The sequence below is a fragment of the Thalassobaculum salexigens DSM 19539 genome, assembly GCF_000423805.1.
GTDB classification, from domain to species: domain Bacteria; phylum Pseudomonadota; class Alphaproteobacteria; order Thalassobaculales; family Thalassobaculaceae; genus Thalassobaculum; species Thalassobaculum litoreum.
This window is the reverse complement of the sequence record NZ_KE384094.1, coordinates 367,740-598,425: the sequence shown is the minus strand read 5'-3', so window position 1 is coordinate 598,425 and position 230,686 is coordinate 367,740. Positions and strand designations below refer to the sequence as shown.

Genomic DNA, 230,686 nt, shown 5'->3' with positions numbered 1-230,686 from the left:
GGCGGGTCGTCGATGGCGGCCCCGATCGGCGCCGACGTGCTGCGGGAGGCGTTGCGGATCGATCCGCCGGGGCCGACCGCCTCGGGCGAAAGCGGTGCTCCCACGCCCGAGAGGCAGGACGGTTGATGGCGATCTCCTTCCGCTCCGACGGCCTGAATCCGCCCGAACTTTCGATCGGCCAGAAGCTGGTGGCGATCAACTGGCTGCTGGTGCTGCTGGTGGTCACGATCGCCGGCGTCGGCTGCCTGATGCTGTATTCCGCCGCCAACGGCGACTGGACGCCCTGGGCCTACCGCCACGCCCTGCGCTTCGGCATTGGCCTGACCGCTATGCTGACCATCGCCCTGATCGACATCCGGTTCTGGATACGCACCGCGTATCTCGGTTACCTGGCGGCCCTGCTGCTGCTCGGGGCGGTGGAGATCATGGGCGAGATCGGCATGGGCGCGCAGCGCTGGATCGATCTCGGCCTGTTCCAGCTCCAGCCGTCCGAGGTGATGAAGATCTGCCTGGTGCTTGCCCTGGCCCGGTATTTCAACGGCCTGACCTACGAGGAGGTCGGCAACCCGCTGAACCTGATCATCCCGCTGCTGATGGTGGCACTGCCGGCTATGCTGGTGCTGAAGCAGCCGGATCTGGGGACGGCGCTGATGATGATCGCCGGGTCCGGCGCGATCTTCTTCCTGGCGGGCGTGCGGATCTGGAAGTTCCTGGCGCTGATTGCGGCCGGGGTGGCGGCGGTGCCGATCGTCTGGCAGTTCCTGCGCGAGTATCAGCAGAAGCGCATTCTCACCTTCCTCAATCCGGAGAGCGATCCGCTCGGCTCCGGCTATCACATCCTTCAGTCCAAGATCGCGCTGGGCTCCGGCGGAATCTTCGGCAAGGGCTTCCTGAAGGGCAGCCAGAGCCACCTGAACTTCCTGCCGGAGAAGCAGACCGACTTCATCTTCACCATGCTGGCCGAGGAGTTCGGCATGGTCGGGGCGTCGTGCCTGATCGGGCTGTACGTGCTGGTGCTGGCCTATGGCTTCGCCATCGCCATCCGCGCGCGCAGTCAGTTCGGCCGGCTGGTCGCGCTGGGGGTGACCACGACGCTGTTCCTCTACCTGTTCATCAACGTCGCGATGGTGATGGGGTTGATCCCGGTGGTCGGCGTGCCGCTGCCGATGATCAGCTATGGCGGCACGGCGATGCTGACGATGATGATCGGGCTGGGGCTGCTGCTCGGCGTCTCTGTGCATAGGGACGTGCGCATCGCCCGCGCCGGGGTCGAGGAGGACTGAGTCGGCCTCCGGTCGCAATCAGCCGGCGGCGAGCACCGCGTTCAGGTCGGGATAGACCTTGAGGATCGTCAGGAAGCCGCTGATCTCGAAGACCTCGCGGATTTCCGGCGACATGGAATGCATGGAGAACTGGCCTTTCGCCGCGGCGGTCCGTTTGGCCGCCACCAGCAGCACCCGCAGTCCGGCGCTGGACACGTAGTCGATGCCGCCGAAATCGATGGTGATCTTGGTCTGTCCGGCCCCGATCCGCTCCAGCAGGGCCTTCTCCAGCTCCGGCGACGTGTTGCTGTCCAGCCGCCCCTTGGGGGCCACTTCCAGCAATTCGCCATGGGTCGCGGTGTCGATCTGCATGTTTCCGGATCCTTCCAGGTCAGTCTCGGGTCGAGAGTAACGGTTCGTCGTTGCGCCGTCATGCCGGGGCGTTGAGCGCCAGCACCATGTCCAGCACGTTGCGGTCGCCGTCGCGGGTATAGCGCGTCTCGGCCATCACGGTCTTGACGATGTGCACGCCGAGCCCGCCGATGGCCCGGTCCTCGACGCTCGCGTCGATGTCCGGTTCCGGTGCGTCGGTCAGCGGGTCGAACGGCCGCCCGCTGTCGGCGATGCGGATGTCGAGCCGGTCGCCGTCGAGGGTGAGGGCGATCTCGATCGCATCCTCACGGATGTCGCCAGTATCGAAGCCGTACTTGATGACGTTGGAGACGATCTCCTCCACCGACATGTCCAGATGCATGGCGCTGCGCATCGGCAGGTCGTGCGCCTCGGCGAAGCCGCCGATCTCCGCGGCGATCCGATCGAGCTCCTCGGCCCGGTTGGCGGCGGTGATGGTCATGGTCGGCGTCGGCATCGCTCAGGCCCTCGCGTCCGGCGCGACGATGCCGTGGCCCGGCAGGCGGCCGATCTCCTCAGCCCGGTCCCGACACCGACAGCGGACCGCCGTCATGAGCGGTCCGCTCCGGCGCCCGGAGGCGTCGCGATGTGAGGAGCCGCCGCCAGGGCGTCGAGCGCTTCGTGCATGCGGGCGAGCAGGAGCTGATCGTTGCGGGCTGTGTCCAAGAGCTTTCCTCGCAGTTCTGCGACATCGGCGGCGATCTTGTTCGCCACCTCCGCCAGGCCGCCATCGGGTAGATGGTGGTGGAGAATCCGGATCAGGCGGGTGATCTGGAGCAGGACACGCAGGATGGAGAAGCCGAACTCCGGCACCGCGGTTCCCGTCTTGGACACCGTATTCTTCAGCATTCTCACATAGTTCGGCGCCAACCGCAGCAATCCCGATGCGAAGTCGCGCACCACATGCTCGCTGATCGTCTCCACATGGGGATGGGCATGGGTGCGCTCGCGCTCGACGACGTCCAGGGTGCGCGAGATGACGGCGACCACATGCTCGACGGAGACCAGCATGGCGGCAATGTCGAAATGCACGAACATGTCGGCCGCGTCGCCCCCACGATCGATCACGGTCAGCGCCGACAGCAGGGCGATCTTGGCGTAATGGTCGCGAAGCCGCCCGACCTCCGCCATGGCCTGGCGGTCGTCCAACCGGGCGGCCACCCGGATCATCGCCTCCATGGCGGCGAGATCCACCATCGCGGCCCGGTAATCGGGGGAGTCTTCCGGCGATTGCAGCGCCTTGAACCGATCGACGCGGTCCGTGGCCTCTGCCGCCATCCGCGCCCCGATCCGCTTGATCAGCGCGCTGGCCTCGGTGCCGGATCCGCTGGCCCGTTGCCAGGCGGCCAGGGCGCCGAGCAGGGCGGCCGCATCCAGCGGACCGACGGCCGCGTCCCCCTCGGTGTCGGCGCCGGGGTTCCGCCAGCTCTCGCGGGCCGCGTCGTCGAACGCCTGCGCCAGGGACGGGAGAACGTCGACGACAATCTGTCGCTGCAGCCGGCTCGCACCGCTCTGGGCCGTCCGCCGGAGGTCGCCGCCCTCCGCCTTCGCCCGGCGATAGTCGTCACCGAATCGCGACAGGCATCGAACGGCATTGTGGACGGCGACGGTACCGCCCAGGGGGGCGACGAGGCCGTGCTCGACAGCCCGCAGGCTTGCGTCGAACATGTTCGAGCTCAATCGGGGGTGCGCCGCCATGACCGCGCCGATGCCTCGTCGGTGACGTTGTGATCGGGCAGGCTACCTGTGCCGGCCGGTCAATCCAACTGTTCCGGCCAACTGTTCCGGCCAACTGTTCCGGAAGGGCTCGCGCCGGCGGCCGGCGGCTGACGTCGGAAAAGCTAACCTAGTCGGGAAGTTGCGTTGGAATCATTCAAAGATCTTTGTTTCATCAGCGAAGAATTTCGGACATGTTATAACCTCTCCGTAAGCCTATTCCCGTCAGGCTGAACGTGGCATGAATTCGGCGACATGCTTTCGGATCAGAATGTACGAGGAGCTAGAGTTCGTGCAGCGGACTGTTGGTCGGATACGGGCGTGGAGGCGCCGCATGGCAGAAGCTCGCGGTTCGGGAGCGTCTATGGTTGTTGCCTGGGGCAGTTGCCAGGTGCACCTGAAACAGAATGTTGAGAGGTGACGCGTCGATGAGTTTTCGAGCCGCAGCGATAGCAGCGTTCGCGATCGGGGGACTGGTCGCCGCCGCAGGACTGGGCGGAGCGCCGGTCGATGCCGAAGCACAGGGCGATCCGGCCGCGCCGGGCGACGTGTCCGCCAATGTGCCGGCTGCCGAAGCCGCCGCCGACGGAAGTGCCGACCGAAGTGCAGCCGGACTCGTGTCCCGCAGTGCCGGCGGCCTGAACGCCGGCGCGAGCGCGGTCGCCGAGACCGGCTGGCAGCTTGCGGCGGGCGCCTATTATCTCGGCGGCGAACTCGTCGAATCGTCGCAGATCATCGGTATCAGCACACTGCAGATGCTGGGCCTGCTCTCCACCGAAGGGGCGCAGGACCGCGCGCGCCTTGGTGAAGGCGGCGTCGCGAGCCTGTGGTGGGGCAGCAGCGCCGGGGACGAGCCGCCCGCCGTGGAGGCACCGGCGCCCCATCCGTTCGCCACGGAGACCACGACGCCGACGGCGGATCCCGCCGGCCGCCGGTCCGCCGGCGGCGACCGGTCGCTTCTTGCGGCGACCCAGACCGGACCGCGCAGCCCGTTCCGTCCGGTGGCGCTGAACACCGCCGACAGCGAGGGGGAGACGGCGCCGGGGACCTCTGCTGATCGGACCGCCTCCGACCAGGGCGCGGCGACGGACGATATCTGTTCCTGGGCGCCGAAGAGCAAAGGCAAGGCGGCGGCCCTCAGCGGCGAGGATGTCGCTGTGCTCAGCAGGCTCGGCCTGATGGATGAGAGCGCCCAGCGCCTCCCCGACGGCACGATCTTCCTGCCCAAGGTGACGCAGCGCCTGCTGGAGGTCCGCACCGCCTACACCTGCAAGGGCACGGTGTCGACGACCCGGCGGCTGGTGGGCCATGTGATCGCCAACCCGACCAGCAGCGGTCTGGTCCAGGCCGAGCAGAACGGCCGGATCGAGGCCGGCGAATTCGGTTTCCCGGTGATCGGGCAGCGGGTGGAGAAGGGCCAGTTGCTCGGCTATCTGATCCCGATCCTGTCGAGCATGAGCCGTGCCGAGCTGCAGGGCCAGATCGCCCTGGTGCGCGGCCAGATCGCCGAGCAGGAACTGGCGATCGCCCGGACGCGGGAACTGCCGCTGCTGCCGTTCCGCGAGGGGCGCATTCTGTCCCTGCGGATCGAGCTCAACCGGCTGCGCGCTCAGCGTGACGCCCTGATCGAGGGGCTGGACGCCCGCCAGCCGCTGATCGCGTCGGTGTCCGGCGTGATCGCCCGGTCCGAGGTACGCGTCGGTCAGGTGGTCGAGGAGCGCCAGCTGCTGTGGGAGATCGCCGATACCGACGATCTCTGGGTCGAGGCCGACTCCTTCGGGTCGCAGACCAATTTCGCCGATACCGGTTCGACGGCGCAGACCCAGGACGGTCAGGTGATGGATCTGGTGCTCCAGGGCCTCGGCCTGTCCACCGACGGGGCGCAGTCCTCGCCCGTTCAGTTCCGCGTCGACGGTGTGCCTGACGGCGTGCGGATCGGCCAGCAGGTCGTGGTGAACGTCCGCGAGCTCGGCGAGGTCGAGGGCGTGCTGGTGCCGCGCAGCGCCCTGGTGCGCCAAGGCAACGGCGAGATGACGGTCTGGGTCGCCAAGGGCCCCGAGCAGTACGAGCCGCGCAAGGTCAAATGGAGTTCGGCCGGCGCGGAGGTGGCGATGATCGAGGCCGGCCTCGAAGACGGCGTACGCGTCGTCGTCGCCGGGGCCACCCTGTTGTCGGAGATCCGCTGATGCACCGCACGAATGCCTGGAGCGCCCGGATGATGAAGTGCGCGACGATAGCGGCACTGGCAGCGCTGATCCTGACGGTGCCGGCGGCGGCCCCGAAGGCCGGCCCCGGCCATAACCACGGGACCGAGGAGGCGCTGCCGACGGTGTCCCTGGACGACTTGCGTCCGCGGGCCATCGCCGCCGGAACCTGGTTCGAGTTCGTCGCCATGCCGGTCTCCGGCGCGCTGGCGATCTTCCTCGACAACGCCGACACCAACGCCCCGGTGCTGGACGCCTATGTGGAACTGCTGACCGTGGCCGACGCGCCGCTGATCGCCGAGCAGGTGGTGCCCGGGGTCTATCTCGCCTCGCCCTGGCCGCCCGCCGGAGTCGATCCGGAGACGCTGCGCGGATCGGACGTGGTCGTGACCGTGGTCGCCGAGGCCGGGGAAGACCTGATGGTCGTCGGCCTGTCCGATGCGGTGGTCGACGCGTCGCTGGAGAGCGGCCAGACCGCGCCCGGGGACGGCCATGCGAGCCTCACCGACGGGGTGAGCGAACTGGCGTCGGCCGAGGACGCCGGTGGGACCTGGATGATCCTGATGGGTGGTCTGCTCTCGCTGGCCGGCCTGTCGGCCGGCATCCGCTACCGGGGCGTCGCCCGCTGGGTCGGCATGAGCGCGGTGGTCGCCGGCCTTGCCATCGGCATCTCGACCACCGGCCTGGTTTGAGGGCCGGCCTCTCCATCCCGCCTACCTGACTGTAGAGAGCCGGCTCCATGTTCGCTCAACTCGTCCAGCAAAGCCTACGGAACCGGCTCTTCGTCCTGGTGATCGCACTCGCGATGGTCGGCTACGGCCTGCTGTCGCTGAGCCGTATGCCGGTCGACGTCTATCCCGACCTGACGCGCCCGATGGTCACCATCATCTCCGAGGTCCCCGGCCTGTCGGCCGAGGAGGTGGAGGCGCTGGTCACCTACCCGATCGAGAGCGGCATGGCCGGCCTGCCGGGGCTGGCACGGGTGCGCAGCGTCTCCGGGCGCAGCATCTCCATGGTCTATCTCGAGTTCGGCTGGGACACCGACGTGCTGGTCGACCGCCAGTTCGTGGTCGAGCGCCTGGAGCAGATCTCCGAAACGCTGCCGCATGGCGTGGTGCCGTTCATGACGCCGATGTCCTCGGTCATGGGCGAGATCATGCTGCTGGCCTTCACCAGCGACGGCGAGACCTCCGCCATGGAGCTGCGGGAGATGGTGGACTGGGTGGTCCGCCCGCGCCTGATGGCGGAGCCGGGGGTGGCCCAGGTGATCCCGATCGGCGGCGAGGTCCGGCAGTTCCGCGTTACGCCCGATCCGGCCCGGATGATGGCGGTGAACGTGACCATCGACGAGTTGTCGGACGCGATGCGCAGCTTCGGCACCAATACCGGCGGCGGTTTCGTCGAGCAGTCCGACCGCGAATACGTGATCCGCAACCTGGGCTCCGGCAGCAAGCTGGAGGATCTGAGGCGGGTCCGCGTCGCCGAGCGGGACGGCATCTCGATTCCGCTCGAGCAGGTCGCCGATGTCGATTTCGTCGCCCGACCGAAGCGCGGCGACGCCGGATACGGCGGCTCGGCGGCGGTCATCACCTCCGTCATGAAGCAGCCGGGCATCGACACGCTCGACCTGGTGGACCGGGTGAAGACCGCTCTCGACGGGCTGAGCGCCGGCTTCCCGGCCGATGTCCAGGTGCATTCGCCGCTCTACAACCAGGCGGATTTCATCGAGATCTCGATCGACAACGTGAAGCGCGTGCTGATCGAGGCGTCGGTCGTCGTCGCGATCGTGTTGGCGGTGTTCCTGGTCAATGCCCGCACCACGATCATCTCGCTGACCGCCATTCCGATCTCGGCCCTGTCGGCCATTCTGGTGCTGCACGCCTTCGGCCTGTCGATCAACACCATGACGCTGGGCGGTCTCGCCATCGCCATCGGCGAGCTGGTCGACGACGCGGTGGTCGGCGTGGAGAACGTGTTCAGGCGATTGCGGCAGAACGCGGCCCTGCCGACGCCGCGGCCGGCGCTCGAAGTCATCGCCAACGCCTCCATCGAGGTGCGCTCCGGCATCCTGATCGCCACCATCATCATCATCGTCGTGCTGGTGCCGCTCTACGCCCTGTCCGGGATCGAGGGGCGGATGTTCACGCCCTTCGCCACCGCCTACATCATCGCCATCCTGGCGAGCCTGCTGACGGCGACCACGATCACCCCGGTGCTCTGCTACTACCTGCTGCCGAATTCGAAGCTCATGCAGGCCGGCGACGGCGCGGTGCTGTCGAAGCTGAAGCAGTGGAACCGGTGGATCGTGCGCTGGGCGCTGGCCCGCTGCTGGACCCTGGTGGCCGGCGTCGCCGCCGTAGCACTGCTGAGCGGCCTGTCGGCGCTGGCCCTGCCGCGCATCTTCATGCCGACGGCGAACGAGGGCTCTCTGGTCGTGCTGGTGCAGGCGCCGTCCGGCACCTCGCTGGAGGCCTCCAACCGGATCGGCGGCGTGATCGAGCACCTGCTGCTGCAGGTCCCCGATGTGCTTGCGGTCGGCCGGCGCACCGGTCGGGGCGAGCTCGACGAGCATGCCGAGAACGTCAACGTGAGCGAGTTCAACGTGCGCCTCGCGGTCGGCAGCCGACCCGGCGAGGAGGTGTCGGCCGACATCCGCCGGAAGCTCGCGCCGTTCCCGGTCCGGGTGTTCATGGACCAGCCGATCTCGCACCGGATCGACAACATGATCTCCGGGGTGCGGGCCAAGATCGCGCTGAAGATCTTCGGCGACGATCTGGACGTGCTGCGCAATCTGGCGGAGGGCTTCGCCAAGGACATGCGGACCATTCCCGGCATCGGCGACGTGGCGGTCTCCACCCAGTCGCGCCTGCCGGAGATCTCGATCGCGGTGGACCACGAGCGGGCGGCCGCCTACGGCATCGCCCCGTCCCAGGTGCTGGAGACCCTGCAGCACATGGCCCTCGGCTTCACCCCCTCGGAGGTGTTCGAGGGCGAGCGCCGCTTCGATCTGGTGATCCGTATGAAGGACGCGGACCGCGATTCCGAGGGCCTGTCGGCGCTGCTGATCGATACCCCGCGCGGCCATGTGCCCCTGTCCACCTTCGCCGACATCATCGAGACCGACGGTCCCGACAACATCGACCGCGAGAACATGCGCCGCCGGATCGTGGTGCGCGCCAACGCGGATGCCGGCGACATGAGCCAGGTGGTCGACGCCATCAACGATCAGGTGAGCGTGGCCGAACTGCCCACGGGCTATTTCGTGAACCTGGACGGCACCTTCCGGGCCGAGGAACACGCCTCGAAATCGATCCTGCTGCTGTCGCTCGCCTCTCTGGCGATGATCTTCGTGGTGCTCTACACCCGCTACCGCCGGACCAGCCTCTGCCTGATCATCATGACCATCATCCCGATGGCGGCGATCGGCGGCATCGCCGGGCTCTGGGTGTTCAACCTGCCCCTGTCCATCGCCGCCATGTTCGGTTTCGTGACCCTGGCCGGCATCACCGCGCGCAACAGCATTCTGAAGATCAGCCACTACATCAACCTGGTGCTGAGCGAGGGCGAGCGCTTCGGCGACGACATGATCGTGCGCGGCAGCGAGGAACGGCTGGCGCCGGTGCTGATGACCAGTCTGTCGGCCGGGCTCGGCCTGGTCCCGCTGCTCTTCGGCTCGGAGATCCCGGGACGCGAGATCCTGCACCCGATCGCGGTGGTCATCTTCAGCGGCCTGATCAGCGCCTTGGTGCTGGACACCCTGCTCACCCCGGTCCTGTTCAAGCTGTTCGGCGAAAAATCGCTCGAGTATCTGCAGGCTCAGAGACTGGAAGGCGGCGGGCTCAAGGAAGCGTATTGAGGCCCCCGGAGAAGAGACGAAACGTCAATCGAATGGAAAGGAACAAGCAGATGCGCATCGTTCGCGATCTTCTCACCGTGGCCCTGATGGCGGGCGGCCTGGCCCTGTCGGCCGTGACCCTGTCGGCACCGGCCCTGGCCCAGCATTCCCACGGCGAACACGAAAAAGGCCCGAACGGCGGGCAGATCTTCGCCGTCGGCCCCTATGATGCCGAGATCGTGGTGCAGGAAGAGGCGCTGATCGTCCGGCTGATCGAGCATGGCGGCAAGGACCTCACCGAGGAGGCGACGGGCGGCGACCTGGTGCTGCTGATCGGCGGCAAGCCGACCAAGATCGCCCTGGTCATGGAGAACGGCGCGCTCGTCGGCAAGCTCGACGACCACCTGCCGGATGAGGTAGATGCTGTCATCCGGATCAAGACCAAGGACGGTAAGGTCCACGCTGGCAAGGGCGAGCTCGAGCATGAGCACCACTGAGCGGGCGTGAGGTCGGGCGTGCCGGGATGACCGGGGTCGGTCAGGGGGAACGACGGCGATGACATACGATATCGGTCTGCAACTGGCCGGCGTTCCGCTGAGCACCGCGATACCCTTCGCGGTCGCAATCGGCATCCTGCTGTCGATCGTCGGCTCCTGGCTGGTGAACTCGGTGTTCACCCCGTTCGAACTCGAACCGAACAACTTCATCGGCGGGGCCAAGTTCGGCTTCCTCGGCGAGGTCTACGCGGTGACCCTGGGCCTGGCGATGATCGGCGCCTTCGATCATTTCACCACCGCCCAGACCAATACCCAGCGCGAGGCGGCGACGCTGTCGTCCCTGTCCTGGGCGGCCGACACCTATGACCAGCCTGGGCAGGAGGCGGACCGCGCGGCCATGCGGCGGGCGGTCCAGGAATATGCCCGGGCGGTGGTGGAAAAGGAGTGGCGAGTGATGAGCTACGGCCTCGCCGATCCGGACGTCTCCAACCGCCTCGCGGATATGAACGACGTCTTCATGCGGGTCGAGCCGATGACCGAGGCGCAGGCCTCGCTGCAGCAGAACACCATCGAATGGGTGAATCAGATCAACGAGTACCGCGCACTCCGTCTGACCACGGTGTCGCGGTCGCTGATCGCCCTGGTTTGGGCGGTGCTGGTCAGCGGCACCCTGATGGCGATCGTGTTTCCCTGGTTCTTCGGGACGGTGAACGTGGTGTCGCAGACGGTGATGTCGGCGCTGCTCACGTCCTTCCTCATGCTTCACCTGCTGATGGTGCTGCAGCTCAGCTATCCGTTCATCGGCGACGCGTCGATCAGTCCGACGGCCTTCCTGAACGTCATGCGATAGGCGGGCACGGGGTAGGGGGTATTCGAGGCCGGAGGTAACCGACGCAGGCGCCTATTGCGCGGCGGCCGGGACGAAGGTCCAGGACGCGTCGAGGTCATCGTCCTCCACGGAGATCGTCACCTCGGTCATGCTCAACCCGACCGGCGGCCGGTTCTCCTGCATGTCGGAGGCGTTCAGCAGCAGGCGCACCAGCTCCATCTCCGGTCGGAACGGCGTGTCCTCGACCTCCAGCACGTCGCGCCACAGGGCCAGCCGGCCTTCCTTCTCGATCTTCCGCTCATAGGCGAAGGTGATGCCGTCGACCTGCTTGCCGTCCTTGGTGAAGCTGATCGATGTCAGCCGGAAGCCGGCCCGATCGGCGATGGCGGCGAGACCCGCCGGGTCGTCGTAGGCCATCCCGGCGACGGCGCGTGCCGCACTCTCCCCGCGATCGGGAATCTCGATCGCGCCGAGGGTGCTGTCGAACCAGTCTGAGATCGCCGTCTCGATTCCCGAAACCCAGCCCGCGACGGCCTCCAGCGCGGAGCCGACGACCCCTGCGCGGGCGGCCGACGGCTGCGCGACGGCCAGTGCCGCCGCGAGGATCACCACGGAGGCGCCGGTCCGCAGGATTCTGCGGCTGGAAGTGCTCTTGGAAAGGATCATTCGAGAAACCGCCCGTCAGGAAACCAGCGAACTAAAGCGGAAAACGGGCCGCCGGGCAACATCATGGTATCGCTTGTCGGTGCCGTGGTTCATCATTGCGCCATCACTGCACAAGATGTTGTCCGCCATGGCCAGTATTCTCGTTGTCGCCACCAGTAAGGGTGGAACCGGAAAGACAACCATCGGGGCCGCGCTGGCGTCTTACTGGCGCGACCAGGGCAAGGCGGTGGCCATTCTGGACACCGATCCGAACGAAGCCATGGCCCGATGGGCGCGCAAGAGCGCGTCGGGCTTCAAGGGCATCTCCGTGGATGCCAACGCCAACGAGCACGAGATCATCGAGTCGGTCTACGCCCTAGCGGAGAAGGCCGATGTGGTGGTCGTCGATACCGCCGGGTTCGGCAACCAGGCGATGGTCTATGCGGTCGGCGTCGCCGACATGGTGCTGATCCCAGTGATGCCGGACGAGGCCAGCCTGTTCGAGGCGGCGAAGATGAAGCAGGTGATCAGCTCCGCCAGCAAGCTGACCCGGCGCGAGATTCCGTTCCATTCGGTGCTGAACCGGGTCAAGCGGATGACCACGGTGGTGCGGCACACCGAGCGCAACCTGGAGCAACTCGGCCTGAACCCGCTGAAGGCGCGGATCGGCGACCGGGTGATTTTCCAGGAGGCGTCCTATCACGGCGCCTCGCCGCTGAGCCTCGCCCCGAAGAACCGGGCGACGCTGGAGATCCGCAACCTCGCCCGCGAGATCGAACCGGTCCTGTTCGCCGAATAAAGCGAAAGGGGACCGGCAGTGCCGATCCCCTAATCTGTGTCCGCGACGGTCTGCGGCGGCCCTCTTACTTCCGAGCGCCGGTTACTTCCGGGTGCTGGCCACCGTCTCGATCATGAACAGCTCCAGATCTTCGGTCGCCGTCTGCGCCTTCTGCTGGGTCTCGACCTGCTCGATCCAGTCCGCGGTCATCGCCTTCAGGGTCTCCGGCAGGGTCTGCAGCTCCAGGATGACCGCGTCGAAATCGCCGTCCTCGGCGGCGTCCTCCGCCCGCGCCATGATGGCGAGCGGCGAGGTTCCCTCCGGCGGGGTGGCGCCGTCGAGACGCCAGCGCAGGCGGGTGGTGGCCGCGGTCAGGTTGGCCATGGTCTCCGACACCCGCTTGGCCAGGTCGCCCTCGGACTCGACGGTCTGATAGGACGCGATCACGGCATGGGAAATGTCCCCGAAGCCGGCCTGCAGCTCGCGGGTCGTCGGGACGCCGGCCGGGGCGAGCGGCTCCAGCGCATACACCGAGGCCACCGCGTCGTTCTCGCCGACGATCGCGCGGAACAGGGCGAGCTCCTCCTCAAACGGATCGCCCGACCCGATCGCGTCGTTCAGGTCGGTGGCCGCGATCATGATCGACGGCACCTTCACCGCCGCGATCGATGCCTGCATGGCATCCTGCTCGACGCCGAGCGCCTGGATGTTCGCCTCCAGACCGGCCACGGCGGTCAGCAGATCGGTTTGCTGCACCTTGATGGCATTGAGGTCATCCGCGGTCACCGCCGGTTCCGCCGACCGGTCGTTGAGCACGGGGATCAGGATGGCGATGACGATGGCGGCGATGCTGAGAATGATCGGCAGGCTGACCAGCCCGGAACCGCCGGACGCGCTCGGCTGCGGCGCCGGCACACGGGTATATCCGCCCCCGGATCCCGATCCGCCCGATCCCGATCCGCCCGACCCCGAACCACCGGAGCCGGACCCCGATCCGCCGGACGGCGTGGCGCCGGTGGTTGAAGAGGATGTGGTCGACGAAGCTGCGGTCGACGAGGCGGCCGCCGTTGTTGCCGGGGCGGCTGCTGCCGGGGGGGCCGCAGCCGTCGGCGCTGCCGCCGGTGTAGCAGGAGCGGCTGCCGGTTTGCTCGCCGGTTCAGCCTTGGTCGCTGCCGCACTGGTGGCCGAGGCTGCGGCCTTCGCGCCCGGCGCCTTGGCGGCCGTGGAACGGGTGGCGGTCGATTTGCCGCGTGGTTTCGACGGCGTCCGTGTCCCGGTCGATGCGGTCTTGCGCTTCGTCGTCTTGGCAGTGCTGCCGGTGTCCTCGTCGGTCACGGTCATGTCCCCGTCTTGCGTGAGCCAGCCTTTGGGCAAAGCATACTACAGTGGATTTGAAATGTATCGGCCGCAGCGGCCCTGGCAGGTCGAAAGATGCCGAACATCAATGTCCCGCCGGCCGTTGCACATAACGGTAATACTGCAGGATCATCAGGGCGAGCAGCGCGGTCCAAAAGTTGAAGGTGCACAGCGTGTAGGCCAGCAGCATGATCACGTACATGGCCAATGCCTGCATCAGGAGTATTTCGTACATCATGGCGAAGACGCCAATCAGAAACTCCTCGCCGCGCAGCATGACCAGCGTGGCGATCGCCGACGCCAAGAGGGCGGCGCTCACGGCCACCCCGTAGATCATCCACGACCCGGAGAGGTCCTGGCTGCTCAGCATGCTCCAGAGAGCGTCGTAGCGGTACAGGCCGGGATTGGCGATGTCGGTGAGGAACCGGCGCCACGTCACGTCCCAGGCCCCGCCATCGGCGACGATCGCGTTGATGTCGAAGGAGGGGCGCTCGGGGCTGGCGGCGATCACGCCGATCCCCAGGAGAAGGCCGGTGGTCATCGCCAGCTTGGAGAGCAGCGGAATGCGGTGGAAGAAGACCAGGGGGCGGACATGCCAGATCAGGTTTGCCACCACGTAGCCGACCAGCGGCAGGGCCACCAGAACGATCCCTCCGACGAGCCGGGCACCGAGGGTCGATAATAGTTCCGCTGGTTCCACCGGGGGCTCGAGGCCGGCCCTATTGGACCTTGCTCGCCCCCGGGTTGGCCGGCTGCACCGCCGAGCGGGCATAGACGACCGTCTCGAGCTGCCGCACCGCGCTGGTTGCCTCCAGCCGCTCGACCACGGCGTTCAGCCAGTCGGCCAGGGCGGCGGAGCGCAGCTCCGACTGCAGGGCCGCACCCTCGCGGATGACCAGTTCGAGATCGTCGCGGTCGAGAGCGTCGTCCATGGTGGCGATCGCCGACACCAGACCGCCGCCGCGGCGCGCTTCCGGCACGGTCGAGGAGCCGACAAGCATGTTGAACCAACTGCCGACCCGCTCCGACCAGGATTCCACCTTGGCGACGAGGGTCCCCATGTTGTTGAAGATCAGCCGCAGGTCCCGGCGCAGTTGGGGGATCGAGGCGATGCCGTCCTGGGCGCTCGCGGCCAGGGTGGTCAGCGAGTCCTGAATGCCGGGCGCCCCGTTCAGCACCCGCTGGGCGAAGGCCAGTTCCGGGGTGAAGGACTCCGCCCGGATGACCGCGTCGCGCAGCTGGATGACCGCCAGGATCGGCATGTTCTCGTTCTTGAAGGTCGCCACGGTCTGGGCGACCTGGTCGTTCAGGTCGAGCAGCCCGTTGAAGTCGGTGACCAGGGTGCCGAGGCGGCCCTCGATCTCCTCGAGCCGGCCGGTCAACTCGGCGCTCGCGGCGGCCTGGTCGTCGGTGCGTCCTTCGGCCGCCGCCATGCGGTCGGTCAGCACGCCGAGATCGGCGCGGGTGGCGGCGACCTCCTCCTGAACGGCGGCGATCGCGCCCCGGACCTCGGCGGCGGAGTCTTCAAGCTCCGCGCGCAGGGTGTCGGTCACGCCGGTCATGTCGGTGTCCAGGTCGGCGATCTGCCCCGCCTGGGTATCGGTCGTCTGCGCCAGGGTACCGACCTGCGCGGACAGCGCGTCGAGCTTCTCGGCGAGGTCGTCGCGGAACATCAGCGCGCGGGCGTCGTCGCCGGACACGCCCTGGGTCGCGCCGACCCGCTCCAACGCCTCGTTCAGCCGCGCGATGCGCTGGTCGAGACCGGCATAGGTCACCTCCAGACGCTGGGTGTCGTAGCCGGACAGGATGTCGATGGTGTCGTCGTTCAGATACGGCTTGCCGTACTCGGTCAGCAACGCATGGATCTCGCCACGGTAGCTCGGCGCGCCGATGGCGGCGACGGCGGCGGCCAGGGCGATCAGCGCGAACAGGAACGTCAGGAAGGCGGCCGACCAGCTTCCGCGCCTCTTCGGGGCCGGGGAGGCGGAGCCGGACGTGCCCGACCCCGATGGGCCCGACCCTGACGTGCCCGATCCCGAGGTCCCGCTGCGGGCGGACGCCGAGGCGGAGAGCGACGGGGAGGATCCGGTGTTCTGGTCAGTCTTCTGGGAGGACGGCGCATCTTTGCCGGTGGACGACGCGGTCGACGTCTCGCTCGACCCGGTGCCGTCGGCCGTCCGGCTGCCCGGGTACTGGTTCGCCAGCTTCGCGAGGTCTTCGGGGTCCACGTTGGGCAGCCGTGGTCGGTTCGCCATTCTCGTATCCTCGGGCTTGTATCCTCGGCGCGTGGGCTGTCCTCAGACCCGGCGTGCCTACGCGATCTGTTCCGGTATGGAGTTGAACCAGCGCCGCGACCGGATGAGCCATCCATGCCGCTTGGCGGTAATGCCTTCCTCCAGCATCAGCGACTTCACCCGGCGCTTCGCCTCCTCCTCGGAGACCCGCTGGCGGGACTTGGCCCGATACATCTCCACGGCCTGGCGGAAATCCTGGCGCGACAGCCTGCGCTGCCGGTTCCGGCTCGCCTGGACGTTGAGGAACTCGCGGGTTCCCTCGTCGGCTACCCGCTGAAGCACCAGCTTCTGATCGTTCACGGTCGCCAGCATGGCGCCGTTCGCCTCGTCGAGGGACAGGTTGAAGCGCGTCATGCCGTCCTGAAGCAATCGGCGTTCCTCCTCGGCCCGGATGAAACCGCCGTTCATCCCCTCGATACGGACCATGTCGGCAAATCGCCGCCGTGACTCTGGATCTGACACCATCGACCTACGCTGCCTGTTCAGCAATTCCTTGAAATCCGGCGCATTTTATCAACGGTAATGGCCATTGGCGCAATCAGAATAAGATTCCGCCAGCGACTCTCCGGAACGGCCGCCGCTACGGGAAAACCCGAGCGTCGCCTCAGTTCCGGCGACCGCGCATGCCCCGGCGCCCAGGCCCTCATCGGCCGGGGCGCCCGCCGGACCCCGATTACAGCGGGTTCTCCAGAAGCGGGCCCTGCTGGGTGACCAGCCAGTGGGCGCCGACACCGCCGACCACCGCACCGGCCAACGTGGCCATGCCACCGCCGCCCAGCATATCGACAACCAGTGCCACGCCGACCGAGCCGATCGCGATCGCGGCCAGGTCGTTGGTGGTCAGAACCACGGTCTTCGACCCGGTGCCGATCTGCAGCGCGGTCTCGCGGGCCGCTTCAACCATGTCGTTCATGCTCGATTGCATGCGCTCGACCATGGCGTTGAGATTTTCCACCTGCTCCGGTGTGAGGACCGAACCGCCGACCGCTTCGGTGGACGGCGCGGTCGTCGCCTGCTGCGCCGACGCCGCCGAGACCGATCCGATCAGGATTCCGGCTGAAACCAATAAGAAAGCGAACGCTTTCATTTCGAGTACCCCCGTTTTTATAGCCGATACGTGACGTCGAGCTTTCGCGGTGCACATAATGCCCGACGGACCTTCCACCGTCATCCCGTTTATGGGCGCCGATCTTTTGATCTATCGTCACACCATAGCAGAAATCAGTCCGATAGGTTGGATCTTATGTATCGCATTTCTGCGACGCCTTTAATGCACACTCCGTGTCATTTCGTGTGCAGTCTCGGCCTCGCCGCGCTGCTGGCTTGCACGCTGTTTCTCGGGCCTTCCGCCCAGGCGTCAGCGGCCCGTGAGGTCTCGGCCGAGCGGGCGGAACGCTGGGTCCGGCGCGATGCCGTGACACTGCGCCGCACGGCCGAAGCGCTCGTCGCCGCCCGCCTGGGCGAGCCGTACCGGCATGTCGCCGACCGGGTCCCGGAATACAGTGAATGGGTGTATGGCTGGCTCTCCAGCCTCGCGGTCAGCGCGCGGCTGGCCGGTGTCGGCGCCCAGTCGGTGGGCGCTCAGCTCTGGCGCGGCGAACCGGTCGACACCGACGCGATCGTCGGCGACCTGGAGGCCTATGTGGGCGCGGCCTTCGAGGAGCAGGTGATCCGGCCGGAGACCACCGAGCATGAGCTTTTCGAAGCCTGGCAGCAGGCGGTGGATCAACTCGCCCGCGTCGACCGGAGGCTGGCGGCGGAACGCGCGGCCCGGGGCGCGCCGCAGGCTTACGCCCAGCCGTTCCTGGTCGACTGGTATCCGGGGGCGCCCGACCGGCTGACCCGGGGGGCCAAGACGGCGGTGCTGGACGGCACGATCGATCCGGCCCAGGCGGATCTGGTGCTCGGCCGGGCGGTGCGGCCGCTGTCGATCCGGCTGCTCAGCGCGGCGACCCGGCTGGTGATCGTTCCCGTGGTCATTCCCATGGTCGGCGGCGCCGCCGCCGTGACGGCGGCCGACACGGGCGGCTTCCTGGGGGCCTCGCTGTTTTCGGGCGCGATCGCAGCCGGACTCTGGGGGGCGGACTATCTGATCAACTGGGTCGACAGCGCCTGGAACCGGCCCGTCTTCGAGGCCGAGCTGCGGGAGGTGATCGCCGAGCAGCGCGACCGCACGGTCCAGGAGGCCCAGGCCCGAATGGACGCCGCCCTGTGCCGGGTGGCGGCGGTGGCCCCCGCCTGCTGACGCCTCTGCTGATCCCGCGGCTGATCCCTCTGCGGACCGGCTTGCCTGATCCGGCTGGCGTTCGTTAGGATGGCGTTTGTCATCGAAGGCCCAGCGGTGGATCGGATCGCATGGACGGACACTTTATTCTCGGCCCGGGCGGCGTTCTGGCGCGGCTTCTGTATCCGGCCTTCGTGGTGTTCGCCACGTACAACACCAGCGGCTATTCCTATTACCACTGGGTGGTCGACTACCCGGATCAGGACATCATCCTGAAGATCTGCTGCTTCGGTGTGCTGGGCTTCGCCTACTACAACATCACGGAAACCGGGGCGGTCGCCCTGCAGCGTACCGGCCTGCTGCTGGTCACGATCGCCGCCTCGGCCGGTGCCTGGTTCGCCATCGACAAGGATTGGGTGACGATCGACAGCCGCATCGACCTGATCAACGCCATGCAGTTCACCCTGGTGCTGATCATGGGCGCCGGGCTGTGCTACGCCCATATCCACTCGCGGATCGGCGGCGTGAAGATCGTCGAGGAAGGCCGCAACGTCTGATCGGTGACGCCGTCGCGGCCCCGACCCGAGCGCCCGGCCTGACTCGATTCTTCGGTCAGATCTGGTCGGCGCCCGGATAATTTCCGGGAATACGCGACGAATGGTGCATGCTGATCCGCGCGGGCGAGCCGGTCTGGCGCACCGCGAAGCTGTAGCGTGCCGGGGTGACCACCGGCGCACTGGTCACCGGATCCAGCCAGCTGAAGGTGTACAGCCCGCTCACCAGCGTCGCCCGGTCGGAGGTCAGCCGCTGCAGCTCCTGCTGGAAGCGCACGTTCAGCCCCTCATAGGACGCCAACCGGTCGAAATAGGTACGGATCTGTGCCGGGCCGACCAGCGGCCGCTCCTCCGCCGTCGCCAGCAGCAGGGCGTCGGGCGTGTACAGGGCGATGATCTGCTCGACGTTGCGCGCCTGCAGGGCGGCGGCCCAGTCCCGCAACACGCCGGTCCCGTCGCCGCTGGTCGAGGCCTGCATGGCGTCGGCGGCCGATCCGGACAGGCCGTCGGCGGCCATCGGCGGCGCCGGCAGCCAGGCCCTGGTGCTGGGTGCCGGGTCGGGAATGCCGTCGAACCAACGCGTGTCGCGCCAGATCCAGCCCGAGCGTGCCGGCGTCCAGCCCGACCGGTTGACCAGTTGGCGCACCCGGCGCGCCGCCTCGTTCGGTGTCACCACGTTGCCGGCCCGCGCGGTGAAGAAGTCGGACGCAGCCTTGAAATCCGACCGGGCGATGCGCCCGGCCTCCCTCACCCGGCCGGCGAGGAAGGCGGCCGTCTCGTCGGCCACCTCGCTTTCCAGGATCAGGTCGGACTGCCGCGCGCCGACCAGCAGGGCCGACATGGCGTCGTCCAGGGACAGCCCGAAACGGGTGGTGCCCATGTGCAGCAGCGCGCGCTCCTCTTCCAGCGCAATGAAGCGCCGGCCACTGCGAAAGCTGCCGATATAGTCGAGGAATTGCTGCATCACCCCGGATCCCGTGCCGCGTCGAGCCGCATTAGGGCGTGGGTGGGCGTGAAAATCCAGCAGAGCTTCGCCATTGTTTCCCCCGGCATCCCGTCAGAACGTCGCTTCCAGCCGCGCCGAGACCCGCTTGAACTCGATCAGCGTGAGGATCGACTGCCAGCTCAGCACGAAGGACAGGCCCCAGATCAGCGACTGGGCGATCGCCTTGTTGATGTCCAGCACGTCATGCTTCGGCCGGTATCCGAAATACAGCGCGATGGCGGAGGCGCCGACGATCGACGGGATGGTTTTGGCCAGGATCCAGTCCCAGCCGATCAGGAACGGCTCTCCCGGCGGCCAGAGGCGCTGGAAGAACTGGTCGCGCCACATGTAGGTGGAACCGTCGGGGAAGATATGGGCCCAGGTCATCATCGCCACCCAGGCGGTGAGGCTCACGGCGGCCGCCGCCAGGAAGATCGCCGCCACGCCGGACGCCGCCATGATCATCGTGTTGATGTAGATCCGGTGCGGCACGTTCAGGTTCCGCATCGCCTTGATCTGATCGGAATAGACCTTGTGGCCGATGCTCGCGGTGATCAGCGACGAGTTGCGCACGCTGATCAGCACCGCCGCCATCAGCGGCGCCAGCACCCGCAGCTCGCTGAAGGCGAGACCGGCCAGCGCGTCGGAATGGATGATCGGCAGCAGGTAGTCGCGGAACGGCAGGTACATGAAGATGAACCAGGTCGTCACGAAGCCGACGATGGTGCAGCCGAGGCCGACGAAAAGCAGGGCCGAGGGCGAGAAGCAGAGCTCCCAGACGTAGCGCAGGAAATACCGCAGTCCCCAGTGGAACCGCCACCGGGCGGCGGCGTCGGGCAGGGGCCCGCCATCCGCCAGCTCCTGCGGCGCCGCCTCGGATTTGGCCGCGGCTACCGCGAGGGCCGACGGGGGCTGCTCGTTCTCGATCGCCGACAGCGCCGTCTCGATGGTATCGGTCTCCACGGGCACTTCGACCAGGGCATGGGCATTCGAATCCAGCACCAGCGCCCGGTCGGCGACGTCGACCAGGTGTCGGAAGTGGTGGGCGATGATGACCACCGGGATGCCGATCTCGTCGACCAGGGCGCGCAGCATCTCGGCGAGCTGCCGCGAGGACGACACGTCCAGGCCGGAGTTCGGCTCGTCCAGGAACAGGACCGGGTGGTTGCCCAGCAGCGTGCGGGCGATGGCGACGCGCTGGCGCTGGCCGCCGCTGGCCGAGGCGACCGGCTGCTTGCGGTCGATATCCTCGATCAGCCGGTCGATCGCCTCGCTCAGGGAGGGGCTGATCGCGTCGCTGTGGTCGCGGGCGATGGCCAGGTTGTCGGCGACCGAGAGGTCGTCGAACAGGGCGAAGTTCTGGAACACCACGCCGCCGATCGCCACCCGGTCGGTGGCGAGGTCGTAGATCCGGTCGCCGTAGCTGATCTCGCCGGAGGCCCGCCAGCCTTCCTCGCGCGGGTCGATGGCGCCGGAGAGCATGTTGATCAGCGTCGATTTGCCGGTGCCGCTGGGGCCGGCCAGAAGCACGATCTCGCCGGCATTGAGGGCGAGGTCGACATCGTGCAGCAGCACGCGCCCGGCCGGCTGGGCGATGGAGAGCGACGCGACCGACAGGATCGGGGCGCGGCGCTCGGCGGCGGAGGCAGGGGTCAAGATCCGGCTCTCGTCAGCGGGGTGAAACGGTCCAGTATGCCGGACGGCAGGGGCTCGCCGTTCGGCACGACGACGGCGACCACATGGGGACGGCGCAGGAGAATATAGCGGATGATCCGGACCGCAAGCGCGTCGGGCCGCATCTGCGGGCCACGGCCGACAACGCTGGAGAAGATCGTCGTCGTTGCCGCGGCCGCCTCGCGCTCCAGCACTTGGAGTTCGTTGTGGAAGGCCGGGTCGCGGGAGATATCGTCCAGCAGCGCCTCGGTGCGCGGGTCGTCGGAGACCGCATCGATGAAGGCGTCGGCCAGGAGCACGCTGACCTGCCAGAACCGCCGGTCGCGGCCGAGATTGAGGGCGTGAATCACCATCGCGTCGAAGAATTCGTCGTTGCGCAGCAGGTCGGCCGCGGCGTCGCCCAACGGCGAGTAGTCGACCTTACCCTCGACCAGCAGGTCGAGCATGTTCTGCCAGGATGGGGTCATCATCTCCAGGGCGGCGGCCCGCAGCCGCGGGATCGCCGCGATCAGCAGGCTGTTGCTGAGCTCGGGTGCGTATTCCCGGCGGTAGATCTCGATCGCCCGGTCGGTCGCCGTGTCGAGGACGGGATCGGCGCGGACCTCGCGGTAGGCGTCGATGACGATCGCCTGGAGCCGCTCCCGGTAGGCTTCGTCGAAGGCCGGATCGCGGACGATGGACACGAACCGGTCGCGCATCGAGCGGGCGACCCGTTCCATGTCCTTGGCGATCTCCATCCGCGACTTGTCCGGCACCAGGGCAAGCAGCGAGCGGGCATTGGTCTCCAGCAGCAGCACCCGGGACTGGCCCACCGGATCGATCTTCACGTCGGGGAACACGGAGACGCGCAGCCGCTCGGGGCTGAGCATCACCACGCGGCCGATGGCGACCGACGAGCCGTCGTCGCGCAGCCGGTAGGCCGGGAAGCCGACGTGGTTGTTGATCTCGCGGGCCCAGTCCGGCCGCTCGAACTCGGCCGTGTTCTCGTTCTGGCCGAAGGGCGTGCCGTGGAAGGCGAGAACCCCGCTGGCGGCGAAGGCCGCCACGATCAGCAGCGAGAACAGATAGGCCGCGGCACGGTAGAGGGTCATGGGGACTGTACGCTGTTCTATGGGAACGAACGGAACGGCCGTCGGTCGTCCAGCACGTCGGCGCTTTCGGCCGGGGGGCGCCGTGCCAGGATCATGGTCTCCAACTGATGGTACAGCGCGTAGAACGGGCGGTTGTCAATAAAGCTGAGCATGTGGACGTTGCCGAGGATGGCGTCGTGCAGGATCGAGCCGGTCAGTTGCGCGCATCCGGCGAAGCGCACGACGAAGAGCGGCGGCAGCAGCATCGAGGCGCTGAGCCCGAGTTCGGTGATCTCGGCCAGCTCGATCCGGCTCTTGCGGATCGGATGCGAGCGGAACACCAGCTCATGGACGTCGCAGATGAACTGGCTGCGGTCGATCGACAGGTAGGTCTCGTAGAGCGTGAGGGTGCTGAACGCGCCGGAACACTGCGCGATGGCCTTCTCGACGACGGCGCTGTGCTCCATGGCGGGCTTCCGAACTGGCATCAGGGGGCGACCGTCGGCGACGGTATAGGACCCCGACAGCGGTTTGCAATCATCGCCGTCTGTTGCCTCAAATGCCCAGGATCGATAGGATCGCCTCCTGGCCTTTTCAAGACCTGCGAGCGTAGTATGGAATTTCTGCTCACGGCGACGACGACGTTCGCAGGAACCCTGCTGGCCCTCGGATTCATCGAGGTGTCCGCGGAGAACCTGGCGATCTGGAACAGCGAACATGTTTCCGGATACTTCTGGAACATCGAGTCGGATCCCGAGGGCAGCGAAGCGGAGCGGCTGGCGTTCGAGATGACCGGCACGCCGCTGGCGCGCACCGATATGGAACTCTGCCGCATCATCGACGGGAATTGAGGGCGCGGTGGAAGGAACGGGATCATGACTTTCGTCGCGACAGTCTCTGGTTTTCTGGCGGCCCAGTTCGTCGCCGCGCTCTACTCGGAACAGTTCGCCGAGTGGTGGATGTACGGCTACGAGCGCGGCTTCTACGCCGAGGTTGCGGCACCCGAGACGGTAACGCCCGGCCAGCTCACGCTGGGCGACAAGGAACTGATCACGAACTACTGCTCGGCCGCGGAGACCGAACACGTGTCGGCGCTGCGGGCGGAACTCGGCGGATGAGGTAGACACCGCCACCCGGCGGGTCCGGGGGACGGCGGACAATCGGGATTGCCATGGGGGGTATGGTGCGACTGGATTTCTTCAAGACGATCGTGGTGGCGCTTGCGGCGGTCTGCCTTATGGCGACGCCGGTGATGGCGCAGCAGGCCGGTTCGGCCACCCTGGATCAGGGTGTGCCGTCGCCGGCCATCGTCCAGTCGCTGGGCGATGCCCGCGACGAGGCCCACACAATCAGCTCGGTATCCGCTGCCCTGCTTGGCGCGGCGGCCGGCGCGCTCGCCCTGAACGTGATCACGGGCGGAGCGGCTCTGACGCCGATCATCGGCCTGCCGGCCTCCAACATCCTCGGCGGAACCTGGATGGCGGCAACCGGCTCGCTGCCGCTGGCCGGCGAGATGGCCGTGCATACCGTCACCGCGGCGACGGTGGCCTTCGGCGGTGCCCTGATGGGTATGTATTTCGTCAGCGAGTGACACCGATGGCGGCCGTTCCGGCCGCAACACGAACAAGACGTTCACGCCTTCCCGGTAAAAGGGACCCACAGGGAGAAATGCTATGACAAAACTGTTCAAGCTCGCGCAAGGCCTGGTGATAGCCCTCGGGCTTGTCTTCGTCGTCGCGACCACCGGCGCCAAGGCCCAGACCGTCCAGCCGATCGTGCCGGAAGCCGCCCAGGCGTCCAGCTTCGACGCCTATCGCGCGGTCGCCATCACCGCCGGCGTGGTCGGCGGTGCGGTCGTCGCCACCATCGTCACCGACGGCCTGATCCTGCCGGTATACGGCACGTTGACCGGCTCGAGCATCGGTGCGCTGGGCCAGGGCAACGCGTTCGCGTTGATTCACACCCAGGGTTACGCGCTGTTCCGCGGCAGCATGCGCCTGCTTGGCGCCGTCAGCGGTGGCCTCTACGCCGACGCCTGGTACACCGGCGAGTAAGACCCGCGATCCCGGCCACGGCCGGGAACAGACCTCCGGCGATCAGCCCGCGTCCATGAGCCGCGCGCTGATCGCCGACACGACATCTGCGACAGGGTTCTCGGCGGTATCGACGATCACGGTACGGCCCGGTGCCCGGTCCTGCAGCACCGCGATCGCCGGTCCCGTGTCGTAGTACCGGGATTCTTCGACCACGATGGCGGCCGCCGAGGCGACGGCCGCCGGATCAGCGCCGGCGTCGGAGAGCAGCCGCGCCAGACGCAGCATCGTCTCCTCCTGCATCAGCGTGCCGACCTCATGCTCGCGAAGCGCCCGCAGGTAGTCCGCCGCCCCGCCCGGATCCTCCGTCATGTCGCCGCCGTCCAGGGACGCGCGGTCGAACGGATCGCCGCGCAGGCTGAGCCGGGCCACCCGGACCTCGGGCGGCGCCTCCAGCACGGCGAAGACGGCATTGGGCAGGCGTGCCGCCGCCGCCACCTCCGCCGGGCCGCGTACCCCGTCGAACACCAGCCAGCCCCCGGCAAGCCAGCCCTCCGCCGCGTCCCGGTCGACGGTCAGACGCTCCAGGACGTCGCCCATGCCGCCCGGATGCGCATCGCGGAACGCCGCGGTCAGCCGGAACCGCTCGATCCGATCGGTCACCGGGCGGTCGGGATTTCCGGTCATCGCCGGCAGGATGATCCGATCGGTGACGGCGCGACGGTCCGGCAGCACGGCCCGGACGGCACCGGTCTCGGCGAGCGCGGTCACGGTGGCGGACTTTCCCGAACCGGTGAGGCCGACGAAAATCACCAGCCGTGCCGTCGCCAGGGCCTGTCGCCCGGCGGGCGCCGTGCCCGGGGGGAGCGTGAAATCGACCGCGACATCCTCGGCGCTGAGCCAGGTGACCGGATCGGTGGAAATTCGAGGCGGCATGGCCGCTCCCTGATTGATCGGGGCGTCGTCGGACGGATTTTCGGCGGCTCGCGGTCACTTACCCCCGCGACCGCCGAGCCGCGATCGTGGTAGAACGCTCCGTGGAAACCGGCGCAGTGAGTCCGGCGCAACGAATTGCGCGTAGTGAATCACTCTTGGTCCGCCGGTGCAATTGCGCGCGCAGGCAGTTCCGATTTGCGCGATCGGGGAAGCCGGGCTGACCCGGCGGGAGGTCATTGATGCAGGCAGAAGCTATCCGGACCGAAACGGCCGACGGCGTCGGGATCGAGGCGGTGCCGCTGACCCCGTTCCTGGGCGCGGAGATCACCGGCCTCGATCTGTCGCGGGACGTCACGCCGGAACAGGCGGCGCGGGTCCGCGAACTGTTCTTCCGCCATCAGGTGATCGCCGTCCGCGGCCAGGACATAGCGCCGGAGGGGTTCATCCGCTTCGCCGAGATCTTCGGGCCGATCGAGCCGTTCTTCATCAGCTCCTATAACCATCCGGAGCATCCGCAGATCTACGTTCTGTCGAACGTGCGCAAGGACGGCAAGCCGATCGGCCGCGACGGCGCCGGAACCCACTGGCACAGCGACAGCACCTTCGTGGAGAAGCCGAGCAGCGTGACCCTGCTGCACGGGGTCGAGGTGCCGGCGCGCGGCGGCGACACCTTGTTCGCCAACATGTACGACGCCTATGACCGGCTCGACGCGGAGACCAAGGCGCTGATCGACGGCCGCCGGGCGATCCACCGCTACCAGCGCAAGGAGTTCGTGTTCTCCGGCGACCGCGAGCTGACCGCCGAGGAGAAGGCGGAGATCGAGGAGCTGAAGCGCAAACGCCTCGCCGAGGAGGCCGCGGCCGGGCCGTCGCCGACCGCGGAGAAGAGCAACAAGGTGCCCGAGCAGCGCCACCCGGTCGCCCGCACCCATCCGGTGACCGGCCGTAAGGCGCTGTACCTGAACGACGAGATGATGGTGGGGATCGAGGGCCTGGACGATTCTGTCGCGGTGCCGCTGCTGCGCCGCCTGTGCGAGGAGGCGACGACGCCCGACCGGGTGCTGCGCTTCAAGTGGCGCAAGGGTGATCTGGTGGCCTGGGACAACGCCTCGATCATCCATTCCGCGACCTTCACGCCGCCGGACCAGGCGCGGATCATGCACCGTCTGACGGTCGAGGGCGGCGTGCCCGTTTGAAACGCCCTGCGGTGATGCTGCGAGCCAGCGGTGATGGTACGAGTGTGACCATGATCATTCGGGTGCTCCTCGTTCTGGCGTTTGGGCTTGCCGCCGATCCCACGGCGGCGGCGGCGCGCCCCGTGCTGGACTGGGTCGTCTATGACGACGCCACGCTGGACAGCTACAGCGTCGATACCGATGCCGGCGATACCGCCCGCCACGTGGCCGTGCCCCGGGACGGGGCCGAGGGCGCCAAGCGGGTGATGCTTCTGATCCCCAGCCGCTCGGTCGAGGCCTATACCCTGGCCGTCAACACCATCCTGCAGGTCTTCGCCCGGCGTCAGGTGCCGGCCCGGTTCGACATCTGGTACTACGACAACGACGAGACCGTGGCGCTGGAGGCGCTGCGCTGGTCCTATGACCAGCCGGTGGATCTGATCATGTCGGCCGGCTCGTCGGCCACCTCGTTCCTGCGGGCGCATCACAGCGGCCACGCGATCCCGGCGGTGACCAGCGCGTCGAAGGATCCGATCGCCTCGGGGCATCTGAGCGACCCGTCGGGCAGCGGCACCAACATCGCCTATACCTCGATCAACGTTGAGACCGGGACGCTTGTCGCCTATCTGCGGCGGCTGATCCCCGATCTGAACACGATCGGGCTGATCTATTCGGAGAACAACGACAGCGCGGTCCTGACTCAGGTGAACCCGCTCAAGGCGGCGGCCGACAGGCACGGGCTCACCATCATCGACGTCACGGTGACCGAGCGCGGTTCGGCCGAGCAGGAGCTCGAAGAGGGGTTGCCGAAGGCGCTGGAGCGGATCCGAAGGCTGGATCCCGACTTCCAGAAGAGCATCCTGCTGGTCACCGGCTCGACCGCAGCCTATGAACGCATTGCCCAGATCAACCGCCATGCGGGCCGTCTGCCGGTGGTCTCCATGCTGCCGGACATCGTGCGCGCCGGCGAGGAGTCGGCGCTGCTGTCCATCGGCGTGAATCTGACGAGCGCGCTGACGCTGGCCGCGGTCTATGCGGTGGATGTGGCGACAGGGGACGCGCGGCCGGGCGACTTGCCGGTCGGCACGGTGGCGCCGCCGGATCTGGCGATCAACTTCCTGATCGCCGACCGGATCGGGGTGAAGATTCCATTCTCTTTTCTGGAGTCTTCCACCTTCGTATACGATCGAGAGGGACGCCAGGTGGTGGCTTTCGGCCAGCGGGTGTTCTGACGGACCGGGACCGGAGGGTCACGGGTTTAGGGGGCGGGTTCCGCTGCGGTGGCGGAGCGCGTGGAGTGGTCGGCTGAACGTGAATCCCGAGAACGGGTCGCGCCGGCCGAGGCGACGAGGAGGATGCGCGCGGTGTTGGACAATATCCTGACGATTCCGGCCCTGGCGGTCGGTGCGTTCTTTGCGGTTTCATATTTCATCAGTCCGGACACCATCGTGATCCAGAACATCTCGGTGCCGCCGAGCCTGGAGGATCAGGGGTATTCGGGCGCTGTCGCCACCACGATGCTGTCGGACAGCATCGCCCGGATCAGCGACGCCGCGGGCACCAACCGCGGCGCCTATGTTGCCGAGGAGACGGCCCAGGCGAAATCGGTCGAGGCCCTGAGCGACTGGTTCGGTCTGGCCCAGCCGATCCGCGCCACCCAGGTGGCGCTCGGCTTCCTGCCCTATTCCTTCTCCGGCGAGTTCGTCGAGGAGGGCGAGAACCTCGTGCTGCGGATCCGGGGCCAGTCCTCGGAATACTGGCACTTCCTGATGGAGAAGCGCGGTTCGAAGGATGACATCCCCAGCCTCGTCAGTGCCGCGGCAATCGATCTTCTGAAGGAACTCGATCCGTATCTGATCGCCGTCTATCACTTCCGCGACGAGATCCCGTCCCGCGATTTCACCAAGACCAAGGAAGCGATCACCCACGCCCTGGTGCATGCGCCCCGCAAGAACCTGCCCTGGGTCTATGCCCTGTGGGCCCATGTTCTGTACTTCGAGGGCGACCTGGAAGGGTCGATCATGAAGAACCGGCAGGCGCTCGCCCTCGATCCCACCTTCCCTCGCCCGATGATGCGCTGGGGTGAGGCGCTGCAGACCATGGGGATGCACGAGGAGGCGATCGGCCGGTTCGAGAAGACCCTGGAGATCGATCCGCACTATCCCGAGGCCGTGGTGTACTGGGCGAACTCGCTGATCGCCCAGGGCAAGATCAAGGAGGCGGGTCTTAAGTTCCGCGAGGCCTACGACATGGCCCCGGACTTCCCGCGCGTCGTTCACGCCTACGGCATGTACCACGCCGAACACGGCAACAAGGTCAAGGCCGCCGACATCCTGCGGCGGGCGGTCGAGCTGGATGACGGGCACAACGAGAAGTTCGTGCGCGACCTGCGCAAGGTCCAGCTCATGATCGAACCGCGGTTGAAGGATATCGAGACCGACACGGGGGCTTCCGCGGCTGCCGCCGCGGCCGCCCCGAAGGGGTGAGCGGGCGGCGCCTGCCCATCCCCTGAAGCCTTCCAAATGACGCCCGGCCCGGGGTGTCGAGGGGGCGACGCCCCAGGCCGGAGACCGGAATGAACCGATTCACTGCGATCCTCCCCGGCATTGCGCTGATGGGGCTCAGCCTGCTCATGTTCGCCTATGTGGGCTATGGCGAGGCCACCCGGGTCTATACCGGCATGCGCATCGACCGGGTGGTCCAGCTCGGCGCGACGCTGCAGCATACCCTCAACCAGTTCGCCCAGAGCGGTCTGCCGCTCGACCAGTTCACCGGCTTCGATCGGCGGGCCGAGCAACTGGGCGACGTCGATACCTCGATCCATACGGTGGCGCTGACCGGAGTCCGGGGCGCCACCGTCGCCTGCGTCATGGTTCACGAGCATCCGGAAACGGAGGATTGCGCGGGGGAATTCGACGTCCACGTGTCGGCCTTCCACGATCATGCAGACGGGGAAGGGGGCGAGGTCGCCTCGGTCGACAACGCCAAGATCCTGCGCCTGCCGGTCACGGACAAGTTCGGACCGGTCGGCTTCCTGATGCTGCATGTGGACGGCCCGACCATCCGCGGCACCATCGACGACGCCTTCCTGCCGGTGTTCCTCACCGCCGCGGGCCTGTTCCTGGCCTTCGCCGCGATGCAGACGGTCGTGGTGCTGCGTGGGGCGGAGGCGGCGCGGCGCTGGCTGCGGCCGACCTTCACAGCGGTGATGGTCGTGATGGTGGCGGTGCTGGTCGTGGTGATGTTCCAGCTCTACCGCAAGGGCGTGGAGGGCCAGGCCGAGGGGCTGGCGCGGTCGATGGCCGCGCGGCTGACGGCGGTCACCGAGATCGGCATTCCAATCGACGCGCTGAGCGGGATCCGAGAGGCGTTGGTCGACTACCGTCGGATCAACCCGCAGATCGCGGCCATCACGCTGACCGAGCGCGACAAGGTCCTGAACCGGATCACCGACCAGGAGCATGCAGGCGACAGCACCGGCGAGGGAACGGTCTCGTTCTCGCAGCCGATCGATGCCGATCAGCAACTGGTCCTGACCGCGGAGCTGCCGTTCTCCGTGGTGATCGAGGCCATGGGGGCCGGCGGGCGGAACTTCGCCGCCCTGTTCTTCGGCTGCATGCTCTTCGCGACGATCTTCTTCCGGGCGGTGCGGGCCGGCGGGTACGGCGCGCGTGCGGACAGGATCACCGGCACGGCCGGGCTGGCGGTGCTGCAGCCGGCCTATTTCCTCGGCATCCTGGCGGATTCCCTGGTGCTGACCGTGCTGCCGGAGATCAGCCATGAACGGGTCGTGTCCGAGGGCCTGTCGGGCGGCTTCGTGTCGCTGCCGTTCAGCTTGTTCTTCATCGGGCTGACCGCCGCCCTGATCCCCGCCTCGATCCTGACCGAGCGGATCGACCTGCGCGCCCTGTTCGTGGGCGGTGCCGCGGCGGTGGCGGGCGGGCTGTTCCTGGTCGGTGGCGTGGAGTCGTTCTGGGCGCTGTGCATGGGTCGGACGCTCGGCGGCGTCGGTCAGGGCATTCTGCTCGTCGCGGTACAGGCCTATGCCTTCGAGATCGTCTCGTCGGAGGAGCGGGTGCGGGCGGCGGCGGCCCAGGTGCTGGGCTATAACGGCGGCCTGATCGTCGGCACCGGCATCGGCGGGCTGCTGGCGGTGTTCATGCCGGACGCCACGTTCGTCATGCTGGCCGGCCTGGTGGCGGTGGTATCGCTGCTCTACATCCGCTTCGTGCTGCCGTCCCTGCGGAAGGACCAGGAGCCGCAGCCGATCCGGTTGTTCGGCGACCTGAAGCGGGTGCTTGTCTTCCCGGACTTCCTCGCCCTGCTGACCATGATCGGTGTGACCTCGAAATTCGCCCTGGCCGGGGTGGCGATCTTCGCCATGCCCCTGGTGCTGCACCGGTCGGGCTACGGCGACGACGAGGTCGGTCAGGCGCTGATGGTCTTTGCCATCGTCACCTATCTGGTGACCGCCATCGCCCCCCGGCTGGTCAAGCTGATCGGCTCGACCGACCGGGCTCTGGTGGTTGGGATGATCGCCCTGGCGCTGGGCATGGCCGGGCTGGGTCTGGTCACCGGGGTCAGCGGCGGCGCCATGCCGCAGTGGCTCATCGTGCTTGCCGTCGACGTCCAGACGGCACTGGAGGCGATCCCGCTGTCGGTGGCGAGCGGTGCGGCCATCGGCCTGTCCGTGGCGCTGCTGGGGGTCGGCCAGGGGCTGATCGCCGCCCCAATCATCGCCCGCGTCGCCGCCGGCGGGGCGGCCGGGGCCGTGGGCCGCGACCGCACCATCGCCGTCTACCGGATCCTGGAGCGGATCGGTCACATCTCGGGTCCGGCCCTGGTCGGCCTGCTGCTGGTCGCCGCCTCCGACAATCCAGCCGCCCTGGCGGTACTGGGGATCGGATACGCGGTGGTGGCGTTGCTCTATGGTCTGGCCAGCTTCGCCATGCGCCAGCGTGCGCCGGCCTGACGCAGCTCAGTTTCCGGCGGCCAGACCGCCTTCCCGGGCGGCGTCGGCGATCAGCGCATCGACCGTCTCGATCGACAGGTCGCCGCCGTCGCCGGCTTCCTTGACTCGGCGGGTGACCGCCTTGAGCACGGCCAGCGGCAGGCTGTAGCCGAGCGCCTCGGAGCGCACGCGGATTGCGTTCCAGCCGGTCAGCCGATGGCCGATGGAGATCTGCCGGTCCAGACCGAAATCCGCCGGGTCCAGGGCCTCGTAGGCGCGCGGATCGTTGTACACCGCCTTGGTGTGCAGGCCGGCCTTGTGGCTGAACGCGGTCTCGCCGACCAGCACGTCGTTGAATGGCACCTCCACTCCGGCCAGCGCGGCCACCCGGTGGCACAGGGCGGGCAGGGTCGGCAGGTCGAACCGGGACCGGGTGGTCTCCGGGTCGGCGGCGTAGAGCACGGCGATCAGACCCTCCAGGGAGGTGATGCCGTTGCGCTCGCCGATGCCGAGCACGGTGGTGTTGATATAGCCGGCGCCGGCCATGGCGGCGGCATGGGCATTGGCGATGGCGCAGCCGATGTCGTTATGGCCGTGGAACTCAACCGGCGTGCCGGTCAGCCGCGAGACCAGACCGACCACTTCCGACACCCTGTCGGGCGTGGCGGCACCGGTGGTGTCGGCGATGCCCAGCCGGTCGAACAGCTTCAGCTCCGACAGCGGCAGATAGACGTTCAGCAGGTCGTTCAGCGGGCAGCGGAAGGCGTCCTCGCTGGAAAACCGGAGGATGACGTCGGGCGCGCGCTTGCGGACATATTCGCCGATCTCGGCGGCGGTCCGGACCACCTCGGGGATCGCCTGACCGTGGCTGGCGCGGCGCAGGATCGGCGAGATCGCCATGACCATGTTGAGGGCGCCGACCCCGCTGTCGAGGGCGATGTCCACGTCGTCGCGGTGACAGCGGATATGCGCGGCCACGGTCACCGGCAGGTTGGCCCCGGCGATCCGCGCGGCGTCGTCGCGCGAGCGCGGGCTGGCCGCCGGCGAGGTCACCTCCAGAAAGGTGATGCCGAACTCGCTCAGCGCATGGGCCAGTTCCAGCTTGGCGTCGGAGGAGAAATCAGCGCGCGCGAATTGCTCACCTTCGCGCAGCGTGGTGTCGATGATCGTGACGTTCTCGAGAGGCACGGAACCCTCTTGGGCCGGAGAGCGGGAGTAGGGCGAAGCCTACTCGAACCGGGTTGAAATGTCGCGGAGTTCCCTCGCGCCGCGTCGGTCTTCCGACGGGGTGGTCCGGGAGCAGAGAAGCCTCACGGCGGCCCGTCGAGATTCCATGGCTTTGTCGGTTCGCTCCCCCTGAAATGCGCGATGATCGCGTCCCGGCGGGCACGGCAGGCGGCGAGATACGCCGGATCGCGATACCTGCCCTGCGCGCGCGCCTGCTCGACCATGGCGACCGGATCGCCTTCGGCACGGATCAGCGCATCGGTGCTGGTGCTCTTGATCTGATAGAGCGCGCGGACCCGGTCGTCCGGCGGCGGCGCGAGCGCGGACAGAAACCGCAGGGCGGGCATCATCCGCTGGCGCCGGATCAGCGTGGTGACCTGCCCGGAGCCCGGCTCGATCCAGGCCGCACCGGTCTCGGACACGCAGATCATCGGGTAATACGGGGCCAGGGCCGGAAAGACCGTGTTGCGGTAGATCTCCACGCCCCAGTAGCGCCGGGCGATGGTCGCGAAATGCGCTAGGCTGGCCACCGGCACCATCCCGGCGGACTCCATCGGCAGGATCTCGATCTTCGGCTTGGTGACGGTCACCGTGTCGTTGGCCACATCGACATAGAGCGGGCCGAGCTGGATGGCGTTCTGGAAGTAGGACTCGCGCAGAACGCCCCAGATCTTCCCGCCGACCCCACCCTCGGCGATAAAGCCGTGCAAGGCGCGGGTAACGGCGGAGTCGGGCTGCTGGATCCGCGAGACCAGGGCGGCGAAGACGGCGTCGCGGATCTCCAGGCAGCGGCCCAGGGGGTAGAGCTTGCCGGCGAAGCTCGGGAGCCGCGGGGCCAGTTCCTCGTCGGCCTGCAACCGAAGCTCCTGGAGCAGAGCGTGGAGCCCGTCGAGATCGCCGAGATAGGTCCGGGCGAGCCGCCGCTGCCGGGCGCCGGGAGGTATCGGCTGCCGGGGCAGGTGCGGGGAGTCCGCGCCGTCTCCGGGTTCCAGCCAGACCGGCGGTGCCCAGGGCCGCGTGGCCGCGACCGCGGTCCAGGCAGGGTCGCAAAGCGCGTCCGTCATCGCCTGAAAGACCGCCCCGGCCCGGCGCGGTCGGCCGACGGTCGGGGGCATGTGGGGAGGCTGTCGGTCATGCGACCAGACTAGGCCATGCCATGACCCGCCGGGCAAGCTCAGGCATCTGATCGACGGCGGGGCCGGCGTGGTCTACCGACCGGCCGCCCTACTGGCTGGCGGTCACGCCGCCGTCGATATAGACGACCTGGCCGGTGACGTAGCCGCCGGCCGGGGCGGCGAAGGCGATGACCTGCCCCGCCACCTCGATCGGCTCGCCGATCCGGCCCAGCGGGTTGCGGTTCAGGATGAAGTTCTTGAACTCCTCGCGCTCCAGATGCGGCCGGATGCGGTCCGACTGGATGAAGGTCGGCGCCACGCCGTTCACGGTGATGCCGTAGGGCGCCAGTTCCATGGCGTGCTGCTTCACCAGCATCAGCAGCCCGCCCTTGGTGGCGCAGTAGGCGGAATAGCCGCGGCCGCGCAGGGCGAGCTGGGAGCGCACCGACAGCAGGTGGATGTGGCGGCCCTGGCGCTCGGTATCGACCTGATGCTTGGCCACGGACTGGCTCAGGAACATGGCCGAGCGCAGGTTGGTGGCGTACATCGTATCGAACGCCTCGGGCGTGACGTCGAAGATCGACTGCTCGCGCTGGATGCCGACACAGTTCACCAGGATGTCGATCCCGCCGGCCAGGCCGATCGCCTGCTCCACCGTCTCGCGGATCGCCGGAACGTCGCTGGCATCCAGGCCGAGGCCCCAGGCGGTGCCGCCCTGGGCCGCGACGCGCTCGGCCAGGGCCTGCGCCTTGGCCTGCTGCGGACCGGCGACCACGACGGAAGCGCCGTGTGCGGCGAGCGCGAGGCAGATCGCCTCGCCCAGCGCGCCGTAGCCGCCCGGCACGAAGGCGGTCTTGCCCTTCAGGCTGAACAGGCCGGCGAGCCGATCGGGATCGATTCCGGGCGTGAGACTCGGGGACGGGGCTTCCATGTCAGACGGTCACCCCGGCGGCGGTGTAAACACTTTCCATCAGTCGCAGCGTTTCCAGATTGTCCAGTCGGTCGGTCTCAAACGGCGCACCGGTGCGCATGCCGTCGACGAAGGCGGCGATAGCATGATCGAAGCACTCCTGATAGCGGCCGATCAGGTCGACCTCCTCCGCCGCGTCCTCCTCGCCCACGAGAAACACCCGGTTGAAGTCCATGACCACCGTGCCCTTGGTGCCGACGATTTCCAGCCGGTCGCCGTGCAGGGGCGGATAGCCCGGGGCGCAGATGCAGCCGTCGGCCGTGGCGATCAGGCCGTCCGGTCCGTCCATCAGGATCGACGCGGTATCCTCCCCCGGCAGGCCGTCGGCAAGCCGGTTCAGCCGGGCGGCGACGACGGTCAGTGGGCCGATGAGCAGGCGCAGAACGTCCAGGTGATGGATCATGGTCTCGAACACCAGATTGCGCCGGAAGCCGGTCAGGTAGGGCTGGCGCTCGATCAGAAACGGGACGTCGCCGTCGCGCGGGCACAGGCCGGAACCGCGCACGGCGATGGCGGCATGACGCGGCCGGCCGATCCGGCCTTCGGCGATCCATTGGCGCACCGTCATGTAGTGCGGCCGGAAGCGGTAGTTCTCGTGCACCATGAAGCGGATCCGCTCGCCCACCTCGGCGACCAGCGTCTCCGCCTCGGCCACGGTCTCGGTCATCGGTTTCTGCAGCAGGACGTGGACGCCATGATCCGCCGCCAGCCGGGTCAGCGGCGCGTGCCCGCCGACCGAGGCGGCGATGTCGACAAGCTCGAAACCGCCCTCGGCGAACATCGCCGCCGGGTCGTCATAGACCCGGTCGATGCCGAATTCGTCGGCGCGCGCCTGGGCCTTCGTCCGGTCGAGATCGCAGATCGCCACCACGGGCACGCCGGCGGCCTGCCAGGCGCGCAGGTGGTAGAGGCTGATCATGCCCGCACCGATCAGAGCCGCCCTCATGCCGCGCGCTCCGTCAGCAGGTCGCCGAGATAGGCCTGGACCGGCGGATGGGCGATCAGCGAGGCGTAGTCGGGCATCGGCGTGACCGAACCGGTCTGCACGAAGATAAACCGCTCGCAGATTTCCTGCAGGATCTCCAAGTGGAACCGCTCGTTCGGGTGGACGCAGAGGAAGACCAGCCTGCCCTGGGCGCGCAGCTTGCGGAAGAAGTCGAGCATGAAGCCGATATAGCCATCCTGGGTGTTGAACTGCGGCTCGTCGAATAGGTGGACGATTGGATAGTCCGACCCCGCCTTCTCCAGCATGAAATTCGGCGTCAGCGAGCGGAAATGCCGGACCTGGTAGGACTGGTGATAGTGGATCGCCAGCCGGTCGCGCTCGTCGGTTCGGATGCGGTGGATGTCGCGGCCCTGAACCAGCACCCGGCCGCTCGTCGGCGCGTTGGAGCCGGTGATCAGCTCGAACAGGGTGGTCTTGCCCGAGCCGTTCGGGCCCATGAGGCCGACGATGGCCGGCTCCTCGATTGTGAAGTCGGCGGCCAGGGTGAAGGTCGGCTTCCGGCTGGGAAAGCCGGTGGTGTAGGTCTTGGTCAACTGCTCGACGCTCAGCATCGCGGTCATGGCTCAGATCCCGATCAGGTTGCGGCGCAGGTTTTCGTCGCGGATCAGTTCGGCGGCGGTGCCCCGATGGACCACCCGGCCGCGGTCGAGCACCACGGCCCGGTCGGCGACCTCCAGGGCGGCGAGCGCGTTCTGCTCGACCACCAGCACCGACAGGCCCTCGTTCTTCAGGCGGCGGATGGTCTTCATCACGTCCTGCACGATCTTCGGCGCCAGCCCCTGGCTCGGCTCGTCGAACAGGACCAGACCGGGCGAGCCCAACAGCGCGCGGGAGATCGCCACCATCTGCATCTCGCCGCCGGACAGGTTCTCCGCGTCCCGACCCATCAGGTGTTCCAGGGCGGAGAAGATCTCGAACATCTCGTCCAGCCGCCAGGAGCGGAAGCGGGTCGTCTTGCGGGCTATGGCCAGGTTCTGGGCGACGCTGAGAGTCGGGAAGATGCGGCGGTCGTCGGGCACCCACCCGACGCCGCGCCGGGCGATGTCGTGGGTGTTGAGCCGGGTGATGTCGGCCCCGTCGAACCGGATCTCGCCGGAGCGCGCCGGGGTGAGGCCGAGGATGGTGCGGATGGTGGTGGTCTTGCCGACCCCGTTGGCGCCGAGCACGGCCAGCACCTCGCCGGCGCCGACATCGAGCGAGACGTCGAACAGCGCCTGGGTCTCGCCGTAGAAGGTGTTGACGTTGCGGATCTCAAGCATTTGCGAGCTCCCCGATATTGGAACGCCGGACCCAGCGGTTGGCGCGCAGCTCATCCGGTGTGCCCTGGGCGATCACCTGACCCCAGTGGATGACCGAGATCTTGTCGGCCAGGGCGAAGAGGAAGCGCATGTCGTGTTCGATCACCACGATGGTGGTGTAGCGCTTCAGCTCGCGCATCAGGTCGGTCAGCCGCGCCGTCGCCTCGGTGCCGAGGCCGGCGGTGGGCTCGTCGACGAACAGCAGCCGTGGTTCGGTGGCCAGCGACACGCCGATCTCCAGCGCCCGCCGCTCGCCATAGGACAGCGACTTGGCGTTGACCCCCTCACGGCCCTTCAACCCGACCCGGCCCATTATCTCCGATGCCCGGTCCTGGGCCGCGCTGTCGCCGTCGAGCGCATGCAGCCCGTCGAATCCGCGCCGGCGGGTAGAGGGCAGGGCCATGACCACGTTGTCCAGGGCTGTGAACTCGTCGAACAGGGTCATGATCTGGAACGACCGCGAGATCCCCTTGGCGACGATCCGATGCGGTGCGACCCCGGTGATGTCCTCGCCGTCGAAGGTGACGCGGCCCCGGTCCGGCTTGTAGCGCCCGGTCAGCACGTTGAAGCAGGTGGTCTTGCCGGCCCCGTTCGGCCCCATGATGCCGGAGACCTGGCCTTCCTCGAAGGCGAGGCTGATATCCTCCAGCACGACCTGGTCGCCGAACCGCTTGTGCAGATGGGTGGCTTCGAACAGCGCCATGGCTCAGCTCCTCGATTCGGCGGGACGCGGGGCGGGCGTCGGAGCGCCGCGGCCGCGCAGGCGAGGCGAGACCCAGCCGCGCCACATGCCGGCGATGCCGTCCGGCTTGAACATCACCAGCACGACGAACATCAGCCCGAACCAGAGCAGCCAGGCTTCGGTATAGGCGCCGAGGATGTCTCGGGCGACGAAGTAGAGGATGACCCCGAGCACCGGTCCCCAGAAGCTCACGAACCCGCCGCCGATCAGCACGATCAGCACGATGGTGCCGGACCATTGCAGGCTCATGATGTTGATGTACGCACCCTCCTGCGCCATGGCGAACAGCCCCCCGGCCAGCCCGGCGATGCCGCAGGACAGGGTGAAGGCCGCCCATTTGTAGAGCCGCACCGGATAGCCGATGAAGGCGACGCGGGTCTCGTTCTGCTTGATCGCCCGCAGGGTGCGCCCGAACGGCGAGTTGGTCAGCCGCCACAGCAGGACGATCAGGACCATCATCACCGCGTAACAGAAATAGTAGAGCGCGGTGTTCGACTGGATGGAGACCTCGGCCAAGCCGAAATCGGCCGGCAGGCGGGCGATGCTCAGCAACCCGTCCTCGCCCTTGGTGACGTCGGTCCATTTGCTGGCGATGAAGTAGAAGATCTGGCCGAAGGCGATGCTCATCAGCGCGAAATAGATGCCGCGGCGGTGGGCCAGGAACAGAGCGGTCACCGCGCCGAAGGCACCGGTCACCACGATCGCGGCGGCGAGGCAGAACCACAGGTTGGCCCAGACCTCGAACTGCGCCAGCCCGAAGGCATAGGCGCCGATGCCGAAGAACGCGCCATGGCCGAAGGACGGCAGGCCGGTGTAGCCGAGCAGCAGGTTGAAGCCGAGGGCGAAGACGATCCAGATCAGCACCTCTACGCCGAGATACTGGTACAGGCCGACGGTCTCGATCCACAGGGGCAGGGTGGCGAAGACCACGGCCATGACCAGGATCGGCTTTGTGATCCAGGCGGTGGTCTCGCGCCGGTCGTACTGCATGGCGGGCAGGGTCATATCGGGCTCCTCACGACTCGAGCACGCTGGCCTTGCCGGCCAGCCCGCGCGAGCGGAACGTCACCACCGCGAGCAGCAGCAGATACATGGACAACAGGGACCAGTCGGTGGCGAAGGCGGCGGTCAGGCCGACCACGAGGCCGACCAGCAGCCCGGCGCTGACCGCACCCCAGAAGCTGCCGACCCCACCCAGCACGATCACCACGAAGGCCGGCACGACCGCGTCGACGCCGACCACCGGCCGGATGCCCCAGATCGGCGCCATGATGATGCCCGCGATGGCGGCCAGCGCGGCCCCGAAGGCGAAGACGAACAGCCGCAGGCGCGACAGGTTGTGGCCGAGCGCGCGCACCATCTCGCCGTCATGGGCGCCGGCCTTGATGATGGCGCCGTAGGGGGTGCGGTTCAGGAACAGCCACAGCAGCCCGATCATCGCGGCGGCGAAGATCGCGGCGTAGATCCGGTAGGTGGAATAGATCAGGTCGCCGGCGATGAAGCCGCCGGAAATACCGCGCGGGATCGGCAGGTAATATTCGCTGCTGCCCCAGATCTCCCGGATGCCCTCCTCCAGCACCAGCGCGGCGCCGAAAGTGAGCAGCAGGCCGTAGAGCGGGTCCTGGCCGTAGGTCCGGCGCAGGCAGAGCTCCAGCCCGGCGCCGACCACGGCCACGACAAGCGGCCCGACGATCAGCGCGATCACGTAGCGGGGCACGTCCGGCAGGGCGTAGTACGGCTCCATGAAGGCATAGGGCAGCCCGCCGTCGGGCACCATGACCGCCAGTGCGACATAGGCGCCGAGCGCGAACAGCGAGCCATGGGCGAGGTTGATCACCTCCATCACGCCGATGATCAGCATGAAGCCCAGGGCGAGCAGCGCGAACAGCAGCCCGAGGGCGAGGCCGTTGATGATGTGTGGAATCAGGTCATAGAGCATGGGTCGGAAGCCGCCGCCGATGACTGGAGTTCGGGAAAAGGACGGGGGAGCCCGGGACGGGACTCCCCCGCAGGGACGGAGGCGAGGATCGCCTCTGCGCGGTCAGCCCTGGTCGTAGCTGGGCGTGTCCGCGTAGCTCTCCAGCTTGCACTCGTCGCCGGCCGACGAGCGGATCGCTTCCGGATCCGACCAGCTCAGGATGTTGAAGTAGTCGGTGTCGTCGCGCGGCTTGGCGTTGCCCTCGGCCAGGTAGATGGTCTGCTGCACCTGGTGCGAGTTCGCATCGATCACCGCGTCGAAGTGCTGCATGCGGTCCTTGGCGGTCATCACGCGGCCCTCCAGGGCCTTGATGACCTTCATGTTGTCGGTGGAGCCGACCTCCTCGACCACGCGCAGCAGCTCGCGCATGGCGACATAGCCGTTATAGGTGACGTTGCCCGGCACGCTGATCCGCGTGGTCGGGTACATCTCCTGGTACTGCTTCACGAATTCCGGAACGCCCGGCAGGTCGAGATAGTGGTACCAGGTGGTGCCGAACACGCCGAAGGCGGCATCGGCGCCGAGGCCGAAGATGTCCGGCCAGTCCTGCTGGTTGTTGATCCAGGCCGGGTTGCGGTCGAGGCCCATGTCGTGGACCTGCTGGCGCATCACCTTGAAGTCGTCGCCGCCGACCGCGGCCGCCACGACATCGGGCTTCATCTGCTGGATCTTCAGCAGCACGCTCGACCAGTCGCGGGTGCCGACCGGGATGGCGATCTCGTCCATCACCGTGGCGCCGTACTCGGTGGCGACCTTCTTGGTGGCGGCGTTGGTGTTCTGGCCCCAGACGTAGTCGTTGTAGATCAGCAGCCAGTTCTTGCCGAAGCTGTTGATGGCGTTGCGCGCGGCGGCCTTGGAGAAGTTCTCGCCATTGCCGTCCCACACGAACTTCACCCGGTGGCAGTTCGCCCCGCTCTCGGTCGGCGAGCTGGAATTGGTGTTGAAGTAGACGCAGCCGTATTTCTGCGCCACCTGGCTGATGGCGTTCGCCGTGCCCGACTGCACCGCGCCGGCCAGGAAATGGACGTTCTCGCGGGTGATCATCCGCTCGGCGACGCGGGTGCCGGTCTGCGGGTTGGTCTCGGTGTCCATCCACACAGTTTCGATCTTGCGACCGAGCACGCCGCCCTTGGCGTTGAACTCGGCGACCGCCATCTCCGAGCCGCGCTTCTCGGCCTGTCCGGAATTGGCGAACTGTCCGCTGGCGTCGTGGGTGAGGCCGATGCGGATCGGCTTGTCGGAGGCTGCGGCATAGACCCGGTTATGGGTCCAGGGACCGAACAGCGCGGCACCGCCCGCCGCGCCGCCGAGGAGAGAGGTCTTCAGGAAACTGCGTCGATTCACTGCCTTCATGGACATGGGGTTTCCTCCTGTTTTCGTTTTCTCGCCCGGTCCCGTTGAGCGGCCGGTGCGTTGGTTCCCCGCCGGCCGTTACGGTTCGACGGAGACAGTCTCCGGGTCCGCCGGGACCAGGATCTCCATGGCTGTGTAGTCGTCGGAATATTCGATCACCCGGTGGTGGATGCCGGGCTCCTGGTACATGGCCGTACCGGGCTCCATCAGGATCTCGCCCTGGCCCTCGAACTCCACCCGCGCCCAGCCCTTGAGCACGTAGACCATCTGGAAATCGACCTTGTGGTAGTGCAGGTCGCCGCGGCCCGGGCAGGGCGCGTTCGGCCGGTGGATATGGGCGCGGAACTTGCCGCCGGTCTTCTCCGCCATGCCGAGGTCGCGGTAGTCGAAGAACCCACGGAAGCCCGGCTCCCAGGCCGCGTCGCGTTCGTGCTGAACATGGAAGGCGCCGCGGCCGAACCCCTTCGGCTCGAACTCGTCGCCCTTGTCGGATCCGGTCATGCCGCGTCCCCCTTTCCGTCGAATGGAAATTTCATTCGTTATTCAGAAAAGAACGAAAATTCGTTCCTGTGGTCAATATGGAAATTTCAAGTTTTTGATCTAGAATGAAAATTCATTCAATTTCTTGCCCGCACGGGGTCCTGGCGGGTATAGGCAGGACAGGCGGGAACGACGGAAAGCGACTGGGATGAGCGTGGATACCTCGGGCGGCCCGCAGTCCTTCGACGCCCTGCGGCACGCGTTACAGGAGCGCTACGACGAGCTCAGCCCGCATCTGCAGCGCCTGGCCCGCTTCGCCCTGGACGACCCCAACGCCTTCGCCCTGGAAACCGTCAACCGGCTCGCCGAGGTGGTGGAGGTGCAGCCCTCGACCCTGATCCGGTTCGCCAAGGAGCTCGGCTATTCCGGGTTTTCCGAGATGCAGAAGGTCTTCAAGCTGCGGCTGATCGAGGGCGCGCCGGCCTATCGCGAGCGGATCTACCGCCACAGGGAGTCGCTGGAGCGGGCGGCCAAGGACGATCCGGCGGCGATCCTGAACGAATTCACCGACGCCTCGATCATGTGTCTGGAGCGGCTGCGCGACACGGTCCAGCCGGAGACCCTGGCGCGCGCCATCGCCATGATGGATCAGGCCGACACGATTTATGTGATCGGCCAGCGCCGGGCGTTTCCCATCGCCTCCTATCTGGCCTATGGGCTGACCCGGCTTGAGCGGCGCTGCCAGCTGCTGGACTTCGTCGGCGGCATGGTGCCGCAGCAGGTCGCCACCCTGCGGCAGAGCGACCTGCTGATCGCCATCGCCTTCGCCGAGTACACGCCGGCGGTGGTCGATGCGGTGACCGACGTCCATATCCGGGGCATTCCGATGTTCACGCTCACCGATGTGCCGACCAGCCCGCTCGCCCGGCAGAGCGAGGTCTATTTCTGCGTCGACGACGCCGATATCCACCGCTTCCGGCCGATCGCCGCCTCGATCAGCCTGGTTCAGTCGCTGATCATCGGCCTCAGCTATTTTCAGGATTCAGGCAAGGGCGGCGACTGACGCCTACGCCGGCGCGCACGATCGCCGCCGCGGGTCGGGCGAAAGACGAACGTCCTTCTTCACCCGGTCGGGTAGTGGAAATTGCGTGTTGTCTTTCGGGGTTCGGATGGTGGGCGCACAAGGACTCGAACCTTGGACCCGCTGATTAAGAGTCAGCTGCTCTACCAACTGAGCTATGCGCCCATCCGTGCGGGCCGCCGGAGATGCCGCGGTTCCGCGAAAGAGGCGGCCTTATAGCGGGTCGATTCCGGTTTGTCGAGAGCGTCGGCAGGGTATTTTGATCGGTATTCCGTCACGGGCCGTCCTCTCCGTGCCGGGCGGCCGTCGCACCGGGCGACCGTCACGTCGGCCGGAGCAGCCAGCCCCTCTCGCCGGCGCCGCGCCTCGTGCTAAGACGGAGCCGCAACCAAATACCGGAGGAATGCGCGATGAGTGTGGCCGATCTGGCGCCCGAGACCCTGACCCTGGAGATGGTCGACGAGCATGTGCTGCTGGTCACCCTCGACCGGCCGGATGTGCGCAACGCGCTGAACACCCAGATGGGCTTCGACCTGCGCGACCTGTGGGTCGAACTCTACCGCGATGCCGGCGAGGTGCGCTGCGTCGTGCTGACCGGGCGCGGCGACAAGGCGTTCTGCGCCGGCGGCGACCTGAAGGAACGCAACGGCATGACCGATGCCGACTGGCGCCGCCAGCACGCCCTGTTCGAGCAGATGGTCAAGGCGCAGCTCGACTGCCCGGTGCCGATCGTCGCCGCAGTCAACGGAGCGGCCTTCGCCGGCGGGCTGGAGATCGTGCTCGGCTGCGACTTCGCCTATGCCGCGCCGACCGCCCGCTTCGCCCTGACCGAGGTCACCCTCGGCATCATCCCGGGGGCGGCCGGGACCCAGAACCTGCCGCGCGCCGTCGGCCTGCGCCGGGCCAAGGAGATCATCCTCACCGGCCGGCCGTTCTCCGCCGAGGACGCGCTGGCCTGGGGCGCGGTCAACCGGATCTGCGCCGACGGGACCCTGCTGGACGCCGCGCTGGACACCGCCCGGGCGATCGCCGGCAACGCGCCGATCTCCGTGCGCCAGGCCAAGAAGTCGATCAACGCCTCGGAGATGATGGACCTGAAGAACGGCTACGATTTCGAGATCGAGGCCTATAACCGCACCGTGCCGACCGAGGACCGCCTGGAGGGCGTGCGCGCCTTCAACGAGAAGCGCCAGCCGGTCTACAAGGGGCGCTGACACAACATGCGGGGACCTCTGCCGGCGGCGGTGACCGACGGGCGGGCGGCGAGCTGGATCGCCGCCGTCATCCTGCTGGCATTCCCGACCGTGGGCATGCTCGCCAAGCACGGCATGAGCACGCTCGGGATCGCCCTGGCCGTGCTGCTGGGCGCGCTGCTGCTGCTCGACCGGCGGCTGCCGTGGCCGGGCTGGGCCCTGGTGGCGCCGGTGGCGGCGCTGCTGGCGGTGCAGGCGCTCGACCTGCTCGTCGCACCGTCCTGCCCGCCCTGCGCGGATCGCTGGCCGCAGGCGGCTGGGGCCGCGGTGCTGCTGCTGCCCCTGGCGGCCGGCGGGACGGTCGCGGCCGCGCGGCTGGATCGGGTGCTGGTGCGCCGGGCCCTGGTGGCGGGCGTGCTGATCGGAGCGCTGGTGGCGCTGGTCGAGCTCGGGCTGGACGCGCCGATCTACCGCCTGCTCAACGGCCGCGATCCGGGAGAGGCGGTGTCCCTATCGCGGTACAACCGGGGCATTGTCGCGCTGGTGCTGCTGGCCCTGGTGGCGGGCGGGGTGCTGTGGGGCGAGGGCCGCCGGGTGTGGGCGGTCGCGCTGCTGGCGGCGGTCGGGGCGGTGTCCATGCTCGGGATTTCGCTGATCGCCCATCTCTGCCTGCTGCTCGGGCTGGTCACGCTGGTCGCCGGTGCGGTGGCCGAGCGGCTGGTGCGGGTCGCGATGGTCGTGGTGGTGGCGGTGCAGATGCTGTCGGCGCCCTGGGCGGCGAACGCGGTCTACGACTGGGTGATCACGGACAATGTCGCGATCTCCGACTTGGCGATCCGGCATCGGCTGGAGCTGTGGGATCACGGCGGCGCCCTGGCGCGGGAGCGGCCGTGGACCGGTTGGGGGCTGGACGCCTTCGATCACCGGCCGATCGACCCGGAGCGGCTGGCGAAGGCGCAACGGATGACCAAGCCGGAGCCGCATCCGCACAATGCGGGGCTGCAGCTCTGGGTCGAGACCGGGGTGGTCGGCGTGTTGCTGGGGATCGCGTTCCTGGCGGCGGTCGCCTGGCGGATCGGCCGGCTGCCACGGGCGCTGCGCCCGTGGGCGACGGCGCTGCTGGCGGTGGGTCTGCTCCCGGGGCTGGTGTCCTTCGGGCTCTGGCAGACCACCTACCTGGCGATGGCGGCGGTGGCGGCCTTCGCGGTCGGGCTGCTGCGGGACAAGGATTCTCGGGCGGAGTAGCGGTGCCGCCGTCTCCCAAACCACTCCTCAAATCACTTCCCGGCCCTGTGCCGGGACCCACGCTTGGGATGGTCCTGTCGTCCGGACAGTGGCGTGTGCGACCGGGCTGGCCTTGCCGTGGGCCCCGGCACAGGGCCGGGGAGTGTGTAAAAAGCGGGAAGAGGAGAGGAGAGGAGGGGAGCCCACCTACTCCGTCGCCGCGTCCGCCGCGTCCCACAGCGCGCGGTAGGCGCCGGCGACCGCCGTGCGTGGGGCGAAGGCGGTCAGCGGTTCGCGCTCCACGCCCATGCGCTCCACCGCGCTGGCGTAGGGGATGCTCACCCCCAGCACGTTGCCGTGCTTCTTCGGAAAGCTCTCCAGGATCTCCCGGTGCAGCGCCTTGCGGCGATCGACCATGGAGAAGAACGGCAGCAGCTTCAGTCCCTTGATCTTCTGTTCCGCCTTGAACGCCTCCAGCTGGTCGTAGGTGCGCAGCGACAGGGTCGTGGGGATCAGCGGGATGATCAGCGCGTCGGCCGCCTCGAACACCGCCTCCGACACCAGCGACACGCTGGGCGGGCAGTCGAGCATGATGATGTCGTAGTCGTCTCCCAGCGGTTTCAGCAGCTTGCGCAGGCGCCGCGTCGATTTCTTCTCGGCCTCCAGCAGCAGGTCGAGATTGCGGAAGCGGAAATCCGCCGGGATCAGGTCCAGGTTCTCGTGGTCGGTGGCCTTGATCAGGTCGTCCAGGTCGCGCTTGCCGCTGACCAGGCCCTTGCCGCCGCCCTTCACCCTGGTCTTGACCCGGAAGTAGAAGCTGGCCGCGCCCTGGGGGTCGAGGTCGATGACCAGCACCCGATGGCCGCGCGTGGCCGCCACATGGGCCAGGTTGACGGCCGCTGCCGTCTTTCCCACCCCGCCCTTGATGTTGTAGCTCGCCAGGATCCGCATCACTCCTCCTTCGTGCCGCGTCTTTTGGATCGGCCGCCGTCGGCCCGGTCGGTGTGGCGGTCGAAGATCGCATGGAACAGCGCCTGCGTCTCCCCGGCGGCAAAGGTCTTGAAGGCCGCGGCGAATTCCGCGCGGGCGTCGCGCCGGTCGCGGTCCAGCTCCTCGCTCCAGGCGCCGATCGCCATCAGGGTCTCGGCCGAGACGCCCTTCCGGCCGGCCAGTTCGCGGCCGTAGCGATGCAGCGCTGTCACCTGCACCTCGCGGTCCTGCACCCGGCCGAGCACCTCCTGCAGGCCCTTCAGCGCCTTGATCGCCGGCTTGGTCTTCTCGCGCGGCAGGACCTCGGCGAGGAACTCGGTGACATAGCGCAGTTTCTTCATGCGCTTGCGCAGGTCGTGCAGCCGTTCCGCCTCGCTGTGGGGGCCGATGCGGCGGCCGTCGCGCAGGGCCCTGCGCAGGATCTTCCGGCCACGGGCGGCGACGATCTCGGCGAACGGCGCGCGCAGCGGTTCCGTCGCGGTCCAGTTCGCGCTGGACGGGCTCAGGCTGTCGCGCCAGCGCGCGACCAGGGTCTGGAACCGTGTGCCCGAAAGCTGCAGGGCGAGGTCGCGGTGGGACGCGGTCTTCATCGCCTGAAGGTGGCGCTCCAGTGGGGCCAGGACGTCCGCGCCGGAGCTTTGGGTCCGGCGCGCGGCCAGGTCCATGAGCTGGACATCGAGATCGCGCTGCGGGCTGGTGACCTGCCCGAGCCAGCGGAACCCCTTGGTCGCCTCGGCCCGTCCCTCCAGGGCGATGGCCTGGGGGAGTTGGGACAGGGCGGAACGGGTTCGGCGGATGGCGACGCGGAACTGGTGCAGGTAGTCCGGGTGGCGGTCGGCGAGCACGCCGGGCAGCCGATCCTCCAGTATGTCGAGCTGGGCCGACAGGAGCTCGCGCATCACCGGGCCGGCGGGATCGTCCGGCCGCAGCTCGGTACCGGCCCGAACCGGCGCCGGGAACGCGGCGGCGAGCAGGCGTGCGAGTGCCGGCATCGGCGCCTGCGGCCAGCCGAGATCGTCTTGGATCCGCGCGCAGACCCGTTCGGCGTCCGCTTCGTAGCCCTTGAGGGCAAGGACCGCGACGTCGGTCGTCTCGCCGCCGGCACCGTCCGCCGCCCGGGTCAGCAGCACGCGGCAGCGGATCTTGCCCTCCTCGTCGCGCAGGGCGAGGGCGGTTTCCGTCAGGTGAAGCTCGGCGACCGGATGCAGCGCCCGGCCCCGGCCCAGATCCTCCAGCCGGCTGCGCAATGCGCCCTTGGGCAGGTCGCTGTCGAAGCGCCGGTCCGGCGCCGTAACCTGCGCCGTTGCCTCGACCGCGCCGTCGGGACCGGCGAGGGTCCAGGTTTCGCGATCGTCTTCGTCGGGAGTCGAGGTCAGGCGGTATCCCCGGCGCGTCAGACGCCGGTCCGCGCTGTCGCGCAGGGTGAGGCTCCGGGACCGCGTCGTCGGCGCATCGGCGACCAGCGACCCGCGCAGCCGGTCCGCCGCCGCCAGCAGGCTGTCCGCGGTGGCCGGCCAGTCCTCGGGCGGGGTATAGGTGTGCAGAGGGAGCGCCATCAGAGGCGGACCACCCGGGAGCCCGGCGTCGGCGTCGGCGCGGGGATCCGCGGCGCCAGCCAGCGCAGTTCCTGTTCCAGTCGCCGTGCCCGGTCCGGCGCGGTCAGCCGGGCGGCGAGAATGGCCGCGATCAGCGCCCGCTGATGCCGGAGAGCCGTCCGCGCCGACGGGCTCAGTCCGCGCCTGGCGAGGCCCCGGTCGATCACCGACAGACGGCGTTCCAGGTCGCGCAGCGGCATCAACAGACGCGCGGCCTTCGGGTTGTCCGCCACCAGCCTGGGCAGGGGATGCGGGGTGGTCTCTTTGCGGCAAGCGGTCATGTTCTCCTCCGACTGCCGGTTTAAGCGCACAAAGTGCGCATTTCAAGATCGATTTGCGCACGGGGTGCGCTTTACTGCTGTTTTTATATATCCAATTGAAATACAACGATAAAATTTGAGTCTTTGATCATTCTCGATGAAATACCAGTGCGGTTGCCTAAGGCTGGCGGGGCCGATCTCGATGAATCACGCATCCGGAATTGTCCGTGCCCTTCTGTGGCCAGGGCTGTTTGCTGCCTATCTGATTCCGATCGGGCTGGGGCTCTCTGCCGGCACGCCGGCGCTGGCCTTCAACGCGACATATCTCGGCCTGGCGGCCGTGCTGGCGGTGCTTGAGCGGTTGCTGCCCTATGAGCGGCAGTGGCTCGGGCCGGACGACCAGGTGCTGCCCGACCTGTTGCACACCGTGCTGACCAAGGGATTCGTGCAGGTCGTGGTCCTCATGACGGCGGTGATCGGGATCGCCGACCTGGTGGCGGCCGACGGCGGGGCCTGGTGGCCACGTTCCTGGCCGATGCCGCCCGACTTTCTCGGCCAGCTTGCCCACCCATTCCGGCGACCCTGATCAGTCCCGGTTGATCAGGTCTTCTGGCCGCGTTGCCGCATCTCCTGCTGTCGCATGGGCATGGCGTCGATCGTCTTGAACACCTCTTCGACCTGGACCGCCTCGTCGCGGCGGAGCTTCTCCCCGCCGTCCTTGCCGATCAGCACCACGTTGAATTCGACGATCGTGGTGTCGAATTCCTTGCGCAGGTTCTTGGCGTTCAGCTCGATGGCGAGCTTGCCGTCCACGAAGACCGAGTCCTGCACCACCTCGATGACGGTGACCTCCCGTTCCTTCAAGCCGGCCGCGGCGTCCTTCAGGCGCTGCCGCTGGACGACCAGCTTCGGATGCGGCTTGACTGGCGCGAAGACCAGCAGCAGACGGCGCTTCCAGCGGTACTTGTCGAGCAGGCCCGCCTGGGCCGGTCGGGCCGCCAGGGCCACCAGGCCGGCGCCCGCCAGCGTCAAAATCTTCCTCCGGTTCATCGCCCATTCCCTTTGCCGTGTGCCGGTGCTGATATTGGCGCAAAGCCGATATCGTCCAGGTCTGTTGTCCGCGGTTCGGTGTCGGCATTGAGCCAAAAAATCCGGGGGAGAACAACGATGGCCGCATACAAGCCGTTCGAGGAGGTCCGGCGGATCGCCGTTCTGGGCACCGGGACCATTGGTGCCAGCTGGACCGCCTATTTCCTGGCGCGCGGTTACGACGTGACCGCCTGGGACCCTGCCGACGGCTGGAAGCCGCGGCTGCAGGCCTTCGTCGACAACGCCCGCCCGCAGCTCAAGGCCATCGGTACTGCGGTCGAGTCGGAGGGCACGCTGACCATGGTCGACGACCCGGCGACCGCGGTTTCCGACGCCGATTTCGTGCAGGAGAACGCACCGGAACGCGCGCCCATCAAGCTAGACCTGTACCGGCGCATCGACAACGCGGTGCCGGCGACCACGGTGGTCGCGACCTCCACCTCAGGGCTGATCCTGTCGGATCTGCAGGACGGGATCGGTTTCGCCGAGCGCCTTGTGGTCGGCCATCCGTTCAACCCACCGCATCTGATTCCGCTGGTGGAAGTGGTGCTCGGCAAGGCGACCGACCGGGCGGCGGCGGAGTGGGCGCACGGCTTCTACGGCCATATCGGCAAGCACGCGATCTACGTGAACAAGGAAGTGCCCGGCCATCTGGCGAATAGGCTGCAGGCGGCCCTGTGGCGCGAGGCGGTGAACGCCGTCGCCGACGGGCTCGCCAGTGTGGAGGACGTCAACGCCGCCATCGCCCAGGGACCTGGCCTGCGTCTGGCGCTGATGGGGCCGCACATGGTGTTCAACCTGACCGGCGGCAAAGGCGGTTACGCGGCCATGCTGGAGCAGTTCGGCCCGCCGATCGAGGGCTGGTGGAAGGATATGCAGAAGACGCCCGCCCTGACGCCCGAGCTGAAGGCGGAGCTCATCGCCGGCATCAAGGACGAGATGGGCGACCGCACGATCGACGACCTGGAGGCCCAGCGCGACGAACGGCTGATCGCGCTGCTGAAGATGTTGAAGGAGACCGCCGCGTGACCACGCCCGCTTCCGCCCCGACCGTCTCCAAATCCACGCCTCCCAAACGCATCGTCGTCGTCGGCGCCGGTATCGTCGGCGTCGCCACCGGGCTGATCCTGCAGCGCGAGGGGCATTCGGTCACGCTGGTCGATCCGGCCGCCCCCGGCACCGGTACGTCCTTCGGCAATGCCGGCTCCATCGCCATCGGCAGCGTCTATCCCACGGGCAGCCCCGGGAACTGGAAGCAGGTGCCGAAGATGCTGCTCAATCCGGCCTCCCCGCTGAACATCCGGCCGTCCTACCTGCCGAAGATGCTGCCCTGGCTGATGCAGTTCCTGGCCGCTAGCACGCCGAAGAGGGTCGAGGAGATCTCCCACTCCCTGCGGGCGATCTCCAAGGACGGTCTGGTAGCGCATAAGAAGCTGATCGCACTGGCCGGCGCCCATGACATCGTGCGGCCGGTCGGCTGGCTGAAGGTCTATTCGAGCCAGCAGAGCTACGACAAGACCAGGGACGAGCGCGAGACGATGGCGCGGCGCGGGGTGAAATTCGACGAGCTCAACGCCGACGAGATCCGCCAGCTCGAGCCGGGCCTGAACCGCAAGTTCACCCATGGCTACAACCAGCCGGAGAACGCCTTCGTCAGCCAGTCGATCAAGCTGACCGAAGCCTATTTCGCCAAGTTCCGCGAGCTCGGCGGGACCTGGGTCTCTGAGAAGGTGCGCCGGTTCGAGATCGGGTCGGGCGGGGTGGAGAAGGTGGTCACCGACCGGGCGATGCATCCCTGCGATGCGGTGGTGATCGCCGCCGGCGCCCGCAGCCACGAGCTCTGCGCCATGCTCGGCCGCAAGGTGCCGCTGGACACCGAGCGCGGCTATCACCTGAACCTGACCGTGACCGAGGGGCCTGAACTGCGGCGGCCCACGGTGATCGGCGATTACGGCTTTGTCCTTGCGCCGATGCAGGACGGGCTGCGGCTGACGACGGGCGCGGAGTTCGCCGGCGTGGACGCGCCGCCGGATTTCCGCCGGGTCTACCGGATGCTGCCGATGGCCGAGGAGGCGCTGCCGGGCCTGAAATACGAGGTGACCCGGGAGTGGCTCGGCTTCCGGCCGTCGACCCCGGACAGCGTGCCCGTGATCGGCCGGTCGCCGGACCAGGCCAACGTGTTCTACGGCTTCGGCCACAGCCATATCGGCCTGACCCTGGCGGCCCGCACGGGCGAGCTGATCGCCGACCAGATCGCCGGCCGCGACCCGGGCATCGACATGACGCCGTATCGGATCGAGCGGTTTTGAGCGGCCGTTAAACCGCCACTCACTCCCCCGGCCTTGTGCCGGGGCAGCGGGTCAACGTGATGGGACGCTTGGGAAAGATCACCGGCGGTGAAGCGGGCTGACGGCTTGCCCCGGCACAAGGCCGGGGAGGTGAGCGAGGCGGTAGGTTCGCCCATAAAATATTCGAGTTAGGGTCGCGGCCGGTCCTAGGCTGTTGCCTTCCCCGTCTTCCCGGCCTCGAGCCGGGATCCAGGGCTCAGCGCGATGGAGCGTTTGGCGTTTACCCCAGGCGCTCCGGCGATACCCATCCTCGGTCCCGGCGCAGGGCCGGGAAGACGAGAGGAGGCGGCCGGCGGCCTCTCACCCGAGCCGGGCGAAGGTTTCCAGCTCCTCGATCATCCGGGTGATTGCCGCCTTGGTGCCGGCGAAGCGCTCGCTGCGGGTGATCGCGGCCTCGTCCATGTAGATGCCGCGGTTCACCTCGATCTGCAGCGACTCGCGGCGCTTGGACGGGTCGGAGTAGCGCTTGATCAGCTCGACGCCCTTGAACTTGTCGTTGACCCCGACCGAATAGCCCGATGCCCGCAGGCTCTCCACCACCACCTCGGAGAAGGCCGCGCCGGCGGTGGTACCGTCGCGGGTGCCGACGATGAAATCGGCCCGGCGCTCGCCCTGGTCGCCCCAGCGCGCGTCGCCCCATTCCGGCATGGAGTGGCAGTCGACGTGGTAGACCCGGCCGAACCGGTCGTAGGTCTCGTCCAGCGCCTGCGCCAGCGCGGCGTGGTAGGGCCGCCAGTAGGTCTCGATCCGGGTGCGCACCAGCTCGGCCGGCAGCTTACCGCCGTAGATCGCGGTCTCGCCGTCGATCACCTTCCAGATCAGCGACGCGCCTCGCCTGGTCTTCTCGGTGACGTCGACCGGATGCGGCCAGTCGCCCTCGACCATGGAGAGGTCGAGATCGGCGGTATCCCGGTTGGCGTCGATATAGGCGCGGCGGAACAGCGCTTCCACCAGGATCGCCCCATGCGTCGTGCAGGCGCCGAACAACTCCTCCACGAACCAGTCGGCCACCCGCTCGCAGGTGTCCATCGGGATGGTCGGCTTGAAATCGTCGGGAAACAGCAGGCCGGTATGGGGGCTGTCGAAGACCAGAGGCGCCGGCTCGCCGATCGGGTCGGTGCGCCGGACCACGCCCGGGATTTCAGTGTTCGCCATCGCCGTTCTCCGCGGGAGTCTGTCAGGAGCCGTTTGTAGCGCGCCGCGCCGAGGCCCTACAACCCAGCCGCGACCGCCGGTCGATCCGTTGTGGGTCAGGTAAACCGCGCGAGCCCCTCCAGCGTCTGGCGGATGACCTGGCGGCCGCGCCAAAGCACCATCTCCTTCCAGTCGACGGTCGCCGGATAGTACTGGGTGCGCAGTTCCCTCTTGATCTCGCGGGTCCTGGGGTCGTTCCAGTCGACCTCACCCTGGTTGTGCAGCCAGTGGTCGGCGCGCAGGGCCTTGCGGCCGCGCTCGGTGCTGTAGGTGCCGAACTCCAGGGCGACATAGGTGTAGCGATCGCCCAGCCGCGGCGCCCAGAACTCGCGCTGGGTGCCATGCAGCGGGATCGAGAAGGACTGGCCCTCCGCCGGCAGGCCGGTGGAATCGCCGTACATGGACAGCACCCGCTCCAGCCCGACCGTGCCGCGCTTATGGCCGCAGATCGGCTCGCCATAGCCGAACGGGCCGAGCCCGGTATGGACGTCGACCACGCTGACCGCCGCCCGGTCGCCCAGCCGGTAGTCGTCGAAGATTGTCGCCAGGGTGCGGCGCGACCACGTCTCTTCGAAACCGCCGAAGAACACCGAATGGGCGTGCTTGTACTGGCCGGCCTTGCGGGCGGACTGGAAGGCGAGCTCGCCGTGCTCCTTGCGCCAGGCGGCCAGCCGCTCCTCGTCGGCCGCGAGGGTCTCGGCGTCGAGCGAGGCCGGCACGAAGGCGTCGACCAGCGCGTCATGGCCCGGGTTCTCCGGAACCGGCTTGGCGAAGTCGATGAAGTTGCGGTTGAGGTCGCAGCCCTCCTCGGTCACCCGGCGCCACCAGGCGAAGCCGTGGCAGTTCAGCGCGTGGATCAGCAGGACGGCGGTATTCTGTGGCAGGCGGGCGGGGCCCTCGTCGGCCAGCCAGTCGATCTGGATGCCGCTGCCGCAGAAGCCCTCCACGCCATGGGTGGCGCTGACCACGACGAAGACCTTGGCCGCGTCCTCGGGGCCGATCCAGGCGGTCTCGCAGGCGAGACCCTCGCCGGTCGGACCCGTGTTCGGGTTGGCGTAGACGCGCGGGGCGGTCCCGGTGGCGGCGAGGGCGGCGAGAAACTTCTCGCGGGCCTCGCCGTAGGTCTCGGCGAAGCTGCCGGCGACGGAGGTGAGCAGATCCATGGCCAAAGCGGTTAGCACCGCCGGGCGCCGGCGGCAATCCTCGGACTGCGGGCGGGGAAGGAATCGGGATCGTCCTTCAATACCCCCGTCTTCCCGGCGCAGGGCCGGGAAGACCGAGGAGAGGGGAGACGTCACTCCAAACCCCCATGACATTTCCGCGACACCCTGCGAGCCCGGTTGCGCCGGACCGGGCCGACCGTCATGGTTCCGCCCCGTCTCCCACATTCGGCCCGGTCGATGAGCCTCCGTCCCAACGTTCTGCTGATCACGCTGGACCAGTTCCGGGGCGACTGCCTCTCCGCGCTCGGCCATCCCAACGTGCGAACGCCGCACCTGGACGCACTGGCCGGCGACGGGGTGCTGTTCACCGACCACTGGGCCCAGTGCGCGCCATGCTCGCCCGGACGCGCCTCGCTGCTGACGGGGCTTTACCAGATGAACCACCGGGTGCTGCGCAACGGCACGCCGCTGGACCGCCGCCACCCGACGCTGGCCACCGAGGCGCGCAAGGTCGGCTACGACCCGATGCTGTTCGGCTATACCGACCAGAGTGCCGATCCGCGCGCGATCTCGCCCACCAGCCCGCGCATGCGCATCTATGAGGGCGTCGCGCCGGACTTCGCCGTGCATACGCCGCTGGGCGAGGACGGGACGCTGTGGCGGCAATGGCTGGCCGGCCGTGGCACCGACCCCGGCGACGAGCCGAAGCGGATCTGGCGGCCGAACGGCGGCGACCTGCCGCCCACCGGCGCTCATGCGGAGCCGCCCGCTTTTGGTGCCGAGGAGACCGAGACCGCCTTCCTCACCGGACGGGTGATCGAGCACCTGCGGGACCGCGACGGGAGCGACCCGTGGTTCCTGCATGTCAGCCACCTGCGCCCGCACCCGCCCTTCGTGGTGCCCGAGCCCTACAACACAATGGTCGCTCCGGCCGACGTCGCCCTGCCGATACGGGCGGCGAGCCGGGCCGACCAGGCGGCGATGCACCCCTATCTGCGCTACGCGATGGAACGCACCGCACTCTCCAGCTTCGTCTACGAGGCGCCGGGCCTGGTCGCCGATCTGGACGACGATTCGGTACGCACCATCCGCGCGGTCTATTACGGCATGATCGCCGAGGTCGACGCCCAGGTCGGCCGGCTGATGGCCTTCCTGAAGGAGCGCGGCACCTATGACGACACGCTGATCGTCGTCACCAGCGACCACGGCGAGCTGCTCGGCGACCACCACCTGTTCGGCAAGCTCGGGTGGTTCGACGGCGCCTACCGCATCCCGCTCATCGTCAAACCCGCCGGCTCGCCGGTGTTCGGCCGGGTCGACATCATCACCGAGGCGGTGGACGTGGCGCCCACCATCCTTCAGGCGATCGGCGTGGCCCGGCCGCCGGCGATGAACGGCCGCTCCCTGCTGCCCTTCCTGCATGGCGAGATGCCCGACACCTGGCGCAACGCCGCCCATTGGGAGTTCGATTTCCGCGAGTCCGCCAGCGGCGAGGCGGAGCGCGCACTGGGCCTGCCGCTGGATGCGTGCCAGCTCACCACGATCCGCGACGACCGCTACAAATACGTCCACTTCTCCGGCCTGCCGCCGCTGCTGTTCGACCTCGGCCGTGATCCGCACGAACTCGACAACCGGGCCGACGACGAGGACTATCGGGATATCCGGGCGATGTATGCCGAGCGTATGCTGTCCTGGCGGGCGGTCCACCAGGACCGCACCCTGACCGGCTGGGACCTGACGGCCCCCGGCGGACCGCTGCACCGTTCCCCCGACCGGGGGCAGTGGTAAAACGAAAACACTGGTTGAGGAGGGAGATTTGGCCGAGGACCAGATCTGGGTCGATCCGGACATGAGGCAGGCGATCGCCCGCGCCCAGGAGATCGTCGTCGAATACGGGCTGGCGACCGACCGCTCCAAGCTGACGCCGGTTCAGGCCCGCGAGCGCTCCGAGCTGGACCGCAAATGGTGGAACGAGGTGCGCCCGGAGGTGGCGAAGATCGTCAACACCACGGTGCCGGGTCCGACCGGCGACATCCCGGTCCGTCTGCTCTATCCGAGCGAGGACAAGAACCTCCCGGTCATCGTCTATCTGCACGGTGGCGGCTGGGTGGTCGGTTCGCTGGAGACGCACGCCGCCGGCATGCACCTGCTGGCGCTGGAATCCGGCTGCGTCGTCGCCGCCGTCGACTACAGCCTGGCGCCGGAGAACAAGTTCCCGGCGGCCATCGAGGAGACCGTGGCGGTGGTCGATTTCATCACCCGCTCGGGCGCCGACTGGTCGGTCGATCCGACGCGCATCGCCCTGTCCGGCGACAGCGCCGGCGGCAACCTGGCGGCCGGGGCCGAAGTGGCCCTGCGCCAGCGTGGCGTCTCGCCGGTCAAGGCGCTCGGCCTGATCTACGGCGTGTTCGGCGACGATTTCGAGACCGACAGCTACCGGATCTTCGGCGGCGGCGACTGGTTCCTGAGCGCCGCCGATATGAAGAACTATTTCGGCCATTACCTGAACGGTCCGGCCGACCATGACGACCCGCGCGCGGTGCCGATGAAGGCTGACGTGACCGGCTTCCCGCCCTGCTTCCTGCACTCCGCCGGGGTCGACGTGCTGCGCGACGACACCCGCCGGTTCTACGAGAAGCTCAAGGCCGCCGGGGTCGAGGCCCATCACACCGAACACGCCGGCATCATCCACGGCTGCATGACGCAGATCCGGATGGTCGGCAAGGCACGACAACTGATCGCCGGGCTGGGCAAGCAACTGGCCGGCGCCCTGGGAGGAAAGTGACGATGACTGACGTGGTTCTCTGTTCCGTCGACGCGCGCGGTGTGGCGACGGTCACCTTGAACCGGCCGGAGCGGAACAACGCCTATAACGGCGAGGTGATCAATGCGCTGATCGCCGGCATGGAAAGCCTTGCCGCCGATCCGGCCGTGCGGGTGGTGGTCATCCGCGGCAACGGCAAGCATTTCCAGGCCGGGGCGGACCTGTCCTGGCTGAAGGAGATGGGCCAGCTCAGCCCGCTGGAGAACATCGAGGTCTCCCGGCGCACCGCCAGTGCGATCCAGGGTCTGACCGAGTTCCCGAAACCGACCATCGCCCTGATCCATGGCGGCTGCTTCGGCGGCGGAACGGGGATCGCGGCGGCGGCCGATATCGTGATCGCCAGCGAGGACGCCATCTTCGCCATCACCGAGGCGCGCTGGGGCGTGATGGCCGGGATCATCGTGCCGCATCTGAACGCCGCCATGGGCGTGCGCAACGTGCGGCGCTACGCCCTGACCTGCGAGCGCTTCGGCGCCCGGGAGGCCAAGGAGATGGGCCTGGTGCATCAGGTCTGCGCCGAGGGCGGGCTGGACGAGGCGGCGGCCCCGGTGATCGACAACCTGCTGATGAGCGCGCCGGAGGCCCTGGCCCAGACCAAGCGCCGGGCGCTGGTGGAGGCGGGGCTGGATCTCTCCGGATCGCATTTCACCGAGCTGGTGGAGGAACACGCGCTGAAGCGCCAGAGCGACGAGGCGAAGGAGGGGCTCGCCAGCTTCCTGGAGAAGCGCCCGCCGAGCTGGTACCCGGGGGATGCGACCTAACCCTTTTACTCAACCGTCTTCCCGGGCTTGCCCCGGGATCCGGACATCGGTGTGCTGGAGCGGTGAAGAATGTGCGTCACCGCTCCGGCGCGCGTTTCTCTAGACCCCGGCGCAGGGCCGGGGAGACGGAAAGAGGCTATGACAGCGCCTTATGCCCGTTTCGCGTTCGGCAGGCTCCAGGCGATCAGGTTCGTCACCAGCATGCTCGCCGCCAGCACGTAGAAGGTCACCACCAGCCCATAGGCGTCGGCGACGATCCCGCCGACAACCGGCGCCAGGATCGACAACCCTGTCTGCGCGCCGAACATCAGGCTGGTGGCCGAGCCGCCCAGGTGCGAGGGTGTCAGGTCCATCATCCAGGAATGCACCACCGGCCGGATCGCGTAGAGCGCGAAGCCCAGCACCGACACGCCGGCGATGAAGGACAGCTCGTTGCCCAGCAGGGTCAGCGCCGCGATGGCGAGCGTCGACACCCCCAATCCGGCCAGCACGACCTGCCGCCGACCGACCCGGTCGGACAGCCGGCCGGCGATCGGCGTGGCGATCAGCCCACCCACCTGCAGGGCTGCCAGCGCCACGCCCATCATCAGCGGCGAGACCTTCATCTCGTGGGCCAGATAGAGCGGCAGGAAGACCAGCAGGCCGTTCTGGGTCATCGCTCGGAACGCCGACATCAGGCACAGGCCTAGCACCGCCCGGTCCTTCACCACGGCCGCGATGCCGGCGAGATACTGGCCGAAATCGACGCCCTTGCCGGCGTCGCCATGGCTGGATGCAGGGGCGCGACCGAGGAACATCGCCAGCGCCGCCGCCACCGCCAGGACCGGCAGGCAGGAATACAGCGCCACGCCCTCCCAGGTCAGGGCGACCAGCATCGCGCCGGCGGCGAGTGGCGCCACCGCGTCGCCCAGCCCGGCGCCGAGCGCATGCACCGACAGCGCCCAACCGCGCTGCCCCGGGAAGCGGGCGGAAAGATAGCTGATCGCCGGCGGATGCCAGAGATTGTTCGAGGCGCCGATCACCGCGACCAGGGCCGCCACCGCCAGCAGCCCGCCGGCGAACCCGAGCAGCGCCAGGGCCGCCGCTCCCATCAGCAGCGATGCGACCTGCAACGCCACCCGCCGTCCGGTCATGTCGGTCAGCGGGCCGGAGCCGAAATTGGCGACGAAGGCGCTGACATGCAGCACCGACACCAGCAGCCCCGTCGCCGCGTAGTCGAGGCCGAGAGCCGTGGAGAGGCTGGGCAGCAGAAGATAGAAGGTCGCGGCCACCCAATGGGTCGCGCCGTGGCCAAGCCCGACAATGGCGATGGGGGTGTTGTCGCGGGCGCTGAGCCCGGTGAGGCGTTCGGCGAGGGACACGTTCTTGGACGGGGTTGCGTTTCGGTTACCGAGATTAGCATGGGATTTTGGTCGGCCAACCTACCGATCCGCCTTGGGGCGAGGCGTCGACAGTCCGCGATGAGCGGCCTAGAACGAAGCGGCGGAAATGGCGACACTCAACGGGGCCCACAATTTGGCAGATTGGTTCTACACGACCTGGCTCGGCACCCTCGCGAGCGCGATCAGCCTTTCGCTGATCGAGACCGCCCTGCTGACCGCTGTCCTCGCTGGAACGCTGCTGATCCTGTTCTATGCCCTGCGCACAGGTGTGCCGCCGCAATCCTCCGGCCGAGCGGCACGGGAGGCGCTGCTCTCTCTGCTACCGGAGACGATCGACGGGGATATCGCCGATCTCGGCTCCGGCTGGGGCGCGCTGGCAGAAGTGCTGGCCGACCGCTACCCGCAGAACCAGGTCGTCGGCTACGAACTGTCGCCGATCCCCTACTGGTTCTCGTGCCTGCGTCTTAAGATCACCCCCCGGGCGAACCTTGAATACCGCCGCGCAAACTTCCTGCGTGCCGATCTGTCCGCGTATCGGGCCGTGACCTGCTACCTGATGATCGGCGCCATGAAGGTGCTATCCGCCAAGCTGAACGAGTTGCCGGACGGGGCGGTGGTCGTGTCCCATGCCTTCTCCCTGCGCGACCGGGAGGCGGATGAGGCGATCCGTTTTTCGACCACCGGCGCTACGATGTACTACCGCTACGTGGTGCACCGCAGCGGCGCACCGTACCCATCCGCATTCTCCGTCGTGACGCCCGCGGATGTGGCGCGTTAGGCTGGGCTTTACCCACCTGGAGGACCCCATGCCGAAGATCAATGCCGAGCGCCTGCTCGCCGACCTGGACCACCTGCGCACCATCGGCGGTGTAGAGACGGGCGTGATCCGGACCGCGCTCAGCGAGAAAGACATGGAGGCCCGGCGCTGGCTGAAGAAGCGCTTCGAGGAGGCCGGGCTGGAGGCGACCATCGACGGTGTCGGCAATGTTCTCGGCAGGACATCGAAGCCGGGGCCGGTCCTGCTGATCGGCAGCCATTCCGACACCCAGCCCCGCGGTGGCTGGCTCGACGGCGCGCTCGGCGTGGTCTACGGCCTGGAGATCGCCCGCGCCCTGTCCGAGGATCCGGAGACCGCGAACCTCGCCGTCGACGTGGTGTCCTGGCAGGACGAGGAGGGCTCGTTCCTGGGATGCCTGGGCAGCCGGTCCTGGTGCGGCGTGCTCGATCCCGAGGCGGAGAAGGCCGCCACCGGCCGCGACGGCACCAAGCTGACCGACGCGATCGCCGCCGCCGGCCTGACCGACGTGCCGCGCCTGACCATGGAGGAGAACCGCTACCTGGGCTATCTGGAGGCGCATATCGAGCAGGGCGCCTATCTGGAGCAGGCCCAGCAGCATGTGGGCGTGGTCACCGCCATCGTCGGCATCCGCGCCATGCGCTTCAAGTTCCACGGCGAGCAGAACCACGCCGGCACCACCACGATGGCCCGCCGCAAGGACGCCGCGACCGCGCTCTACGAGCTGGCCTACCGGGTGAACCAGGAATTCCCGTCGGTCGCCGGCGAGCGCACGGTCTGGACCATGGGCCGCGCGGTGGTGCAGCCGGGGGCGGCCTCCATCGTGCCGGGCTATGCCGAGCTCGACCTGCAGTTCCGCGACCAGGACGAGAGCATCCTCGACCGGTTCGAGGAGATCGCCGCCGCCATCGCCGACGACATCAACAGCCGCGGCAAGGCCCGGGTGGAATACACCCGCTCGCGCCAGCCGGTGCGCCCGTCGATGATGGATGACGGCTTCCAGAAGCACATCGCCGTCGCCGCCGAGGCCACCGTACCGGGCAAGTGGCAGTCCATGCCCTCGGCCGCCGGCCACGACCCGATGGTGATCACCGCCAAGCTGCCCTGCGCCATGCTGTTCATCCCGTCGATCGGCGGCATCAGCCACGACTTCGCGGAGGACAGCGACCGCGGCGATATCGCCATCGGCTGTCAGGTGCTGGCGGACGCGGCCTCCAGCATCCTGCAGGAGCGGCGCAACGGATGAACCCGGACCGTCAGGCCGACCTCGCCGACCATCTGGTCAAGGCACGCACCGGCGGGGCAGCCACGCCGCTGCCGCCGGCCGAGCTGGAGCCGGAGAGCGTCGAGGACGGCTATGCCGTCCAGGCCCTGGTCCACGACCGGCTGGAGGCGGCGGGCTTCGGCCCGCGTACCGGCCACAAGATCGGCTGCACCACCTCGGTCATGCAGGCCTACCTGAAGATCGACCATCCCTGCGCCGGTGAGGTCTTCGGCTCGACCGTGTACGAGCACATGGCCACCCTGCCGCTGTCGCGGTTCCACCGGGTCGGGGTGGAATGCGAGATCGCCGCACGGCTCGGCGCGGACCTTCCCGATACCGGCGCGCCCTATGACCGCGACGGCGTCGCTCCCGCTGTCGAGGCCCTGATGCCGGGGATCGAGATCGTCGACGACCGGTACACCCACTTCCCGTCCTTCTCCGCGCCGGTGCTGATCGCCGACGATTTCTTCAATGCGGGCGTGGTGCTCGGCGATCCGTTGAAGAACTGGCGGGACCTCGACCTGGACGGGATCGAGGGCGAGATGTTCGTCGACAAGGTCCGCGCCGGCTCCGGCCGTGGGCGCGACATCCTCGGCCATCCGATGAACGCGCTCGCCTGGCTCGCCAATCACCGGATCGCTCTCGGCCGGCCGCTGCAGGCCGGGGAGTTCGTCATGCTCGGCAGCGTGGTCAAGACGATCCATTTCACCGAACCGGCCGAGGTGCTGATCCGCTTCGAGCATCTGGGCGAAGCGCGGGTGCGCTTCACCTGATGGCGGAAAGCGCCGCCGCGCTCGCCGATCCCCTGACGCTGCGCTGCGGCGCGGTTCTGCGGTGCCGGATCGCCAAGTCCGCCATGTCCGACAGCCTGGGCAGCGGCACCGGCGAGGCCACGCCGGAACAGGCGGCGCTGTACCGGCGATGGGCCGAGGGCGGGCTCGCCCTGTCGATCGTCGGCGAGGTCCAGGGCGATCCGCATGCCCTGGAGAACCCGGGGAACCTGGTGCTGCATGCGGACAGCAACATCGATGCGCTGCGCGAGGTGACCCACGGGGCGACCGGCGACGGGGCCCATCTCTGGGCGCAGCTCGGCCATGCGGGGGCGCTGGCTCATGACGGGGTCGGGCGGCGCGTCGGTCCGTCGGCATTGGCCCTGGACGGCCTGACCTGCGACGCGCTGACGGTGCAGGAGATCGAGGCGCTGCCGGCGCGCTATGCGGAAACCGCCCGGATCGCAAAGGCGGCGGGCTTCACCGGCGTGCAGGTCCACGCCGCCCATGGCTTCCTGCTCAGCCAGTTCCTGTCGCCCCTGTTCAACCGGCGCGGTGATCTTTGGGGCGGCAGTCTGGAGAACCGCATGCGGTTGCCGCTGGCGGTGGTCGACGCGGTGCGCGAGGCGGTCGGATCCGGCTTCCCTGTCGGGGTGAAGATCAACGCGACCGACGGACTGGCGGGTGGGCTGACCGAGGGGGAGAGCCGTGATGCCATCCGGACCCTGGACGCTCGGGGGGTCGATCTGCTGGAGATCAGCGAGGGAACCTATTTCCCGGGCGCGCCGTCCTCCTCGGAGGGCGACGGCGGCGGGGTTCATGGCTTCTGCCGGCGGGTCCGGTCGGAGGTCGCCGTACCGGTCATGGCGGCGGGCGGCTTCAAGACGCGAGGTCAGGCCCTGGCGGCGATAAGCGCGGGAATGGTCGACGTGGTCGGGGCGGCCCGTGGCTTCGTGCTGGATCCGGAACTGCCGCAGCACTGGCTGGAGGAACCGGGCGAGGATCCGGCCTTTCCGAGATTTACCGGCCCGCTACCGCCGGGCGGCATCACCGCCTGGTACACGATGCGGATCGCGGCACTCGCCGCCGGTGCGCAGGCCGACTACGACCACACGCCCGAGACAGCCTTGGCGGCTATGACCGCCCGCGATCTGGACCGGGCCAATCGGTGGCGGAAGAGCTTCGGGAGGCCTCGCGCGAGTTCCGCACCCGCGAAAATGTCGTGATGCGAAATTGGTGATCGCCGAGCTCGGCCCGCTGGGTCTGCCGCCGACCGCATGCATTGCCATCACGTCGGCTGTCTCGGCCGCAAGGCGCGCCTCGGTGACGTGAGAGACCGGCGGCGGTGCGGTGAGCGGCCGCCGTTGACGGGGGCCGGGGACGGCCTACCCTTGCGCCCATGACCGCCAGCATCGCCGCCCCCCATCCCCAGACCTGGATCGAAATCCGCCCGCAGGGTCTCTTCTGCGTGCCCGGCGGGTTCTATGTCGATCCGGTGCGGCCGGTGGACCGGGCGGTGATCACCCACGGTCATGCCGACCACGCCCGCGCCGGCCATGGCGCCGTCGCCGCAACCCCGGAGACCCTGGCGATCATGACCGCCCGCTACGGCGCGGAGCCGGAGCAGAGCCGCCAGGCCGTCCGCTACGGCGAAAGCCTGAAGATCGGCGACGTCACGGTAAGCCTCCACCCGGCCGGTCACGTACTCGGCAGCGCCCAGGCGTGCCTGGAGTACAAGGGCGCGCGCATCGTCGTCTCCGGCGACTACAAGCGCCGGGCCGACCCCACCTGCGCCGCTTTCGAGCCGGTGCCCTGCGACGTGTTCGTCACCGAGGCGACCTTCGGCCTGCCGGTGTTCCGCCATCCCGACGACCGCGCCGAGATCGCCAAGCTGCTCGACAGCGTCGCCCTGTTCCCGGAGCGCTGCCACGTCATCGGCGCCTATGCGCTGGGCAAGGCGCAGCGCCTGATCGCCCTGCTGCGGCAGGCGGGATGGCAGCGGCCGATCTACATTCACGGCGCGCTCCAGGCGCTCTGCGACCTGTACCGCGACCATGGCGTCGAGCTGGGCGAGCTGCTGCCGGCGACGGCCGGGCAGAAGGGCGTGGCGCGCGACGAGTTCAAGGGCGAGATCGTGCTGGCCCCGCCCTCGGCCATCGCCGACCGCTGGGGCCGCCGGCTGCCGGACCCGGTGGTGTGCATGGCGTCCGGCTGGATGCGGGTCCGCCAGCGCGCCCGGCAGCGCGGCGTCGAGCTGCCGCTGATCATCTCCGATCATGCCGACTGGGACGAGCTGCTTGACACCTTCGACGACGTGGGCGCGCCGGAGATCTGGATCACCCATGGCAGCGAGGAGGCGCTGATGCATGCCGCCTCGGCGCGCGGATACAAGGCGCGGGCGCTTGCCCTGGTCGGCTACGAGGAGGAGGGGCAGTGACGGGACAGACGGTATGAAACCCTTCGCCGAGCTGCTGGACCGGCTGATCTACACCCCGTCGCGCAACGCGAAGTTGGCGCTTCTGGTCGCCTATTTCCGCAGCGCGCCCGACCCGGACCGGGGCTGGGCGCTGGCGGCGCTGACCGGTGGGCTCGGCTTCAAGGGGGTGAAGGCGGGCGCGGTGCGCGAGCTGGCCATGCGCCGGGTCGATCCCGTGCTGTTCGGCTGGTCCTACGACTATGTCGGCGATCTGGCGGAGACCACCGCGCTGATCTGGCCACAGCGGCCGACCAACCGGGACTGGCCGTCGCTGACCGAGGTGGTGGAGCGGCTGCACGCCGCCAAGCGGGCCGAAGCGGCGGATGTCGTCGAGGAGTGGCTGGACCCGCTGGACGCGACCGGTCGCTGGGCGCTGCTGAAGCTGATCACCGGCGGGTTGCGGGTGGGGGTGTCGGCCCGGTTGGCGAAGGTGGCAATGGCCGACTATGGCGGCGTCGATCCAGCGGAGATCGAGGAGCTGTGGCACGGGCTGGAGCCACCCTACGAGGAGCTGTTCGCCTGGCTCGACGGCCGCGCCGAACGGCCCGACCTAGAGGACCGGCCGATCTTCCGACCGCCCATGCTGGCGCATCCGCTGGAGGAGGGCGAGGCGCTGGCGCTGGACCTGAGGCAGTTCCGGGCCGAATGGAAATGGGACGGCATCCGGGTGCAGATCGCCGCGCGCGGCGGCGAGGTGCGGCTGTATTCCCGCACCGGCGACGATATCGGGGCGACCTTCCCCGACATTCTCGACCATGTCACCTTCCAGGGCGTGCTGGACGGTGAGCTGCTGGTGGTCGCCGGCGGCGAGGTGCGGCCGTTCAACGAGCTGCAACAGCGGCTGAACCGCAAAACGGTCAGCGCACCCATGCTGAAAAAATACCCTGCCTTCGTGCGACTCTACGACATCCTGTTCGACGGCGAGGAGGATCTGCGCGAGCTGCCGTTCGACGACCGGCGGCAGCGGTTGGAGTCCTTCTTCGCCCGCGAGGCGCCGCAGCGCATGGACGTGTCCGACCTGGTCTCCTTCGAAGGGGCGGACGACCTTGAAACGCTGCGGGTGAGCGCGCGGGGCACGGCCACCGAGGGGCTGATGCTGAAGCGAGGCGACGCCCCTTACGTGGCCGGCCGCCCCAAGGGGCTCTGGTACAAATGGAAGCGCGGGCCGCTGACCGTCGACGCGGTGCTGATGTATGCCCAGCGTGGTCACGGCAAACGCTCCTCCTATTATTCCGACTACACCTTCGGTACGTGGCGGCAGAACCCGGACAGCGGAGCGGGCGAGCTGGTGCCGGTCGGCAAGGCCTATTTCGGCTTCACCGACGAGGAGCTGAAGCAGCTCGACAAATGGGTGCGCGACCACACGGTGAAGCGCTTCGGCCCGGTGCGCGAGGTATCCCACGGGTTGGTGCTGGAGGTGGCCTTCGACAGCGTCCACCGGTCGACGCGGCACAAGTCCGGCGTGGCGATGCGCTTTCCCCGGATCTCTCGGATCCGCTGGGACAAGCCGGCCGGAGAGGCCGACCGACTGGACGCGCTGGAGCGGATGATCGAGTAGCGGTCGAGCAAATCACGATCGGCTGGAAGCATCCGTCCGTGTGAAATTGCATTAACTCTAACGTGTTAGAGGGCGACTCACTGTCCAGACCGCTTCGCTCTGAACCGGTCGCGCTCTATAGCAGGATCTCCAGCAGGTCGCCGGCGATGTTGTGGCCAAGGACCGGGAAGGTGCAGCCGATCTGACGGGCGTTCCTGTCGACCCAGACGATCTCGGTGTTCAGGGTGAGGGGTCGCGCGGGGCCGCCGGTCAGCACGCCGACCATCTCGGAGCCGGGCGGTGCAGGCTTCTCCGTCTCGCCATAGGCGATGCGCAGACCACCGAGGGAGATGTCGAGCACCCGGTAGGCGGCATTGCCGGTCTTGAAGGCGTAGCCGTGTAACCGGACACGGTCTGCATGGCGCCGCTCGCTAGGCGGGGTCGGGTCCGGCTCGTCGCGATCTGCAGGCCCGCCGTTCATTCGACTGCCCCTCAGTTCGTCCACTTGAAGACGATAGTATTCAACCTTAGGGAAAAGATAAAGCCGCCGTCTTCGCGCGAGACTGGGTGCGAGGGCGGCGCGGGTCGCGAGATTCGGTTCGACCGGCGGGGTCAGGGCCGGAAGGGGTCAGGGATAGACGTCGATGCGGGTTTTCAGCTTCGTGGTGCCGTTGCGCGACCGCACGATCAGCTCCTTGGTCTGAGCGTCGCTCAGATCGACCCCTTCCAGCACCGCGCCGGTCAGGTCGGCGCCGCGCAGATCGGCCTCGGTCATCGTGGCTCCGGTAAGATCGGCGCCATGCAGGTCGGCCCCGGCGAGATAGGCGCCGGTCAGGTTGCTGAACCTCAGATCCGCCCCGGACAGGTCGGCGCAGGTGAGCTCGATATAGGCGAGGTTCTTCTTGATGAACTTCGCGCCCTTGAGGATCGCGCGCTGGCCCTCGCGGCCTTCGCTCATCACCCATTCGATATGCGCGGCGAGCTTGCCCTGGGTCGGCGTGTCGAGCTCGGCTAGGCCGAAGAACCCCTTCGCGCCCTCCAGATCGGCGCCCTCCAGATTGGCGCCCACCAGCTTGGAGTTGCGCAGATGCGCGCCCTTCAGCTTGGCGCCCGAGAGATCGGCACCGCTCAGGTTGGCGCCGGAGAGATTTGCATCCTCGAGGCTCGCGTCCTTCAGGACCGCCCCTTCCAGGTTGCACTCGAACAGGTTGGCGCGGCGCATGTTGGCGCCCGCGAGGACCGCCTTGCGCAGCTCGGCGCGCTCCAGGTCGGCGTCGCTGAGATCGGCATTCTCCTGCACACCCGGCAGGGCGGAGGTGGCCGGGCCGAGATCGGCGCCGCTGAGGTCCACCTTCTTCATGTTCGAGCCCTTCATCCGCACGCCGCGCATGTCGGCATTGCGCATGTTGGAACCCTCGAAGGTGCACACGCTCATGTCGCAGAGTTCGAAATTGGCCTCCTGGAAATTCACCCGCCAGAAGGAGCAGTTGATGAAGATGCCGCCGGTGAAGGCCGAATTGTGGATGTCGATATCCGTCGCCTGAATGCCGGTCAGGGTGGCATCCATCAGGTTGATGCGCTCGCCCGACTTCGGATTCTGAAGATAGCGCTCGTGCTTCTCCACCAGTTCGGTGAAGGAGGTACGGTCGATCCTGAGGCTCTTCGATACCATCGGCGGGTGACTGTCCTCTTGAGGCGGGTGCTTGGCGCCGGACCGAGGCCGCTCCTACCGGGCCGAGGCGCGGCGGGGACGACGAAGAGACCGGTTCAGCCTGCCTTGACGGACTCTCTCCTGAGTGGCTGCGACAGACATCTCGGCCCGCCGCCCGCGAGCGTGAACATCGTCAGGGCAGGATCGTATACTTTGATGCCGAGACTGCGCAATTGCGCGTTGGCCGTTTCGGCTTCCGCCGACGAGATAACCCGGTCGTCGCCGAGCGACAGGCAGTTGCCGGCGAGCCGCATGGCGTCGGCATAGGTCGTCGGCACCGCCTTGATGCCGAGTTCGGCCAGCCAGTTCACGATTTCCGGTTCGACCACGTCGGTACAGACCAGCGCCAGGGACTCGGTCACCATGGAAATCAGCAGGTCCAGGTGCAGGAAGTGTTCGGCGATCGGGACAATCCGGCACTCCCAGCCCTCAGCCTCGAACCAGGCCTTGGCCTGCTCGGCGCCCTCCTTGGTGGTGCGGTTGCCGGACATGCCGATGGCGGCCACACCAGGGCGCAGAAGGTGGACGTCGCCGCCCTCCAGCGAGCCGGCGGTCACCCAGTTCCAGATCGGGATGCCGGTCTTCTGATGGAAGCGGACGGTCGGGGCGACCTCGCCGCGGCGCTGCTCGCGCTGCATCTGGCCTATCAGCACGCCCCAGGGGGTCACGATGGCCGGATCGCGGGTATAGACGTGGTAGCGCAGGGCCGGGTCGGGGTCGACCATATGCACCCGCACGCCGGCATCCTCGAACGCCGCGACGAAGGCGGCGTGCTGGTCGGCGGCGAGCTTGGCGTCGAAGGTGATCCCCTTGCGCAGGGTTTCCTTGGCGACTGCGTTGGCGCCGAACCAGCCGAAATGCTCGGGCGAGCGAAGGGCGACGTCGCGCAGCACACCGTAATCGGTGTCGCAGCCCCAGGGCGTATTGTCCATGCGGGTTCCCGTTCGGTTAGTCGGCCGCGGGCGCGGCCAGTTTGCGGAGTTCGGTTTTTAGAATCTTGCCGTAGTTGTTTTTCGGCAGGTCGTCCACCAGGAGGTATTCCTTCGGCCGCTTGAACCGGGCGATGTTCTCCAGGCACAGGGTGTCGAGTTCGGGCGGCGTCACCGTCTGGCCCGGATGCGGGCGCACGAAGGCCACCACCTCCTCGCCCCAGTCGGGGTGCTCGCGGCCGATCACCGCGGCCTCCAGCACGGCCGGATGGCGCAGCAGCACCTCCTCCACCTCCCGCGGGTAGATGTTGGTGCCGCCGGAGATGATCACGTCCTTGGAGCGGTCCTTCAGGGTGAGGAAACCCTCCTCGTCGAAGCTGCCGACATCTCCGGTCCACAGCCAGCCGTCGCGCAGGGACGACGCGGTGGCCTCCGGATTGTTCCAGTACCCGACCATGACCACATCGCCGCGGCAGATCACCTCGCCCGGCTCGCCGACCGGCACGTCCTTGCCGTCCTCGTCGACCACGCGGACCTCCACGTCTGTCCGCGGGAAGCCGGTGGAGCCGATCCGGGCCTCGTAGCGCGGGTGGCCGGTGTCGGTGAAGATATGCTTGGGCAGGCCGGTGATGGTCATCGGTGCCTCGCCCTGCCCATAGATCTGCACCAACTTCGGACCCAGGACTGCCAGCGCGCGCTTGACGTCCTCCAGATACATCGGTGCGCCGCCATAGACGATGGTCTTCAGGTTCGACAGGTCCGCCTTGTCGATGTTCGGCGTGTTGATCAGCCGGGTGACCATGGTCGGCGCGAAGAAGAACGAGACGCCCGGCCAGCGCTCGATCAGCGCCAGGGTCTCGGCCACGTCGAAGCCGCCGGATTTCGGCACCACCGTATTGGCGCCATGGGCCACGTGCGGCAGGCCGTAGAGACCGGAGCCGTGGCTCATCGGCGCGGAGTGGATGATGCTGTCGGTCGGCAGGATGGTGTCCACGTCGCCGTAATAGTTCATCACCGCCGACATCAGGTTGCGGTGGGTCAGCATCGCGCCTTTCGGCCGCCCGGTGGTACCCGAGGTGTAGAACAGCCAGGCGAGTTCGGTCGGCTTGGTGTCGGCCAGCGCGGCCGGCTTGCCCGCGCCGAGCGATGCGTAGTCGGCACTGTCGGTGGAAATCAGGTGCTCCAGCGCCGGGGTCTCGCCGCGGATGCCGGCGAGGTCGGCGGCCAGCTCCGGGGTGGCGAGGCAGGCCCGGCTGCCGGAATTCTCCAGGATGAAGGCGTGTTCCTTGGGATGCAGCTTGGCGTTGACCGGCACCGCCGCCAGCCCCGCATGCCAGATCGCGTAAAGGGATTCCCAGCATTCCGGGCTGTTCTTCATGACCAGCGCCACCCGGTCGCCGTCCTGAAGGCCGAGCTCCCGCAGACCGCCGGCGAGGCGTGCCACCCGGTCGGCGAAGCCGGCATAGTCGCAGAGCGTCTCGGTGCCCAATGACAAAGCCGGCCGGCCGGCGAAGCTCCGCGCCACCTGGGCGAGCACGGTTGCCTGGTTCATCCCTCTTCCTCCTCGGTTTCCTGCCCCTGGACCGCCGCCCGTCTTGCATCGCGGATCGGCGGGCGACGGTACCAGCGCGGTACGAGCGGGGGTAGAGCCCGTCCGCGCGCCCGCCTATCCTGATCGCAAAATAGATAAGCAGTGGGAGGAAGAGGGATGCCCGCCACCGATCGCAGGATCGCCGATATCCGGGTGCATAAGCTGCGCGCGCCGTGGATCGACCCGCCGCGCTGGTCGCCGAGCTACAGCCGGCTGCGCGAGTTGATCGTCGTGGAGGTTGAGACCGCCGGAGGGGTGGTCGGAATGGGCTATCTGCAGATCCTCAACGGCGGGCTGGAGACCATCGCCGCCTGTATCGAGGAACTGGTCAAACCCCACGCGCTGGGCCGCGACGTGACCGAGGTCGAGGCGCTGTGGGAGGAGCTGTGGCGCGCGAATTACTGGATCGGTCGCATGGGCATCACGGTCATGGCTCAGTCGGCCCTGGACATCGCCCTGTGGGACGCCACGGCGAAACTGGCCGGGCTGCCGCTGTTCCGGCTGTGGGGCGGATCGGCGAAGCGGCTGGAGGCCTATGGCAGCGGCTGCTGGCGCGGCCTCGGCGGCGACGGCATGGTCGACAAGGCCAAGCGCTATGTCGAGCGCGGCTTCAAGGCGATCAAGATGCAGGCCGGCCATCTCTACGACGACCGCACCGACATCGCCCATGTGGCCGCCATGCGCACGGCCCTGGGCGAGGGGACGGAGATCTGCATCGACGTGAACATGGGCTGGACGGCCGACCAGGCGATCGCCGTCGGCAGGCGGTTCCAGGATCACGGCGTGTACTGGCTGGAGGAGCCGGTCGACTGCGAGGACACCGCGGGATATTTCCGCATCGCCGACGCGCTGGACCTGCGGGTGGTCGGTGGGGAGACCCACTTCACCCGCTACGACCTGCGGCCGTTCTTCGCCCATCCCAAGATCCCGATCCTGCAGCCCGACGTGATGCGCGGCGGCTTCACCGAGTTGCGCCGAATCGCGGCGATGGCGCAGACCTCGGGCATGCGGATCGCGCCGCACCTCTTCCCGGAACTGATGGTCCACCTGATGGCGGCGATCGCCAATCCGCACTGGATCGAATATGTCGACTGGATGGAGGATGCCTGGGTGGAGCCGATCTTGCCGCAGGCAGGCGTCTACACCCCGCCGGAACGGCCCGGCCACGGTCTCGTCTTCAAGCCGGACTTCCTGTCCGAGCATAAGCTTTCCTGAGGCTGGTTGTTGACCGTCGATCGCAGGATCGGCCTGCCGGCGGGTAGGCGAGGCGGGGCCCCGTCGCCGCCGATCTGATGGACCCTCGCCGGTATGTCCTGCGTCCTGTGCACGCGGGTCCTAAGCGTGCCGACGGGTGCCGGGCACGGGCGACGATCTTCAAGGCAATGACCTGAAATGTGCGGAAACTCACAAACGCTGCGGCGCTTTGCCGGTTCTCATCGCGATGGTAGCGTCGGGGCATGGGGCGAGGATGGAAGAGTCAGCAGTGACAGGCAATAACGGGGACCAGGCTAGGGTGACTCGGGCGACCGGCTCGCCCGCATGGAGGCTGTTCGTTCCGGTCGGCGCCCTGGTGCTGTTTGCGGTGGCGCTGGCGGGCGGCGCGTTGTGGCTTGCGGTCGTCGAGATCGACCGGACCGCGGCGCGCTCCTCCAACCGCTTGGCGCGCACCGCCATCGAGGATGTCACGCGCGACATGGGTCTTTTGGCCAAGGACTATGCCTATTGGGATGTGACGATAGAGAACGTTCTGGTCGATTTGGACCGACCCTGGGCGGAGAACGATCTCGGTACCTACATCTCGGAAACCTTCGGGGTCACCGGTACGATCGTCATCGATGAGGCTGACGGCGTTGCCTTTTCCTGGACCCATCCGGATCGGCCCGCCTTCCCCGACGACGCTGCCGGGCGGGTGGTGGGAGACCTGGCGGCCGTGATCGGGCAGGCGCGGGCGTCGCCAATGGACAATCCGGATGGGCTGCCCTGTCTGGTGCGCACGGCGATGGGGCTGTACGTCGCCGGTGTCGCGGCGATCACGCCGGAGAAGCCGACACTGGAAGAACTGGAGCCGCGTCCGCGTCCGATCCTGATCGTGTTGCGGCCGCTGGACGACGCCTGGCTGGCCCGTACCGCCGAGCGCTTCGCGCTGAGCGACCTGCGGATCGTCTTCGATCTTGAGACGGCCTCCGAGCAGGCGGTGCATCTTTTCCGGTCGGATGGAACCGAGGTGGCCATCCTCGACTGGGAGCCCCCGAAGGCGGGGCTCGACGCCCTGCGGGACCTCGCCGTGCCGGCGGTCGTGCTGCTGATCCTGGCGCTGGCTGCGGGCGCGGTGGTGATCACCCGGGCGATGCAGGCTCAGCATGCGCTGGTATCGCGCGCGCAGGATCTGGCGGACGCGAATTCGGATCTGGTGAACCGCGACCAGCAGGTTCGCTCGGCCCTGCAGCGCGCCGAGCACGCGACCCGGGCGAAGAGCGCGTTCCTTGCCCGTATCAGCCACGAGATCCGCACGCCGCTCACCGCCATCATCGGCTTCTCGCAGATCCTGAAACTGCAGCACCGTGCGAACCAGGAGAAGACCCGCGAGCAGGAATATGCCGAGATCATTCACGAGAGCAGCCAGCACCTGCTGGCCCTGGTGAACGACCTGCTCGACCTGTCGAAGATCGAGAGCGGCGGCTTCGAGATCAACGAAGGCTGGGTCGACATCGCCCGCGAGATCGCCTCGATCAAGACGGTGCTCGGGGTCGAGGCCGACCGCAAGGGGGTCAGCCTGCAGATCGACGTACCGGACGAGGTGCCGGCGCTCTACGCCGACGCGAAGGCGATCCGCCAGATCCTCACCAACCTGGTTTCCAACGCCCTGAAGTTCACGCCCCAGGGCGGGCAGGCGGTGGTCCGGCTTGAACCTGCTGCCGACGGGGCGCTCTCCCTGGCGGTGGCCGATACCGGTGCCGGCATCGACCCGCAGGATCAGAAGACCATCTGGGAGCCGTTCACCCGGGCCCGGAACCCGGCGCTGTCCCAGGCCGAGGGAACCGGTCTCGGGCTCTACCTCGTCAAGATGCTGGCCGAACTTCACGGCGCCGAAGTCGGGCTGGAGAGCGAGCCCGGCAAGGGAACGGTGGTCAGCGTGGTGTTCGGCCCGGAACGGGTTCGCGATATGACGGCCTGATCCGGGATCGCCGGCGGCGGCGGCTCAGAGCAGCCCGAAAGGATCGGTGGAGAGCGGGCCGTCGGAGAGCAGGGCGACCTGAACATCGGCGAAGGTCGCCGGATCGCGGTCGGCCAGATCCACCCCGGCGGCGAGGTCGTCCATGGAGGCGGCCGTTGCCTGGGTCAGGTCCAGCGTATAGCTGCCGGTATGTCCCAGATAGCCGTCGACCTCCAGGTAGTAGGTCCCGGCGACGGGCGCGGTGAAGGCCAGGTGCGCATCGCGGCCGGCACCGCCGTCGAAGTCGTAGGCCACGTAGTGGCCGTCGGCATCATAGACGAACAGATCCGGGTCGAAGAGCGTCCCGCCCTCGCCGGACGCGCCGCGCAGCTGGACCACCACGGTCTGTCCGGCGGTCAGCTCGGTCGCGTACCAGTCCCGGTCGCCGTCGGCGCCGATCGACGCGCTCGCTGACTGGCCGACGCCGACCTGGCCATGGGTCGCCGTCGAGCGGGACAACTCGGTGCCGTCCTCCGCCTCCGGGGCGAAGCCGACATGCGACAGTCCCCGGCCGCTCGTGGGACGTCCTTCGGCGGCGCCGGCGGTGATGTAGTGTTCCGTCGCTCTATCGCGGTCACCGTCGAACACCGCCGCCAGGTCCGGATTGGCGGCCAGGTATTCGTCGGCGTCGAAGGTCACGTTGCGCCCCTCCGAGCGACCGCTGTCGAGGTAGTGGCTGGCGGCCGCTTGCCGGTCTGTCCCCATGGTCGCCCGCAGGTCGGCGTAGGAGGCCAGGTATTCCAACCCGTCGAACTCGGCGATGCGGCCCTCCCACACGCCGTTATGGATGAAATGGTCGCGGGCGGCGACGATGTCGCGTCCGAATGCCGCCTCCAGATCCGAATATGAGGCGATGTATTCGAGCCAGGAGACGTTCGGGTCCACATGGGCGGCGAGGGTGTAGGTCACCGATCCCGCGTGATCGAGCAGGTAGTAGGTGGTCTGATGGTCGGCCGGATCAGCGGCGGAGCGTGGACCGTGGCCGCCCTGCTGCAGGGCATCGACGACCTCATCGAAGCTCAGCCGGTTGCCGGTGGTGGCCTGGACCAGCGCCTGCATCGTCGCGACGGTCGCGGCGACCTGCGGCGCGGCGAAACTGGTGCCGAAATCGCCCTGATTGGGGAAGCTCTCGCCGTCGGCGAGGATGTGGACGCCGCCACCGTAGTTCTGGGAAAACCAGGACGGGTTGCCGTGGCCGTCATGGCTGCCGACGGACAGCACGTTGGCGAAGCGGGCCGGATACATGGGATACTCGAGATAGGTCCGGTATCCCCCGTTACCCGAAGCGGCGACCGAGTAGATGCCCTGGTCGTGCAGCAGGGAGATCTGCGAGCGGAAATAACTCGTCCAATAGGAGGAGTATCCGCCGAAGCTCATGTTCACCGAGCCGATCTGCCAGCCTTCGTTCGCCAGATTGTTGACGTCGTGCAGGGCGTTGCGGATGGCGATGCTGGAGATCACCGAGCCGCTGTTGTTCGAGATCTGCAGGTCGAGGCGTTCGAGCTGCCCATTTGTCACCTCGACCGCCTCGGCGACCCGGGAGCCGTGCGAGCTGATCCTGCCGCCGTCGGTATCGCTGTCGCCGCCGTAATAGTCGTAATCGAAAATGCTGTATCCGTAGACGGCCTCCGTCTCGTAGGTCACGCCGCTGTCGACGATCGCCACCGACCAGTTCCCCATGGTCCCATCCCCCCGGACTCATAGCGGTGCACGACATCGGGGAAGATGCGGACCGACAGACGGGAGGGAAGGCAGGCACCGAAAAGGTGCTGGCACTCCCGTCGTCTGTCGGTGTCGAGTCTTTGAGGCCGCGATCCCCCGAATGCGTCTCCCGCCAAAACTATGAGGTAAATATCGGGGAGAGTCTCAGAATTGATTCGTGGTAATCATCACGTTGACTCGATGCGACGTGAACGAGTTCTTTGTAGTGTTTGTATGTCTGTCATGATGTTGATGGGGGAATACGAAGCCATACGACGTTCGGCTATGGCGCTGGGCTGCCTGGTCTCGCTGGAGCCGGTGCGGACGCGGCTGCGTCCCCGGCTCGTGGGCCTCGAAGACTGAGGCCCGAGCGCACGGGTGGACCGGGTAGAGTAACGCCGCGTTAAGGAACAGTCCTTAGAGTCAGGACGTCCTCTTCCCATCGGCAGCTTGGTGCGCGAGGGGGTGCGCACGGTCGGGAGTCCAGATGAAAACACTCAAGCGTTCATCGCAGGCAGGCTCCTTCGACGACTCACGCGAGCACGACGTCGTCGATCACTGCGACCACCCCATGGTCGCCGGCTTCGCGGACCTTTGGCACGGCAAGCGGGGATCGCGTGCAGTCCCGGACCGGGCCGATTTCGAGTTTGAGGAACTCGCCCCCTGGTTCGGCCATGTGATCATCATGGATATGCTCGAGGACGCAGCGGATTTCCGTTACCGTCTAGTGGGGACGGCGGTCACCGGGTTCCTCAACCGCGACTACACCGGCCGGACCGTGATGGAGAGCAACTACAGCGGCGCCCAGCAAAAGGTGCTGGACACGTTTCGTCGACCGGCGCGCGAGGGACGTCCGGTGTTCCGCCGGGGGTATGTGATCTGGGCGGTCGACAAGTCGTGGCGCACCTATCAGAGCGTCCACTGTCCGATCACCGCCGGCGGCACGGGCATCGCGATGACCATCGGCGTGCTTTACTTCAGCCTGGACCCGGTGATGGCGCCGGACGGCTTGCCCCGCGACCACTGGGGCTGACCCTTGCGCTGCACACGGACCGGCGCGACTCCGTGTCTTGCGGCGGCTGCGGTGTTGGCCCAGGCTTGCTTCAACCAATGACGGGCGTCCCGACGAGGACCTCGCGAGGGAGGAGCACCCATGACGGCCTTTACCATTGCCTCCGTGCATGACGAATTCGGCGCACGCCTGACCGGCCCGGACCTGAAGCGGCCCCTGACCGATGCCCTGGTCGAAGAGATCCGCGACGCCATCGACGCCTATTCGTTTCTCGTCTTCCCCGGTCAGCACCTTCAGGACGACCAGCAACTGGCCCTGACCCGGGCGCTCGGCGAGCCGGAGGCGAACCACGTCACACTCGGCACGACCGGCCAGGTGGAGCATTTCCACACCATCGGCAACGTGATGGAGGACGGCACCAAATACGGCAACGACCATCAGCGCACCGTGTTCCAGACCGGCAACAACCTCTGGCATTCGGACTCGTCGTTCCGCTCGGTGCCGACCTTCGTGTCGATCATGTCCGCCCATGAGGTGCCGGCGCAGGGCGGGGAGACGGAGTTCGTCAGCGGCCGTGCCGCCTATGGCCGCCTGCCGGTGGACGAGCAGGCCCGGCTCGACCCGCTGGTCTGCATCCACGATTACGTCTATTCGCGCTCCAAGGTGGCGCCGGTCTCCGAATCCCACGCCGCCTCGCTGCCGCCGGTACGCCAGCGGCTGGTCCGGGCCAATCCCCGCACCGGCGCGCGCAACATCTATATCGGCTCCCATGCCAAGGAGATCGAAGGCTGGAACCACGACGAGAGCCGGGTGCTGCTCGACGCGCTGCTGGCCGAGGCGACCCGTCCGGCCTCGATCTACCGCCATCCCTGGCAGGCCGGCGACCTGGTGATCTGGGACAACCGCTGTCTGCTGCACCGCGGGGCCGGCTACGACGCCGACGCCTACCGCCGCCGCATGCGTCAGACGCGGGTGCACGGCATCTGCAACACGATGGAGGAGGCGGTCCCGCCGCTTGCCGCCGAATAGGCACCCGTGCCGACTTGGACGGTACTGCCCGTCCGCGACCGACCCGATGATGGCCACCCGATTGATCGCGTATTGAACGACCGCCGCCGGCGATGCCCGGCGGCAGGAGGAGGGAGACCCGAATGATCTATGAACTGCGCACCTACACCACCCCGGCAGGCAAGGCGCCGGAGCTGGCCCGCCTGTCCGGCGAGATCGGCCGGCCGATCCGCGGCAACGACTACGGCACGCTTGAGGGCTACTGGCTGACCGAGATCGGCGCGCTCAACCAGGTGCACCACCTGTGGTCCTACAACGACCTGAACCACCGGGCCGAGCGCCGCGCCGCCCTGGGCGAGAACGCCGACTGGAAGAACAAGTACCTGACCCAGGCCGGGCCGCTGATCCTGCGCCAGGACATCCGACTGCTGAACCCGATGAAGCCGCTGGCCCCGCCGTCGGGCGAGGGCCACATCTACGAGTACCGCTACTACCGCACCAAGGTCGGCAAGGCGAAGCCGTGGCTGGAGAAATTCCTGGCCGTGCAGCCGGCGCGCGAGAAGTACTCCAAGAATGTCGGCATCTTCCACACCGAGGCCGGGCAGCCGAACGAGGTCTCCCACATCTGGGTCTATGACAGCTTCGAGCAACGCATGGAGGCCCGCAACGCCTGTGCCAAGGACCCGGAATGGCAGGCCTTTCTGAAGGACGCCGGTGGCTTCCTGGAGGAGATGCACTCGGTCCTCTGGTTCCCCTCGGCGCATTCGCCGATGAAGTGAGGGCAGCGGGCTTTTCGGGATATCGGACACCCCTGGGCCTGTTCCCGGGGGTGTTTCCATTGCGGATGTCGCTCCCTACGAACCCTTTCTCTCTCATTCCCTGGATTGATTCCGGGGCCTACGGCAAGGCCTCGCACGACCCCATGCGCCCGAGATGCGAAAGGGTGGGCCCCGGAATAAATCCGGGGAGTGAAGAAGGGGGAATGAGGGGAGGCGCCCCCTCTCAGTTGAACGCCGAGAAATTCCGTTCGGTGATCGCCTCGGTCCGGGTCTCCTGTGCCAGTTCCGGCGGGCCGAACAGGCGTACGAAGACGCGCAGCACCACCGACAGCCCGGCCAGCAGCAGCAGGCCCGGTCCCAGCACCATGAAGAACTTGATGAACCAGCGCTCGCCGATGCCGTTGGTCTCGCCCGCCGTCTCGTCATGCACCCAGGCGATCCAGAAGAAGTCGAAGCAGTCGGCGGTGAAGATCGCCACGAACGGCAGCAGCAGGAACAGCCCGCCCAGGAACTCCACCCAGAGCCGGCCCCGCTCCCCCAGCTTTCCGCGCAGCATGTCGAGCCGCACATGGGCGTTGCAGGCGCAGGCATAGCCCAGCGCGCAGAGCATGATGATCGCGTGCAGGTGCCACTCCGCGTCCTGCATCGCCGGCGAGTTCAGGTAGAAATGCAGGTCGCTCTCCATCACGAACTCGAACTTGCGCAGGTAGCGGCGGGCCAGCGCGTCGAACAGGATGATGGCGATCAGCGGCAGGAACAGCCAGGACACCGCCTGGCCGACCCATACCGCCGGCCGCTCCAGTGCGTCGGCGGCGCGCAGCATGTGGCGCCAGGGGGTAGGTCGGTCGGGGCGGGCGGTCATGGCGGTCCCCTCCTCAGTCGATGAACAGCCAGTGCGGCAGGGCGGTCACCAGTTCCGGCTCGGCCATGACGATGGCGACGCAGAGCATCTGCAGGATCACGAAGGGCACGATCCCCACATAGATCTGCCGCATGGTGATGGACGCCGGTGCCACTCCCTTGATGTAGAACAGCGACAGGCCCATCGGCGGCGTGAGGAACGAGGTCTGCAGCGTGATCGCCACCAGCACGGCGAACCAGTACAGCACGTCGCCCTGGGCGATATGCGGGCCGAAATCCAGCGGGGCGACGATCGGGCCGAAGATCGGGATGGCGATCAGCATGATCTCCAGCACGTCGAAGAAGAACCCCATCAGGAAGATCAGCGCGATCACCATGATCAGGATGCCCCAGGCGTCGAGCTGGGCGGCGTCGATCAGCAGATAGACGATCTCGTCGCCGCCCAGGATCCGGAACACGAAGGCGAAGCTGGTGGCGCCGATGAACAGCACGAAGATCATGCCGACCGTCATGGCCGAGCGGTGCAGGCTCTCGCGCAGCCGTCCGTCGCGCAGATTGCCGCGCAGCCAGGCCAGCAGCAGCGCGCCGCCAGCCCCAACCGCCGCCGACTCGGTGATGGTGGCCAGGCCGGACAGCACCGAGCCCATGACCAGGAAGATCAGGATCGCCGGCGGCACGATGCCGCGCGCCAGCACGCCCCAGAACTCCCGCGGGTCGCGGTCCTTCGGCGGCGGCGGGAGGCGGGGCGCCGCGCCCTTCACCAGGAAGGCGTAGCCGGCGATGTACAGCAGGTAGAGGCCGGAGAGCAGCAGTCCCGGCCAGATCACCGCGGCGAACAGATAGCCGAAGGAGATCTGCATCATTTCGCTGAGGAACACGATCAGGATGCTGGGCGGGATCAGGATGCCCAGCGTGGAGGAGGCGGCGATGGTCCCGAGCGCCAGGGACGGCCGGTATCCCGCCTTCAGCATGGTCGGCAGGGCGATCAGGGTCAGCATGATGACCGAGGCGCCGACCACGCCGGTGATGGCGGCGAAGATCACCCCCATGAGGGTCACCGCCAGCGCCATGCCGCCGGGCACGGGCCGCAGCAGCATCTGCAGCGCCTCCAGCAGGTCCTGGGCGATGCGCGAGCGCTCCAGCATCACGCCCATGAACACGAACAGCGGCACGGCGATGATCTGCAGGTTCTCCGCGATGCTCCACACCCGCGGCACGAAGACGAAGAACTCCGGATAGGAGAACACGTCCAGCCCCATGCCGATGAAGCCGAACAGGATCGCCGTCCCGCCCAGCGCGAACCCGATCGGGTAGCTGGTGAAGACGAGGCCCATCAATGTCAGGAACATGAAGAGCGGCAGCAGATCGATGATCAGGTCGGTCAAGCGGGCTTCCAGGGCGAAGACGGTCGTCGGGAATTAGGCCCGGTCCGGTGCGATCCGGCAACCGGATCTGCGCGTTCGGTCCGGCATACGGATCGCGTGGGCGGGCCTCAGACCCGTCCGATCGGCCCGATGAAGGAATAGCCGACCGCATGGGCCGAGGGGATCGGGGCCTCGACCTCCATGGTCGCCTCGATCTTGCGGCGCAGGCGGCGGACGGCCTGGTCGACATCGCGATGGTCGGGTAGGTCGACCGTCTTACCGAGCCGCTCGGCGATCTCGTAGCGCGAGACTGGCTCGCCGGGCCGCTCCCCGGTCGCCGCCAGATTCCGCGCGGCCTCGGCCGGCGCAGGCGCGCCATCCGGGGCGACCAGCTCCGCGCGCGCCAGCAGCGTCACAGACGCTCGTGTTCCGTCCACGGAGACCATCGGCTCGGTCGGCCGAATGCGGGTGGATTGGGAAGAGTGATCTTGCATCGAGTTTTTGTTGGATAATATGAACTCTTTTAAATTGTATATAAATAGGTTCTATTCTCTCAAATGGTGGGCATCGGGGGTCGACCCGACCTGACTGCGATATGCGGCGACGAAACGTGCCATGCCAAGGAGGCGACGAACCAACAGGCGGGATCACGCACCGACGGGTGACCGGTTGGGTCTGAGCATGCAAGCTGGGGGGCTTTGATATGCGACGAGAATTCCTTGAGAAAGGCATTGCCGATCCGATTCTGCGCAAGGCCGCGCTGGGAGCGGTGCTGAGCGCAAGCCTGTTCATGACGTCCTGCAGCGGGGTGCTCGTTCCGGTTCACGCACCGGACTCGGTGAGTCGGCCGGCCTTCATGGCGGTCGACGACAGCTTCGCGGGCAACCTTCCCCAATCGATCAAGTACGCTAATGACTGGCGCGCGGAGCTTTACCAGTCCGTGGACAACCAGACGAAGGTCCGTTCCGGTCTGGCACTGACCCTGATCCCGTTGACCGCGACGCTTGTGTATCTCGGGATCAACGGCTCTACCACGGAGCTTTTCTCCGGGCTCAGCATCGGTGGCGCCACCGCCTACACGGCGAGCACCCTGTTCGTCGACGGTGTCCGCGACCGGATCAACATGGCGGGCGCCAAGGCCCTGACCTGTGCGGTCGCCAGCGTCGGTCCGATGCTCGTCACGAAGGGCGAGTACGAAAGCTTTACGACAAGTCTCTACGGCACAGCGTCGGCTCCGGGCCTCACTAGCCGCATCGTCAGCCTGGAAGGCAAGCTCGCCAGCGTTGGGGTGGCGGCGGCCGTGCAGAGAGACGCCCAGGCGGCGATCGCCTTCGCCCGGACCGCGCGGGAGGCCGGCTTCGCCCTCGACGGCGACCTGAATCGGGCGGCCAGCGAGCTGGTCACGACCGTCGATGGCATCGTCAATCAGGTGAACACGCAGATCGTCGCCCGGCTCCCGGACCCGACCCAGATCCTGAGCGCCGCGAGATCAATCAACTCGGCCGGCCTGTCGCCGCTCGGCAGCTTCACGCCGCCGCAACAGGACGACGATTCGCGGGGAGGAACCCAGGGCGGCATCGGCTTTCTACTGCAACCCGCGGTGGATCCGGGCGGCGTCTCCGCAGCCATCGAGTCCGAGACGGCGGAGCTTCGGCAGGCGGCCGAGGCGGTCAACCGGTTCGTCGAGATCGTCAATGCCCGCCGCGCCAAGGTAGGCTCGCGGGATGCCTGCACGGTCGATCAGGTCGATACCAACTTCTCGGTGACCCCGGCCACCACCGACGTCACCCTGACCCCCGGCACGCCGTTCGAATTCTCGGTGCAGTCGGAGGGCGGCATTCCGACCGCCCAGATCGTCGGCAATCGGCCGGCCGGGCTCAATGTCGATATCGGCGTGGCCGGCGGCAGCTACACGGTCACGGTCGACCCGGTTCAGGGCACGGTCGCCGAGGGCGCGACCGCGACCCTGCTGATCGCCGAAGCCAAGGGCCCCGGCAAGGCGCTGGTCAAGCTGGTCGTGCCCGGCAACAAGCCGGCGGAGACCAACGCACTGACGGGTGGACCCTTCGCCTGTTCGAACATCGCGCAGGTCGATGAGACCTTGGCTCTGGCACCGCAGACACCGCTGGAACAGGAGCTCGTCTCGGCCGGCGACCCGGACGGGCCGGAAAAGGAACGCAAGAAGAAGAATGTCAGGGCCCTGCAGACGGCGATCGGTCTGACCGGAACCGCCGTAGACGGAACCATTGGAAAGACGACGCGTAGCCGGCTTTGCACCTGGCTTACCGCCAACGCCAAGGACATTGCCAATCCGGTGGCCGTGTTCACCGAGCCGGTGGTCCAGCTTCTTGGGGTGACGTTGGAACAGCCGCCCGCGACAGCTACCGTGGCGCCTGCAGGGCCGCAGAGTACGTTCGAGGATGCGCTCGCCGCGAACGAGGTGGCGGTGAAGGAGATCCAGGCATCCCTCGGCGTGACCCAGAGTGGCAAGATCGATGCGGCCACCCGGTCAGCGGTCGCCGCGCATCTCAAGACGATCGGCTTGCCGATCGCGGATCTCGAGAGCACCTGGCCGGAGGGGCTGCTCAGCAAGCAGCTCGTCGAGAGCATCGTCACAACACCCTCGGCAGCCCTGGCGGAGATCCTGGCGGCGGCCAGCGATGGCGACTATGCGCCGCGCGGTAACTGATCATGGCCTGCGAGGAGGACATCCGGTCGGCGATTGAAGCCCTGTCGCAGCTGGGGCCGGCAGGCGACGCACTGCGGGCGGCCCATCCGTGGATGCGAAACGAGGGCTTCCGTGGTCTCGCCATGGGGATCAACACGGTGAACGGCAACAGCACCGGCGAGCTGGTGCTGAAGGTCTTCATCGACCGCAAGCTTCCGGTAGACGGCGACGAGGACGCCGTCCCCGCGATCCTGCGCCTCCCCGGCCTAGACGCGGCGATCCCGACCGATGTGGACGAGGTGGGTGAGCCGGGGCTCCAGTTCACCCAGCCGGCGGCCGGCGGTACCTCGATCAAGATTGAAGGCGGGTTGCACGGCACCTTCGGCTGCCTTGTGACGCCGCGCCGCGGACCCTCAGGTCTGTTCCTGCTGACCAGCGCCCACGTAATCGGCTATTCTCGGCTCAGGCCGGCGGCGCCGGGGACGCCGGTCTTCGAGGTCGCGCGAAATGGCGACCATCGGGTGATCGCCGCTCTGACGGCCTACAAGCCGCTCAACTTCAATCCGGCCGGCCTGACGCAGATCGATGCGGCGATCGCCCGGATCACCACCCCCGCGATCACCGCCGACATTGACGGTCGCGGTCCGCCAAAGGGGGTCAATCCAAGTCCTCAGATCGGCGACAAGCTGTTCGCCTATGTGGACGGCGCCTGGAAGGCTACGACCCGGGTGACGACCCTGAACGCCATGCTGCACAAGATCAGGATGCAGGACGGGACCGCCGTCCGGTACATCAACTACGGGGGCATGATCACCTGCAATGCCTTCACCAAGGGAGGAGATAGCGGGGCGCTGATCGTCGATCGCTACCACAACGCCGTCGGTCTGGTGGTCGGGGGCGATCATGCAGACCGTGCCGATCCGCAGACGTATATCTGCCCGATGGACCGCATCCTGCAGCATTTCGGCGTGGAGCTCGTAACGCGCGACAGCATCGGCAGGACGCAAGGGGCGAGCCCGTCGACGAGCGCGTCGACCCCTGCCTCGCCCGTCGCGTCCGCAGGCGCAGCCGCCACGCTGACCCTCGAGAGGTTGAAGAAGATCGCCAAGACCGGCTTCGACCGCAGTGCGGCCCGCAACATCGACAGCCACATGATCCACGTTCGGGACGGGCTGCGCGAGGAGGGGCTGGACGACCGCGACATGATCCTGATGGCGCTGGCAACCATCAAGGCCGAAACCGCCGGGTTCGTGCCGGTCTCCGAGCCGCCGCACCGTTACAATACCTCCAAGTTCGGCAGGCCGGGTCAAGGGGCCGATTACGATCTCTACGAGGACCGTGGCAACCTGGGCAATACCGAGCCGGGCGACGGCAAGCGATTCCGTGGGCGCGGCTTCATCCAACTGACGGGCCGCTTTAACTACGACGAGGTCGGCGGCCGCATCGGCGTGGATCTGATCGCCGACCCGGATCGAGCCAACGATCCGAAGACAGCCGGCCGCATTCTGGCGTCTTTCCTGAAGCAGCGCGAAGGGCGGATCCGCGCCGCTCTGACCGAGGACAGGATGGCCGACGCCCGCGCCCTCGTGAACGGCGGGCGCCACGGACTGGAGCGGTTCGAGACTTGCTACGACACGGTCGCCGACGTCTGGGACCGGACGGTGGTCTGAGCCAGAGCGGTCACCGCGAGCCGGGTCTGACTCAGGCCGTCGCCCTGTAGCCGGACCACTGCTCCTTGTCCGCCCGGCCGCTTTCGCCGGCCAGCCGCTTGCCCGTCTCCACGTCGAACAGGTGAAGGCGGGACGGATCGAAGGCGATATCGACGGCGGTGCCGAAGACCGGCGGCGTCTTGTCGGTGGCGTGCATGATGATGTCCTGGCCGCCGAGAGTGCCGTGAAACAGCCGACCCATCCCCAGCTCCTCCAGGAAATCGAACTTGGCCGTCAGGCCGGACCCGCCCGCAGCGGGGCCGTGTCGGATGTCCTCCGGCCGGATCCCGAGGGTCACCGGCCGGCCGACGCGCCCCTGGGCCAGGGCGGTCGGGATCGGAACGTGCTGGCCGTCGGCGAGTTCCACATGCTGTCCGCTCTCGGTCATCCGGCCCGGCAGCAGGTTCATCGGCGGCGACCCGATGAAACTGGCGACGAAGGTGCTGGCCGGCCGGTCGTAGACGTCGCTCGGCGCGCCGACCTGCTCGATATTCCCCTGGTTCATGACCACCATCCGGTCGGCCAGGGTCATGGCCTCGATCTGGTCGTGGGTCACGAAGACCGAGGTGGCGGCCAGGCGCTGGTGCAGGTGGCGGATCTCCAGGCGCATCTGCACCCGCAGCTTGGCGTCCAGGTTGGACAGCGGCTCGTCGAACAGGAACACCTTGGGCTCGCGGATCATCGCCCGACCCATGGCGACCCGCTGGCGCTGACCGCCGGAGAGCTGGCCCGGCCGGCGGTCGAGATAGTCCTCCAGACCGATGGCGGTGGCCACCGACTGCACCCGCGCGCGCCGCTCGGCCTTGCCGATGCCGGCGATCTTCAGGGCGTAGCCGATATTCTCCGCAACGCTCATGTGCGGATACAGCGCGTAGTTCTGGAACACCATGGCGCAGCCGCGCTGGCGCGGCTCCAGATCGTTGACCACGCGGCCGCCGATGGCGATCTCGCCGCCGGAGATCGCCTCCAGCCCGGCGATCATCCGCAGCAGGGTGGACTTGCCGCAGCCCGACGGTCCCAGGATCACCACGAACTCGCCGTCGCGGATGTCGAGGTCGACGCCGTGGACGACCCGGGTGTCGCCATAGGATTTCTCGACCCGGCGGATGTTGATATCGGCCATGCCGCTCTCCTTGCTGACTACTTGTCGGTGTTGATGAGGCCGCGCACGAACCAGCGCTGCATGAAGATGACCACCAGGACCGGCGGGACCATGACGATGAGCGTGCCGGCCATCGCCAGGTTCCAGTGCGGGATGCCGCCGCCGGTGGTGTTGGAATCCGGCACGAGCTGGCCGAGCTCCACCGCCACCACGCCGTAGTTGGGGTCGGTGATGATCAGCAGCGGCCAGAGGTACTGGTTCCAGGAATACACGAACATGATCGTCGCCAGCGCCGCGATGTTGGTGCGCGACAGCGGGATCAGGACCTCCCACAGGAAGCGCAGCGGCCCGGCACCGTCCATCTGCGCCGCCTCGACCAGCTCGTCCGGGATGGTCATGAAGAACTGGCGGTACAGGAAGGTCCCGGTGGCGGTGGCGATCAGCGGCAGGATCAGCCCGGTATAGGAATTCAGCAGGTTCCACTCGAGCGCGACCCGCACGCCCGTCAGCGCCTCGAGCAGCCAGGTAAGGCCGACCACGTCGAGGATCTGCTGGAACGGCGACAGCGCGTTGGCGGCCACCGAATAGGTCGGCACGATCCGGACCTCCAGCGGCAGCATCAGGGTGATGAAGATCAGCCAGAAGATCAGCATCCGGAAGCGGTGCTGGAAGAAGACGATGCCGAAAGCGGTGATCGCCGCGACGGTGATCTTGCCGACCACGACGCCGGTGGCGAGGATCATGGTGTTCACGAACTTCTGTCCGAAATTCGAGCGCACCCAGGCTTCCGCCAGGTTGTCGAACAGGTGGGTGCCCGGCAGGAAGGTGGGGGGAACCCGGTTGACCTCCGGCAGCGTCTGCGTCGCCGCCACGAAGGTCAGGTAGAGCGGCACCAGCAGGGTCAGCAGCCCGGCGCCCAGGATGATCTGGGTGGCGATGTTCAGGCCGCGCGCGCGTTCGATCATGAGTCCGCCCTCAGGTGTAGTGGACGCGCCGCTCGATGTAGCGGAACTGGAAGAAGGTGAGCACCATGACCAGGAGCATCAGGATGATCGACTGGGCGGCGGCGCCGGAATAGTCGAGCCCGCGGAAGCCGTCCTCGTAGATCTTGAACACCATGAGGTCGGTCGCCCGCGCCGGGCCGCCGGCGGTCATGGTGTCGACGATGCCGAAACTGTCGGTGAAGCTGTCGGTGATGTTGATCACCAGCAGGAAGAAGGCGGTCGGTGCCAGCAGCGGAAGCTGGATGTCCCGGACCCGGCGCAGCACTCCGGCCCCGTCCATCGCGCTGGCCTCGGTGAGCGAGCGCGGGATCGCCTGCAGGCCGGCGAGGAAGAAGATGAAGTTGTAGGCCACCTGCTTCCAGGCGCCGGCGAAGATCACCATGGCGAGCGCGTGGTCGCCGTTCATGATCGGATCCCAGATGCCGGGCCAGATCTGATTGAGGTGCGACAGCAGGCCGGCCGAGGGATTGAAGATGAAACGGAAGGCCAGACCGACGGCGGGTGCCGCCACCGCGTAGGGCCAGATCAGGCCGACCCGGTAGAACTTGTAGCCGTTGAGCTGGCGGTCGGCGGCGATCGCCAGGACCAGCGCCATGCCCATGGACAGCAGGGTGGAGAAGAACGCGAAGATGATCGAGACCATCACCGAGTTCCAATAGTACTCGTCCTCGACGATGGCCTGGAAATTCTCCAGTCCGACCCACTGGTTCCCGCCGCCCCAGGGCTGTTCCAGGGTGAAGGCCCAATACAGCGCCTGCGCGGTCGGCCAGTAGAAGAACACGAAGATGATCAGCAACTGAGGGGCGACCAGAGCGGCGGCGATCCAGTTGTTCTTGAAATAGGCTCGGCGCATGGCGGCTGCTCACCCGGTACCGGAAAGAGGGAACGGCGGCCGCATGGGGCGGCCGCCGTCGTCGTGACGTCGTGGGATCAGGGCAGCGACTTGCCCTTGTAGAGCCGGGCGAACTTGGTGATCGCCGCGTTGCCGCGCTCGGCCGCCGCGTCCAGCGCCTCCTGGATGGTCTTCTTGCCGGCGAAGGCCGCCTCGATCTCGCCGGTCCACTCCTTGCGGATCTGAATGAAGCCGCCCAGGCGGATGCCGCGGGTGAGCGGGCCCGGCTCGGTGTAGGTCAGCGACTCAATGGCGACCTCGCGACCCTTGTACGGCGCGTTGTCGTAGAAGCCGCTGTCCTTGAGGTTCTTGAAACCGGTCTTGGTGACCGGGATGTAGCCGGTGTTGGAGGACCAGAAGCGCTCGCTCTCCGGCGTCGCCAGGAACCCGAGATACGCCGCGGCACCGCGATACTCGGCTTCCGTCTTCTTCGACAGCACCCACAGGGAGGCGCCGCCGACCACGGTGTTGTGGCGCTCGTAGCCCTCGTAGATCGGCAGCATGGCCACATCCCATGTCAGCTCCGACGTGGCCACCGAATGCACGGTCGCGTGGCTGGCGATGGAGCCGAAATAGAACGAGCACTCGCCCTGGGCAAAGCTGTCGCGCGCGTTCAGACCGCCCTGGGAGGTGCGGATCTGCAGCAGGCCGTCATCCCGCCAGCGCTTCAGGTTCTCCATGTGCTGGACATGGACGGTGGTGTTGAACACCAGCTCGGCGTCGAGGCCGTCATAGCCGTTGTTGTTGGTCGCGATCGGCACGTTGTGGGCCATCGAGAACTGCTCGAGATCGACCCAGCTCGACGGGGCATAGGCGAAGGGGCACTCCTTGCCGCTGGCCTTCAGCTTCTCCAGATCGGCGCCGAACTCTTCCCAGGTCGCCGGCGGCGTATCGACGCCCGCCTTCTTCAGGTCGGCGATGTTGTAGTACATCACGGCCGTGGAGGAGTTGAACGGCATGGAGAACAGCTCGCCCTTCGAGGAGGCGTAATAGTTCGAGATGCCGGGGAAATAGTTGTCCCAGTCGATGGCGATGTTGAAGTCCGCCATCATCTGCTGCACCGGATAGAACTCGCCCGACATCATCAGGTCGGCGGTGCCGGCGTCATAGGCCTGGACGATGGTCGGGTGCTTGCCGGCGCGGAACGCGGCGATGGAATTCTGCACAGCCTGGGCGTAGCCGTCCTGGCCGACGCAGACGATCTCGAATTCGCTCTGGGACTGGTTGAAGCGCTCGCAGGTCTGCTGCACGACCTCGCCGAGATGGCCGCTCAGCCCGTACCAGTACTCGAACTTGATGGGGTCGGCCGAAGCCGGGCCGGCCGCCAGCGCAGCAATGCCTGCGGCCGCGGCAAGGATGGGGAATCTCATGCGCCGTCTCCTTATGGATGCAATCAGGAAGACATCGGCTACGAAGACATTCCCCGCGCCGATCTGTGGGCGTATCAGTGCCGCAACATCCCAAACGATCGCGTGACGGACTTAAGAAGAGTGCGTTACGGAAGAGACTCAAAAGCTACGAATACATGGACAATTTGTTATGCCGACCGGCGGCGACGAGGGCCGCACCGGCTCGCGACGGAGGCGGTGCGGTCTCCGCGTGCCCTATTGGGCGAGGCCGAGCGACGCCAGGAATTCGGCGGAGCGCTGGACCTTGGTCTTGTCCTTGATCTCGATGATCAGGCGCGGGTTGCTGGTCAGCTTGGCCAGCGCCGCGAACACGGCGTGCCAGCGGATCGTGCCCTCGCCCAGGCTCCAGTGCCGGTCGGCATAACCGTCGGCATCCTGCAGATGGATATGCTCAAGCCGGTTGCCGGCGATGGTGACGTAATAGTCGACCGGCGGCGCCCCGGTGGAGCCGTGGGCGTAGTGGGCATGGCCGGTGTCGATTGATACGGCCACCGATTCGGACTCGAAGCTGTCGGCCAGCGTCACCCGGTCGGCCGGATCGACGTCCTCGATATTCTCGATGACGATGGTGACGCCGATATCCTGCGCCCGGGCGACCACCTCGCGCAGGGTATCGTGGCAATGGCCGATCAGCTTTTCCCGGGAGTCCGGCTGGTTGTCGTAATTGTTGTGGCCCCAGGTGGTGAAGGGGCTGTGGGCGACCATCTGGGTGGCGCCGAGGGCTTCGCAGACCTCCAGCCCCTGCAGCAGGCGCTTGCGCACCACCGCCTGGATGTCCGGATCCTGGGAGGCGATGGTGAAGCCCCAGAACGGGCCGTGGATGCCGAGCCGTCCGGTATGGCCGTCGAGCAGCGTCTTGGCGCGCTCGACCAGCGGCATCCAGTCGCCGTTGAGCACCTTGGCGTCGAAGAAGTCCTGGAGTTCGAGGTCGCGCGGCTTCTCGAGCAGCCAGTCGCGGTTGGTTTCGACCACGCTCAGCGGCATGGCCGCGCCAAGGATCGGAAGATCGGACACGGTGGGAACTCCTGTTGTCGGATAAGAATGTCCGGGCCGCATCAGGCCAGAAGCCGACAGGGCAAGGGCATCCAGGCAAGGTGGTCCGGGCAAGTTCGTCCAGAACGAAACTCGACGCAGCCTATCCCGTCTCTGTTGCAGCGCTGTTAAGCGGACCGGTCGAAAATCTGAAACTGACATGACGGTTCCGCATCGCGGCCGTGCTTGTTTCATAATCTTGCAGTCCGGGACTCTTGACGCGACGTCGGGTTGACCTGTCACCGACCGCTAAGCGCTGACGACGGATTTCGAGGGAACCGTGATACTCGATCTTGTCTGAGGCGACGTTAGGTACGTAGCGAAGCGGGCGCTGCTGCGTAAGTTCAGAGTACGGTTGGCGCAGATGCGATGATTGTTTCTTGAGCGTATTAAACTTGCATGAGAAGCCGTCGTGATCGAGGTGAAGACAGATCTTGGGGCAACCGATTCTCAGTCTCATTGCTCATTGTTGAATGTGCCGAGCTAATTCAATGTTTACAGCGATAAAAAAATAAACAATTATCGATTTTGTGTGTGAGTGTCAAAAGTAGAACAAAATGAGCGCAAAATATAAAGACCTTAATCTTGGTGAATTAATAGAAAGTTCCAAGCACGACCCTGTTGGGGTTTTTCGCGCCGCTCGCCAATTGTATGAGGATGCAATCTCTGAGAATTCTACGGATATCGATATCAAAAATCGAATGCTAAATTTATATTGGATTAGCAGAACAATTCACGATGTGACTGTAAATAAAAATTTTTCTGGAACCTCGGCTCTGATTGAGCATAAGCCACGTCAATATGATATGGGTAGAGAGCCGCATGTCTTGTTATCTAAGGTAAAGGATTTTGAAAAAATAGATCAATATATGACAAGGTTAACAGGTTTATTTGAAAAAGAAAATTCTTATGGTGTAGGGGAATTTTGGAAAGAAAAGCAGAACTCTGTTTTGCGTTTTATATTTCCCGATGAGATTGATAATTTTAAAAGAACATATGGGCATGTTTTAAGTAATTTTTTTCCATCATCCTTTGATGGGCATGTTCGGGATTTGATGGAGTTTATTATGAATGTCAATGATTGTACAATTTCATCTGATGAATTCGAGCCGTATGAGGAGGCGCATTTTGAGCGAATTAATGCGAGAATTTCATCGTTTTCCATTCGTGGCCGATTTGAAACACAGCATAATTTTTATGCATTTTACACATCTATTCTTTGGAGAAAGGCTGTTTTTCTTGATGACTGTAAGGTGATGTGCGGCGTCCAAGAAAGTGTAATTGGAAATCCATATCGAATTCGCCGTAGGGGTGAATTGATATCTCAGGATATTGCTCGATCCAGTACGGAATATAATATTATAAAAACAACTATTGGAAAAAAAGCAAATAACATTGTCCTTGAAATTGGCGCCGGTTATGGACGTCTGTGTGAAATTTTTATCCAGAGAGGCACAAAGAAATACATTATAGTTGATATATTCCCGTCTATTTATCTGGCGGAGCAGTACATGAAAGCAAGGTTCCCAAATTTGCAGATCTTTCCTGCACAGGATTTTGAGAAATTTGATGAGGTTCAGAACCAAATTGACGCGGCCTCGATCGTATTTTTGCACCCATGCCAGATAGCACTGCTTCCAGATGGTTATACAGATCTAGTGATCAATATTAATTCATTTATGGAAATGAGTGTTCCCGAAGTGAATTCTTATTTTAAAGAGATTGATCGATTGTCTGCCGGATATTTATATATAAAGCAATGGATTGAAAATAAATCAAAATCGGGCGTTCATCAATTTAATCGAAATAACTATCCGGTATCAAAATCTTGGTTGAAGTGTCTCGATAGAATAGATCCGCTTCATTCAGATTTTTTTGAGCAAATCTGGAGAATTGAATGATCTATTGAATGTTACGTGTCCGAATTTCGTCCCAGCTCCAGATTGTGGATGAGCCAAGCGGGACCGGTGGCGGATGACCGGACGGCATCGCGGCGGGTGTCGACAAGGGGCATGACGTCGTGGTTCACGCCCGTGGCGACGCATTCTTCGATCCTGATCGAGACAACCCTCTAATCCTGAACGGCGCGCGCGCAGCAAACCTGCTCGGGCGTGCTCATTGCAGGGGAATGGCGGAGCAAAGGAAATCAACGCTCCCTCGTCGTGCGGGGAACATCCAGCAGGATGACGCTGGCGGCGTTCTCATGACAACAGAGGGGAAATGGTGCCCAGGGGCGGATTTGAACCACCGACACGCGGATTTTCAATCCAAATTCGATGCTGAACACCGCACCACATCCAGACATATTTTTTACATTTTTCAGTTGTTTATGTGTATGACATGGAACATGATTGAACGTCAAAGCGCCACAGTATCGGTGCCAAAACAGTGCCAAATTCAAATCTCACGGACCTCACCATTCAACGGCTTCCTGCGCCGGAACGCGGCACGGTCACATACTGGGACACGACGACGAAGGGCCTCGGCTTTCGGCTCTCCTCCGGTGGGGCGCGAACTTTCATTGTTCTCATCGAAAGTGGCCGGCGACAGAAGATTGGCCGCTATCCCGCCCTTTCGCTCAAGGACGCTCGGATCGAGGCCAAGCGCCTCCTCGCCGAAAAGGCGCTCGGGAAGGTCCGGCCACTCCATCGCGCTTTCGACGACGCGAAGGAGCTGTACCTCGCCGAGTGCCGACTGAAGAACCGGCCGCGCACGGTCGATGGATACAAGCGCCTGCTTGAACGGCACTTCCCCTTTGGAAGGCGGAGCGTGGGGGACATCACGCCCCGGGACATCCAGAAGGAGCTCGGGAAACTCGCCGCGACGCCGGGGCAGCGCCACCATGCCTTCACCGCCGGCCGCGCGTTCTTCCGCTGGTGCGTCGGCCAGCACCTCATCGAGCGCTCCCCGATGGAGCACGTACGGGTGCCGCTCGTCGGGACACCGCGGGAGCGGGTGCTGTCCACAGACGAGTTGAAGGCCGTGTTTGCCACGGCGATTGCCGGTACGACGCCCTTCCATCGCATTGTCGCCCTGCTGGTGCTCACCGGCCAGCGGCGCGGCGAGATCGCCGCGCTCCAGTGGGCGTGGATCGGGGAGAACACGATGGCGCTGCCGAGTACCCACACGAAGAACCGTCGGGAGCACATCTTTCCGATCGGTCAGGCAGCCAAGGAAGTGCTCGACGGCGTCCCGCAGCTCAAGGACAACCCGTACGTCTTCCCCGCGTCCCGGGACAAGGTGAAGGGCAAACCGGCGACCACCTTCAACGGTTGGGGAAAGCCGAAGGCGGCCTTCGACGTAGAGAGTGGGGTGTCCGGCTGGACGCTCCACGATCTGCGCCGAACCTTCTCGTCGGGAATGGCGGCGCTCGGCGTTCCCCAAGTCGTGGTCGAGAAACTCCTCAACCACATCTCCGGCGGTACGCAGTCGCCGATCGCGCAGGTATACAACCGCTATTCGTACATGGATGAAATGCAACAATCCATGGTGATATGGGAGTCATACTTGCTCAAACTCATCAAATTCTCTCCATCAACGTCATAACACACCTGCCTGTAAAAGCCTTGGATGCCACACGCACCCGACTACTCGACCGGCATTCGACACAAGAGAGCCGATAAGACTTTGGCCGCCAAGAGCCCCACGACCACCCAGTCCACTGCATTCAGCCCGACCAGGCCCTCCTCCATCACAATGGCGGCCAATTGAATGCAAGAACAAATCAGCATAATTCTGTTGAGAGACATGTGAACCTCCACCGTCAGGGTGGAGCAACGAATATATCTACACGGCCTCGACAATCCTCAGCAAAACCTCGACAAACTCCCGTCGACTCTCTTACTCGAAATGTCGACGCCTGCGGGATCCGACAATCTCTCACCGATCCGCCTTGCGCCCATACACATACCCGGTCAAGCTGGACATGATGCTTATCCTGCTCCCCTCGGAGCGATAAAATGCCTCTAGACTCACAATTTTGGCATGCACTCAGAATAGATGATGCCTTTGCACAGCGGCTCGCAACCGTATACCGCGCGCTGCGGAAGCGTAGCGGAACACAGGATGCGGTGGCAGCGGCGTCTAGCGTTGGACTAAAGAGCATTGAGCGGATCGAACAGGGCAAAGCCCGGGCCCTCTCCGTATGGCAAATAGAACAATTGGCGCAGGCAATCGGCACCACCGCGGATGAGCTAATCGAATCTGCTCGTCCGTCACGTACTCCAATTAGCGTAACCGGCGCGGCATCTGACACACGTCCTCACGTCAGATTTCTTGGCAATCAAGAGCTCGCAATCCTAAATGCCCCGCTTCTACCGGGAGCCCGCACAAGCTTTCGTTTCCTATGGCCGGATCTGGTCATTTCCGCCCCGGTTCAATTTCATCGCAACCCGCTGCTGCAAAAACTCGACGCTTTGGTCGATCCCCCTTCCGGTTACACAAAATTCGCCATCCTCGGGACTCCCGGGTCAGGCAAAACGACGGCACTCAGGTTGCTCACACTTCAACTAACCCATCGTTTCGTAGACAACGGAGCGGCCCCTTTCCCAATCTACATTCACGCGCGCGATATTGACACTTTGACTTCTGAGATTTCTCTTAGTTCAATGCGTCTCAAATTGGCGCTTGAGGAGGACACATCGATTGCATGGATGGTCGACGGGTTGGACGAAGTTGGACCGCACACCCGTACTTCAGTAATAGAAAGAGCTCTGTCCCCGCAAAATCACCGAGAGCTATTCTTCATAACATGTCGATCTGACGTATTTGCAGAACTCGAGTACATACACAACGCCGACGCTTACTTTGACGAGATCGCAGAAATGCGTGACTGGGACTTCGATCAGCATGTCCTAAAATACGCCTCTGACTATTTCTCCAAAATGCAACGCTCAGATCTACTTGAACATTTTCAATCGTATTGCGACTCGATCGCGAGCTTGCGTTTGTTTGTAATAAATCCATTTCACCTGACGCTTGTTATATACCTAATTCACGCAGAGAAGCGTTTGACGAACGAAATGTTCTTAGATCGGTTTTCTTTATATGATCAATTTTACAAACACTGGATTTACCGTGAGCGTACCCGTGGTACATCAGGGCGCGGCTCTGACTCTGTAGTAGCGCTGCACATCGAGGTAGCGCGACTTCTATACACGCGGCGCAGTTTTGACGACCACTCTGCCGAGCTCGACGAGCTGGTTTCACAACACTCCGAAATAATCGCCGATACGGCCTTTAGTCATCTTTTTCAGTGGCACTATGATCTAGCAGACGGAGTACAGCGCCTCGATTCATTTCGACATGAGACGCTCCTTGAATACATCTTAGCCGCTGGAGTACTACGCGCTTTAACGACAGGCGCTAACCTACTACCCTCTCTCTCACTGCAATATAACAATGACGTCAATTCATTCATCCGCAGTGGTCTACTACACTGCAGCACCGCTAAGAGAAAAGCAATCGAGCGACGCCTTTCCGCCCTTCTTCAAGTGGAATCGCTTCCAGGAACATTTCCTGGCGATCATGAGCGGATTACTGAGCAGGCTATTTACTATCTTGGTCGGCTCGACCTTCCACAATGTCCAGATATTTTGATTTCTCTTGCATTGCATAGCGAGAATTCTATCACGCGCCGGGCCGCCTCTCTCGGAGCTATACTGTATGGAGACCTGAGTGTCGAGCGCGTATTTATTGAAGAATTACTATCATCTTCAGCCGCCGATATTTTGAACAGATCGGTTCAACTCGCTTACTTTGGAGACGTTTCCGATCCGATGTTCAACTTTGTGGACGATGGGGCAGTACCATGGACGAAGGTTCGCGAAACAATATTGACCCGCCTGAGTAGCCATACCTCTCGTGATATCCATCTGCGGCTCTGGGACCTAGTCACGCTCCGATCATTTCTCACGAGTCGCCCCACCGACGTCCTTAGCCGTGAGGAACTTCAGGTTGTCGCCAATGCGACCCTCCCAGCACAAGATCTCGACGTTGGTCGCGGGCTGCGTATCCAGAATATTATTTCTCAGATTCAAGATATTGTTGGATCTCGCATCTGAGCGTTTGACGCACTGAATGCGTGTAGCTACCCTTATTTGGGGGTGCTGATATGCGCATCGTTCTGACGGCATTGTTCTCTGAGAAGTACCCAGCTTCGGGCGAAACCCACAGTTTGTCAGTGCTGGCTGGACAGGTGTTGCATGCTGCCTCGCGCCCTATAGAACGCCTCGAAGTCCTGGATATGGTCGCGTTGGGCAAGGACGCCCGCCATGACCTTGTTGCATTAGTGCAAGAGGTACAACCTGACATCGTCGGAATTTCAGTTACATATGGAACCTATACGAAGCTGGCTGAGATCGTTCCTCTCGTACGAAGCGTACTTCCGACTGGCGCACGGTTAGCGTACGGCGGAGCTCTCGCCACCTATCTTGCGGACGATATTATTCAGGAAATCGACCCGACTGCGCTCGTGTTTGTTGGCGAGTCGGAAGTATCCTTCGTAATGCTCACCGATACGGCACCTGATTACACTGACTTAGAGCGCATCCCAAATCTGGTTTTCCTGCGCAACGACGGGACAGTAGCGCGCACGCGCCGTGCTCTCGTAGATCCCGATGCCCTCGCGACGCCGTATCGGTCCCATCTCGCCCCCCACATTTCGAATGGCATCCAGCTCTTCGGGGAGGCCAGTCGTGGCTGCTCATGGGCGCACTGCACCTTCTGCCTTCGCGGCCTCCTTGATGTGAGGGGAACCGGACGCGAGTACCGAGGAATGCCCGCCTCTCGATTGTTGCCCGATTTGGCCAACATCGCCGCTATGGGAGGCGACTCCCTGACGTTTGCGGACGAAGACCTTCTTGGGGGAGACGAAACCCAGATCACTCGCCTGTTGGAGATCCTCGACGACGCCAAGAACCATAATGGGATTCGGCTTGCATTTGATGCGAGCGCAACAGTGCATTCTGTTTTCTCAATGGCAAGAAACGAAGACGCGCAATCCAATCGCGAGGCTAAAATACAGAAGCTCAGGGAGCATGGTCTTCGTAAGGTTTTTCTTGGTGTCGAGTCCGGCTCTGCTGCGCAGCTGAAGCGTTACGCAAAGGGGCATACTCGGGCGGAAGCTGCTGCAGCGATCCAACTCCTGCGTCGAAACGACATCATGTTCGAGGTCGGTTGGATCATGTTCGACCCACTCGCCACTTTGGTAGATATCCGGGATAATTTGGAATTCCTATTAGACTGTGATGCCGTCGATTCCGTCTCGTACCTTTTCAATGAACTGCGACTTCAAAAAGGTACTTCCTACGAACGATTACTCGTTACAGAGGAGCGACGCCATGGTTTGAATTTGCGCGATGCTTTTTTTGATCGCGACACGCTGAGCTATGCGTACACTTACAAAGATACAAAAGTCGGTGCGCTTGTTGACGTCACTCGGGGATGGGCCGAGCATATGCGCCCGCTACATTACCCGCTCAAGAATGCTACTCGCTATGGTGTCTCCGGAGAACTGTCGAGCTTCATCGAACATCCTCGAGCTATATTGAGTGAGCTTAGAAATGCGATGTGTAAAGCCCTTATTGATGAGGTTGACACTTTTGAGGCAATCGGTCACGTGAGTGATGAGGTGGGCCGAATTGAAAATATTATGCGGCAAGCGGCTGAACAAGTCCTTGAATGGGTCGATCAACTACCATCTAACCTCAAGAAGATCGAGATTATACGAACCTTAGAGAAGAACGCCGCTGACATTTGTTCCCTATGACTGCTTCCTCGCCGTATAGCCAATTGGCCAGTACGGTTTAGAGCCCAGATATCCTTCAAGCTTTTCCCCTATCAACTTTGCCAATTCATGTGCGGGTTGAATGCCTAGACTATTGTAATTTTTGACATCTTCACGATACTCGGTGCAATCTCCTCGATTTTCTTTTGCATATACAAGAGCCTTGAATATGATTTGCAGTTCTTCTGCAGCCTCGCAGAGTCGAGCTTCGGGTGTTTCTTTTTTCTCCATTTCCTCGAGAAGCAGCGGAATCTCTGGGCTGAGACCATCAAGGACGTCCATCATAATCTCATGCTCTGCGGCCTTCTTGGCCGTTTTGACGTACCTTCCAGCACGACGCGGAAGATCCATGAGGCGAACTTCGCCCAATTCGTGAAAAAGTGCCATGATAAGAACTTTCCGTAAATCAACGGGTTCTTCCCAAAATTGAGATAGAACCACGGCGAACAAGGCGGTCTCATAGCAATGATCTGAGATTGTTTCCGCATCGGAAACCCCCATGAGCACCCATCCCGCTCTGCGAATTTTGGTAAGCGAATTGAGCTCCATAAATAGAGTCAATACTTGCGCCGGGTCAAAACGTCCTTGCTCTGCATTCATACGAGATCCCTCCCGATGTAGATTATATTGTCAGCGGACGTCATACTAAACGACCGTGCGTTCCGATATTTTGAATATACAGTGACACAAATCGCTTGCCAAACGCTAAGTTAGTCGGCTTTGTTTGTTTCATCTTACAAACCACGCCCATGTATCACTGAAGATGCTTTGTACACTGCGCTACGTACTTCTCTTTTATCTTCCGAATTTGCATCGTGATTTACGCTAGCTGAGGCGTCAACTGATTGTACAGTATGAAGTGCGAGAGCATCAAGTGGCGGTACGCTAGGCTGCGTTTTGTGCACCCTGGAATGTCATGGCAACCTAAGACGATGGGCTTAGGGCAGATTCTCTTGGGTTTCAATCTGCGAGACCTTCCAAGAAAAACACCCCGTCGGAAACGGGGTGCTTGAACGCCTCAGTACTCTTCCGCCAGCATCACCGTCATCACACGGACGGTGATGTCCGGATCAGCCGGGTTCTGTGAGTGGTAGGAGCCCGTGAGGTCGTAATAGTCAATCTTCCAAAGAACAGCGACGCCCTCGACCGTGAGGACAGCGCAGTCGTGCTCTCCGTGCGGGTCGTTGTTGACGGTGAAGGCATCGAAGCAAGCGATGGCCCTCAAGATCTTCGCGAGCATGTCGGGACTGAGAGTGGAGATTCCCGAGGTTATCATGTGCCTGCCGCCAATGCCCCGACAGCGCAGTTGATCGTTCAGCCGGCGAATCTCCGCCAGTTCCTCCTTTGTATACATGTCGCTCCTCCTCGCGTCGGCCGGGTTCCGGGATGGAGCCCAGCGGCCGCGGGACGAGCGGCATGCTGCTACTGGTCCTTCTCGGACACCGCATCGAACCGGAAGAAAGCAAATGCGAGGGCCACAGCGTCGAAGATGCCCATGCGCGGGTCCTCGCTCTGCCAGAGCTTGCGGACGGGCGGAATGCGGTGCGCGAGTTCGGGCAGGAGCGTTGCGATCGTCTGTGCAATCTCCTGCTTGCGCCAGGCACCGAAGCCCTCGTCGAAGCACTGGCGCAGTTGCGCGCGCGAGTACCGATGAACTTCGATGATCTGCGATCCGGCGAGCGACTCGATCGAGCGGTATAAACGACGAATGCGCTCCGAGCGGCGCGAGCCCTTGCCGGCGCTGTCCTCGATGACGATCGCGTCTGGCTGGAACTGCATGACCAGTGCCTCGACGACCTTCAGCCCCTTGATGTTCTTGCGGTCTCCCTTGAGGCCTTTGACACCCCAGTCGACGGGCGACTGCGGCCCCTCGAAGACCGCGTACGCGATCCCCTTGGATTGGGCGTAGACGGCCAGCACGCGGCCGTCCCAGTGAGCGTGATGCATATCTGCTACGGGTTAGACTGGTCAGTCGCCCGGGCAAGCATCGCCACGAGAAGTTCCCGCTTGCGCTGCCCCGCAGGGTCAGTGCGGTGCTCGAGGCTCTCGAAGAGCGCGGTCGCGCGCCGCATTACGTCCTCCTCGACTTCCGCATGGAGGCCTTTGAATAGGGCGCTCACAGGAACCCCGAAGATCACCTCGCAGGCGAGCGCGATACGGAGGCTCGGGAGCCGCTGGTCGCGCTCGTACTTGCTCAAGTGCGTCGGAAAGCGGAAGCCCAGAAGGCTGGCGAGCTGTTTCTGCGAGAACGCCCAGCTCTTGCGGTGCGTGCGCAGGTAGTTTCTCAAGGGTCGTCGTGCCATGGGCGAGTGCGTCGCGGCATGAACGCCGGGACGTTGCCTCATGGTCGCAGGTCACGAGGGACGAACAACGGCGCGAAAAAGAGCCAGATCGGGTGGCTCTTTGATTCGATGTCCCCATGGACATCGTGGGGATATGCGGACGCGCAGTCGGCGCGGTCAGTCAGTTGGTCAGTGGTTTTCATTGTACCTTCACGCGCCGCGCTCACGCGAGGGACGTGGGGACATTGGGAGACGTTGTACGGGACACCGGGAGCCGTGCCGGAAGGAACGGAGTCACCGCAGGAATGCTGGGTGTTCCAGTGCCGGGTTCCCTGAGAACGTCTCCCAATGTCCCCACGTCCCCCAATCGCAGTTGCCGGAGTGGCGACGGGGCGCCGGAAGCCGGCCGCTTCATGGTTCCTCGCACGGCGGCGTGGTGTGTAGTGTGGACATGACGAGAAGCTCATGGAGCGCATCGCGACGCTGCCGGAGGACGAGCGGGACGCCATGTCCGAGGTTGTGCTCGGGTACGTCGACGAGCTTGTGGTGCTGCGCCGGCAGCTCGCCGCCGCGGAAGAGCACGTGACAGCGGGGACGCACCGTCCCCGCCGATGCCGTCTTCGGCCGCTTGCTCGCGAAGGATGATTCATAGGATTGTCGTCGACGCGTATGTTGTCCTGTATCGCGCGACCGCAGACACCGTGTACGTCATGCGGGCGTTCCAGGGCGCCTGCGACTATCGACGGCTCCTGTGAGGCCGGCTGCGGCTCCCAAAGAAAAACCCCGCACAGGTGGCGGGGCGAGTTTGTTGAACTGCGTCACCGATCGGCCGGCTCGGTGGTGGGTTGCTGCGAGTGGAGGTAGTCGGCCGACTGGCTGGCCTTGGCAGCTGCGGTGAAGATTGCTCGCTGGTCCTCCCGGAGGAGAGCAATCCAGTGGTCGATATATCCAGCATGCCGGAGTTCGCCCTCGACCCCGAGTTCGGCGCAGAGGAAGGCGGATGTCAGCTCGGCGACCAGTTCCTCGGCGGCGTAGTTGCGGCTGCCGAAGCGGCCGGAGAGATCCCGGTCGAGCCGGTGTTTTGCCCCACTCCAATGACCGAGCTCATGGCAGACGGTGGCAAGCACGCTCTCCGGATCGACGAACGCCTCGACAGCCGGCATGGCGATGTAGTCGGGCGCTGGCGCGTACCAGGCCCCATCGAAACCGTATCGGATGTCGGCGCCGGTTGCAGAGACGAACGCCCAGGCATGTCTGAGCCGTACCGGAAGCGGCTCCGGTGCCGACTGAGACAAGAACTCGTCGCCAATGCCGTCGATCTGGCTGACATTGAAGACGGTGTACGTGCGGAGCATCGCCTGCGACCGCGTTGTCGCCTTCTCGTCCGGCTCACCGTCCTCTTCCTTCGGACCGTGACGCTTCACCAGGACGATCGGGGTGCCCCGCTCGCCGCGGCGGACATGGCCACCGCGTTCGTTCGCCTGGCGCAAGGTCATCCAGGCGTGGATCGGGAATCCGCCCTGATCTGCCGCGTCCCAGAGGATCGGGATGTTGATGCCACGATATGGACGGCACGTTGCGGCGTTCCTCGGCATGAGTCCGCTACCGCTGCGACCGGTTTTCCAAGGCTTGAGCCACGGCGCCGCGCCGCGCTCAAGCTCTTCGATGATGCGGCTCGTCACCGAGCGGTACAGGTCGTTGATCTGCATGGGGATGGCTCCCGGCTGGGGAGCGCGGGCACGACAGGAGAGGTCAGACCGGCGCGCGCCCCGCTCTGCTGTGTGGAAAGAACTTTGTCCGGCTGACCGGATCCAGTATCCGGGACCGGGTGCAGCGAGCGGAGACGTCACAATGTGCCGGATTGGCTCATGCTGGCGTCGTCGACGTCGTAGCGCTTCGAGAGAAGTGTGGTCGTGCAGCATCACGCATGCGTCGCGACGCTTCCGGGTTCGACTCGGGGGACGTGGGGATGTTGGGGGATGTTCTACGGGACACCGGGTGCAGCGCGACCAGGAGCAGAGCCGTCCCGAAGTTGCCCGTTATTCCAGTGCCGGGTTCCCTGAGAACGTCTCCCAACATCCCCACGTCCCCAAACCGTGTTTGATCATGACCTCTGACACTATCAAGATTATCGAGGCATAAGGGTCACCGACCGAGGCGGCGCGACAGCTCGGTCTCGGGCGCTCCACCGTCTACCGAAAGAGGCGGCGGCTCGGCATCAACAGCCCGGCGTCACTGGCTCAGTTGGGTGGGAACCCGCCAAACACGGGAGCTTTATGAATGGCCCCTCATCCTTCGAAGAGGACGAAGGGTGCCCAGAGCTGCGGGTCGCGGCGGGCCGGGTCGCTGCTGCGAATATAGTCGAGCTTAGTCTGGCGGAGCGCAAGGTTCGGGTCGCTGATCGGGTGGGCCAGCCAGATCTCGTAGAACCGCTCCATGAAATTCCGGGCGGCATTGTCACCGACCCGCCACAGCGCCACCAGCACGTTCTTCGCCCCGGCCACATAGAGGGCCCGCGGAAGGCCCTCCAGCCCCTCGGAGTAGTCAACCACTCCCTTGCCGGTGTGGCAGGCCGACAACACCACCAGTTCGGTGCCATATAGATTCAGGGTCTGCGCCTCAACGGCATGCAGGATGCCGTTCTCGCCGTCGGCCCCGATCCCGCCGGCCAGTGCCCGATTGGCGCCGGCCAGCGCTACCCCGGACTGTAGCAGCGGCTGGCCGTCGATGCTGCCGGTAGCCAGGTAGTAGCCGTGGGTCGCCAGGTGCAGCACCCGCGGCGGTACCACCAGGCCCTTGAGCGCCGCCTCGGTCGCGCCGAGCCCGGAGAGCACCACCGGTGCGGGCTCGCTCGGCCGGAAGGCGGCATAGGCGGCGGCGATGTCCTGCGCCTCGGCTAGGCTCTCGCGGAGCGGCCCGAAATTGAGCAGCTGCTCTCGCGTGGTGACCAGCGCCGCCCGGGTGCCGTCGGTGGTGGCTACCACGGATGCAGAGGGAGCTGCCGCCTGCTGGTCGGCCGACCCTGAACCGAAGTCGACACCACCGACCACGACTAGACCCTTGCCTATGGTCGGAAGGTCACGGGCCACCAGGTCACGGCCGGTTTGCACCATGCGCACGTGCAGTCGCTCGGCCAACCGCCACCCATTGGGATCCAGTAGGGCGTCGAAAGGCAGGGCGTGCAACGGCCCGTCGGGGGCGATGTAGACAGTTTCTGCGTCACCCAGGTGTGGCAGCAGCGGCGCGATCAGGCGCTCATAGCCGGTTTGTGCCAAGTCGCCGAACAATGGCAAGGACGCCGAGCGGAGCTCGGTGTCCACAATCACCCGTATCAACGCGACGATCGGGTCCGCCTCGCCGAGATCAATCAGGACCGGGGCCGCGTCGGGCGTCAGCACCACGGCCAGCAGTCGTGTCACCTGGAACCTGGCATTCTCGAAGCTGAAGCCAACGGATTCGAAGAAGCGGTACTCGACGAGGGCGCTGCCCCGTCGCAGGGTGGCCTGCACGTCGTCGGCCTTAGCAAACTTCACAGTCTGGAACTGGGCGAACTTGGCCGACTTCGTCCGTAGCGCGGCCTCGGCGGTGTCTAACGTCTCGCGCAAGCGTACCTTCTCGGCCGCTTGCACGCCGGGGTCAAAGGCGACATTCGACAGTGCCGCCCGGCCCCTACGTACCGCCGCGATGGCATTGCCGAGTGCCGGGTCCCGGCTCTCCCGGGCCAAGTTGCTCAGCACCGCGTCGTCCTTCGCCAACCGCTTCTTCCATCGCAGCGTCAGGTCCGCGGCGAGGCGCGCCGCCTGAGCGCTCGGCCGAGCCAGCGCGAAGTTGAAGGCCATATCCTGGTGGCCGCTCAGCTGGGAAAGCATCTGGCGACGGGTCGTGGCCGCCCGCGTGTTCTGTATCTCGAGGTCGATCCATTGGGACAGACCGAGGTCGAGCTCCCGGAACACCCGCACCGCCTCCTCCTCGCGGTCAGTCTCGACGAGCAAGACTGCTAAGTTGACGCGACTGCTTGCGGTGTCCGGGTGGTCGGATCCGAGCACCCGTTCGCTGGCCTCCGCCGCCCGACGATATAGTGGCTCCGCCTCGCCGTGCCGACCCTGAGCGTGATACAAGAAGCCTAGATTGTGGACGCTATTGAGCGTCACAGGGTGGTCGGGACCGAGCAACCGGCCGCTGGCTTCCAGCACCCGTCGATACAATGACTCCGCCTCGCCGTAGCGTCTCTGGGCCTGGTATAGGGATCCCAGGCTAGTGGCAATTTGAAGCGTGTCCGAGTGGTCGGGGCCTAACACCTTCTCGCGACCCTCCAGCCCCCGTCGATACAACGTCTCTGCCTCCTCGAAGCGGAACTGGGATTTCTTTAGGGCAGCTAAATTGTTAAGGCTGGTGAGCGTGTCCGGGTGGTCGGGGCCGAGCACCCGCTCGCGGCCCTCCAGCGCTCGACGGTAGAGTGGCTCCGCATCGTGAAGTCGGCCCCCGGAGTGTTGTAGTGCTCCCATATTGTTGACGGTGGTGAGCGTGTCCGGGTGGTCGGATCCGAGCATCCTCTCGCGGCCATTCAGCGCCCGGCGATAAAGTGTCTCTGCCTCGCCGTAGCGGCCCTGAGCGTGATACAGATAGCCTAAATTGTTGACGCTGGTGAGCGTGTCCAGATGGCCGGGGCCGAGCACCCGCTCGCGGCCCTCCAGCGCCCGACGATACAGCAGCTCCGCCTCGCCGAACCGTCCCCGAGTCTGGCACAGCAAGCCGAGGTTGTTCACGCTGGTGAGCGTTTCCGGGTGGTGGGATCCGAGCACTCGCTCACGGTCCTCCAGCACCCGGCGATAGAATGGCTCCGCCTCGCCGTAGTGGCCGAGATAATAGTATGCAATGCCTAGATTGGCGACGCGGTTAAGCGTGTACGGGTGGTCGGGACCGAGTTCCGCTTCATAGCGAGCCAGCAGATCGCGAATAGGACTCAGAGCTTCTGCATAGCGGCCGGCCTCGATCAGGGAATCGACCGTCGCATCCAGTCGGCCAATGGCGTCGGACGCTTCTTCGGCGATGGTCGTCGCGCACGCCGACAACCACAGCCCAATACAGAGCAGGAGTGCGAACCGCATCACCCGGGTCCTCCATCCGCCATTGGCCTCCGGGAGATCTTCCCGTATTCTGCGAATACCAGCAACCCGAGAGCCGATCATGCAGCGGTTGACGTTCCGAATTTGGCTGATCGGCTTGATCTGCTTAGCAATCGTTAGCAGCGCCATTGCGGAAAATCGGTGTTTCTGTCTCGCTCACCCGGTTACTAAGGAGGTTGCCCACTACGGCTGCACCTCAAACGTCGTCCCCAACCGCACTACGGTAAGGACCAAGTGCCGAGAGGATCTCTCGAGCTATAACAGGGCGCTGGTCGCGCGCCCGGAGACTTTCGGGCGTGTAGATGGCGGACAGGGCGCCTGCAATCCTTGTGACCCCCCGGCACTTATGCGGCCGGGCACCATTCCTCGCGGTAGTGCAGTTGAGGCACTCGAACGGTGACTGAGCATCATGAACCTGCAGGCCCAACATCCCACACTGCAGCCATGAAAATCGAGGCGGAAGGCATTGGTCTCGATCCGGTGAAGCTGCTGGTCGAGACAGGACTGCTCACGGCCTATTTCGGCGCGGTGATCTTCGTGGTCGGCTGGTCTTACGCGGACCGCTTTTTTGCCGAACTGGGACTGAGCTTCGCTGCAATCGATGGGATCGAGACCAAGCTCTTCTGGGCCTACGCATATTGGGTGTTCCGCGACGCTTGGTTATTGCTGCTGATCGCAGGTTTTGTCCTGCTCTTTGCGGCCGCTGTTGCGGTTGCCTTCAGCAGCCGGCTTATGGCTCAGCGCCGAATTGTCGTGGCCATCTTGGGTTTGCTGGCTGCGGCCGGACTACTCGGATCCGGCTATCTCGGCGCACTGCGGGCCTCGCAACAGGTCCCACAGCTGTTCGCCGAAGGGTTCCATAATTTCCCACGGGTCGTTGTCATTGCCAAAGAGGATTCGGAGTTGGCGGGATATCTCACCGATCGGGGGGAGCTCGGCACGAGCACATGTTTTCGCAAGGTCTTCATGGATCGCCGCAACCTCTATGGGTATGCGGGATACAAGAGCTTGCGCGACCAGCGTCCCAACATTCTCATCCTGCCCCTCAGTGACATCGCTGCCATCGAGATCATTCGAAATCCAGGTCTCTGCGAACCCTGAACGCCTCATTCTTCAAAGAGGGCGAAGGATACCCAGAGCTGCGGGTCGCAACTTGCCCGCTCACAAGCTTATCTCCGTGCGCCAAGCCATCGAGCGGGCCGGCGCCGAACTCCGCTTCCTGCTACCCTACAGCCCCGACTTCAACCCGATTGAGATGGCCTTCTCCAAGATCAAGGCGCTCCTGAAGAAAGACGCCGCCCGAACCGTCACTGACCTCTGGGACGCCGGCCGAGATGCTCTCGACGCAATCTCGCCAGCCGAAGCCGAGGAACGATACTACGTCATGCTGGACGAAAAGGCCGTGGTAGCGTGACTTAAACCAAATGGCCTCCGGCAAGCCCGGAGCGGTTCACTCCTGCCCCATGGCGCATTTTCAAACAGTCTCTCAACACGGTGGTCGAACCTCCCTGACCGGGTCAGGTATGCTTCGAATCGGCTGGAGAGCCGGATTCCACTACAGAGATCACCCTGGTGATTTCCTCCGGCAGGACGACAAACACTCCGTGCCGCTTGGCTGTCGACAGCCCGAGCGTCCGCCGGAGGAGCGCACCCACGTACCGCGGCTCCACATGAGCGTACGCTGGATCGCCCGAGGTTCGGAGCGCCGACGTGATCGCGGCGATCGAAACATGCTTGCCGGGCGCCGCAGCGATCAGGTCGCGCACGATCCTGGCGAGCCGCTGATCAATGCTGCCCTTTTCGAGTGTCGGTTCGTGCCGTGACAGCTCCGATATCGCCGCCCACGCTGTCTCATCCGGTGCGGCGCTGAGAAGCGGCACGAGCACCTGATTTCGGCGGGCCTCAAGCGTGTCGTCGACCAGCGACGGGTCGATCGCCGCCGTGTTCCGGTTGCGGAACCGATACAGCAGCAGCTTGTTGCGGAGCGCCTGCGCCTCGTCGCGGTACGCATCCGGCAGGTTGATCGGAATGTCGGGTCGGAGCGATCGCTTCCCCATCGCCTCGGTGAGGAAGCGACTTTCGAGCGCCTGGTCCTCATACGTGCCGCGGGAGGCGAGCACCTTCGGGCCGAACACCTGGAAGGCGCGCGGCTGCAGCTCCCCGTTGCCGTTCTGCATGGTCCGTAGCACCGGCATGCCGGCGACGTTCCCGTTGTTGAGGATCTTCACCACCTCCGCCTTTTCATCGGAGAAGCGGAAATCGGCCTCATCGAGGACGAGGGTGCCGCGGAAGGCGTCTTGGATGTGGAAAAGCGGCGAGACTGTGGAGGCGCCAGAGCCGAAGAAGGCCTTATAGCAGAGGGCGCCGAGGACAAGGAGAAAGCGGGTCTTGCCGGAGCCGTAGTCGCCACGGACGCGCAGGTACGGCAGCTCGTTGAAGGCGTCGTATACCCAGGAGAGCAGGACATACGTGACAGCGACCGTCTCGAACGCCGGGCTAAGGTCAACATACCTATGCATGTAACCGCGGATCTCGGCCGCCAAGTCAGCGATGGAGCCGTACTCGACGGGCTCTGACGCCAGGACGACCACTTGGTGCCGGATGAGCGCATTGGTCGGCCGATACGGCACCAAGCGCTCGCCTGATGGCAGCGTGACCGCCTGTTCGATCGTCCACCGGCCATCCCGCCAGATGGCGAGCGCCGTCTGGCGCTTTGCCGGGTCATACAGGAGCTCGATGAGCATGCCGTCGTCGGCGACGTGCCCGGTGGTCGGCGTTGCACGTGGCTTTTTCGATGGCGCCTTTCCGTCGCGTGATTGCCGCATGTGCCCACGGTAGCGGCTGGGTGCGCAGGCGCGGAGGCGCAAGAACGAACCACATCGGCTCAATGCACCGCCTGTCGACGGAGTCGTTGGCACCGTAGCCTTGTGGCATGTCCTCCGAACACCGGAAACCCGGCCGCATCCTGCTCTTCGTCCGCCGGGTAATGCCGAATGCGACCGAGGAGGAGCAGATCGCTGCGAGCGACCGTGTGCGTCGGTACGCCGCTTTCATCATCCGTATGCAGGAGCGGATCGACCGGGAGCGTCGGGAGGCGATTCGCGGAAATCTAACTCTTGGTGTAGATTCCGAAGCATCGCTATAGGCTCTATGAAGCGATACTTCGCATACATCCGCGTCTCGACGGTCAAGCAGGGAGAGCACGGCTCCTCGCTCCACGAACAGCGCGACGCCATCGCGGCCTTCGCTCAGCGTCACGGCATCTCAATCACCGAATGGTTCGAGGAGCGTGAGACCGCAGCGAAGCTCGGCCGCCTCGAGTTCAACCGCATGCTCCGGCTCCTCAAGAAGGGTCGAGCCGCTGGTGTTGTGTTCCACAAGATCGACCGCGGCGCCCGGAACCTCAAGGATTGGAGCGTCATCCAGGACCTCACTGAGCGCGGCATCGACGTGCAGTTCGTCCACGAGCCGATCGACATGAAATCGAACGAGGGCAAGCTCACCGGTGACTTCCTCGCCGTGATCGCCTCGCACTTCATCCGCAATCTGCGGGACGAGGTGAAGAAGGGCATGCGCGGCCGGCTCAAGCAAGGCCTCTACCCGTTCCGTGCCCCGACCGGATATCTAGATCAGGGCGGCGGCAGGCCGAAGATCCCCGACCCTGAGCGAGCGCCTTTCGTGCGAGCGGCCTTCGATCTGTACGGGAGCGGCCGATACACGCTCCTGGAGTTGTGTGAGGAACTGACCCGCAGAGGCTTTCGGACGAATAGCGGCAAGGAAATCTTCCCCAATCGTCTTCACGATCTGCTCTGCAACCCGTTCTACGCTGGCCTGATCGCGATCAGGGCAACCGGAGAAACATATCCGGGCATTCACGAGCCGCTGATCCCGATGTCACTGTTCCAAGACGTACAGCGGATGCTCCGGGGGAACGGAACCGCCAAGGTCGTCACGCACGACTTCGTGTTCCGACGGCTCGTGCGCTGCCGCTCCTGCAACCGATCGCTGATTGGCGAGCAACAGAAAGGCCGCACCTACTACCGCTGCCAGACCAAGGCCTGCCCGACTACCGGGTTCCGCCAGGAAGCAATCGATACGGCGATCGAAGAGCGGTTCGCGCCGTTCACCTTCACCGACCACGAAATCGAGGATATGCGGGTAATGCTCCGCGAGGTGATCGCGGAGCGCAAAGGGTCTGCCGCTGAGCTGGATCGGGCGGGCGCACTGCGGCGCGAGAACATTGAGGGGCGTCTCTCACGCCTCCTCGATGCCTTCCTCGACGGCACGATCGAGAAACCGGAGTACGAAGCCAAGAAGCGCGCGTTGCTCGTTGAACAGCGCTTGATCGAGGAAACGCTCACGGAACGGAGCCGGTGGTCGGGGGATACCGGCGCGGAGATGCTCGAACTGCTAACGAGCCTTTCGCTGAGCTACAAAACGGGAAAAGCTGACGAAAAGCGAGAAATGCTGAAACTGACGACCTCGAACCTGTGGGTGCGAGAAAAATACATTGGTGTTGAGCTGCTTTCTCCCTACCAGGAGGCGGCAGATCTGCTGGTCGTCCGGTTTGGGGAACCTTATTGTAACAGACCTCGAACTCGGCGGGAGCGGCTGAAGAATCTGGTTGAGATCATGGTCGATCATGATGACCGAGAGGATGAGATCAAGCATGGCGTGAAAATAAGCCGCTTCGGTGCAGACGGCCGGATAGGCGTCTGACTTCGCCTCCTTTGAGCTCCGACTTTCGAAAATCCACCACCGGTTGGGTGCTAGAAATTGCGAGCTAGGTGAGCTAAGCTCAACATATGCTAGCTCGCGAGTTGCTTGGCGCCATATCTAGGTTGGAGCTTCCAGAGCGCTTTGACGTGTATCACGCTCAGAGTGGCCTGGTTGTTCGGCGACTGTTCTCGCCGCCAATCGAGGTTGAAATAGCTCTTGATCCATTCCGAAGCCGCGGGCCAACCTGCCGTCGGGTACTCGCCCGACTACCGGACGCCCGACAGTTCATTCTTGAGTTTGCAAGCTTTGACGATGCGTATGGCGACGAGATTACCGGTGCGATCCGATCCAACGAGCCGATCATCGATGGCGATTGCTTACGCCTGACTGCCCCACGGTTCCGCCTTGACACTGCCGGCGGAGTCGATCCTCGCGAAGCCAGCCAAGAGGTTGTCGAGTCGTGGACGGCGGGGATCCGCTACAACTCCGAGCTGCTCGCAGAGACAGGCGAGACCATCCGCGAAGGGCTGCGGCCGCCGCAAGTTGGCGCACTCCATGCGATCGCGTCTCATTGGACGCTCTCCCGCGACCCGGCGTGCGTGGTCCTTCCAACCGGAACCGGCAAGACCGAGGTGATGATCGCCACGGCGATCGGTGCACGCTGTCGGCGCCTGCTCGTGATCGTTCCGACCGACGCACTTCGCCAACAGACCGCCGACAGGTTCAAGGCATACAGCATACTCGGAAGGATCGGCATCATCGATCAGCTGCCCTACCCCGTCGTCGGCATATTGGCGTCGAGGCCGACGCGGGAGCACTTTCCTGACATCCAGGGATGCAACGTCGTCATCACGACGATGAGTTCCATCGGCCTCGCGGACGAAGACGTCCAGCGGGACTTCGCTGCTCTCTTCGACCACGTGTTCTTCGATGAGGCGCATCACATCGAAGCTGCAACCTGGAAGCGATTCCAGAGGCACTGCCGGGCGGCAAAGATGCTGCTCCTGACCGCAACCCCGTTCCGGGAAGACGGGAAGTCACTTCCGGGCAAGATGATCTACAACTTCCCCCTCAACGTCGCGCAAGCGCAGGGGTATTTCAGACCAATTCGGTTCGTAGAGGTGTTCGAGCCGAACGAGCAGTTGGCCCACGGGTCGATCGCAGAAGCTGCGGTCGCGCGACTGCGCGACGACCTTGCAGCGGGCCACGACCACATCCTCATGGCCCGCGCGAGGACGATCCCAGAGGCAAGGGTCCTTTTTGAGACTATCTATGCCCCACGATACGGCGAATTGAACCCCGTCCTGATCCACAGCCAGACGCCGGGGCGCGATGCGGTCCTGAGGGACATCAGGAGCCGGCGACACCGGGTTGTGGTCTGCGTGAACATGTTCGGCGAAGGGTTCGATCTGCCAAACTTGAAGATCGCAGCGCTGCATAGCGTCCATAAGAGCATCGGTGCGACGCTCCAATTCATTGGCCGGTTCGCCCGCGATGCCGCGGGCGTTGGCGATGCGACATTCGTCGCGAATACAGCTGAAGATGGGGTGCCTGAAGCGCTTGAGACGCTTTACCGCGAGGATGCTGACTGGAACGTCCTTCTGCCCGATCTCAGCTACGACGCGATCGATCCACAAGTGAGGCTGTCGGACCTCGTGGGGAACCTCGAGGAACTTCAGGAAGCCAATGAGGAGATCGAGATTTCGGTACTCGCGCTTCGGCCGAAAATTAGCGCGCAGGTCTACCGAGCACAAACGTTTCGCCCCGAGCAGTTCGCCAACGCGTTCCGAGCCAGCCAGAAAGTCCTTCAAACTCACCTTTCGCGGCGAGACAACCTGCTGGTCGCAATCGTGAATCAACAGGATCAAATCGACTGGACCGACTCCCACGACATCGCGATCGATACGTGGGACCTGTACATTGCCTACTTCGATCCGGGCCGAAACCTGCTGTACATCCACAGCTCACAAAAGGGCGGTTCGCCGATCAAGTTCGCTCACGCCGTGTCGCAGGATCCGCTGTTGATCCGGGATGAAGAGGTCTTCAAGGCGTTCACCGGCCTCAAGCGCCTCACTCTTCACAACGTCGGCCTCTCAAGCCGAAGCCGAAACGTCCGCTACCAGATGTTCGCCGGTTTGGACGTGCGCGACGCGATCGATCCTGTCCAGCAGCAGTCCAAAGTGAAGTCCAACATCACTGCCGTAGGCTATGAGCAGGGAGAGCGGCGAAGCGTCGGCTGCTCTCGCAAGGGCAAGGTCTGGTCGTTACGGTCTGGCTCGCTGGCCGATTGGAAGACGTGGTGCGACGTCATGGGCGCCAAACTGACCGACCCGAATAGTCAGCCCAACGACTTCCTGCGATACACGCTGGTACCGACCTCAACACCTCGGCTCCCTCAGTGCCAGGCACTTATGGCCGATTGGCCGGATCAGTTGTTCGAGTCGATGAACTTCAGGTTCGAGGTCATCGCTCCAGACCGCTCGTACGAGTTCGATGAGTGCCAGATCGACCTCGTCAACTGGGCGGCCGGTGGAGACAGCTTCGAGTTCAGCCTGCGCGCTGGCGAGGACGTTCACGACGTACTCCGGCTCCGTCTGGAACCGGATCAAGCTGGAGAAGAGAGCTACGTCGTCGAGCTCGTCGAGGGGGTAAATCCCGAGATCGCGGCGGGTAGCGGCCGGAAGCGGCTCGTAGAGTTTTTCAACGAGAACCCACCTCTCGTCCGGCTCGAGGACGGCTCGCAATTGGCGGGGAACATTCTCCTTCGACCGCAGGAGGACCTGGGCGACACATACGACCGTGAGCGGATCCAGACGCTCGATTGGGCGGGCTGCGACATCACGAAGGAGAGCCGATGGAAGGACGGCGCGGTGCGGCCCGACTCCGTACAGCAGCGCTTCATCGAACACCTGGAAGCCGGTGACGCGACATTCATCATCGATGACGACGACACCGGCGAGAGCGCAGACATCGTCGCCATCGAGGAGGAGGATGAACGCATCATCGTTCACCTATGGCACTGCAAGTACTCCTCCGGCCCTGAGGTGGGAAACAGGGTGAAGGATCTCTACGAAGTCTGCGGCCAAGCGCAAAAATCCGCAAAGTGGACGTGGAGCCTGCGGACGCTCATCAAACACCTCACCAATCGAGAAACGAAGTATGCAAATGGACGACCGACTCGCTTCGTGCGAGGGTCGCTAAACGAACTCGTTACTCTCCGGAAGAGTTCCAGGCGAAAGTTTGTTGAATATAGGGTGGGCATTGTACAACCCGGCTTATCGAAGGCCAATATGCCAACAGCGCATCTCGCAATGCTGGGAGCGACAAGCTCATTTATTCAGTGCGTTACGGATAGGCCGCTCGCAGTGTTCGCCGGGACGTAGCCGGCGCGTCCGACACCGAAGGCGCCAGATGGGGGGGTCAGAGCAGGCCGCTGCTCGAAGAGTCCTGGCGTCAGGGCCTGCCCTGCCTCGACGACCGCCTCACTTCTTGACCGTCTGCTTATACGTCGTCTTCGGGCTGCTCTTGACCGTCTTGCTCGAGACGAACCGACCGGTGACAGCGCTCTTGTTCACCGTCTTGGTGCCGCCGGACCCTTTACCCTTCGCCATTCCATCCTCCGCATATATCTCGTTACGGGAGATCCGGAGGATACCAGATCTGCGATTGTAGAGGCAAGAACAAAGATGGAACCATATCAACGAGACCGGCAGGGAGGCACACCCACTGGCGCTATAAAGTCTGACCAACAGCTCCCCGGTACAGGTGCCGGAGCACCTACACGAACCAATCGCTCGACACCCCCGACATATCAACGCCGACGAGCGTAATCTGCCCGGCATCGGTCGTGATCACCATCCCCGAAGCTCCCTGGCTGAAGTCAGTCTGTCCCCAGTACTTGATGCTCAGCCGGTCGCCAGCGGCGGGATCGAAGTCTGCGACCACGTCCGAGCCGAACGCGACGTCCCAGAAGGCAAAGACATCTGCTCCCGCACCACCGGAGAGCAAATCGTCTCCGGCCCCGCCTGCAACGGTGTCGGCACCGGCTCCTCCGGAGAGCGTGTCCGCACCGATATTGCCGTTCAGGACATCGTTGCCCACGCCACCGAGGAGAAGGTCGCCCTCCTGGCCGCCGTAGAGCGTGTCGGCGCCGCCGTCGCCATAGAGGATGTCAGTGCCGATATTGCCATAGAGCACGTCGTTGCCGTCACCACCGTGGACGGTCTCAGTACCGTCACGATAGGCGAACGTACCGGTGCCGGCATCGGTGAGCTCTCCGGCATTCTGACCGCTGTACAGGATGTCGTCGCCGGCACCGCCCGAAATGAGGTCAAGGCCAATGTTCCCATAGAGCACGTCTTCACCCGTGCCGCCCGAGAGCGTGTCTTCCCCGTTTCCCCCAAAAGCCATGTCGCCGCCGTCACCAAGGGCGAAGAGGTCGCTGCCATCACGACCCTCGGCATAGTTGCGGGCACCGGTGCCGGCGTAGAGATCGGCTGCGGACGTGCCGACGAAGATGCCGGAGTCGACCGTGCTGGTCCCCGGGCCGTAGAGATAGCGAAGGGCTTCGATGTCGAGCGGGCCAAGGCCGTCAGCGGGACCCGCTGTGTCGGTGAGGTACGACATCACCGTGAAGAAGGTGTTGTCGAGGCCAGCCGGCAGCAGCGGGAGGTGCGAGCTGGTGTCGCACTCGGCATAAAATCCGGGGTGCTTGAGGCCGACCGCGTGGCCGATTTCATGGAGTAGAACCTGGAACCCCCAGGTGCCAGGGGTGAGGTCGAGCGTCCGCTCATCGGTGTTGTCGAGCCACGCGTCGCCATCGGCGTTCCCCGTGCCGGGATAGTATGCGTACCCGGCACGCGGCCCTGGCTGCTCGCTCGTGGCGAAGCGGATCTTTGCCGTCTCGCCTGCATCGGCAACCTCGACGAAGGTGAGGCCCGCGGCCTCTGAGAACTTGGTGAGCGCCACCCGTGTGGCGTTCTTCATCTCCTCGCTGAATGGCTGGAATGTGGTGAGCTGCCTTCCCTCGCCGTATGAGGGCGGGGCGTCCATAAAGGAGTATGTGAGCGTCAGTGGCGCGCCGGTCTGACTACTCCAGACGTACTGGGAGCCGGCGAGGAGCGCGTTAACGTTCGCGCCATCGATCGAGGCGAACGCCGGAGCCGCCACTGGCGTCGACGGATCGAACTCGAATGCCGCGAGTGACCCGCAGCAGTGGACGCAGCTGCAGGGGCCGTCGTGGGGTGCTTCGTTGTCGGACATGTCCGCCTCCAATCCTCATGACCCGGCTGGCTTCTCGATCCGGACCAGCTCGCTCACATCGTCAGTCGCGGCACCGGCGAGCCGCTCACGCTCGTAGCGGACCATGGCGTCGAGGGCGGGCGAAAAGTACCGGGTGTACTTCGCCCACTTCGAGGTGCAGACGACCTTGTACGTGTCGTGCGTGCCGCTGACGGTCGTGATCCTGGCTGTCCCGACGACCTCGCACTCCTGACCGGCATCCCAGCCCGATCCGGTGTATCCGGTCGCGTCGTACCGCCACCGCTTGCCCACCACGAGGGGCCACTCGGGATCGCCGGAGTGCCCCTCGATCGTTGCCGTGCCCGATGAGCCGCCGCAGTTTCGCCACTCAACGGCGGGAGCGAAGGGTCGCGCATACGCCCGGGACTGTGACCACTCGCAGCCCTCGGAGTTGCGCCACCTGATTTTATTGTCATCGACGCTCACGACCTCGAACCTGCTCTGGGTGCCGTCGGGTCGCTCGACGATCCCGGCATACCCGACCGTTGGCTCATCCCCTTCCTCCATTAGCGGGAGCTCCACGCCAACGGCCGTTTCCTCAATGGAGTTCGGGGCATTTGTCGTCTGGCAGGCCGCGGTTGCGAGGCTCACGGCCAGCATCATGGCGATACGTGTGTTCACGCTGTTCCTCCCACCTATGTCGTTCGAAGAGGCGGCGATACGCCAGGGTGCTCACGCTTTCGGAAGAGGCGCCGTGTTGCGCAGAATGCCTGTGCACCAGTTCTCGGCGTCGTACTTCACGTTCATGTTGCCGTCGGAGCGCATCCCGAGGATGAGGTCGACGCCGTTTCGGAAGGTGCCGCGGAGCACATCACCCGAGAAACGAGCCGTGATCGGCGGGTGCTCAAAGGAGCCAAAGGACGTGGACCCCGAGGCGTAGGAGACGGTCGCGCCCGCGTCAGTCACCTCGGTGACAGCGATCTTGAGGTCGACGACACGGTCGCGGCACATCCAGCCTTCCCAGATGCCACCGTACGCCGCGTGCGCCGGTGTGATCGTCGGGGCAGCCGGCGTGAGTTTGACTGGCGGTAGCTCCGCCTTCACCGGGCTCGACGACGGGCCGAGGCGGAGGCCGGATTGGAAGCTCGGCCAGGAGTAGGTGGTGGAGCCGCTTGTGGTCTGGCAGGCAGCGAGCAGCAGCGCGGTGAGCACGCCAGCCATTGCCGGTTTGATGCCTTTCATCTTCCCCTCCGCTTCGTGTGGCGCCTACGGAATCCGTGCAAACCCATATTCGGCGCCGGATTGAACAGAATGGTGCATTCTGTTCAGGACACTTTTGACGGGTTCAGTACCCAATCTGGAACGCCACAAGATTGCTGATGAAGGAATTGGGGCAGGTGGGGAAGTGATCTCAATGAAGACAGGAACTCGCTTGCGTAAGAGGCATATAATCTCCGGTGATCATCACGCCGCAGTGTCTTTCACTGGATCATTGGAAGCGGCGCTCTCCAGCACCCGCCAGAGGCGAGCTGCGAGCTGCTGCTCCTCATCGCCCATGACGTCAGTATAAATCTCCGTCGTCGTGATCCGCGAATGGCCGAGCCACTTGCGTACCAGCGTGATTGGCACGCCTCCCTGGAGCGCCGAGATCGCGAACGAGTGACGCAATCCTTTCGGGCTCGCCCGCGGCCCATCAATGGCGGCGGTCGCCATGGCTCGCTTGACGATTGACCACGCGGTGGTTCGCCCGAAGGTCCAGACAGGTGCGAAGCAGCGTTCAGGATCGCGTTGCGCGGTAGCGACTCCGTGCACCCGCTCGAGATCTTCGAGCAGCTTGGCCGGCACTGGGATAGATCGGAACACGCCGCTGCGCCGCTTTTTCAACGTCTCCAGCACGATGACGCTGGCACGTGCGTCCACCCGGGCTGGTGTGAGTGCGAGCACCTCCGACACCCGGGCGCCCGTGTACGCCAGTGTCCGGCAGAAGCTCTCTGACGCTGGCGGAAGCGCCTGAGCGGCGAGGAGAAACGCACCACGCTCCACCGCGGTCAGGTACTTACGATTCCCCAGGTTGTCGTGCAGAAATGACATATTCAAAACCCCAATGAACTAAGCACACTTGGTCTTGACGATGAAGCAGAAAGATGAACAAATTGCACCATTCTGTTCAATATTAACTATACACGAAGCGTGTTATTTCTCAGTCTCGTTCCAAGTACATGAAGTACAATACGGAAAGGTTGGCAGGAATGGGTGTACGCTGCGCGGAGACTTGATGCAGTTGCTGATCAAGTGGCAATTCCAGTCGGTCGACGGCCTTGTCGCCGCATGGGTGGAGCGAGTGGACGGCCGCACTTAAAAGATCGGCAAGGCGAGCGGCCGACGTCACCTACCTTGTCGCCGCCGACCCCGCGCAACCCTTCGGGTACAACCCCGCTCCGGCAGGTGCGAAAGGAGCGCATCCCGCTCGCCGCGTCCGGGTTCTTGGAAGTGCTGAAGAAAACCTGGAGCGACGCCTAGGGTGTCAGAATGGAGCACATCCTGCACCGAGTCCGCACCGAGTTTTCGGCGCCGAGCATTCAATATCAGCCGAAGATAACGCTTTCCTGTGACTTGCAAGGCGCCGCCTCACATTGCAGACTTTTAATCGACCGTCGGTTGTGTCGCGCATTTGATCGGTTAATCGATCGAAGGATATCGCCGGCAGGATCGAGCGAACTATTGAAACTCACCTCAAACCAGTGTTGCGGAGGACGAAATGGCCTATGGGTTTGAAACCAACACGTTTCGTGAACTCGACGGAGCGCTTCGGGATCATCCAGACGGATTACCGGCAGACGATCGCGATCGATTGCGCCAGTTGGCCGAACTCTACATTGCGGCTGTCGAAGCGTTACTGAAGCTCATGTATTTGATTATGCTGGCCCGTTTGGCTGACTCTCCTAGAGGTGAGAGGTACAGTGGCTTTTTGCCAATCTACGGCGACCGGGTTGGCGAGCTTATCCAAATGCTGCGGGCGTTTCTGCTGGGTGGTATCGAGCGTGGCGAAACACGCGTGGTATTCGATTTCCTTGAGGGAGTTCGACGAGGAGCTATCGCGGCGGAATTTGTCGCTCTTCAGGGTGCGATAGACGCATCGAGCGGTGTAGGTACCGACGCACAAGCGGATGAGTCCGCCGCAACGACTGTGACAAACTCGGTGAAGGAGCAGATCGAACGGCGCGTTCGTTGGCCTTGGGCTAAGGACATCCTGCATGCGATTAATGAGGTCTTGTCAGTCGTTCGTGGGGTCGCATGAGCCACATTCGGGTGGGGCTACAGGATGCCGTCGATCGGTGATCGTTCAGCATCGCGCCGAGGATTCGCGGTCGCTTCCTGGAGTGACAAGAGCGGTACCGGTTTGTGCGGCAATGGAACTCTCCATGGCTGTGACGTTACAAGGAACAGCAATCCCACGGCCCTTCGTGCTTGGTGAGGCAGGAGGGTCATAGCGAGTGGGAGTTGCCGGATTGGCCCAACATGCCGTCGTGGATAACGCACCCAGGCGGAAGGGGCCGATACGAACAAATCCGCCGTCATGCACCGACGTTGAGGCGCCGGCACCATTGATGGATGCCTTCCTCACCGTCCGACATCACCGTCCTCGCCCGCGTCCGCTTCCGCAGCGACGATCGGCTTTTTGGCATCAAGCAGCAGGACCGGTTCTCGCACCTGTACCTCATCGGCAAGACCGGTACCGGTAAGTCGACGCTGATCGAGCAGATGGCCCGGCAGGACCTGGAGGCGGGTCGCGGCTTCTGCCTGATCGACCCGCACGGAGACCTCGTCGCCCGGGTGCACGCCGCGGTTCCGGCCTGCCGCGCCGCCGACGTCACGTACCTCGACGCCGCCGACCCCGCGCAGCCCTTCGGGTACAACCCACTCCGGCAGGTACGGAGGGAGCGCATCCCGCTCGCCGCATCCGGATTGCTGGAGGTACTGAAGAAGACCTGGAGCGACGCCTGGGGCGTGCGCATGGAACACATCCTGCGCAACGCGCTCTTCGCCCTGCTGGAGTGCCCGGGGTCGACCCTCTCGGACATCCAGCGGCTCCTCCTCGAGAAGCGGTTTCGGAAGGAGGTGGGATCAGCAGTCCAGAACGAGCCGGTGCGCCGGTTCTGGCTGGAAGAGTATGACAAGTCCTCGTACGGGTACCGGGCCGACGGCGCCGCAGCCGTACAGAACAAGGTGGGCGCCTTCCTCGCCGACCCGGTGATGCGCCGGATCGTCACCGCGCCCGAGCGGGAGATCTCGATCCGCCGCACCATGGACGAGAGCAAGGTGCTCCTGGTGAACCTCGGGAGGGGACGGCTCGGCGATGACAGCGCCCGGCTGCTCGGCGGGTTGCTGGTGACGACCTTGGGGCTGGCCGGCTTCAGCCGGGCGGATACCCTACCCGAGGACCGCCGTCCCTTCTTCCTCTACATCGACGAGTTCCAGGAGTTCACCACGCTCGCCGTCGCCGGCATGCTCTCGGAGCTGCGGAAGTACCAGGTCTCGATCACCGCTGCTCACCAGTACCTCGCGCAGCTAGAGCCGGAGATCCGACACGCGGTACTCGGCAACACCGGTACCCTGATTTCCTTCCGAGTCGGGGGCGAAGACGCGCCATATTTGGCCCGAGAGTTCCAGGGGCGGTTCAGCGAAAAGGACCTCACCAGCCTCGGCAACCACGAGATCTACATCCGGCTGATGATCGACGGGCAGCCGTCGAGGGGGTTCAGTGCGGGGACGGTTGCTCCGTGACCCAGGCAGATGGGTCTCGCACAATCCTTCTCAGGCAAAACCATGCCCATACTATTCGTTCAACATCTGTACGTGGATATCATGGCTATTACATCATCATCCTGGGCTGGCCTTCTCAGGACAAAGCTTATTGATCACTGCGTCTTTCTTATTTTTCAAAAACTCACCGTCATCATTAATTTGTATTTTGTATATTTTATTCTCCTTATTACGCAGGGTCTCCAAATATGTAAATGTTCTGGATATCACGTTGCAGTTTTTTCCGTTAAGTTTTGATTCCATACCGTTTAAATCGGTCCATATTAAACTTTCAACTTCGTGTATGGCGTCAATTAAGGAATCGCGTTTATGTTGATCGTATTGAAATGACCTGCGTATTACATCTTCCATTCCAATAATTGGCAAAAGCCATGGCACTGTCGTGTTTATCGAAATTTTCTTAAGACCCTCAACCGATGTATTTAACGCCCTTCGGGCTTGACCTACGGTAGGGCGCAATCGGCGAATAAAGTGATCTGCTTGATGCCACGAAGCAAAGTATTTCCTCCACTGGCCCTCCGAATCCGTTATAAGCTCGTATTCGGTCATCTGTTCATTTCCAATTCCATCGAGTGGCCAAGCATCAATTATGTAGTTTTCAGTTAGCTCCCAAGCTCGAAGCAGGACTGGTACTTCTAATGAAATCGGCTGTACGCCAGTGGCTGGTATATTTTCTGTTTTGGGTGACCATGTGAGTACAAATATACGCTCTTCATATGCCGTGTCTGAGAATAATTCTTCGGTAAATTCGTAAATAAATACTCCATCGTCGTTTCGTCTTATAAGTGTACTTTCCGAGAATTGATTATCTTTTACAGATACCGTAAGCGAGAAATGCTCTCCCTTTGGGACAATTCGTACTGTTCCTGCTTGAGCGAAGGTATTGTATCCGACTAGATATATAGTAAAGAGCGCGACCCACAATGCCGCTCTCATGCATAGTGTCGCCTTCATTCTGGTTCCTTCCTCAAGCGAATGCCGATCAAACTTGCCCCGACCACTAGAAAAAATACCCTCGTGCCTGTAACGAATCCTCGAATTGCCGGAATCCCACCTTCTACTTCTACATCTCGCGCTTCAAGCACGGTAATCAAAGATTGATAGAATGACGTATTTTCTTCAATCAAAACTGATAGCGCTAAATACATTGCCCAACCAATCAAACACATAGACACCGCAATGATAATTAACTTTGTCTCGGTACGCTTAGGTGCAAGAACAGTTAATCCGGCAGCAACGGCAACAGGTGTAAGTTCTCCAAAAAGAGAAGCGTCTTTGGCAATCAAAGGTGCGCTTTGGGCTATTGCAGCTGCAAAGAAATCGCCTGGAATCCAGTCTCCTAGTGGACCGAGGCCCGCGACATGGATGATGATGAAAAGACATGGGATCCATAGGATCGCCAAAAGCACGCAAAACGATACACTTCTTATGATTGCCATCGGCGAACCTCTCTCTACTAATTAGGATAGACTATGCCGTACCGGCAAGCAATGCGGAGTTTCTAGGAAGTTTCTACCATCGAGATCGCAGATTCGACAGCCACCGTAGCGCGTGGCAACGGCGGGTGTTGCTGTGGTTACACCCAAGCCCGCGGATACAGGCAAGACCGGTGCGGGTCTCAGAGGTAGTCGTCTTGTTCGGCGACGATCAGCCCTTGCTGTTACCGCCTGCGCAGGTCTTTCTGGCTACCCGGATTGGCGAGGATCGCTCTTCGATACATCGCGACTGGCCCGTTGCGCGCGTAGGTCGTACGCTTCCTCCGCCCAGGGCGTCAGTCCAACCTTGGGGCGTCGCGATGCTCCCCAACCAGGGAGAATTGCGATGCGCATTCTATCGAAGCGTCAACTCAAGGAGATGGTCCCGTACAGTCCTCAGCACGTCCAGCGTCTCGAAGCCCAGGGTCGCTTTCCGAAGCGTCTACGTCTCGGGAACGGGCCGCGGTCGCGATGCGGCTGGATTGAAGAAGAGGTGCTGGCCTGGCTCCAAGAGCGTATTGATCGCCGCGAAGAAGCCACGGACACTCCCGAGTGATCGGGAGGGGGCCGGCGTCCACAGCCGGCCCCTTCCTGCCTGAGGCCGCTGGCATCAAGGAAAGACTGGATGCGAGGCTTTGGAGCGCTTTTCCAACAACCATTGCGTAACCTATAATTTCTCATAATGCGGGATAAGTAATGTACAACTCCGGTGGTACGATCGCAGATGCGCTAAAGCGCATCCAGATTAAGAGCTACGTCCTGCCGGCTATCCAGCGCGAATTCGTCTGGAAACCGGAGCAGATCGAGAAGCTGTTCGATAGTTTGATGCAGGGGTACCCGTTCGGCACCTTCCTGTTCTGGAAGGTCCAGCCGGAAACGAGCGGCAAGTTCAAGTTCTACGACTTCGTCCTCAATTATCACCAGCGTGACGCGGCACACTGTCCGGACCTCGGCAAAATGCCCAACCAGGCGGTGACGGCTGTGCTGGACGGGCAACAGCGCCTGACGGCACTCAACATCGGATTGCGCGGCACGATGGCGATCAAGCAGCCAAACAAGTGGTGGACCAACCCAGACGCATTCCCGGTGCGCACGCTGCGCCTCGACCTGCTGGCACCACCCGTGCCTGACGAAGACGGCGCGATCTACCGCTTCCGTTTCCTTGACGACGCACAGGCTGCTCGGGACGAGACCGCTCAATGGTTCAAGGTACCCGACATACTCGGAATGGAAGATGGTCCAGCGATGCTGAGGAGCCTCACGAGACAAGGCTTGAGCGGCGAGAATCTAGACAACGCATATACAGCGCTCGACCGCCTACACCGTGTCGTGCACTCGCGCGAGCTCATAAATTATTACGAGGAGGAGACGCAGGACGTCGAGCGCGTGCTCAACATCTTTATCCGCCTGAACTCTGGCGGCACCGTTCTCTCTTACTCCGACCTCCTGCTCAGCATCGCGGTCGCGCAGTGGAAGAAGATCGACGCACGCGCAGAGATCCACACGTTGGTGGACGAGCTCAACCGCATCGGCACCGGCTTCAACCTGAGCCAGGATTTCGTCCTAAAGGCGGGCCTGATGCTCGCCGACATTGCCAGCGTCGGCTTCAAAGTCGAGAACTTCACCACAGCGAACATGGCAGCGCTCGAGGAGAACTGGTCGCGCATCCGAGGCGCGCTTGTGCGCACCGTTGAGCTTGCCGCCAACTACGGGCTGAACGGCCAGTCACTGCGGGCGGACAGCGCGCTGCTGCCGATCGCCTACTACCTCTACCGACGCGACGTACCCGCAAACTACGTCACCCATAGCCAGTACAACGCGGATCGCAATGAGATCCGTGGCTGGCTCATCCGATCCCTCCTCAAAGCCTCCGGCATTTGGGGCAGTGGCCTCGACACCCTGCTGACCGCGCTGCGCGAGACCATCCATTCTCACGGTACCGATCGCTTCCCAGTGGCCGAACTGCGCCAGGTGATGTCAGCGCGAGGCAAGTCGCTTGCGTTCGAGCCAGCGGAGATCGAAGACCTGCTGCACATGGAGTACGGCGACAAACGCATGTTCGCCTTACTCTCGCTGCTGTTCCCATTCGTCGATCTCCGTAACCAATTCCACGTCGATCACGTTTATCCGATCTCCCGCTTCCACCGGGCGAGGTTGCGCAAGCTCGGCGTCGAAGAGGATCAGATTGACGCACTTGTCCGACACGCCAACGAATTGCCGAACCTGCAGTTGCTCGAAGGCCCCATCAACAACGAGAAACGTGCCGCGATGCCAGCCGAGTGGCTGGCCAAGCACCTGCCGGACGAAGCCGCGCGCCAGAACTACACAGGCAACCATTGCCTCGGAAAGCTGCCGAGCGACCTGCTGGAGTTCGACAAGTTCCATGCCGCCCGTAGGGACCTGCTCCGACAACGGCTCGTCGAGCTACTGTCTTCCACCTCCGCCATGGATGCCGGCAAGGACACGACGCCATAGGCAGATGTTCGATCGTGGTGTTGGCGGACAGCCGCTTTCTACAGATGGCCGCTCCGACATACGCACCGGCATCCCGTATGCCGGTCCGGTATGCCGGTGCGCCGCAGCACATAGCGGAGCGTGGCGACACGCTTTCAGCTGTTTCCGAAGTCCGACTTCACGAGCACCAACTCGTCTCCACACTCTTGCCCACCCGACCACCCATTTGCTTGCGCTCCACCTCGGCCGCTGTCGCAGCCTCGTCGAATGATCGCGCAATGTGAGCATTGGTCTTGACTCCAGCTATCAGGGGTTGTCCGATTCATGGGCCTGCTATTTTGGGGAGGCGGGGTATGGCCATCCTGATGAAGCTGCTGGCGGCGCTCGTCGCCGTGGTGTCGGTGATAAGTGGCATCGTGATCATGCGGAAGATGCCGTTCCAGGCAGATCCGGACGTGTTGATGCCCTTCGTGCCGGTAATCGTCATCCTCGTTGCGACGCTGTACGCCCTCGGGGAGATCCTCGCGAAGCTCAACGTGGTACTCGCGTCGCTTGATCGGCCGCAGATCCCACCAGCGACCGCCAAGGCAGAGCTGCCACCGGCCGAGAAGTACCTCGCCGGCGTAGGCCAGCCTGAAACGCGCCATGAACCTTCTCTTTGAGCGCAAACAGAAGCCCGGCATCGTCACGCTGGTGCCGCTGCAGTTCGGTAGCGGACCGCTCTTCACCCTCTGGGCCAAGGCCGAGTTCACCGAGGACGAATACGCGCTGCTACAGAAGTACCGCTTCAACGACGCGCTGCTGATCGCCGATGACTGGCTCACCATGCTGCAGCGGAGCTTCCGCACCTCGCTGATTGTCGGCTTCGTGGTGTGGTGGCTGCTGTTCGCGTTCTTCAGTTGGGCGATCACGACGACACTGACGATGGTCGCGGTCGTCGCCCTCACCGCCGTCTACTACAACGAGCTCCGCGAGCACATCTACGTCCGCGACCTGGTGCACGGCCGCACCTTTAGGTGCTTCAGCATCGTCGAGCTGGTCCAGAAGGAGGACTACCTCAAAGGCATCACCGCATACCTCCGCCAGGTGCTCGAGACCGCCAAGCACTGGGACGGCCGGGAAGTCGTACCGATACCGACGCTCACCCCTCAGGAGGCGAAGGCGCTCGTCGCCAAGGTCGGTTGATGGACCTCGCCGCCCGTTTTCACGCGCTCCTCAACAGCATCGGCAAGCCCGGAGAAGCAGAGCAAGTGCGGCGGCTGCGGGAGGTGGTGGCTCGGCGCCTCGCGACGCTGGACACCAGCGCGGAGGCGGTGGCCTCGGTGATCGCTGCTGACGTCACGGCACCGCCGGTCTCCGTGTACCTCGCTGAGCTCTTGGCCCGACTCCTCGCTGCTGAGGGTTATTTCGCGCTGCCTCGCGAAGATCCGGGCGCCACCACCGCCGAACTGTGGGATCTGCGGGAGATGCTGAAAGTACAAGAGCGCATCCTCGGTGATCTCGACCATTCCATGGAGCTGGTCGCCGTCCTCGCCGAGCGGCTTGCCGCACCGGTCTCGGCGACCGAGGCGCCGTCGTTGTTCCGCGTACCGCTCTTCGCCCAGATCGCCGGCTTCCCGGAGTACCTCGACGCGGTGGTGGCCTTCCCCTTCGTGGAAGAGGTCGAGAAGGCGGAGCTGTTCCGCGACCTGTGCCGCCGGCTTGAGCGGAACCTGGAGGCTGTAGATGCGAAGACCCTACGCCTGCCGACACGGCACACCTCCTCGGACCCGCAGACGCTGATCGACGCGTACCTCGCCGGCACGCCTTTCCCAGCCTTCCTCGGCCGCACCGTGTCGCTGCCGGTGCCGCAGGAGGCGTTCTTCAGCCACATGCACGTCATCGGCGGCTCCGGCGCCGGCAAGACGCAGTTCCTGCAGAACCTGGTGCTCCATCACCTCGACCAAGAGGACCCGCCGGCGCTCGTGGTGGTCGACAGCCAGGGCGACTTCATCCCAAAGCTCGCCCGGCTCGATCGCTTCGCCCCCGGCGGCGACCTCGCCGACCGGCTGGTGCTGATCTCGCCGCGTGACATCGAGCACCCGCCGGCGATCAACGTCTTCGATGTCCACAACGAGCGTTTGGAACGGTACGACGCCGCGACCCGCGAGCAGGTGGTCGCCGGCGTCATCCAGACCTTCGACTACCTCTTCACCGGGCTCCTCGGCGCCGACCTCACCGCCAAGCAGTCGGTGTTCTTCCGGTTCGTGGCGCGGCTGCTCATCGCGCTGCCCGAGACGCTCGGGCGCAACGCCACCATCCTCGACATGATCGCGCTCATGGACGATCCCGGGCCGTACCTGCCGGCGATCGCGTCGCTTCCGCCGATCCAGCGGCGGTTCTTCGAGCGCGACTTCCAGAGCAAGACCTTCGCGCAGACCCGCGAGCAGATCCGCTACCGCCTCAACGCCATCCTGGAGAACCCGACGCTCGAGCGCCTGTTCACCGCGCCCGAGACCCGGCTCGACCTTCTGCGGGAGCTGCAGCGCGGCGCCGTGATCCTCGTCGACACCGACAAGAGCTTCCTCAAGGGCGCCTCCGGCACCTTCGGGCGGATCTTCATCTCGCTGGTGCTTGAGGCCGTGCTGGAGCGCGCCGCGGTGCCCGAGCGCGAGCGCACCCCCGCCTTCCTCATCGTCGACGAGGCGGCGGAGTATTTCGACGGCAACATCGACGACCTGCTGACCGAGGCCCGCAAGTACCGGCTCGGCTGCGTGCTGGCGCACCAGTACCTCGACCAGTGCGGCCACTCGCTGCGGGCGTCGCTGTCGGCGAACACCAGCATCAAGCTCGCCGCCGGCGTCTCTACGGGCGACGCTCGCACTCTGGCACCGGACCTGCGTACCACCGCCGAGTTCATCCTCGGGCAGCAAAAGGGCCACTTCGCGACATACATCCGCAATGTGACCGGCCAAGCGGTGTCGGTGCCGGTCGAGTTCGGCGCGCTCGAAGCGCGCCCACGGATGACAGAAGCGGTGTTCCGGGAGGTGGTGGAGCGGAACCGGGAGCGGGTGAGCGCGGGATGGATGGGAGGAACCGAACGGAACGGCGGGACTCCCAATGAGCAGGTCACCGGCTCGGATGAAGATCTTGGCCCAGACGATTCTCCCCCATCGCCCGGTGGAGGCGCCGATCCGGACAACCCGGATACGGATGCCGGGGAGAGACTATAGCGGGCGCGATCACGCTGATTTGACCGCTGCGCACTGTCGCGCGTCGTCGCTCGCCGTCTCGCATCCCACGTCAAGGCGCGTGCTTCACAACCGAAGGCGGCGGTCGCAGATTGCAGGGGCCTGATGATGGAGGTCCCGCCATGCAAGTCGCCACACCCCGTCCGGATCGTGATGTCATCGGCCGTCGTCGCCGCGACCGGCGTTCACCCGAGGGAAAGGTCAAAAAGTCGACGGAGCGGAGCCTTATCTGGTTCGAGAAGCTCCACCGGCATGGACCGCTGCCGTCAACGTTCCTCCATGCATACACCGAACATCTCTGCCGCAACGCCGCCTGGGCGCGCCGGGAGCTGGCCGACCTCTTTCATGAGGACAGTGTGCATGGCGGGCCATACCTCGACCGGCCGTGGCAGCAGTTCGACACCATGGACGCCCGCCACCACGACCTGGTGTACGACCTGACTGAAGCTGCGGAGGATGCGCTCGCGGAAACCGGCCGCTTTCGCGCGAACACGCAGGCACCCGGCGGCCCTTGGGTTCACCGCCACATGGTCGCCTGCATCACCGCCTCGATCGAGCTGGCGGCGCTCGCCCGCGACGACATCCGCTTCATCTTCCAGGACGAGATCGTGAAGGGTCCGCTTCGGACGCCCGTGCCGTACACGCACAACGGCAGAACCGAGACCAGGGATCTTGTCCCGGACGCTGTGTTTGCGCTCGCATATCGTACTCCCGCTGGCGAGCGGTACCGGCATTTCGCGTTGGAAGCTGATCGCGGCACCGAACCAGGCCGATCGAACTCCTTCGACCGCAAGAGCCAGCTCCGCACCGTTCTCCAGTACCGGACCTACGTGGGCGAGGGGCAGTACAAGACGCACCTCGGCGTGAGCGCGCCGATGCTGGTGCTAACGGTCACGGCCAGCTCGGGGCGGCTCGGTAACCTCATCGAGCTGGTGGCCAAGACCTCGGAAACGGGCCGGAACTCGTTCATGCTATTCCAGCACCTGCCGCAGTTCGGCCGGTACTTCACGCCGCCGAAACCGGTGCCCAGTCTCCTTTCAAGTGCATGGAGGCGGGCTGGACATACAGGGCTACGAATCGACTACGTCTCATAGTTCTTTCAGCAGGTGTTCCGTGGACAGATGTTCGTGATATGTTCCGGAAACTCAATTGTCCGATCACCGTCAACCATGCTCGCTAAGCCACAGTACCTTGCACTCGACTCCTCCCACCTGGGTGATTGGATCAAGGATCGCACCTCCGATCGGGCTGTAGATCGAGCGAGGGCACGGTCTTTTACCGAGTGGCTGGAGCGTAGTGGGTTCGTCCTCCTTTTCTGCTTTCACCACTTCGAAGAGCTCGTAAGCCACGAAAACGACGACGTTGCTGCTCAGCGGATCAGGTTCATTGGCCGCCTGCCGTTCCTGGCCTGGATTGGCCGCGCCGACGGCAGCCTCGGCCTCGGGGCGATAACAGACATCCTCGCAGCCGAAGCGGCAGCCGCCATGACTGACGTCGAGATATGCGCCGCCCAGGTCCGTGACATCGCGTTTAGCCGTCTTGTCCAGGTCGGCTCGGGTGAGGATGCTATCGGGCCTGATCCGGAAGGCTGGATGGCCCTTCGGCCGCTGTTCCAAGCCAGAAACGAGAGATCGCGTGCGTTTATCGCGGTGACGCAATCAAGAGTCATCGAGTTTGACGATCTCACGATTGACGATGTGCTCGGCAGCAAACTCCGACAAGGAGCGCAACTCAACCGCCGGCTCGAGGCCATAAACGATCGGTTGGCACACGACATTGCCACACGAGGCGACCCCAGAATCTCCGCCCCGGACGCGGTCGCTAGCGAGTTCATGCGCAGCGTTGTTCAGATGGGGCATCCAGCGCCGCAGGATGCGGTCGACCTGCTCTTAAGAACTCTGTACGCTCAGGGAGTGACGCTGGAGGACATCAATCCGACATCGAAGGTAAGAGACCTCGTGAATCTCGGGATGTTCCGTTCGCAGCTGCGAGTGGTGGCCGAGGACACGGGGTTTTCATACCCTGCACTGGCCGCCCGGGTGCGGATCGATCAAATTCCCACGTGGGTTATCCGCAACGCGCTGCGTCAGTACCGGCACGATCAACCCCGCCGCATGGGCAGCGAGTACAACGACTCGATCCTGGCCTGCCTCGGCGCCTATGCGGACGTCACAATCGTCGACAAACGTACCCTCGAGAATCTTCGCCGGGCATCGCGACGAGTATCTGTTCTCTCAAAGCTCTTGCGCCGCATCGAGAAGGTTGCCAGGTACACCGATATACCTGCATTGCTGCGCGGTACTTCTCCGCTCGCCGCCACAAGATTCTGAAATGGCATTGCTTCACCTTCCCCTCAGCACGATCGACGAGGCTCAGCTCGACCGTCTAATCAAGGCGAAGGCGGCCGAAGCCCGGGACATCGAGTACAAGCGTGACACCTATGGCGGATCGGACGCCGACCACGCTGAGTGGCTTGCCGACATCTCCTCCTTCGCGAACACAGTTGGCGGCGACTTGCTCATCGGTATGGTCGCCAGCAAAGGCGTACCGACGGTGCTCTCACCGATCACAGTCGCCCCCGACGATGAGATCCTGAGGCTTGAACAGATCGCACGTTCCGGACTTCAACCACGCATACCGAATCTCCAATTCAAAGCGGTCCCGGTTGCCGGCGGCGGGCACGTGCTCCTCATCCGCATTCCTCGGAGCTTCAACCCGCCTCACCGAGTTATCAGACAAGGAAAGGGACACAACCGCTTCTGGGCGCGTTCGTCCGCCGGAAAGTACGAGCCCAACGTGGATGAGCTTCGGACGCTCTTCACGCTGGCACCGCAGCTCGCGGATCGCATCCGAGACTTCCGTTTCGATCGTGTCGCACAGATCGTAGCGGGGAACGCGCCCGTCCAGCTCCTCGACCGCACGTGCTTAATCATGCACGTGGTTCCGTTTGCCGCCCTCGACCCCAGATCCCTCATTTCCCTCGAACAAATCGAGAGAGATCCAAGTGCGTATCCGCCGTTCGGGAGATCGGCGGCGAACAACTGGCGCATCAACTTTGACGGGATCCTGCTCCTCTCGAACAATGATGCGAGCGCCAGCGCTCAGAGAGCCTACGTCCAAGTATTCCGATCTGGAATCGTTGAGGCGGTAGCATCAAGAGTGGCCAGTGGTGAACGCACAAACGGTGCTCCCTCGTTTCTGCAATCTATCAAGATTGAAGGAATGCTGCTCACGAACGGCATGCGCTACCTGAAATCGCTACAGATCCAGGGGGTCGAGCCACCGTATGTCGTTCTTATCAGCCTTGTGGGTGTCAAGGGCAACGCCATCAAGGCGGGCATCAGTGTCGATTGGAGCGACGGTGATGATGTCTCAGTTCTCGATCGGGACCAGTTGCACTTCACAGAAGTCATCCTTGAGACCGTACCACAGAGCGTCCAGGAACTCGGTGCAATGGTACGACCACTCATCGAGCAGATTGCCAACGCCTCAGGTCAAGCTCGCTCGTCGTCCTTCGGACCAAACGGCGAGTACCTACACCATTTCGCGCCATGAGACTTTAACGGCGCAACGGGATCCGCCGGGTAGGGCCATGGCCATGCCAGCATCGATCTGCACACACGGAACTCGATGATCCCATGCATCTTCGTTCACTTGCTACTTTCGGCTCATGGTGTGGCAGACATCCCACATCTTGAAGAAAGGCAACATCGAACCACCGGTACGATGTTGCTTGAGGGGTATATATGGAGGCATCGTTTATTAAGAAAATACTAATATACAAGTTATATCAATTCGTTATGTGTGGCCTGTGAATCCGCCCCTGACACTAGAGCAGATCGTACGGTGACGGGATCACTTCGTGATCGCGTATCGCGCTGACGTCGGCGGGCGGTACCGGCTCTTCGTGCTCGAAGCCAATCGTGGCACCGAATTGGGCCGTTCTGGAACCAGCAACCGCAGCTTCTCTCCGCGCCTCGTCATCCGTCGACACACGAGCCGATCCGAGTTGACCGTTAGAAGCTTCGGGCAACCACCGTGTGTCCATCGCTGCACATAGCGACACGCCTACACGCACTGCGTTTCCGGTGCCAAAACGGTGCCAGGAGTTTTTGGGATTGTATCTAAGTGCTTGAAAAGAATGGTGCCCAGGGGCGGATTTGAACCACCGACACGCGGATTTTCAATCCGCTGCTCTACCAACTGAGCTACCTGGGCGTCGCCGAAGCGCGACGGCGTATATAGCCGCCGTGATCCACCCTGTCCAGCACGTCTGAGCGGGAAATTTCACCTCGGCCCGCGACCCGGCGTGCGGGCGTTGAAGTGACGGGGTCCGGCCCGTACATTGCCGGGACCATGCAGATCGCCGATGCCCTCCGCCTCGCCATCCGTCACTTCAACGCCGGTCAGGCGTCCGAAGGGGCCGCCCTGTGCGACGCCATCCTGAACGTCCAGCCGGACAACCCCGTGGCCAACTGCCTGCTGGCCCGCGCCCGCATGCGCGCCGGCACCGCCGGCGAGGCGCGGCTGCTTGTCGACCGGGCAAAACGAGCCGCCCCGGACTATCCGCCCGCCCTGGAGCTGGACGCCCGTCTGCTCGACGAATTCGAGGAGGCCGACCGGGAGGTTGTGGCCGACGCCTATCGGCGGGCGCTGGCGGTCAGCCCGGCTACCTCCGCCCTGTGGTTCGCGTATGGCAATCTGCGCCAGGGCGCCTTCGGCGACGCCGCCGGCTCGATCGTGCCCTATGCCCGCGCCCTGGCCGCCCGGCCGGGCGAGATCCCGGTGGCGATGAATTTGGCCACGGCCCGGCTCAAGCTGGACCAGGCCGAGGCGGCCCTGGCGCTGTGCGAGGAAACCCTGGCCAGCCGGCCGACCCATATCCGCGCGCTCGCCCTGAAGACCACCGCGTTGTTCGACCTCGGCCGGCCGGAGCCCGCCGACGCCCTGACCGGATTCGGCACCCTGACCCGGCCGATGATGCTGCCGGTCCCCCAGGGCTACGACAGCCTGGAGGCGTTCAACGCCGATTTCGCCGAGGCCATCCGCACCCACCCGCGGCGGCGCGACGACTACGACCCGAACAAGCGGGCGATCCGCGGCGGCTCCATCGTCACCGACCTGCTGAACCACGACCACCCGGCGATTCGAGCCTTCCACGCCGCCCTGGATGCCGCCATCGCCGCCTATGGCGACGCATTGCCGGCGCTGCCCGGCCATCCCCATATCGACGGACGGCCGGGCGGATATGCCCTGGATGTCTGGGGCAACATCCTGCGGGCGGAGGGCCATCAGGACGGCCATATCCATAATCTCGGCTGGCTGTCCGGCGTCTATTACGTGGAGATGCCGGAGGTGTTGGGCGAAGACGACGCCGCCCACGAGGGCTGGATCGAGTTCAACCATCCGGGCTACGGCATTCCCGACCGGGGCACGGCGACTGTCCACCGGGTCTGTCCGACGCCCGGGATGATCGTGCTGTTCCCGTCCTATGTGTGGCACCGCACGGTGCCGTTCGAGGGGGCCGGCGAGCGGATCTCCGTCGCTTTCGATCTGCATCCGCGATGAAGCTGCCAGGAAAGCCCCCGGGGACATTGCCGGCGAGACCGACCGCGAAGCCGCCGTCCGGGCGCGCCGCCCCGGTGGTGGGTGATGCCGCAGTGGCGGGCGCCCTGCAGAATGCCGGCATGCTGTTCCGTGCCCGCCGGTACCTGGAGGCGGCCGACGCCTATCGCGCGGTGATCCGCCTCTATCCGAAGCTCCCGGACGTGCACAACAACCTGGGCGTCGCGCTGAAATCCGCCGGGCAGGTGGCGGAGGCCATTCCCTGCTTCCGCCGGGCGGTGCGCCTGAAACCGGACTATCTGTCGGCCCATGCCAACCTCGCCGCCGCGCTGGAGGCGACCGGCGATCTGCGGGGCGGGCTGGAGCATCGGATCGACGCCTGGCGGCTCGAGCCGGACGCCTATGAACCGCGCGAGGCGCTGGTCCGCGCCCTGCGCCGCTGCCCCTATAACAAGGCGCATCCCGGCGCGCGCGCGGCCCTGGCGGCGCTCCAGGCCAATCCCGATGTGGACCAGCAGGCGCTGTCCGATCCGGCGATCCGCCTCTGGGCCAGCCATCCGGCCATCCGGCGCGAGATGGAGACCGCCCGGCGCGGCTTTCCGGAGAAGCCGGCCGGAGCAGGGTTCAAGCCGATCACCACCTTCCTGGCCGACGAGCTGATCGTCTCGGCGCTGTCCTGGTCGATCGTCGCCCATCCGGGGATGGAGGCCTGGCTGACCCGCAGCCGGGCGTGGCTGCTCGACCATGCGGTCTCCGGCAATCTCGGCCGGGTCGATGCGGACTGGCTGGCGGCCATCGCCCTGCAGGCGCGGGCGGCGGAATGGGTCTGGTTCGAGACCGAGGAGGAGCGCGACCTGCTGATCCACCTCGCCGACCTGCACGGACGCGGCGTGGAGACCCCCCACCGGGCCCTGATCCGCGCCATGTACATGCCGCTGGAGACCGATCCGGAGATCGACGTGCTGTATCGCGAGGCCGGGGCGATGCAGGCTGGCGACACGGCGCCGCGCGCCCTGCTGCTGCGCCGCTCGCTGATCCACCCCCGCGAGGAATGGCGACTGGGGGAGGAGGTCAACGCCGCAGAGGTTACCGACGCGGTCTCCCGCGCGGTGCAGAGCCAGTACGAGGACAATCCCTATCCGCGCTGGCTCAGCCTCTCGCGCCGGCCGCGGACGACCATCGGCCGGCATCTGGGGCAGGTGCTCGCCCTGCAGCAGCCGGTGCGGACCGAGGAGACGCTGCCGCGGATCCTCGTCGCCGGCTGCGGGACCGGCCGCCACGCGCTGCAGACCGCCCTGCGCTACGAGAATGCCGAGGTGCTGGCCGTGGACCTGTCGCGCGCCTCGCTCGCCTATGCGCGGCGGATGGCGCGCGAACTGCGGGTACGCAACATCCGCTTCGCCCAGGCCGATATCCTCGACATGGACTCCATCCCCGACCGGTTCGACCTGATCGAGAGCTCCGGCGTGCTGCATCATCTGGACGAACCGATGCGCGGCTGGCGGGTGCTGCGCCGGCTGCTGGCGCCGCGCGGGCTGATGCGGCTGGCTTTCTACAGCCGCCGCGCCCGGATGCCGCTCGATGAGATCCGTCGCGACCTGCCGGATCGCGGCGACATGATGAAGCGGGTGCGCGCGGCCCGCCGTCGGACCTATGGATTGGCGGACGGGCATCCCGGACGGGCGCTGCTACGCTCGGCCGATTTCTACGCCGCCTCGGGCGTGCGGGACGCGCTGCTGCACACCTGCGAGCATACGGTCGATCCGCTGTGGATCCGCGACGCTCTGGAGGAGCTGGGGTTGCATTTCCTCGGCTTCGAGCTGCCCGACCCGGCGATCCTGACGGAATACCGGCGGCGCAACCCGGACGACCCGGGCGGCCTCGACCTGGAGGCCTGGGACGTGCTGGAGGCCGACCACCCGGACCTGTTCCTCGGCATGTACCAGTTCTGGGTGCAGGCGGACGGGTAGGGCGTTTCTCCCAGGCGGCCTTCCGGCGCGAGGCCGGGAAGAGCGAATGAGAGCTGAAGAAACGCCGCCCTATTCCTCGCCGCGCTCCAGGCGGGCGACCAGGGCGTCTATTTCGGTCTCGTCCGGCACGTCCTCGCTGGGGATGCGGTAGGTTTCGCCGAGCCAGCGGCCGAGATCGACCTGCTTGCAGCGCGGCGAGCAGAACGGCCGGACCGTCGCCTCGCTCGGCTTGCCGCAGATCGGGCACTTCAGTTTGCGCGCCTTGCCAATCGGGTGGATCTCGCCCATCGCTCCTCTCTGCTATCCGTTGCCGTCGATCCGGCTGTCTTCCGGGCCGAGCGTCGGGTCCGCCGCCACCGTGAGCGCGCCGAGCCGCCGTCGCTCCGCGGCCACGATAAACGCGCCGGGTCCTTCCAGCCAACCGGCGACATCTTCCGGCACGCTGAGGCGCGGCCGGGCGATGCCGCCGACCTCCCGCGCCAGGCGGGCCAGCGCCGTCCAGGCCCGCGCGCGCGCCGAGCGCCGCCGTTCCCCCAACGGCGAGAGCATGTCTTCCGACAGCGGTCGCCGGGGCGACTCGCGCAGGCATTCCAGCATGCCGCCCGGCGTCCAGCCGAGAATCTGCCAGGGGGCCGGGTCCGAAGCCGTCGCCTCGGCCAGGGCGGCGGCGACCCGGGCCCGGTCCGCGCGCCCCCGCATGCGCGGCGGGTCGATCAGCAGGGTGCCCCGCAGCCCGCGCAGCCGGGCGACCGCCGCCGCGCCGACGGCCGCCTGGACATTGGCCCGCACCAGCGCCTCGCCTCGCGGTGAGCGGGCCAGGTTCACGTCGATCAGCGTCGCGGTCTCCGCCTCCTCGACCACCAGAGCGATGCCGTCGGCCACCGCCACGCTGCGGGCGAGCGCGCGGTCCAGCGCCTCCTCGCCGCCGGCGGCGCGGAAGGCGGCGCCGTCGCGGTCGACCACGATCTCCGCGCCGGGCAGGTGGGCGGCCGCGCGATCGGCGAGGTCCGGCGGCGGCAGCAGCCAGCAGGGCGGGGTTTCCAGGGTGGCCTTGTCCGTGATCACTTGCCAGAGACCGGCGAGGCGGGCGGCCTCTGCGGCCAGGTCCTCCAAATGCCGGTCGGCCCCCGCGCTGCGGACCATCGCCCCGATGCCGTCGGGCAGCGCGGGTGCGACGGCGGTACGGATCGCCGCCCGCCGCGCCTTGCCCGTCACCGTAGCGGCGATGCCGAGTTCCGGCTGGAACGGGGTGAGTACCACGCCGTCGCCGGCGAGCTCCACCCGCCGACGCAGGACGGCACGTTTGCCGCCCGACCCGTCGCCTGTGACCTGGACGATCAGCTTCTCGCCGTCATTGGCTCTGCCGTCGCGCAGATATCCCGAACCGGTCGGCAGGTCGGCGACGGAGGCGCCGCCCGCCGTGCGGGCGGTCACCAGGGCGACGCCGCCGATCAGGCTCGGGGCGTCGTCGCCCTCGACCCAGATCTCGACGATCTCGCCGCCCTGCAGGAAGAGAACCCGGGTGACGCCGGGGGTGGCGTGGAGGATCGCGCGGCCGGCGGGGCTCACACCGGCGCCCCGTCCGGGCTCCGGACATGGGTGAAGCCGAGGCCGCTCAGCAGCGTGTAGGTCTCCGCCAGGGCCAGGCCGACCACGTTGGAATAGGAGCCGTTGAGAAAGTCCACATAGGCGGCCGCCAGCCCCTGCACGGCATAGCCGCCCGCCTTGCCCGACCAGTCGCCGGACGCCAGATAGGCGGCCGTCTCCGCCTCCGACAGCCGCTTGAAGCCGACACGGGTTTCCACCACCCGCTCATGCGGGCGGCCCCGGGGGTCGATCAGGCAGATCCCGCCCAGCACCCGGTGGCGCCGGCCGGACAGGAGGTCGAGGCAGCGGCGCGCCTCGGCCGCGCTCTCCGCCTTGGGCAGGATGCGGCGTCCGCAGGCGACCACAGTGTCGGCCGCCAGCACGAAGCATCCCGGATGGCGCGGGGCGACGGCCTCGGCCTTGGCCCGGGCCATGCGTGCCGCATAGGGGCGGGGCTTCTCGGCGGGGTAGGAGGTCTCGTCCGCCTCGGCCGGGTCCACCCGGTCGGGCACGAGCCCGATCTGCGCCAGCAGCGCGCTGCGGCGGGGGGAAGCGGATGCGAGGATGAACGGGGCGCCCTGGGGCGGGCGCAAGACCAGCGGGGCGGTCATCGTACGGACCAGCCCTGAACGGTTACTTGAACCGGAAAGTGATCCGACCCTTGCTGAGGTCGTACGGGGTCATCTCGACATTGACCCGGTCGCCGGCCAGCACGCGGATGCGGTTCTTGCGCATCTTGCCGCTGGTGTGGGCGAGAACTTCGTGGTCGTTATCCAGCTTCACGCGGAACATCGCGTTCGGCAGCAGTTCGGCAACAGTGCCGGAAAACTCGATCATGTCTTCTTTTGCCATTATCGCTCCTTGTCGCGGTTTTGAGCGTGCCTTAAGTGCGGGTGCCGGGGTCAAAGGTCAAGTTGTTTTCCCGAACGTCACCGGTCACCATCGCGCGTGAAACCGTCGAGATCAACGGGCCGGACAAATGCCTGAACGCCTTCGCCTGAGCCGCCGGGCTGGATGGCGCCTGCCGCCGGATGCGCGCAGCGTCGCGCGGCCGCATGTCTTTGGTAACCCGTTCACCCCGGAATGGTTCCGGCAGGCCGGTGGCACCGGCGACTGGCGGCCGCCCGTGGTTGCCGCCTTCCGAGCCTGGCTGGCCGGCACCGACCACCGGGATGTCGCCCCGGACAGGCGCGCGGAGATCCTGGCCCGCCTGGACGATCTGCGCGGCCTGCGTCTGGCCTGCTGGTGCCCACTGGACGGACCGTGCCACGCGGATGTGCTGCTGGAGTTCGCCAACCAGGGGGACAGGACCGAATAACCTTCCGTCGTCCTGGACTTGATCCAGGACCATGACCCGAACGGTTGAGGCATGATCCTGACGTGCGTCAGGATGACGGTTGGGGTGAGTCGAGATACCCAAACCGCGCCTTGATCCGCTCCACCAGGCTGTCGCGCACCGCGCGGTAGGCGTCGAGCCGGGTGTCGCGGTTGCCCTCGATCACGGTGACGTCGAGGGTCGGCCAGTATTCGATATCGCAGGCCATGGTCCGGGTCAGTTCGATCGCCCGGTGCTGGGCTTCCGGCGAGAGCGAGACGATGACGTCGAAGAACCCATCCTCCAGCATGTCGAAGCTCTTCGGCCGGTGGCGTCCCATGTCGATGCCGATCTCGTTCATCACCTCGATCACGAACGGGTCGAGATCCCCGCGACCCACGCCGCAGGAATCCACATAGATCCGGGTCCCGGCCATGGCCTTCAGGATGCCCTCGGCCATCGGCGAGCGCACCGCGTTCATGCTGCAGGCGAAGAGCACGGCGCTCGGCTGCTGGATGGTCGCGAAGGGATCGGTCACCGCCACCGGCTCATCCCCGGATATGCAGGACGCAGAGCAGCGTGAACAGCCGCCGGGCGGTGGGATGGTCGAGCGCGATGCGGCCTTCCAGCCGGTCGCGCAGCATCTGCGAGCCCTCGTTGTGCAGGCCGCGGCGGCCCATGTCGATCGCCTCGATCTGCGACGGCGACAGCCGCTTGATCGCCTCGTAGTAGCTCTCGCAGATCTGGAAGTAGTCCTTCACGACCCGGCGGAACGGGGCCAGGTGCAGCTGGACCCGGGTCATCGGGGTGTCGCCGGTGTCGCGGATGTCGAAGATCAGCCGGTTCTCCTCGACGGAGAGCCGCAGGTGGTACGGGCCGGCCCCGGCCTCGTGCGGGCGGAAGCGGTTGTCCTCCAGCAGGTCGTAGACGGCGATCGCGCGCTCCTGCTCGACCTCGGCGCTGCGGCGGACCACCGTGCGCTCGTCGAGGGAGATGTGCACAATCCGCGCGTCATCGCCGGTGGGATCCAGCGGCGCGGTGTCGGAGCCGTCACCCGACATGCGCCCTCCTTAGCTGTTCAGCGCCGGTTCAGTCGAACCGCGATCGAACGCGCATGCGCGTCCAGGCCTTCCGTCTCCGCCAGTCTAATCGCTGCCGGCCCCACCGCGCCAAGCCCATCGGCATCGGCCGCGACGGTGGTGGTTCGCTTCATGAAGTCGATCACGCCGAGACCCGACGAGAACCGGGCCGTGCGCGCGGTCGGCAGCACATGGTTCGGGCCGGCGACATAGTCGCCCACCGCCTCCGGCGTGAACCGGCCGAGGAAGATCGCGCCGGCATGGCGGATCCGGTTCGACAGGGCGTCCGGATCCTCGACCGCCAGCTCCAGATGCTCCGGCGCCAGCCGGTCCACCAGAGTCGGCACCTCCTCCATCGAACCGACGACGATCACCGCGCCATGGGCGCGCCAGCTCTCCGCGGCGATCTCGGCGCGGGGCAGAGTGGCGAGGTGGTCCTCGACCGAAGCCACCACCGCGTCGGCGAAATCGGCATCGTCGGTGATCAGGATCGCCTGGGCCGCGGTGTCGTGCTCGGCCTGGCTGAGCAGGTCGATGGCGATCCAGGACGGGTCGTTCTGCGCGTCGGCCACGACCAGGATCTCCGACGGGCCGGCGATGCTGTCGATGCCGACCTTGCCGAAGACATGGCGCTTGGCGGCGGCCACATAGGCATTGCCGGGACCGACGATCTTGTCGACCTTGGCGATGCTCTCGGTGCCGTAGGCGAGCGCGGCCACGGCCTGGGCTCCGCCGATCCGCCAGATCTCGGTGATGCCGGCGATGCGGGCGGCGGCGAGCACCAGATCGTTCACCACCCCGTCGGGCGTCGGCACCACCATCACCCGGCGCGACACGCCGGCGACCTTGGCCGGCAGGGCGTTCATCAGCACCGAGGACGGATAGGCGGCGGTCCCGCCGGGCACGTACAGGCCGACCGCGTCGATCGACGTCCACCGCAGGCCGAGGCGCAGGCCGGCCGGGTCGTTGATCTCGAAATCGGTGGGAAGTTGGCGGGCGTGGAAGCTCTCGATCCGCTCGGCGGCGAGTTCCAGGGCGGCCCGGGTCTCCGGATCGATCCGGGCGACGGCGGCCTCGATCTCCGCCGCACCGATCGCCAGCCCGGTCTCGGCCGGATCGAACCGGTCGAAGCGGCGGGTATAGCCGATCAGCGCGGAATCCCCGCCCTCGATGACGGCGGCGATGATCGCGGCGACGACGTCGCCGACCTCGGATTCGGTCTCCCGCTTGGAATTGACCAGATCCTCGAACGCCGCCGCGAAACCGGCCTCGCCGGTCGCCAGCCTACGCGGCACGGGCAGCCTCCCGGAACCGGGAGATCAGGTCGTTCACCGGCCCGGGCCGGGTCTTCAGCGCCGTGCGGTTCACCGCCAGACGGGCGCTGACATCGGCGATCCGGTCGATCTCCACCAGGCCGTTGGCCTTCAGGGTCGAGCCGGTCTGCACCAGGTCGACGATGCGGCGGCACAGGCCCAGATTCGGGGCGAGCTCCAGGGCGCCGTTCAGCTTGATGCACTCGGCCTGGACCCCGCGTCGGGCGAAGTAGCGGCGGGTGACATTCGGATACTTGGTCGCCACGCGCAGGTGCGACCAGCGCTGCGGGTCCTCGTTGGCCGCCAGATCCGCCGGGGCGGCGACCGCGAGATGGCAGTGGCCGACATCCAGGTTCACCGGGGCGTAAATCTCCGGATGGTCGAACTCCATCAGCACGTCCGAGCCCGACACCGCGAGATGGGCGGCGCCGAAGGCCAGGAAGGTCGCGGTGTCGAAGCTGCGCACCCGGATGATGTCGAGATTCGGATCGGAGGTGGCGAACTGGAGCTGACGCGCGTCCTCGTCGAAGAACGCGTCCTCCGGTTCGACCCCGGCCCGCGCCATCAGCGGTGCGATCGCCTTCAGGATCCGGCCCTTGGGCACGGCCAATACAAGCTTGTCATTCGCGTTCACGAGGTGTCGTCCCGTAGAAAACCTTGGCGCCACCGGCACTTAGTCGGCCTTGGGCGCTCCGTCCTTGTCGTCACCATCGTCATGGGACGGGCGGAACACCGTGGGCCAGGGAGTGCCGAGGTCCTCCACGTGACAGGACAGGCTGTCCACGTCAAGCCGGATGGTCGCGTCGCCGGCGAAGACCAGGTCCACGGTTCCGTCGGCATAGGCCAGCGACAGCAGGTTCAGCATCTGCCCCGGATCGCGCCGGTCGATGCCCCGGGTGCGGACATTGCGCACCCCTTCGAAGCGAATCCCGGTATGCACCCGTTCGAACGGCGTGTCCTGGCCTTCGGCGACGGTGCCGTCCGGCGCGATCTCCCAGCGGAAACGGCCGGCGACGAGGACGAAGCGGTGCTCCGCGGCCTCGTAGCTCATCTCGGAGACGGGGACGATGGCGTCCTGCAGATAGGCCGCGACCACGGTCAGGTCCTCGAGGTCCTCGGCCCGCACGCGCAGCGGCCGGTCCCGCCCCTTGTCCCCGAATGGCGTGAGTGCAGGGCGACGGGCCATGGCTATTCCTCCGCCGCGGCCCGTTCGGACGCTACCCGGCCGACATCGGCGCCGCAGGCGGACAGCTTGCCGACCAGGTCCTGGTAGCCGCGGTCCAGGTGATAGATGCGGTTGATCACCGTCTCGCCCTCGGCGGCGAGGCCGGCCAGGACGAGCGAGACCGAGGCGCGCAGATCGGTCGCCATCACCTGTGCGCCCTTCAGCGTCTCGACGCCGCGGACCATGGCCGAGGCGTGATGCACGGTGATGTTGGCGCCCATGCGCGACAGCTCCGGCACGTGCATGAAGCGGTTCTCGAAGATCGTCTCGGTGATCATCGAGGCGCCCTGGGAGACGGTCATCAGCGACATGAACTGGGCCTGCAGGTCGGTCGGGAAGCCGGGATACGGCTCGGTCATCATGTCGACGCCCAGCACCCTGTCCTCGCCGCGGGCGACGCGGATGCCGCCCTCGACCGTCTCCAGGGTGACGCCGGCCCGGCGCAGGGTCTCGGCCGCCGCGTCGATCAGCACCAGGTCGGTATCGGTCAGGACCACGTCGCCGCCGGCGATGGCGACGGCCATGGCATAGGTGCCGGTCTCGATCCGGTCGGCGACCACCTTGTGCTCGGCACCGCCGAGCTCCGGCTTGCCCTGGATGTGGATCGTGTCGGTGCCCGCCCCCTCGATCTCCGCGCCCATAGCGGTGAGCAGCTTGGCGAGGTCGCTGATCTCCGGCTCGCGGGCGGCGTTGATCAGCACGCTCTCGCCCTCGGCCAGGGCGGCGGCCATCATCAGGTTCTCGGTGGCGCCGACGGACACGAACGGGAAGGTGACCCGCCCGCCGCGCAGCCGGCCGCCCGGGGCCTTGGCCTCGATATAGCCGGCCTCGATGTTCACCTCGGCGCCGAGATCGGTCAGGCCCTTCAGGTGCAGGTCGACCGGCCGGTTGCCGATGGCGCAGCCGCCGGGCAGCGAGACCTGGGCCTGGCCGAAGCGCGCGACCAGCGGACCGAGCACCAGGACCGAGGCCCGCATCTTGCGCACCAGATCGTAGGGGGCGACCGTGCTGTCGATCCGGGCGGCATCCATGGCCATGTCGCCGCCGTCGCGGTCGATCCGCACCCCGTGCTGGCGCAGCAGGCTGGTCATCGACGCGATGTCGGCCAGATCCGGGACATTGGTCAGCTTGACCGGCTTGCCGGACAGCAGGCTGGCCGCCATCAGCGGCAGGGCAGCGTTCTTGGCACCGCTGATGGGGATGGTCCCGCGAAGCGGGCGTCCGCCACGCACTCGAATCTGGTCCATGGATCACACAACATGTTGTTTGGTCGGTTCTAACCGACGGGGGCGGGAGGGCTCAAGCGCGACGCCTTGTGGATGCACCCCCATTCGGGCGAAACCGTGGCATTCCGCCGATTATTCCTGCTTGTCCGCGTCTTTCGCCGGGGCTTCCGCGTCGGTCCGGGCGCGCGATTGCGCCTTCCTTCGGCGCAGATTCGCGCGCAGGGCCTGTTCCAGGCGGGCGGTGCGCGCGTCCTTTCCGGCTCCGGGGCCTTCTGCGGGACCGGTGCCGGTCCGGTTTCCCGTGCCCGTCCCGGGACGGCCTGTGCCGGTGGGTTTCGCCGCGCCGGCGCGCTGCCTGTCCTCGGCCATTCTTGTCTCTCCGCCCGTCTGCGGGGCATGTGGGGATCGTCCAAGGCGCCGCCACCGCGGCCGGCGCCGTCTCGCCCCTTCCTATCATGCCGGGCGACGACGGGGCGATAACGCACTTGCACCCCGCAAGTGTCTCTGGCATGTATGCGCGCCTCGCGGGTCGGCGGTCCGAGCCATCGCCCTTCACCCGCCGCAGGATGCTGCCGTAGCTCAGGGGTAGAGCACTCCCTTGGTAAGGGAGAGGCCGAGAGTTCAAATCTCTCCGGCAGCACCATTCATCTCACATGTTTCGCCTGTATCCGACGAGGGCCGCTTAAGGGGCTCCTTGAGCGATCCAGGATGCGAGGTCGGCTGCGACCCGGGCCATGACGGGCGACCAGTCGTCGTCGGTCTCCTGCCGATAGACGATCGTCCGCGGATACCAGAGCGAGTCCGACCGGCCGAGTCCCCAGCGCCAATCGGGCCGGGTCGGCACCAGGGTCCAGCACGGCTTCGCCAGCGCCCCGGCAAAGTGAACCGTGTTGTTGGCCGGACAGACCACCAGATCCATCGCCGCAACCAGGGCCGCCAGGCCGTCGAGATCCTGCACCGGATCCACCCCGTGGCTGCCGTCGATCGGCAGTCCGGCGTCGGCCCCGAACGCCGCGATATCCTCCGGACCCGCGCCGTATTGCAGCGACACCACGGCGGCCCCGGGCACGGCCAGGACGTCACGCCAGAGGGCCGGCGCGATGGTCCGGCGGCCGCCGGTCCTCGGGGCGATCGACCGCCAGGTGATCCCGACCAGCCGCTTGCCGGGATGCCGGACCTGCAGGCTCGACCGCAGGGCGGCGGCCCGGTCGGCATCGGGGACGATCCAGGCCTCCGGGACCGCCTCGCCGCCGCAGAACAGGTGCAGACGATCCGGCAGGTCGCCCAGGGCCAAGTGCAGGTCGGCGCCGTGGTGATCCTCCGTCCGGCCGGTCGGCGGGCCGACATCGGGCACCGCCGCGTCGGGCAAGCTGCGTCGCACGATCGGGCGCAGCCGTTCTTCGGTCAGGATCGTCAGGCGGGCGCCGAGCCGGCGCAGGTGCGGCGCCAGGGTCAGGAACTGGACCTCGTCGCCGATCCCCTGCTCGCCCCACAACAGCAGGTGCCGTCCGGCGATGGCCTCGCCGTTCCATTCGGGGATGTCGAAGAACCGGCGCAGCGCGGCGCCCTCCGACGTGTCCAGGCGACGGGTATGCGCGCGCCAGCCTTCCCGGAACCGCTCGAGGGCCAGCAGGGCCAGAGCGGTGTTGAGATGCGCCCGGGCATGGGTGTCGCTCACCAGGGTCGCGTAGGTGCCGTAGGTCACCGCCCCCTGCGGATCGCCGGCGCGGCCGAGCTCGACGCCGATGTTGTACCAGGCATCCGGATCGTCCGGCCGGACCACCGCGCCGCGATGCAGCCAGTTCAGGACGCCGGCGCGGCCCTCATTCTTCGTCGCGAGCAGGGCCATCCGGCTGTACGGCTGTGGCGAGACCGGGTCGAGGGCCATGGCGCGCCGGGCCCAATCCTCGGCCTCAAGCAACCCGGCGAGCTCGCAACACGCGGCGATGTCTGTCGGATCGGTCAGCAGGGCACGTTTGTAGGGACGGATCGCATCGGACTCGCGGCCCAGCTTCTGCAGCGTGCGTGCGCGGTTCGACCAGGCGGCCGCGAGGCGCGGATCGCCGCGGCTGGCGGCCGCGAACCACGCGTCGGCCGTGGCCCAGTCTGCCCTGACGAAGGCCAGGAGCCCCAGGTTGTTCTGCACGTTGCCGCTGCCGGGCAGGAGGCACAGCGTGCGGCGATACAGCCGTTCGGCCTCCCCGGGGCGCTTGAGATCGCGCAGCGCGTTGCCGAGGCTGAACAACGCGGCGGACGCGGTCGGGTGAGCGGCGAGCACGCGGCGGAACCCGTCGAGCGCCGCCGAGAGATCGCCGCGCGCGGCCAGTTCCGCACCGATCTCCCGGTTTGCCGTCTCATCGAGCGGCGACACCGTCACCGCCCATTTGAGCAGGGCGATCCGGGTGGTCTCGGATGCAAGCCGGGACAGGCCGATGACACTGTCCCCTTGCTCCGGCGCCAGGATGATCGACCGGCGGTGGCAGGCCATCGCGGCGGGCCGCCTGCCCAAATGGTGGGCGACGCCGCCGAGATTGCCCCAGGCCGTTGCCGCGTCGGGTTTCGCGCGGATCGACCGCTGGAGCAGCTCCGTCGCCTCGTCCGCCCGGCCTTCTTCGAAACTGAGCATCCCCAGCAGATTGAGCGCGTCGGCGTAATGCTGGTCGTCCGGCGGAATGCGCCGGTACAGCCGGGCCGCACGGCCGGGAAATCCGGCGCGCTGGCATTGGATGCCTTCCTGGAGCATGCGTAGCGACGCCTGGCTCACGGCCGATGCTCCAGGGTGTAGATGAACCGATCAACCATGCACATGCCGGGAAGCCTACGACGGACGGACAACCCAAGTCGCGGCCGAGGCAATGGCCGGACCCGGGAAAAACGCGAATGCAACTTAACCATCGCGTCGGTCGTCCTTGGAAGCGTCGTGCTGTCCCATTGTGCACGTGAACATTGAACCGAAGGGCGGGGCGCGTCCCGCGTCAGGATCCGCCAAAGGCACCGGCAACCCCTGATTGGATCGTGTTCGGTACGAATACCCCTTCGGATTAGTGGGAATTTTGACGTTGTAAACATAAAATTAACTCAGTGCGTTAAGCACCTTTTAAGCGCTTGCCTGTATAATTGCAGTCAAGTTAAAAGAAATTTAACGCTGATTTTACCTAAAAGCGCTTGGCCGATTCTAGTGGTCCCGGCCGAGGTGATCAGCAGGTGATGGACGCGGAAGTCGAACCTGACGCTCTCGGAGTGGTCAGTCCGTTAAGAAGGAACGAACCATGTTGAAGACGTCTCCTAACCGGCGGTCTATCGTTGGCGCGCAAGGCGTTGCCGAGATCCTGTTCGTTGACCAGGATGTCGATAACGTCTCCACGCTGTTCGCCGGGCTTCGGTCGGATGTAGAGGTCGTTCGACTCCCCCGGAACGGCGATCCGATCGCGACGATCGCGCTGACCCTGTCGGGGCGCCGCGAGGTTCCGGCCCTTCACATTCTTTCGCACGGCGTCCCAGGCGCGCTGGCCCTGTCCGGACAGCGGATCGACGCCGCGGCGCTGGCCGCGCGTCCCGCACTCATGGCCGCGATCCGAGACGCGCTGTCCGACGACGCCGAGATCGTGCTGTACGGCTGTTCGGTGGCGCAGGGAGCGCTCGGCGCTGACTTCGTCGCCGCGCTGACGGCCCTGACCGACCGGTCGGTGGCGGCCTCCGAGGGTCCGGTCGGCGCAGCCCATCTGGGCGGCGGCTGGCACATCCCCGCACGCGGCGCTCTCGCTTTCGGTACCAAGGCGCAAGACGCCTACCCGGGGCTCTTGGCCGTAGCGACATTCGGCATCGTCAGCACGATCAACACCGTCAGCACCCTGACCTCGAATGAGTCCGGCACGAGCATCTCCGTCACCAAGAGCGACGGAACGCCCATGGCCGGCGTAAGCTCCGGCTTCCTCGATGCGGGCGTCATCGGCAACACGGTCAGCTATACGCTCACCTTCGACAGCGCGGTGAACATCACCCAGTTTCAGATCGGGGAGTTCACGAACAATACCGCCAGCGGCAATTACGTCTTTACCCCGAATACCGGAACCGCGGTCATCCTCGCCGACGACAGCGGATCCATCGTCGGGGCGATCGCCACCCTCACCCCCGCCGACTGGACCGGCATCACCAGCTTCACCGTGTCATATACCGGCGCCGTCGACTGGCGGGTCGGCCTCGACAACATCAGGTTCACGCCCGCCTCGGTGAGTGTCACCACCACCGCTGCCGGCTTCAACACCACCACAGGCGCCAACCTGACCCCTGGTGACGCCCTTGTCGGGACCAACGACACCCTGACCATCGCCGATGCCAGCCACATCACCAGCACCTCGGTGGCGAATGGCGGCGCCGGCACAGACACGATCGTGCTGGCCAATGGCAGCGACCTGACCACCGCCGGCTTTACGCTGACCAATTTCGAGACGCTGACCCTGGCGGCCAACGCCACCGTCACGATGTCGGAAGCGCAGCACGACGCCTTCACCACGATCAACGGCAATACCGGCACCGAGGTCATCACGCTGACGACCGTCGACGGCGACGGCCAGGTCCTCGCCGACGCCGACATCGAGAGCTATGTCCTGAACGGGGCCTACACGCTCACGCTGCAGGCCGCCGGGCAGAACGTGACCGGCAGCGCCGGCGCCAACCAGACGGTGCAGTCGGGTGCGGCGGTCGACACCTTGAGCGGCACCCTGGACGGCGGTGCTGGCGGGTCAGACACCCTGATCCTGGACACCGGAGACAACATCGCCGGCGCCACCGTCAGCAACTTCGAAAACCTGACCCTGGAGACCGGTGCGTCGGTCACCATGACGGTGGCCCAGCACGACGCGTTCACCGGCACGGTGACGGCGGCCGGCACGGAGAGCGTCACCCTCTCGGCGACCGGCGGCGACACCGTCACCACCGGTAAGGCCGCGGTCGAGAGCTACACGCTCGGCGCCGGCGGGATCAGCTTCACGCTGGGTGCGGCCGGCCAGAACCTCGCCGGCAGCAGCGGGGCCGACACGGTCGATGTCGGGACCCTCACCGCGACCGGCACGCTGAACGGGCAAGGCGACACCGACACCCTGTCGATCGGCGACGGCGGCAGCATCGCCGGCGCCGCGGTCAGCAACTTCGAGAACCTGACCCTGGCCAGCGGCGCTACGGCCACCATGGCGGCGTCGCAGCTGGCGCAATTCGCCGGCACGATCACGGCGGCCGGAAGCGAGACCCTCAACGTCACCGGCGACGGCGCCTTCTCCACGCTGGCGAATATCGAGACCGTCTCGGTCGGCGACGACAGCACGAACGCCCGGACCGTCACGATCGGCCAGGCCGGAACCAGCGTCAGCGCGACCTCGACGACCGACGCGGTCAATTTCAGCCTCGGCGGCGTGACCTATACCGGCACCCTGACCGGCGAGGCGACCACCGGCGATACTCTGACGCTCGCCGACACCGCCAACATCGCCGGCGGCACGATCAGCGCGATCGGCACCCTGGATGTCGCCAGCGGCGCCACGGTCACCATGACCGAGGCCCAGCACGATGCCTTCACGGCCATCACCGGCACCGGCACCAACAAGATCATCATCACCACGGCGACCGACGGCCTGACCGCAGACGCGGACATCGAGCATTACCAGCTCAGTGCGGCCAACAGCCTGACGATGAGCGCGGCCGGCCAGACGGTCAGCGGTTCCACCGGCGACGACACCATCAGTGTCGGCAGCCTGACCGCGACCGGGACGATCGACGGCCAGGGCGGCACCGACACGCTGACCATCGCGGCGGGCGGCAACATCTCCGGCGCCACGATCTCGAACTTCGAGAACCTGACCCTGACCGGTACCGGCGACGTTACCATGACGGCGGCCCAGCGGGCGGCCTTCACCGGTACGCTGACGGCACCGGGGACCGCCAATCTGGCGGTCACCGGCTCGGCCGGAAACCAGCTGGTGGTCGGCGGCGCCGGGTCCGACACGCTTAACGGTGGCGCTGGCACCGACACGATGAGCGGCGGTGCCGGGGTCGACAACCTCACCGGTGGCTCGGAAACCGACACCTTCCGCGGCAGCGCTGCCGAGCTGGCGGGCGACACGATCACCGATCTTACCGTCGGCGAGAGCATTGTCGTGACCGGTGCCGACCTGACGGCACTGAACGGCCAGTCGGCGGCGGCGACCATCGCGACCGGATCGGGGAACCTGAACCTGACCGGCATCACCGGTGCCAGCGGAGTCTTCTCGGCGGTTCTCGCGGGTGGAAACACGACCATCACGCTGACGGCGCCGCCGGTCTCCTTCACCCTGACCGCCGGAGCCGACAACCCGACGCTGGACACCGGCAACGATGTTCTGACCGCCAACGCGACCAATGTTCTGAACGCCGGCGATACCATCGACGGTCTTGCCGGGACCGACGCCCTGAACATCTCGGCGGCGCAGACGGTCACGCTCAACGCGACGACCCTGACCAATGTCGAAACCGTCAACATCACCGCCGGCGCGCAATCGATCACGACCCATGACGGGACGGTGGCGTCCGGCCAGACCCTGACGGTCAACGGCTCGACCAACACGTCCGCCATCAACTGGGACGGGTCGGCCGAGACCGACGGCACCTTCTCCATGACCGGCGGTAGCGCCAACGACACCCTCATCTCCGGGAGCGGTGCCGATAGTCTCAAGGGCGGCGCCGGTGATGATGTCCTGCGGGCCGGCAACGGCAGCGACGTCTTGTCCGGCGGTGCCGGCAACGACACGCTGTCGGGCGGGGCCGGCGCGGATCTGATCTATGGCAATGCCGGTACCGATACTCTGCTGGGCGACGCCGGTAACGACACGCTCTACGGCGGCGACGGTGCCGACGTGATCAGCGGCGGGAGCGGGCAAGACACTCTTGTCGGCGGTGCCGGTAACGACACGTTCACCGGCAGTGCTTCGGATTTCAACACCGACACGATCTCCGACTTTGCGGTCGGCGACAGCATCGTCGTCACGGGCAAGGATCTGTCGGCGCTGAATGGCACGGCCGCCAGCGGCACGATCGACATCAGCGGCAGTGTCGCGACCACGCTCACCGGCATCACCTCGGGCAGCGGGACGTTCAGCGCGACCTTCGCCGGCGGCAACACGACGATCACCCTGGTTGCACCGCCGACCGGTGGTGATGGCGGCGACAGTGGCGGCGGCGGGTCGTCCGGCGGGTCCTCCGGCGGTGGAACCGTGGTCGTGACCGACAGCACGCCGACGAACACGACCGGCGGCGACCGCACGATCACCAATAACGGATCCACGGCCGGCACGGCGCCGATTGTTCAGAACACCGGGAACAACAGCAACGTCGTCACCGCGACCCTGCCGGCGTCGGTCTCCATCACCTCTTCGGGCCCGGCGACCGCGACCATCGGCACCTCGTCCGTGGAGACCCTGAACGCCGCGATTGCGGGGCGGAACTCTGCCTCCACCCAGCAGTTGACGACCGGCGCCGACACGTTCCTCCGGAGGTTGTCGACAACGACCACATTGGATGTTCGCACGATCATTCCGACGACGACCTCGAGTTCGCTGAGCAGCCCGATCGTCATCACCGGCAGCACGTCGTCGGACGGCTCGGTCCAGTCGGAGGCGTTCGTGGTCGACATGCGCTCGCTGCCGACGGGAAGCACGTTGCAGCTCGACAACATCGAGTTCGCCTCGATCATGGGCTCGTCCACGGTTACCGGCGGCAACGGCGACAACTTCGTCACCGGCGACGAGAACAGCCAGTTCATCTCGCTCGGCGTCGGCGACGACACCCTGTACGGCGGTGCCGGGGCGGACACGATCGGCTCCGGCAGCGGCAAGGACATCCTGTACGGCAACCAGGAGAATGACCTTGTGTTCGGCGGTACCGAGGAGGACACGCTCTATGGCGGCGCCAACGAGGATGTCGTCTACGGCAATCAGCAGAGCGACGTGATCTACGGCAACATGGGCTACGACACGCTCTTTGGCGGTCAGGACGCCGACACGCTGTATGGCGGTCAGCATCAGGACGTGCTCTACGGGAACGCCGATGCCGATGTGCTCTACGGCAATAACGGCCTGGATACGCTGTACGGCGGTGCCGGTGACGACTTCTTGTACGGCGAGAACGGCGCCGACATCCTGGTCGGCGGAGCCGGCAACGACGTCCTGAAGGGCGGCCTGTCGAGCGACGACGGATCCCATGACGGTTCGTTCGACGTGCTGTCGGGCGGTGCCGGCGACGACTCGCTCTACGGCGGGCTGGGGATCGACTGGATCTACACCGGGGCCGGTGCCGACCGGATCTATATCGAGGCGATGAACGGCTTCGATGTTGTCGCCGATTTCGACGTGTCGGCCGGCGACCAGCTGATGATCCAGGCCAATCTCAACGGCCAGGCGATCAGCACCCCTGCCGATGTCATCGCCCGGGCGACGGACGATGTGGACGGCAATGCCGAGATCGATCTCGGCGGCAACTATGTCCGCCTGATCGGCATCCACAGTTCTGAACTGAACGAGAGCTATTTCGGCTTCTACTGACCCGGGCCTGACGGCCTGACGTGCCGCCCCTTATCCCTGGGGCGGCACGTTCCGTTTCCAAGCTACGCCGGAAGCCCAGGACCCTCCGGGGGCGCGCCTGGCTTCAGGCCGCCATCCCCTTGCGGCCGAACCGGCGCTCCATGTCGCGGCGGATGCGGATCGCCTCGCTGCTCTCGTCCGCCTCGACATCGACCCACCGGATAGGCTGACCCGTCTTGATATCGGCCTTCAGTCTGACATTGTGGGCGAGGCCGATCGGCAGGCCGCCGATCTTCAGGGACGTCTCCGCCGGGTAGAGCTTACCCCATACCGTGAAGCCGCCCTCGCCATCCAGCATTTCGCCGGCCTTCAGGTCGCGCTTGGCCGTCGCCACCACGTCGCCGCGGAATCCCTGTGTCGAGCCGGTCGGGCGGTTCAGGATCGCCGCCGACAGGATCGACACGTTGAGCTCCAGCCCGATCAGGTGGAACGGCTTGTACATCGCCGAATACCGTCCTGTGGCGTCGGTGTTCATGCCGTATTGCCGGAAACAGGCGGCGGCGTAGTCGTTCGGCGCCTCGATGACCACGTAGACGCCCCAGCGCAGGTCCTTGAAGACCGGCCGGCCGTCCCGCTCCAGGGAAGAGACGACTTCCACCTGTCCCTTGGCGGCGAGCTGGCCGCCTTCGGACTTGGGGCGGAGCACATGGGCGAGATCGTCCATGCCGGCCGGCGGGAACATCAGCCCATCCGGCGGCGGGGTCAGGCCGGTCGCGTTGGCGATCGCCGCCATCTCCAGCGCCGACTTGGTGCCGTCGAGGAAGCTGTTGAACATCTGGCTGTTCATGCCGGCGGCCGCGGCCTGTTCGCCGGTCAGCCCGTAATGGTCCCAGACCGTGTCCGGCGTCGAGGCGTGATAGGCCGGCAGGAATTTGGTGCCCTTGCCGGCGGCGACGACGTCGAAGCCGGTGGAGCGGGCCCATTCGACCATCTCGCAGGTCAGCGCCGGCTGGTCGCCATAGGCCATGGAATAGACCACGCCGGCCTGACGTGCCTCCTCCGCCAGGAGCGGTCCGGCCAGCACGTCGGCCTCGACATTGACCATGACGATGTGGACGCCGTTGCGGATCGCCTCGCGGGCGTGGACCAGGCCGACCGACGGCACGCCGGTGGCTTCCACCACCACATCCGCCGCCCCGGAGGCGATCAGCCTGCGGGCGTCGTCTTCGACGGTCGTCCTGGCGATCAGGTCGTCGGGCCAGCCGACCGAGCGGCAGGCGGCCCGGGCGCGGTCCGGCGACAGGTCGGCGATCCAGGCCACCTCAAGCCCCGGCGTCGTCGGGACCTGGGAGAGGAACATGCTGCCGAACTTGCCGGCGCCGATCAGGCCGACACGCACGGGCGTGCCGGCCTGGGCGCGGGCCAGAAGGTCCTGATAGATATACATCGTCGCCTATTCCGCCGCCTGGAGCTGACCGGCGACCAGTTCGTCGAAGCAGTCGTCCTCCAGGGCGGAGATCGGCGTGAAGTCGCGATGGGCGATCCACTCGTCGCGCTTGAAGGCGCGGATGTGGTTGTCCACGTGGCACAGCGACAGATAGACGATGGTGCGGCCGAGCGGCGAGATGTTCGGCGGGCTGGCATGCACCAGCAGCGAGGAGAACAGCAGCACGCTGCCGGCGGGGCCGGTCGGCGCCACGCAGCCGCCCTTTTCCGCCAGGGCCGAGACCGTCTCGCGGTCCAGCGTCCACAGCGGATAGGAGGTGGTCTCCAGGTCGTGACCGGCCTCGACCACGCCCTGCTTGTGGCTGCCCGGGATGAACAGCAGCGGGCCGTTGGCGGCGGTGACGTCGTCCAGGAACACCGCGATGTTCATCGCGCGCGGCTCCGGCATCTCGTCGTCGCGCGCCCAGGTGCCGTAGTCCTGGTGCCACTGCCAGACATCGCCGTCGAAGGCGGCCTTCGCGTTGATCTTGAACTGGTGCATGTAGACCGACCCGTCGAGGAGCTGCTGCACCGGCTCAACCAGACGCGGATGGGCACCGAGACGGCGGAACGTCTCGTTATAGGTATGGGCGGCGAAGGCGGTGCGGGCCACGCCGGACTTCTCGCGCCAGACCTCCTTGCGGTCCATCGCGTAGATCTTGTCGGCTTCCTGCTTCATCAGGGCGGCTTCCTGCGGCGTGAACTTGCCGGGGAAGAACAGGTAGCCTTCTTCGTCGAATTTCTTGAGGTCTTCGGCGCTGAGTTTCATGGCGTTTCCTTCCGTGTTGGCTTCTTGTTTGTTTGAAGTCCGCCGGTCTTAGGGCCGGCTCAGTCGTTGGTGGGTCAGCTCGCCCGTCCGTTCGGCATGGTCGGCGGCCAGATGGCCCGCCTTGACCGGATCGCCGGAGAGGATGGCCTCGGCGATATCTTCGTGCTCGCGCCAGATTGCTCCGTGGCCCTTGCTGTCCTCGAGGACCACGCGCATGGAGCGGACCATATGCGGCCAGAAGCCGGCGGCGGTGCGTTCGATCTCGTCGTTGCCCGAGAGCGCGTGGATCGCCTGATGGAAGGCGAGATCGGCCTTGACCAGGGCGTCGATCTCGCCGCTGGTGCAGGCGTCCCACCCGTCCTTGATGAGGCGCTGGAAGCGTTTGGACGGCGTGTCGGACATATCGAGCCGGGTGGTAGCAAGCCGAGCGGCCAGCCGGTCGATGGCGCCGCGCACCTGGTACAGGGCGAGCAGCCGGTCGGGGTCGATCGGCGCCACCATCTGGCCCTTGCGGCCGCGGTCGACCACCAGGCCCTCGCGCCTCAGAAGCACCAGCGCGTGGCTTACGGGCTGGCGGCTGACCCCGAGCCGCTCGGCCAGATCCTCCTGCGCCAGCGGCGTTCCGGGCGCCAGGTCCATCGCCATGATGGCATCCCGGATGGCCTGATGCGCCTGGGCGGTCAGATCGAGCTTTGCGGCGAGGGACTGCATGTCCGGGTCCGTTTCCGTATTCTGAATTCAGAACACGGGACACCAGAATAAATGCGGCGTCAATAAAGGGAATACGACGGTCTGCGACGGGCGGGCAACGAAAGGACCGCCGCCGGTTGTTCGTAAGACGTCGGTTGTGCCCCCGTTGCCCCCTAGGGATTCGGGAACCCCGCTCCCGCCGGGGCGTTCGACTTTCACCACGAAACGTCGGGCCCGCGGCCTCCCGCAGGGCCGCCGCCTGGAGCATCGGGTGCCGGTCGGTCGCGGCCGCCAAGGGCGGTGGTGCCCGGCGGGCCATGCCTTTTCATCGGAGCAGTGTCGAGGTCGCCATGACCGCATCTACATTGGAACCGGACAAATCGGATACGAACGGGCAGCCAACGTCCGACCATCCGATGAGCGATATCGTCGACCGCATGGCGGACACTGCCCAGGGCAATCGGGTTACGGTCGGCGAAGTGCTGGAGGCCTTCGGGCGTCGGTCCTACCTGCCGTTGCTGGTCGTTCCCTCGCTCGCGGTGATGTCGCCGCTGTCCGGTGTGCCCCTGCTGTCCTCGTTCTGCGGTGCGATCATCGTCATCATCTCGGCGCAGATGGTGTTTCCCAGGCTCGGCCGCCTGTGGATCCCCGGCGTCATCGGCCGGCGCACCATCAGCGGAAAGCGCGCGCGTGGGGCGGTCGGCAGGCTCGCAAAGATCGCCCATTGGATGGACGACCATGCCCGGGCCCGGCTGAGGTGGCTGATCGATCCGCCGGGCCGGACGGTGCTGGAGGTCGTCTGCCTGTTCTGCGGCCTGGCGATGCCGTTCCTGGAGTTCATCCCGTTCTCCTCCTCGGTCGCCGGCGGTGCGGTTCTGCTGATCGCGGCCGGTCTGCTGACCCGAGACGGCCTGTTCGCGCTGGCGGGCCTCGCCATCATCCCGGTGTTCGGCGTCCTGCTGGCCGTCGGGTTGGAGACGTTGGGGATCGCCGGCGGGTAAGCGCCGCGACCGGAGGGGCTTAGAGCCGGCGGTCGCCTCAGAGCCTGCGGTCGCCGTCGGCGAGCAGATCCTGGGACGCCTCGGGAATATCCGCGCCGGCGGCGTGGCGCTCGACGGATTCCGTGTCGTTCTCCAGATCGCCCTCCGAGGCGGTGGCCGGGGCACCCGACTCCTTGGCCGGCGGGGCGGCCGAAGGCTCCGGCGGTCGGGATTCCGGCCCGGGAGAGGGGGTGGTACCGGAGCCCCCATCCATGGAGATGATCGGCACGCCCTGGGGGAAGATCACCTCGCGCGCCTCGTCCGGCATGGAGATACCCGCCTCGGTCAGCGCCTTCTTGATCAGCCGCAGCAGGGCCGAGCGGATCTTGAGAACCGAATAGGCCTGGCCGTCGAACCAGAAATAGGCGCGTAGGTTGACCGTGGCACTGCCCAGGGAATGGACCAGAACCAGCGGCTCCTCCGGCTCCGCCAGCACGGCGGTGTGTCCGGCCAGGACCCTGCGGATGATCTCCTGGGCGGCGGCGACGGAGACCTCGTAGCCGATGCCGATCTCCAGGAATTCCTGACGGGCGGCCGCGGCGCTGAAGTTGACGATGGTGCTCTTGAATACCGAGGCGTTGGGGATCTGGATGTGGTTGCCCTCGCGCGACAGGAGCAGGGTGCTTCGGGTGTTCATGCTCTGCACCGTGCCCTCCTGGCCGCCCACGGCGATGTAGTCGCCGCGCCGGAACGGCTGGCGGATGCTGAGCAGCAGGCTGGCGAGGAAATTCTCGGCGATGTCGCGGAAGGCGAAACCGACGATGATGCCGACCACGCCGGCGCCGCCGAGCAGCGACAGGGCGAGCTGGGTGAGGCCGGCAACCTGCAGCACGATATAGAGCCCGATCAGGAAGACCGGGATCGAGACCGTGCGGGCGATGACGCTGCGCAGGAACGGGGAGTCGACCTGTCGGCTCAGTGCCCAATCCACGACCCGACCGATCAGGACGGCGGCGTAGAAGGCGATCGGCAGGATCACCAGCGCCAGGGCGATCAGCGGCAGGCTCGCCACCGCCTTGTAGATCAGGGCGCGAACCTCGTTCAGCGCCGGGGCGAAGGACCAGTCGCTCTTGGGTGTGACCGTGATCCGGTTGACGACGGCGACCACGTCCTGGGTATTGGCCGCGAGGTTACGCGCCCAGGTGCGATGCTCGTCGCTCTGGGTGCTGCCGTCGAGGAAGACCACGCCTTCGCGTGCCTGGACTTCGACGCCGCGATACCAGCCGGTGGCATCCAGAATGCTGTCGATGCGCTTCGCGATCGCGTCGTCCCTGGCCACCGGCTCTACCGCGATGGCACGCGGCGCCTCGGAAGGCGCGTCGACTCCGGAAGCGCCCTGCGCGAGCGCAGGGGCCAAGCCTGCTGGCATCCCAACGAGAAAGGATGCGGCGACCAGCAGATGGAGCAGCGTCAGGAAGATCCGGGAACGCGTCGCGGGACGCGTCGGGCGGCACCAGCCGATGCCGCCGCAGCCGGCATTCACGGATCGGACGGCGTTCGCTTGGCAATGACCCAGACGCCGTGAACGATGCCGGGGATATAACCCAAGATGGTCAACAGGATGTTGATCCAGAACTGAGCGCCGATGCCGACCGTCAGGAAGACGCCCACCGGCGGTAGAAGGATGGTCAGAAGAAGTCGCAGAATCGTCATGTCGATACCCGCCCATTATTTTCATCAGTGCGGATACAACGCGGCGCCACTCCTCGGGTTCCGAACAGCGGCTTCCACGATGGTCACCCGGCGGCCAGCGCAGCCGCACTGCCGAAGTCGAAGCCGCGGCCCGGCGCGGCGGCGAACAGGGCGCGGGTATAGTCGTGTTGCGGGTTGCCGAACACCTCCGCCGCCTCGCCGTATTCGACCACCCGGCCGCGGTGCATCACCGCGACCGTGTCGCACACCTGGGCGGCGACGCGCAGGTCGTGGGTGATGAACAGCATGGCGAGGTCGAGCCGGCGGCGGATGTCGTCCAGCAGTTCCAGCACCTGGGCCTGCACCGAGACGTCGAGGGCAGAGACCGCCTCGTCGGCGATCAGCAGGTCCGGCTCCATGGCGAGCGCCCGGGCGATGCAGATGCGCTGGCGCTGGCCGCCGGAGAACTGGTGCGGGAAGCGATCCAGCGCCCCAGGGTCAAGGCGGACCAGGGACATCAGCGAGCGGGCGCGCTCGTAGGCCTCCTTCGCGCCCATGCCGTAGTTCATCGGCCCCTCGACGATGGACGCGCCGACGGTGCGCCGCGGATTGAGCGAGCGGTAGGGGTCCTGGAAGATGATCTGCACCCGGCGGCGCAGGGCGCGCAGGCGGGTCTGGGACGCCTGGGCGATGTCGTCGTTGTGCAAATAGATATGGCCCGAGGTCGGGTCGATCAGCCGGGCGATGCAGCGCGCCACCGTCGACTTGCCGGAGCCGGATTCGCCCACGATGCCCAGGGTCTCGCCGCGGCGGACCTCGATGCTGACATCCTGAGCGGCGTTGACGGCCCGCGCCTTCTGGAAGAACCCGCCGCCGCCGTAGGTCTTGCACAGCGCGTCGGTGGCCAGCACGACCGGCGCCTTGGCCTCCCGTGCGCGGCCATGCGGCGTGAAGCTCGGCACCGCGCCGATCAGCATCTTGGTATAGGGCTCGTGCGGCCGTTTCAGCACCGCCTCGGCCGGACCTTCCTCGACCACCTTGCCCCATTGCATCACCGCGACCCGGTCGGCGATCTCGGCGACCACGCCGAAATCGTGGGTGATGAACAGTACCGCCGTCTCGTGGGTCCGCTGGATGTCCTTGATCAGCTTGAGGATCTGTTCCTGCGTCGTCACGTCGAGCGCGGTGGTCGGCTCGTCGGCGATCAGCAGCACCGGCTCCAGCACCAGGGCCATGGCGATCATGATGCGCTGACGCTGGCCGCCGGACAGCTGGTGCGGGTAGGAGGCCGCCATGCGCGGCGGGTCGGGAAGCTGCACCTGCTCCAGGATGTCGAGGATCTTGGCCTCGCGCGCCGCCTGGTCGAGCGAGGTGTGGGTGGTCAGCACCTCCTCGATCTGGTCGCCGCAGGTCATGGTCGGGTTCAGGGCCGTCATCGGCTCCTGGAAGATCATCGACATGCGGGCGCCCCGCAGCTCGCGCAGCCGCTCGTCGCTGGCCTCCAGCACGTTCTCGCCCATCAGCCGGATGGCGCCGCCGCTGGGCGTGAGCTGCCCTTTCGGCAGCAGCCCCATCACGCTGAACGCGGTCACCGATTTGCCGGAGCCGGACTCGCCGACGAGGCAGACGATCTCGCGCGGACCGACGGAGATGGAGACGCCGTCCACCGCATGCCGGCGGTCGTTGCCGTCGGGCAGATCGACGGTGAGGTTGTCGATCTCCAGGATCGGCTGGGTCATGCTTTGATCGCTCATGGTCTACAGCCGCTTGCGCATGCGGGGATCGAGCGTGTCGCGCAGCCCGTCGCCGAGCATGTTCACCGCCAGCACCGTGATCGCCAGGAAGATGCCCGGGAACATGATGTTGTGCGGGTAGACGCGGAACAGCAGCCGTCCCTCGGCCATGATGTTCCCCCAGGTCGGCGTTTCCGGCGGGATGCCCACACCCAGGAAGCTCAGGATCGCCTCCACCAGGATCGCCGAGGCACAGATATAGGTGCCCTGGACGATCAGCGGCGCGATGGTGTTCGGCAGCACGTGCCGGATCAGGATCAGCGGCACCCGGGTGCCGACCGAGATCGCCGCCTCCACATAGGGTTCCTCGCGGATCGACAGCACGATGGAGCGCACCAGCCGCACCACGCGGGGGATCTCCGGGATGGTGATCGCCAGGATCACCGTCACCAGCCCGGCATCGGCGAGCGACACCAGGGCGATGGCGAGCAGGATGCCGGGGATCGCCATAAGCCCGTCCATCACCCGCATGACGATGGTGTCGAGCCAGCGGATGTAGCCCGAGACCAGGCCGATCACCAGACCGATGGCGAGCGACAGCACCGCCACCACGATCCCGACGGCGAGCGAGACGCGGGCGCCGTAGATCACCCGGCTATAGGTGTCGCGGCCGAGCGTGTCGGTGCCCATGCGGTAGGTCCATTCCCGCTCGGTGCCGTCGGAGAAGGTCTTCAGATGCTCCACGCCCGGGTTCTTGTTGCGCCAGGCCGGATCGATCGAACTGGGATCCATGGTGTCGAGCAGCGGCGCGCAGAGCGCCATCAGGACCATCAGGCCGAGGACGATGGCGCCGAACATGACGCTGGGGTTGCGGACGAGCTGTTCCCAGACGGTCGCCCTTCGCGAGGCCGCGTCCGCCGAGGCGGCGGAGTCGACGAGATTTTCCGTGCCCTCGGTCAATAGCGGATCCTCGGGTCAAGCAGGCTGTAGGTAAGATCGACCAGCAGGTTGATCATCACGTAGACGAACGAGAACACCATGATGATCGCCTGGATCGTCGGATAGTCGCGGCCGAGTACGGCGTCCACGGTCAGGCGGCCGAGGCCGGGGATGTTGTAGACGCTCTCCGTCACCACCACGCCGCCGATCAGCAGGGCGATGCCGATGCCGATCACGGTGACGATGGGCACCGCCGCGTTGCGCAGCGCGTGCTTGAGCAGTACGGCGTTGGGCGTAAGCCCTTTGGCGTAGGCGGTGCGGATATAGTCCTCGCCCAGGACCTCCAGCACGCTGGCCCGGGTGATGCGGGCGATCAGCGCGATGTAGATCACGCTGAGGGTGATGCTGGGCAGGATCAGGCGGTGCAGGAACGGCCAGAAGCCGTCGGCGATCGATTTGTATCCCTGCACCGGGAACAGGTCGATCTGCATGGCGAACAGGTAGATCAGGATGTAGCCCAGCACGAAGACCGGGATGGAGAAGCCGGCCACAGAGAAGGCCATGACCGCCCGGTCGATCCAGGTGCCGTGCTTGTAGGCGGCGATGACGCCGATCGGGACGGCCACCATGATGGTGAAGATCAGGGTGGTGGTCGCCAGGGCCAGCGTGGGCTCAACCCGCAGCAGGATGAGTTCGGCGACGTCCTTCTTGAAGAAATAGGACTGGCCGAAATCGCCCTGCAGGATGTTCCCGATCCAGATGCCGAGCTGGACCACCAGCGGTTCGTTCAGGCCGAGGCTTTCGCGGATCTCGGCGACCTGTTCGGGCGAGCCGTTGTCGCCGGCCAGGACCGCCGCGGGATCGCCCGGGGTGAGCCGCAGCATGAGGAACACGAAGACCGCCACCATCCCGAGGACCGGGATGGTGGCGAGCAGACGTTGGATGATGAATCCGAACATATGCGGTTATGGCTCCAGCGTCAGGTAGCGTCAGGAGACGGACCGCCGCGTCCCTATTCGGACTTGGCGATGTTCCAGAAGATTGGGAACGGGCCGCCGAGCACGCCGCTCAGCTTGTCGCTCCGCCACGCCGGGACCTGGTACCACTGACCCGCATGGGCGTGGGTGCCGATTTCCATGGCGCGCTCCTGAATGTCTTCCGCGATCGCCTTCTGCTTGCCCTCGTCGGTCTCGGTGGCGAACGCCTCGCGGAGTTCCTCCATCTTCGCGTCGCAGGGCCAGCCGAACCAGGCCTTGTCGCACCCGGCGTTGAAGCCGGCGGCGGAGATCGGGTTCAGGATGTCGGCGGCGGTCCAGGACGTCAGGAAGACGTTCCAGCCCCCTTCGGACGGCGGCTCCTTCTTCGCCCGGCGGGCGACCAGGGTCTGCCAGTCCATCGCCTGCAGATCGACGTTGAAGCCGGCCTGCTTCAGCTTGTCTGCGGCGACCGGACCGAGGTTGTTCAGCACGTCGACGTCGGTCGACTGCATCACCACCACGGGGGTGCCGTCATAGCCGGCTTCCTCGAGCATCTTCTTGGCGCCGTCGATGTCGGACTTCACCACGATCTCGGTGCCGGCGTCGGTGGCGAAGGCCGTGCCGCAGACGAACATGGCCGGGCATTCCTTGTAGTAGTCAGGATTGCCGATGGTGGCCTGGACGAAGTCGACCTGGTTGATCGCCATCAGGGCAGCCCGGCGCAGCTTCACGTTGTCGAACGGCGGATGCAGCCAGTTCATCCGGAACATGTACTGGTTGCCCAGCGGGTTCAGGATCTTGGCGGTGATGTCGTCGTTGCCCTCGAACAGCGGCAGCAGATCGGTGGGCGGGGCTTCCAGATAGTCGACCTCGCCTTCCAGCAGGGCGTTGACCGCGGTCTGGTGGTCCTTGATGGAGACCCACTCGACCCGGTCGACGTTCACGACCTTGCCGCCGGCGGCCCAGCTCGGCTCCTCGGAGCGCGGTACGTAGTCGTCGAACTTCTCGAACACCGCGACGTCGCCCGGCTTCCACTCGTCCTGCTTGAAGACGAACGGGCCGGAGCCGGTGTAGTCGGTGATCTGGTCGGCGGCCGGCGTGTCCGCGACGCGCTTCGGCATCATGAACGGCACGTTGGAGCTCGGCTTGGCGAGCGAGGCGATCACAAGACCGTAGGGCTTCTTCAGGACGATCTCGAAGGTCTTGTCGTCCACCGCCTTGAACTCGGCGACGAACTCCAGGAGCTTCTGGCCCATCGAATCCTTGGCACCCCAGCGCTTGATCGAAGCGATGCAGTCTTCGGAGGTGACAGGCGCGCCGTCATGCCATTTCAGGCCGTCGCGCAGCGTCATCGTGTAGGTGAGCTTGTCGTCGCTGACGGAATAGGTGTCCACCATCTGCGGATGGACGTTGGTGTCGCTGTCCATCGCGAACAGCGTGTCGTACACCATGTACCCATAGTTGCGGGACATGTAGGCCGTCGTCCAGATCGGGTCGACGATCTTCAGGTCCGAGTGCATGACCACGCGGAGCGTGGTTTCGGCCGACGCGGTGGCGTTCAAGCCGAGCGACATGGGCAGCGCGATGGCTGCAGCGAGTGCGGTCTTCCCCGCGGTTTTTCTAAAAATGCGTCCCCAGTTCATTGAGCCCCTCCTTAGGTGGAGTTTCTTGGAAGGCAAAGCCTGAGGGCAATCCGGTACCGAGTCCAGAGAGCTTTTTCGCAGGTGCGGGATGTCGCAAAACGGAGCCGGGCCCGCCGCATTCGAATTGCGGCGGGCCCGGGACCTGTCGTCGTTTCCGTCAGACCGGATCAGGCGACCTTCACCTCGGACAGGAACTGCGCGATCTGGGTCCGAAGGCGATCGCTCTGTCCGGACACGTCGCTGGTCGCCGATCGGACCTCGGCGGCGGCGGAACTGGTCTCCTGGGCGCCGGAGCTGACCGCTTCGATGTTGGAGGAGACTTCCTGGGTTCCCTGGGCAGCCTCCTGGACGCTGCGGCCGATCTCCTGGGTCGCGGAGGACTGCTCTTCGACGGCGGCCGCGATTGCCGAAGAGATCTCGTCGAGACGCTGGACCGTGCTGGCGATCTCTCGGATGGCCTCGGCGGCGCGACCGGTCTCGGTCTGAATTTGCGCCACCTTGTCGGAGATCTCGACCGTCGCCTTTCCGGTCTGGTCGGCGAGCGACTTCACTTCCGTCGCCACCACGGCGAAGCCTTTGCCGGCCTCCCCGGCACGAGCCGCCTCGATCGTCGCGTTCAGCGCCAGCAGGTTCGTCTGTTCGGCGATGTCGCTGATCAGGTCCACGATGTTGCCGACCTGGGCGGCCGCCGTCTCCAGGCCGCCGACGGCCTCGCTCGTGGTCTGCGCCTTGACGGAAGCCTCTCTCGAGATCCGCGTCGACTCGCTGATCTGGTTGCTGATCTCGATGATCGAGGCCGACAGCTCCTCGGCGGCGGAGGCAACGGTCTGCACGTTCGTGGTTGCTTCCTCCGAGGCGCCGGCGACCGCGGTCGAGCGTTCCATGGTCTGTTCGGCGATGCTCGACATCGACTGGGCCGATGCGTCGAGCTGGGTGGTCGCGGAGGAGACCATCTCCAGCATCTCGCTGACGCCGGCGTCGAACGCGGCCGTCAGTTCCTCGATCCGCTTTGCCCGTTCCTCGCGCTTCAGTTGCTCGGCCTTCTGGGCCTCCTCCATCTCACGGTTCTGGATCATGCTCTTCTTGAACACCTCGACGGCGCGCGACATGAGACCGAACTCGTCGCGGCGGTCGACACCAGGAACCTCAACGGACAAGTCCTGATTGGCGAGCCTGTCCATCACGGCCGACAGGGAGATGGCGGTGCCGGAAAGCCGGCGTCCCAGGAACACGGCGATCACACCGCCGAGGGCGAAGCTGATGAGACTGGCGACGGCCACCTCGATCTCGGTCCAGACGATCCGATCCAGCGCGTCTTCCTCGAAGGCGGCTTCCAACGCCACTGCCTTTTCCAGGAAGGTCTCGGTGGCAGCGGCGATCTTGTCGGCATTGGCCTGAAGGGGACCGTTGACGATGTTCCGGATCTGGACCTCGTCCTTATGGGCCGTCTCGACCGCCTCGCGGTAGTCGGCGAACAGGCCCTTCACCTCGTCCAGCAGGGCGACGGTGTCCGGGGTCCGGGCCAGCAACTCCAGATCCGCGAGCGCGGCGTCGGAGATCGCGATTTCCTGGTCCACCAGTTCCTTGACGCTCGTGTCCTTGTGTCCGACCAGGCTGTTGGCATGGAGTTGCAGCAGCAGCAGATGCTCGCGCGCCGTCCCGGCCTTCAGGGCGGCATTCAGATCGCCCGTGGTCACGAACGCCTTCTGCATCTTGTCCATGTCTTCGACGAGAAGCTGACCCTGCGGGATCATCCGGTCGTTCACGAGATGCTTGAACTCGCGCTCCAGGACGGCGGCCGCGGCGAAGTCGGTCTGATACTGGGCGACCGCCTGCTCGATTTCGGTGACGCGCCCGGCGATCTCCGCCGGGATCTCGTAGCTCCGGAGATCCTCGATCTCCTTCTGGATTTCCGCGGCGAGAGACTGGACCGCCTCAGCGTCGCTTTCCTTGCCCTGACTTGCGTACTCTCGGGCATGGCCGTTCATCTTGGCGAACTGCGCCTCGATCTTCGCGGCACTTCCCGCTTCCCTCGCGATCTCCGCGAACTTGTGCACGTCCGACGAGATCTGGGTCAGGTTGAAGAATGTGAGGCCCGCACCCACGACGAATACAGCGATGACCAAGCCGAAGGCGGCCAGGATCCTGAAAAGGAGGGAGTCACGCGTGCGGACGGATTCGGTCGGTCGGTCGGTAGAGAGTGTCGTCATGGCTCGGCATCCTTATTTCGAGCGACTTCATCAGATAAAGCACAGTGTTGTGGTGCTTTTGTTTTGATGGGCTCGGGGTTGGTCTAGGCTGATTTTCAGCGGTTGTAGGTTGAACAGAGATAGTTTCTTCGGCCGAGACCTATGGGCTTAAACTATTAATGATGTGTTTATTGCTCTAATGTAAATATTCATTTATATACAGTATTAGGTTGTAGTTTTGGTTTTCAGCGTTATTCGATGGGAAAAACAAATCGAACATGCAGCTTATGATACTTGTAATGTGACTTAAATTTGTAGAAATATTGGGGTTTAAGAATTGGATCACCTGTCCGGGGGTGAATTTTCGGAAGGTAGCTTTGCATAAATTAATCGATAAAGGTCGTATGGAACCCGCTGGCGGATCCGATCGAGCCCTGCAGAAATCATCCGTGTGAGCTGTTGACACGTGAACAAACCCGCCTAGTGTCATCGGCGGGCCGTCGCTCCCCAACGAGCGATAACATTGAAGGATGAAGCCATGAAGCCGCAGCAGCTGCCGCGGGTACCATTGTTCTCATCCGGACCGTGTGCAAAGCGACCCGGATGGGGCCCCGCTGTACTCTCCGACGCCGCCCTCGGGCGGTCTCACCGTTCCAAGATCGGTAAAGCCAAACTCGGCGACGTGATCGACCGGTCGCGCAAGATCCTGGGCATTCCCGACGACTACCGCATCGGCATCGTGCCGGCCTCAGATACCGGGGCCGTCGAGATGGTGCTGTGGTCCATGCTCGGCGCCCGTGGCGTCGACATGCTGGCCTGGGAAAGCTTCGGCGCCGGCTGGGTCACCGACGTGACCAAGCAGCTCAAGCTCGACGACGTGCGCGTTCTGGAAGCGCCCTATGGCGAGCTCGTCGATCTGGCCGAGGTGGATTTCTCCCGTGACGTGGTCTTCACCTGGAACGGAACGACCTCCGGCGTCCGCGTGCCGAACGGCGACTGGATCCCGGCGGGCCGCGAAGGCTTGGCGATCTGCGACGCCACCTCGGCGGCGTTCGCCATGGACCTGCCCTGGGACAAGCTGGATGTGGTGACGTGGTCCTGGCAGAAGGTGCTGGGCGGCGAGGCGGCCCACGGCATGCTCGTGCTGAGCCCGCGGGCGGTCGAGCGGCTTGAGAGCTACACGCCGCCCTGGCCGATGCCCAAGCTGTTCCGCATGACCAAGGGCGGCAAGCTGAACGAAGGCATCTTCAAGGGCGAGACCATCAACACCCCGTCCATGCTGGCGGTGGAAGATGCGCTCGATACCCTGGCCTGGGCCGAGGAGATCGGCGGGCTCGATGGCCTGAAGGCCCGGTGCAACGCCAACCTCGCCGCAATCGAGCGGTGGGCGGAGGCCTCCGGATGGGTCGGCTTTCTGGCCACCGACAAGGCGATCCGGTCCTGCACCTCGATCTGTCTGTCGATCGTCGATCCGGCATTCCGCTCCCTCTCCGATGAGGAACAGGCCGCGGCCGCCAAGAAGATCGCGACGCTGGTCGAGGCTGAAGGGGCGGGCTACGACATCGCCGGTTATCGCGACGCACCGCCGGGTCTGCGGATCTGGGGCGGGGCGACGGTGGACACCGCCGATATCGAGGCGCTGCTGCCCTGGCTCGACTGGGCCTGGGGCGAGGTGAAGTCCGAGCTCGCGAAAGCGGCGTAGGACAACCGTTCCCTCCGTGCCAGCCTTTGGGTCTCCGCCCGGCGCCCGGATCATGTCCGGGCCCAGGCCGGGATGACGGTATTCCGGTAGCGCCATACTCACCCCGTCATCCCGGGAGACTCCGGACATGATCCGGGGGCTGCCCGGGACCCAGCGGCCTTCTCCAAAATCAGGGTCCGGCCGAGAGCCGTGACCTTCCAAGGGGAGACCCCCATGCCCAAGGTTCTGATTTCCGACAAGCTCAGCGAGCAGGCGGTTGAGATCTTCCGCGCCCGCGGCATCGACACCGATTTCCGTCCCGGTCTTCCGGCCGAAGAATTGCTTTCCGTCATCGGCGAGTACGACGGTCTGGCCGTCCGCTCCGCCACCAAGGTCACCGCAGAGGTGCTGGCCAGGGCGAGCAACCTGAAGGTTGTCGGCCGCGCCGGTATCGGCGTCGACAACGTGGATACCAAGGCCGCGACCGAGCACGGCGTGGTTGTCATGAACACGCCGTTCGGCAACGCGGTCACCACCGCCGAGCACGCCATCGCCATGATGTTCGCGCTTGCCCGCCAGATCCCCCAGGCCGATACCTCCACCCAGGCTGGCAAGTGGGAGAAGTCCAAGTTCATGGGCGTCGAGCTGACCGGCAAGACGCTGGGACTGGTCGGCTGCGGCAATATCGGCTCCATCGTCGCCGACCGGGCGCGTGGCCTGCGGATGCGGGTGCTGGCGTATGATCCGTATCTTTCCGAACAGCGCGCGATCGAACTGGGCGTGCGCAAGGTGGATCTGGAGGAGTTGTTCGCCGAGGCGGACATCATCACCCTGCACACCCCGCTGACCGACAGCACCCGCGGCATCATCAATGCCGAGGCGCTGGCCACGATGAAGAAGGGCGTGCGGATCGTGAACTGCGCGCGCGGCGGGTTGGTGGTCGAGGAGGACCTGCGGGCCGCTCTGGACAGCGGACACGTCGCCGGGGCCGCCTTCGACGTCTTCGTCACCGAGCCTGCGACCGAGAACGTGCTGTTCGGTCATCCGAATGTGGTCTGCACTCCGCATCTCGGCGCGGCCACCTCGGAAGCTCAGGAGAAGGTGGCGCTGCAGATCGCCGAGCAGATGAGCGATTACCTGCTGACCGGGGCGGTGAGCAATGCCATCAACGTGCCCTCTGTCACGGCGGAAGAGGCCCCGATCCTGCGGCCCTACATGCGGCTTGCGGAGCTGATGGGGTCGTTCTGCGGCCAGCTCACCCGGTCCGCCATCCGTTCGATCCAGATCGAGTTGGAGGGCCATGCCGCGGAGTTGAACGCCGACCCGATCAAGGCGGCCGCCATCACCGGCGTGCTGCGCTCTCAGGTCGACAGCGTCAACATGGTGAACGCGCCGACGATGGCCCATCAGCGCGGCATCGACATCAGCGTCACCCGTCACGACCGCGAGCCGGATTATCAGACCCTGCTGCGCGTCACCGTGACCACCGGGACCCGCACCCGCGAGGTCGTGGGTACGCTGATCGGCGGCGACAAGCCGCGTCTGGTCGGCGTGCAGGGTATCGGCGTGGAGGCCGATTTCGCGCCGCGCATGCTGTATGTCCGCAACTATGACAAGCCGGGCTTCATCGGGGCGTTGGGCTCGATGTTGGGCGAGGCGGGGGTGAATATCGCCACCTTCCACCTCGGGCGCCGGGAGTCTGGGGGCGAGGCGATCGCCCTGGTCGAAGTGGACCAGCGGGTCGATGATGCGGTTCTCGCCTCGGTGAAGGCACTGCCTCAGGTGGTCCGGGTCGACTCCCTGTCCTTCTGACGCCTTACAACAGGCTGTCCCGGAAGAGCCGGCCGCTTTCCGGGACAGCCTGGCCCAGAAATCATGTCCAAGAGCGCGATCGGTTCAGATCGAAACGATCTGAACCGTGATTTGCTCTAGAGCAGATCGTGCGGTGACGGGATCACTTCGTGATCGCGTCAGCGCGCGTGAATCCGCTCTATTTTATTGTTTTAGAGGCAAATTCACTGACCATACTGAATCATGAGATGATTCAGTATGGTCAGATTTGGCTCTAGAAATCGCGTGGTAGGCGGTTCGCTCTGCCGACGCGCAGGGATTGCGGCGTGCTCCCGCGGTCCGGAAGTCTTCCCATTCGTTCATTCAGCCGTCTCGCAGACATCTCGCGCCAGGCCGGACGGTCGGCGCTGCACTTCTGTCGGGCTTCAACACTCGTTTCGCCCTGTTCCAGCGGCGGGTCGATCAGCAGTGGAGGACACAATTCCGAATAATATAATATTCATATTTCGAATAGTCAGACTGACCTATTATACTCTTTAATAGAGAATTTTGGAACAATAAAACGACTATTGAGGATATAATAAATTTAGATATTCTATTAAAACGATTCAGCGACTCAGCCTACCGACACCCCCCAACCGGGATGATCTCGGAAGCACGGCAGACACCATATGGACGTTCGACTCGCACCAATGTCTGACTTGGGTGGGCCACCCGTCGGAGGGGATTCCCGGCCGCCGGTGCTGCGGTGTTTGAACCCGAGTTTTGCAGAGAAAGTCGATATTTTACAAAGGAGTATGGGGTGCGAGCTTCTGTTCGTCGATCGCGGCGTACAGTATAGCGCGACGCTGATCCGCGGGCTGAGGCACGGCATCGAGCTCGTCCGGCTTCCCCATCGCGGCGACGGTCTGGCGGCAATGGCCAGTGCCATGACACGGCACGGCTCGATCAAGGCCTTGCACATTCTGTCCCATGGGTCGCCGGGCGCGCTTAGGTTGTGCGGGTCGGTTGTCGATGAGGTCGCGTTGGACGCCGCGGTTGGATATGTTGACAGCATCCGTTCGCGCCTTGCCGTCGGGGCCGAACTGCTGATCTACGGCTGCTCGGTGGCCAAGGGCGACACAGGGGCCGCGTTCGTCGAAAGGCTGGAGCGGCTGTTCGACTGTCCGGTCCGGGCCTGCGGCCAACCGGTCGGCGGCGATGCGCTCGGCGGCGTGTGGCCGGAGACCGCCACGATCCCCCTGGCATTTGGTCGGCGAGCCCGCGCGGTCTATCCGGCACTCTTGGCGACGGAGACGTTTCCCGACGCTTCGGCCTTCCGTGTCTATTCGACGCTGACCCCTTACGAGGAGGGTGCGGTCACGGTGCGGCTCGAACCGTCGGACCTGTTTACCCCATTGTCTTCCCCGCCTGAAAAAGATGTCGGCCTGGCGGTTCCCGCCTTCAACGTTGACACCATCCCGCCGCGAACCCTGGCGCCGCCGGATCTGGTGGCGACGAGCGATCTCGGCGTCTCGTCGAGCGACAATGTCACCAGTTCGCCGACTCAGGAGTTTTCCGGGTCGGCGGTGTCCGGCGACATCGTCAGCATCCTGGTCGGCGGCGTAACGGCCAACACGGTCACCGCCGTCGGGGGCTCCTGGACCTATACCCACACGCTGACGGCAGGATCCTACGCGATCACCGTTCAGGCGACGGACACGGCCGGAAATGTGGGCGCCCGTTCCTCCGCGCTTGAGCTGGTCATCGATACTTCGGCGCCGGGAGTGGCACTAAAGCCGGATTTATTTGCCGCAGGTGACAGCGGCTCAAGTAACTCCGACAACATCACGAACCTCTCTCAGCCGACCGTTTCCGGAGTTGGTGCGGCACCAGACAGTGTTGTGCACGTGCTTGTCGACGGAGCGACTTTGGGAAGTGTCGTGGCCGATTGGGTGGGAGACTGGGTCTATGCATTCTCCAGCCCGCTGAGCGAGGGGCCTAACGTGATTACCGCCGTTGCAAGCGACGTGGCGGGCAACACTGCGGCCCCCAGCCCCGGGCTCACGGTGGTGCTCGATACCACCGCACCCGCTCTCGCCGCTCCCGACCTTTTCGCAGCTTCCGATACCGGCATTTCGGCCACCGACAACATCACCAATTCGCCGACCCACCAGTTCACCGGCTTCGCGTCAAACGGCGACGTGATCCGCATCTTCGTTGATGGGCGGACGGTCAACACGGTGACCGCGACGGATGGGTCCTGGTCCTATACTCATACGCTGGGACCGGGCACCTACGACGTGACGGTGCAGGGCAGGGACCTAGCCGGCAATGTTGGTGCCGCATCGCCGGCGCTCAGCCTGACCGTCGACACGACAGCCCCCGGTATCCTCGCCGCGCCGGACCTCCTGGCCGCCAGCGACACCGGTGTGTCCTCCCTCGACAACATCACGACCGCCGCCATTCAGCATCTGACGGGATCGGCGGCCAGCGGCGACATCGTCAGTGTCCTGGTCGACGGCGTCACCTCGAACACGGTCCTGGCGTCCGGCGGGTCCTGGTCCTATGCCCACACCCTCGCGGAGGGCAGCTACGAGATCGCGGTCCGGGCCACCGATGCGGCCGGAAATACCGGGCCGATCTCCGAGGCTCTGTCGGTGACCGTAGACACCACCGCACCAGCGGCAACCCCCGACCAGCCCAATCTGTCGCCGGCGAGCGACAGCGGCTCCAGCGCAACCGACAACATCACGAATGTGACGCGGCCCACCATCGTCGGCGCCGGTGCGGGCGCTGGCGGGCTGGTCCGCGTTCTCCTGGACGGGGATGAGGTCGGCGTGGCGACGGCCGACGGGGTAGGGGCCTGGAGCTTCACCTTTGCCGAGGCGCTGACGGACGGTAGCCGGAGCATCATCGTGCTCTTCGAGGACGTGGCGGGCAATCGCGGTCCGGCGAGCCCGGCCCTGGTTCTGCAGGTCGATTCCGTGGCGATCGCGCCCGACCTTCCGGATCTGGTCGCCGCCAGCGACACAGGTCTCAGCAACTCTGACAACATAACCACCGTCGCGAACCCGACGATCCAGGGTGCCGGGGCGGAGACCGGCGCGCGGCTCCACATACTCGACGACGGCGTGACGGTCGGCAGCGTGACCGCCACCGATGCCGGGGCGTGGAGCTATAGCTTCACCTCCGGCCTGTCGGAAGGCGTCAACGCCATCACGGTTATTCAGACGGACCTGGCCGGCAACGCCAGCCCGGTCTCGCCGAGCCTGAGCGTCGTCCTGGACACCACCGCCCCGACCGCCCTCGCCGCACCGGACCTGCTGGGGGAGAGCGATGCCGGGGTTTCCGCCACGGACAACGTTACCGCCTCCACCACCCAGGTCCTCACCGGCTCCGCGACCGACGGCGACCACGTGCATGTCATCGTCGACGGCGTGACCGGCGGCACGGTCGTCGCCTCGGGCGGGTCGTGGTCCTATGCCCTTACCCTTGGGGAGGGCAGCTACGCCGTCGCTGTCGGTGTTACCGATGCGGTCGGCAATGTCGGGCCGGTTTCCAGCAGTCTCGGTCTCGTCGTCGACACGACCGCGCCGGCCGCGTCGGGGCCGCCCGACCTGATCGCGACCAGCGACAGTGGGACGAGCGCCACGGACAACCTCACGAATGTCGCGACGCCGACCGTGTCGGGCGATGGGGCCGAGGTGGCGGCGCTGGTCCATATCCTGGTTGGCGGCACGACAATGGGCTCGACGGTCGCCGGCACGACGGGCGCATGGAGTTTCACCTTGTCCGAAGCGCTGGCCGACGGAACCCATGCCATCTCCGTCGTCGCCGAGGACATTGCCGGGAACGAGGCGGCGTCCGGCCAGACGATGACCATCGAGATCGACGGAACCGCGCCGGCCGCGCCCCCTGCGACGGCCGTGCCGGATCTGATCGACGCCAGTGACGACGGTGCCAGCGGGACGGACAACGTCACCACAATCGCCACCCCGAGCTTCTCCGGGACGAATACGACCGCCTCGTCCGTGCACGCCCTGCTGGCGAACGGGGTGACGATCGGCGGTTTTGTCAGCGAGGCGGACGGCAGCTATCAGGTCACGGCGCGGTCCCTGGCGCCGGGCGGCTATGGCATCACCATTCGCGAACTCGACGCCGCCGGCAATGCCTCGGCGGACTCCCAAGCGCTGACCCTGACCGTTGCCGCACCGCCCAGCAGCGGGGGAGGCGGCGGCTCTGGTGGCGGTGGTGGAAGCGGCGGGGGCGGAGGTGGCGGCGGAGGCGTGGTCGCTCCGCCAGCACCGCCCACACCCCCGACGGTACCGTCCGTGCCGGCGACAACCAACACGACCACCACCACGACGACGTCCAGCACCGGGGCGGTCGTCACCACGCAGACCCAGACAATCCAGAACACCTCCACCACGGCGACCGCCTCTGCATCCCTCGTCCAGAACACGGGGTCCGGCGGAAATGCCGTCACCGCCACCCTTCCGGCCCAAACATCGATCATCGCGGAAGGTCCGAGTGCCGCCCAGACGCCGGAAGACGCCCTGTCCACCCTGCTCGCGGCGGCGGATGCCCGGCAGGCCGGGAGCGGCGCGGAGTTGATCTCCGGTCTGCAGACCTTCATCAGCCGGCTGGGAACCACTGCGACGCTCGATGTGCGCACACTCGTCCCGACCGCCACGGTGACAAGCCTGTCGGCCCCGATCGCCATTTCCGGCACCCAGTCCGACGGTGCAGCCGGATCCGAGGCCTTCGTCATCGATGTGCGGTCCCTGCCCGTCGGTTCGGTCCTGCAGCTCGACAACATCGCATTCGCCAGCATCATCGGCTCGGCCACGGTGAACGGCGGCAGCGGCGACAACTTCGCGACGGGGGACAGCGCCTCCCAGTTCATCTCCCTCGGGGAAGGCGACGACACGCTGCTCGGCGGCGATGGCGACGACACGATCGGCTCCGGCTCCGGAGACGACAGTCTGGACGGCGAAGGCGGCAACGACCGGGTCTTCGGAGGAGAAGGCAATGACACCGTCGTCGGCAGCGCCGGGGCCGACGTGGTCTACGGCAATCAGCAGGCGGACCTGCTCTACGGCAACCGGGACAGCGACACGCTGTTCGGCGGCCAGGAGTCCGATACGCTGTACGGCGGCAAGGACGATGACGTTCTGTACGGCAATGTCGCCGGGGACAGCCTGTCGGGACAGCTCGGCAACGACACGCTGTTCGGCGGCCAGGGGGACGATCTGCTCCGGGGCGGGGAGGGGGACGACCGGCTGGTCGGCAACCGGCACGACGATACCCTCTCAGGGGGCGTCGGGGACGACTCCCTTTCCGGCGGCGCCGATGCGGACGTGCTCTGCGGCGGGGTCGGGGACGACCGGCTGAACGGAGGGGAGGGCGACGACACGCTCTATGGCGGCGCTGCCGGCGGTTCCGTGGGGATCGACGTGCTCGACGGCGGTGCGGGCAACGACGTCCTGATCGGCGGGGCGGGTGTTGACTGGATCTATACCGGCTTCGGCCGGGACGCCGTCTATATCGAGGCGTCCAACGGCTTCGACGTGATCGTCGATCTGGACGTCGCCGCCGGCGACATCGTGCACATCGCGACCAACGTCAACGGCTCGGGGCTGGTCAGCTTCGCCGGGATCCGGGCGGCCGCCGGCGACAATACGGATGGCGACGCCGAGATCGATCTCGGCGGCAACAACTACGTTCGGATCATGGGGATGACCAGCGCCCAGTTCACCTCCGACATGTTCCAGTTCTTCTGAGGCTCCCGGTCTTATGAGGTCCCAGGTCCTATAAGGTGCCCGGTCTTCTGAGGATCCTGGAACCGCTCGGTACCGGCGTGTCACCGGCCTTCCTGTATCAGCGGCCTTCCTGTGTCAGCGTCAGCAGGCCGAGCCGCGCGCCGGTGTCGGCGTCGAGCAGCAGGATTGCCGTGCCGCCGCCCGACAGCGCCAGCCGGACCACCAACCGCCGGCCGTCGGCCTGCACGTCGACCACACGGGACCGCGCCGGGATGGCGATGTCCTGTGTGCCCGGCGCACCGGGAGCCGCGGTGGCGGCGGCGGCGGGCGAGGGTGTAACCGGTGCGGTGGCCTGCGGCTCCTCCCCCGCGCCGGAGAGGCGCTTGGCGATGGTGACGCCGATCACCGCCAGCCCGACCACGATCATGATCCCCATCACGACGCTGGCGATCTTGACGACGCCGAGATACGGGACCTCACGCCGCTTCTCCCCGGAAGGGCCTTCGCCTATGGTGCCGCTCATGAGCGATGATCCCATCCTGTCTGATGCCGACGCCCTGGCGCCGGATGCCGAAATTCTGGTTGTCGAAGCCTCCGGCGACGTCCTGGCGGCTTTGCCGGCCGATCGTCTGGATCGCTGGCTCGCCGGCGCGGTCGAGCGCCTGGAGGAGGCGCCGCTGCTGTCCCGATCCCGGTTGAAGTCCTTGATCCAGCAGGGAAATGTCAGCGACGGTGCGACGACGATAACCGACCCCTCGGCGGCGGTCAAACTGGGTGCGCAGTACCGCATCACCCTGCCGCCACCGGAGGATGCCGAGCCCGAGGGCCAGGACCTGCCGCTGACGGTGCTGTTCGAGGATGCAGACCTGATCGTCATCGACAAGCCGGCGGGTATGACGGTCCATCCGGCCCCCGGGTCGCCGCGCGATACGCTGGTGAACGCGCTGATCTCCCATTGCGGCGACAGCCTGTCCGGCATCGGCGGGGTCCGGCGGCCCGGGATCGTGCACCGCATCGACAAGGACACTTCGGGGCTGCTGGTGGTGGCCAAGACCGATCGGGCCCATGCGGCACTGGCGGCCCGCTTCGCCGCCCATGACATCGACCGGGCCTACCGGGCGGTCTGCTTCGGCCATCCGGTGCCGCCGGCCGGCACCATCGACGCGCCCGTCGGCCGCCATCCCAAGGACCGCAAGCGCATGGCCGTGGTGAGCGAGGCAAAGGGTCGCTACGCGGTGACCCATTACCGATCGCTGGAGCGGCCTGACGGGGCGGCCCTGCTGGAATGCCGGCTGGAGACCGGCCGCACCCATCAGATCCGGGTGCATCTGAGCCATATCGGCCATCCGCTGATCGGCGATCCGGTTTATGGCCGCGGACACGGGGGGCGGGTGTCGCGGATTCCGGCCGGCGCGCGCGAGGCGGTCCGGCATTTTCCCCGCCAGGCCCTGCATGCCGCGGTACTCGGCTTCGACCACCCGGTGACCGGCGAGCCGCTGAGTTTCGAAAGTCCGCTGCCCGAGGACCTCATCACGCTTCTGCGAGCGTTGCGCGGTGCCTGACGGGCTGCCTTCAAATTGCCACCGCAGACCCTAAATATAGGATCTGCGGGAGCGGGTCTTCGCGTGCCCGGCTTTCTCTAAAGACCTTGGAATTAGACGACCGAACCGGAAGGAAACCGCATGGCGTCGAGCGGCAACACACTGCCCACGATCAGCGTCGAAGGCAATCTGTCACGGTACCTGCAGGAAATCCGCAAGTTTCCGATGCTCGAGCCGGAGGAGGAGTACATCCTCGCCAAGAACTGGCGCGAGCATGAGGATACGGACGCGGCCCACAAGCTAGTCACCAGCCACCTGCGCCTCGTGGCGAAGATCGCCATGGGCTATCGCGGCTACGGTCTGCCGGTCGCCGAGCTGATCTCCGAGGGCAATGTCGGCATGATGCAGGCGGTGAAGCGGTTCGATCCGGAACGCGGCTTCCGCCTGGCGACCTATGCCATGTGGTGGATCCGCGCGTCGATCCAGGAGTACATCCTGCATTCCTGGTCGCTGGTGAAGATGGGCACCACCGCCGCTCAGAAGAAGCTGTTCTTCAACCTGCGCAAGCTCAAGGGCCAGATGCAGGCGATCGAGGACGGCGACCTGTCGCCGGACAAGGTCACCGCCATCGCCGAGCGGCTGGACGTGACCGAGGCCGACGTCGTCTCTATGAACCGCCGCCTGGCGAGCCCCGACCACTCGCTGAACGCGCCGCTGCGGATCGACGGCGAGGGCGAGTGGCAGGATTGGTTGGTCGACGACAACCAAGTCAGCCAGGAGACACGTCTGGCCGAGGACGAGGAACTGCAGAAGCGGCGCCTGCTTCTCAACAAGGCCATGGAGACCCTGAACGACCGCGAACGTCACATCCTGACCGAGCGGCGCCTGCGCGACGACCCGACCACCCTGGAGGATCTGAGCCAGGAATACGGCATCAGCCGCGAGCGGGTCCGCCAGATTGAGGTACGGGCCTTCGAGAAGCTGCAGAAGTCGATCAAGAACGCCGCGATGGAACAGAAGCTCCTGAAGGATCATGCCTAAAGCACGATCGGTTCAGATCGAATCATTCTGAACTGTATTTCAATACACTGAAAACTCCGCAAACGACGCGCGGGTGCGAAGGACCTACTCTTCGCGCCCGCCGCCCCGCCGGGCTCCCTTCTTGGCGTCGTCCTCGTCCCGGTCGGCGCTACCGGCCACGCCCGGCCCCCATTCCTCCACCAGATCCCGCTGCCGCCGCCGCAGCCGCTCGACCCGCTGGTCGGCGCGCATGGCGATGAACATGCCGACGATCCCCGGCGCGACGAAGTAGATCGCCCAGCCGATTGCGGCCGCCCCGAACATCACCAGCCAGGTGAAGGGCGAGCTGATCACCTGGAACGCATGCTCATAGGTATGGTCCTGGGTCCACAGCTCGATCAGGAACGGCAGCACACCGGTGAAATTTATGCAGCCGACGCAGAGGGTCGCGTATTTCTCCCGCCGCCGGTCGGTGAGCATGGCGGCCAGGGTCGGCGTCATGCCGATCACCAGCAGCATCATCGACGGCAGGAACAGAACGGCGCCGCCGGCGACGAGCACGAACATGATGGTCTTGGTGGCGGCGGAGCTGGCGGCGTTGGCACTCATCGGGGGCTAGGGGTCCTGGATCAGGTAAAAGGCGTTACAGCATGAACATGACGATGATGGCGGTCGATCCCAGGCTCCCCACGACACCCGAGGTGACGGCGGCGACCTGCTCGCCCAACTCGGTCGCCATATGTTCCCGGTTGTTCAATTCCAGGGTGAGCTGCTCGATCTGCGCGCCGCAGTAACGGTGCTCCTGCTGGGCCTGGGCATAGCCGTGCTGGTCGCGCTGGATCGCCTTCTGGTCGGCATAGATCGCCTGCAGCTCCATCAGCATGCCGGTTTCCGCGGCCCGGGCGACGTTCGCCTCGATGGCCTTGCGCTGCTTGAGATTGTGGAAGCTGTTGACCGCCGGCTCCATCAGCTCCGCGAACCAGGCGGCCAGGGTCGGCGCCGGGCCGTTCTTGCTCATGGTCTGGATCCGGGCCAGCAGCGAAAGGGCGGCGAGGATGTGGTCGGTGCCGCCCTGGTTGTTGTTGGAGAGGGCGCGCAGGTGTCGCTCGTCCACGTCGGCGGTGCGGGCGGCTGCGAACGCGGCGATGTGCCGGTCGATCGGCATGCGCGGCCGGTCCCGACTCTTCGAGGCGCCTTCCAGGGCCGGGATCAGCCGGTCGATGGTGGTGACGAAGAACGGCTCGATCAGCGGCGACTGACAGTGCAGGTGCTTGTTCAGCTCGTACAGCACCCGCTCGATGCCGTAGCCGATGCCGGTCATGTTCAGCGGTACTGGCAGTTTGTCGAACAGGCCGTACATCTCGTTCAGATCGGCGCGGTTGCGGGTCTGCAGCGACATCCAGGCGCCGATGAACTTTCCATTGATGAAGTCGGCCACCTTCTGGCGGATGTCCTCGCGGTCGAAGCCGATCGCCAGCGCCGCACCGACGCCGTCCACATGGGCGCTGAAGCCCTTGTGGCGCAGGGGAGCGTTCGCATCCAGGGCCATGCAGGCGCGGGTGACCAGCCGGGGGTTCTCGCTGTCCGGGGTCTTGGCCAGGAGGGCCTGGCTGCCCAGGGTCTTGTTCATGGCGTCGATGACCCGCTCGTCGGTGAGGCTGCGGCGGATCCAGTTGTCGAAGTCCTGGCCGCGCACCACCTCGCCGGCTACCAGCCAGTTGCGGCCCAGCGCCTCGGCGACCGACCGCACGTTGTCGTGGTCGCGGCCGGCGATGTTGATCGGGCGCGCCGCCTTCGGCGGCAGCTTCGCCTGCTTCGGCGTGAGGCGGCGGCCGCCGATCCACAGCTCGACCTCGCGCACCGACCAGCGGTCCTTCGGGTCGTCGGCGAGCAGGCCGCGCAGCAGCTCGACCATGTTCATCTGAATCCGGTGGCCGGCGGTGAGCGCGGCGTAGGAGCTGATGGCGATCTTCCGCTCGATGATCTCCGTCGGTGACATCGCGTGCTGCGGATTGCGGCCGAGCAGCAGGAAAATGACGCAGACTCCGATGGCGTAGAGGTCGTCGGAGACGCCACCCCGGCCGCGCGCCTCCGGATCGGCCATGCCCTGTTCCAGGGTCTCGCAGAAGGTCGGATTGTGCAGGCCGGGCGGGGCGGTGAGCGCGTCGCCCAGGATGATGTGACGCTTGCCGGAATCCGAATAGAACAGGTTGTCCGGCCGGATCGCGCGGTGCGGCACGCCGCGGGCCGACATGTCCCGCAGCACGCCCATCGCGGGGGTGAGAAAGTTGCGGGTGATGACCTCGTCGCTCATCGGCTCGATCGTGTCGGAGATCTTCGACGCGATACGGCCGCCGAGCGGCTTTTCGTAGACCACCACCGCCAGGCGCCGGTTGAGGGGACGCCAGGTGACCACCCCCCATTCCACGAGGCGGATCAGCCCGTTGGTGGTGAACCCGCGCATGGATTCCAGATCGTCGTGGCGATGCGGGATGCTCGGATCGCAGACATAGGCGATCATCTCGCCCTGGCTTTCCCGCCGGGCTTTCGCGGCATAGGCCGCCGCGTTCTGGATATTGAACTCAGGGAGCGGGTGATCGGCGTCGATCTCGACCCGCTCCTTGAGGACGATTGGCTCCGCCACGTGAGGATCCTCCAGCCGCGCGAATCAGGACGCGCGGCCGAAGTCTAGCACGCGGTTCGGCGAGGTCGAAGACCCGCGCCAGCCGCCGGTTGTGTGGTTAAGATCAGTCGGCGAACGGGTCTTCCATGAGGATCGTGTCCTCGCGCTCCGGCGAGGTCGACAGCAGGGTGACCGGCGCGCCGATCAGTTCTTCCACCCGACGGATGTACTTGATCGCCGGTGCCGGAAGCTGACCCCAGGAGCGCGCGCCCTTGGTGCTCTCGCTCCAGCCCTCGATGGTCTCGTAGATCGGCTCCACCCGCTGCTGGGCGCCCATGCCGGCCGGGAAGTAGTCGATGGTCTCGCCGTCCAGCTTGTAACCGGTACAGACCTTCAGCTCGGTCAGCCCGTCCAGGACGTCCAGCTTGGTCAGCGCGATGCCGGTGATGCCGCCGGTGCGCACCGCCTGGCGGACCATCACGGCGTCGAACCAGCCGCAGCGCCGGGCCCGGCCGGTGACCACGCCGAACTCCCGGCCGCGCTCGCCCAGCAGCTTGCCGATCTCGTCGGTCAGCTCGGTCGGGAAGGGGCCTTCGCCGACCCGGGTGGTGTAGGCCTTGGCGATGCCGAGCACGGTGCCGATGGAGGTCGGGCCGATGCCGGAGCCGGTGGCGGCCTGGCCGGCGACGGTGTTGGAGGATGTCACGAACGGATAGGTGCCATGATCGACGTCCAGCATCACCGCCTGGGCGCCCTCGAACAGGATACGCTTGCCGGCGCGCCGGGCGGCGTCGAGCCGCTCGGAGACGCGGCAGGCATAGGGCAGGATCTTCGGCGCGATCTCCATCAGCTCGGCGACCAGTTTGTCGGCGTCGATCTCCGGCTGGCCGAGGCCGCGCAGATAGGCGTTGTGGTGCTCGGCGAGATAGGCGGCCTTGGCCTTCACCGTCTCCGGCTCGGCCAGATCGCCGACGCGGATCGCCCGGCGGCCGACCTTGTCCTCGTAGGCCGGGCCGATGCCGCGGCCGGTGGTGCCGATCTTCTTGTCGCCGCGCGCGCTCTCGCGCGCCTGGTCGAGCATCCGGTGCACCGGCAGGATCAGGGCGGCGACTTCGGAGACCTGCAGGTCCTCGGGGGTGAGGACGATGCCCTGCTCCTCGATCCGCTGCTTCTCGGCGACGAAGGCCCAGGGATCGACCACCACGCCGTTGCCGATCACCGACAGCTTGCCCTTGCGGACCACGCCGGAGGGCAGGAGGCTCAGCTTGAAGGTCTGGTTGCCGATGACCAGGGTATGGCCGGCGTTATGGCCGCCCTGGAACCGCACGACCACGTCGGCGCGCTCCGACAGCCAGTCGACGATCTTGCCTTTGCCCTCGTCACCCCACTGGGCGCCGATCACCGCGACATTGCTCATACCGTTGTCCTCAGTCTTGCGAGCCGCTCCGGCCCGAGCTCAGTTCAGCGCGGCCACCTGGCCGTCGCGCAGAATGAAAGTGCAGCCCATGCGCCGGGCCTCGGCCTCGGCATCGTCCGCCGGTGTCAGCCCGGCCACCGTGATCCGGCCGTCTCGGCGCAGCGCCGCCGCCTGATCGCGCGGCGTGCCGTGCGGCACGAAGACCGTCTGCGGCTTCTTCGGGTCGGGCAGCGCCTGCAGCACCCGCTCCAGATACAGGGTGAAGCCGGTGGCCGTGCCCTCGGGGTCGTGGTTCGGCCGGTAGCGTCCGCCGCGGCCCATCTCGGCCCGCACGCCGCGGGCGAACAGGCTGAAGGCGATGCCGGTGTGATACTCGAACCCGCGGTTCTCGGCCGGGTCCAGGGTGATGGAAAGGTCGGGCTCGACCGCGGTCACCAGCTCGACCACCTCGGTCAGCCGGTCCAGTGCTTCGCGGGCATCTCCGGGGAGGTCAAGCCGGGACAGGGCCTGCATCGCTTCGGTGCGCGGTCCGGCGGCCTCCAGCAGGCCGACCAGCACGGCGGCACCGTCACCGGCGATTTCCTCCACCGCAGCCACGTCCTTGCGGTCGATCGCCTGGCGCAGGGCGGAGAGCGGTTTTGCCGGCAGGCCGAGCTTGGCCAGCACCGAGGGCACCAGAGTCGGCACCATGAGGTCGAGGGAGATGCGTTCCACGCCGACCGCGCGCAGGGCCTCGATCGCCACCAGGATGATCTCGGCATCGGCCTCGGCGGTCGGGCTGCCGATCAATTCGGCGCCGACCTGGACGACCTCGCGTTCCGGGTTGAGCTGGTTGGCGGTGGTGCGCAGCACCTCGCCCGCATAGCAGAGCCGCACCGGGCGCGGCGCGTTCTTCAGCCTTGTGGTGGCGATGCGGGCCGCCTGCGCCGTCATGTCGGCGCGCAGGCCCATCATGCGCTGGGAGATCGGGTCCATCAGCCGGAACACGCGCTCTGCCGTGGCGGCACCGGGCCCCTGGAGCAGGCTGGTCTCGAACTCGATCAGGGGCGGCTTGACCCGCAGGTAGCCGTGACCGGTGGCGGTCGACATCATGGCGTCGATCAGCCGGGCCTCGTTGGCCGCGTTCGGGGCGAGGATGTCGCGAAACCCCGCCGGCAGAAGGGCGGTCAGGGCAGGATCCAGGACGGGATCGTCGGTCACGGGACGCAGATACCTTCGGGTCGTCGCAGTTCCACCGTCAGGTGGCGCCCTCTGTTAGAGGAAAGCGCGCGCCAGGGCAACGGGGGAGGCGGGATTCCTCCCCCACCCACTCTTCTCCGTCTTCCCGACCATGTGCCGGGACCGAGGCGAGCGGCGTGCCGGAGCGCCGGAGGAGGATCGTTCCGGCGTTCCAGCGCTCCTCGCCCTGGGCCCCGGGGCAGGCCCGGGGAGACGGTTGTGGGGGAGGGGGTGCCGGAGTGCCGGGTGCCCTTACCGCGATACTCCCTGTCTTCCCGGCTTTGCGCCGGGACCGAGGGAAGCCGCGTGCTGGAGCGCTGGAACGATCTCCCCCGGCGCTCCGGCATTCCTCATCCTGGGCCCCGGCACGGGGCCGGGGAGACGGGCAGGGTAGGGCTGTGCGGTCAGTCGACCCGCTTGCCGTCCTGGTAGCGGTACCAGCCGCGGCCGTAGCGGCGGCCGAGGCGGCCGGCGGCGTGGAGCTGCTTGATGGTCGGCCGGGTGTGCATCCGGTCGCCATAGGCGTCTTCCAGGATCTGGCTGACCTTCAGGGTCAGGTCGATGGTGATGTTGTCCATCAGCTCGAACGGGCCGACCGGGTGGCCGAGGCCGAGGCGGCAGCCGGTGTCGATATCGGCCGGGGTGGCGGCCCCTTCCTCGACCAGGCGGATCGCCTCGTCCCACATGGCGAACAGGATGCGGTTGACCGCGAAGCCGACCACGTCCTTGACCTGGATCGGGGTCTTGCCCGGCAGCTCGACCATGGCGGTGGCGCGCTTCACCACCTCCGGATCGCTGTCCATGCCGCTGATCACTTCCACGAGCTTCATCCGGCTGACGGGGGAGAAGAAGTGCAGGCCGAGGAAATTGCCCTGGCGCTCCTCGGAGAAGTACGAGGCCAGCACCGAAATCGAGATCGACGAGGTGTTCGACGCGATGATCGCGTCCTTCTTGCAGACCTTGTCGAGCTCCTTGTAGAGCGCGCCCTTGGCCTCCTGGTCCTCGGTGATCGCCTCGATCACCAGGTCGCAGTCGCCATAGGTCGACACGTCGGTGAAGGTCTCGATATTGGCCAGCGCGCGGGGCTTGTCCTCCTCGGCGAAGAAGCCGCGGCCGATGCCGGAATCCAGCGTCTTCTCCAGCTTGGCCATCGCCTTGTCGACGTATTCCTGGCTGGCGTCCATCAGCCGGACCTTGACGTCGGCGAGCGCGAAGACCAGCGCGATTTCGGAACCCATCATGCCGGCGCCGCATACGCCGAGACGTTGGATGGTCATGGGATCGTCCTCCAGAACGGGTGAGCCACAAAGCGGCGGAATGTCTTAATAGGTGAGACGGCGATTCACGGCTCAGATCGTTTCGATCTGAACCGATCGCGGTCTAGAACCAGCTCTCTTGCACATCGACAAGCGTGGCGTCGAGAGATTGCAGCAGCCGGGCGCGCTGTTCGGCCCGCGGCAGCTCCCAGCGGGCGACGTAGCGGGCCGCGGCCAGCTTGCCCTGGGCGAAATCCCCGCCCTCCCGCGCGGCGGCGATCGCCTGCCGTGTCCAGATCCAGCCGAACACGGTCAGCCCGGCGAGGTCCATATAGGCCTCGGCATTGGCGAGATGGTGGATCGGGCCGATCTCGGGGGCGGCCTGGGTCAGTTCGCGGGTGGTCTCGACCAGCCAGTTGCGGGCGATGCGGGTGGCGTCGCGGATCTCTGCGGTCTCGGGGATATCGGCGGCCTGGATGATCGTGTCGTCGATCGCCTCGATCACCGCGGCGAAGGCGGCGCCGTGGTTCTGCGCGGCCTTGCGGCCCAGCAGGTCGATCGCCTGGATCGCGTTGGTGCCCTCGTGGATCGGGTTCAGCCGGTTGTCGCGGTAGAACCGCTCGACCGGGAAGTCGCGGGTGTAGCCGTAGCCGCCGAAGATCTGGATGGCGTTGTGGTTGGCCACCAGTGCCTGGTCGGAGAACCAGGCCTTGATGATCGGCGTCAGGAAATCGAGCATCAGGCCCTCGCGCCGCCGGATGTCGGGCGCGGGGTCGTGGTTCATCCGGTCGATGCGCATGGCCAGGTCCAGCGCCAGCATCAGCCCGCCCTCGGCCACCGCCTTCTGCTGCAGCAGCATGCGTTTGACGTCGGCATGCTCGATCAGCGGCAGTTGCGGCGTGGTCGGGTCCTTGTCGCCCGGATGGCGGCCCTGGGGCCGCTCGCGGGCATAGGCCAGGCTCTCCAGATAGCCCCGATAGGCCAGCATAATGGCGCCGAAGGCCACGCCGACCCGGGCCTCGTTCATCATGTGGAACATCTGCAGCAGGCCCTTGTTCGGCTCACCGACGATCCAGCCGATGCAGTCGTCCTCCTCGCCGAAGCTGAGCGCGGTGTTGACCGTGCCGCGATAGCCCATCTTGTGGTTCAGCCCGATCAGCCGCACACCGTTCGGCACGCCGGCCACGCCCGTCTCGTCCAGGCGGTAGCGCGGCACGATGAACAGGCTCAGCCCCTTCACTCCTTCCGGCGCCCCCTCGATTCGGGCGAGCGTCATGTGGACGATGTTCTCGGAGATCTCGTGCTCGCCGCCGGAGGTCCACATCTTGGAGCCCTTGATGGCGTAGGTGCCGTCGTCCAGTAGCCGCGCGGTGGTGCGCACGTCGGACAGCGACGAGCCGGCCTGCGGCTCCGACAGCGCCATCGTGCCGAGGAACCGGCCCTCCAGCATCGGCTGCATCCAGACCCGCTGCTGTTCCTCCGACCCGTGGGCGAGGATCAGGTTGGCCGCCGCGATGGTCAGGAACGGATAGGCGGCGGTCGGCACGTTGGCCGCCTTGAAATGGGCGAAGGCGGCTTGCTGGATGGTCCAGGGAAGCTGCATCCCGCCGCGGCCGGCATCGTGGTGGGCGGCCATGAACCCGGCCTCGGAGAAGGCGCGCACCGCGTCGGCGATCTCCGGGATCAGCACGACCTTGCCGTTCTCCAGATAGGGCTCGTTGGCGTCGGCCTTGGCGGCGTGCGGCAGGAACTTGTCCTCCGCGATGCGCCGTGCGGTCTCGATCACCGCCTCGAAGGTTTCGCGCCCGTGATCGGCGAAGCGCTCGTAGCCGGTGAGCTGTTCGGCGTCGAGGACGCGCCAGAGGGCGAAGTCCAGGTCGCGGGGATCGATCAGGGGCGTGGCCATGGCTCAGGCTACCAAGAAGCCGCCGTCGACGGTCACCACCGTCCCGGTCATGTATTTCGAGGCCTCGGAAGCCAGCAGCAGCAGGCCGCCGTCCAGATCCTCCGACTGGCCGAGCTGGCGCTGGGGGATGCCCTTGACCAGCTTCTCGCCGGCCGGGGTGTGGAAGAAGTCGGTGTTGATCGGCGTCTCGATATAGCCCGGCGCAAGGGCGTTCACCCGCACCCCGACCCGCGCCAGCTCCAGAGCCATGGACTTGGTGAGCTGGATCAGCGCCGCCTTGGAGGTGCAGTAGCCCGAAAGGTGGCCGATCACGCTCTGACCCAGCACGCTGGCGATGTTGATGATCGAGCCGCCCTCGCCGCCCTCGCCATGGCGGGCGGCCATCCGTCGCGCGGCCTCCTGGCCGGCGAGGAAGCAGCCCTTCAGGTTGGTGTCGAGCACCGAATCCCAGTCCTCGACGCTCATCTCCAGGAACGGCTTGGTCACCGCGATGCCGGCGTTGTTCACCAGGATGTCGACCGTGCCGAGCTCCGCTTCCGTGGCGTCGAAGGCGGCGCGGACCGAGTCCAGATCGGTCACGTCCATGGCGATGGCGGCGGCGGTCCCGCCGGCCGCCTCGATCTCGCCCTTCAGCGCTTCCAGCTTGCCGGTCTGGCGCGAGGCCAGGGCCACTTTCGCGCCCGCCTCGGCCAGGGTCTTGGCGAAGCCGGCCCCCAGCCCCTGGCTCGCCCCGGTGACGAGCGCGGTCTTGCCGGAGAGGTCGAAACGGTTGGCCATGGGCGGGGTCTCCTAAGTCGAAATGCGTGGCCGACTCATAGCTCCCCAAGGGGGCGCGCGCCACCCCACAACCGGACGGCGACCGGCGTCGGCGCCTCAAAGAAGGGTGTGCGTTCATTTCCTGTTAACCACGTGGCAAAGACCACTGCCGCGCCCCGTCGGAGGGCGCACAAGGGCGCCGGATCCTCCGGGGTCCGTGGCGGGCGGGGAGCCGCCTCTTCGATAGGGAAGAGGACATGGATATGCATTTCAGTCAGCAGGATGGTGCGGAGACCGAGGGTCAGACGGCAGGGCGCGGCGCCTTCGGCTATCTGTTCGAGGATGCCGCCCGGTCGCCGGACTGTCTGCTGCCGGCATGCGACCGCACGGTGAACGGACTCCTGGATCTGGGCGCGGCCATGGGCGATCCGGGCACCCGGGCCGATGCCGAGATCCGCACCGACGGCACCCTGCCGGCGGTCATGACCTATTTCGCCCGGTTCATTGCCCACGACCTGACGGCCCGGATCGACCGGAAGGCCGGCCCGACCCCCTTGCCGGACGGCGCGATTCCAGAGGGCGCGGCACCAGACTGCGCACGCGATGTCGCCGCCGGGTCCGTTCTGGCGCCGATGGCCCCGGATCTGTTGGTCCGGCGGATCGTCAACGGCCGCCGCCCGCAGTTCGACCTCGCCAGCCTCTACGGCGACGGCCCCGGTCTGGGGGCGGCGCTCGGCTGCCCCGACCGGATCGGCGCCAGCTCCGACCAGCTCTATGACGGGTTGCGCCTGAAGGTCCGGTTCGACCGCGACGGGCGGCTCGATCTGCCGCGTCATGTCGACGGCGTCTTGGCCGGGCGGGCGATCGTCGGCGACGGGCGCAATGACGGGTGCCTGAACCTGAGTCAGTTCCACGCGGCGATGCTGCGCTTCAACAACGTGGTGTTCGAGAGCACCCATGGATGCTCGACCCAGAGCCGGTGGAGCCAGACCCGCCGGCTTGTGCGCTGGGCCTATCAGTACCTTGTCGTGAACGCGTTCCTGCCCGCGGTCTGCGATGCGGAGGTGCTGGCAGACGTGACGGCCAACGGCCCCCGGTTCTTCCGGCCGTCCGGCGGCGCCGCGGCCATGCCTCTGGAGTTCGCGCTGGGCGCTTTGCCGTTCGCGGACTCGATGGTGCGACCGGCCTACACGGTCAACGACGGGCTGACCCTGACCCTCGACGAGGCCCAGGATCCGCCCGGCCGGCTGGTCGGACCGGACCACCGGCTGAAGCCGGAGGCGGTGATCTGCTGGCGCAACTATGTCGATCTCGCGGAGGCGGGCATCCCCGGCCCGCAGCGGGCGCGGCCGATCGGGCCCCGCCTGACCCGGGGGCTGGGCGGCCGCACCGACGCGGTGCGGGCGATGACCGGGCGGGCGCAACGCCGTCTGCTTCAAGGCTATCTCAGCAGCCTGCCGACCGGCCAGGCGGTGGCCCGTCGTCTCGGTCTGGTGCCGATGAGCACGGAGCAGGTCGCCGGGGACGATCCGGTGCTGGCCCGCGCCGTCGCCGCCGGCGGCTTCGCGGACCGCACGCCGCTGTGGTTCTACGTTCTGCGCGAGGCGGCGGCGTTGAGCGGCGGGCGTACCCTCGGGCCGGTGGGCAGCCGGCTGCTGGCCGACGTCGTGCTCGGCCTGCTGCGGGCCGACCCCAACAGCTATCTGAACCATCAGGGCAACCGGGCGGTCACCGCTCGCGGCATCGAGATCACCTCGGGGCTGAGCGCCACGACGATCGGCTCGCTGGCCGATGTCGTGCGCTATGCCGGGCTGCGGCGATAACATCAGGAGGGCGATAGCCTCAGGAATTGGGGTGCGAGTCGATTTCCTTGGATGCGATGGCCGCGCCGTCAGGGGCGCCGGGCGCCAGATCCTTCAAGATCAGCGCGGTCTCTTCGGGCGTACCGCAATTGGCGATGATCGTGGGGTAGGGCGCGTCCATCCCGGTGTGAATCGAGGCGTCGATCTGCCGCTCGCACGCTGCGCGGGACTGGAAGACCTCGGCGCCGGTGTCGAGCAGGTCGCACTGGTTGCCCGCGTCGGAGCAACCGAACATGCTGAGGATGATGAGTACCTTTTCCATGTCGAGTAACCACCTTTCTCTCTGATAACGAGACCGGTGGGGGTGCGGTTCCATTCCTTGAGCCGTATCGGGAGTCTTTGCAGGGCGTTATCCGCCGCCGACTGCAGTGCGGCATGACTCCATCGCGCCTTGATTTGGGCCCGGTGCCCGTCTAGTTTCTCGCACCCGCGAAATCCCGCGAGAGACGAGACATGCCCGACGGCGACAGGCCCGGCACTGCGCATCAGCCACGCACCGATTTTCAGTCCCTGATTCTGACGCTCCAGGCCTATTGGGCGAGCAAGGGCTGCGTGATCCTTCAGCCTTACGACATGGAAGTGGGGGCGGGCACGTCGCATCCGGCGACGACCCTGCGCTCGCTCGGTCCGGACGACGTGTGGCGCACCGCCTATGTGCAGCCCTCGCGGCGGCCGACGGACGGCCGCTACGGCGAGAACCCGAACCGGCTGCAGCACTATTACCAGTTCCAGGTCCTCGTGAAGCCGTCGCCGGTCGACAGCCAGGAGCTCTATCTCGGCTCGCTGCGCGCCATCGGCCTCGACCCTCTGGCCCACGACATCCGCTTCGTGGAGGACGACTGGGAGAACCCGACGCTGGGCGCCTGGGGACTCGGCTGGGAAGTCTGGTGCGACGGGATGGAAGTGTCCCAGTACACCTATTTCCAGCAGGTCGGCGGCATCGACTGTTCGCCGGTCAGCCTGGAGCTGACCTACGGTCTGGAGCGTCTGGCGATGTACATCCAGGGCGTGGACGACGTGTATCACCTCGACTGGGACGGCATCCCGGAAGAGGAGGGCGGCAAGGTCTATGGCGACGTCTACAAGCAGGCGGAACTGGAGTTCTCGACCTACAATTTCGAATACGCCGACACCGACCAGCTGTTCCGCCGCTTTAGGGATTGCGAGGCCGAGTGCGCCAAGCTGCTGGAGGCGAACCTGCCGCTGCCGGCCTATGACCAGTGCCTGAAGGCCGGTCACTCCTTCAACCTGCTGGACGCGCGGGGCGTGATCAGCGTGACCGAGCGCCAGGCCTATATCGGCCGGGTGCGCACGCTGGCGAAGGGCTGCTGCGAGAAGTGGGTCGAGGTGAGCACCGCCTGGAAGGCCGATTGGGAAAAGAAGAAGGCGGAGGCCAAGCGCTCCGAGAAGAATGATGGCTGAACTGCTTCTGGAGCTGTTCTCAGAGGAGATTCCGGCGCGCATGCAGGCGCGTGCGGCGGAAGACCTCAAAGGGCTCGTCACCGGTAAGCTCAAGGCTGCGGGCCTGGAGTTTTCCAGCGCCGACGCCTATGTGACCCCGCGCCGGCTGACCCTGGTGGTCGACGGCCTGCCGGACAAGCAGCCGGACGTCAGCGAGGAGCGCCGCGGCCCGCGGGTGGACGCGCCGGAAAAGGCGATCCAGGGCTTCCTCGGCTCCACCGGCCTGACCCTGGACCAGTGCGAGAAGCGCGACACCGGCAAGGGCGAATTCTGGTTCGTGGTGATCGAGAAGAAGGGCGCGGCGACCGCCGACGTCCTGCCGGAGATCATTCTGTCGTCCATCCGCGAGCTGCCCTGGCCGAAATCCATGCGCTGGGGCCGCAACACCTTCCGCTGGGTGCGCCCGCTGCACCACATCCTCGCGGTGTTCGACGGCGCGGTGCTGGACGGCGGCCTGGACCTGGGCGAGACCCAGCTCACCTTCACCGGCGAGACGCGGGGCCACCGCTTCCTGGCGCCGGATGCCGTGACGGTCGGCTCGTTCCACGAGTACCGCACCGAGATCGGCGGCGCCTTCGTGATGCTCGACCGCGAGGACCGCAAGGAAGCCATTCTCGCCGAGGCCAAGGCCCTGTGCGAGGCCGAGGGGCTGGTGCTGCGCGACGACCCGGGCCTGCTGGACGAGGTCTGCGGGCTGGTCGAATGGCCGGTGCCGCTGATGGGCCGCATCGACGCCGAGTTCATGTCGGTGCCGCCGGAGGTGCTGATCACCTCCATGCGCAGCCACCAGAAGTATTTCGCAGTGGAGAAGCCCGATGGCGCCCTGGCCGACCGGTTCATCCTGGTCTCCAACATGGCGAGCGAGGAGACCCGCAACGCCAACATCGTCGCCGGCAACGAGAAGGTCCTGCGCGCGCGGCTGAGCGACGCCAAGTTCTTCTGGGACCAGGACCGGGCGGTGAAGCTCGCCGACCGCCGCGACGCCCTGCGCGACGTCAAGTTCTACGACAAGCTCGGCACCATGGCCGACAAGGTGGAGCGGGTGTCGCAGCTCGCCGCCGAGATCGCCCCGATGGTCGGCGCCGATGCCGACACCGCCCGCCACGCCGCAACCCTGGCCAAGGCGGACCTGACCACCGGCATGGTCGGCGAGTTCCCGGAGCTGCAGGGCCTGATGGGCCGGTACTATGCGCTCGACGCCGGCGAGGACGCTCAGGTGGCCGACGCCATCGCCCAGCACTACTCGCCCGTCGGCCCGACCGACACCTGCCCGACGGCGCCGGTCTCCGTCGCGGTGGCGATGGCCGACAAGATCGACACTCTGGTCGGCTTTTTTGGCATCGGTGAAACCCCGACCGGCTCCAAGGATCCGTTCGCATTACGTCGTGCCGCGCTCGGCGTGATCCGGCTGATCATCGAGAATGATCTGAGAATAGATCTTCATCGTCTGATTGACGCCAGCGAGGAGATTTATGGCCCGACGATCGATTCAACGGGCGGCTTTCTGCTCGCGTTCTTTGTGGACCGGCTGAAAGTTCATCTTCGGGGAGAGGGGGTACGTCACGATCTAATCGAGGCAGTATTCTCCCAAGAGGGTACTGGCGTTTTGGTGAGGTTGCTCGCGCAGACTAAAGCTCTATCTGAGTTCTTAGAGAGCGACGATGGTGTGAACCTATTGCGTGGGTATCGACGAGCCTCAAATATTTTGGTCGCAGAGGAATCCAAAGGTTTTACAGCCTATCCTGTCAATCCTGACCCTTCTCTGATGCTCGAGGAAGCCGAGTTGCGACTATTTGATGCGCTCAATGGAATGGTTGACTCGACAATTCGTCTAGTTAGGGAGGAACAGTTTGAAGCTGCGATGATCGGTCTCGCTAGTTTGAGGGAGCCGATTGATGCCTTTTTCGAAAGTGTGGTTGTCAATGCGGATGATCCAGCTTTGAGAATCAATAGGCTCAAATTGCTCGCGACAATTCGAGACGTGATGGAATCGGTCGCTGATTTCTCCAAGATTCAAGGCTGAGGGACAGACAGCATGACACAGTGGGTCTACGGGTTCGGTGGCGGCTCTGCCGAGGGCCGTGCGGATATGCGCAATCTCCTGGGCGGCAAGGGCGCCAATCTGGCCGAGATGAGCTCCATCGGGCTGCCGGTGCCGCCGGGCTTCACGATCTCCACCGAGGTCTGCACCTACTACTACGACCACGGCGAGCAGTATCCCGAGGACCTGACCGACGCCGTCGAGGTCGCGATCAAGAAGATCGAGGACGAGGTCGGCATGGTGTTCGGCGACGCCGAGAACCCGCTGCTGGTCTCGGTGCGCTCCGGCGCCCGAGTCTCCATGCCGGGCATGATGGACACGGTCCTGAACCTCGGCCTCAACGACACCACGGTGGAAGGGCTGATCAAGCGCAGCAACGACGCGCGCTTCGCCTATGACAGCTACCGCCGCTTCATTCAGATGTATGCCGACGTCGTCATGGGCGTCGACCACGGCCATTTCGAGGAACTGCTGGAGCTGGCGAAGGAGGAGAAGGGCGTCTCCCTCGACACCGAGCTCAGCGCCGACGACATGAAGGCCCTCGTCGATCAGTTCAAGGCGAAGGTGAAGGAGCAGCTCGACGAGCCGTTCCCCGAGGACCCGCGCGACCAGCTCTGGGGTGCGATCACCGCCGTCTTCGGCTCCTGGCGCAACCAGCGGGCCAATGTATACCGCCGTCTGCACGGCATCCCGGAAAGCTGGGGCACCGCCGTCAACGTCCAAGCCATGGTGTTCGGCAATATGGGCGACGACTGCGCCACCGGCGTGGCCTTCACCCGCGATCCCTCGACCGGCGAGAACATGTTCTACGGCGAGTTCCTGGTGAACGCCCAGGGCGAGGACGTGGTCGCCGGCATCCGCACGCCGCAGAGCCTGACCGTCGCCGCCAAACGCAAGCAGGGCTCCGACCTGCCGGCGATGGAAGAGGTCATGCCGGAGGTGTTCCAGCAGCTCGACGACGTGCGCATCAAGCTCGAGACGCACTACCGCGATATGCAGGACATCGAGTTCACCGTGCAGCAGAAGAAGCTGTACATGCTGCAGACCCGCAACGGGAAGCGCACGGTCCACGCCGCCCTGCAGATCGCCGTCGACATGTGCGAGGAAGGCCTGATCACCGAGCGCGAGGCGGTGTCGCGGATCGAGCCCCAGGGCCTCGACCAGCTCCTGCATCCGACCCTCGATCCCGAGGCGGAACGCAACGTCATCGCCAAGGGGCTGCCGGCCTCGCCCGGGGCCGCTTCGGGCAAGGTTGTGTTCTCCGCCGACAACGCCGAGGCCGCCGCCCGCGAGGGCGAGCGGGTGATCCTGGTCCGCATCGAGACCAGCCCCGAGGACATCCACGGCATGCACGCCGCGGAGGGCATCCTGACCACCCGCGGCGGCATGACCAGCCACGCGGCCGTGGTCGCCCGCGGCATGGGTCGGCCCTGCGTGTCCGGCGCCGGCCAGATCCGCGTCGACTACGCCAACAAGACCTTCTTCGTCGGCGGCACCGAGGTGAAGGTCGGCGACCGCATCACCATCGACGGCGGCACCGGCGAGGTGATGCTCGGCGAGGTTCCGACCATCCAGCCGGAACTGTCGGGCAATTTCGCCAAGGTCATGGAATGGGCCGACGCGGCGCGCCGCATGCGCATCCGCGCCAATGCCGAGACCCCGGCCGACGCCCAGGTCGCCCGCGATTTCGGCGCCGAGGGCATCGGCCTGTGCCGCACCGAGCACATGTTCTTCGAGGGCGAGCGCATCATCGCCATGCGCGAGATGATCGTCTCCACCACCGAGGCCGGCCGCCGCGCGGCGCTGGCCAAGCTGCTGCCAATGCAGCGCGACGATTTCATCGAGCTGTTCCGGATCATGGAGGGCCTGCCGGTCACCATCCGCCTGCTCGACCCGCCGCTGCACGAGTTCCTGCCGCATACCGAAGAGGAGATGGAAGAGGTCGCCAAGGCCGCCGGCGTCTCCGTGGAGACGGTGAAGCGCCGGGCGCTGGAGCTGACCGAAAGCAACCCGATGCTCGGCCATCGCGGCTGCCGTCTGGCCATCAGCTATCCGGAGATCTCCGAGATGCAGGCCCGGGCGATCTTCGAGGCCGCGACCGAGATCGCCAAGCGCGGCGAGGCGCCGCTGCCGGAGGTGATGATCCCGCTGGCCGCCACCGACGCCGAGGTCCGCATCATCAAGGCGATCATCGACGACGTCGCCGGCCAGGTGGCCAAGGAGAGCGGGATCACGGTCGACTATCTGGTCGGCACGATGATCGAACTGCCGCGCGCCGCCCTGCAGGCCGACAAGATCGCGGTCGAGGCGGAGTTCTTCAGCTTCGGCACCAACGACCTGACCCAGACCACCTACGGCCTGTCGCGCGACGATGCCGGCGCCTTCATCCACTTCTACGAGGAGAAGGGCATCATCGAGGTCGACCCGTTCGTCAGCCTGGACCAGCAGGGGGTCGGCGAACTGGTGAAGATCGCGGCCGAGCGTGGCCGCAAGACCCGCCCGGACATCAAGCTCGGCATCTGCGGCGAGCATGGCGGCGATCCGTCCTCCATCGGTTTCTGCGAGGAGATCGGGCTGGACTATGTGAGCTGCTCGCCGTTCCGCGTGCCGATCGCGCGGCTGGCGGCGGCCCAGGCGACCATCGCCCAGGAGAAGGCGGCGGCGGAATAGGCCGCGCCGGGCAAATCAGCGGATGGTGCGCGCCCCTGGTTCCGGCTAAACCGGACCCATGGGCACGATCTCCTGCAATGCCGGACTGAGCTTCACGGCCGATCCGGCCAGAACCGCGCTGGTCGCCATCGACTTCCAGCGCGATTTCCTCGACCCCGGCGGCATGGTGGCCGCCTTGGGCGACGACATCGCGCCGATGCGGGCCATCATCCCCAACGCGGTCGCCCTGATCGCCGCCGCCCGGCAGGCCGGCCTCATGCTGGTTCACACCCGCGAGGGCTACGCGCCCGACCTTTCCGACATGCACGCGCTCAAGCGTGACCGCAAGGTGGCCGGAAGCGACGGGCCGCTGGGCCGCTTCCTCATCCGCGGCGAGCCGGGCCAGGACCACATCGCGGAGTGCCGCCCGGCCGCGGGGGAACTGGTCCTGGACAAGCCGGGCTTCGGCGCCTTCTACCGCACCGACCTGGAGGACCGCCTGCGCGCCCGGGGCGTGCAGGCGCTGATCCTGACGGGCGTGACCACCCAATGCTGCGTGGCGTCGACCATGCGCGAGGCGGTGGACCGCGGCTTCCGCTGCCTGACGGTGGAGGACGCCTGTGCCGCCACGGCGCCGGAGCTGCACGACGCGGCGATCTCGCTGATCTACGGCGAGAACAACCTGTTCGGCTGGGTCAGCGATACCGAGCGGGTGCTGGCGGGGCTCACGGCTTAACCCCTCGACGGGGTATCAGATCAACTGAAACACCCCGCCGCTGGCGCGGAAGCGGTGCAGCACGCTGAGGGTTCGGTCGACCGTGCCGGTCCGGTCCTCCGGCAATGCGTCCTGGGCAAAGAACCGTACGTCCAGGCTCTCATGCCCGTCGGCCTTCAATTCCCCCTCCCACGCCGTGGCGTGAAAGATCATCGCGTAGGCATAGAGCACGTCGCCGTGCGGATACGCCACCCGGTCGTGCTCCGGGTGGCTGGCGAAGCCGATCGGGGCAAGGGGGCCGGCGACGAGGCCTGTCTCTTCGCGCAGTTCGGTACGGGCCGTGTCCTCGATCGTCTGGCCCATCTCCGCCGAGCCGGCGGGCCAGCTCCACAGCTGGAAATCGCCGCGCCGGATCAGCAGGATCTCGCCGGCAGGGTTCTCCACGATCACCCGCGCCCCCGGCATCAGGACCGGACGCGGGCCGATGATCGCGCGGAGCCGGCCAAGATAGCTGTCGGCGAAGGATCCGCTCATGAGGTGCCTTGGACCCCGGTCACATGACCGCGCCGATCTGCCAGGGGATGAACTCGTTGTCGCCCATGCCCTGGGCCTCCGACTTGGTCGGCGAACCGGACGCCACGTCCAGCAGCCGGTCGAAGATCCGCTGGCCCATCTCCTCGATGGAGATCCCCTCGTCCAGCACCTCGCCGCAGTTGATGTCCATGTCGTCCGACATGCGGCTGTACATCGGCGTGTTGGTGGCGAGCTTCAGCGAGGGGGCGGGCTTGCAGCCGTAGACCGAGCCGCGGCCGGTGGTGAAGGCGACGACGTTGGAGCCGCTGGCCACCTCGCCGGTGATCGAGCACGGGTCGTAGCCGGGGCTGTCCATGAAGACGAAGCCCTTGGTGTCGATGGTCTCGCCGTATTTGTACACGCCGGTCAGGTTGGTGGTGCCGCCCTTGGCCGCCGCGCCCAGGGACTTCTCCAGGATGGTGGTAAGCCCGCCGCGCTTGTTGCCGGGCGAGGGGTTGTTGTTCATCTCGCCGCCGTTGCGGGCGGTGTAGTCCTCCCACCATTTGATCCGCTCGACCAGCTTCTCGCCGACCTCCTGGCTGACCGCCCGGCGGGTGAGCAGGTGTTCGGCGCCGTAGATTTCCGGCGTCTCGGCCAGCACCGCGGTGCCGCCATGGCGCACCAGCAGGTTCGCCGCCTCGCCCAGGGCCGGGTTGGCGGTCATGCCGGAATAGGCGTCGGAGCCGCCGCATTGCAGCGCCAGGGTCAGCTCGCTCGCCGGGCAGGTGCTGCGCCCGGCCTCGTTCGCCTTGGGCAGCATCTCCCGGATCATGCCCGAGCCCCAGTCGACGGTCTTCCGCAACCCGCCCGCGTCCTGGATGTTCATGGTCTGGAACGCGTCGCCGCGCTTGATGCCGTAGGCCTCCAGCAGGAAGTCGATCTGGTTGACCTCGCAGCCGAGCCCGACCATCAGAACGCCGGCGAAATTCGGATGCCGCGCCATGCCCCAGAGCACCCGCTGCAGGTTGGCGTAGCCCTCGCCGTCGCCGGCCATGCCGCAGCCGGTGGAGTGGGTGAGCGCCACCACGCCGTCCACATTCGGATACTGCTCCAGCACCTGCGGGGTGATCGCCTCGGCGATGTACCTCGCCGCGGTGGCCGAGCAGTTCACGCTGGTCAGCACGCCGATATAGTTGCGGGTGCCGATCCGGCCGCTGTCGCGCCTGAAGCCCTGGAAGGTCGCCTGTTCGCTGTTGTTGAAATAGGCGGTCGGCTTCACGTCCGCGCCGAACGCGTAGTCGCGTTCGAAATCCTGCATCTCGACGTTGTGCACGTGGACATGGGCGCCGGGCTCGATCGACTCGGTGGCGAAACCGATGATCTGGTCGTATTTGCGGATCGGCTCGCCCGCCGCGATCGGCTTGGTGGCGATCTTGTGGCCGGCCGGGATCGCGGCCTTGGTGGCGATGCCCTCGCCGGACAGCTCCACGCCGGGCGTGAGATCGAAGCGAGCGGTGATGACGTTGTCGGCCTTGCTCAGGCGCACGGTCAGTCGTTTGGCGTCCGAAGAGGCGGACATGGCGGGTTCTCCCTGGCGAATACGGTGGTCGTTTCTCGTTGGTCCGTCGCGGACGCGGCGAGCATAGCGCGACGGCGGGGGTGCCGGAAACGGGTGACGTGGTTTGCTCCCGACATGACCCTAACGCGTCATCCCGGGAGAGCCCGGACTTGATCCGGGGTCTGCCCGGGACCTTGCGCCAGGCGCCCAGACTGGGTCCCGGCCGAACTCCGGATCAGGCCCGGACCTCGCCGGGATGACGGGGTATGATGCATTTAGTTGCTTAAAGCATCTAATTTGGTGCTATCGTCACTCACATGACCGATGCTGCTGTCACCCTCGCTCCCGAAGTTGCCGCGTTCCGGCGGTTCAGCCGGTTCTACACGTCCTATATCGGCGCGCTCGGGCCGGACCATCAGGGCAGTGCGGTCTCACTCACCGAGATGCGCGTGCTCTACGAGATCGCCCATCGCGAGGGACCGACGGCCAAGGAGATCAGCGCCGACATGCGGGTCGATCCCGGCTATGTCAGCCGCCTGCTCAAGGGCTTCCGGGCCAAGGGCTGGATCGCCGCCGTGCCGGACGCCACCGACGGCCGGATCCGACGCCTGTCCCTGACCGGGGTCGGCCGGGCCGCCTTCACGCCCATGTACGACCGGGCCAATGTCGTGGCCGCCGAGGCCCTGGAAGCCCTGGCGCCTGAGGACCGCAGGCGACTGCTATCGGCCATGGGAACGATTCAGGCGATCATCGATCCGACGGCCGCGCCGGCGGAGCCTTATCTGCTGCGGCCGCACCGGCCCGGCGACATGGGCGAGGTGATCGCCGCCCATGGCAGGCTCTATGCCGCCGAATACGGGTTCGACATGAGCTTCGAGGCGCTGGTCGCCCGGATCGCCGCTGATTTCATCGACCAGTTCGACCCGGCCCGCCACTGCTGCTGGATCGCCGAGCGCGACGGCGTGGTGGTCGGCTCGGTCTTCATCGTCGACGCGGACGAGACCACCGCCAAGCTGCGCATGCTGTTCGTCGACGAAAGCGCGCGCGGCCTCGGTATCGGCAAGCGGCTGACCGAGGAGGCGATGCGCTTCGCCCGGTCGGCTGGCTACTCCCGCATGACCCTGTGGACCAACGACATCCTGACCGCCGCCCGCGAGATCTACCGCAAGGCCGGGTTCGACCATGTGGCCAGCGAGCCGCTGAACGCCTTCGGCGTGTCCATGGTGGCGGAGACCTGGGAACGCGACCTGTGAGCCCAGCCCCCACGAGCACCGGTCGATGAGCGCATCCCGGCCGCCCCTCGCGGTCATGACCGCAGCCTTCACCGGGGTGCAGGTCGGCCTCTCGATCGTCGCCAGCCGGGTGGCGGTGGACGATCTCGGCCCCACGGTGCTGGCGCTGTTCCGCTACAGCATCGGCGCCGCGATGATCCTGCCGCTGGCGGTGCATCTCGGCTGGCGCCGGATCCCCCTGCGCGATCTCTGGGTGATCGCCGCCCTGGGCATCGGCCAGTTCGGCATCCTGGTCGCCCTGCTGAACCTGGCGGTGATGCATATCTCCGCCGGCCTGGGCAGCCTGATCTTCGCCACCATGCCGGTGCAGACGGTGCTGATCTCGGCACTGCTCGGCCGTCAGGCGCTGACCCTGCGCCGGCTGGCCGGTGCCGCCCTGACCACGCTGGGGGTCGCGGCGGCGCTCAGCGACCGGCTGATCGGCGAGGCGGCTGGCGCGGGTCTGTGGATCGGCATCGCGGCCGCCCTGGCCAGTGCCTTCACCGGGGCGGTGTGCTCCGTGCTCTACCGACCCTACCTGACCCGATATCCCACGGTGCAGGTCAGCGGCCTCGCCATGGGGGCCTCGGTGCTGTTCCTGGCCGCACTGTCGCCCTTCGACGGCCCGCCGATCGGCTGGGACGCCCTGGGCGCCGCCCCCTGGGGGATCGTCGCCTTCATCGGCATCTTGAGCGGTGTCGGCTACATCACCTGGCTGTATTCCCTGCGCGAGATGGTGGCGACCGAGGTCACCCTGTTCCTTGCGCTGGCGCCGATCACCGCGTCGGCCCTGGGCGCGCTGCTGCTCGAGGAGACACTGGGCCTGGGCCTGTTCGCAGGGCTGGCGCTGGTGATCCTCGGCATGCGGCTGGCGCTCTCTCAAGCGTCGTCCTCTCCCTCATCGTCATCCCGGTGAGGTCCGGGCTCGACCCGGGGTTCGGCCGGGACCCAGCCACATCGTTCGGTGCAGGGTCCCGGGCAGACCCCGGATCCGGTCCGGGTTCTCCCGGGATGACGATTGAAGGGAAAGGCGGAGCGCGCTTTTCCACGGGATGACGCGGAGGATCGGCGCGTCCTAGACTTGCTCCATAACCGCGCGCCCGACCGGGAAAGCGCGGATCCATCCAGGAGGAAACGGATGTCCGATACGGATTTCAGCGGTCAGGCTGTGCTCATCACCGGCGGGGCGAGCGGGATCGGCTACGCCGCCGCCCAGGCCTTCGCCAAACGCGGCGCGCGGATCGCCATCGCCGACCTCAACCAGGACACGGCCCAGGCCCAGGCGGCGACCCTGGGCGACGGGCATATCGGGCTCGGCGGCGACGTCTCGACCGAGGCGACGGCCGACCGGCTGGTCTCGGCCACCATGGACGCCTTCGGCCGGATCGACGTGCTGATCAACTGTGCGGGCATGTCCGACACCTTCCTCGACACCATCGACCAGACCGCCGAGCACTGGCAGCGGCTGATCGACGTGCACCTGACCGGCACCTTCGTGATGTCGAAGCGGGCGGCGCGGGAGATGATCGCCGCCGGCTATGGGGTGGTGATCAACATCTCCTCCATCGCCGGCATCCTCGCCCTGCCGCGGCGCAACGCCTATACCGCCGCCAAGCACGGCGTCGTCGGGCTGACCCGCAACCTCGCCTGCGAATGGGCGCAGAAGGGCATCCGGGTGAATGCCATCGCCCCCGGCTATATCCGCACGCCGCTGGTCCAGAACCTGATCGACCAGGGCAAGATCGACGAGAAGAAGATCCGTCGCCGCACCCCGCTCGGCGAGATGCTGCCGCCGAGCGCCATCGCCGATGCCATGATCTTCCTCGCCTCGCCGCTGGCCCGCACGGTCACCGGCGTGAACCTGCCGGTGGACGGCGGCTACACGGTCTATGGCGGCATGGTCGACGCCGCCGAGATCGAGGACTGAGGATGGCGGGCGAGACCCTGATCCCCGGCTTCCGGTTCCCCGAGGTCACCCTGTCCCGCGATCCGGCCGCGCAGGAGGAGGCGCTGAAGGCCTGCGCCGTCGATCCGGCGGCGTGGGGCGGGCTGACCGAGCCGACCCTGTGGGGCAATGACGGGTTCCGCGCCATGTCGGCGGCGGGTCAGGAGATCGACGGCTACATCCATGTGGAGCAGCGGCTGACCCTGTCCGGTACGGTGCCGCTGGGCGAGGCGGTGCTGTTCTCCGGCGAGACCGTGTCGAACGAGGCGGTGCCGCGTGGCCGCCGCATCGTCCAGCGCTTCGAGGTCCGCCGGGCCGACCGGAGTCTGGCGGTGGTGTCGGAACATATCCGCCTGCTGCCCGATCTGGAGAAGATGGGCGCCAAGCCCAGTTCCGGCTCGGCGTCCGCACCAGATCCGGTGCCGGGCACGGCGATCGCTCGGAAGGTGATGCAGCCGCAGGACGTGGTCACCTATTCCAAGTCGGTGGGCAACGAGATCCATTTCGACCCGGAATTCGCCGCCCGCTACGGCTACCGCGCGCCGCTGGCACAGGGACTGATGACCATGACCTGGATGGCGGCCCATCTGGCCGATCGGCTGCGCGCCGCGCCGGTGGCGATGGTGGTGGCCCGGTTCAAGCGGCCGGTGTTCTGGGACGATCCGCTTACCCTGGTCGCGCAGGACCCGGAAGACGATCGCCAGGCCCAGCTCAGCGCGGTGAATGCGGAAGGCCGGGTCGCTTGCGATCTGCGGATGGAGATCGTGGCCTCAGCGTGAGCCGCGCGCGGCGGTTTCATCGCTCAACGCCAGATCCTTGCGAGTCTCGACGCCGGTGAGGTGGGCCATCAGCGTGCCGAAATCGGTTTCGATCTTCAGCGCCACCGGAATGGCCGGCGCGTCCTTCACCGGGCGGGCCACGTAGACCACCCGGTCGCGGGCGGTCTTGCTGTACTTGCTGGGATCCTTCCGTTCGCCGCCGAGCATGGCGTATTCCACCCGGCAGCGCCGCGCCTCGCCGCTGAAGATCGAGTAGCTGGTGGCCGGCAAGGTCTCCATGCCCTGGTCGCTGACCCGCAGGTCGTAGCGCCGGCGGCCGTCGAACACCGCGAACTCGCCGTCGCAGGTCCCCGTCTGGCTCATTGTCCGCGAGACCTGGGCGATCACGGTCAGCGGGTCGATGGTTCCGGTCTCCGCATCCTCCGGCAGGGCGGTCACCTCCTCGGGATCCGGGGCCGGGTCGATGCGGGTCTCGGTCACCTCGCCGTCGGGGCCGTAGGTCAGGATCACCGAGCGCTGCTCGTCCCCGCGCCATCCGAAATTCGTGTGCCGGTCCGGCACCGCGCGGCGACCGTCGAACCGACCGGCCGACCGGGTCTCGCCGCGCCAGCCGAAGAACACGCTGAGGATGCCCCGGGTCTCCGCCTTCGCCGTCACGGCGTAGCGGCGCGTCTCCGGCGCGAACTCGGACTCCGCGCTCAGGATGTGCAGCCCGCCGAAATAGACCTCGTAGGTGGCGCGCATCGGGCCGCCGGCGGCCAAAGCGGGCGTGGAAAACGCGATCAGAAAGGTGACGAGCAGGAGGCGGTTCACGAAACTCTCCGGCAATGGTCGTTAACCTTGGTCCCTTCAAGATCGGTCGCGCGGGCGGATCGTCAATATCCCGGCGCGTCTAACGCCGCTCCGCCGGGTCGGAGATGTCGTCCTCGTCCTCCACCGGGGCGGCCCGCGCGTCCCGCCGGACCCAGATCGCCGCGGCAACGATCAGGATCGCCCCGAGCAGGGTGTTGCCCTCCGGCACGTGGTCGAAGATCAGGAACCCGAAGGCGGCCGCATAGAGCAGCCGGGTGTATTCCAGCGGCGACAGGGCGGAGGCCTCGGCGCTGCGGTGGGCGCGGATCATGGTCCACTGCGCCGCCCCCATCAGCAGGCAGAGCAGGGCGATCCAGCCCCACTGCTCCAGGCTCGGCATGATCCATCCGGTGGTGCCCGGGATCGCCACCACGGCGAGCACCACGGCCGATTGCCAGATCATCATGGTGGAGGTCCGTTCCACCTGGGCCAGCGTGCGTACGACCAGCATCGTGCCGGCCGTCATCGCCGCGGCGAGGACGGCGAAGACCGCCATCGGATCGACCATCGAACTGGCGCTGGGGGCGAGCACCACGGCCACCCCGGCGAAACCCAGCGCCATCGCGCCCCACCGGGTCACGGTCATCCGCTCGCGCAGCAGCAGGCCGCCGAGCAGCACCACGAAGAACACCTTGGTGAAATGCAGGGTCGTGGATTCCGCCAGGGACAGATGCACCACGGCGGTGAAGCCGAGCAGCATCGAGCCGGCCGAGAGCAGGCCGCGGAACAGATTGAGGCTCGGGCGCTCGGCCCGCAGCACCTCGCCCCGGGACTGCACCATCGCGGGCACCAGAATCGCCATGACGCCGAGCTGCCGCAGCAGCAGGAGCTGGGTGGTCGGCAGGCTCTGCCCGAGCCATTTGAACAGGGCCAGCATGATCGCGAAGATCAGGGCGGTGAGCATGTACCATGCGGCCGGGGAAACCGCCGGAGCGCGGAAGTCCGATACCGATGCCACTGGCCGGCCCTGATCAGGTTGTACCGCCCATTCTACTGACGCGGGCAGGAGGGCGTGAACGGTGGCCGACAGCGCAAGATTTTGCAACCGGCAAAACATTCTCTTATCGGTGGTGGCGCTTGTTTGCGGAGACCGCGCCGGCTAGCGGTCACGGTCGCTCCTGACCAAGGGGAGAAAGATCTTGTCCACCCAGGCGGTTCGTAGCTCCGGCGAGGGGGGCGAGAACGACATGATGGCGTGATAGCGGAAGAGGTCGCTCAGCAACGTGACGACCGGTGGGGCGAGGCAGTGCTCCTCGATCTCGCCGCGATCCGCCGCCCGGCGCAGAATGCCGCCCAAGGTATCGTTGCCGCCGGCGCCGAGCGCCTCCCGGAAGTCCTGCGGCGTGGAGGCGGTTTCCTGGAAGTATCCACTGGCGAAAACGGAGAAGGCCGCAGCGATGCCTTGGGCACGTTTCGAGGCCCGGTCCAGATACTCCAGGAGTTCGCCCCGGAGATCGCCTGACTCGGCCACGGCCATCGGGTGGTTTTCCAGCTCCTTGCGGATCGCCGCGATGGCAAGGTCGGCGGTGCTCGACCATCGGCGGGCAATTACCGGCCGGCTCGTGCCGGCCCGCGCGGCCACCCCTTCCATGGTCAGTCCGGCGTAGCCCCGTTCCGTCAGTTCCATCCAGGCGGCCTCCAACAGGGCCGCTTCCAGATCCGCGCCGCGACGGCGTTCCTTCATGCGTCAGTCACCCCAATAAGATGCATCAATGCATCTTGACTCGATCGTTCGGTCATCTCTATAAGATACGAAAATGCATCTTATTTGCGGAGCCATGCACGTGACAAGCCCCAACTCTCTGATCCGTCGGATCGCCACCGGAACGTGGCTTGCCGCCACAGCACTGACGATCGCCTTTCCAGACGCCGCCCAGGCGGGGTCCGCCGCGAAGAAAGACCCAGCGTCGGCTGCCGTTCTCGCTTCCGGCGCCGAGACCAAGAAGGACGCAGAGACCAAGAAGGATGACGACCATTGGACGGTGGGAGCCGGCGCGGCCTGGACCCCCAAATTCAAGGGATCGGACGACTACGAAATCGAACCGGTGCCGCTGGTCGATGTGACGTATGGCCGGTTCTTCGCCAGGACCGGAGACGGAATCGGCGTCAACGTGCTTCAGACCCCCGTCTTCGCCGCCGGGGTCGCCGTCAACTGGATGCGGGGATATGACGACGACGACGTGCCGGACGGGGTCGAGGGGGCCGACGACGCTCTGGGCGCCCGCCTTTTTCTGTCGGCGCGCTTCAATGGCGCGGTGGCGACGCTCGAGGCGACCCAGGGGGTGAGCGATACCGACCGGGGAATGACCGTGGGGGTGGGGCTGGCCTATCCGGTGCACGCGACCGATCGGCTGACGCTCACGCCCAGCCTCGGGGTGACTTGGGCCAACGAGAAATTCATGGACGGATATTTCGGCATCGACGGGGCCGAGGCGTCGTCATCGGGCTTGCGGAGCTACGCGCCCGGAAGCGGCTTCCGGGACGTCACCCTGCGCCTGAGCGCTCGTTATCGGGTGACCGACTCCCTAAGTGCTGTCGGGTCCATCGGCGTGTCGCACCTGCTCGACGAGGCGGCGAACAGTCCTCTGGTGGAGGAACGGACACAGCCCCTGGGCCTGATCGGCCTGACCTACAGCTTCTGACCGGCCCATGCCGGACCCGAAGAATCACGGGCGTTCACGGGGAAGGACCGGCCCACGCCTCCGGCTTGGCCGCTATGTGAGGAGTACCGCCCTGCGGCTTCGCGGAACTCTGGACCACGAGGTCGTACCGGTCTTGGTCATGCTGGCCCTGGTGCTTCTCATCGGTGTACTTCAGAAGATCTTCGTCGACCTCTACATCTAGAGTAGATCGTGCGGTGACGGGATCACTTCGTGATCGCGTCAGCGTGCGTGAATCTTCGCTATCGCATTGTTTTATCCACAAATTCACCGACCATATTGGACCGTGAACTGATTCAATATGGTCGGATTTGGCTTTAGGGCAGATGACGCGGGACGGCCTTTCGTCCGGCGCCACGGAACACCTGCTCGGCTGACAGGGCGCGAAGAAGATAGCCTTCCATTGGAGCCAGGGGACGTTTGGACATCGCGAGGCAGACCGACAATGGGTGCGACCGATACGCAACCGCATATCTCCCGGCCCGCACGCCGGCGACACCGCCGCCGCACCCCGCCCGGAGCGGCGCCCGGAACGCTGGTCGCGGATCCCGAGGCTCAGGGCTCGTCGATCTCGGCCATCGGCTATGACGCCGGGCGGTTCTTCGAGAAACACGATCTGACGGTCGAGGACGTGACCGCGCTGAAAGGCACGGCGGGCACCCTGTGGGTCGACGTCACCGGCCTGGCGGATATCGCGCTGATCGAGCGGCTCGGCGCCCTGTTCGGCCTGCACGGCCTGGCGTTGGAGGATGTGATCAACGTCCACCAGCGGCCCAAGTTCGAGGAATACGACGACCAGCTCTTCATCGTCACCCGCATGGCGCCGGAAGGGCGCGGGGTGGAGACGCGGCAGATGGCCATGCTGCTGGGCCAGGGCTTCGTGCTGTCGTTCCGCGACGACCGGGCCGATTGCCTCGGGCTGGTGCGCGACCGGCTGCGGCGCGAGAACGGCAAGATCCGCCAGTACGGTGCCGACTACCTCGCCTATGCCCTGATCGATGCGGTGGTCGACGGATATTTCCCGGCGGTGGAGGCGATCGGCGAGGATCTGGAGGCGTTGGAGGAGGCGGTGATCCTGCATCCGCAGGAAGGTCAGATCCATGAGGTCTATCGGGTCCGCCGCGACCTGCTGGACATGCGGCGCGCGATCTGGCCGCACCGCGATCTGGTGAACGCCCTGATCCGCGACGACAGTCCGCTGATCGATGGTCGCACCCGGGTGTTCCTGCGCGACTGCTACGACCACGTGGCCCAGCTCATGGACATCGTGGAGACCGAGCGTGAGATCGCCTCCAACCTGGTGGACGTCTATCACTCCTGCATGAACGCCCGGCTCAACGACATCATGAAGATGCTGACGCTGATCGCGACGATCTTCATGCCCCTGAGCTTCATCGCCAGCCTCTACGGCATGAATTTCGACCGGGACGCCTCCGAGTGGAACATGCCGGAGCTGGGCTGGCGCTACGGCTATCCGTTCGCCCTGGGGCTGATGGCCGTGTGCGGCCTCTCCATGCTGGTCTATTTTCTGCGCAAGCACTGGATCGGGCTGCCGAAGACCCGGCGCCGGCGCTCCAGGAAATCCTAGCGCCGGCCCGTCCCGACTCTGTGCATAACCGTCCCGCGGCCTTGGTTATCGGACGCTTGAGCTAACCCCGGTTCGGTGTCATGTAACGCGTCGCTGGCGGGGGCCGATCGGATGCTCCCGGTTACGGTCGCGGCCCGCCCGGCAATGTGCCGTTTGTTGTCTTCGCAGGTCCTTCCATGTCCCATTCTAACAGGCGTGACGTGATCCAGGGCGCGGGTGCCGCGCTGCTGGCCGTTCTCGCGCATCCGCACCTCGCCCGGGCCGCGGCTCCTACCCTGTCCTTCGGACAGCCCTTCGAATTCGGCTACGAGGCGCTGGTCGACCGCGCCCGCGAGATGGCCGCCACCCCCTATGCGGCGGCGCCCATCGTCGCCCCCGACGTCATCGAGGCGATCGACTACGACGCCCACGGCAAGCTGCGCTACCGCCCCGACGAGGCGGTGTTCGGCGACGGCTCCGGCAATTATCCGGTCACCTTCTTCCATGTCGGTCGCTACTTCGCGCGCGGCGTGAAGATGCACACCCTGATGGACGGCCATGCGCGGCAGGTGCGTTACAGCCCCGAGCTGTTCGACATGCCGGCGGACAGCGTCGCCAAGCAGCTTCCCAGCGATGTCGGCTTCGCCGGCTTCCGCTTTCAGGAGAGCCGGTCGCGGGACGACTGGCGGACCCAGGACTGGCTGGCCTTCCTCGGCGCCAGCTACTGGCGGGCGATCGGCGATCTCGGCCAGTACGGCCTGTCCGCCCGCGGCGTGGCCATCGACAGTGCCACGCCGGGCCCGGAGGAGTTCCCCGAGTTCCGCGAGTTCTATCTGACCCCGGCGGCGCGCAAGGACGATCCCAACGTCATCCTGGCCCTGCTGGACGGTCCCGGCATAACCGGCGCCTACAGGATCACCGCGCGGCGCACCAAGGGCGTGGTGATGGAGGTCGAGGCGCGGCTGTTCCTGCGCCGCGACATCGAGCGCCTGGGCATCGCCCCGCTGACCTCGATGTACTGGTACGGCGAGAGCAACGCCGAGATCAGCAGCGACTGGCGTCCGGAGATCCACGACTCCGACGGGCTGGCGATCTGGACCGGCAATGGCGAGCGGATCTGGCGGCCGCTCACCAACCCGCGCGTCCCGAACGTCTCCTCCTTCCTGGACGAGAACCCCAAGGGCTTCGGGCTGATGCAGCGCGACCGGAACTTCGAGCACTATCTCGACGGTGTGTACTACGACCGCCGACCGAGCCTGTGGATCGAGCCGGTCGGCGACTGGGGCCGCGGCTCGGTGCAGCTCATGGAGCTGCGCACCGACGACGAGATCCACGACAATATCGGCGCCTTCTGGGTGCCCGAGGGTCCGGCGCGGGCCGGCAACAGCTACACCTTCAAGTACCGGCAGTACTGGCAGACCGACATGCCGACCCCGCCGCGCCCGGTTGCGGTCTGCGTGTCGACCCGCCTCGGCCATGGCGGACGGCCCGGCCAGACCCGGCAGACCGACGCCCGCAAGTTCGTGGTCGAGTTCGACGGTCCGGCGCTGTCGGCGCTGAAGGACGGCGAAGAGCCCGAGGCGGTGGTCGCGGCCTCATCGGGCCGGGTGGACGACGCTTTCGCCGAGAAGGTCCCCGGCACCAAGCGGTGGCGGATCATCTTCGACCTCTATCCGAACGTCCCGGACCCGTCGGAATTGCGCGCCTTCCTGCGCACGGACGCTGGCGCGCTGACGGAAACCTGGCTGTATCGGTACGACCCGCTGCCGCGCTGAAGGGCGGGGGAGGCGCCCGCTCCTCCTCACCTCCCGGCCTCTCCGTCTCCCCCCACAGTCTCCCCGGCCCTGCGCCGGGGCCCCGGGGACCGCTTGCCGGAGCGGCGGAGAATCATCGCCGGGCACTCCAGCCGCGTCTTTCCCGGATCCCGGCGCGGGGCCGTGGAGGGCAGGCTTCCCCTATGCCGGCAGGGAGAGCAGGGTGTCGAAGGTCCGCCGGTCGCCGAGCAGCCGCATGCGCTCCACCGGGCGTAGCCAGCCGAGCGCCTCGGCCCGGGTGCGGGCGTCGGCCACCTTGGCGGCGGCGGTCAGCATCTCGACATCCGGATGGCCGCGCTCGGCCAGCCAGTGATCGCCCGCCAGGGCGAAGTGCCGGTCGGCGAGCGCCGGATCGCCCAGCAGCCGGCCCAGCGACACCTCCGCCAGGTCCGCCTCGGCCGCCTCCCGCTCGGTCCGGGCGGCGGTGACCAGGGCCGGGATCTCGCGCTCCTCCGGGATCACCAGGATTCCCAGCGCGGCCAGCTTGCGGCCGAGCCACGCGCTGCCGCTGCCCCAGGACAGCGGGATCGACAGGATCCACCCGGCCAGCACCGGCGACAGCCAGGCCAGGACCGGCATGGACAGCGGCGCGATGGCGGCGACCACCACCAGGCCGAGGGCGGTATGGCCGAGATGGAACCGCACCGCCTCGCGCAGCCCCATGCCACCGTCGTCGCGGCGCTGCGGCCCCCAGCCGGAATCGGTGCCGCGCAGGATCGACCAGACGTGGCGCGACTGGATCAGCATCATGATCGGCGCGAACAGGGCCGAGAGCAGCACCTCGAAGATCCAGCCGACGACCAGCCGCCGGGCGTCGCCGAAACTCTTCACCACCGAGCGGTCGATCATCGCGCGCAGCAGGCCGATGATCTTGGGCACCAGCAGCGCGCCGATGGTCAGCACAAAGAGCAGGATCATCCGCTCGCTGTCGAAGCGCGGCCAGGTCGGGAACAGCTGGAACGCCTCGGTGAAGTATTTCGGCCGCAGCAGATAGGCCTGCACCGTCAGCCCGACACCGACCAGGATCAGGGCGAACCAGAGCGGCGAGGAGAGATAGCTCATCACGCCGTTCAGCAGGTGCATCCGGCTCGGCCAGCGCAGGCCGCGCGCGCCGATCACCGCCAGGTGCTGGATGTTGCCCTGGGCCCAGCGCCGGTCGCGCATGGCGAAGTCGAGCAGCGACGGCGGCGAGGATTCCCACGATCCGCCGATCTCCGGCGCCATCTGCACCGCCCAGCCGGCCCGGCGCAGCAGGGCGGCCTCGACGAAGTCGTGGCTCATGATCGTGCCGCCGAACGGCTTGCGGCCCGGCAGCCGGGGCAGGCCGCAGGCCTGGGCGAAGGCCTGGGTGCGGATGATCGCGTTATGGCCCCAGAAATTGCCGTCGTCGCCCTGCCAGGCGGCGACCCCCCGGGCGACGATCGGGCCGTAGATCCGGCCGGCGAACTGCTGCATGCGGGCGAACAGGCTGTCGCGGCCGATCAGCACTGGGACCGTCTGCACCAGGCCGAGCGCGGGATCCGCCGCCATGCGCTCGCGCAGGGCCAGGATGGAGGCCGCGGTCATCAGGCTGTCGGCGTCGAGCACCAGCATGGTTTCGTAGCGCCCGCCCCAGCGGGTGACGAAATCGTGGATGTTGCCGGACTTGCGGTCGATGTTGCGCGCCCGGTGGCGGTACCAGACCTTCATCGTGCTGCCCAGCCGCTCGCGCAGTCTGACGACGGCGGCGGTCTCCACCACCCAGACGGTGGGGTCTGTGGTGTCCGACAGGATGAAGATCTCGAACCCGCCGGCGGCGCCGGTCCGCTCCAGATCCTCGGCGATCGCAGCCAACGCGCCGGTGGTGGCGGCCGGGTCCTCGTTGTAGACCGGCATCACCAGGGCGCAGAGGCCGGGCGCCTCCTGCGGCAGAGCCGTTCCGGAGCCGGCGCTGGGCTGCAGCGATCTCAGCAGGCCGGCGAGGGCGGAGGTGGTGGACATGGAGATCCACCAGAAGGTCACGGTGAAGATCGCGACCAGCAGGGCCTGCAGCGCGGTCACTTCGCCGACCGCCACGGCCAGTGCCATCTGCCGGGCCGCGAGCGCGGTCAGCAGCAGCGCGCCGCCGAAGACGACCAGCCGGGCGATGAAGGTGGCCGTCCAGGGACGGCCGCGCGTGCGCACCTGCGCCCGCACCATGCGGCGGAAGGTCTGGGTCGGCATGTCCAGCGGCATGCCGGGCGGCGTCGACGGATAGTCCGCCGGGCGATCGGCCCAGTGATCGGCCCAGTGATCGGCCCGGCGTTCGGCCAAGCGATCGGCTGGCGCCGGCGGGTCGGTTTCTACGCGCTGGTCCATCGGTACAGCCAGGTTTCGCTCACGGGGCCGGCATCGCCGACCAGGACCACGCGCAATTCGACCAGGGACTCGTCGCCCGGGTCCACTTCGAAGCTGACCCGGTAGGAACCGTCCACCGGATTAGGCTCGGCCATGACGTTCAGGATCACGCCGTTGGACTGGCTGACCTCGGCGCGGGGCATGCGTTCGATGGCCGGCAGGCCGACGAAGTCGATAACGAAGAGCCGTCGCCGGCCGTCGCCGCCGCGTCCGCCGCGGGTGGCGGCGACGCGGGCCAGCGGAACGTTGTCCGGCGGCGTGCTGCAGTAGTGCAGCCGGTAGGACAGGTCGGTCCGGCTGCCCGGCTCGAACGGGGCGCTCGGACGCCAATAGGCGACGATGTTGTCGTTGGTCTCCGCGTCGGTCGGGATCTCGACCAGGATGACCGAACCGGGACCCCACTCGCCGACCGGCTCCACCCAGGTGGAGGGCCGCAGGTCGAACCGGCTGTCCAGGTCCTGGAAATCGGCGAAGTGGCGGTTGCGTTGGACCAGACCGAAGCCGCGCGGGTTGGTGTCCTGGAAGGCCGAGATCTGCAGGCGCGACGGATTGGCCAGTGGACGGAAGATCCGCTCGCCGTTGCCGGTGAGCATCTGCAGCCCGTCCGAATTGTGCACGGCGGTGCGGAAGTCGTCGTAGCCCGCCCGCGCCGAGGCGTCGTACAGGAACATGGAGGTCAGGGGTCCGAGCCCGATCTTGGCCACCTGCCGGCGCGGAAACAGAACCGTGTCCACGTCGATCACGGTCGACTCCCCCGGGCGGATCTGGAACCGGTAGGCGCCGGCGATCGACGGGCTGTCCATGAGCGCAAGGACCGTCATGGTCGAGTCGCCCTGCACCGGCCTGATCAGCCAGAAGGCGGTGAAGTCGGGGAATTCCTCGCCGTCGGCATCGGCGGTGTTGATGGCGAGGCCGCGGGCCGACACGCCGTAGCGCTGGCCGGAGCCGGCCGCCCTGAAGCGGGTGCCGCCCTGGAACACCGCGAACTCGTCCAGGCGGTCCGGCGCGTTGATCGGGGCCCGGGCACGGAAGCCGGTGAAGGCGAGATCCGTGTCCGAGGCGGGCGGCGTGACCCGGGGGCCGTAGTCGAACATCTCCGGCGACAGGGTCACCGGATGCCCGCCGGTCCCGTCGACGTCATAGACCTCCACCGGCCGCATGAAGCGGAAGCCCGGATGGAACAGATCGACCTCGAAGCCGAGCCCCTGCTCGACCCACAGGGCGTGCTCCCGGCGGAAGCGGATGTCGTGATACTGATCGTAGGTCAACTCGGCCAGCTCGCCCGGTCCCGCCGGGGGCCGGTCGCCGAACTCGCGCTCGGCCAGGGCCTGAGCCTGGGCGACCACGTCCCCGAAGCCGGTGGGTGCCTCGTCGTCCGCCCAGGCCGTCCGCATTCCCAGACCGTTGGCGCCCGACAGGGCTGCGGCGCTCCACAGCAGGCCACGCACCACTGAACGGCGGGATCGCCCGCTTGCTGCTTTCACCGATTCCACGCTCGTTGCCGAATATCTTTGGCGAATGACAGAGTGACGGAGACAAATTGGTAGCCGCCGGGTCGATCCGGACCCCCCGCACTCCCCACCGCAGGCTCGCCAAATTTCGGCGTCAGATAGACATGAAAATCCCGCTTACTCAAGGGGCTACTGCAGGCGATGCGACGGCCGGGCCGACGGGGCCGCTTGCCCTCTGTCGGCTCATGCCGCCTGGTGCTCCCGCTCGTCGCGCTGCCAGCCGCTCTCGGTCCAGATCCGGGTCTCGATGCCGATCTCTCCCTGGGCGTCCACGTCGATCACGTTGAAGGCGTTCGGTTCGCCCCGCAGGCGGGTGGAGATCGTCGTGCCGCCATGCACCACCAGCATCGGGCGGTTGGGCGCTGCCCCCGGCAGGGTGCGGATGAACGGCAGGTGCAGGTGCCCGGCCAGAACCAGGCTGACCCGGTGACGGCGGAACAGCGACAGCGCGGCCTCGGCGCGGCGCACGACCCGGTTCTGCAGCCGGGGCTCCGGCGCCAGGAACGGGTGATGGCCGACGACGATCCGGACCCGGCCCTTCGGCACCGCCGCCAGCCGGCGGTCGATCCGGGCGAGCTGACTGCGGCTGATCTTCCCGTCCGCCCAGTTCAGGCGCCACTGGGCGCGGCGCACGGTGTTGATCCCGACCACGGCGACCCGCTCGCCGACCCAGGTCGGCTCCAGCGCATCGCCGATGTGCCGGCGCCAGCGGCGATACGGATCGGCGAAGCGTTCCAGCAGCGCGTGGTAGTAGGGAATGTCGTGATTGCCTGGGACCACGAAGCAGGGCGCCGACAGGTCCGAGATGAACCTGGCCGCCTCGGAGAATTCGCGGTTGCGCGCCCGCAGGGTCAGATCGCCGCTGATGACGACCAGATCCGGCTTGGCATGCTCGATCTCCTGGCGCAGGGGCTCGATCAGCCGCAGGTCGGTCTTGCCGAAATGCAGATCGGAGAGGTGGACCAGCCGGGTCATGCGACCTCCGCCGGCGTCTCCTCAGGCCGCGCGGTCGCCGCCTCGATCGCCTCGCGTGCCCGGATCACCCGCAGCGCGCGGTGGCGGATGCGGTATTCCACCGGCAGGTCGAGGAGCAGGATCTCGCCGTCGTTCAGCACGCGGATCTGCTTGCGGTGGCTCGTCACCGTGGCCGCGCGCACCCGCTCGGCCGTCAACTCCGGATCGGCCCGCCAACGCCCGACCAGGGCGGCGGTCGCCAGCTTCAGGATCTTGCCCGGCGACGGGCGGCGCAGCGCATAGAGGCCGAGGAATCCGCTGTCGAGTTCGGTGCGCACGAACAGCCGGCCAGGTTCGTCGATATAGTCGCCGACCGCAACGGTCAGGTGCCGGGTGCGCAGGGACACCTTGGCAGGGTTCGAGATCAGCACCTCGACCGCCGGATCGCGGTCCATGGTCCTGAACAGATGGGCGATCACCCGGGCCCAGCGTACCGGGTTCAGGCGACCGCGCCAGTGCTCGCGCTGGCGGGCGAGGCGAGAGGCGAAGCCGATCACCGAGCTGCACATGAAGGAGTGACCGTTCACCTCGCCGATATCGATCTCCACCGGTTCGCCGTCGCTCAGCACGGCGATCGCGCCGTCCAGGTCCTGGGGAATGCCGAGATCCTGGGAGAGGTGGTTGAGGGTTCCGCTCGGCAGGATGCCCAGGATCTTGTCCGATCCCGCGACCCGGCGGGCGGCGGCGTTCACCGTGCCGTCGCCGCCGGCGACGATCACCAGCTCGGCCGGCCCGTTGATCGCCTGCTCGACCAGGTCGCCCAGCTCCGAGGGGTCGCCGGTCAGCAGCTCGACCTCGATGCCGGTGGCACGGACGCGCTCGGCGATGTCCTGCGGCGTGATCGAACTGTCCAGAAGGCTGCCGGCCTTCGGGTTCACGATCAGCGTGGCGGTGCGTGGCGGCATCGGACGGGGAACTCGGGATTGTGTGGAGGTCTCCGTAAAAACGCCTCAGGCCCGGATCGGTTCCCTTGCCGACTGTCGGGCGCGCCGGCGCTGCGGCCGCAGCAGAAGGACGAGCAGGATCGGCGCGCCGATCAGGGCGCTCAGCAGTCCGGCCGGGATCTGCCAGGGGAAGTGCACCGTGCGACCAAGCAGGTCGGCCGTCACCATGACGCCGGCCCCTAGCAGTGCCGCCGCCGCGAGCTGCGGCAGGCAGCGGGCGAAGCCGAGCCGCTTCGCGATATGCGGTGCCATCAACCCGACGAAACTCAGCGGGCCGACGATGAGGGTCGCTGCCGCCGTCAGCAGGCCGGCGCCGCAGAGCACCAGCAGGGCGCTGCGTTCCGCCGGAATGCCGAGGGCGCGGGCGTGTGGCATGCCGAGGCTCAGATGCTCGAGCTGGCGGGCGAGGGCGGGCAGGGCCGGCAGCATGGCCAGCGCGAGGACGGCGGCGACCGTGGCTCCGGCCGCATCGACCCGATAGGTCGAGCCGGCCATCCAACCCATGAGTAGCAGGGCGCGCGGGTCGCCGGTCGCGGTCACCGCCGATAGGAGAGCCATCAGAAAGGCCGCCACCGCCACGCCGGTCAGCAGTGCCTGATTGCCGCCGAGCCCGCGTCGCCTTACGCCGAGCAGGAGGACGCCCAGGGTCGCCGCCGCTCCCAGGGCGGCGCAGGCGGTCAGGGCGACCTGCCCCGGCGCGCTCATCGTGAAGACGGCGACCATCAGGCCGAAGGCGCTGCCGGCGCTGACGCCCAGGACTTCCGGGCTTGCCATGGGATTGCGGGTCAGGCGCTGGAGCATGACCCCGGCCGCCGCCAGCAGGGCACCGGCGGCCAGCGCGCCGACCATGCGCGGCAGCCGCCAGGCGAGGAAGGGTTCCAGCCCGGCTCCCAGGTCCGCCACCCAGGCGCCGCCCAGATCGCGGCCGAGGACGAGCGAGGCCAAGGCCAGCACGGTCAGGGTCGCAAGCAGGGCGACCAGCCAGGTGGACGACACCCGAGTCAGGACGAGCGCGCGGGCGCCATGCTGCGGCTCGGCGGCCCGCAGGCGCGTGGCCAGCAGGAACAGGGCCGGGGCGCCGAGCATCGCCGTGACGGCACCGGTCGGCAGGAACATGCCGGTGGCGGCGGTAAGTATCTGCAGCGCCTGATCGGTGACGGTCAGCAGCAGAGCTCCCACCAGCGGGGCGACGACCATCCGGCTCGCCAGCCGTCGGGCACCGATCGCCCGAGCGATGCTGGGGGCGGCGAGGCCGAGGAAGCCGATCACCCCGACCGCGCTGACGGTGAATCCGGCGAGCGCGACGGCGACCGCCAGCGCGCCGGCCCGCACCAAGGCAATCCGCAAGCCGAGCCCGCGCGCCGCCTCGTCGAGCTGCAGCAGGACCAGTGGCCGGGCCAGCAACGCGGCGGCCAGGGCCGCCAGGGCGAGGCGCGGCAGCAGCTCCAGGGTGGGGCGCCAGTCCTGCTGGCTGAGCGAGCCGCTGCCCCACACGAACAGCCCGGCGAGCCGGTACTCGTGCAGCAGGGCGAGGGTCGTCGTCGCCGCGCTGAGGTAGAAACCGACCACCAGCCCCCCCAGCACCACGGCCAGCGGGGCGAAGCGAAACCGGCCGGCGATCAGGAGGACCAGCGCCACCGCGGCAAACCCGCCGGTCAGCGCCACCAGGCCGCGGCTCCACCCCAGCAGGCCCGGTAGGTAGAGCGTGGCGGCGGCGAGGGCGAAGCCGGCGCCCGCCTCCACGCCGATGGTCGAGGGCGAGGCCAGGGGGTTGCGCATCACCTGCTGGAACAGTGTCCCCGACAGGCCCAGTGCTGCGCCGCAGAGCAGGCCGATGCACAGCCGCGGCAGGCGGCTGTAGGCCATGACCATGGCCTCTACGTCGCTCGGCACGGGGGCCAGCAGCCGGTCGAGGCCGAGGGAGGCGAGGCCAGGCGCCAGGTTGACGGCGGTCAGGCAGGCGGCGAGCACCGCCATCGCCGCAAGCCAGAGGGCGGAACGGCCGAGGGTGTCAGGCATGGTCGCGCTCGAAGGATTCCAGCAGCCGGGCGAGGCGGGTGGCGGCGGGCAGGGTGCCGAAGGCGGCCACGTTGGGGAACCGCCGCATCCGGCCTTCGCGCACGAAGGGGAGGCCCTGCCACAGCGGACTGCCGGCCAGGGTCGCCTCCACGTCCGGCGGGACCGGGTCGAAAACCAGCACCCGGGCGTCTCCGATCTCCACCAGTCGCTCGATGCCGACGGTGGCGAAGCCCCAGGCGTTGGTCGGCCCGGACCAGCCGTTGCGCAGGTCGAGGCGGTCCAGGGTGTCCTGGACGATGCCGTTGTCGCCGTAGATCCGCACATGGCGGGTGTCGACGAAATGCAGCGGCACGATGGGCAACTCGGGCAGGCGGGTGAGGCGGTCGCGGATCCGGGCCAGTTCCGCCTCGGTATCCACGATCAGCCGGTCGGCCGCGGCCTCTCTGCCCGACAGGGTCCCCAACCGGCGGGTCGCGGCCAGGATGTTGGGCCAGGGCGAGGTGCCCAGAGCGTGAATGGGGAAGGACTCCACCGGGGCCACCAGCTCGAGCTGGTGGCGTACGCCCTCCAGATAGGGGGTGGAGAGGATCAGGTCGGGGGCGAGCCGGGCGAGGGATTCCATGTTCGGCTCCCGTGCCAGGCCGAGATTGGCCGCACCCGGCGGCAGCGGCGGCTCGACGGTCCAGATGTCCCAATACGGCAGTTGGGCGATGGCGGTGAGGTCGGCGCCGAGCGCGATTAGGGTCTGGGCGAGACCGTGATCCAGCGAGGCGAAGCGCGGCCCGGTCCCGGCCCAAGCTGGCCCGGTCCAAGCAGGTCCAGCGCAGGCGACGGCGCCGAGCCCGGTCAGCAGGTGGCGGCGCGTCAGGTCCATTGCGGTTTCACAGAACATAGGTGACCGGCCGTCCACTGGCCGGGTGGGGAAAGACGCCCATGGGTACGCCGTAGAGGGCCTCCAGCCGGTCGGGATGGAGCAGCGCGTCCGGCGTCCCCTGCGCGGCCACCCGGCCCCGGGACAGCACCACCAGCCGGTCGCAGAACCGGGCGGCGATGTTCAGGTCGTGCAGGATCACCACCACCGAGCGGCCGTGCTCGGTCGCCTGGCGGCGCACGAAGGCCATGACGTCGATCTGCTGCGCCACGTCGAGGGCGGAGATCGGCTCGTCCAGCAGCAGGCAGACGGCGTCCTGCGCCACCAGCATGGCCAGGAAGGCCCGCTGCCGCTCGCCGCCGGACAGGGTGTCGACCAGCCGGCCGGCCAGGGGCAGCAGGTTGGTCATCGCCAGGGCGGTTTCGGTCTTCTGCCGGTCGAGATCGCCGACCCGCCCGAACGGCCCGTGCCAGGGATAGCGCCCCAGCGCCGCCAGCTCGCGCACCGTCAGCCCGTCGGTGTCGGGCGTGTGCTGCGGCAGATAGGCCAGCGACCGGGCCAGCCGGCGCGGTGCATGGGCGGCCAGCGGGGTGCCGAACAGGTCGATCTCGCCGCTGTCGGGCTGGAGCTGGCGCGCCAGGATCTTCATCAGCGTCGACTTGCCCGACCCGTTATGGCCGAGCAGGCCGGTGACGGCCCCGGCCGGCAGCTCCAGGGTCAGCGGGTGCAGCACGGTACGCTCGCCGATCCGCAGACCGATCTCGCGCAGGGAGAAGGCGGCGCCGGGCTGGCTCACGGTTCTTCCGTCTGCGCCACGAAGGTCGCCTGGACGGCGCGGTTGACCGCGACCGGCAGCACCGACATGTGGTTTTCGCCGGCGAAGCGCTCGAAGGTCGCGGCGTCGGCGCGGCCGGCCAGGACGTTGATCTCGTCCGCCCATTCGCGGGCCGTCTCCACGGTGCGGATCTTGCTCAGATGCGTGCGGCGGCTGTCGGCATCCGGGGCGCGGCGCTGGAACGGCGCAAGTTCGGCGGTCTCGTATTCGCCGGTCGACAGCAGGACCCGCCCCTTGAAGTCGCGCCAGTCGTCGCCGGAAAGCGCGTCCCGGCTGCGGGCGATGACCGTGTCCTCCCAGTAGATCGCCGGGCTCGCCGCCACCCAGGTCCGGAAGGCGGCCGGCCGGCGGAACAGGGCGTAGAGCGCGAACAGTCCGCCGAAGGAATGGCCGAACAGGGTCTGCCGGCCGCGGTCGATCGGGAAGCGCGCCTCCAGCATCGGTTTCAGGGCGTCCTCGATGAAACGGAGGAAATCCTCGCCCCCGCCAGTGCGCACGTCCGGTCCGCCCATGTGGAACGGCGGATAGGCCCGGCCCGGCGGCGGGCTCAGGTCCCAGGAGCGGCGCAGCGGGTCATAGGCCGCGTCGGTCGGATAGCCGATGGCGACGACCATGCCGTGGGTGACGTTGGTGCCCTTGGGATAGGACGCCTGGGCACGCACCGCGTCGATCGCGGTGGCGAAGACCGCGTTGCCGTCGACCATGTACAGCACCGGCCAGCCGGTCTCGGACGCCTCCCCCGACGGGGTGTAGACGAACACCCGGTACGGCAGGACGCCGGCATCTCCGGACGGCGCGATGTCGAAAACGCTGGTGCCCGGCAGGGAAGCCGGGCACCGCGTCTCCAGGATGGTGGCGTCGGCCATCAGCCGCTTACCACCGATAGGTCAGGCTGCCGATCACCGTGCGTCCTCGGCTGCGGTAGCAGTAGCCGGCCTCGCAGGTGATGTGCTCCTCGTCGGTCAGGTTGGTGCCGGTAAGACCGATGGAAGCGCCCGGGGCGAGCATGTCGAGATCGTAGCTGATCCGGGCATCGAACATGGTGACGGCGTCGTTGGTGTTGGTGTTGGCGCTGTCGTCGTAGGTTTCGCCGAGATAGCGGGCGCCGGCGCCCAGCTCCAGACCGTCGAGGGTGCCGGCGATGAAGCTGTAGTTGCCCCAGACCGAGGCCATATGCTCGGCCACGCCGACCGGGACGTTGCCCTCGTCGCCGTCGTTGCTCTTGGTGATCTCGGCGTCGATGTAGGAGTAGCCGGCGACCAGGTCGATGTTGTCGCTCAGCTTCATCGCCGCCTCCAGCTCGAGGCCGCGGGAGCGCTGCTCGCCGGTCTGGATGCTGTTGGCGATGTTGTTCGGATCCTGGGTCTTCACGTTGGTTTCGACCAGGTTGTACAGGCTCACGGTGTAGATGCTGTCGCGGCCCGGCGGCTGGTACTTCAGGCCAATCTCATACTGCTCGCCCTCCGTCGGCTCGAAGGAGTCGCCGTTGATGTCGGTGCCGAAATCCGGGGTGAAGGACGTGGCGTAGCTGGCATAGGGCGCGAAACCGCTGTCGAACAGGTACAGCAGGCCGGCGCTGCCGGTGGTTGCGCTGTTCTCGCCCTCGGTGACGCCGCCGGTCAGGTTGTTGGTGGTCTCCTTCTCCGCCCGGTCGTGGCGCAGGCCGCCGTTGAAGCGCCAGCCGCCCCATTCCATCTGCTCGTTGGCGTAGAATCCGAGCTGATTGGCGTCGATGTTCTGGTCGACCAGGATCGTGCCGGGGCGGGAGACGTTCTGGTGGTAGTCCGGGTTCAGCATGTCGATGCTCGGTCCGGTGCCGTAGGCGTACTGCACGTCGGCGTCGATCTTCGAGTAGTCGATACCGATCATCGCGGTGTGCCTGACCGCCCCGGTGGTGAAGCGGGCCTCGGCGGCGGTATCGACCGAGAGATTGTCCATTTCCTCGTAGACGCCGTAGGTGGTGCGCGACAGGGTGTGGCCGTCGCCGGTCATCGAGCTGGAGAGATACTGGTTCTCGGTCTCCACCGTGCCGTAGCGGAAGTTCTGGCGCAGGGCGAAGATCTCGTTGAACTCGTACCGGCCCTCGTAGCCGCCGATATACTGGGTCTGCTTGAGCCCGTCGAAATCCTCGTCGCCGGCCCAGAAGTCGCTGAGCTCGCCGGACGCGAATTGGTAGGGGCGCGACGATCCGGCCGTCTCGAAATGCTGCGCCTCGCCGAGGAAGGTCAGGGTGAGCTTCTCGGTCGGCTTCCAGGTCACCGAGGGCGCGATGAACTGGACGTCGTTGTTGACGCCCATCAGCCCGCTCTCGCTCTCGCGCAGCACGCCGACGAAGCGGTAAAGCAGCGTCTCGTCCTCGGTCACCGGACCGGAGAGGTCGACCTGGCCCTGGCGGTGCTCGTCGGTGCCGAGCTGCACCTCGACCTCGCCGCGGGTGTCCGCGGTCGGCCGCTTGGTGACGCGGTTGACCATGCCGCCCGGGGCGGACTGGCCGAACAGCACCGAGTTCGGCCCCTTCACCACGTCGATGCGCTCCAGCGCATAGGGCTCGGTGTGGAAATAGGACAGCCAGCCGGTATTGGGCTGGCGCAGGCCGTCGCGGAAATCGGCCGTGCTGGTGACGGCGAAGCCGCGGACCTTGATCTGGTCGAAGCGCGGATCGTTGCCGTAGCCGTTGACCTGGACGCCGGGCACATAGCGCAGGCTGTCCTCCACGGTCATGGTCTTACGGTCGCTGATTGCACCGGCGGTAACGACCGAGACCGAGCGCGGGGTCTCGATGATCGGCGTGTCGGTCTTGGAGACGCTGCCGCTGCGGGTCGCCACGTAGCCGTCCACCGGCCCGGTGGCGGTCTGGCCTTCGCCCTCCACGACGACCGGACCCAGCATCATGGCGCTGGAGTCCGAGGTCACCCGGCTGAGGGTCACGGTGTTGGTGCCGCTGAAGGTGGCGGTGATCGGCAGGCCCGACAGAAGCCGGCGCAGGGCGGCATCCGGCGTGAACCGGCCTTGCAGGCTGTTGGAGGTCAGGCCCTCGGTCAGGGCCGGATCGAAGGAGACCTGGAAATCCGCCTGCTGACCGAAGTCGATCAGCGCCTGTTCCAGCGACTTGGCGGCAATGTCGAAGCGCTTCGCCTCGGCCTGGGCGAGCTGTTGCGCCGACGAAGCGGCCGCAGCCTGGTCCACCGTCACCTGGTTCACCGTCGCCTCCGCCAGAGCGGAGGTGGCGATGAGCGAGGCGACGCCCGCCGCGATCGCCCCGTGCAGCGCCGTGCGGGTGCCCCGCCTGTTCGCACCGTTTGCAGCTCCGGTCAGTGCCGGACTCCCATCCCGCAGTCTCATCGCCTTCAGTCCCCTCGTGGTCGATCGGTACCGCCGAGCGGGCGGACAAAAATGCAAATGCGATCCATTCGCATTAATGACGACGAGACCCGAACCCGGTTTTTCAGGGGGCGGACGGAATTTTTTCGTCTCCGAGCGTGAAAACCGACCCGGTGGTCAGTTCGGCACGACCAGAGCCAGCAGCGGGGTGATCTCGTAGACCGAGGCGGAACGGGCTGTTGCGGCGGCGCGCAGGGCCTCCAGCGGCTGGCGCAGGTCGAAGACGCCGCTGACCGGCCGATCGAGAAGGGCATCGTCCGTGGCCAGCACCATGCCCCGGTAATGCGGGCGGATGCGGTCGAGCACCTGACCCAGCGGTTCGCCCTCGGCAATCAGCAGGTGGCGCCGCCAGGCGGCGATATGACCAGCCGGCACGGCGGCCACGTGGATGTCACCGTTGGCCCGGTCGATGGAGAGCCGGTCGCCGGGCGCCAGCCGCACCGGTTCGGGCCGGCCGGGGGTGGCGACGGCGACCGACCCCTCTTCGACCTCGACCGTCACGGCCGCGGCGTCGATCCGGGTGCCGAAGGCGGTGCCGGTTACCGTGACCACCGTCTCGGCGGCCCGAACGGTGAAGGGTCGCGCCTGATCGTGGGTGACCTGGAAGAATGCCTCGCCCTCGACCAGCACTACCTGGCGATGGGCGCCGGAGAAGTCGGTCTTCACCGCGCTGTCCGCGTTCAGGGTGATGACGCTGCCGTCGGGCTGGGTGCGGGTGACCAGTTCGGCGGTCGCGGAGGACAGGTCCGCTCCGTCCAGCAGCCGCTGCACCGGCCCAAGCAGGACCAGGAAAGCCAGACACGCGGCCAGCGCTCCGGCGGCGAGCCACCGTCGATGTCTTGCCGGTCGGCGGGGCGTGAAGGCAACGACGGCGCTGTCCTCGTCGGCCTCCCGTAGCTCGGTCCGGGGGACGGCCTCGCCGGTCAGGGCCCAGACCCGCTGCGCCTTGCCGTAGGCGGCGCGGTGCCGGGGGGCGGCGTCCAGCCAGGTTTCCAGATCGGCGCGTAGCCGGGCATCCTGCGGCCGTTCCTGCAGCTTCAGAAGCCAGTCCAGCGCCTGGTTCCAGGCGGGATCCTGCTGCAGCCGTCCGTTCGCCATCGAAGACTCTTCGCGTGTCATGGGACCGCCCTGGCCGGGTGCGGCGGCGCGTCGGTTCCGGTGCGCCTCATCCTAATGACGAGCGGGGCGCCCGGTTTTTCACCTTCCATCGACAATTGATCCATCACCGGCCGTCCTCGCCCGGATCGTCGGCGAGCTGCTCGGCGCAGACGGTCAGGGCGGTCTTGATGAGCTGGTGGGTGCGGGTCACCGAGATGTCGAGCCGGGCGGCGATCTCCTTCAGGGGCAGGCCGCCCAGCCGGTGCATCTCGAAGGCCAGGCGGGTGCGCTCCGGCAACCCATCCAGTGCCCGCTCGACCCGGCCGAGATCCTGGCGCCAGCGCAGGTTCTCCTCCGGGCTCGGTGTGGTGCTCGCAGCGCGGGCCAGCAGCCCGTCATCCAGATCGTCGACCAGCGGCATGCTCGGCCGCCGGCCCCAGTCATAGGCCAGGTTGCGCACGATCCGGTACAGGTAGCGCACCGGTTCCAGGATCCGGTCGCCCCGCATGCCGTCCCGGGACGGACCATCGCCGGGCGCCTCGCCGCCTTCGCTCTGGCGGGCGAAGCGCAGATAGGCCTCCTGCACCACATCCTCGGCACTGCTGCGCGAGCCGAGGATCCGTGCGGCGTACTGCACCAGGTCCGCCCGATGCTCGACGAAAACCTCCGCAGGATCGCGCTGTGCCGTGTCGCGATTGGCCGTCATGGGACTCGGGGGCGGATGGGCGCGCGCGGGGCGACGGAAGCCGGTGAAAGGGATATTCAATCCGTCTCTAAATGAAAATGAGTCGCAATACCAGAGTGAACCCGTCGCGGAAAGCCAGGGACTCCGCCGAGCCTCAGCCGAGACTCAAACGCGAATTGACTCTTCGGGCGGGTTGGATTTTAAAAGAACAAAGAAAGAACATTTATAAGCGACGCCGGAACGGAGTGGAGATATGTCCGTGACGCTCCTGCCCATCAGACGGGTTTCGGAGCCCTTCTCAAAGGGGGGCGCCGCGCCCCGCCTCGTCCCGCCGCCGCTCGCGAAGTCGGCGCAGCTCGCGGAGGTGTTCGCCCAGTCCCGGGACATGGGCGCGACCGGCTTCACGCTGGCCCAGGTGCCCCCCGGCCGCCCGATCGTCTGGGTGCTGGACCGGATGGCCGCACAGCAGGCGGGCTGGCCCTACGGTCCGGGGCTGCGCGGCTTCGGCGTCGATCCCGACCGGCTGGTGCTGGTCTGCGCCCGCCGGGCCGCCGACGTGCTGTGGTCGATGGAGGAGGCGCTGGCCTGCCGGTCCCTGGGCGCGGTGATCGGGGAGATCTGGGGCATGCCGAAGGCGCTGGACTTCACCGTGACCAAGCGGCTCGCCATCCGGGCGGAGCGGTCGGGGGTCCCGTGCTTTCTGATCCGCTACGCCGCCGAGGAGACCCTGTCGGCGGCGCGGCGGCGCTGGCGGGTGACGACCCTTGCCTCCGCGCCGCATCCGTTCGATCCCCGCGCCCCGGGCGCGCCGCGCTGGCGCACCACCCTGTTCCGGGCGCGGGACACCAGACCTGGCGCATGGGAGGCGAGCTATGAACGACAGGCGCATCGTCTCGATTTTTCTGCCGCAGTATCCGATCCAGTGCTGGCGGAGGAGCCGGCGCGACAGCAGGTCTGGGGCTGAGGCGGAACAGGCCGTCGTGCTGCTGCGCGACGGTCGGCACGGGCCGGTCATCCACGACCTGACCCCCGCCGCCGCCCGCCACGGCCTCGCCGGCGGGATGGGGATCAGCGACGCCCGCACCCTGCTGCCGAGCGTCCAGGTGGAACCGGCCACCCTGGAGGCGGATCAGGCGGAGCTCGTGCGGCTGGCCCGCTGGGCGCTGCGCTGGTGTCCCTGGACCCGCGCCGACGGGGCCGACGGGCTGCTGCTCGACACCACCGGGTCGGATCATCTGTGGGGCGGAGAGGCGGCGATGCTGGCGGCGATGGTTTCGGCCTTTGCACGGATCGGGCTGAGTGTGCGGGCCGCCGCCGCGCCGACCCTGGGCGCCGCCTGGGCTCTGGCGCGGTACGGAGCGGTCTCGCCGGTGATCTGCGCCCCGGACGCGCTGTCGCAAACCCTGGCCGACCTGCCGGTCGTCGCCCTGCGGCTCGACGAGGAGACGGTGTCGCTGCTGCACCGGCTGGGGCTGAAGACCGTCGATGCGCTTCAGGCGGTGTCGCGGACGGCCCTTGTCCGCCGGTTCCGCGAGCGGGCGCCCGATGAAGCCAATCCGGCCCGCCGGCTGGACCAGACGCTGGGCCGGGTGGCGGAGCCGCTGATGCCGGAGATGCCGCCGCCGGCCCCCCGCGCCCTGCGCCAACTGGTGGAGCCGATCGTCGATGTCGACAGCGTCAGCCAGGTCCTGGCGGAACTGCTGAAGGATCTGACCGCGGAGATGGAGCGCCGTGGTCAGGGCGCCCGGCGGCTGCGGCTGACCGGCTACCGGGTCGATGGCGGCACCGCCTCGGTGGAGACCGCCGCCGCCCGGGCCAACCGCGACCCGGACCATCTCGCCCGGCTGTTCCGCGACCGGCTGGAGGGGCTCGATGCCGGCTTCGGCTTCGAGGTGATGACCCTCGACGCCCTGGTGCTGGAGGAGATGGAGGCCCTGCAATGGGACTTGTCCGGCGGCGACAGCGGCGACCTCGATCTGACCCGGCTGATCGACCGTCTGACCGCCCGGCTCGGCCGCGACGCGGTGCTGCGGCCGGTGGAGACCGCCAGCCATATTCCCGAGCGTGCCTCCCGGTTCCGTCCGGCCGACCTGGAGGCGGGGGAGGTGCCGCGGCCGAAGGGTCCGGCAAAGCCCCGCCCGGTGCGCCTGCTGCGGCCGCCGGAAGCCGCCGATGTGCTCTACGCCGTCCCGGACGGCCCGCCGGCCCGGCTGGTCTGGCGCCGGCAGACCCACCGGGTGGTGCGCAGCGAGGGACCGGAGCGGATCGCCCCGGAATGGTGGCGGGAGCGCTCCACCACCCGGCTGCGCGACTATTACCGGGTGGAGGATGCCGAGGGCCGGCGCTACTGGATCTATCGCGAGGGCCTGCCCGGGGACGGCCGGGGCGGGGCGCCGCGCTGGTTCGTCCACGGCCTGGACGCGTGAGGGAGCGGAGCCGTGCGCGCACCCTTCGTCGAACTGGGGACGGTCTCGAACTTCTCGTTCCTGCAGGGCGCCTCGCACGCCCATGAGCTGGTCGAGGGGGCCGCCACCCTCGGCTACGACTCGCTCGGCCTCGCCGATGTGAACACGCTGGCCGGCGTGGTGCGCTTTCATGTCGCTGCCGAGGAGAGCGGTCTGCGCCCGCTGATCGGCTGCCGCCTGGAACTGCTGGACGCGCCTGCGCTCTACGCCTATCCGAAGAGCCGGGCGGGGTATGGCCGGCTGTGCCGCCTGCTGTCGGCCGGCAAGATGCGGGACGCCGACGGCAACTGGCAGCGCAAGGGGGTGTGCGACCTGACCCTGTCCATGGTCGCCGAGACTCTGGGACCGGCGGGCGATCCGCTGCTGATTGCGGTGCCGGGTGAGGATCTGGACGCCTTCGCCGCCGACCTGCCGCGTCTGGTGGCGGCGCTGCCCGGCCTCGGCCATGTCGCCGCCAGTCATCTCTATCGGGGTGACGACCGGGCGCGGATCAACCGGCTGGACGGCCTGGCGCGGGAGCAGGGCTTGCGGATCGTGGCGACCAACGACGTCCGCTACCACACCCCGGCCCGCCGGCCGCTGCAGGACGTGATGACCTGCATCCGCGAGAAGGTGACGATCTTCACCGCCGGCGACCGGCTGCATCCCAACGGCGAGCGCCACCTGAAGAGCCCGCAGGAGATGCGGCGGCTGTTCGCCGACTGGCCCGACGCCATCGACCAGAGCCGGCTGATCGCCGATGCCTGCCGCTTCTCCCTGTCCGAACTGCGCTACGAATACCCGCAGGAGACCGTCCCCGAGGGCCGCACCCCCGACGCGCACCTGGCGACGCTCACCTGGATCGGGGCGAACAAGCGCTATCCCAGGGGGATTCCGAAACGGGTCCGGGAGACGCTGGACAAGGAGCTGGCGATGATCGCCAAGCTCGACATCGCCCGCTACTTCCTGACCATCGACGAGATCGTCGGCTACGCCAAGGGCGAGGGCATCCTGTGCCAGGGCCGCGGGTCGGCGGCGAACAGTGCGGTGTGCTACTGCCTCGGCATCACCGCCGTCGACCCGGCCCAGCACGAGCTGCTGTTCGAGCGCTTCATCTCCGAGGAGCGCCGGGAGCCGCCGGATATCGACGTGGATTTCGAGCACGAGCGGCGCGAGGAGGTGATCCAGCACATCTACGAGCGCTACGGCCGCGACCGCGCCGGTCTCTGCGCCACCGTCATCCACTACCGCCCCCGCCTGGCGGTGCGCGAGGTCGGCAGGGCGATGGGCCTGTCGGAGGACGTGACCGCCGCGCTCGCCCGCACCGTCTGGGGCTCCTGGGGCAGCGGCGTGGACGAGGTGCGGGTGCGCGAGGCCGGGCTCGACCCGGCGGACCCGCATCTGCGCCGCACTCTGATGCTGGCCGGCGAACTGATGGGCATGCCGCGCCACCTGTCCCAGCATGTGGGCGGCTTCGTGCTGACCGACAGCCCGCTGATCGAGACCGTGCCGGTCGGCAACGGCGCGATGGCCGACCGCAGCTTCATCGAATGGGACAAGGACGATATCGACGCGCTGCGCATGATGAAGATCGATGTGCTGGCGCTCGGCATGCTGACCTGCATCCGCAAGGGCCTCGACCTGATAGCGGCGCATTACAACAAGTCCTACACCCTGGCGAGCGTCCCGCAGGAGGACCGGGCGGTCTACGACATGCTGTGCCGGGGCGACTCCCTGGGCGTGTTCCAGGTCGAGAGCCGGGCGCAGATGAACATGCTGCCGCGCCTGAAGCCCCGCTGCTTCTACGACCTGGTGGTGGAGGTGGCGATCGTGCGCCCGGGCCCGATCCAGGGCGACATGGTGCATCCCTATCTGCGCCGCCGGCAGGGCCGCGAGCAGGAGACCTATCCCTCGCCCGGGCCCGAGCACGACCCGGACGAGCTGCGCAACATCCTCAAGCGCACCCTGGGCGTGCCGATCTTCCAGGAGCAGGCCATGAAGATCGCCATGGTGGCGGCCTGTTTCTCGCCGGTGGAGGCCAACCAGCTGCGCAAGGCGATGGCGACCTTCCGCTCGCGTGGCCAGGTCAGCGCGCACAAGGAGAAGATGGTCGGCCGGATGATCGAGCGCGGCTACGATCCGGATTTCGCCGAGCGCTGCTTCAGCCAGATCGAGGGGTTCGGCGAATACGGCTTCCCCGAGAGCCACGCCGCCAGCTTCGCCCTGCTGGTCTATGTCTCGAGCTGGATGAAGTGCCACTACCCGGCGGCCTTCGCGGCGGCCCTGCTGAACTCCCAGCCGATGGGCTTCTATGCCCCGGCCCAGATCGTGCGCGACGCCCGCGAGCATGGGGTCACCGTGCTGCCGGTCGACGTCAATTTCAGCGACTGGGACAACACGCTGGAGCCGATGACGGCCCGGGGGCGGGCGAGGGAGCGGAGCCAGCGGATCGGTCCGCCGGACTATGCCCTACGCCTCGGCCTGCGTCAGGTGGAGGGGCTGGCCCAGGAGGACGCGGCCCGGCTGATGGCGGCGCGCGTCACGCCCTATGTCAGCCTCGACGAGCTGCACGACCGCGCCGGGGTCTCGGGCCGGGGCATCCGGGTGCTGGCCTCGGCCGACGCCTTCCGCTCCCTGGGCCGCGACCGGCGGGCCGCACTGTGGGACGCACGGGCGATCCGCGACGCCCCCGACCTGCCGCTGTTCACCCGGGGTGGGGTGGAGCAGGAGGGGCCGGACGTCGCCGTCACCCTGCCGGCGATGCCGCTCAGCGAGCATGTGGTGGTCGACTACCAGACCACCCGCCTGTCGCTGAAGGCCCATCCCATGAGCTTCCTGCGCGACCATTACGCCGGGCTCGGCTTCCGCCGCACGGCCGATCTGGAGAAGGCCCGGTTCGGCCAGCGGGTGAAGGTGGCCGGGGTGGTGCTGATCCGCCAGCGGCCGGGCAGTGCGAAGGGTGTGGTCTTCGTCACCCTGGAGGACGAGAGCGGCATCGCCAATCTGGTGGTCTGGCCGGACGCGCTGGAGACCTACCGCCCGATCGTGATGGGCGCCCGCCTGATGGCGGTGACCGGCCGGGTGCAGGTGTCGGAGACGGTGATCCACGTGGTGGCGGAGCACCTGGAGGACCACACGGCCCTTCTGGACACCCTGTCCGACGGCCGCCCGGACATGGCGCTGGACCCGCCGCTCGCCCGCGCCGACGAGGTGGCGAGGCCGATCCCCTCCGCCCCGGCACGGCATCCGCGCAACGTGCGGATCCTGCCGAAGTCGCGGGATTTTCATTGAGGTGAGATGTCCGCTGGAGTGGTGCCGGCAGCAGGACTTGAACCCGCGACCCTCTGATTACAAATCAGATGCTCTACCAGCTGAGCTATGCCGGCACGCCTGCGTTTCTGCGCAGTTCGCAGCCCGACGTCAAGCGTCCCGTGGTCGCCCCCGCCTCACGCGTGCGGATGCTCTCGGACCCAGTGTTCGGCGATCTCCTGGCGGCGGGCGACCCAGATGCCACCCTTCTCCTGCACGTAGTCCAGCAGCTTCGCCAGGCCCGCCGCCCGCGACGGATGGCCGATCAGGCGCAGGTGCAGACCGCAGGACATCATCCGCGGGCTGGTCGCGCCTTCCTCCCACAGCATGTCGATCGCGTCCTTCACGAAGGTGAAGTAGTCGTCGCCGGTGGGGAAATGGTTGCGGGCGAACTTGCTGTCGTTGGTGGTCAGCGAATAGGGTACCACCAGATGCGGCCGGCCCGACACCTCGGTCCAGTACGGCAGCTCGTCGGCATAGCTGTCGCTGTCGTAGAGGAAGCCGCCATGCTCGACCACCAGCCGGCGGGTATGGACGCTCGGGCCGTGGCGGCAGTACCAGCCGGCCGGCTTGGCGCCGGTGGTGCGCTCCAGGCTCGCCACCGCGCGGGCGATGTGGTCGCGCTCCTCGGCCTCGCTGAGCTGGAAATGGTTCACCCAGCGCCAGCCGTGGCAGCAGATGTCCCAGCCGCTCTCGCGGATCGCGGCGGCGGCCTCGTCGTTGCGCTCCAGGGCCAGGGCGCAGGCGTTGACGGTGAGAGGCAGGTTGCGCTCGGTGAACAGCCGGTGCAGCCGCCAGAACCCGACCCGGGTGCCGTATTCGAACATCGACTCCGCCGCCAGATCGCGCGAGCCGGGGCCGTTCGGGCTGTCCGGCGAGTCGGTCAGGCTGCCTTCGGAGAAGCCGTCGCCCTCGGGGATCGAGTATTCCGACCCCTCCTCGTAGTTCATGACGAAATTGATCGCCAGCCGCGCGCCGCCGGGCCAGTTGGCGTGGGGTGGGGTGCGGCCGTAGCCGACCATGTCGCGGTCCAGATGCGGCTGGAAATTGGGGTCGTCCCGGTTGGGTCCATCCCGGTCAGGAGCGCTCAAACGATCCTCGCTTCGGCCAGTTTGCGCTGCAGGTCGCGCAGACGGGACGCACGTTCGCCCTTTTGCTCGGCGCCGTCCAGGTAGCTGTCGAGGAAATCCGGCCGCTTCATGAGCTGCTGGGCGGCGGCCCGGGCGCGCTCGGCGTTCTCGCCCTCGGTGAAGGCGCCCTCGCGGCACAGGTCGACTACGCGCAGCAGGCGCTCGGCGGCAGAGCCGGTGCCGTCGTTCAGCTTCTCCAGCAGGCGGGAGCTGTCGAGCAGGGCGGTCTGGGCCTGCTCGACCTGCCGGGCCATGCGGTCCCTGGCCCGTTCGGTCAGCTGGGAGCCCTTCAGCACCCGGTGCAGGGTGCCCATCGCCTTGATCTGCTGGCGTACCGACAGGTCATCCGGCACCAGCTTGGCCTCGACCTTCGGCTGAGCCATCAGCTCGGCGATGTACTGTTCCAGATACGTGCGCGCGGTGTCGCCGAACACCTTGGTGTGCAGGGTGATCGACCGCATCACCCGCTCGCCGACGCTGCGCGTGCCCTGCATCAGCATGTCGATGGTCTGGTCCGACAGGGCGCGGCCGAGCCGCCGCTCCAGCGCCTGCTGGGTGGTGTCGCCGCCGATCAGCGCGCCCTCGAGGGTCAGGGTGTTCCGCAGCTCGACGACGAACAGGATCTCGTCGGAGAGGGCCTTCCCGGTCATCTTGTCCGACCCCGCGACCAGCCGGACGATGTGGCCGGCGAGGGCGGCGCGGGTGTCGGGCATCGGCGCCCGGGTCAGGAGTTTGTAGAAGGGGACCGCCAGGACCGCCTTGGGCGGCGCGTCGGTCGGCCGCGCGGTCTGGTTGACCAGGGCCAGCAGGCTGACGATCTGGTCGCCGGCATTGGGCACCTCGCCGATGACGTCCTTAAGCACGTCCACCGGGCGCAGCAGCTCGCCCAGGAACCGGTCCATGCAGCCGAGCGCCTCCGGCGTGGTGGCGCTGGCGGCGCATTTCAGCAGCGTGTCGACCTTGTCGGCCCAGGTCTTCTTCTCGGCCAGGCCGGCGGCGATCGAGCACAGGGTGCGAAAGATATAGGCCGAGTCGGTTTCCTGGTCGCGGCGGGCCAGCAGCGTGCCGGCGGTCTCCGGCGTCATCGGCGCCGGGGCGACGGCCGCGACGTCCTCGGCCAAGGCGGCCTTGGCCTGGTCGAGAATGTCCCACAGCCGCCGGATGCGCTCGCTCACCGGCACGCTCATGCCGCGGACCTGCCAGCTTGCGGCCTTCTGGACCGCCTGCATGGCGCTGGTGCCGCTGTTCATCAGGTCGGCCTGATGGCGCGGGCTGTACAGCACCTCGATCGCGGTCAGCTTGCGGGGGCCGAGATAGGCGGCGGCGGCGCGGGTCATCACCTCACGGGCGTCCGCCGTGAAGAGGTCCGCGGCTTCCTCGCAGACGGCTGCCTTGGCGACCTCGATGTCCTCGCGCGGCGTGAACACCATAACGAATGTGACTCCTGCAATAGTACCCGCGGGCCGGAGCCCGCCGCGCTGGTCGAGGGTCGGTTTATCGCCAAGAAACCTTTGATATTAGGTTAACCGACCTTTCGCCCCGGCGCGACAGCGGCGTGATGCAGGGCGATCGCCGCGGCGGCGGAGACGTTCAGCGAGCGGATCGGCGCCCGGGTCGGCAGGTGCACGAGCTGGTCGCAGGTCTCGCGGGTCAGCCGGCGCAGGCCGTCGCCCTCCGCCCCCATCACCAGGGCGGCCCGCCCCGACAGATCCAGGGTGTCCAGCGCCACCGGCCCTTCCTCGGCGAGACCGACGCACCAGAATCCAGCCTCCTGAATGCTGCGCAGGGCACGGGCCAGATTGGTCACCCGCACCAGCGGGGTGACGTCCAGCGCGCCGGACGCGGTCTTGGCCACCACCGCGGTCACCTGCGGCGTGTGCCGGTCCTGGACGATCACCGCATCGGCGCCGAAGGCCGCGGCGGAGCGCAGCACCGCCCCGAGATTGTGCGGATCCGTCACCTGGTCGAGCACCATCAGCAGCGCCTGCGGGCCGGCGGCGTCGAGCACCTCCTCCAGGGCGGTGTCCGGCAGCGGGTCGACCCGGGCGACGAGCCCCTGGTGCACAGCGCCCTCGCCGACCAGGGCGACGATCTCCTCCGCCGTCGCCGTCCGGGGGACGGGCAGGGCCTGTCGGCGGGTCTCGGGCAGGGCGGCCACGGCCTCGGCCAGTTCCGCCGCGGTCTCGGCGCTGCCCGTCAGCGCACGGACGGTCCGCCGGGGATTGCTCAGCGCGGCCATGACGGCATGGCGTCCGAACAGCAGAGTCGGGTCGTGGGATGTCCGCTCGGCGTCGCGACCGGGGGGCGTGGGGGGGCCAGCGGACCGGTCGCGACCGGATGCCGGGGATTTCGCCGCGCGGTTGGGGCGGCCGCCGTATTTTCGTTTCGCCATGGCTATGCTAGGGTTTTCCTGTGTTGGGAGACGACAATCCGCCTGGATTACCGGCGCGGACATTTTTTGTCGCGTTCGTCGTTGACAAACGGTCGCGAATTAACATAGTTCGCACTCCCTCAGGAACGGGGCTTGCGGAAGCGAGATAGCGATCCGATCCAAAGGTGGGGTGGCCGAGTGGTTAAAGGCAGCAGACTGTAAATCTGCCCGCGTATGCGTACGTAGGTTCGAATCCTACCCCCACCACCACTCGCTGACCGGATCGCGACCGACCGACAAGACCTTGAACAGAGGTTAGATTTTTCCGGCATCTCCTGGATGCCTCCACGATGCAGCCGACGGGAACGACGAGATGGCCAAGGAGAAATTCGCGCGGACAAAGCCGCACTGCAACATCGGCACGATCGGTCACGTCGACCATGGCAAGACGACGCTGACGGCCGCGA

General features: G+C 66.4%; 193 protein-coding genes, 5 tRNA genes and 2 pseudogenes (1 of these 200 running past the window's edge). 88 read left to right on the top strand and 112 right to left on the bottom strand.

Annotated features, from left to right (window positions below; genetic code table 11):
• On the top strand, positions 1-126 hold the end of the coding sequence (mrdA, locus tag G578_RS0117975; protein WP_038015164.1) for a penicillin-binding protein 2. The gene continues 1,872 nt to the left of window position 1, outside the view; the window shows 126 of its 1,998 coding nt (coding positions 1,873-1,998); its start codon lies beyond the left edge, outside the window; its stop codon occupies positions 124-126.
• Positions 126-1,283 (top strand): rod shape-determining protein RodA, encoded by a 1,158-nt coding sequence (gene rodA, locus G578_RS0117970; protein WP_028795423.1) that lies wholly within the window; start codon positions 126-128, stop codon positions 1,281-1,283. The genes mrdA and rodA overlap by 1 nt, the downstream gene beginning before the upstream one ends.
• Positions 1,284-1,301: 18 nt before the next feature.
• Here the strand turns inward: rodA and G578_RS0117965 are convergent, their stop codons facing one another.
• The 3 genes from G578_RS0117965 to G578_RS28640 all read right to left on the bottom strand — a co-directional run bounded on the left by G578_RS0117965 (position 1,302) and on the right by G578_RS28640 (position 3,341).
• Complete coding sequence (locus tag G578_RS0117965) at positions 1,302-1,634, bottom strand: STAS domain-containing protein (RefSeq protein ID WP_028795422.1); 333 nt, start codon at positions 1,632-1,634, stop codon at positions 1,302-1,304.
• A gap of 58 nt (positions 1,635-1,692) precedes the next feature.
• Positions 1,693-2,130 (bottom strand): ATP-binding protein, encoded by a 438-nt coding sequence (locus G578_RS26950; RefSeq protein ID WP_051244984.1) that lies wholly within the window; start codon positions 2,128-2,130, stop codon positions 1,693-1,695.
• A gap of 92 nt (positions 2,131-2,222) precedes the next feature.
• Complete coding sequence (locus G578_RS28640; RefSeq protein WP_028795421.1) at positions 2,223-3,341, bottom strand: hypothetical protein; 1,119 nt, start codon at positions 3,339-3,341, stop codon at positions 2,223-2,225.
• 476 nt (positions 3,342-3,817) lie between these two features.
• Here G578_RS28640 and G578_RS28635 point away from each other — a divergent pair, with 476 nt between their 5' ends.
• From G578_RS28635 to G578_RS0117930, 5 genes are read left to right on the top strand one after another with little or no spacing between them, the layout of a single operon-like run.
• Positions 3,818-5,575 (top strand): efflux RND transporter periplasmic adaptor subunit, encoded by a 1,758-nt coding sequence (locus G578_RS28635; protein WP_051244983.1) that lies wholly within the window; start codon positions 3,818-3,820, stop codon positions 5,573-5,575.
• Positions 5,575-6,285, top strand: a complete 711-nt coding sequence (locus G578_RS0117945; RefSeq protein WP_028795420.1) for a hypothetical protein — start codon at positions 5,575-5,577, stop codon at positions 6,283-6,285. The genes G578_RS28635 and G578_RS0117945 overlap by 1 nt, the downstream gene beginning before the upstream one ends.
• Before the next feature lie 47 nt (positions 6,286-6,332).
• A complete protein-coding gene (locus G578_RS0117940; protein ID WP_028795419.1) occupies positions 6,333-9,449 on the top strand; it encodes an efflux RND transporter permease subunit in 3,117 nt (1,038 codons plus the stop codon).
• Between the two features lie 50 nt (positions 9,450-9,499).
• Complete coding sequence (locus G578_RS28630) at positions 9,500-9,925, top strand: hypothetical protein (protein WP_156907379.1); 426 nt, start codon at positions 9,500-9,502, stop codon at positions 9,923-9,925.
• A gap of 58 nt (positions 9,926-9,983) precedes the next feature.
• Positions 9,984-10,775, top strand: coding sequence for a bestrophin-like domain (locus G578_RS0117930; RefSeq protein WP_028795418.1), 792 nt, complete (start codon positions 9,984-9,986; stop codon positions 10,773-10,775).
• Between the two features lie 51 nt (positions 10,776-10,826).
• On the opposite strand, the gene G578_RS0117925 is transcribed toward G578_RS0117930, so the two are convergent.
• Positions 10,827-11,420 carry a hypothetical protein gene (locus G578_RS0117925; protein ID WP_028795417.1) on the bottom strand — a complete coding sequence of 198 codons (594 nt, stop codon included), beginning with the start codon at positions 11,418-11,420 and terminating at the stop codon, positions 10,827-10,829.
• Positions 11,421-11,547: 127 nt separating this feature from the next.
• On the opposite strand from G578_RS0117925, the gene G578_RS0117920 reads away from it, so the two are divergent.
• Positions 11,548-12,198 carry a nucleotide-binding protein gene (locus tag G578_RS0117920; RefSeq protein ID WP_028795416.1) on the top strand — a complete coding sequence of 217 codons (651 nt, stop codon included), beginning with the start codon at positions 11,548-11,550 and terminating at the stop codon, positions 12,196-12,198.
• 81 nt (positions 12,199-12,279) lie between these two features.
• On the opposite strand, the gene G578_RS0117915 is transcribed toward G578_RS0117920, so the two are convergent.
• The 5 genes from G578_RS0117915 to G578_RS0117895 all read right to left on the bottom strand — a co-directional run bounded on the left by G578_RS0117915 (position 12,280) and on the right by G578_RS0117895 (position 16,914).
• Complete coding sequence (locus G578_RS0117915; protein WP_028795415.1) at positions 12,280-13,092, bottom strand: COG4223 family protein; 813 nt, start codon at positions 13,090-13,092, stop codon at positions 12,280-12,282.
• Between the two features lie 526 nt (positions 13,093-13,618).
• Complete coding sequence (locus G578_RS29645) at positions 13,619-14,233, bottom strand: hypothetical protein (RefSeq protein ID WP_139189128.1); 615 nt, start codon at positions 14,231-14,233, stop codon at positions 13,619-13,621.
• Positions 14,234-14,252: 19 nt separating this feature from the next.
• A complete protein-coding gene (locus tag G578_RS26925; RefSeq protein WP_038015161.1) occupies positions 14,253-15,788 on the bottom strand; it encodes a hypothetical protein in 1,536 nt (511 codons plus the stop codon).
• 57 nt (positions 15,789-15,845) lie between these two features.
• On the bottom strand, positions 15,846-16,253 hold the full coding sequence (locus G578_RS0117900) for a hypothetical protein (RefSeq protein ID WP_028795413.1): 408 nt from the start codon (positions 16,251-16,253) through the stop codon (positions 15,846-15,848).
• A 247-nt stretch (positions 16,254-16,500) separates the two neighbouring features.
• Positions 16,501-16,914 (bottom strand): hypothetical protein, encoded by a 414-nt coding sequence (locus G578_RS0117895; RefSeq protein ID WP_139189130.1) that lies wholly within the window; start codon positions 16,912-16,914, stop codon positions 16,501-16,503.
• A 183-nt stretch (positions 16,915-17,097) separates the two neighbouring features.
• Between G578_RS0117895 and G578_RS0117890 the strand changes: the two genes are divergently transcribed.
• Complete coding sequence (locus tag G578_RS0117890; RefSeq protein WP_028795411.1) at positions 17,098-18,072, top strand: hypothetical protein; 975 nt, start codon at positions 17,098-17,100, stop codon at positions 18,070-18,072.
• Positions 18,073-18,182: 110 nt separating this feature from the next.
• Positions 18,183-18,608: a DUF6524 family protein gene (locus G578_RS0117885; RefSeq protein ID WP_028795410.1), complete on the top strand. Its 426-nt coding sequence runs from the start codon at positions 18,183-18,185 to the stop codon at positions 18,606-18,608.
• A gap of 55 nt (positions 18,609-18,663) precedes the next feature.
• On the opposite strand, the gene G578_RS0117880 is transcribed toward G578_RS0117885, so the two are convergent.
• From G578_RS0117880 to G578_RS0117865, 4 genes are all read right to left on the bottom strand, one after another.
• Positions 18,664-19,569 (bottom strand): nuclear transport factor 2 family protein, encoded by a 906-nt coding sequence (locus G578_RS0117880; protein ID WP_028795409.1) that lies wholly within the window; start codon positions 19,567-19,569, stop codon positions 18,664-18,666.
• Positions 19,570-19,662: 93 nt separating this feature from the next.
• On the bottom strand, positions 19,663-21,246 hold the full coding sequence (locus G578_RS0117875) for an ATP-binding cassette domain-containing protein (RefSeq protein WP_028795408.1): 1,584 nt from the start codon (positions 21,244-21,246) through the stop codon (positions 19,663-19,665).
• Complete coding sequence (locus G578_RS0117870) at positions 21,243-22,355, bottom strand: hypothetical protein (protein WP_028795407.1); 1,113 nt, start codon at positions 22,353-22,355, stop codon at positions 21,243-21,245. The genes G578_RS0117875 and G578_RS0117870 overlap by 4 nt, the downstream gene beginning before the upstream one ends.
• Before the next feature lie 17 nt (positions 22,356-22,372).
• Positions 22,373-22,801, bottom strand: coding sequence for a hypothetical protein (locus tag G578_RS0117865; RefSeq protein ID WP_028795406.1), 429 nt, complete (start codon positions 22,799-22,801; stop codon positions 22,373-22,375).
• A 147-nt stretch (positions 22,802-22,948) separates the two neighbouring features.
• Here G578_RS0117865 and G578_RS0117860 point away from each other — a divergent pair, with 147 nt between their 5' ends.
• The 4 genes from G578_RS0117860 to G578_RS0117845 all read left to right on the top strand — a co-directional run bounded on the left by G578_RS0117860 (position 22,949) and on the right by G578_RS0117845 (position 24,388).
• On the top strand, positions 22,949-23,185 hold the full coding sequence (locus G578_RS0117860) for a hypothetical protein (RefSeq protein ID WP_028795405.1): 237 nt from the start codon (positions 22,949-22,951) through the stop codon (positions 23,183-23,185).
• A gap of 24 nt (positions 23,186-23,209) precedes the next feature.
• On the top strand, positions 23,210-23,452 hold the full coding sequence (locus G578_RS0117855) for a hypothetical protein (RefSeq protein WP_028795404.1): 243 nt from the start codon (positions 23,210-23,212) through the stop codon (positions 23,450-23,452).
• 65 nt (positions 23,453-23,517) lie between these two features.
• A complete protein-coding gene (locus G578_RS0117850; protein ID WP_169400879.1) occupies positions 23,518-23,925 on the top strand; it encodes a hypothetical protein in 408 nt (135 codons plus the stop codon).
• Positions 23,926-24,007: 82 nt separating this feature from the next.
• The gene (locus tag G578_RS0117845; protein ID WP_028795402.1) at positions 24,008-24,388 is read left to right on the top strand and encodes a hypothetical protein; all 381 of its coding nucleotides are present in this window, start codon (positions 24,008-24,010) and stop codon (positions 24,386-24,388) included.
• A gap of 42 nt (positions 24,389-24,430) precedes the next feature.
• On the opposite strand, the gene G578_RS26920 is transcribed toward G578_RS0117845, so the two are convergent.
• Positions 24,431-25,303, bottom strand: coding sequence for an AAA family ATPase (locus tag G578_RS26920; RefSeq protein ID WP_051244980.1), 873 nt, complete (start codon positions 25,301-25,303; stop codon positions 24,431-24,433).
• Positions 25,304-25,542: 239 nt separating this feature from the next.
• Between G578_RS26920 and G578_RS26915 the strand changes: the two genes are divergently transcribed.
• The 4 genes from G578_RS26915 (at position 25,543) to G578_RS0117820 (ending at position 31,450) form a co-directional block, all read left to right on the top strand.
• On the top strand, positions 25,543-26,499 hold the full coding sequence (locus G578_RS26915; protein ID WP_051244979.1) for a TauD/TfdA dioxygenase family protein: 957 nt from the start codon (positions 25,543-25,545) through the stop codon (positions 26,497-26,499).
• A 50-nt stretch (positions 26,500-26,549) separates the two neighbouring features.
• On the top strand, positions 26,550-27,710 hold the full coding sequence (locus G578_RS0117830) for an ABC transporter substrate binding protein (RefSeq protein WP_245565657.1): 1,161 nt from the start codon (positions 26,550-26,552) through the stop codon (positions 27,708-27,710).
• A gap of 132 nt (positions 27,711-27,842) precedes the next feature.
• Positions 27,843-28,964, top strand: a complete 1,122-nt coding sequence (locus G578_RS0117825) for a tetratricopeptide repeat protein (protein ID WP_156907378.1) — start codon at positions 27,843-27,845, stop codon at positions 28,962-28,964.
• 89 nt (positions 28,965-29,053) lie between these two features.
• Positions 29,054-31,450 (top strand): MFS transporter, encoded by a 2,397-nt coding sequence (locus G578_RS0117820; RefSeq protein WP_028795399.1) that lies wholly within the window; start codon positions 29,054-29,056, stop codon positions 31,448-31,450.
• 6 nt (positions 31,451-31,456) lie between these two features.
• Here G578_RS0117820 and G578_RS0117815 read toward each other — a convergent pair whose 3' ends face one another.
• From G578_RS0117815 to G578_RS0117765, 11 genes are all read right to left on the bottom strand, one after another.
• On the bottom strand, positions 31,457-32,617 hold the full coding sequence (locus tag G578_RS0117815) for a homocitrate synthase/isopropylmalate synthase family protein (RefSeq protein ID WP_028795398.1): 1,161 nt from the start codon (positions 32,615-32,617) through the stop codon (positions 31,457-31,459).
• 122 nt (positions 32,618-32,739) lie between these two features.
• Positions 32,740-33,720, bottom strand: a complete 981-nt coding sequence (locus tag G578_RS28625; RefSeq protein ID WP_156907377.1) for a hypothetical protein — start codon at positions 33,718-33,720, stop codon at positions 32,740-32,742.
• Positions 33,721-33,880: 160 nt separating this feature from the next.
• Positions 33,881-34,702, bottom strand: a complete 822-nt coding sequence (locus G578_RS0117805) for an SDR family NAD(P)-dependent oxidoreductase (RefSeq protein ID WP_051244977.1) — start codon at positions 34,700-34,702, stop codon at positions 33,881-33,883.
• Position 34,703: 1 nt separating this feature from the next.
• Entirely contained in the window at positions 34,704-35,687 is a 984-nt protein-coding gene (locus G578_RS0117800) for a Gfo/Idh/MocA family protein (RefSeq protein WP_028795396.1), read from the bottom strand.
• On the bottom strand, positions 35,684-36,307 hold the full coding sequence (locus G578_RS0117795) for an ATP-binding cassette domain-containing protein (RefSeq protein ID WP_028795395.1): 624 nt from the start codon (positions 36,305-36,307) through the stop codon (positions 35,684-35,686). Before G578_RS0117795 ends, G578_RS0117800 begins: the two co-directional genes overlap by 4 nt.
• A 3-nt stretch (positions 36,308-36,310) precedes the next feature.
• Complete coding sequence (locus G578_RS0117790) at positions 36,311-37,006, bottom strand: ABC transporter ATP-binding protein (RefSeq protein ID WP_028795394.1); 696 nt, start codon at positions 37,004-37,006, stop codon at positions 36,311-36,313.
• The gene (locus G578_RS0117785; protein WP_028795393.1) at positions 36,999-37,748 is read right to left on the bottom strand and encodes an ABC transporter ATP-binding protein; all 750 of its coding nucleotides are present in this window, start codon (positions 37,746-37,748) and stop codon (positions 36,999-37,001) included. The genes G578_RS0117790 and G578_RS0117785 overlap by 8 nt, the downstream gene beginning before the upstream one ends.
• A gap of 3 nt (positions 37,749-37,751) precedes the next feature.
• A complete protein-coding gene (locus G578_RS0117780) occupies positions 37,752-38,792 on the bottom strand; it encodes a branched-chain amino acid ABC transporter permease (RefSeq protein WP_156907376.1) in 1,041 nt (346 codons plus the stop codon).
• Positions 38,793-38,802: 10 nt separating this feature from the next.
• Positions 38,803-39,726 carry a branched-chain amino acid ABC transporter permease gene (locus tag G578_RS0117775; protein ID WP_028795391.1) on the bottom strand — a complete coding sequence of 308 codons (924 nt, stop codon included), beginning with the start codon at positions 39,724-39,726 and terminating at the stop codon, positions 38,803-38,805.
• Between the two features lie 102 nt (positions 39,727-39,828).
• Positions 39,829-41,124: an ABC transporter substrate-binding protein gene (locus G578_RS0117770; protein WP_028795390.1), complete on the bottom strand. Its 1,296-nt coding sequence runs from the start codon at positions 41,122-41,124 to the stop codon at positions 39,829-39,831.
• A 72-nt stretch (positions 41,125-41,196) separates the two neighbouring features.
• Positions 41,197-41,619: a cupin domain-containing protein gene (locus tag G578_RS0117765; RefSeq protein ID WP_028795389.1), complete on the bottom strand. Its 423-nt coding sequence runs from the start codon at positions 41,617-41,619 to the stop codon at positions 41,197-41,199.
• A 187-nt stretch (positions 41,620-41,806) separates the two neighbouring features.
• Between G578_RS0117765 and G578_RS0117760 the strand changes: the two genes are divergently transcribed.
• Complete coding sequence (locus G578_RS0117760; RefSeq protein ID WP_038015160.1) at positions 41,807-42,661, top strand: MurR/RpiR family transcriptional regulator; 855 nt, start codon at positions 41,807-41,809, stop codon at positions 42,659-42,661.
• 107 nt (positions 42,662-42,768) lie between these two features.
• On the opposite strand, the gene G578_RS0117755 is transcribed toward G578_RS0117760, so the two are convergent.
• Positions 42,769-42,844 (bottom strand) — tRNA-Lys (locus tag G578_RS0117755).
• A 245-nt stretch (positions 42,845-43,089) separates the two neighbouring features.
• Here G578_RS0117755 and G578_RS0117750 point away from each other — a divergent pair.
• Positions 43,090-43,893 carry an enoyl-CoA hydratase-related protein gene (locus tag G578_RS0117750; RefSeq protein ID WP_028795387.1) on the top strand — a complete coding sequence of 268 codons (804 nt, stop codon included), beginning with the start codon at positions 43,090-43,092 and terminating at the stop codon, positions 43,891-43,893.
• A gap of 6 nt (positions 43,894-43,899) precedes the next feature.
• Positions 43,900-45,117 (top strand): O-antigen ligase family protein, encoded by a 1,218-nt coding sequence (locus G578_RS0117745; RefSeq protein WP_028795386.1) that lies wholly within the window; start codon positions 43,900-43,902, stop codon positions 45,115-45,117.
• Between the two features lie 186 nt (positions 45,118-45,303).
• On the opposite strand, the gene G578_RS0117740 is transcribed toward G578_RS0117745, so the two are convergent.
• From G578_RS0117740 to G578_RS0117730, 3 genes are read right to left on the bottom strand one after another with little or no spacing between them, the layout of a single operon-like run.
• A complete protein-coding gene (locus tag G578_RS0117740) occupies positions 45,304-46,047 on the bottom strand; it encodes a ParA family protein (protein ID WP_028795385.1) in 744 nt (247 codons plus the stop codon).
• Positions 46,047-47,642: a CYTH and CHAD domain-containing protein gene (locus G578_RS0117735; protein ID WP_028795384.1), complete on the bottom strand. Its 1,596-nt coding sequence runs from the start codon at positions 47,640-47,642 to the stop codon at positions 46,047-46,049. The genes G578_RS0117740 and G578_RS0117735 overlap by 1 nt, the downstream gene beginning before the upstream one ends.
• Positions 47,642-47,962 (bottom strand): hypothetical protein, encoded by a 321-nt coding sequence (locus tag G578_RS0117730; RefSeq protein ID WP_028795383.1) that lies wholly within the window; start codon positions 47,960-47,962, stop codon positions 47,642-47,644. Before G578_RS0117730 ends, G578_RS0117735 begins: the two co-directional genes overlap by 1 nt.
• Before the next feature lie 181 nt (positions 47,963-48,143).
• On the opposite strand from G578_RS0117730, the gene G578_RS0117725 reads away from it, so the two are divergent.
• Positions 48,144-48,527, top strand: coding sequence for a hypothetical protein (locus tag G578_RS0117725; protein ID WP_028795382.1), 384 nt, complete (start codon positions 48,144-48,146; stop codon positions 48,525-48,527).
• Positions 48,528-48,541: 14 nt separating this feature from the next.
• On the opposite strand, the gene G578_RS0117720 is transcribed toward G578_RS0117725, so the two are convergent.
• The gene (locus G578_RS0117720) at positions 48,542-48,973 is read right to left on the bottom strand and encodes a DUF4174 domain-containing protein (RefSeq protein ID WP_051244976.1); all 432 of its coding nucleotides are present in this window, start codon (positions 48,971-48,973) and stop codon (positions 48,542-48,544) included.
• Between the two features lie 135 nt (positions 48,974-49,108).
• On the opposite strand from G578_RS0117720, the gene G578_RS0117715 reads away from it, so the two are divergent.
• Together G578_RS0117715 and G578_RS0117710 are read left to right on the top strand one after the other, a co-directional pair.
• Entirely contained in the window at positions 49,109-50,059 is a 951-nt protein-coding gene (locus G578_RS0117715) for a 3-hydroxyacyl-CoA dehydrogenase NAD-binding domain-containing protein (RefSeq protein ID WP_028795380.1), read from the top strand.
• A complete protein-coding gene (locus tag G578_RS0117710; protein WP_084618996.1) occupies positions 50,056-51,339 on the top strand; it encodes an NAD(P)/FAD-dependent oxidoreductase in 1,284 nt (427 codons plus the stop codon). Before G578_RS0117715 ends, G578_RS0117710 begins: the two co-directional genes overlap by 4 nt.
• Before the next feature lie 339 nt (positions 51,340-51,678).
• Here the strand turns inward: G578_RS0117710 and G578_RS0117705 are convergent, their stop codons facing one another.
• Complete coding sequence (locus G578_RS0117705; protein ID WP_028795378.1) at positions 51,679-52,533, bottom strand: N-formylglutamate amidohydrolase; 855 nt, start codon at positions 52,531-52,533, stop codon at positions 51,679-51,681.
• A gap of 95 nt (positions 52,534-52,628) precedes the next feature.
• The gene (locus tag G578_RS0117700) at positions 52,629-53,735 is read right to left on the bottom strand and encodes a DUF2817 domain-containing protein (RefSeq protein WP_028795377.1); all 1,107 of its coding nucleotides are present in this window, start codon (positions 53,733-53,735) and stop codon (positions 52,629-52,631) included.
• A 237-nt stretch (positions 53,736-53,972) separates the two neighbouring features.
• Between G578_RS0117700 and G578_RS0117695 the strand changes: the two genes are divergently transcribed.
• The 3 genes from G578_RS0117695 to G578_RS0117685 are packed head-to-tail and all read left to right on the top strand — an operon-like array spanning position 53,973 to position 57,320.
• A complete protein-coding gene (locus G578_RS0117695) occupies positions 53,973-55,523 on the top strand; it encodes an alkaline phosphatase family protein (protein WP_028795376.1) in 1,551 nt (516 codons plus the stop codon).
• A gap of 28 nt (positions 55,524-55,551) precedes the next feature.
• Entirely contained in the window at positions 55,552-56,520 is a 969-nt protein-coding gene (locus G578_RS26905; RefSeq protein ID WP_051244975.1) for an alpha/beta hydrolase fold domain-containing protein, read from the top strand.
• 2 nt (positions 56,521-56,522) lie between these two features.
• Positions 56,523-57,320, top strand: coding sequence for an enoyl-CoA hydratase-related protein (locus G578_RS0117685; protein WP_028795375.1), 798 nt, complete (start codon positions 56,523-56,525; stop codon positions 57,318-57,320).
• 149 nt (positions 57,321-57,469) lie between these two features.
• On the opposite strand, the gene G578_RS26900 is transcribed toward G578_RS0117685, so the two are convergent.
• Positions 57,470-58,681, bottom strand: coding sequence for an MFS transporter (locus G578_RS26900; protein WP_051244974.1), 1,212 nt, complete (start codon positions 58,679-58,681; stop codon positions 57,470-57,472).
• Between the two features lie 127 nt (positions 58,682-58,808).
• Between G578_RS26900 and G578_RS28620 the strand changes: the two genes are divergently transcribed.
• The 6 genes from G578_RS28620 to G578_RS0117650 all read left to right on the top strand — a co-directional run bounded on the left by G578_RS28620 (position 58,809) and on the right by G578_RS0117650 (position 65,566).
• Positions 58,809-59,480 carry a methyltransferase gene (locus G578_RS28620; protein WP_051244973.1) on the top strand — a complete coding sequence of 224 codons (672 nt, stop codon included), beginning with the start codon at positions 58,809-58,811 and terminating at the stop codon, positions 59,478-59,480.
• Between the two features lie 28 nt (positions 59,481-59,508).
• Positions 59,509-60,744, top strand: coding sequence for a M20 family metallo-hydrolase (locus G578_RS0117670; RefSeq protein WP_028795374.1), 1,236 nt, complete (start codon positions 59,509-59,511; stop codon positions 60,742-60,744).
• Complete coding sequence (locus tag G578_RS26890; RefSeq protein ID WP_038015159.1) at positions 60,741-61,535, top strand: 2-keto-4-pentenoate hydratase; 795 nt, start codon at positions 60,741-60,743, stop codon at positions 61,533-61,535. The genes G578_RS0117670 and G578_RS26890 overlap by 4 nt, the downstream gene beginning before the upstream one ends.
• Positions 61,535-62,758 (top strand): oxidoreductase, encoded by a 1,224-nt coding sequence (locus G578_RS0117660; protein WP_028795373.1) that lies wholly within the window; start codon positions 61,535-61,537, stop codon positions 62,756-62,758. Before G578_RS26890 ends, G578_RS0117660 begins: the two co-directional genes overlap by 1 nt.
• A gap of 173 nt (positions 62,759-62,931) precedes the next feature.
• Entirely contained in the window at positions 62,932-63,969 is a 1,038-nt protein-coding gene (locus tag G578_RS0117655; protein WP_028795372.1) for a ligase-associated DNA damage response exonuclease, read from the top strand.
• Positions 63,970-63,982: 13 nt separating this feature from the next.
• Positions 63,983-65,566 carry a cisplatin damage response ATP-dependent DNA ligase gene (locus G578_RS0117650; protein WP_028795371.1) on the top strand — a complete coding sequence of 528 codons (1,584 nt, stop codon included), beginning with the start codon at positions 63,983-63,985 and terminating at the stop codon, positions 65,564-65,566.
• 115 nt (positions 65,567-65,681) lie between these two features.
• Here G578_RS0117650 and G578_RS0117645 read toward each other — a convergent pair whose 3' ends face one another.
• The 4 genes from G578_RS0117645 to G578_RS0117630 all read right to left on the bottom strand — a co-directional run bounded on the left by G578_RS0117645 (position 65,682) and on the right by G578_RS0117630 (position 69,737).
• A complete protein-coding gene (locus G578_RS0117645; protein ID WP_028795370.1) occupies positions 65,682-66,026 on the bottom strand; it encodes a PilZ domain-containing protein in 345 nt (114 codons plus the stop codon).
• 147 nt (positions 66,027-66,173) lie between these two features.
• Entirely contained in the window at positions 66,174-67,217 is a 1,044-nt protein-coding gene (locus tag G578_RS28615; protein ID WP_051244972.1) for a pentapeptide repeat-containing protein, read from the bottom strand.
• A 95-nt stretch (positions 67,218-67,312) separates the two neighbouring features.
• Positions 67,313-68,188, bottom strand: a complete 876-nt coding sequence (locus G578_RS0117635; protein ID WP_028795369.1) for a dimethylarginine dimethylaminohydrolase family protein — start codon at positions 68,186-68,188, stop codon at positions 67,313-67,315.
• Between the two features lie 16 nt (positions 68,189-68,204).
• The gene (locus tag G578_RS0117630) at positions 68,205-69,737 is read right to left on the bottom strand and encodes an acyl-CoA synthetase (RefSeq protein WP_028795368.1); all 1,533 of its coding nucleotides are present in this window, start codon (positions 69,735-69,737) and stop codon (positions 68,205-68,207) included.
• Positions 69,738-69,893: 156 nt separating this feature from the next.
• Here G578_RS0117630 and G578_RS26880 point away from each other — a divergent pair, with 156 nt between their 5' ends.
• Both G578_RS26880 and G578_RS28610 read left to right on the top strand, forming a co-directional pair.
• Positions 69,894-70,991, top strand: a complete 1,098-nt coding sequence (locus tag G578_RS26880; RefSeq protein ID WP_051244971.1) for a mandelate racemase/muconate lactonizing enzyme family protein — start codon at positions 69,894-69,896, stop codon at positions 70,989-70,991.
• 298 nt (positions 70,992-71,289) lie between these two features.
• A complete protein-coding gene (locus tag G578_RS28610) occupies positions 71,290-72,951 on the top strand; it encodes a sensor histidine kinase (RefSeq protein ID WP_051244970.1) in 1,662 nt (553 codons plus the stop codon).
• 24 nt (positions 72,952-72,975) lie between these two features.
• Here the strand turns inward: G578_RS28610 and G578_RS0117615 are convergent, their stop codons facing one another.
• Entirely contained in the window at positions 72,976-74,670 is a 1,695-nt protein-coding gene (locus tag G578_RS0117615; protein ID WP_028795367.1) for a pre-peptidase C-terminal domain-containing protein, read from the bottom strand.
• A gap of 508 nt (positions 74,671-75,178) precedes the next feature.
• Here G578_RS0117615 and G578_RS0117605 point away from each other — a divergent pair.
• From G578_RS0117605 to G578_RS0117595, 3 genes are all read left to right on the top strand, one after another.
• Positions 75,179-75,724: a PAS domain-containing protein gene (locus G578_RS0117605; RefSeq protein WP_084618994.1), complete on the top strand. Its 546-nt coding sequence runs from the start codon at positions 75,179-75,181 to the stop codon at positions 75,722-75,724.
• Positions 75,725-75,844: 120 nt separating this feature from the next.
• Positions 75,845-76,732, top strand: a complete 888-nt coding sequence (locus G578_RS26870; RefSeq protein WP_051244969.1) for a TauD/TfdA dioxygenase family protein — start codon at positions 75,845-75,847, stop codon at positions 76,730-76,732.
• A gap of 122 nt (positions 76,733-76,854) precedes the next feature.
• Positions 76,855-77,490, top strand: coding sequence for an NIPSNAP family protein (locus tag G578_RS0117595; protein WP_028795365.1), 636 nt, complete (start codon positions 76,855-76,857; stop codon positions 77,488-77,490).
• A 223-nt stretch (positions 77,491-77,713) separates the two neighbouring features.
• On the opposite strand, the gene G578_RS26865 is transcribed toward G578_RS0117595, so the two are convergent.
• The 3 genes from G578_RS26865 to G578_RS0117580 all read right to left on the bottom strand — a co-directional run bounded on the left by G578_RS26865 (position 77,714) and on the right by G578_RS0117580 (position 80,131).
• Positions 77,714-78,352, bottom strand: coding sequence for a TRAP transporter small permease subunit (locus tag G578_RS26865; RefSeq protein ID WP_038015157.1), 639 nt, complete (start codon positions 78,350-78,352; stop codon positions 77,714-77,716).
• A 13-nt stretch (positions 78,353-78,365) separates the two neighbouring features.
• Entirely contained in the window at positions 78,366-79,736 is a 1,371-nt protein-coding gene (locus G578_RS0117585) for a TRAP transporter large permease (RefSeq protein WP_028795364.1), read from the bottom strand.
• A gap of 107 nt (positions 79,737-79,843) precedes the next feature.
• Entirely contained in the window at positions 79,844-80,131 is a 288-nt protein-coding gene (locus G578_RS0117580; RefSeq protein ID WP_028795363.1) for a winged helix-turn-helix domain-containing protein, read from the bottom strand.
• A 287-nt stretch (positions 80,132-80,418) separates the two neighbouring features.
• Between G578_RS0117580 and G578_RS0117575 the strand changes: the two genes are divergently transcribed.
• Complete coding sequence (locus G578_RS0117575) at positions 80,419-82,404, top strand: hypothetical protein (RefSeq protein ID WP_028795362.1); 1,986 nt, start codon at positions 80,419-80,421, stop codon at positions 82,402-82,404.
• Positions 82,405-82,406: 2 nt separating this feature from the next.
• On the top strand, positions 82,407-84,053 hold the full coding sequence (locus tag G578_RS30225) for a glycoside hydrolase family 19 protein (RefSeq protein WP_051244968.1): 1,647 nt from the start codon (positions 82,407-82,409) through the stop codon (positions 84,051-84,053).
• 31 nt (positions 84,054-84,084) lie between these two features.
• Here G578_RS30225 and G578_RS0117565 read toward each other — a convergent pair whose 3' ends face one another.
• The 5 genes from G578_RS0117565 to G578_RS0117545 all read right to left on the bottom strand — a co-directional run bounded on the left by G578_RS0117565 (position 84,085) and on the right by G578_RS0117545 (position 89,513).
• Entirely contained in the window at positions 84,085-85,215 is a 1,131-nt protein-coding gene (locus G578_RS0117565; protein WP_028795361.1) for a sn-glycerol-3-phosphate import ATP-binding protein UgpC, read from the bottom strand.
• 17 nt (positions 85,216-85,232) lie between these two features.
• The gene (locus G578_RS0117560) at positions 85,233-86,159 is read right to left on the bottom strand and encodes an ABC transporter permease subunit (RefSeq protein WP_028795360.1); all 927 of its coding nucleotides are present in this window, start codon (positions 86,157-86,159) and stop codon (positions 85,233-85,235) included.
• 10 nt (positions 86,160-86,169) lie between these two features.
• Complete coding sequence (locus tag G578_RS0117555) at positions 86,170-87,051, bottom strand: ABC transporter permease subunit (RefSeq protein WP_051244967.1); 882 nt, start codon at positions 87,049-87,051, stop codon at positions 86,170-86,172.
• A 77-nt stretch (positions 87,052-87,128) separates the two neighbouring features.
• Positions 87,129-88,460, bottom strand: a complete 1,332-nt coding sequence (locus tag G578_RS0117550; RefSeq protein WP_028795358.1) for an extracellular solute-binding protein — start codon at positions 88,458-88,460, stop codon at positions 87,129-87,131.
• A gap of 234 nt (positions 88,461-88,694) precedes the next feature.
• A complete protein-coding gene (locus tag G578_RS0117545) occupies positions 88,695-89,513 on the bottom strand; it encodes a sugar phosphate isomerase/epimerase family protein (protein ID WP_028795357.1) in 819 nt (272 codons plus the stop codon).
• 575 nt (positions 89,514-90,088) lie between these two features.
• Between G578_RS0117545 and G578_RS29170 the strand changes: the two genes are divergently transcribed.
• From G578_RS29170 to G578_RS0117530, 4 genes are all read left to right on the top strand, one after another.
• Complete coding sequence (locus tag G578_RS29170; protein WP_084618992.1) at positions 90,089-91,432, top strand: putative sugar O-methyltransferase; 1,344 nt, start codon at positions 90,089-90,091, stop codon at positions 91,430-91,432.
• 487 nt (positions 91,433-91,919) lie between these two features.
• A complete protein-coding gene (locus G578_RS0117540; protein WP_038015156.1) occupies positions 91,920-93,077 on the top strand; it encodes a tyrosine-type recombinase/integrase in 1,158 nt (385 codons plus the stop codon).
• Positions 93,078-93,490: 413 nt separating this feature from the next.
• Positions 93,491-95,593, top strand: coding sequence for an NACHT domain-containing protein (locus G578_RS29640; RefSeq protein WP_156907374.1), 2,103 nt, complete (start codon positions 93,491-93,493; stop codon positions 95,591-95,593).
• Positions 95,594-95,643: 50 nt separating this feature from the next.
• On the top strand, positions 95,644-97,299 hold the full coding sequence (locus G578_RS0117530; RefSeq protein ID WP_084618991.1) for a B12-binding domain-containing radical SAM protein: 1,656 nt from the start codon (positions 95,644-95,646) through the stop codon (positions 97,297-97,299).
• Here the strand turns inward: G578_RS0117530 and G578_RS29165 are convergent.
• From G578_RS29165 to G578_RS0117510, 4 genes are all read right to left on the bottom strand, one after another.
• Complete coding sequence (locus G578_RS29165) at positions 97,294-97,917, bottom strand: HD domain-containing protein (RefSeq protein ID WP_084618990.1); 624 nt, start codon at positions 97,915-97,917, stop codon at positions 97,294-97,296. The genes G578_RS0117530 and G578_RS29165 overlap by 6 nt on opposite strands.
• Positions 97,918-98,335: 418 nt before the next feature.
• Entirely contained in the window at positions 98,336-98,671 is a 336-nt protein-coding gene (locus tag G578_RS0117520; protein WP_028795353.1) for a DUF3768 domain-containing protein, read from the bottom strand.
• Positions 98,672-98,739: 68 nt separating this feature from the next.
• Positions 98,740-99,237: a uroporphyrinogen decarboxylase/cobalamine-independent methonine synthase family protein gene (locus G578_RS0117515; protein ID WP_156907373.1), complete on the bottom strand. Its 498-nt coding sequence runs from the start codon at positions 99,235-99,237 to the stop codon at positions 98,740-98,742.
• A 32-nt stretch (positions 99,238-99,269) separates the two neighbouring features.
• Positions 99,270-99,605 carry a helix-turn-helix transcriptional regulator gene (locus tag G578_RS0117510; RefSeq protein ID WP_028795351.1) on the bottom strand — a complete coding sequence of 112 codons (336 nt, stop codon included), beginning with the start codon at positions 99,603-99,605 and terminating at the stop codon, positions 99,270-99,272.
• A 459-nt stretch (positions 99,606-100,064) separates the two neighbouring features.
• On the opposite strand from G578_RS0117510, the gene G578_RS0117505 reads away from it, so the two are divergent.
• Positions 100,065-100,244: a hypothetical protein gene (locus G578_RS0117505; RefSeq protein WP_028795350.1), complete on the top strand. Its 180-nt coding sequence runs from the start codon at positions 100,065-100,067 to the stop codon at positions 100,242-100,244.
• A 173-nt stretch (positions 100,245-100,417) separates the two neighbouring features.
• Here G578_RS0117505 and G578_RS0117495 read toward each other — a convergent pair whose 3' ends face one another.
• Positions 100,418-101,308: an ArdC family protein gene (locus G578_RS0117495; RefSeq protein ID WP_028795349.1), complete on the bottom strand. Its 891-nt coding sequence runs from the start codon at positions 101,306-101,308 to the stop codon at positions 100,418-100,420.
• Positions 101,309-101,753: 445 nt separating this feature from the next.
• On the opposite strand from G578_RS0117495, the pseudogene G578_RS30355 reads away from it, so the two are divergent.
• Positions 101,754-101,879: pseudogene (locus G578_RS30355) on the top strand (helix-turn-helix domain-containing protein); the annotation flags it as partial.
• An 8-nt stretch (positions 101,880-101,887) separates the two neighbouring features.
• Here G578_RS30355 and G578_RS0117490 read toward each other — a convergent pair.
• Positions 101,888-104,854, bottom strand: coding sequence for a CHAT domain-containing protein (locus tag G578_RS0117490; RefSeq protein WP_084618989.1), 2,967 nt, complete (start codon positions 104,852-104,854; stop codon positions 101,888-101,890).
• A 315-nt stretch (positions 104,855-105,169) separates the two neighbouring features.
• Between G578_RS0117490 and G578_RS29635 the strand changes: the two genes are divergently transcribed.
• Both G578_RS29635 and G578_RS29630 read left to right on the top strand, forming a co-directional pair.
• Entirely contained in the window at positions 105,170-105,826 is a 657-nt protein-coding gene (locus G578_RS29635; protein ID WP_028795347.1) for a hypothetical protein, read from the top strand.
• Between the two features lie 49 nt (positions 105,827-105,875).
• Positions 105,876-106,139 (top strand): annotated as a pseudogene (locus tag G578_RS29630) (transposase); the annotation flags it as partial.
• A gap of 103 nt (positions 106,140-106,242) precedes the next feature.
• Here G578_RS29630 and G578_RS28600 read toward each other — a convergent pair.
• Complete coding sequence (locus G578_RS28600; protein ID WP_028795346.1) at positions 106,243-107,469, bottom strand: hypothetical protein; 1,227 nt, start codon at positions 107,467-107,469, stop codon at positions 106,243-106,245.
• Between the two features lie 406 nt (positions 107,470-107,875).
• Between G578_RS28600 and G578_RS26845 the strand changes: the two genes are divergently transcribed.
• Together G578_RS26845 and G578_RS26840 are read left to right on the top strand one after the other, a co-directional pair.
• On the top strand, positions 107,876-109,444 hold the full coding sequence (locus G578_RS26845) for a recombinase family protein (RefSeq protein WP_051244966.1): 1,569 nt from the start codon (positions 107,876-107,878) through the stop codon (positions 109,442-109,444).
• 146 nt (positions 109,445-109,590) lie between these two features.
• A complete protein-coding gene (locus G578_RS26840) occupies positions 109,591-112,827 on the top strand; it encodes a DEAD/DEAH box helicase (RefSeq protein WP_169400878.1) in 3,237 nt (1,078 codons plus the stop codon).
• 99 nt (positions 112,828-112,926) lie between these two features.
• Here G578_RS26840 and G578_RS30320 read toward each other — a convergent pair whose 3' ends face one another.
• The 5 genes from G578_RS30320 to G578_RS26835 form a co-directional block, all read right to left on the bottom strand.
• Positions 112,927-113,055 carry a hypothetical protein gene (locus G578_RS30320; protein WP_281169184.1) on the bottom strand — a complete coding sequence of 43 codons (129 nt, stop codon included), beginning with the start codon at positions 113,053-113,055 and terminating at the stop codon, positions 112,927-112,929.
• Positions 113,056-113,221: 166 nt separating this feature from the next.
• The gene (locus G578_RS28595; protein WP_051244964.1) at positions 113,222-114,706 is read right to left on the bottom strand and encodes a matrixin family metalloprotease; all 1,485 of its coding nucleotides are present in this window, start codon (positions 114,704-114,706) and stop codon (positions 113,222-113,224) included.
• A gap of 15 nt (positions 114,707-114,721) precedes the next feature.
• On the bottom strand, positions 114,722-115,366 hold the full coding sequence (locus tag G578_RS0117445) for a hypothetical protein (protein ID WP_156907371.1): 645 nt from the start codon (positions 115,364-115,366) through the stop codon (positions 114,722-114,724).
• 51 nt (positions 115,367-115,417) lie between these two features.
• Positions 115,418-115,927 carry a hypothetical protein gene (locus G578_RS0117440; RefSeq protein ID WP_028795342.1) on the bottom strand — a complete coding sequence of 170 codons (510 nt, stop codon included), beginning with the start codon at positions 115,925-115,927 and terminating at the stop codon, positions 115,418-115,420.
• Positions 115,928-116,149: 222 nt separating this feature from the next.
• Positions 116,150-116,776, bottom strand: coding sequence for a tyrosine-type recombinase/integrase (locus tag G578_RS26835; protein WP_051244963.1), 627 nt, complete (start codon positions 116,774-116,776; stop codon positions 116,150-116,152).
• A 667-nt stretch (positions 116,777-117,443) separates the two neighbouring features.
• Here G578_RS26835 and G578_RS0117425 point away from each other — a divergent pair.
• Both G578_RS0117425 and G578_RS0117420 read left to right on the top strand, forming a co-directional pair.
• The gene (locus tag G578_RS0117425) at positions 117,444-117,983 is read left to right on the top strand and encodes a hypothetical protein (protein ID WP_028795341.1); all 540 of its coding nucleotides are present in this window, start codon (positions 117,444-117,446) and stop codon (positions 117,981-117,983) included.
• Between the two features lie 314 nt (positions 117,984-118,297).
• Positions 118,298-119,470, top strand: coding sequence for a type IV secretory system conjugative DNA transfer family protein (locus tag G578_RS0117420; RefSeq protein WP_028795340.1), 1,173 nt, complete (start codon positions 118,298-118,300; stop codon positions 119,468-119,470).
• Positions 119,471-119,566: 96 nt separating this feature from the next.
• Here the strand turns inward: G578_RS0117420 and G578_RS29625 are convergent, their stop codons facing one another.
• Both G578_RS29625 and G578_RS29620 read right to left on the bottom strand, forming a co-directional pair.
• Entirely contained in the window at positions 119,567-120,463 is an 897-nt protein-coding gene (locus tag G578_RS29625; RefSeq protein ID WP_156907370.1) for a hypothetical protein, read from the bottom strand.
• Complete coding sequence (locus tag G578_RS29620) at positions 120,460-120,948, bottom strand: hypothetical protein (protein WP_156907369.1); 489 nt, start codon at positions 120,946-120,948, stop codon at positions 120,460-120,462. The genes G578_RS29625 and G578_RS29620 overlap by 4 nt, the downstream gene beginning before the upstream one ends.
• Before the next feature lie 382 nt (positions 120,949-121,330).
• Here G578_RS29620 and G578_RS0117415 point away from each other — a divergent pair, with 382 nt between their 5' ends.
• From G578_RS0117415 to G578_RS0117380, 8 genes are all read left to right on the top strand, one after another.
• On the top strand, positions 121,331-121,540 hold the full coding sequence (locus G578_RS0117415) for a helix-turn-helix transcriptional regulator (RefSeq protein WP_028795339.1): 210 nt from the start codon (positions 121,331-121,333) through the stop codon (positions 121,538-121,540).
• Between the two features lie 140 nt (positions 121,541-121,680).
• Complete coding sequence (locus tag G578_RS0117410; RefSeq protein WP_028795338.1) at positions 121,681-123,459, top strand: DUF262 domain-containing protein; 1,779 nt, start codon at positions 121,681-121,683, stop codon at positions 123,457-123,459.
• A 332-nt stretch (positions 123,460-123,791) separates the two neighbouring features.
• On the top strand, positions 123,792-124,100 hold the full coding sequence (locus G578_RS0117405; protein ID WP_028795337.1) for a hypothetical protein: 309 nt from the start codon (positions 123,792-123,794) through the stop codon (positions 124,098-124,100).
• Positions 124,084-124,623 (top strand): hypothetical protein, encoded by a 540-nt coding sequence (locus G578_RS0117400; RefSeq protein WP_028795336.1) that lies wholly within the window; start codon positions 124,084-124,086, stop codon positions 124,621-124,623. The genes G578_RS0117405 and G578_RS0117400 overlap by 17 nt, the downstream gene beginning before the upstream one ends.
• The gene (locus G578_RS0117395; protein ID WP_028795335.1) at positions 124,623-126,650 is read left to right on the top strand and encodes a type IV secretory system conjugative DNA transfer family protein; all 2,028 of its coding nucleotides are present in this window, start codon (positions 124,623-124,625) and stop codon (positions 126,648-126,650) included. Before G578_RS0117400 ends, G578_RS0117395 begins: the two co-directional genes overlap by 1 nt.
• 140 nt (positions 126,651-126,790) lie before the next feature.
• Positions 126,791-127,762, top strand: a complete 972-nt coding sequence (locus G578_RS0117390) for a replication-relaxation family protein (RefSeq protein WP_028795334.1) — start codon at positions 126,791-126,793, stop codon at positions 127,760-127,762.
• A 75-nt stretch (positions 127,763-127,837) separates the two neighbouring features.
• On the top strand, positions 127,838-128,998 hold the full coding sequence (locus G578_RS29915; protein WP_028795333.1) for a hypothetical protein: 1,161 nt from the start codon (positions 127,838-127,840) through the stop codon (positions 128,996-128,998).
• Position 128,999: 1 nt separating this feature from the next.
• Entirely contained in the window at positions 129,000-130,223 is a 1,224-nt protein-coding gene (locus tag G578_RS0117380) for an AlbA family DNA-binding domain-containing protein (protein ID WP_038015155.1), read from the top strand.
• 587 nt (positions 130,224-130,810) lie between these two features.
• Here G578_RS0117380 and G578_RS0117375 read toward each other — a convergent pair.
• Positions 130,811-130,886, bottom strand: a tRNA-Phe gene (locus G578_RS0117375).
• A 105-nt stretch (positions 130,887-130,991) separates the two neighbouring features.
• Here G578_RS0117375 and G578_RS0117370 point away from each other — a divergent pair.
• Together G578_RS0117370 and G578_RS0117365 are read left to right on the top strand one after the other, a co-directional pair.
• Positions 130,992-132,236, top strand: a complete 1,245-nt coding sequence (locus G578_RS0117370) for a 2OG-Fe(II) oxygenase family protein (RefSeq protein WP_169400877.1) — start codon at positions 130,992-130,994, stop codon at positions 132,234-132,236.
• A gap of 92 nt (positions 132,237-132,328) precedes the next feature.
• Positions 132,329-134,203: a methyltransferase domain-containing protein gene (locus G578_RS0117365; RefSeq protein WP_028795330.1), complete on the top strand. Its 1,875-nt coding sequence runs from the start codon at positions 132,329-132,331 to the stop codon at positions 134,201-134,203.
• Positions 134,204-134,272: 69 nt separating this feature from the next.
• On the opposite strand, the gene G578_RS0117360 is transcribed toward G578_RS0117365, so the two are convergent.
• Genes G578_RS0117360 through infA form a run of 4 tightly spaced genes read right to left on the bottom strand, consistent with a single transcriptional unit; the run spans position 134,273 to position 136,642 of the window.
• Entirely contained in the window at positions 134,273-134,491 is a 219-nt protein-coding gene (locus G578_RS0117360) for a DNA gyrase inhibitor YacG (RefSeq protein WP_028795329.1), read from the bottom strand.
• A gap of 12 nt (positions 134,492-134,503) precedes the next feature.
• Positions 134,504-135,772: a ribonuclease E/G gene (locus G578_RS0117355; RefSeq protein ID WP_028795328.1), complete on the bottom strand. Its 1,269-nt coding sequence runs from the start codon at positions 135,770-135,772 to the stop codon at positions 134,504-134,506.
• Entirely contained in the window at positions 135,769-136,401 is a 633-nt protein-coding gene (locus tag G578_RS0117350) for a Maf family protein (RefSeq protein WP_028795327.1), read from the bottom strand. Before G578_RS0117350 ends, G578_RS0117355 begins: the two co-directional genes overlap by 4 nt.
• Positions 136,402-136,423: 22 nt before the next feature.
• Complete coding sequence (gene infA, locus G578_RS0117345; RefSeq protein WP_028795326.1) at positions 136,424-136,642, bottom strand: translation initiation factor IF-1; 219 nt, start codon at positions 136,640-136,642, stop codon at positions 136,424-136,426.
• Between the two features lie 127 nt (positions 136,643-136,769).
• On the opposite strand from infA, the gene G578_RS0117340 reads away from it, so the two are divergent.
• Positions 136,770-137,108, top strand: a complete 339-nt coding sequence (locus G578_RS0117340; protein WP_028795325.1) for a DUF4326 domain-containing protein — start codon at positions 136,770-136,772, stop codon at positions 137,106-137,108.
• A gap of 67 nt (positions 137,109-137,175) precedes the next feature.
• On the opposite strand, the gene G578_RS0117335 is transcribed toward G578_RS0117340, so the two are convergent.
• From G578_RS0117335 to G578_RS26830, 7 genes are all read right to left on the bottom strand, one after another.
• Complete coding sequence (locus G578_RS0117335; RefSeq protein ID WP_028795324.1) at positions 137,176-137,643, bottom strand: arsenate-mycothiol transferase ArsC; 468 nt, start codon at positions 137,641-137,643, stop codon at positions 137,176-137,178.
• Positions 137,644-137,653: 10 nt separating this feature from the next.
• A complete protein-coding gene (locus G578_RS0117330; protein WP_051244962.1) occupies positions 137,654-138,166 on the bottom strand; it encodes a UPF0262 family protein in 513 nt (170 codons plus the stop codon).
• A 17-nt stretch (positions 138,167-138,183) separates the two neighbouring features.
• The gene (hisD, locus tag G578_RS0117325) at positions 138,184-139,479 is read right to left on the bottom strand and encodes a histidinol dehydrogenase (RefSeq protein ID WP_028795322.1); all 1,296 of its coding nucleotides are present in this window, start codon (positions 139,477-139,479) and stop codon (positions 138,184-138,186) included.
• Positions 139,469-140,131 (bottom strand): ATP phosphoribosyltransferase, encoded by a 663-nt coding sequence (gene hisG / locus G578_RS0117320; RefSeq protein ID WP_038015154.1) that lies wholly within the window; start codon positions 140,129-140,131, stop codon positions 139,469-139,471. The genes hisD and hisG overlap by 11 nt, the downstream gene beginning before the upstream one ends.
• Positions 140,132-140,170: 39 nt before the next feature.
• On the bottom strand, positions 140,171-140,683 hold the full coding sequence (locus G578_RS0117315; RefSeq protein WP_051244961.1) for a DUF2948 family protein: 513 nt from the start codon (positions 140,681-140,683) through the stop codon (positions 140,171-140,173).
• Between the two features lie 2 nt (positions 140,684-140,685).
• Entirely contained in the window at positions 140,686-141,969 is a 1,284-nt protein-coding gene (murA, locus tag G578_RS0117310) for a UDP-N-acetylglucosamine 1-carboxyvinyltransferase (RefSeq protein ID WP_028795319.1), read from the bottom strand.
• Positions 141,970-142,080: 111 nt separating this feature from the next.
• Entirely contained in the window at positions 142,081-142,317 is a 237-nt protein-coding gene (locus G578_RS26830; protein WP_038015153.1) for a hypothetical protein, read from the bottom strand.
• A gap of 199 nt (positions 142,318-142,516) precedes the next feature.
• On the opposite strand from G578_RS26830, the gene G578_RS0117300 reads away from it, so the two are divergent.
• Positions 142,517-142,591, top strand: a tRNA-Thr gene (locus G578_RS0117300).
• 39 nt (positions 142,592-142,630) lie between these two features.
• On the opposite strand, the gene G578_RS0117295 is transcribed toward G578_RS0117300, so the two are convergent.
• On the bottom strand, positions 142,631-144,712 hold the full coding sequence (locus G578_RS0117295; RefSeq protein WP_156907368.1) for a tetratricopeptide repeat protein: 2,082 nt from the start codon (positions 144,710-144,712) through the stop codon (positions 142,631-142,633).
• A 505-nt stretch (positions 144,713-145,217) separates the two neighbouring features.
• Between G578_RS0117295 and G578_RS0117290 the strand changes: the two genes are divergently transcribed.
• On the top strand, positions 145,218-150,515 hold the full coding sequence (locus G578_RS0117290) for a DUF4347 domain-containing protein (protein WP_028795317.1): 5,298 nt from the start codon (positions 145,218-145,220) through the stop codon (positions 150,513-150,515).
• A 103-nt stretch (positions 150,516-150,618) separates the two neighbouring features.
• Here the strand turns inward: G578_RS0117290 and G578_RS0117285 are convergent, their stop codons facing one another.
• From G578_RS0117285 to G578_RS0117275, 3 genes are read right to left on the bottom strand one after another with little or no spacing between them, the layout of a single operon-like run.
• Complete coding sequence (locus G578_RS0117285) at positions 150,619-151,941, bottom strand: NAD(P)H-dependent oxidoreductase (RefSeq protein ID WP_028795316.1); 1,323 nt, start codon at positions 151,939-151,941, stop codon at positions 150,619-150,621.
• Between the two features lie 6 nt (positions 151,942-151,947).
• Positions 151,948-152,748: a phytanoyl-CoA dioxygenase family protein gene (locus G578_RS0117280; RefSeq protein WP_028795315.1), complete on the bottom strand. Its 801-nt coding sequence runs from the start codon at positions 152,746-152,748 to the stop codon at positions 151,948-151,950.
• A gap of 48 nt (positions 152,749-152,796) precedes the next feature.
• Positions 152,797-153,459: a GntR family transcriptional regulator gene (locus tag G578_RS0117275; RefSeq protein ID WP_028795314.1), complete on the bottom strand. Its 663-nt coding sequence runs from the start codon at positions 153,457-153,459 to the stop codon at positions 152,797-152,799.
• A 395-nt stretch (positions 153,460-153,854) separates the two neighbouring features.
• Here G578_RS0117275 and G578_RS0117270 point away from each other — a divergent pair, with 395 nt between their 5' ends.
• A complete protein-coding gene (locus tag G578_RS0117270; protein ID WP_028795313.1) occupies positions 153,855-154,439 on the top strand; it encodes an exopolysaccharide biosynthesis protein in 585 nt (194 codons plus the stop codon).
• Positions 154,440-154,476: 37 nt separating this feature from the next.
• On the opposite strand, the gene G578_RS0117265 is transcribed toward G578_RS0117270, so the two are convergent.
• From G578_RS0117265 to G578_RS28590, 7 genes are all read right to left on the bottom strand, one after another.
• Positions 154,477-155,835: a mechanosensitive ion channel family protein gene (locus G578_RS0117265; RefSeq protein ID WP_169400876.1), complete on the bottom strand. Its 1,359-nt coding sequence runs from the start codon at positions 155,833-155,835 to the stop codon at positions 154,477-154,479.
• 122 nt (positions 155,836-155,957) lie between these two features.
• Positions 155,958-156,131, bottom strand: a complete 174-nt coding sequence (locus tag G578_RS29155; protein ID WP_038015152.1) for a YqaE/Pmp3 family membrane protein — start codon at positions 156,129-156,131, stop codon at positions 155,958-155,960.
• Positions 156,132-156,214: 83 nt separating this feature from the next.
• Positions 156,215-157,864 carry an ABC transporter ATP-binding protein gene (locus G578_RS0117255; RefSeq protein WP_028795311.1) on the bottom strand — a complete coding sequence of 550 codons (1,650 nt, stop codon included), beginning with the start codon at positions 157,862-157,864 and terminating at the stop codon, positions 156,215-156,217.
• A 3-nt stretch (positions 157,865-157,867) separates the two neighbouring features.
• Positions 157,868-158,803: an ABC transporter permease gene (locus G578_RS0117250; RefSeq protein ID WP_028795310.1), complete on the bottom strand. Its 936-nt coding sequence runs from the start codon at positions 158,801-158,803 to the stop codon at positions 157,868-157,870.
• The gene (locus G578_RS0117245) at positions 158,800-159,741 is read right to left on the bottom strand and encodes an ABC transporter permease (protein WP_028795309.1); all 942 of its coding nucleotides are present in this window, start codon (positions 159,739-159,741) and stop codon (positions 158,800-158,802) included. The genes G578_RS0117250 and G578_RS0117245 overlap by 4 nt, the downstream gene beginning before the upstream one ends.
• A gap of 53 nt (positions 159,742-159,794) precedes the next feature.
• Positions 159,795-161,402, bottom strand: a complete 1,608-nt coding sequence (locus G578_RS0117240) for an ABC transporter substrate-binding protein (RefSeq protein WP_038015151.1) — start codon at positions 161,400-161,402, stop codon at positions 159,795-159,797.
• Positions 161,403-161,569: 167 nt separating this feature from the next.
• Positions 161,570-163,612, bottom strand: coding sequence for a methyl-accepting chemotaxis protein (locus tag G578_RS28590; RefSeq protein ID WP_051244960.1), 2,043 nt, complete (start codon positions 163,610-163,612; stop codon positions 161,570-161,572).
• A 517-nt stretch (positions 163,613-164,129) separates the two neighbouring features.
• Between G578_RS28590 and G578_RS0117230 the strand changes: the two genes are divergently transcribed.
• The 3 genes from G578_RS0117230 to G578_RS0117220 all read left to right on the top strand — a co-directional run bounded on the left by G578_RS0117230 (position 164,130) and on the right by G578_RS0117220 (position 172,828).
• Positions 164,130-165,293 carry a phosphoserine transaminase gene (locus tag G578_RS0117230; RefSeq protein WP_028795307.1) on the top strand — a complete coding sequence of 388 codons (1,164 nt, stop codon included), beginning with the start codon at positions 164,130-164,132 and terminating at the stop codon, positions 165,291-165,293.
• A gap of 213 nt (positions 165,294-165,506) precedes the next feature.
• Positions 165,507-167,084 (top strand): phosphoglycerate dehydrogenase, encoded by a 1,578-nt coding sequence (gene serA, locus G578_RS0117225; protein ID WP_028795306.1) that lies wholly within the window; start codon positions 165,507-165,509, stop codon positions 167,082-167,084.
• 776 nt (positions 167,085-167,860) lie between these two features.
• Positions 167,861-172,828: an Ig-like domain-containing protein gene (locus G578_RS0117220; RefSeq protein WP_028795305.1), complete on the top strand. Its 4,968-nt coding sequence runs from the start codon at positions 167,861-167,863 to the stop codon at positions 172,826-172,828.
• Positions 172,829-172,925: 97 nt separating this feature from the next.
• Here G578_RS0117220 and G578_RS0117215 read toward each other — a convergent pair whose 3' ends face one another.
• On the bottom strand, positions 172,926-173,330 hold the full coding sequence (locus G578_RS0117215; RefSeq protein ID WP_028795304.1) for a hypothetical protein: 405 nt from the start codon (positions 173,328-173,330) through the stop codon (positions 172,926-172,928).
• Here G578_RS0117215 and G578_RS26815 point away from each other — a divergent pair.
• Together G578_RS26815 and rpoH are read left to right on the top strand one after the other, a co-directional pair.
• A complete protein-coding gene (locus G578_RS26815) occupies positions 173,329-174,369 on the top strand; it encodes an RluA family pseudouridine synthase (RefSeq protein WP_211228951.1) in 1,041 nt (346 codons plus the stop codon). The genes G578_RS0117215 and G578_RS26815 overlap by 2 nt on opposite strands.
• A gap of 120 nt (positions 174,370-174,489) precedes the next feature.
• A complete protein-coding gene (gene rpoH / locus G578_RS0117205) occupies positions 174,490-175,389 on the top strand; it encodes an RNA polymerase sigma factor RpoH (RefSeq protein WP_028795303.1) in 900 nt (299 codons plus the stop codon).
• Positions 175,390-175,473: 84 nt separating this feature from the next.
• On the opposite strand, the gene G578_RS26810 is transcribed toward rpoH, so the two are convergent.
• The 7 genes from G578_RS26810 to G578_RS0117170 all read right to left on the bottom strand — a co-directional run bounded on the left by G578_RS26810 (position 175,474) and on the right by G578_RS0117170 (position 184,565).
• Positions 175,474-175,977, bottom strand: a complete 504-nt coding sequence (locus G578_RS26810; protein WP_051244959.1) for a hypothetical protein — start codon at positions 175,975-175,977, stop codon at positions 175,474-175,476.
• Between the two features lie 34 nt (positions 175,978-176,011).
• Positions 176,012-178,012 carry a protein kinase family protein gene (locus G578_RS0117195; protein WP_028795302.1) on the bottom strand — a complete coding sequence of 667 codons (2,001 nt, stop codon included), beginning with the start codon at positions 178,010-178,012 and terminating at the stop codon, positions 176,012-176,014.
• A 103-nt stretch (positions 178,013-178,115) separates the two neighbouring features.
• Positions 178,116-179,408 (bottom strand): adenylosuccinate synthase, encoded by a 1,293-nt coding sequence (locus tag G578_RS0117190; protein WP_028795301.1) that lies wholly within the window; start codon positions 179,406-179,408, stop codon positions 178,116-178,118.
• 39 nt (positions 179,409-179,447) lie between these two features.
• Positions 179,448-180,608 carry an ATP phosphoribosyltransferase regulatory subunit gene (locus tag G578_RS0117185; protein WP_028795300.1) on the bottom strand — a complete coding sequence of 387 codons (1,161 nt, stop codon included), beginning with the start codon at positions 180,606-180,608 and terminating at the stop codon, positions 179,448-179,450.
• A 422-nt stretch (positions 180,609-181,030) separates the two neighbouring features.
• Positions 181,031-181,903: a 3-hydroxyacyl-CoA dehydrogenase family protein gene (locus G578_RS0117180; RefSeq protein ID WP_028795299.1), complete on the bottom strand. Its 873-nt coding sequence runs from the start codon at positions 181,901-181,903 to the stop codon at positions 181,031-181,033.
• Positions 181,904-182,006: 103 nt separating this feature from the next.
• Entirely contained in the window at positions 182,007-183,788 is a 1,782-nt protein-coding gene (locus tag G578_RS0117175; protein WP_028795298.1) for an acyl-CoA dehydrogenase, read from the bottom strand.
• A 3-nt stretch (positions 183,789-183,791) separates the two neighbouring features.
• Complete coding sequence (locus G578_RS0117170) at positions 183,792-184,565, bottom strand: SDR family NAD(P)-dependent oxidoreductase (RefSeq protein ID WP_028795297.1); 774 nt, start codon at positions 184,563-184,565, stop codon at positions 183,792-183,794.
• A 236-nt stretch (positions 184,566-184,801) separates the two neighbouring features.
• On the opposite strand from G578_RS0117170, the gene G578_RS0117165 reads away from it, so the two are divergent.
• A complete protein-coding gene (locus tag G578_RS0117165) occupies positions 184,802-186,367 on the top strand; it encodes a peroxidase family protein (RefSeq protein ID WP_028795296.1) in 1,566 nt (521 codons plus the stop codon).
• Between the two features lie 19 nt (positions 186,368-186,386).
• Here the strand turns inward: G578_RS0117165 and G578_RS0117160 are convergent, their stop codons facing one another.
• Entirely contained in the window at positions 186,387-186,668 is a 282-nt protein-coding gene (locus tag G578_RS0117160; RefSeq protein WP_139189441.1) for a hypothetical protein, read from the bottom strand.
• A 191-nt stretch (positions 186,669-186,859) separates the two neighbouring features.
• Between G578_RS0117160 and G578_RS0117155 the strand changes: the two genes are divergently transcribed.
• Genes G578_RS0117155 through G578_RS0117140 form a run of 4 tightly spaced genes read left to right on the top strand, consistent with a single transcriptional unit; the run spans position 186,860 to position 193,293 of the window.
• On the top strand, positions 186,860-187,828 hold the full coding sequence (locus G578_RS0117155) for a glycine--tRNA ligase subunit alpha (RefSeq protein ID WP_051244958.1): 969 nt from the start codon (positions 186,860-186,862) through the stop codon (positions 187,826-187,828).
• Positions 187,821-189,890 (top strand): glycine--tRNA ligase subunit beta, encoded by a 2,070-nt coding sequence (gene glyS, locus G578_RS0117150; protein ID WP_028795293.1) that lies wholly within the window; start codon positions 187,821-187,823, stop codon positions 189,888-189,890. The genes G578_RS0117155 and glyS overlap by 8 nt, the downstream gene beginning before the upstream one ends.
• Positions 189,891-189,902: 12 nt before the next feature.
• Entirely contained in the window at positions 189,903-192,578 is a 2,676-nt protein-coding gene (gene ppdK / locus G578_RS0117145) for a pyruvate, phosphate dikinase (protein WP_028795292.1), read from the top strand.
• 58 nt (positions 192,579-192,636) lie between these two features.
• On the top strand, positions 192,637-193,293 hold the full coding sequence (locus tag G578_RS0117140; protein ID WP_038015150.1) for a cysteine hydrolase family protein: 657 nt from the start codon (positions 192,637-192,639) through the stop codon (positions 193,291-193,293).
• 15 nt (positions 193,294-193,308) lie between these two features.
• On the opposite strand, the gene G578_RS26805 is transcribed toward G578_RS0117140, so the two are convergent.
• Positions 193,309-193,806, bottom strand: coding sequence for an NUDIX hydrolase (locus G578_RS26805; protein ID WP_051244957.1), 498 nt, complete (start codon positions 193,804-193,806; stop codon positions 193,309-193,311).
• Positions 193,807-193,825: 19 nt separating this feature from the next.
• Entirely contained in the window at positions 193,826-195,364 is a 1,539-nt protein-coding gene (locus G578_RS0117130; protein ID WP_028795290.1) for a UxaA family hydrolase, read from the bottom strand.
• A 296-nt stretch (positions 195,365-195,660) separates the two neighbouring features.
• Here G578_RS0117130 and G578_RS0117125 point away from each other — a divergent pair, with 296 nt between their 5' ends.
• The 4 genes from G578_RS0117125 (at position 195,661) to G578_RS0117110 (ending at position 199,338) form a co-directional block, all read left to right on the top strand.
• A complete protein-coding gene (locus tag G578_RS0117125) occupies positions 195,661-196,596 on the top strand; it encodes a bifunctional helix-turn-helix transcriptional regulator/GNAT family N-acetyltransferase (protein WP_028795289.1) in 936 nt (311 codons plus the stop codon).
• Between the two features lie 25 nt (positions 196,597-196,621).
• The gene (locus G578_RS0117120; RefSeq protein ID WP_028795288.1) at positions 196,622-197,530 is read left to right on the top strand and encodes a DMT family transporter; all 909 of its coding nucleotides are present in this window, start codon (positions 196,622-196,624) and stop codon (positions 197,528-197,530) included.
• A 222-nt stretch (positions 197,531-197,752) separates the two neighbouring features.
• Complete coding sequence (locus G578_RS0117115) at positions 197,753-198,541, top strand: SDR family NAD(P)-dependent oxidoreductase (protein WP_028795287.1); 789 nt, start codon at positions 197,753-197,755, stop codon at positions 198,539-198,541.
• 2 nt (positions 198,542-198,543) lie between these two features.
• A complete protein-coding gene (locus tag G578_RS0117110; RefSeq protein WP_028795286.1) occupies positions 198,544-199,338 on the top strand; it encodes a MaoC family dehydratase in 795 nt (264 codons plus the stop codon).
• On the opposite strand, the gene G578_RS0117105 is transcribed toward G578_RS0117110, so the two are convergent.
• The 3 genes from G578_RS0117105 to G578_RS0117095 all read right to left on the bottom strand — a co-directional run bounded on the left by G578_RS0117105 (position 199,330) and on the right by G578_RS0117095 (position 201,874).
• Positions 199,330-200,151, bottom strand: a complete 822-nt coding sequence (locus tag G578_RS0117105) for a DUF3108 domain-containing protein (RefSeq protein WP_028795285.1) — start codon at positions 200,149-200,151, stop codon at positions 199,330-199,332. The genes G578_RS0117110 and G578_RS0117105 overlap by 9 nt on opposite strands.
• Before the next feature lie 79 nt (positions 200,152-200,230).
• Entirely contained in the window at positions 200,231-201,094 is an 864-nt protein-coding gene (locus G578_RS26800; RefSeq protein ID WP_051244956.1) for a DMT family transporter, read from the bottom strand.
• Positions 201,095-201,289: 195 nt separating this feature from the next.
• Positions 201,290-201,874 carry a TetR/AcrR family transcriptional regulator gene (locus G578_RS0117095; protein ID WP_028795284.1) on the bottom strand — a complete coding sequence of 195 codons (585 nt, stop codon included), beginning with the start codon at positions 201,872-201,874 and terminating at the stop codon, positions 201,290-201,292.
• Between the two features lie 100 nt (positions 201,875-201,974).
• On the opposite strand from G578_RS0117095, the gene G578_RS26795 reads away from it, so the two are divergent.
• The 3 genes from G578_RS26795 to G578_RS0117075 all read left to right on the top strand — a co-directional run bounded on the left by G578_RS26795 (position 201,975) and on the right by G578_RS0117075 (position 206,192).
• Positions 201,975-202,832, top strand: a complete 858-nt coding sequence (locus G578_RS26795) for a MipA/OmpV family protein (protein ID WP_169400875.1) — start codon at positions 201,975-201,977, stop codon at positions 202,830-202,832.
• A 463-nt stretch (positions 202,833-203,295) separates the two neighbouring features.
• Positions 203,296-204,438: a magnesium/cobalt transporter CorA gene (gene corA, locus G578_RS26790; RefSeq protein WP_051244954.1), complete on the top strand. Its 1,143-nt coding sequence runs from the start codon at positions 203,296-203,298 to the stop codon at positions 204,436-204,438.
• 176 nt (positions 204,439-204,614) lie between these two features.
• Positions 204,615-206,192, top strand: a complete 1,578-nt coding sequence (locus G578_RS0117075) for an OpgD/OpgG family glucan biosynthesis protein (RefSeq protein ID WP_028795283.1) — start codon at positions 204,615-204,617, stop codon at positions 206,190-206,192.
• Between the two features lie 180 nt (positions 206,193-206,372).
• On the opposite strand, the gene mdoH is transcribed toward G578_RS0117075, so the two are convergent.
• The 11 genes from mdoH to G578_RS0117020 all read right to left on the bottom strand — a co-directional run bounded on the left by mdoH (position 206,373) and on the right by G578_RS0117020 (position 220,986).
• Positions 206,373-208,568, bottom strand: a complete 2,196-nt coding sequence (gene mdoH, locus G578_RS26785; protein WP_084618979.1) for a glucans biosynthesis glucosyltransferase MdoH — start codon at positions 208,566-208,568, stop codon at positions 206,373-206,375.
• The gene (locus G578_RS26780) at positions 208,553-210,055 is read right to left on the bottom strand and encodes an OpgD/OpgG family glucan biosynthesis protein (RefSeq protein WP_211228949.1); all 1,503 of its coding nucleotides are present in this window, start codon (positions 210,053-210,055) and stop codon (positions 208,553-208,555) included. Before G578_RS26780 ends, mdoH begins: the two co-directional genes overlap by 16 nt.
• Positions 210,056-210,301: 246 nt before the next feature.
• Positions 210,302-211,093, bottom strand: a complete 792-nt coding sequence (locus tag G578_RS0117060; protein ID WP_028795282.1) for a metallophosphoesterase family protein — start codon at positions 211,091-211,093, stop codon at positions 210,302-210,304.
• Positions 211,090-212,037: a diacylglycerol/lipid kinase family protein gene (locus G578_RS26775; RefSeq protein WP_051244952.1), complete on the bottom strand. Its 948-nt coding sequence runs from the start codon at positions 212,035-212,037 to the stop codon at positions 211,090-211,092. The genes G578_RS0117060 and G578_RS26775 overlap by 4 nt, the downstream gene beginning before the upstream one ends.
• Positions 212,038-212,082: 45 nt before the next feature.
• Positions 212,083-214,095: a Fe(3+)-hydroxamate ABC transporter permease FhuB gene (gene fhuB, locus G578_RS26770; protein WP_051244951.1), complete on the bottom strand. Its 2,013-nt coding sequence runs from the start codon at positions 214,093-214,095 to the stop codon at positions 212,083-212,085.
• Complete coding sequence (locus G578_RS0117045; RefSeq protein WP_084618978.1) at positions 214,088-214,969, bottom strand: ABC transporter substrate-binding protein; 882 nt, start codon at positions 214,967-214,969, stop codon at positions 214,088-214,090. Before G578_RS0117045 ends, fhuB begins: the two co-directional genes overlap by 8 nt.
• Before the next feature lie 7 nt (positions 214,970-214,976).
• Positions 214,977-215,762: an ABC transporter ATP-binding protein gene (locus G578_RS0117040; protein ID WP_028795280.1), complete on the bottom strand. Its 786-nt coding sequence runs from the start codon at positions 215,760-215,762 to the stop codon at positions 214,977-214,979.
• The gene (locus G578_RS30220) at positions 215,759-216,667 is read right to left on the bottom strand and encodes an alpha/beta hydrolase (RefSeq protein WP_028795279.1); all 909 of its coding nucleotides are present in this window, start codon (positions 216,665-216,667) and stop codon (positions 215,759-215,761) included. The genes G578_RS0117040 and G578_RS30220 overlap by 4 nt, the downstream gene beginning before the upstream one ends.
• Positions 216,668-216,674: 7 nt before the next feature.
• Positions 216,675-219,143, bottom strand: coding sequence for a TonB-dependent siderophore receptor (locus tag G578_RS0117030; protein ID WP_084618976.1), 2,469 nt, complete (start codon positions 219,141-219,143; stop codon positions 216,675-216,677).
• A 156-nt stretch (positions 219,144-219,299) separates the two neighbouring features.
• Positions 219,300-220,280, bottom strand: a complete 981-nt coding sequence (locus G578_RS0117025) for a FecR family protein (RefSeq protein ID WP_051244950.1) — start codon at positions 220,278-220,280, stop codon at positions 219,300-219,302.
• A 124-nt stretch (positions 220,281-220,404) separates the two neighbouring features.
• Entirely contained in the window at positions 220,405-220,986 is a 582-nt protein-coding gene (locus tag G578_RS0117020) for a sigma-70 family RNA polymerase sigma factor (RefSeq protein ID WP_028795276.1), read from the bottom strand.
• Between the two features lie 238 nt (positions 220,987-221,224).
• Here G578_RS0117020 and G578_RS26765 point away from each other — a divergent pair, with 238 nt between their 5' ends.
• From G578_RS26765 to G578_RS26760, 3 genes are read left to right on the top strand one after another with little or no spacing between them, the layout of a single operon-like run.
• A complete protein-coding gene (locus tag G578_RS26765; protein ID WP_211228948.1) occupies positions 221,225-221,929 on the top strand; it encodes an ImuA family protein in 705 nt (234 codons plus the stop codon).
• Positions 221,838-223,391, top strand: coding sequence for a Y-family DNA polymerase (locus G578_RS0117010; RefSeq protein WP_084618974.1), 1,554 nt, complete (start codon positions 221,838-221,840; stop codon positions 223,389-223,391). Before G578_RS26765 ends, G578_RS0117010 begins: the two co-directional genes overlap by 92 nt.
• A 12-nt stretch (positions 223,392-223,403) precedes the next feature.
• Positions 223,404-226,700 carry an error-prone DNA polymerase gene (locus tag G578_RS26760; RefSeq protein ID WP_051244949.1) on the top strand — a complete coding sequence of 1,099 codons (3,297 nt, stop codon included), beginning with the start codon at positions 223,404-223,406 and terminating at the stop codon, positions 226,698-226,700.
• Positions 226,701-226,719: 19 nt separating this feature from the next.
• Here the strand turns inward: G578_RS26760 and G578_RS0117000 are convergent.
• From G578_RS0117000 to rlmB, 4 genes are all read right to left on the bottom strand, one after another.
• A tRNA-Thr gene (locus G578_RS0117000) sits at positions 226,720-226,795 on the bottom strand.
• 60 nt (positions 226,796-226,855) lie between these two features.
• Complete coding sequence (locus G578_RS0116995) at positions 226,856-227,809, bottom strand: allantoinase PuuE (RefSeq protein ID WP_245565639.1); 954 nt, start codon at positions 227,807-227,809, stop codon at positions 226,856-226,858.
• Positions 227,806-229,278 carry a hypothetical protein gene (locus G578_RS0116990; RefSeq protein ID WP_028795273.1) on the bottom strand — a complete coding sequence of 491 codons (1,473 nt, stop codon included), beginning with the start codon at positions 229,276-229,278 and terminating at the stop codon, positions 227,806-227,808. The genes G578_RS0116995 and G578_RS0116990 overlap by 4 nt, the downstream gene beginning before the upstream one ends.
• 92 nt (positions 229,279-229,370) lie before the next feature.
• The gene (rlmB, locus tag G578_RS0116985; RefSeq protein WP_028795272.1) at positions 229,371-230,240 is read right to left on the bottom strand and encodes a 23S rRNA (guanosine(2251)-2'-O)-methyltransferase RlmB; all 870 of its coding nucleotides are present in this window, start codon (positions 230,238-230,240) and stop codon (positions 229,371-229,373) included.
• A 163-nt stretch (positions 230,241-230,403) separates the two neighbouring features.
• Between rlmB and G578_RS0116980 the strand changes: the two genes are divergently transcribed.
• Together G578_RS0116980 and G578_RS30215 are read left to right on the top strand one after the other, a co-directional pair.
• Positions 230,404-230,489: transfer RNA gene (locus G578_RS0116980), tRNA-Tyr, on the top strand.
• A gap of 103 nt (positions 230,490-230,592) precedes the next feature.
• The coding region (locus tag G578_RS30215; protein WP_139189472.1) for a GTP-binding protein at positions 230,593-230,686 on the top strand (94 nt) is incomplete at its 3' end.

Bases quoted from the DNA above. Each gene is read 5' to 3' on its own strand.
- rodA (WP_028795423.1), top strand. From the start codon at position 126: ATGGCGATCTCCTTCCGCTCCGACGGCCTGAATCCGCCCGAACTTTCG.
- G578_RS0117965 (WP_028795422.1), bottom strand. From the start codon at position 1,634: ATGCAGATCGACACCGCGACCCATGGCGAATTGCTGGAAGTGGCCCCC.
- G578_RS26950 (WP_051244984.1), bottom strand. From the start codon at position 2,130: ATGCCGACGCCGACCATGACCATCACCGCCGCCAACCGGGCCGAGGAG.
- G578_RS28640 (WP_028795421.1), bottom strand. From the start codon at position 3,341: ATGTTCGACGCAAGCCTGCGGGCTGTCGAGCACGGCCTCGTCGCCCCC.
- G578_RS28635 (WP_051244983.1), top strand. From the start codon at position 3,818: ATGAGTTTTCGAGCCGCAGCGATAGCAGCGTTCGCGATCGGGGGACTG.
- G578_RS0117945 (WP_028795420.1), top strand. From the start codon at position 5,575: ATGCACCGCACGAATGCCTGGAGCGCCCGGATGATGAAGTGCGCGACG.
- G578_RS0117940 (WP_028795419.1), top strand. From the start codon at position 6,333: ATGTTCGCTCAACTCGTCCAGCAAAGCCTACGGAACCGGCTCTTCGTC.
- G578_RS28630 (WP_156907379.1), top strand. From the start codon at position 9,500: ATGCGCATCGTTCGCGATCTTCTCACCGTGGCCCTGATGGCGGGCGGC.
- G578_RS0117930 (WP_028795418.1), top strand. From the start codon at position 9,984: ATGACATACGATATCGGTCTGCAACTGGCCGGCGTTCCGCTGAGCACC.
- G578_RS0117925 (WP_028795417.1), bottom strand. From the start codon at position 11,420: ATGATCCTTTCCAAGAGCACTTCCAGCCGCAGAATCCTGCGGACCGGC.
- G578_RS0117920 (WP_028795416.1), top strand. From the start codon at position 11,548: ATGGCCAGTATTCTCGTTGTCGCCACCAGTAAGGGTGGAACCGGAAAG.
- G578_RS26925 (WP_038015161.1), bottom strand. From the start codon at position 15,788: ATGGCGAACCGACCACGGCTGCCCAACGTGGACCCCGAAGACCTCGCG.
- G578_RS0117900 (WP_028795413.1), bottom strand. From the start codon at position 16,253: ATGGTCCGTATCGAGGGGATGAACGGCGGTTTCATCCGGGCCGAGGAG.
- G578_RS0117895 (WP_139189130.1), bottom strand. From the start codon at position 16,914: ATGAAAGCGTTCGCTTTCTTATTGGTTTCAGCCGGAATCCTGATCGGA.
- G578_RS0117890 (WP_028795411.1), top strand. From the start codon at position 17,098: ATGCACACTCCGTGTCATTTCGTGTGCAGTCTCGGCCTCGCCGCGCTG.
- G578_RS0117885 (WP_028795410.1), top strand. From the start codon at position 18,183: ATGGACGGACACTTTATTCTCGGCCCGGGCGGCGTTCTGGCGCGGCTT.
- G578_RS0117880 (WP_028795409.1), bottom strand. From the start codon at position 19,569: ATGCAGCAATTCCTCGACTATATCGGCAGCTTTCGCAGTGGCCGGCGC.
- G578_RS0117870 (WP_028795407.1), bottom strand. From the start codon at position 22,355: ATGACCCTCTACCGTGCCGCGGCCTATCTGTTCTCGCTGCTGATCGTG.
- G578_RS0117865 (WP_028795406.1), bottom strand. From the start codon at position 22,801: ATGGAGCACAGCGCCGTCGTCGAGAAGGCCATCGCGCAGTGTTCCGGC.
- G578_RS0117860 (WP_028795405.1), top strand. From the start codon at position 22,949: ATGGAATTTCTGCTCACGGCGACGACGACGTTCGCAGGAACCCTGCTG.
- G578_RS0117855 (WP_028795404.1), top strand. From the start codon at position 23,210: ATGACTTTCGTCGCGACAGTCTCTGGTTTTCTGGCGGCCCAGTTCGTC.
- G578_RS0117845 (WP_028795402.1), top strand. From the start codon at position 24,008: ATGACAAAACTGTTCAAGCTCGCGCAAGGCCTGGTGATAGCCCTCGGG.
- G578_RS26920 (WP_051244980.1), bottom strand. From the start codon at position 25,303: ATGCCGCCTCGAATTTCCACCGATCCGGTCACCTGGCTCAGCGCCGAG.
- G578_RS26915 (WP_051244979.1), top strand. From the start codon at position 25,543: ATGCAGGCAGAAGCTATCCGGACCGAAACGGCCGACGGCGTCGGGATC.
- G578_RS0117830 (WP_245565657.1), top strand. From the start codon at position 26,550: ATGATCATTCGGGTGCTCCTCGTTCTGGCGTTTGGGCTTGCCGCCGAT.
- G578_RS0117820 (WP_028795399.1), top strand. From the start codon at position 29,054: ATGAACCGATTCACTGCGATCCTCCCCGGCATTGCGCTGATGGGGCTC.
- G578_RS28625 (WP_156907377.1), bottom strand. From the start codon at position 33,720: ATGACGGACGCGCTTTGCGACCCTGCCTGGACCGCGGTCGCGGCCACG.
- G578_RS0117805 (WP_051244977.1), bottom strand. From the start codon at position 34,702: ATGGAAGCCCCGTCCCCGAGTCTCACGCCCGGAATCGATCCCGATCGG.
- G578_RS0117800 (WP_028795396.1), bottom strand. From the start codon at position 35,687: ATGAGGGCGGCTCTGATCGGTGCGGGCATGATCAGCCTCTACCACCTG.
- G578_RS0117795 (WP_028795395.1), bottom strand. From the start codon at position 36,307: ATGACCGCGATGCTGAGCGTCGAGCAGTTGACCAAGACCTACACCACC.
- G578_RS0117790 (WP_028795394.1), bottom strand. From the start codon at position 37,006: ATGCTTGAGATCCGCAACGTCAACACCTTCTACGGCGAGACCCAGGCG.
- G578_RS0117785 (WP_028795393.1), bottom strand. From the start codon at position 37,748: ATGGCGCTGTTCGAAGCCACCCATCTGCACAAGCGGTTCGGCGACCAG.
- G578_RS0117780 (WP_156907376.1), bottom strand. From the start codon at position 38,792: ATGACCCTGCCCGCCATGCAGTACGACCGGCGCGAGACCACCGCCTGG.
- G578_RS0117775 (WP_028795391.1), bottom strand. From the start codon at position 39,726: ATGCTCTATGACCTGATTCCACACATCATCAACGGCCTCGCCCTCGGG.
- G578_RS0117770 (WP_028795390.1), bottom strand. From the start codon at position 41,124: ATGTCCATGAAGGCAGTGAATCGACGCAGTTTCCTGAAGACCTCTCTC.
- G578_RS0117765 (WP_028795389.1), bottom strand. From the start codon at position 41,619: ATGACCGGATCCGACAAGGGCGACGAGTTCGAGCCGAAGGGGTTCGGC.
- G578_RS0117760 (WP_038015160.1), top strand. From the start codon at position 41,807: ATGAGCGTGGATACCTCGGGCGGCCCGCAGTCCTTCGACGCCCTGCGG.
- G578_RS0117750 (WP_028795387.1), top strand. From the start codon at position 43,090: ATGAGTGTGGCCGATCTGGCGCCCGAGACCCTGACCCTGGAGATGGTC.
- G578_RS0117745 (WP_028795386.1), top strand. From the start codon at position 43,900: ATGCGGGGACCTCTGCCGGCGGCGGTGACCGACGGGCGGGCGGCGAGC.
- G578_RS0117740 (WP_028795385.1), bottom strand. From the start codon at position 46,047: ATGCGGATCCTGGCGAGCTACAACATCAAGGGCGGGGTGGGAAAGACG.
- G578_RS0117735 (WP_028795384.1), bottom strand. From the start codon at position 47,642: ATGGCGCTCCCTCTGCACACCTATACCCCGCCCGAGGACTGGCCGGCC.
- G578_RS0117730 (WP_028795383.1), bottom strand. From the start codon at position 47,962: ATGACCGCTTGCCGCAAAGAGACCACCCCGCATCCCCTGCCCAGGCTG.
- G578_RS0117725 (WP_028795382.1), top strand. From the start codon at position 48,144: ATGAATCACGCATCCGGAATTGTCCGTGCCCTTCTGTGGCCAGGGCTG.
- G578_RS0117715 (WP_028795380.1), top strand. From the start codon at position 49,109: ATGGCCGCATACAAGCCGTTCGAGGAGGTCCGGCGGATCGCCGTTCTG.
- G578_RS0117705 (WP_028795378.1), bottom strand. From the start codon at position 52,533: ATGGCGAACACTGAAATCCCGGGCGTGGTCCGGCGCACCGACCCGATC.
- G578_RS0117700 (WP_028795377.1), bottom strand. From the start codon at position 53,735: ATGGATCTGCTCACCTCCGTCGCCGGCAGCTTCGCCGAGACCTACGGC.
- G578_RS0117695 (WP_028795376.1), top strand. From the start codon at position 53,973: ATGAGCCTCCGTCCCAACGTTCTGCTGATCACGCTGGACCAGTTCCGG.
- G578_RS0117685 (WP_028795375.1), top strand. From the start codon at position 56,523: ATGACTGACGTGGTTCTCTGTTCCGTCGACGCGCGCGGTGTGGCGACG.
- G578_RS28620 (WP_051244973.1), top strand. From the start codon at position 58,809: ATGGCGACACTCAACGGGGCCCACAATTTGGCAGATTGGTTCTACACG.
- G578_RS0117670 (WP_028795374.1), top strand. From the start codon at position 59,509: ATGCCGAAGATCAATGCCGAGCGCCTGCTCGCCGACCTGGACCACCTG.
- G578_RS26890 (WP_038015159.1), top strand. From the start codon at position 60,741: ATGAACCCGGACCGTCAGGCCGACCTCGCCGACCATCTGGTCAAGGCA.
- G578_RS0117660 (WP_028795373.1), top strand. From the start codon at position 61,535: ATGGCGGAAAGCGCCGCCGCGCTCGCCGATCCCCTGACGCTGCGCTGC.
- G578_RS0117655 (WP_028795372.1), top strand. From the start codon at position 62,932: ATGACCGCCAGCATCGCCGCCCCCCATCCCCAGACCTGGATCGAAATC.
- G578_RS0117650 (WP_028795371.1), top strand. From the start codon at position 63,983: ATGAAACCCTTCGCCGAGCTGCTGGACCGGCTGATCTACACCCCGTCG.
- G578_RS0117645 (WP_028795370.1), bottom strand. From the start codon at position 66,026: ATGAACGGCGGGCCTGCAGATCGCGACGAGCCGGACCCGACCCCGCCT.
- G578_RS28615 (WP_051244972.1), bottom strand. From the start codon at position 67,217: ATGGTATCGAAGAGCCTCAGGATCGACCGTACCTCCTTCACCGAACTG.
- G578_RS0117635 (WP_028795369.1), bottom strand. From the start codon at position 68,188: ATGGACAATACGCCCTGGGGCTGCGACACCGATTACGGTGTGCTGCGC.
- G578_RS0117630 (WP_028795368.1), bottom strand. From the start codon at position 69,737: ATGAACCAGGCAACCGTGCTCGCCCAGGTGGCGCGGAGCTTCGCCGGC.
- G578_RS26880 (WP_051244971.1), top strand. From the start codon at position 69,894: ATGCCCGCCACCGATCGCAGGATCGCCGATATCCGGGTGCATAAGCTG.
- G578_RS0117615 (WP_028795367.1), bottom strand. From the start codon at position 74,670: ATGGGGAACTGGTCGGTGGCGATCGTCGACAGCGGCGTGACCTACGAG.
- G578_RS0117605 (WP_084618994.1), top strand. From the start codon at position 75,179: ATGAAAACACTCAAGCGTTCATCGCAGGCAGGCTCCTTCGACGACTCA.
- G578_RS26870 (WP_051244969.1), top strand. From the start codon at position 75,845: ATGACGGCCTTTACCATTGCCTCCGTGCATGACGAATTCGGCGCACGC.
- G578_RS0117595 (WP_028795365.1), top strand. From the start codon at position 76,855: ATGATCTATGAACTGCGCACCTACACCACCCCGGCAGGCAAGGCGCCG.
- G578_RS26865 (WP_038015157.1), bottom strand. From the start codon at position 78,352: ATGACCGCCCGCCCCGACCGACCTACCCCCTGGCGCCACATGCTGCGC.
- G578_RS0117575 (WP_028795362.1), top strand. From the start codon at position 80,419: ATGCGACGAGAATTCCTTGAGAAAGGCATTGCCGATCCGATTCTGCGC.
- G578_RS30225 (WP_051244968.1), top strand. From the start codon at position 82,407: ATGGCCTGCGAGGAGGACATCCGGTCGGCGATTGAAGCCCTGTCGCAG.
- G578_RS0117565 (WP_028795361.1), bottom strand. From the start codon at position 85,215: ATGGCCGATATCAACATCCGCCGGGTCGAGAAATCCTATGGCGACACC.
- G578_RS0117560 (WP_028795360.1), bottom strand. From the start codon at position 86,159: ATGATCGAACGCGCGCGCGGCCTGAACATCGCCACCCAGATCATCCTG.
- G578_RS0117555 (WP_051244967.1), bottom strand. From the start codon at position 87,051: ATGCGCCGAGCCTATTTCAAGAACAACTGGATCGCCGCCGCTCTGGTC.
- G578_RS0117550 (WP_028795358.1), bottom strand. From the start codon at position 88,460: ATGAGATTCCCCATCCTTGCCGCGGCCGCAGGCATTGCTGCGCTGGCG.
- G578_RS29170 (WP_084618992.1), top strand. From the start codon at position 90,089: ATGAGCGCAAAATATAAAGACCTTAATCTTGGTGAATTAATAGAAAGT.
- G578_RS29640 (WP_156907374.1), top strand. From the start codon at position 93,491: ATGCCTCTAGACTCACAATTTTGGCATGCACTCAGAATAGATGATGCC.
- G578_RS0117530 (WP_084618991.1), top strand. From the start codon at position 95,644: ATGCGCATCGTTCTGACGGCATTGTTCTCTGAGAAGTACCCAGCTTCG.
- G578_RS29165 (WP_084618990.1), bottom strand. From the start codon at position 97,917: ATGAATGCAGAGCAAGGACGTTTTGACCCGGCGCAAGTATTGACTCTA.
- G578_RS0117520 (WP_028795353.1), bottom strand. From the start codon at position 98,671: ATGTATACAAAGGAGGAACTGGCGGAGATTCGCCGGCTGAACGATCAA.
- G578_RS0117505 (WP_028795350.1), top strand. From the start codon at position 100,065: ATGGAGCGCATCGCGACGCTGCCGGAGGACGAGCGGGACGCCATGTCC.
- G578_RS0117495 (WP_028795349.1), bottom strand. From the start codon at position 101,308: ATGCAGATCAACGACCTGTACCGCTCGGTGACGAGCCGCATCATCGAA.
- G578_RS0117490 (WP_084618989.1), bottom strand. From the start codon at position 104,854: ATGGCGCTGCTAACGATTGCTAAGCAGATCAAGCCGATCAGCCAAATT.
- G578_RS29635 (WP_028795347.1), top strand. From the start codon at position 105,170: ATGAAAATCGAGGCGGAAGGCATTGGTCTCGATCCGGTGAAGCTGCTG.
- G578_RS28600 (WP_028795346.1), bottom strand. From the start codon at position 107,469: ATGCTCATCGAGCTCCTGTATGACCCGGCAAAGCGCCAGACGGCGCTC.
- G578_RS26845 (WP_051244966.1), top strand. From the start codon at position 107,876: ATGAAGCGATACTTCGCATACATCCGCGTCTCGACGGTCAAGCAGGGA.
- G578_RS30320 (WP_281169184.1), bottom strand. From the start codon at position 113,055: ATGGCGAAGGGTAAAGGGTCCGGCGGCACCAAGACGGTGAACAAGAGC.
- G578_RS28595 (WP_051244964.1), bottom strand. From the start codon at position 114,706: ATGTCCGACAACGAAGCACCCCACGACGGCCCCTGCAGCTGCGTCCAC.
- G578_RS0117440 (WP_028795342.1), bottom strand. From the start codon at position 115,927: ATGAAAGGCATCAAACCGGCAATGGCTGGCGTGCTCACCGCGCTGCTG.
- G578_RS26835 (WP_051244963.1), bottom strand. From the start codon at position 116,776: ATGTCATTTCTGCACGACAACCTGGGGAATCGTAAGTACCTGACCGCG.
- G578_RS0117425 (WP_028795341.1), top strand. From the start codon at position 117,444: ATGGCCTATGGGTTTGAAACCAACACGTTTCGTGAACTCGACGGAGCG.
- G578_RS0117420 (WP_028795340.1), top strand. From the start codon at position 118,298: ATGCCTTCCTCACCGTCCGACATCACCGTCCTCGCCCGCGTCCGCTTC.
- G578_RS29625 (WP_156907370.1), bottom strand. From the start codon at position 120,463: ATGAAGGCGACACTATGCATGAGAGCGGCATTGTGGGTCGCGCTCTTT.
- G578_RS29620 (WP_156907369.1), bottom strand. From the start codon at position 120,948: ATGGCAATCATAAGAAGTGTATCGTTTTGCGTGCTTTTGGCGATCCTA.
- G578_RS0117415 (WP_028795339.1), top strand. From the start codon at position 121,331: ATGCGCATTCTATCGAAGCGTCAACTCAAGGAGATGGTCCCGTACAGT.
- G578_RS0117410 (WP_028795338.1), top strand. From the start codon at position 121,681: ATGTACAACTCCGGTGGTACGATCGCAGATGCGCTAAAGCGCATCCAG.
- G578_RS0117405 (WP_028795337.1), top strand. From the start codon at position 123,792: ATGGCCATCCTGATGAAGCTGCTGGCGGCGCTCGTCGCCGTGGTGTCG.
- G578_RS0117400 (WP_028795336.1), top strand. From the start codon at position 124,084: ATGAACCTTCTCTTTGAGCGCAAACAGAAGCCCGGCATCGTCACGCTG.
- G578_RS0117395 (WP_028795335.1), top strand. From the start codon at position 124,623: ATGGACCTCGCCGCCCGTTTTCACGCGCTCCTCAACAGCATCGGCAAG.
- G578_RS0117390 (WP_028795334.1), top strand. From the start codon at position 126,791: ATGCAAGTCGCCACACCCCGTCCGGATCGTGATGTCATCGGCCGTCGT.
- G578_RS29915 (WP_028795333.1), top strand. From the start codon at position 127,838: ATGCTCGCTAAGCCACAGTACCTTGCACTCGACTCCTCCCACCTGGGT.
- G578_RS0117380 (WP_038015155.1), top strand. From the start codon at position 129,000: ATGGCATTGCTTCACCTTCCCCTCAGCACGATCGACGAGGCTCAGCTC.
- G578_RS0117360 (WP_028795329.1), bottom strand. From the start codon at position 134,491: ATGGGCGAGATCCACCCGATTGGCAAGGCGCGCAAACTGAAGTGCCCG.
- G578_RS0117350 (WP_028795327.1), bottom strand. From the start codon at position 136,401: ATGACCGCCCCGCTGGTCTTGCGCCCGCCCCAGGGCGCCCCGTTCATC.
- infA (WP_028795326.1), bottom strand. From the start codon at position 136,642: ATGGCAAAAGAAGACATGATCGAGTTTTCCGGCACTGTTGCCGAACTG.
- G578_RS0117340 (WP_028795325.1), top strand. From the start codon at position 136,770: ATGCCTGAACGCCTTCGCCTGAGCCGCCGGGCTGGATGGCGCCTGCCG.
- G578_RS0117330 (WP_051244962.1), bottom strand. From the start codon at position 138,166: ATGTCGGGTGACGGCTCCGACACCGCGCCGCTGGATCCCACCGGCGAT.
- G578_RS0117315 (WP_051244961.1), bottom strand. From the start codon at position 140,683: ATGGCCCGTCGCCCTGCACTCACGCCATTCGGGGACAAGGGGCGGGAC.
- murA (WP_028795319.1), bottom strand. From the start codon at position 141,969: ATGGACCAGATTCGAGTGCGTGGCGGACGCCCGCTTCGCGGGACCATC.
- G578_RS26830 (WP_038015153.1), bottom strand. From the start codon at position 142,317: ATGGCCGAGGACAGGCAGCGCGCCGGCGCGGCGAAACCCACCGGCACA.
- G578_RS0117290 (WP_028795317.1), top strand. From the start codon at position 145,218: ATGTTGAAGACGTCTCCTAACCGGCGGTCTATCGTTGGCGCGCAAGGC.
- G578_RS0117285 (WP_028795316.1), bottom strand. From the start codon at position 151,941: ATGTATATCTATCAGGACCTTCTGGCCCGCGCCCAGGCCGGCACGCCC.
- G578_RS0117280 (WP_028795315.1), bottom strand. From the start codon at position 152,748: ATGAAACTCAGCGCCGAAGACCTCAAGAAATTCGACGAAGAAGGCTAC.
- G578_RS0117275 (WP_028795314.1), bottom strand. From the start codon at position 153,459: ATGCAGTCCCTCGCCGCAAAGCTCGATCTGACCGCCCAGGCGCATCAG.
- G578_RS0117270 (WP_028795313.1), top strand. From the start codon at position 153,855: ATGAGCGATATCGTCGACCGCATGGCGGACACTGCCCAGGGCAATCGG.
- G578_RS29155 (WP_038015152.1), bottom strand. From the start codon at position 156,131: ATGACGATTCTGCGACTTCTTCTGACCATCCTTCTACCGCCGGTGGGC.
- G578_RS0117255 (WP_028795311.1), bottom strand. From the start codon at position 157,864: ATGAGCGATCAAAGCATGACCCAGCCGATCCTGGAGATCGACAACCTC.
- G578_RS0117245 (WP_028795309.1), bottom strand. From the start codon at position 159,741: ATGTTCGGATTCATCATCCAACGTCTGCTCGCCACCATCCCGGTCCTC.
- G578_RS0117240 (WP_038015151.1), bottom strand. From the start codon at position 161,402: ATGAACTGGGGACGCATTTTTAGAAAAACCGCGGGGAAGACCGCACTC.
- G578_RS28590 (WP_051244960.1), bottom strand. From the start codon at position 163,612: ATGACGACACTCTCTACCGACCGACCGACCGAATCCGTCCGCACGCGT.
- G578_RS0117230 (WP_028795307.1), top strand. From the start codon at position 164,130: ATGAAGCCGCAGCAGCTGCCGCGGGTACCATTGTTCTCATCCGGACCG.
- serA (WP_028795306.1), top strand. From the start codon at position 165,507: ATGCCCAAGGTTCTGATTTCCGACAAGCTCAGCGAGCAGGCGGTTGAG.
- G578_RS0117220 (WP_028795305.1), top strand. From the start codon at position 167,861: ATGGGGTGCGAGCTTCTGTTCGTCGATCGCGGCGTACAGTATAGCGCG.
- G578_RS26815 (WP_211228951.1), top strand. From the start codon at position 173,329: ATGAGCGATGATCCCATCCTGTCTGATGCCGACGCCCTGGCGCCGGAT.
- G578_RS0117215 (WP_028795304.1), bottom strand. From the start codon at position 173,330: ATGAGCGGCACCATAGGCGAAGGCCCTTCCGGGGAGAAGCGGCGTGAG.
- rpoH (WP_028795303.1), top strand. From the start codon at position 174,490: ATGGCGTCGAGCGGCAACACACTGCCCACGATCAGCGTCGAAGGCAAT.
- G578_RS26810 (WP_051244959.1), bottom strand. From the start codon at position 175,977: ATGAGTGCCAACGCCGCCAGCTCCGCCGCCACCAAGACCATCATGTTC.
- G578_RS0117190 (WP_028795301.1), bottom strand. From the start codon at position 179,408: ATGAGCAATGTCGCGGTGATCGGCGCCCAGTGGGGTGACGAGGGCAAA.
- G578_RS0117180 (WP_028795299.1), bottom strand. From the start codon at position 181,903: ATGACCATCCAACGTCTCGGCGTATGCGGCGCCGGCATGATGGGTTCC.
- G578_RS0117175 (WP_028795298.1), bottom strand. From the start codon at position 183,788: ATGGCCACGCCCCTGATCGATCCCCGCGACCTGGACTTCGCCCTCTGG.
- G578_RS0117170 (WP_028795297.1), bottom strand. From the start codon at position 184,565: ATGGCCAACCGTTTCGACCTCTCCGGCAAGACCGCGCTCGTCACCGGG.
- G578_RS0117165 (WP_028795296.1), top strand. From the start codon at position 184,802: ATGGATATGCATTTCAGTCAGCAGGATGGTGCGGAGACCGAGGGTCAG.
- G578_RS0117160 (WP_139189441.1), bottom strand. From the start codon at position 186,668: ATGGAAAAGGTACTCATCATCCTCAGCATGTTCGGTTGCTCCGACGCG.
- G578_RS0117155 (WP_051244958.1), top strand. From the start codon at position 186,860: ATGCCCGACGGCGACAGGCCCGGCACTGCGCATCAGCCACGCACCGAT.
- glyS (WP_028795293.1), top strand. From the start codon at position 187,821: ATGGCTGAACTGCTTCTGGAGCTGTTCTCAGAGGAGATTCCGGCGCGC.
- ppdK (WP_028795292.1), top strand. From the start codon at position 189,903: ATGACACAGTGGGTCTACGGGTTCGGTGGCGGCTCTGCCGAGGGCCGT.
- G578_RS0117140 (WP_038015150.1), top strand. From the start codon at position 192,637: ATGGGCACGATCTCCTGCAATGCCGGACTGAGCTTCACGGCCGATCCG.
- G578_RS26805 (WP_051244957.1), bottom strand. From the start codon at position 193,806: ATGAGCGGATCCTTCGCCGACAGCTATCTTGGCCGGCTCCGCGCGATC.
- G578_RS0117130 (WP_028795290.1), bottom strand. From the start codon at position 195,364: ATGTCCGCCTCTTCGGACGCCAAACGACTGACCGTGCGCCTGAGCAAG.
- G578_RS0117125 (WP_028795289.1), top strand. From the start codon at position 195,661: ATGACCGATGCTGCTGTCACCCTCGCTCCCGAAGTTGCCGCGTTCCGG.
- G578_RS0117120 (WP_028795288.1), top strand. From the start codon at position 196,622: ATGAGCGCATCCCGGCCGCCCCTCGCGGTCATGACCGCAGCCTTCACC.
- G578_RS0117115 (WP_028795287.1), top strand. From the start codon at position 197,753: ATGTCCGATACGGATTTCAGCGGTCAGGCTGTGCTCATCACCGGCGGG.
- G578_RS0117110 (WP_028795286.1), top strand. From the start codon at position 198,544: ATGGCGGGCGAGACCCTGATCCCCGGCTTCCGGTTCCCCGAGGTCACC.
- G578_RS26800 (WP_051244956.1), bottom strand. From the start codon at position 201,094: ATGCTCACCGCCCTGATCTTCGCGATCATGCTGGCCCTGTTCAAATGG.
- G578_RS0117095 (WP_028795284.1), bottom strand. From the start codon at position 201,874: ATGAAGGAACGCCGTCGCGGCGCGGATCTGGAAGCGGCCCTGTTGGAG.
- corA (WP_051244954.1), top strand. From the start codon at position 203,296: ATGGGTGCGACCGATACGCAACCGCATATCTCCCGGCCCGCACGCCGG.
- G578_RS0117075 (WP_028795283.1), top strand. From the start codon at position 204,615: ATGTCCCATTCTAACAGGCGTGACGTGATCCAGGGCGCGGGTGCCGCG.
- mdoH (WP_084618979.1), bottom strand. From the start codon at position 208,568: ATGGACCAGCGCGTAGAAACCGACCCGCCGGCGCCAGCCGATCGCTTG.
- G578_RS0117060 (WP_028795282.1), bottom strand. From the start codon at position 211,093: ATGACCCGGCTGGTCCACCTCTCCGATCTGCATTTCGGCAAGACCGAC.
- G578_RS26775 (WP_051244952.1), bottom strand. From the start codon at position 212,037: ATGCCGCCACGCACCGCCACGCTGATCGTGAACCCGAAGGCCGGCAGC.
- fhuB (WP_051244951.1), bottom strand. From the start codon at position 214,095: ATGCCTGACACCCTCGGCCGTTCCGCCCTCTGGCTTGCGGCGATGGCG.
- G578_RS0117045 (WP_084618978.1), bottom strand. From the start codon at position 214,969: ATGGACCTGACGCGCCGCCACCTGCTGACCGGGCTCGGCGCCGTCGCC.
- G578_RS30220 (WP_028795279.1), bottom strand. From the start codon at position 216,667: ATGGCCGACGCCACCATCCTGGAGACGCGGTGCCCGGCTTCCCTGCCG.
- G578_RS0117030 (WP_084618976.1), bottom strand. From the start codon at position 219,143: ATGAGACTGCGGGATGGGAGTCCGGCACTGACCGGAGCTGCAAACGGT.
- G578_RS0117025 (WP_051244950.1), bottom strand. From the start codon at position 220,280: ATGGCGAACGGACGGCTGCAGCAGGATCCCGCCTGGAACCAGGCGCTG.
- G578_RS0117020 (WP_028795276.1), bottom strand. From the start codon at position 220,986: ATGACGGCCAATCGCGACACGGCACAGCGCGATCCTGCGGAGGTTTTC.
- G578_RS0117010 (WP_084618974.1), top strand. From the start codon at position 221,838: ATGAACGACAGGCGCATCGTCTCGATTTTTCTGCCGCAGTATCCGATC.
- G578_RS0116990 (WP_028795273.1), bottom strand. From the start codon at position 229,278: ATGGTGTTCACGCCGCGCGAGGACATCGAGGTCGCCAAGGCAGCCGTC.
- rlmB (WP_028795272.1), bottom strand. From the start codon at position 230,240: ATGGCGAAACGAAAATACGGCGGCCGCCCCAACCGCGCGGCGAAATCC.